Source organism: Roseiflexus sp. RS-1 (genome assembly GCF_000016665.1).
Taxonomy (GTDB): domain Bacteria; phylum Chloroflexota; class Chloroflexia; order Chloroflexales; family Roseiflexaceae; genus Roseiflexus.
In genome coordinates this window covers 288,356-519,041 of sequence record NC_009523.1, presented here as the reverse complement: position 1 = coordinate 519,041, position 230,686 = coordinate 288,356, and the positions used below count along the sequence as shown (strand labels likewise).

Annotated in this window: 177 protein-coding genes and 7 pseudogenes (2 of these 184 cut by a window edge); 92 read left to right on the top strand and 92 right to left on the bottom strand. The window is 59.7% G+C overall.

Annotated features, from left to right (window positions below; genetic code table 11):
* The 3 genes from tpx to lysA form a co-directional block, all read left to right on the top strand.
* Positions 1 to 31, top strand: partial view of a thiol peroxidase gene (gene tpx, locus ROSERS_RS02115; RefSeq protein WP_011955196.1) — the 3' end only. It extends 476 nt beyond the left edge of the window; the window shows 31 of its 507 coding nt (coding positions 477–507); its start codon lies beyond the left edge, outside the window; the stop codon is at positions 29 to 31.
* A gap of 331 nt (positions 32 to 362) precedes the next feature.
* A complete protein-coding gene (locus ROSERS_RS02110; RefSeq protein ID WP_011955195.1) occupies positions 363 to 1,823 on the top strand; it encodes a potassium/proton antiporter in 1,461 nt (486 codons plus the stop codon).
* Between the two features lie 71 nt (positions 1,824 to 1,894).
* Positions 1,895 to 3,232: a diaminopimelate decarboxylase gene (gene lysA, locus ROSERS_RS02105; protein ID WP_011955194.1), complete on the top strand. Its 1,338-nt coding sequence runs from the start codon at positions 1,895 to 1,897 to the stop codon at positions 3,230 to 3,232.
* Positions 3,233 to 3,269: 37 nt separating this feature from the next.
* Here lysA and ROSERS_RS02100 read toward each other — a convergent pair whose 3' ends face one another.
* Complete coding sequence (locus ROSERS_RS02100) at positions 3,270 to 3,857, bottom strand: hypothetical protein (protein ID WP_011955193.1); 588 nt, start codon at positions 3,855 to 3,857, stop codon at positions 3,270 to 3,272.
* A gap of 311 nt (positions 3,858 to 4,168) precedes the next feature.
* Between ROSERS_RS02100 and ROSERS_RS02095 the strand changes: the two genes are divergently transcribed.
* Positions 4,169 to 5,533, top strand: a complete 1,365-nt coding sequence (locus ROSERS_RS02095; protein WP_011955192.1) for an aminotransferase family protein — start codon at positions 4,169 to 4,171, stop codon at positions 5,531 to 5,533.
* A gap of 81 nt (positions 5,534 to 5,614) precedes the next feature.
* Here the strand turns inward: ROSERS_RS02095 and ROSERS_RS02090 are convergent, their stop codons facing one another.
* The 4 genes from ROSERS_RS02090 to ROSERS_RS02075 all read right to left on the bottom strand — a co-directional run bounded on the left by ROSERS_RS02090 (position 5,615) and on the right by ROSERS_RS02075 (position 11,843).
* Complete coding sequence (locus ROSERS_RS02090) at positions 5,615 to 8,230, bottom strand: hypothetical protein (protein ID WP_157040930.1); 2,616 nt, start codon at positions 8,228 to 8,230, stop codon at positions 5,615 to 5,617.
* Between the two features lie 210 nt (positions 8,231 to 8,440).
* Positions 8,441 to 9,925, bottom strand: coding sequence for a sugar transferase (locus ROSERS_RS02085; protein ID WP_011955190.1), 1,485 nt, complete (start codon positions 9,923 to 9,925; stop codon positions 8,441 to 8,443).
* Entirely contained in the window at positions 9,922 to 11,100 is a 1,179-nt protein-coding gene (locus ROSERS_RS02080) for a glycosyltransferase family 4 protein (protein ID WP_041332773.1), read from the bottom strand. The genes ROSERS_RS02085 and ROSERS_RS02080 overlap by 4 nt, the downstream gene beginning before the upstream one ends.
* Positions 11,097 to 11,843: a class I SAM-dependent methyltransferase gene (locus ROSERS_RS02075; RefSeq protein WP_011955188.1), complete on the bottom strand. Its 747-nt coding sequence runs from the start codon at positions 11,841 to 11,843 to the stop codon at positions 11,097 to 11,099. The genes ROSERS_RS02080 and ROSERS_RS02075 overlap by 4 nt, the downstream gene beginning before the upstream one ends.
* A 172-nt stretch (positions 11,844 to 12,015) precedes the next feature.
* Between ROSERS_RS02075 and ROSERS_RS02070 the strand changes: the two genes are divergently transcribed.
* Positions 12,016 to 13,314: a hypothetical protein gene (locus ROSERS_RS02070; RefSeq protein WP_011955187.1), complete on the top strand. Its 1,299-nt coding sequence runs from the start codon at positions 12,016 to 12,018 to the stop codon at positions 13,312 to 13,314.
* Between the two features lie 341 nt (positions 13,315 to 13,655).
* Here the strand turns inward: ROSERS_RS02070 and ROSERS_RS02065 are convergent, their stop codons facing one another.
* A complete protein-coding gene (locus ROSERS_RS02065; protein WP_011955186.1) occupies positions 13,656 to 14,882 on the bottom strand; it encodes an MFS transporter in 1,227 nt (408 codons plus the stop codon).
* A 250-nt stretch (positions 14,883 to 15,132) separates the two neighbouring features.
* Between ROSERS_RS02065 and ROSERS_RS25715 the strand changes: the two genes are divergently transcribed.
* A complete protein-coding gene (locus ROSERS_RS25715; RefSeq protein WP_157040929.1) occupies positions 15,133 to 15,273 on the top strand; it encodes a hypothetical protein in 141 nt (46 codons plus the stop codon).
* 240 nt (positions 15,274 to 15,513) lie between these two features.
* Here the strand turns inward: ROSERS_RS25715 and ROSERS_RS02060 are convergent, their stop codons facing one another.
* Positions 15,514 to 16,809 (bottom strand): M16 family metallopeptidase, encoded by a 1,296-nt coding sequence (locus tag ROSERS_RS02060; RefSeq protein ID WP_011955185.1) that lies wholly within the window; start codon positions 16,807 to 16,809, stop codon positions 15,514 to 15,516.
* 150 nt (positions 16,810 to 16,959) lie between these two features.
* Between ROSERS_RS02060 and ROSERS_RS02055 the strand changes: the two genes are divergently transcribed.
* The 3 genes from ROSERS_RS02055 to ROSERS_RS02045 all read left to right on the top strand — a co-directional run bounded on the left by ROSERS_RS02055 (position 16,960) and on the right by ROSERS_RS02045 (position 21,130).
* On the top strand, positions 16,960 to 18,633 hold the full coding sequence (locus tag ROSERS_RS02055; RefSeq protein WP_011955184.1) for a hypothetical protein: 1,674 nt from the start codon (positions 16,960 to 16,962) through the stop codon (positions 18,631 to 18,633).
* 78 nt (positions 18,634 to 18,711) lie between these two features.
* Entirely contained in the window at positions 18,712 to 18,948 is a 237-nt protein-coding gene (locus ROSERS_RS02050; RefSeq protein WP_157040928.1) for a hypothetical protein, read from the top strand.
* Between the two features lie 133 nt (positions 18,949 to 19,081).
* The gene (locus ROSERS_RS02045) at positions 19,082 to 21,130 is read left to right on the top strand and encodes a glycosyltransferase family 39 protein (RefSeq protein ID WP_011955182.1); all 2,049 of its coding nucleotides are present in this window, start codon (positions 19,082 to 19,084) and stop codon (positions 21,128 to 21,130) included.
* Here ROSERS_RS02045 and ROSERS_RS02040 read toward each other — a convergent pair.
* Both ROSERS_RS02040 and ROSERS_RS02035 read right to left on the bottom strand, forming a co-directional pair.
* Entirely contained in the window at positions 21,117 to 21,983 is an 867-nt protein-coding gene (locus ROSERS_RS02040; protein WP_011955181.1) for an acetyl-CoA carboxylase carboxyltransferase subunit alpha, read from the bottom strand. The genes ROSERS_RS02045 and ROSERS_RS02040 overlap by 14 nt on opposite strands.
* Before the next feature lie 8 nt (positions 21,984 to 21,991).
* Positions 21,992 to 22,894, bottom strand: a complete 903-nt coding sequence (locus tag ROSERS_RS02035) for an acetyl-CoA carboxylase carboxyltransferase subunit beta (RefSeq protein WP_011955180.1) — start codon at positions 22,892 to 22,894, stop codon at positions 21,992 to 21,994.
* 217 nt (positions 22,895 to 23,111) lie between these two features.
* Here ROSERS_RS02035 and ROSERS_RS02030 point away from each other — a divergent pair, with 217 nt between their 5' ends.
* A complete protein-coding gene (locus ROSERS_RS02030; RefSeq protein WP_011955179.1) occupies positions 23,112 to 24,644 on the top strand; it encodes an SH3 domain-containing protein in 1,533 nt (510 codons plus the stop codon).
* Between the two features lie 239 nt (positions 24,645 to 24,883).
* On the opposite strand, the gene proC is transcribed toward ROSERS_RS02030, so the two are convergent.
* Positions 24,884 to 25,702, bottom strand: a complete 819-nt coding sequence (gene proC / locus ROSERS_RS02025; RefSeq protein ID WP_011955178.1) for a pyrroline-5-carboxylate reductase — start codon at positions 25,700 to 25,702, stop codon at positions 24,884 to 24,886.
* Positions 25,703 to 25,755: 53 nt separating this feature from the next.
* Positions 25,756 to 27,066: a serine hydroxymethyltransferase gene (gene glyA / locus ROSERS_RS02020; protein WP_011955177.1), complete on the bottom strand. Its 1,311-nt coding sequence runs from the start codon at positions 27,064 to 27,066 to the stop codon at positions 25,756 to 25,758.
* Positions 27,067 to 27,278: 212 nt separating this feature from the next.
* Between glyA and ROSERS_RS02015 the strand changes: the two genes are divergently transcribed.
* The 5 genes from ROSERS_RS02015 to ROSERS_RS01995 all read left to right on the top strand — a co-directional run bounded on the left by ROSERS_RS02015 (position 27,279) and on the right by ROSERS_RS01995 (position 34,176).
* Positions 27,279 to 28,088, top strand: a complete 810-nt coding sequence (locus ROSERS_RS02015) for an SDR family NAD(P)-dependent oxidoreductase (protein WP_011955176.1) — start codon at positions 27,279 to 27,281, stop codon at positions 28,086 to 28,088.
* Positions 28,089 to 28,230: 142 nt separating this feature from the next.
* Positions 28,231 to 29,229 carry a type I glyceraldehyde-3-phosphate dehydrogenase gene (locus ROSERS_RS02010; RefSeq protein ID WP_011955175.1) on the top strand — a complete coding sequence of 333 codons (999 nt, stop codon included), beginning with the start codon at positions 28,231 to 28,233 and terminating at the stop codon, positions 29,227 to 29,229.
* Between the two features lie 326 nt (positions 29,230 to 29,555).
* Entirely contained in the window at positions 29,556 to 30,737 is a 1,182-nt protein-coding gene (locus tag ROSERS_RS02005; protein WP_011955174.1) for a glycosyltransferase family 2 protein, read from the top strand.
* Positions 30,738 to 31,429: 692 nt separating this feature from the next.
* On the top strand, positions 31,430 to 32,944 hold the full coding sequence (locus tag ROSERS_RS02000) for an SPFH domain-containing protein (RefSeq protein WP_011955173.1): 1,515 nt from the start codon (positions 31,430 to 31,432) through the stop codon (positions 32,942 to 32,944).
* On the top strand, positions 32,941 to 34,176 hold the full coding sequence (locus ROSERS_RS01995) for an SPFH domain-containing protein (RefSeq protein ID WP_011955172.1): 1,236 nt from the start codon (positions 32,941 to 32,943) through the stop codon (positions 34,174 to 34,176). The genes ROSERS_RS02000 and ROSERS_RS01995 overlap by 4 nt, the downstream gene beginning before the upstream one ends.
* Before the next feature lie 16 nt (positions 34,177 to 34,192).
* Here the strand turns inward: ROSERS_RS01995 and ROSERS_RS01990 are convergent, their stop codons facing one another.
* Together ROSERS_RS01990 and ROSERS_RS01985 are read right to left on the bottom strand one after the other, a co-directional pair.
* The gene (locus ROSERS_RS01990; RefSeq protein WP_198136344.1) at positions 34,193 to 36,241 is read right to left on the bottom strand and encodes a hypothetical protein; all 2,049 of its coding nucleotides are present in this window, start codon (positions 36,239 to 36,241) and stop codon (positions 34,193 to 34,195) included.
* A 106-nt stretch (positions 36,242 to 36,347) separates the two neighbouring features.
* The gene (locus tag ROSERS_RS01985) at positions 36,348 to 37,418 is read right to left on the bottom strand and encodes an inositol-3-phosphate synthase (RefSeq protein WP_011955170.1); all 1,071 of its coding nucleotides are present in this window, start codon (positions 37,416 to 37,418) and stop codon (positions 36,348 to 36,350) included.
* Between the two features lie 307 nt (positions 37,419 to 37,725).
* Between ROSERS_RS01985 and ROSERS_RS25710 the strand changes: the two genes are divergently transcribed.
* The 7 genes from ROSERS_RS25710 to ROSERS_RS01950 all read left to right on the top strand — a co-directional run bounded on the left by ROSERS_RS25710 (position 37,726) and on the right by ROSERS_RS01950 (position 42,206).
* On the top strand, positions 37,726 to 38,400 hold the full coding sequence (locus tag ROSERS_RS25710; protein ID WP_011955169.1) for a hypothetical protein: 675 nt from the start codon (positions 37,726 to 37,728) through the stop codon (positions 38,398 to 38,400).
* Between the two features lie 138 nt (positions 38,401 to 38,538).
* Positions 38,539 to 38,826, top strand: a complete 288-nt coding sequence (locus ROSERS_RS01975) for a type II toxin-antitoxin system HigB family toxin (RefSeq protein ID WP_011955168.1) — start codon at positions 38,539 to 38,541, stop codon at positions 38,824 to 38,826.
* Between the two features lie 3 nt (positions 38,827 to 38,829).
* Positions 38,830 to 39,057, top strand: coding sequence for a hypothetical protein (locus tag ROSERS_RS01970; RefSeq protein ID WP_011955167.1), 228 nt, complete (start codon positions 38,830 to 38,832; stop codon positions 39,055 to 39,057).
* Positions 39,058 to 39,188: 131 nt separating this feature from the next.
* Positions 39,189 to 39,944, top strand: coding sequence for a class I SAM-dependent DNA methyltransferase (locus tag ROSERS_RS01965; protein WP_011955166.1), 756 nt, complete (start codon positions 39,189 to 39,191; stop codon positions 39,942 to 39,944).
* Positions 39,945 to 40,136: 192 nt separating this feature from the next.
* A complete protein-coding gene (locus ROSERS_RS01960; protein WP_011955165.1) occupies positions 40,137 to 40,466 on the top strand; it encodes a hypothetical protein in 330 nt (109 codons plus the stop codon).
* A 4-nt stretch (positions 40,467 to 40,470) separates the two neighbouring features.
* The gene (locus ROSERS_RS01955) at positions 40,471 to 40,836 is read left to right on the top strand and encodes a DUF2283 domain-containing protein (RefSeq protein WP_011955164.1); all 366 of its coding nucleotides are present in this window, start codon (positions 40,471 to 40,473) and stop codon (positions 40,834 to 40,836) included.
* Between the two features lie 248 nt (positions 40,837 to 41,084).
* Entirely contained in the window at positions 41,085 to 42,206 is a 1,122-nt protein-coding gene (locus tag ROSERS_RS01950) for a site-specific DNA-methyltransferase (protein ID WP_011955163.1), read from the top strand.
* 39 nt (positions 42,207 to 42,245) lie between these two features.
* Here ROSERS_RS01950 and ROSERS_RS01945 read toward each other — a convergent pair whose 3' ends face one another.
* Positions 42,246 to 43,361: a thermonuclease family protein gene (locus ROSERS_RS01945; RefSeq protein WP_041332763.1), complete on the bottom strand. Its 1,116-nt coding sequence runs from the start codon at positions 43,359 to 43,361 to the stop codon at positions 42,246 to 42,248.
* Between the two features lie 1,123 nt (positions 43,362 to 44,484).
* Between ROSERS_RS01945 and ROSERS_RS26630 the strand changes: the two genes are divergently transcribed.
* Positions 44,485 to 44,787: a helix-turn-helix domain-containing protein gene (locus ROSERS_RS26630; RefSeq protein WP_232282745.1), complete on the top strand. Its 303-nt coding sequence runs from the start codon at positions 44,485 to 44,487 to the stop codon at positions 44,785 to 44,787.
* Between the two features lie 115 nt (positions 44,788 to 44,902).
* On the top strand, positions 44,903 to 45,676 hold the full coding sequence (locus tag ROSERS_RS01930) for a transposase (RefSeq protein ID WP_232282744.1): 774 nt from the start codon (positions 44,903 to 44,905) through the stop codon (positions 45,674 to 45,676).
* Positions 45,677 to 45,909: 233 nt separating this feature from the next.
* Here ROSERS_RS01930 and ROSERS_RS01925 read toward each other — a convergent pair whose 3' ends face one another.
* Positions 45,910 to 46,962: a thermonuclease family protein gene (locus tag ROSERS_RS01925; protein WP_011955159.1), complete on the bottom strand. Its 1,053-nt coding sequence runs from the start codon at positions 46,960 to 46,962 to the stop codon at positions 45,910 to 45,912.
* A 283-nt stretch (positions 46,963 to 47,245) separates the two neighbouring features.
* Between ROSERS_RS01925 and cas6 the strand changes: the two genes are divergently transcribed.
* The 10 genes from cas6 to ROSERS_RS01875 all read left to right on the top strand — a co-directional run bounded on the left by cas6 (position 47,246) and on the right by ROSERS_RS01875 (position 57,133).
* Entirely contained in the window at positions 47,246 to 48,298 is a 1,053-nt protein-coding gene (gene cas6 / locus ROSERS_RS01920) for a CRISPR system precrRNA processing endoribonuclease RAMP protein Cas6 (RefSeq protein WP_011955158.1), read from the top strand.
* A gap of 254 nt (positions 48,299 to 48,552) precedes the next feature.
* Entirely contained in the window at positions 48,553 to 50,727 is a 2,175-nt protein-coding gene (locus ROSERS_RS01915) for a Cas10/Cmr2 second palm domain-containing protein (protein ID WP_011955157.1), read from the top strand.
* The gene (locus ROSERS_RS01910) at positions 50,724 to 51,377 is read left to right on the top strand and encodes an RAMP superfamily CRISPR-associated protein (RefSeq protein ID WP_011955156.1); all 654 of its coding nucleotides are present in this window, start codon (positions 50,724 to 50,726) and stop codon (positions 51,375 to 51,377) included. The genes ROSERS_RS01915 and ROSERS_RS01910 overlap by 4 nt, the downstream gene beginning before the upstream one ends.
* Positions 51,374 to 52,555: a type III-B CRISPR module-associated Cmr3 family protein gene (locus ROSERS_RS01905; protein WP_011955155.1), complete on the top strand. Its 1,182-nt coding sequence runs from the start codon at positions 51,374 to 51,376 to the stop codon at positions 52,553 to 52,555. Before ROSERS_RS01910 ends, ROSERS_RS01905 begins: the two co-directional genes overlap by 4 nt.
* The gene (locus ROSERS_RS01900; RefSeq protein WP_011955154.1) at positions 52,536 to 53,006 is read left to right on the top strand and encodes a hypothetical protein; all 471 of its coding nucleotides are present in this window, start codon (positions 52,536 to 52,538) and stop codon (positions 53,004 to 53,006) included. Before ROSERS_RS01905 ends, ROSERS_RS01900 begins: the two co-directional genes overlap by 20 nt.
* On the top strand, positions 52,996 to 53,865 hold the full coding sequence (gene csx7, locus ROSERS_RS01895) for a type III CRISPR-associated RAMP protein Csx7 (RefSeq protein WP_011955153.1): 870 nt from the start codon (positions 52,996 to 52,998) through the stop codon (positions 53,863 to 53,865). The genes ROSERS_RS01900 and csx7 overlap by 11 nt, the downstream gene beginning before the upstream one ends.
* Positions 53,858 to 54,922 (top strand): RAMP superfamily CRISPR-associated protein, encoded by a 1,065-nt coding sequence (locus ROSERS_RS01890; RefSeq protein WP_011955152.1) that lies wholly within the window; start codon positions 53,858 to 53,860, stop codon positions 54,920 to 54,922. Before csx7 ends, ROSERS_RS01890 begins: the two co-directional genes overlap by 8 nt.
* Positions 54,919 to 55,398, top strand: coding sequence for a hypothetical protein (locus ROSERS_RS01885; RefSeq protein ID WP_011955151.1), 480 nt, complete (start codon positions 54,919 to 54,921; stop codon positions 55,396 to 55,398). The genes ROSERS_RS01890 and ROSERS_RS01885 overlap by 4 nt, the downstream gene beginning before the upstream one ends.
* On the top strand, positions 55,395 to 56,360 hold the full coding sequence (locus ROSERS_RS01880) for an RAMP superfamily CRISPR-associated protein (RefSeq protein WP_011955150.1): 966 nt from the start codon (positions 55,395 to 55,397) through the stop codon (positions 56,358 to 56,360). Before ROSERS_RS01885 ends, ROSERS_RS01880 begins: the two co-directional genes overlap by 4 nt.
* A gap of 2 nt (positions 56,361 to 56,362) precedes the next feature.
* Positions 56,363 to 57,133 carry a S1 RNA-binding domain protein gene (locus tag ROSERS_RS01875; protein WP_011955149.1) on the top strand — a complete coding sequence of 257 codons (771 nt, stop codon included), beginning with the start codon at positions 56,363 to 56,365 and terminating at the stop codon, positions 57,131 to 57,133.
* Positions 57,134 to 57,369: 236 nt separating this feature from the next.
* On the opposite strand, the gene ROSERS_RS27105 is transcribed toward ROSERS_RS01875, so the two are convergent.
* From ROSERS_RS27105 to ROSERS_RS01855, 4 genes are all read right to left on the bottom strand, one after another.
* Positions 57,370 to 57,894: a glycoside hydrolase family 5 protein gene (locus ROSERS_RS27105; protein ID WP_041332751.1), complete on the bottom strand. Its 525-nt coding sequence runs from the start codon at positions 57,892 to 57,894 to the stop codon at positions 57,370 to 57,372.
* Between the two features lie 38 nt (positions 57,895 to 57,932).
* The gene (locus ROSERS_RS27100; RefSeq protein WP_198136343.1) at positions 57,933 to 58,514 is read right to left on the bottom strand and encodes a cellulase family glycosylhydrolase; all 582 of its coding nucleotides are present in this window, start codon (positions 58,512 to 58,514) and stop codon (positions 57,933 to 57,935) included.
* Between the two features lie 20 nt (positions 58,515 to 58,534).
* The gene (locus tag ROSERS_RS01860; protein WP_011955148.1) at positions 58,535 to 59,512 is read right to left on the bottom strand and encodes an NAD-dependent epimerase/dehydratase family protein; all 978 of its coding nucleotides are present in this window, start codon (positions 59,510 to 59,512) and stop codon (positions 58,535 to 58,537) included.
* Between the two features lie 960 nt (positions 59,513 to 60,472).
* Positions 60,473 to 60,685: a type II toxin-antitoxin system HicB family antitoxin gene (locus tag ROSERS_RS01855; protein ID WP_041334624.1), complete on the bottom strand. Its 213-nt coding sequence runs from the start codon at positions 60,683 to 60,685 to the stop codon at positions 60,473 to 60,475.
* 804 nt (positions 60,686 to 61,489) lie between these two features.
* On the opposite strand from ROSERS_RS01855, the gene ROSERS_RS01845 reads away from it, so the two are divergent.
* The 3 genes from ROSERS_RS01845 (at position 61,490) to ROSERS_RS01835 (ending at position 66,615) form a co-directional block, all read left to right on the top strand.
* Entirely contained in the window at positions 61,490 to 61,714 is a 225-nt protein-coding gene (locus tag ROSERS_RS01845; RefSeq protein WP_011955145.1) for a hypothetical protein, read from the top strand.
* Positions 61,715 to 61,929: 215 nt separating this feature from the next.
* Entirely contained in the window at positions 61,930 to 65,022 is a 3,093-nt protein-coding gene (locus ROSERS_RS01840; RefSeq protein ID WP_011955144.1) for an NHL repeat-containing protein, read from the top strand.
* Positions 65,023 to 65,394: 372 nt separating this feature from the next.
* On the top strand, positions 65,395 to 66,615 hold the full coding sequence (locus ROSERS_RS01835; RefSeq protein ID WP_332249091.1) for an ABC transporter substrate-binding protein: 1,221 nt from the start codon (positions 65,395 to 65,397) through the stop codon (positions 66,613 to 66,615).
* Between the two features lie 102 nt (positions 66,616 to 66,717).
* Here the strand turns inward: ROSERS_RS01835 and ROSERS_RS01830 are convergent, their stop codons facing one another.
* The 8 genes from ROSERS_RS01830 to ROSERS_RS01800 form a co-directional block, all read right to left on the bottom strand.
* Positions 66,718 to 68,169: an IS66-like element ISRfsp1 family transposase gene (locus tag ROSERS_RS01830; protein WP_011955142.1), complete on the bottom strand. Its 1,452-nt coding sequence runs from the start codon at positions 68,167 to 68,169 to the stop codon at positions 66,718 to 66,720.
* A gap of 283 nt (positions 68,170 to 68,452) precedes the next feature.
* Complete coding sequence (rlmD, locus tag ROSERS_RS01825; RefSeq protein WP_157040926.1) at positions 68,453 to 69,742, bottom strand: 23S rRNA (uracil(1939)-C(5))-methyltransferase RlmD; 1,290 nt, start codon at positions 69,740 to 69,742, stop codon at positions 68,453 to 68,455.
* Positions 69,735 to 71,102, bottom strand: coding sequence for a phosphoribosylamine--glycine ligase (locus ROSERS_RS01820; protein WP_011955140.1), 1,368 nt, complete (start codon positions 71,100 to 71,102; stop codon positions 69,735 to 69,737). The genes rlmD and ROSERS_RS01820 overlap by 8 nt, the downstream gene beginning before the upstream one ends.
* Positions 71,080 to 72,237: an STAS domain-containing protein gene (locus ROSERS_RS01815; RefSeq protein WP_011955139.1), complete on the bottom strand. Its 1,158-nt coding sequence runs from the start codon at positions 72,235 to 72,237 to the stop codon at positions 71,080 to 71,082. The genes ROSERS_RS01820 and ROSERS_RS01815 overlap by 23 nt, the downstream gene beginning before the upstream one ends.
* A 334-nt stretch (positions 72,238 to 72,571) precedes the next feature.
* A complete protein-coding gene (locus ROSERS_RS01810; protein ID WP_011955138.1) occupies positions 72,572 to 73,630 on the bottom strand; it encodes a M42 family metallopeptidase in 1,059 nt (352 codons plus the stop codon).
* 253 nt (positions 73,631 to 73,883) lie between these two features.
* Complete coding sequence (locus ROSERS_RS01805; RefSeq protein WP_011955137.1) at positions 73,884 to 74,207, bottom strand: helix-turn-helix domain-containing protein; 324 nt, start codon at positions 74,205 to 74,207, stop codon at positions 73,884 to 73,886.
* 782 nt (positions 74,208 to 74,989) lie between these two features.
* On the bottom strand, positions 74,990 to 75,205 hold the full coding sequence (locus ROSERS_RS25705; RefSeq protein WP_157040925.1) for a hypothetical protein: 216 nt from the start codon (positions 75,203 to 75,205) through the stop codon (positions 74,990 to 74,992).
* A 129-nt stretch (positions 75,206 to 75,334) separates the two neighbouring features.
* Positions 75,335 to 75,565, bottom strand: coding sequence for a hypothetical protein (locus ROSERS_RS01800; protein WP_041332746.1), 231 nt, complete (start codon positions 75,563 to 75,565; stop codon positions 75,335 to 75,337).
* Between the two features lie 773 nt (positions 75,566 to 76,338).
* Here ROSERS_RS01800 and ROSERS_RS01795 point away from each other — a divergent pair.
* Together ROSERS_RS01795 and ROSERS_RS24620 are read left to right on the top strand one after the other, a co-directional pair.
* On the top strand, positions 76,339 to 77,457 hold the full coding sequence (locus tag ROSERS_RS01795; protein ID WP_011955134.1) for an HNH endonuclease domain-containing protein: 1,119 nt from the start codon (positions 76,339 to 76,341) through the stop codon (positions 77,455 to 77,457).
* Positions 77,458 to 77,532: 75 nt separating this feature from the next.
* A complete protein-coding gene (locus ROSERS_RS24620) occupies positions 77,533 to 78,297 on the top strand; it encodes a bifunctional class I SAM-dependent methyltransferase/HIT family protein (RefSeq protein WP_232282743.1) in 765 nt (254 codons plus the stop codon).
* Positions 78,298 to 78,629: 332 nt separating this feature from the next.
* On the opposite strand, the gene ROSERS_RS01790 is transcribed toward ROSERS_RS24620, so the two are convergent.
* The 11 genes from ROSERS_RS01790 to ROSERS_RS01745 all read right to left on the bottom strand — a co-directional run bounded on the left by ROSERS_RS01790 (position 78,630) and on the right by ROSERS_RS01745 (position 91,472).
* The gene (locus ROSERS_RS01790) at positions 78,630 to 79,658 is read right to left on the bottom strand and encodes a tetratricopeptide repeat protein (protein ID WP_011955132.1); all 1,029 of its coding nucleotides are present in this window, start codon (positions 79,656 to 79,658) and stop codon (positions 78,630 to 78,632) included.
* A gap of 228 nt (positions 79,659 to 79,886) precedes the next feature.
* The gene (locus ROSERS_RS01785; RefSeq protein WP_011955131.1) at positions 79,887 to 80,753 is read right to left on the bottom strand and encodes an FAD binding domain-containing protein; all 867 of its coding nucleotides are present in this window, start codon (positions 80,751 to 80,753) and stop codon (positions 79,887 to 79,889) included.
* A gap of 68 nt (positions 80,754 to 80,821) precedes the next feature.
* Positions 80,822 to 83,203: a xanthine dehydrogenase family protein molybdopterin-binding subunit gene (locus ROSERS_RS01780; RefSeq protein ID WP_011955130.1), complete on the bottom strand. Its 2,382-nt coding sequence runs from the start codon at positions 83,201 to 83,203 to the stop codon at positions 80,822 to 80,824.
* Between the two features lie 76 nt (positions 83,204 to 83,279).
* Positions 83,280 to 83,762: a (2Fe-2S)-binding protein gene (locus ROSERS_RS01775; protein WP_041332745.1), complete on the bottom strand. Its 483-nt coding sequence runs from the start codon at positions 83,760 to 83,762 to the stop codon at positions 83,280 to 83,282.
* 50 nt (positions 83,763 to 83,812) lie between these two features.
* Positions 83,813 to 84,538: an SRPBCC family protein gene (locus ROSERS_RS01770; RefSeq protein ID WP_011955128.1), complete on the bottom strand. Its 726-nt coding sequence runs from the start codon at positions 84,536 to 84,538 to the stop codon at positions 83,813 to 83,815.
* A gap of 381 nt (positions 84,539 to 84,919) precedes the next feature.
* Positions 84,920 to 86,461 (bottom strand): HD domain-containing phosphohydrolase, encoded by a 1,542-nt coding sequence (locus ROSERS_RS01765; protein ID WP_011955127.1) that lies wholly within the window; start codon positions 86,459 to 86,461, stop codon positions 84,920 to 84,922.
* A 247-nt stretch (positions 86,462 to 86,708) separates the two neighbouring features.
* Positions 86,709 to 87,128: a response regulator gene (locus ROSERS_RS01760; protein WP_011955126.1), complete on the bottom strand. Its 420-nt coding sequence runs from the start codon at positions 87,126 to 87,128 to the stop codon at positions 86,709 to 86,711.
* Positions 87,129 to 87,350: 222 nt separating this feature from the next.
* Positions 87,351 to 88,211, bottom strand: coding sequence for a PHP domain-containing protein (locus tag ROSERS_RS01755; protein ID WP_011955125.1), 861 nt, complete (start codon positions 88,209 to 88,211; stop codon positions 87,351 to 87,353).
* Positions 88,208 to 89,341, bottom strand: a complete 1,134-nt coding sequence (locus ROSERS_RS01750; protein WP_011955124.1) for a patatin-like phospholipase family protein — start codon at positions 89,339 to 89,341, stop codon at positions 88,208 to 88,210. Before ROSERS_RS01750 ends, ROSERS_RS01755 begins: the two co-directional genes overlap by 4 nt.
* A gap of 13 nt (positions 89,342 to 89,354) precedes the next feature.
* Entirely contained in the window at positions 89,355 to 89,522 is a 168-nt protein-coding gene (locus tag ROSERS_RS25700; RefSeq protein WP_157040923.1) for a hypothetical protein, read from the bottom strand.
* A gap of 9 nt (positions 89,523 to 89,531) precedes the next feature.
* Positions 89,532 to 91,472: an ArnT family glycosyltransferase gene (locus ROSERS_RS01745; RefSeq protein ID WP_011955123.1), complete on the bottom strand. Its 1,941-nt coding sequence runs from the start codon at positions 91,470 to 91,472 to the stop codon at positions 89,532 to 89,534.
* A gap of 263 nt (positions 91,473 to 91,735) precedes the next feature.
* On the opposite strand from ROSERS_RS01745, the gene ROSERS_RS01740 reads away from it, so the two are divergent.
* Positions 91,736 to 92,188, top strand: coding sequence for a hypothetical protein (locus ROSERS_RS01740; RefSeq protein WP_011955122.1), 453 nt, complete (start codon positions 91,736 to 91,738; stop codon positions 92,186 to 92,188).
* A 445-nt stretch (positions 92,189 to 92,633) separates the two neighbouring features.
* Here ROSERS_RS01740 and ROSERS_RS01735 read toward each other — a convergent pair whose 3' ends face one another.
* Positions 92,634 to 93,302 (bottom strand): HAD family hydrolase, encoded by a 669-nt coding sequence (locus ROSERS_RS01735; RefSeq protein WP_041332742.1) that lies wholly within the window; start codon positions 93,300 to 93,302, stop codon positions 92,634 to 92,636.
* Between the two features lie 852 nt (positions 93,303 to 94,154).
* Positions 94,155 to 97,760 (bottom strand): chromosome segregation protein SMC, encoded by a 3,606-nt coding sequence (gene smc / locus ROSERS_RS01730; RefSeq protein ID WP_011955120.1) that lies wholly within the window; start codon positions 97,758 to 97,760, stop codon positions 94,155 to 94,157.
* Between the two features lie 124 nt (positions 97,761 to 97,884).
* On the opposite strand from smc, the gene rny reads away from it, so the two are divergent.
* Positions 97,885 to 99,492: a ribonuclease Y gene (gene rny / locus ROSERS_RS01725; RefSeq protein WP_011955119.1), complete on the top strand. Its 1,608-nt coding sequence runs from the start codon at positions 97,885 to 97,887 to the stop codon at positions 99,490 to 99,492.
* Positions 99,493 to 99,681: 189 nt separating this feature from the next.
* On the top strand, positions 99,682 to 100,023 hold the full coding sequence (locus tag ROSERS_RS01720) for a stage V sporulation protein S (RefSeq protein ID WP_011955118.1): 342 nt from the start codon (positions 99,682 to 99,684) through the stop codon (positions 100,021 to 100,023).
* A 47-nt stretch (positions 100,024 to 100,070) separates the two neighbouring features.
* Here ROSERS_RS01720 and ROSERS_RS01715 read toward each other — a convergent pair whose 3' ends face one another.
* The 4 genes from ROSERS_RS01715 to ROSERS_RS01700 form a co-directional block, all read right to left on the bottom strand.
* Complete coding sequence (locus ROSERS_RS01715; protein ID WP_011955117.1) at positions 100,071 to 101,018, bottom strand: 2-dehydropantoate 2-reductase; 948 nt, start codon at positions 101,016 to 101,018, stop codon at positions 100,071 to 100,073.
* Positions 101,019 to 101,122: 104 nt separating this feature from the next.
* The gene (locus ROSERS_RS01710) at positions 101,123 to 101,890 is read right to left on the bottom strand and encodes a Mut7-C RNAse domain-containing protein (protein WP_011955116.1); all 768 of its coding nucleotides are present in this window, start codon (positions 101,888 to 101,890) and stop codon (positions 101,123 to 101,125) included.
* The gene (locus ROSERS_RS01705) at positions 101,887 to 102,627 is read right to left on the bottom strand and encodes a prolipoprotein diacylglyceryl transferase (protein WP_011955115.1); all 741 of its coding nucleotides are present in this window, start codon (positions 102,625 to 102,627) and stop codon (positions 101,887 to 101,889) included. The genes ROSERS_RS01710 and ROSERS_RS01705 overlap by 4 nt, the downstream gene beginning before the upstream one ends.
* A 1-nt stretch (position 102,628) precedes the next feature.
* The gene (locus ROSERS_RS01700; protein WP_011955114.1) at positions 102,629 to 103,198 is read right to left on the bottom strand and encodes a TlpA family protein disulfide reductase; all 570 of its coding nucleotides are present in this window, start codon (positions 103,196 to 103,198) and stop codon (positions 102,629 to 102,631) included.
* 95 nt (positions 103,199 to 103,293) lie between these two features.
* On the opposite strand from ROSERS_RS01700, the gene cmk reads away from it, so the two are divergent.
* From cmk to ROSERS_RS01670, 6 genes and pseudogenes are all read left to right on the top strand, one after another.
* Positions 103,294 to 104,028: a (d)CMP kinase gene (gene cmk, locus ROSERS_RS01695; RefSeq protein WP_011955113.1), complete on the top strand. Its 735-nt coding sequence runs from the start codon at positions 103,294 to 103,296 to the stop codon at positions 104,026 to 104,028.
* A complete protein-coding gene (locus ROSERS_RS01690) occupies positions 103,991 to 105,652 on the top strand; it encodes a PH domain-containing protein (protein WP_041332740.1) in 1,662 nt (553 codons plus the stop codon). The genes cmk and ROSERS_RS01690 overlap by 38 nt, the downstream gene beginning before the upstream one ends.
* Before the next feature lie 19 nt (positions 105,653 to 105,671).
* Complete coding sequence (locus ROSERS_RS01685) at positions 105,672 to 107,555, top strand: hypothetical protein (protein WP_011955111.1); 1,884 nt, start codon at positions 105,672 to 105,674, stop codon at positions 107,553 to 107,555.
* 12 nt (positions 107,556 to 107,567) lie between these two features.
* A pseudogene (tilS, locus tag ROSERS_RS27245) lies at positions 107,568 to 108,989 on the top strand (tRNA lysidine(34) synthetase TilS); the annotation flags it as partial.
* 78 nt (positions 108,990 to 109,067) lie between these two features.
* Entirely contained in the window at positions 109,068 to 109,616 is a 549-nt protein-coding gene (gene hpt / locus ROSERS_RS27265; protein WP_041334607.1) for a hypoxanthine phosphoribosyltransferase, read from the top strand.
* A 23-nt stretch (positions 109,617 to 109,639) separates the two neighbouring features.
* Positions 109,640 to 111,055 (top strand): tyrosine phenol-lyase, encoded by a 1,416-nt coding sequence (locus ROSERS_RS01670; RefSeq protein ID WP_011955109.1) that lies wholly within the window; start codon positions 109,640 to 109,642, stop codon positions 111,053 to 111,055.
* Positions 111,056 to 111,348: 293 nt separating this feature from the next.
* Here the strand turns inward: ROSERS_RS01670 and ROSERS_RS01665 are convergent, their stop codons facing one another.
* From ROSERS_RS01665 to ROSERS_RS01655, 3 genes are read right to left on the bottom strand one after another with little or no spacing between them, the layout of a single operon-like run.
* The gene (locus ROSERS_RS01665; protein WP_011955108.1) at positions 111,349 to 112,500 is read right to left on the bottom strand and encodes an acyl-CoA dehydrogenase family protein; all 1,152 of its coding nucleotides are present in this window, start codon (positions 112,498 to 112,500) and stop codon (positions 111,349 to 111,351) included.
* Positions 112,497 to 113,078 carry a uracil-DNA glycosylase gene (locus tag ROSERS_RS01660; protein ID WP_011955107.1) on the bottom strand — a complete coding sequence of 194 codons (582 nt, stop codon included), beginning with the start codon at positions 113,076 to 113,078 and terminating at the stop codon, positions 112,497 to 112,499. Before ROSERS_RS01660 ends, ROSERS_RS01665 begins: the two co-directional genes overlap by 4 nt.
* Positions 113,075 to 114,298 carry a sensor histidine kinase gene (locus ROSERS_RS01655; RefSeq protein ID WP_011955106.1) on the bottom strand — a complete coding sequence of 408 codons (1,224 nt, stop codon included), beginning with the start codon at positions 114,296 to 114,298 and terminating at the stop codon, positions 113,075 to 113,077. The genes ROSERS_RS01660 and ROSERS_RS01655 overlap by 4 nt, the downstream gene beginning before the upstream one ends.
* Positions 114,299 to 114,366: 68 nt before the next feature.
* On the opposite strand from ROSERS_RS01655, the gene ROSERS_RS01650 reads away from it, so the two are divergent.
* Positions 114,367 to 115,140 carry a TatD family hydrolase gene (locus ROSERS_RS01650; RefSeq protein ID WP_011955105.1) on the top strand — a complete coding sequence of 258 codons (774 nt, stop codon included), beginning with the start codon at positions 114,367 to 114,369 and terminating at the stop codon, positions 115,138 to 115,140.
* Positions 115,137 to 117,584, top strand: coding sequence for a DUF4129 domain-containing transglutaminase family protein (locus ROSERS_RS01645; RefSeq protein ID WP_011955104.1), 2,448 nt, complete (start codon positions 115,137 to 115,139; stop codon positions 117,582 to 117,584). The genes ROSERS_RS01650 and ROSERS_RS01645 overlap by 4 nt, the downstream gene beginning before the upstream one ends.
* A gap of 147 nt (positions 117,585 to 117,731) precedes the next feature.
* On the opposite strand, the gene ROSERS_RS01640 is transcribed toward ROSERS_RS01645, so the two are convergent.
* The 6 genes from ROSERS_RS01640 to phoU form a co-directional block, all read right to left on the bottom strand.
* Positions 117,732 to 118,214: a DUF7919 family protein gene (locus ROSERS_RS01640; protein WP_011955103.1), complete on the bottom strand. Its 483-nt coding sequence runs from the start codon at positions 118,212 to 118,214 to the stop codon at positions 117,732 to 117,734.
* Positions 118,215 to 118,379: 165 nt separating this feature from the next.
* Entirely contained in the window at positions 118,380 to 118,817 is a 438-nt protein-coding gene (locus tag ROSERS_RS01635) for a hypothetical protein (protein ID WP_011955102.1), read from the bottom strand.
* Positions 118,818 to 118,935: 118 nt separating this feature from the next.
* Entirely contained in the window at positions 118,936 to 119,118 is a 183-nt protein-coding gene (locus tag ROSERS_RS25695) for a hypothetical protein (protein ID WP_157040921.1), read from the bottom strand.
* A gap of 224 nt (positions 119,119 to 119,342) precedes the next feature.
* Positions 119,343 to 120,185 carry a hypothetical protein gene (locus tag ROSERS_RS01625; RefSeq protein ID WP_011955101.1) on the bottom strand — a complete coding sequence of 281 codons (843 nt, stop codon included), beginning with the start codon at positions 120,183 to 120,185 and terminating at the stop codon, positions 119,343 to 119,345.
* A gap of 604 nt (positions 120,186 to 120,789) precedes the next feature.
* Positions 120,790 to 121,068 carry an acylphosphatase gene (locus ROSERS_RS01620; protein ID WP_041334600.1) on the bottom strand — a complete coding sequence of 93 codons (279 nt, stop codon included), beginning with the start codon at positions 121,066 to 121,068 and terminating at the stop codon, positions 120,790 to 120,792.
* Entirely contained in the window at positions 121,068 to 121,724 is a 657-nt protein-coding gene (gene phoU / locus ROSERS_RS01615) for a phosphate signaling complex protein PhoU (protein WP_011955099.1), read from the bottom strand. The genes ROSERS_RS01620 and phoU overlap by 1 nt, the downstream gene beginning before the upstream one ends.
* Before the next feature lie 663 nt (positions 121,725 to 122,387).
* Here phoU and ROSERS_RS01610 point away from each other — a divergent pair.
* From ROSERS_RS01610 to ROSERS_RS01595, 4 genes are all read left to right on the top strand, one after another.
* A complete protein-coding gene (locus tag ROSERS_RS01610; RefSeq protein ID WP_011955098.1) occupies positions 122,388 to 122,981 on the top strand; it encodes an RNA polymerase sigma factor in 594 nt (197 codons plus the stop codon).
* A gap of 137 nt (positions 122,982 to 123,118) precedes the next feature.
* Positions 123,119 to 123,484 carry a metallopeptidase family protein gene (locus tag ROSERS_RS01605; RefSeq protein WP_041332732.1) on the top strand — a complete coding sequence of 122 codons (366 nt, stop codon included), beginning with the start codon at positions 123,119 to 123,121 and terminating at the stop codon, positions 123,482 to 123,484.
* Between the two features lie 46 nt (positions 123,485 to 123,530).
* Entirely contained in the window at positions 123,531 to 124,811 is a 1,281-nt protein-coding gene (locus ROSERS_RS01600) for a glycosyl hydrolase family 18 protein (protein WP_011955096.1), read from the top strand.
* Complete coding sequence (locus tag ROSERS_RS01595) at positions 124,811 to 125,944, top strand: hypothetical protein (RefSeq protein WP_011955095.1); 1,134 nt, start codon at positions 124,811 to 124,813, stop codon at positions 125,942 to 125,944. The genes ROSERS_RS01600 and ROSERS_RS01595 overlap by 1 nt, the downstream gene beginning before the upstream one ends.
* A 77-nt stretch (positions 125,945 to 126,021) precedes the next feature.
* Here the strand turns inward: ROSERS_RS01595 and ROSERS_RS01590 are convergent, their stop codons facing one another.
* From ROSERS_RS01590 to ROSERS_RS25690, 4 genes are all read right to left on the bottom strand, one after another.
* Positions 126,022 to 126,849, bottom strand: coding sequence for a hypothetical protein (locus tag ROSERS_RS01590; RefSeq protein WP_011955094.1), 828 nt, complete (start codon positions 126,847 to 126,849; stop codon positions 126,022 to 126,024).
* Between the two features lie 11 nt (positions 126,850 to 126,860).
* Positions 126,861 to 127,745, bottom strand: coding sequence for a DUF488 domain-containing protein (locus ROSERS_RS24610; protein WP_083763352.1), 885 nt, complete (start codon positions 127,743 to 127,745; stop codon positions 126,861 to 126,863).
* A gap of 533 nt (positions 127,746 to 128,278) precedes the next feature.
* The gene (locus tag ROSERS_RS01580) at positions 128,279 to 129,124 is read right to left on the bottom strand and encodes a hypothetical protein (protein WP_041332728.1); all 846 of its coding nucleotides are present in this window, start codon (positions 129,122 to 129,124) and stop codon (positions 128,279 to 128,281) included.
* A 1-nt stretch (position 129,125) separates the two neighbouring features.
* On the bottom strand, positions 129,126 to 129,716 hold the full coding sequence (locus tag ROSERS_RS25690) for a hypothetical protein (protein ID WP_157040920.1): 591 nt from the start codon (positions 129,714 to 129,716) through the stop codon (positions 129,126 to 129,128).
* 61 nt (positions 129,717 to 129,777) lie between these two features.
* Between ROSERS_RS25690 and ROSERS_RS24605 the strand changes: the two genes are divergently transcribed.
* A protein-coding gene (locus tag ROSERS_RS24605; RefSeq protein WP_085979421.1) for an IS5-like element ISRfsp3 family transposase occupies positions 129,778 to 130,835 on the top strand; the annotation gives its coding sequence in 2 pieces (ribosomal slippage) (positions 129,778 to 130,309 and positions 130,309 to 130,835; 1,059 coding nt in all).
* Here the strand turns inward: ROSERS_RS24605 and ROSERS_RS01560 are convergent.
* From ROSERS_RS01560 to ROSERS_RS01545, 5 genes are all read right to left on the bottom strand, one after another.
* Positions 130,753 to 131,514, bottom strand: a complete 762-nt coding sequence (locus ROSERS_RS01560) for a hypothetical protein (protein WP_011955091.1) — start codon at positions 131,512 to 131,514, stop codon at positions 130,753 to 130,755. The genes ROSERS_RS24605 and ROSERS_RS01560 overlap by 83 nt on opposite strands.
* 28 nt (positions 131,515 to 131,542) lie before the next feature.
* On the bottom strand, positions 131,543 to 131,698 hold the full coding sequence (locus ROSERS_RS25685) for a hypothetical protein (protein WP_157040919.1): 156 nt from the start codon (positions 131,696 to 131,698) through the stop codon (positions 131,543 to 131,545).
* Complete coding sequence (locus ROSERS_RS01555; protein WP_011955090.1) at positions 131,686 to 132,267, bottom strand: transposase; 582 nt, start codon at positions 132,265 to 132,267, stop codon at positions 131,686 to 131,688. Before ROSERS_RS01555 ends, ROSERS_RS25685 begins: the two co-directional genes overlap by 13 nt.
* Before the next feature lie 219 nt (positions 132,268 to 132,486).
* Positions 132,487 to 135,951, bottom strand: coding sequence for a class I SAM-dependent DNA methyltransferase (locus tag ROSERS_RS01550; RefSeq protein WP_011955089.1), 3,465 nt, complete (start codon positions 135,949 to 135,951; stop codon positions 132,487 to 132,489).
* Entirely contained in the window at positions 135,951 to 139,337 is a 3,387-nt protein-coding gene (locus ROSERS_RS01545; protein WP_011955088.1) for a helicase-related protein, read from the bottom strand. The genes ROSERS_RS01550 and ROSERS_RS01545 overlap by 1 nt, the downstream gene beginning before the upstream one ends.
* Positions 139,338 to 139,423: 86 nt before the next feature.
* Between ROSERS_RS01545 and ROSERS_RS26610 the strand changes: the two are divergent.
* Positions 139,424 to 139,543: pseudogene (locus ROSERS_RS26610) on the top strand (IS5/IS1182 family transposase); the annotation flags it as partial.
* A gap of 46 nt (positions 139,544 to 139,589) precedes the next feature.
* On the opposite strand, the gene darG reads toward ROSERS_RS26610, so the two are convergent.
* Both darG and darT read right to left on the bottom strand, forming a co-directional pair.
* A complete protein-coding gene (darG, locus tag ROSERS_RS01540; protein WP_011955087.1) occupies positions 139,590 to 140,654 on the bottom strand; it encodes a type II toxin-antitoxin system antitoxin DNA ADP-ribosyl glycohydrolase DarG in 1,065 nt (354 codons plus the stop codon).
* Between the two features lie 15 nt (positions 140,655 to 140,669).
* On the bottom strand, positions 140,670 to 141,350 hold the full coding sequence (gene darT / locus ROSERS_RS01535; RefSeq protein ID WP_011955086.1) for a type II toxin-antitoxin system toxin DNA ADP-ribosyl transferase DarT: 681 nt from the start codon (positions 141,348 to 141,350) through the stop codon (positions 140,670 to 140,672).
* Between the two features lie 633 nt (positions 141,351 to 141,983).
* Between darT and ROSERS_RS01530 the strand changes: the two genes are divergently transcribed.
* Positions 141,984 to 142,424, top strand: a complete 441-nt coding sequence (locus tag ROSERS_RS01530) for an RrF2 family transcriptional regulator (RefSeq protein WP_011955085.1) — start codon at positions 141,984 to 141,986, stop codon at positions 142,422 to 142,424.
* Positions 142,425 to 142,544: 120 nt separating this feature from the next.
* On the opposite strand, the gene ROSERS_RS01525 is transcribed toward ROSERS_RS01530, so the two are convergent.
* Both ROSERS_RS01525 and ROSERS_RS01520 read right to left on the bottom strand, forming a co-directional pair.
* Positions 142,545 to 143,507: a hypothetical protein gene (locus ROSERS_RS01525; protein WP_011955084.1), complete on the bottom strand. Its 963-nt coding sequence runs from the start codon at positions 143,505 to 143,507 to the stop codon at positions 142,545 to 142,547.
* A gap of 1,081 nt (positions 143,508 to 144,588) precedes the next feature.
* Entirely contained in the window at positions 144,589 to 146,103 is a 1,515-nt protein-coding gene (locus ROSERS_RS01520; protein ID WP_011955083.1) for a M1 family metallopeptidase, read from the bottom strand.
* 142 nt (positions 146,104 to 146,245) lie between these two features.
* Between ROSERS_RS01520 and ROSERS_RS01515 the strand changes: the two genes are divergently transcribed.
* From ROSERS_RS01515 to ROSERS_RS01465, 11 genes are all read left to right on the top strand, one after another.
* Entirely contained in the window at positions 146,246 to 146,902 is a 657-nt protein-coding gene (locus tag ROSERS_RS01515) for a Crp/Fnr family transcriptional regulator (protein ID WP_041332722.1), read from the top strand.
* 112 nt (positions 146,903 to 147,014) lie between these two features.
* Positions 147,015 to 147,251 carry a ferredoxin gene (locus tag ROSERS_RS01510; protein ID WP_011955081.1) on the top strand — a complete coding sequence of 79 codons (237 nt, stop codon included), beginning with the start codon at positions 147,015 to 147,017 and terminating at the stop codon, positions 147,249 to 147,251.
* A 159-nt stretch (positions 147,252 to 147,410) separates the two neighbouring features.
* The gene (locus ROSERS_RS01505) at positions 147,411 to 147,893 is read left to right on the top strand and encodes a hypothetical protein (protein ID WP_011955080.1); all 483 of its coding nucleotides are present in this window, start codon (positions 147,411 to 147,413) and stop codon (positions 147,891 to 147,893) included.
* An 83-nt stretch (positions 147,894 to 147,976) separates the two neighbouring features.
* Positions 147,977 to 149,050 carry a deoxyguanosinetriphosphate triphosphohydrolase gene (locus ROSERS_RS01500; protein ID WP_011955079.1) on the top strand — a complete coding sequence of 358 codons (1,074 nt, stop codon included), beginning with the start codon at positions 147,977 to 147,979 and terminating at the stop codon, positions 149,048 to 149,050.
* A 237-nt stretch (positions 149,051 to 149,287) separates the two neighbouring features.
* Entirely contained in the window at positions 149,288 to 151,237 is a 1,950-nt protein-coding gene (dnaG, locus tag ROSERS_RS01495) for a DNA primase (RefSeq protein WP_041332719.1), read from the top strand.
* 171 nt (positions 151,238 to 151,408) lie between these two features.
* Positions 151,409 to 153,034, top strand: coding sequence for an RNA polymerase sigma factor RpoD (rpoD, locus tag ROSERS_RS27240; RefSeq protein ID WP_011955077.1), 1,626 nt, complete (start codon positions 151,409 to 151,411; stop codon positions 153,032 to 153,034).
* 57 nt (positions 153,035 to 153,091) lie between these two features.
* Entirely contained in the window at positions 153,092 to 154,411 is a 1,320-nt protein-coding gene (locus ROSERS_RS01485; protein ID WP_011955076.1) for a J domain-containing protein, read from the top strand.
* Complete coding sequence (locus tag ROSERS_RS01480) at positions 154,411 to 155,562, top strand: cellulase family glycosylhydrolase (RefSeq protein ID WP_011955075.1); 1,152 nt, start codon at positions 154,411 to 154,413, stop codon at positions 155,560 to 155,562. The genes ROSERS_RS01485 and ROSERS_RS01480 overlap by 1 nt, the downstream gene beginning before the upstream one ends.
* Before the next feature lie 715 nt (positions 155,563 to 156,277).
* Positions 156,278 to 156,916 (top strand): molybdenum cofactor guanylyltransferase, encoded by a 639-nt coding sequence (gene mobA / locus ROSERS_RS01475; RefSeq protein WP_041332717.1) that lies wholly within the window; start codon positions 156,278 to 156,280, stop codon positions 156,914 to 156,916.
* Positions 156,910 to 158,376, top strand: coding sequence for a hypothetical protein (locus ROSERS_RS01470; protein ID WP_011955073.1), 1,467 nt, complete (start codon positions 156,910 to 156,912; stop codon positions 158,374 to 158,376). Before mobA ends, ROSERS_RS01470 begins: the two co-directional genes overlap by 7 nt.
* Positions 158,363 to 159,295 (top strand): hypothetical protein, encoded by a 933-nt coding sequence (locus ROSERS_RS01465; RefSeq protein WP_011955072.1) that lies wholly within the window; start codon positions 158,363 to 158,365, stop codon positions 159,293 to 159,295. The genes ROSERS_RS01470 and ROSERS_RS01465 overlap by 14 nt, the downstream gene beginning before the upstream one ends.
* A 192-nt stretch (positions 159,296 to 159,487) precedes the next feature.
* Here the strand turns inward: ROSERS_RS01465 and ROSERS_RS01460 are convergent.
* The 13 genes and pseudogenes from ROSERS_RS01460 to serA form a co-directional block, all read right to left on the bottom strand.
* Positions 159,488 to 162,568: pseudogene (locus tag ROSERS_RS01460) on the bottom strand (type I restriction endonuclease subunit R); the annotation flags it as partial.
* Positions 162,568 to 163,557 (bottom strand): RhuM family protein, encoded by a 990-nt coding sequence (gene rhuM, locus ROSERS_RS01455; RefSeq protein ID WP_011955070.1) that lies wholly within the window; start codon positions 163,555 to 163,557, stop codon positions 162,568 to 162,570. The pseudogene ROSERS_RS01460 and the gene rhuM, both read right to left, overlap by 1 nt.
* Positions 163,558 to 163,765: 208 nt before the next feature.
* Positions 163,766 to 167,581: a hypothetical protein gene (locus ROSERS_RS01450; protein WP_011955069.1), complete on the bottom strand. Its 3,816-nt coding sequence runs from the start codon at positions 167,579 to 167,581 to the stop codon at positions 163,766 to 163,768.
* On the bottom strand, positions 167,575 to 167,943 hold the full coding sequence (locus ROSERS_RS01445) for a hypothetical protein (protein ID WP_041332715.1): 369 nt from the start codon (positions 167,941 to 167,943) through the stop codon (positions 167,575 to 167,577). The genes ROSERS_RS01450 and ROSERS_RS01445 overlap by 7 nt, the downstream gene beginning before the upstream one ends.
* Positions 167,944 to 167,995: 52 nt before the next feature.
* Positions 167,996 to 168,367, bottom strand: a pseudogene (locus ROSERS_RS01440) (transposase); the annotation flags it as partial.
* 21 nt (positions 168,368 to 168,388) lie between these two features.
* Entirely contained in the window at positions 168,389 to 168,775 is a 387-nt protein-coding gene (locus ROSERS_RS01435) for a hypothetical protein (RefSeq protein WP_041332711.1), read from the bottom strand.
* A gap of 292 nt (positions 168,776 to 169,067) precedes the next feature.
* Positions 169,068 to 169,812, bottom strand: a pseudogene (locus ROSERS_RS23845) (restriction endonuclease subunit S); the annotation flags it as partial.
* 38 nt (positions 169,813 to 169,850) lie between these two features.
* A complete protein-coding gene (locus ROSERS_RS01425) occupies positions 169,851 to 171,014 on the bottom strand; it encodes a Fic family protein (protein ID WP_011955068.1) in 1,164 nt (387 codons plus the stop codon).
* Positions 171,015 to 171,099: 85 nt separating this feature from the next.
* The gene (locus ROSERS_RS01420; RefSeq protein ID WP_041332709.1) at positions 171,100 to 171,303 is read right to left on the bottom strand and encodes a hypothetical protein; all 204 of its coding nucleotides are present in this window, start codon (positions 171,301 to 171,303) and stop codon (positions 171,100 to 171,102) included.
* 159 nt (positions 171,304 to 171,462) lie between these two features.
* Positions 171,463 to 171,753 carry a nucleotidyltransferase family protein gene (locus ROSERS_RS01415; protein ID WP_011955066.1) on the bottom strand — a complete coding sequence of 97 codons (291 nt, stop codon included), beginning with the start codon at positions 171,751 to 171,753 and terminating at the stop codon, positions 171,463 to 171,465.
* Complete coding sequence (locus ROSERS_RS01410; protein WP_011955065.1) at positions 171,743 to 172,786, bottom strand: PDDEXK nuclease domain-containing protein; 1,044 nt, start codon at positions 172,784 to 172,786, stop codon at positions 171,743 to 171,745. The genes ROSERS_RS01415 and ROSERS_RS01410 overlap by 11 nt, the downstream gene beginning before the upstream one ends.
* Positions 172,779 to 173,150: pseudogene (locus ROSERS_RS01405) on the bottom strand (N-6 DNA methylase); the annotation flags it as partial. The pseudogene ROSERS_RS01405 and the gene ROSERS_RS01410, both read right to left, overlap by 8 nt.
* Positions 173,151 to 173,764: 614 nt before the next feature.
* On the bottom strand, positions 173,765 to 175,339 hold the full coding sequence (gene serA, locus ROSERS_RS01400; RefSeq protein WP_011955064.1) for a phosphoglycerate dehydrogenase: 1,575 nt from the start codon (positions 175,337 to 175,339) through the stop codon (positions 173,765 to 173,767).
* A gap of 343 nt (positions 175,340 to 175,682) precedes the next feature.
* Here serA and ROSERS_RS01395 point away from each other — a divergent pair, with 343 nt between their 5' ends.
* On the top strand, positions 175,683 to 177,695 hold the full coding sequence (locus ROSERS_RS01395; RefSeq protein WP_011955063.1) for an alpha/beta fold hydrolase: 2,013 nt from the start codon (positions 175,683 to 175,685) through the stop codon (positions 177,693 to 177,695).
* A 69-nt stretch (positions 177,696 to 177,764) separates the two neighbouring features.
* On the opposite strand, the gene ROSERS_RS01390 is transcribed toward ROSERS_RS01395, so the two are convergent.
* The 6 genes from ROSERS_RS01390 to ROSERS_RS01360 all read right to left on the bottom strand — a co-directional run bounded on the left by ROSERS_RS01390 (position 177,765) and on the right by ROSERS_RS01360 (position 186,037).
* The gene (locus ROSERS_RS01390; protein WP_232282739.1) at positions 177,765 to 179,015 is read right to left on the bottom strand and encodes an ABC transporter permease; all 1,251 of its coding nucleotides are present in this window, start codon (positions 179,013 to 179,015) and stop codon (positions 177,765 to 177,767) included.
* A complete protein-coding gene (locus ROSERS_RS01385) occupies positions 179,016 to 179,849 on the bottom strand; it encodes an ABC transporter ATP-binding protein (RefSeq protein ID WP_011955061.1) in 834 nt (277 codons plus the stop codon).
* Positions 179,850 to 179,919: 70 nt separating this feature from the next.
* The gene (locus ROSERS_RS01380) at positions 179,920 to 181,680 is read right to left on the bottom strand and encodes an efflux RND transporter periplasmic adaptor subunit (protein WP_011955060.1); all 1,761 of its coding nucleotides are present in this window, start codon (positions 181,678 to 181,680) and stop codon (positions 179,920 to 179,922) included.
* 88 nt (positions 181,681 to 181,768) lie between these two features.
* On the bottom strand, positions 181,769 to 182,392 hold the full coding sequence (locus ROSERS_RS01375) for a TetR/AcrR family transcriptional regulator (protein ID WP_011955059.1): 624 nt from the start codon (positions 182,390 to 182,392) through the stop codon (positions 181,769 to 181,771).
* Between the two features lie 1,305 nt (positions 182,393 to 183,697).
* Positions 183,698 to 185,236 carry an aldehyde dehydrogenase family protein gene (locus ROSERS_RS01370; protein ID WP_011955058.1) on the bottom strand — a complete coding sequence of 513 codons (1,539 nt, stop codon included), beginning with the start codon at positions 185,234 to 185,236 and terminating at the stop codon, positions 183,698 to 183,700.
* 273 nt (positions 185,237 to 185,509) lie between these two features.
* Positions 185,510 to 186,037, bottom strand: a complete 528-nt coding sequence (locus ROSERS_RS01360; RefSeq protein ID WP_011955057.1) for a Uma2 family endonuclease — start codon at positions 186,035 to 186,037, stop codon at positions 185,510 to 185,512.
* Positions 186,038 to 186,128: 91 nt separating this feature from the next.
* Between ROSERS_RS01360 and ROSERS_RS01355 the strand changes: the two genes are divergently transcribed.
* On the top strand, positions 186,129 to 187,448 hold the full coding sequence (locus ROSERS_RS01355; RefSeq protein WP_011955056.1) for an ABC transporter substrate-binding protein: 1,320 nt from the start codon (positions 186,129 to 186,131) through the stop codon (positions 187,446 to 187,448).
* 240 nt (positions 187,449 to 187,688) lie between these two features.
* On the top strand, positions 187,689 to 188,117 hold the full coding sequence (locus ROSERS_RS01350; RefSeq protein WP_011955055.1) for a DUF6069 family protein: 429 nt from the start codon (positions 187,689 to 187,691) through the stop codon (positions 188,115 to 188,117).
* A gap of 1,504 nt (positions 188,118 to 189,621) precedes the next feature.
* Here ROSERS_RS01350 and ROSERS_RS24585 read toward each other — a convergent pair.
* The 3 genes from ROSERS_RS24585 to ROSERS_RS01330 form a co-directional block, all read right to left on the bottom strand.
* A complete protein-coding gene (locus ROSERS_RS24585; RefSeq protein WP_011955054.1) occupies positions 189,622 to 190,413 on the bottom strand; it encodes a DUF4058 family protein in 792 nt (263 codons plus the stop codon).
* 260 nt (positions 190,414 to 190,673) lie between these two features.
* Entirely contained in the window at positions 190,674 to 190,982 is a 309-nt protein-coding gene (locus ROSERS_RS01335) for a helix-turn-helix domain-containing protein (protein WP_041332698.1), read from the bottom strand.
* Positions 190,983 to 191,082: 100 nt separating this feature from the next.
* Complete coding sequence (locus ROSERS_RS01330) at positions 191,083 to 191,412, bottom strand: helix-turn-helix domain-containing protein (RefSeq protein WP_011955052.1); 330 nt, start codon at positions 191,410 to 191,412, stop codon at positions 191,083 to 191,085.
* A gap of 156 nt (positions 191,413 to 191,568) precedes the next feature.
* Between ROSERS_RS01330 and ROSERS_RS01325 the strand changes: the two genes are divergently transcribed.
* The 7 genes from ROSERS_RS01325 to rsmA all read left to right on the top strand — a co-directional run bounded on the left by ROSERS_RS01325 (position 191,569) and on the right by rsmA (position 198,534).
* Positions 191,569 to 192,216, top strand: coding sequence for a hypothetical protein (locus ROSERS_RS01325; RefSeq protein WP_011955051.1), 648 nt, complete (start codon positions 191,569 to 191,571; stop codon positions 192,214 to 192,216).
* Positions 192,217 to 192,368: 152 nt separating this feature from the next.
* Entirely contained in the window at positions 192,369 to 192,734 is a 366-nt protein-coding gene (locus ROSERS_RS01320; protein ID WP_011955050.1) for a TraR/DksA family transcriptional regulator, read from the top strand.
* 247 nt (positions 192,735 to 192,981) lie between these two features.
* Positions 192,982 to 193,575 (top strand): signal peptidase II, encoded by a 594-nt coding sequence (gene lspA / locus ROSERS_RS01315; protein WP_011955049.1) that lies wholly within the window; start codon positions 192,982 to 192,984, stop codon positions 193,573 to 193,575.
* A gap of 36 nt (positions 193,576 to 193,611) precedes the next feature.
* Entirely contained in the window at positions 193,612 to 194,562 is a 951-nt protein-coding gene (locus tag ROSERS_RS01310; protein WP_011955048.1) for an RluA family pseudouridine synthase, read from the top strand.
* 107 nt (positions 194,563 to 194,669) lie between these two features.
* Positions 194,670 to 195,599 (top strand): malate dehydrogenase, encoded by a 930-nt coding sequence (gene mdh / locus ROSERS_RS01305; RefSeq protein WP_011955047.1) that lies wholly within the window; start codon positions 194,670 to 194,672, stop codon positions 195,597 to 195,599.
* Between the two features lie 269 nt (positions 195,600 to 195,868).
* The gene (locus ROSERS_RS01300; RefSeq protein ID WP_011955046.1) at positions 195,869 to 197,644 is read left to right on the top strand and encodes a GAF domain-containing sensor histidine kinase; all 1,776 of its coding nucleotides are present in this window, start codon (positions 195,869 to 195,871) and stop codon (positions 197,642 to 197,644) included.
* The gene (gene rsmA, locus ROSERS_RS01295; RefSeq protein WP_011955045.1) at positions 197,641 to 198,534 is read left to right on the top strand and encodes a 16S rRNA (adenine(1518)-N(6)/adenine(1519)-N(6))-dimethyltransferase RsmA; all 894 of its coding nucleotides are present in this window, start codon (positions 197,641 to 197,643) and stop codon (positions 198,532 to 198,534) included. The genes ROSERS_RS01300 and rsmA overlap by 4 nt, the downstream gene beginning before the upstream one ends.
* A 639-nt stretch (positions 198,535 to 199,173) precedes the next feature.
* On the opposite strand, the gene ROSERS_RS01290 is transcribed toward rsmA, so the two are convergent.
* Both ROSERS_RS01290 and ROSERS_RS01285 read right to left on the bottom strand, forming a co-directional pair.
* Positions 199,174 to 199,845: an HAD-IA family hydrolase gene (locus ROSERS_RS01290; protein WP_011955044.1), complete on the bottom strand. Its 672-nt coding sequence runs from the start codon at positions 199,843 to 199,845 to the stop codon at positions 199,174 to 199,176.
* Between the two features lie 55 nt (positions 199,846 to 199,900).
* Positions 199,901 to 201,286, bottom strand: coding sequence for an LCP family protein (locus tag ROSERS_RS01285; RefSeq protein ID WP_011955043.1), 1,386 nt, complete (start codon positions 201,284 to 201,286; stop codon positions 199,901 to 199,903).
* Positions 201,287 to 201,460: 174 nt separating this feature from the next.
* On the opposite strand from ROSERS_RS01285, the gene ROSERS_RS01280 reads away from it, so the two are divergent.
* The 12 genes and pseudogenes from ROSERS_RS01280 to ROSERS_RS01210 all read left to right on the top strand — a co-directional run bounded on the left by ROSERS_RS01280 (position 201,461) and on the right by ROSERS_RS01210 (position 225,409).
* A complete protein-coding gene (locus ROSERS_RS01280) occupies positions 201,461 to 202,555 on the top strand; it encodes a metallophosphoesterase (RefSeq protein ID WP_232282738.1) in 1,095 nt (364 codons plus the stop codon).
* 190 nt (positions 202,556 to 202,745) lie between these two features.
* Positions 202,746 to 203,803 (top strand): IS5-like element ISRfsp3 family transposase gene (locus tag ROSERS_RS24580; protein ID WP_085979421.1). Its coding sequence is split into 2 segments (ribosomal slippage): positions 202,746 to 203,277 and positions 203,277 to 203,803, totalling 1,059 coding nucleotides; the frame shifts between segments, so codons are not numbered across the junction.
* A 550-nt stretch (positions 203,804 to 204,353) separates the two neighbouring features.
* Entirely contained in the window at positions 204,354 to 204,776 is a 423-nt protein-coding gene (locus ROSERS_RS01265; protein WP_011955041.1) for a DUF3054 domain-containing protein, read from the top strand.
* Between the two features lie 55 nt (positions 204,777 to 204,831).
* The gene (locus tag ROSERS_RS01260) at positions 204,832 to 205,494 is read left to right on the top strand and encodes a histidine phosphatase family protein (protein WP_011955040.1); all 663 of its coding nucleotides are present in this window, start codon (positions 204,832 to 204,834) and stop codon (positions 205,492 to 205,494) included.
* Complete coding sequence (locus ROSERS_RS01255) at positions 205,487 to 206,173, top strand: Crp/Fnr family transcriptional regulator (protein ID WP_011955039.1); 687 nt, start codon at positions 205,487 to 205,489, stop codon at positions 206,171 to 206,173. The genes ROSERS_RS01260 and ROSERS_RS01255 overlap by 8 nt, the downstream gene beginning before the upstream one ends.
* A 76-nt stretch (positions 206,174 to 206,249) precedes the next feature.
* On the top strand, positions 206,250 to 208,766 hold the full coding sequence (locus ROSERS_RS01250; RefSeq protein ID WP_011955038.1) for a flippase activity-associated protein Agl23: 2,517 nt from the start codon (positions 206,250 to 206,252) through the stop codon (positions 208,764 to 208,766).
* A gap of 57 nt (positions 208,767 to 208,823) precedes the next feature.
* Positions 208,824 to 212,264, top strand: a complete 3,441-nt coding sequence (locus ROSERS_RS01245) for a flippase activity-associated protein Agl23 (RefSeq protein ID WP_011955037.1) — start codon at positions 208,824 to 208,826, stop codon at positions 212,262 to 212,264.
* 993 nt (positions 212,265 to 213,257) lie between these two features.
* A pseudogene (locus ROSERS_RS27260) lies at positions 213,258 to 214,083 on the top strand (IS5 family transposase).
* A 919-nt stretch (positions 214,084 to 215,002) separates the two neighbouring features.
* Positions 215,003 to 218,353, top strand: coding sequence for a helicase-related protein (locus ROSERS_RS01225; protein ID WP_011955035.1), 3,351 nt, complete (start codon positions 215,003 to 215,005; stop codon positions 218,351 to 218,353).
* Positions 218,354 to 218,594: 241 nt separating this feature from the next.
* Entirely contained in the window at positions 218,595 to 221,915 is a 3,321-nt protein-coding gene (locus ROSERS_RS26585; protein ID WP_011955034.1) for a DUF1156 domain-containing protein, read from the top strand.
* A gap of 176 nt (positions 221,916 to 222,091) precedes the next feature.
* On the top strand, positions 222,092 to 222,481 hold the full coding sequence (locus ROSERS_RS01215; protein WP_011955033.1) for a GxxExxY protein: 390 nt from the start codon (positions 222,092 to 222,094) through the stop codon (positions 222,479 to 222,481).
* A 330-nt stretch (positions 222,482 to 222,811) separates the two neighbouring features.
* Positions 222,812 to 225,409: an ATP-binding protein gene (locus ROSERS_RS01210; RefSeq protein WP_011955032.1), complete on the top strand. Its 2,598-nt coding sequence runs from the start codon at positions 222,812 to 222,814 to the stop codon at positions 225,407 to 225,409.
* A 146-nt stretch (positions 225,410 to 225,555) separates the two neighbouring features.
* On the opposite strand, the gene ROSERS_RS01205 is transcribed toward ROSERS_RS01210, so the two are convergent.
* Positions 225,556 to 226,437, bottom strand: coding sequence for a LysR family transcriptional regulator (locus tag ROSERS_RS01205; protein WP_011955031.1), 882 nt, complete (start codon positions 226,435 to 226,437; stop codon positions 225,556 to 225,558).
* Between the two features lie 113 nt (positions 226,438 to 226,550).
* Here ROSERS_RS01205 and acnA point away from each other — a divergent pair, with 113 nt between their 5' ends.
* Together acnA and ROSERS_RS25670 are read left to right on the top strand one after the other, a co-directional pair.
* Positions 226,551 to 229,310 (top strand): aconitate hydratase AcnA, encoded by a 2,760-nt coding sequence (acnA, locus tag ROSERS_RS01200; RefSeq protein WP_011955030.1) that lies wholly within the window; start codon positions 226,551 to 226,553, stop codon positions 229,308 to 229,310.
* Between the two features lie 688 nt (positions 229,311 to 229,998).
* Positions 229,999 to 230,136: a hypothetical protein gene (locus ROSERS_RS25670; RefSeq protein ID WP_157040917.1), complete on the top strand. Its 138-nt coding sequence runs from the start codon at positions 229,999 to 230,001 to the stop codon at positions 230,134 to 230,136.
* A gap of 315 nt (positions 230,137 to 230,451) precedes the next feature.
* Here the strand turns inward: ROSERS_RS25670 and ROSERS_RS01195 are convergent, their stop codons facing one another.
* Positions 230,452 to 230,686, bottom strand: the end of a protein-coding gene (locus ROSERS_RS01195) for a DNA adenine methylase (RefSeq protein ID WP_011955028.1). 647 nt of this gene lie beyond the right edge of the window; the window shows 235 of its 882 coding nt (coding positions 648–882); its start codon lies off the right edge, out of view; it ends in the stop codon at positions 230,452 to 230,454.

Below are 230,686 nucleotides of genomic sequence, written 5' to 3'. Positions count from 1 at the left end.
GGCGCTGGCAGCATTGAAGGAACTCTTGTAAGTCTGGAGGTGCAAACCTGGGCTGGCAGGCGAAAGAAAAAGGCATCGCACAACCAGAAACGCCTGCTTTTCGATACTCCGCTGCACCATCAGTTCAGGATCATGCGCTGGGGGTGTCGTAACCGCGTTTCATCTGCCGTGGCGGGCAGCAGGACGCCCTGCTGTCCCCTTCTCTTCTACGAGAACGAACGATTGGCGTTGCTGTCGGGCGCAGTAACACCTGTATCCTGCGTCGCTCTTCGCTTTTGTACAGTGCGCCACGATCACCTTCCACTCGTCTGTGGCGTCGCACCTGGCGACACAAGAGCCTGGCAATCCAGCAGGTTGCACCGATGTCACTTGAACTCATCCTGATGATCGCAGCGTTGCTTTTGATCCTCAGCATCATTGCCGGAAAAGCATCGCTCCGGTTCGGGTTGCCTGCACCGTTGCTCTTCCTGATCATCGGGATGCTCGCCGGTTCCGACGGTCCGCTCGGCATCTACTTTGATGACGCCTGGCTGGCGCAGTCGGTCGGCGTGCTGGCGCTGGTGCTAATCCTGTTCTCCGGCGGGTTGGGCACCGACTGGCAGATGATCCGTCCGGTCTTGTGGACCGGGATGATCCTGGCGAATCTGGGGGTGTTGATCAGCGCACTGCTGGTAGCCGTCGCCGCGCACCTCCTGCTCCAGTTCTCAATCCTGGAAGGGTTCCTGCTCGGAGCGATCATCTCGTCAACCGATGCCGCTGCGGTTTTCGCGGTGATGCGCACGCGGGATGTCAATCTGCGCGATAATCTGGAAGGGTTGATCGAACTCGAGTCGGGCAGCAATGATCCGATTGCCGTGTTTCTGACGATTGGCCTGACCATGGTGCTTGCCGACCCGTCGCGCTCGCTGGCAAGCCTGGCGCCGCTGTTCGTGCTGCAGATGACCGTCGGCGGCGTGGCCGGGTATGCGATGGGCCGGTTGATGGCGATCACGATCAATCGCGCAAAACTGCAACTGGAAGGGTTGTATCCGGCGCTGGCGCTGGGGTTGGTGCTGTTGACCTATGGCGGTACGGCGCTGATCAACGGCAGCGGGTTTCTTGCGGTCTATCTCGCCGGCATTGTGCTTGGCAACTGCGATTTTGCCCACAAACGGAGTCTCATTCGTTTTTATGACGGGCTGGCATGGCTCATGCAGATCGCCATGTTCCTTGTCCTGGGCTTGCTGGTGTACCCCTCGCGCATCGTTCCAATCATCGGCGAAGGGTTGCTTATGTCCGCATTTCTGGTTTTTGTGGCGCGTCCGGTGGCAGTCTTTGTGTCGCTTGCTTTCTCCCGCTACGACTGGCGCGCTAAAGCGATGGTTTCCTGGGCTGGACTGCGCGGTGCAGCGCCGATCGTGCTGGCAACCTTCCCGCTGCTGGCAGGGCTGGATCGCGCTGGCATGGTGTTCAACCTGGTCTTTTTTATCGTCCTGACCTCGGTGTTGATCCAGGGTACCACTATTGCGTATGTTGCACGCTGGCTCGGTGTGCAGCAACCGCGTCCACAGGCGACGTTTCACTATCCGCAAGAGTTCATTCCACAGGTCAGCGCCAGCAGTCAACTGGTTGAGTTGACCGTTGCACCCGGTTCCCCCGCGTGTGGGCGGGCGATTATGGAACTTGGATTGCCGCGTGGTGCGCTGGTGGTGCTGATCAACCGCAGTGACGATAGCCTGGTGCCGGGCGGCACAACGATTCTGGAGCCGGGGGATCGGGTGTTGCTGCTGGCGGAACGCAGCGCTCTCGACGATGTGCGGCGCGTGTTGAGTAATGAAGGTTGAGGGTTGAACGTTGAAGGTTGAGCGTTGAACGTTGTGAAGGTTGAACGTTGAACGCTGAATGGAGAATGGATATGGAGAGCCTTCCGTCTCAAAACCGGAACCCTCCCCCCAACGCCGGTCTCTGGCCCCTGACAACCTCCGTCGATCATGGCGGTCGCCTGTTCATTGGCGGGTGCGATGTAGCGGCGCTGACGCAGCAGTACGGCACACCGCTCTACCTTTTCGACGAAATGACCATCCGCGCTGCATGTCGTGCCTGTCGCACTGCATTCGCCGATCACTACCGTGGTACAACCGCAGTGCATTACGCTGGCAAAGCGTTGCTCAACATCGCAATTGCGCAGATCATCGCCGATGAGGGGTTGGGACTCGACGTGGTTTCAGGCGGTGAACTGTACGTCGCGCTGCGCGCCGGATTCCCGACGCAGCGCATTCATATGCACGGCAACGCTAAAACCCACGCCGAACTGGAACAGGCGCTGGCAGCCGGGATTGGACAGATTATCGTCGATAACCTGGATGAACTGGATATGCTGAGGCGCCTGACCGCGCATCGTTCGTCGCCACAGCCGGTTGCGCTGCGCATTGCGCCCAACATTGCCGCCGACACGCATGCGCATATCCAGACCGGTCACGCGACATCGAAGTTCGGTCTGCCACTCGACGCGCTCGATGCCGCCGCTGAGAAACTGTGCGCAGCGTCTGGCGTGCGTCTGACCGGGTTGCACGCTCATCTGGGATCGCAACTGTTCGATAGAGCGCCCTATGCGGCAGCCGTCGAGGTGTTACTCGATAGTGCAGCGCGTCTGCGTGACCGCTTTGGCGTGTTGATCGAAGAGATAAACGCCGGTGGCGGGATCGGCGTCCCGTACACCACCGATCAACCCCTGCCGGACATCGATGCCTGGGCGGCGCTGTTGGGCGACTCGCTGGTACGCGGGTGCGAACGCCGCGGATTGCCACTCATGCGCCTGGTGATCGAGCCGGGACGCTCAATCATTGCGCGCGCTGGCGTTGCGCTCTACACAATTGTGGCAACCAAACCGCTTCCCCATATGCGCTTTCTCCATATCGACGGCGGTATGGGGGACAACATTCGCCCTGCACTATACGATGCGCGCTACACCGCAGCACTGGCGGAGCGGATGCGTGATCCGGTTGAGGAATGTGTGGCGATTGCCGGTCGCTACTGCGAGTCTGGCGATGTCTTGATCCGTGACCTGATGCTGCCGCGTGCCAGGGTCGGCGAGATACTGGCTGTTCCGGTCGCTGGCGCATATACGCTGAGTATGGCAAGCACCTACAACCTGGCGCCCCGACCGGCGGTTGTGCTGATCAATGAGGGAGAAGCGCGACTCATCCAGCGCCGCGAGACGTATGAAGACCTGATTGCACGAGAGGTATGGTGAGCGCGAAGTGCATCCGCACTCCGCGCTCGCCGTCGCTTCACCAACCGTCGCCCATATCGAATTCGGCGCTGAGATCGCCGCCGAAGTCTTCGAAGCCGCCGGTCAGGTCTTCCATCCCCATGTCGCCGATCATTTCATCGGCGCCAAACCCGTCCAGGATTGCCTGCGCTGCCATACTGCCGATCACGCCGCCAATCATGGCGCCCAGCAATGTTCCGGCAAACGCACCGCCGAAGCCCATCCCACTTTGCGCCTGCGCTGCGTGTGGCGGCGCGGGTGCGTCATTGCGGCTAAACAGGCGCTCCATTATGCCCGGCTCTCGCAGTTCGGCGCGCGTTGCCAGACGCGCCAGAGTTTGCGGGTCGTCCTGCTGCGGCACGGAGGCGCGCTCGTGCGGCGGCAGCATGGCTGTCAATTCACGCAGTGCATATGCGCGCTGTTCTGGTGTCAACTGCGCGAACGCATCGGCGTATGCCTGCTCGATTGCGTCAGGCGGCGCAGTGCGCAGAAAGTACCGATAACGCTCAAGCGCCTGTTCATCGCTCAGGCGAGTAGCAGGCCCGGTTGCAGGGCGTGGTTGCTGGTTGCGTCGGTCACGTCCGAACAAAGAGTCGAAAATCCCCATTGCAATGCTCCTTTCATTCGTTGTTCAGTATAGCCGCTGCTGGATGTCGGGGGAAGAGCGATTCCCCCTGAGGTTGCAGGGTAAGTTTACCATTTTCGATACAGTATATCATTACAACAGGCGCATACCTTTTATCAACATACTCCGGCATCGCGATCAAAGAAGCACACCTTCCCGCAGGCGCCTGCGACATGTGGTCACGCTTCCTTCGGGCAGGCGCTCGCTTCATTATCTGCTCGTATTGTTGTACCTGTGGTATCATTGTCCTGGATGTACCGCACTGCTGTGACGTTTCTTGTACGGGAGGAGTTATGACTGCCATCGATGTCGCTGATCGCATTCAGAGCGACCTGGCGCACCTGTTGCACCCGCTGTATCACCCCAGCGGTCATCAGTCGCCGAAGATTTGGGTGAAAGGGCGCGGCGCGATTGTGATCGACATCGAGGGGCGCGAGTATATCGATGGGTTGAGCGGGCTGTGGAACGTGAACGTCGGGCATGGGCGGCGCGAACTGGCAGAGGCGGCAGCCGAACAGATGACCACGCTGGCGTACTGCTCCGCCTACACCGGCTCGTCGAATCTGCCCGCCATCAATCTGGCGGAGCGGCTCAGTCAGTTGATGTACCCGTCGATCAATACCTTCTTCTTCACCAGCGGCGGCGCCGAAGCGACCGAAACTTCGTTCAAGACGGCGCGCTACTACTGGAAACTGGTCGGCAAGCCGGAGAAGGTCAAGTTCATTGCGCGGATGCGTGGGTACCACGGTGTGACGATGGCCGCCATGAGCGCGACCGGTCTGCCAGTCTACTGGCCCATGTTCGAGCCGCGCATGCCGGGCATTGTGCATATCGAGTCGCCCTACCCATATCGCTTCGTCAACCCGACCCCTGAAGTCAGCGACGGCGTCGCTGCGGCCAATCTGCTCGAAGAAGCCATCCTGCGCGAAGGTCCTGAAACAGTGGCCGCATTCATTGCCGAACCGGTGCAGGGCGCTGGCGGCGTGATCGTGCCGCAGGACGATTACTTCGGTCGCATCCGTGCGATCTGCGACAAATATGAAGTATTGCTGATCGCCGACGAGGTGATTACCGGCTTCGGGCGCACCGGTCGCTGGTTTGCCCTTGAGCACTACGGCATCGAACCGGATATTGTGCAGTTTGCCAAGGGGATTACCAGCGGGTACGTTCCACTTGGCGGCATCGGCATCTCCGACCGCATTCGCGAGGCGATCCACAGCGCGCCGCCCGACAAACGATACATGCACGCCTACACCTACTCCGGTCATCCGACATGCTGCGCCGTTGCGCTGCGCAATCTGCGGATTATCGAGGAGGAAGGGTTGGTCGAGCGGGCAGCAGTTCTGGGAGATCGCCTGCTGACCGGGTTGAAGACGCTGGAAGCGCTCGACGGGGTAGGGGATGTGCGTGGCAAAGGGATGATGGCGGCCGTTGAACTGGTGGCGGATAAAACGACAAAGCAGCCCTACCCGACGGAAGCGAATGTCGGCGCGCGCGTGTATCAGGAGATGCTGAAGCGCGGATTGTTCACCCGCGTGCTCGGCGATATGATCCTGCTCGCTCCACCGCTGGTCTCGACAGAGGAACAGATCGAACAGATTGTGGCGATCATCGGTGAGTCAGTGCAGGCGGTGATTGCAGCGACGCCATCACCGTAGCCGATGTAGTGCACACGGGAGTGCCGGAAGCATTTGAGAACTGCTACAACGACGGTTTCCTCTCGTTTGGAGATCCTCTCTTTATCCTGAACTCGCATATGCATTATACACTACGCGAAGCCACCATATCGTTGAGTATGCCAGCGCGTTCAGCATAACCAGGCTAAGCACCAGCGTCACAATGCCGATCGTGCGGCGCTGCGGAGGCCACCATGCCAGCCACCCGCCTGCGAGAACCAGCGTCAGTGATCCGACGGCAGGAAAGCCGTAGCGTGGTAAAGGGGGTGGTTGGACAGACGGCGCATGCATCGTACGTAACACTGCGTTCATCCACATCAACAAACCGATGACCAAAAACACCACGATAGCAATACGTCGAGATGAACGGTCGTTGTGAGTCACAGCCAGACGGATGCATCCTGCAACTGTTATCAGAAAGACAAAGTTCAGCGCTAAAAGCCAGATATCGCCTGTCAGCATCAATCTTCCCCATCCAAGCGAAGCAAAAGAGCGAAAAATAATGTCAGGCACGCGATCAAAAAGAATGAGGGGAACTGTACGCTCGATATCGAACATCGATGCGGCGATTCGTGATAGAGAAATTCGGACAAGATATCGGGCAGCGCTATCGACTTCTGGACGGACATACGGCCACGCCTGTTCTGCCGAGCCATTGCGCACAAGGTTGGCGAATGGACGACCCTCCCAGAAACCGCTGGTTGCTGAACGGTCGAAAATTGGCGGAGTATCGGCGGAGAACGAACCCTGTACTGCCACAACGCCATCGACAAACAGGGTAACAGGAGATTCGGCAGCGGGCGGTGGCGCCGGAATGAAAACCTGCAACGAGCTTAAGGCTTCCGGCGCTTCGAATGTCCATGCAACAAAACGTGGCGTCGTACTCGCCTCGATAACTGGGGTCATCACTACTGCAGGACGAGCCCCTTCATTGTAGAGAACTCCCGGTCCGGCGATCGTGACCGGGTGTGACGCCCAGACCCACGCGCCAATCGTGATCGTCCGACCGGCAATCAGAGGTACATCAGCGGAAGCGATGGGAGTCGCCAGCCCGGAAAAATCGTCATATAGAGAGATGCTGGATGTAAGTCGAAACGCCTGTTGTCCGTGTGGCGTATCGGAATCGGAAACAACCGCACGCGCTGCGCCATCGATAGATACTGCGCCGTAGCGATACCACCCGGCAGGATCGCCCCACGCGAGTATGCTCCCGAGGATGACTGCGCCTGCTCCGACCAGTGCCGCAATGAGAGGTTTCCAGCGCCACCGGCGGTGCAGACCAACCGCAATGACCAGAACAAGCGGGGCAATGAAGATCGCCGCCACCGCGACGTTCTTCATCGCTGCAGCAATCAGAGCAGCGCTGACGACCCATGCCGCACGTCGAGTGCTCCATCCCAGCATAATGATCCGGACTACGCTCCACAGAAAGAGCGAAAATCCCAGAATCGCGCCAACATCGTTGTTCACTGCCGTCATAATATTGGCGAAGGGAGGAATGAGCGCCGCCGTGAGTGGCATCAACCAGCGCATGTGATGCCCTTCGTGGAAGAGCGTGCGCGCAATGCCGCCAAGAATGGCGACTGTAACCACGAACATAACCAGCGATACGCTGCGGGCCACGTAGAGTTGTTCGATAACCGTCAATCCGCTGGTGAATCGCAGTGGCAGACCCACTATGAGATAATACGTCGGAAAATGCGACAGTGCGCTCCCTGTACCGCCGATCTGGGCAATTTCCGGATCGGGCGTCCTTACCGCAGGCCAGGATGGGCGGAATGCCATCAACCAGACATACTCAAAGTGCGACGGTTCATCATCATGGTGCCAGGGTGGAACCAGCGTCAGAAAGACGATCCCCTGCACACTGGCGACGACCAGCACGCACGCAAGCCGTGCTCTATCCGAAGCCAGAAATTGCCGCAAAACTGCCAGCCCCGGCGACAGATGCGACTGTATTCCCCAGAAGATACCTGCACCCACTGCGGTTCCGACCGGAATAAGCCACAGGTCGGGCAGGAGCGCGACGGCATCGACCGGACGCGCAGCTCCGACAGCGACAAGACCGGCAACGGCGGCGGCGGCAAACCATGGTAGCACTCTGCCTGCCAATTGCGACATAACCACGAATGTTGCAATTGGCAACAACAGCAGCACGACAGTGCGGATTCCGCCAAGCGTCGCAATTGCCAGGCCCGGCGCCGGAAGACCATCGACCGGGTGCACTGCCACACGGGTGAATGCTGCGCCTAACTCTCGTGTATCGCGCGCTTTCGCCGGACGGAAGGCGCGCATATCGAGACGCAGATCAGGGGCGCCGGGACGCGGCGGGAGCAGCACCCGATAGCGCCGCCAGTCTCCTTCGACAACAAAAGCGTTGCTGCGCCAGGATCCGAGCCCCAGGCGCGTCTCGGCAGGCGCAGCATTCGGCGGACGCGGTGAGGTCATACGCAGATCGATAATCAGAGGATGCCGGGTAAGACCAAACAGGAGCACAATGGCGCCTCGTTCCGACCAGCGGTACCGTTCGCGCTCGTTCGACTCGGCAGCGCTAAACTTGACCAGATGCCTTGACGCCACTGAGTCTGCTGCATCAAAGTACAACGAATGGGGCGCACATGCCAGACCCGCGCCGAATACGATGACTGCCAGAAGCGTTGCCAGTGCGATGTGCTGCACCGACGCAACCCGGAAACGCGCCTCTGTGTGTGAATGAGCAATGTTTACTATTGATGAAGACTTCATAGCAGAAAAAGGAGAGCCGCGACGCTCCTAAAAAAACTCGTTCCATGGTCATTGTGAGAAGTCATGAAGCGCCGAAGCGCTGATTACACAACCGGTCAGTGCGTTGTGCGCGCTCCTGAGCGGTACTCTGGCTCTCTTGCAATGCTATTGACCTTTCATCAACAGCACAACGTAGACCGTTCGCGCCAGAATGAGCAGATCGAACCAGAACGACTGATGCTTCAGATAGTAAAGGTCGTACTGGAGTTTGGCAAGCGATGCTTCAATGCTATTGCCATAGCCATAGTTGATCTGCGCCCACCCTGTCAGCCCCGGTTTGATCGCCAGTCGCGCGCGGTAGAACGGAATAACGCGCTGCAACTGCTCGACAAACTCCGGTCGTTCGGGACGTGGTCCGACCAGACTCATCTCGCCACGCAGAACATTCAACGCCTGCGGTAGTTCATCAAGGCGGGTGCGCCGTAACCAGCGCCCAACGCGCGTCACACGCGAGTCGTCCTTCGATGCCCACTGCGCCTCGCCGTCCGGTTCGGCATCCTGAACCATCGAGCGAAACTTGAGCGCTGTAAAGATTCGTCCTCGCCAGCCAACACGCTGCTGCCGGTACAGGATGGGACCGGGCGTGTCAAGACGAATCGCAAGCGCAATGAATGGCAGCAGAACAAGCAGCAACCCAAACAGAACCAGACCGCCGACCAGATCGAGCATGCGTTTCAACACCGCCTCGGCAGTCCGTGTCGGACGTGATTGCAACGGCAGCGCCACATGCCACTGATTGCCAGCGTGTTCCACTGCAATCTTCCCGGTCAACCGTTCGTACAGCAGCGGCATCGGCGTAATAGCAACTCCGTGTTCATAGCAGTCGATCAAGAACTGGAGCAGTTCGCCGCTGACATCGCTGCTGGCAATCACAATCTCATCGACACGCTGATCCCAGACGACATCGCCGAGGCGGTCAACGCCGCCAAGCACCGGCACGCTGCCGATGCAGTCACAGGATGGAAGGGGGGCATCATCGACAAACCCGACAATCTCGTAGTATGGGGTGTGCCCCTTCAGAATAACATGCGACAGCGCCGAACCTGCCTGACCCGTTCCCAGGATCAGCAACCGACGTCGCGCGTGCGGTGCGCCCAGCACACGAATGTATGCCAGACGCCAGATCGCCATCGACGCGACCAGCAGCACAATCGCAAGCGCAGGCGCCAGGCGCAGTTGCGGCGTGCCAATTTCAATCGACGCAAGCATCCCGGTGACCGGCGCACGTGACAGTACGAAGAACAGCGCCAGATACGCGAACAGCAGCGCCAGACCGCCAAGCAGAATCCGGCGCACGCTCGGACCGATGCGTGCGACCAGACGCAGATTGTACATATCTGCGAGCATCAGCCAGAGGGGCCAGCCAATGCCGATCAGCGCCAACCAACTGAACTGCGATTGGATCAGAGCGACATTGAGCGCACGATCCGCCAGACGCGCCCAGAACCACAACGCTCCGAAGACGGCGAGCATGGTCAACGCCAGATCACCAACGCGCAGCAACAACCGACGCTCGGAAATCTCCAAGCGCAGATGGAATGACATCTCACACGGCTGTGTTGGATGGTTGAGAACGCTGCGACGACTCATGATATCTTTTTGCCTTGCTGAACGACCGCAACGAGATGTGCATTGATCGCTGCGGCCGAGCGTTCCCAGGTATAACGCTGTTCAACCAGCGCGCGTGCTGCCCGCGCCAACCGGCGGCGCAGCGCAGCATCGCGCAGCAGGCGCACGATTTGCGCTGCCATTTCAGCATCATCGTGCGCCAGAAGCACATGCTCGTCATGACGAACATCAAGCGAATCCAGTATGTGCGGCGTCGCCACAACTGGAGTACCGCTTGCCATTGCTTCAGCTACTTTAGTCTGAAAGCCTGAGCCACTGCGTAACGGCGCCACTGCGATTGTCGCGCGTTGCAGATAGTCCTGGATACGAGGCACGTGGCCAGTCACCTCAACACCCGGCAAACGCGCCAGTGCTCGTACGCGCTGCGGCGGATCGGCGCCAACGATCTGCAGGCGTGCCGTTGGCACCTCGTGCCGGACCAGGGGCAAGACGTTTGAAGCAAACGAAACTGCGGCGTCCGCATTGGGGAAGTATCCCATGCGGCCAGTCAAGACAATGAGATCGTTGAGACGTCCCTGTTCTACATAAGGAAACTGGGCCACGTCAACCCCACTGTTGACAACTCGAACGTTCGGTCCTAAGAATGCGCGATCACGAACTGCCGAGACGAACTGTACATCGCATATTTCGGAAAGGTACTGCTCGCATTCTGCCATCCGGCGCGCTTCAATATCGAACAACCAGTGCGTGATACCGCCCTGACAGCGGGCGCGGCGATACATATTCAGCGACAGCGCGTCGATAAAGTCGATTGCTTTCGGTAGATCCGGGACGGCGTCGACCACCGGCGCTACCCGTGCGGTATGCAGGTAGAGTAAGTCGAATGATTGGTGATGCGCCAGGTCGCGCACGGTGCGGATCAACGCTGGCGAACTGAACAGCGCTGTCTGCAATGGCAGCGTCTCAATACTATGCGACGCGACGCGCCACAGCGCCCGCCAGCGCGGTTCATGCACTGGAACCCACCGGTCACACATGTCGGCGATGGTGGCAGCGTCTGGCAGCTCTGGCGTCGCGGGTGTGACGAGGGTGATCTCGTGCCAGCGGCGCAGAACGCGCAGGAACTGACGCGCGCGCAGCCGGTCGCCCTGGATGAGCGGATCGGGGAAGCGTGGTGCAACAAAGAGGATGTTCATCGCCGCACCTCGCATACCGTCACCCATGCGTAACGGCGCAGTGCAGGCGCGAGGCGAAAGATGCGCTGATCAACGGCATTGAGCAGATGCAGCGCGCGTCGAAACAGCGCGCGACTGCCGACAGGCGCAAAAACGAACGCAGCCAGCGCCAGCAGATAAAACTCTCGATGCGATGCGCTGGCGAAAGGTTCGGCAAAAAAACGCAGGTCCGCCATACTGAGCGGTTTCTCGGTTGGCGTTCGTCGCCACGGCGTCAAACGCCGGAACAGGTTGAGCAGCGGATTGTGACTCAGCGGTTCCAGGAAAACGGCGCGCCCGCCCGGCTTGAGGATGCGCTGCACCTCCCGCCGTGTCACTGCCAGATCGGTATGGTGGAGCACCGAGTGACCAAACACATAGTCGAAGGTCGCATCGGCGAATCCCAGCGACTCGGCGCTCATCTGCTGAACTGCCACGCGATCGCCAAGACCGGCTGCGACAGCGCGCCGCTGTGTCACACTGGTCATACCCCCTGACAGATCGATGGCGACAACATAAGCGCCGGATCGCGCAAAATGCAAGGTATGCGCTCCTCTGCCGCACCCGAGGTCCAGAAGGACGCTGCCTTGCGGTCGTTCAATCAACGAATATGCGAAAGCATCTGCGGCATCGAGCGCCCCCCATGCATAAAAGTCGCTCCGCTCACGTGTCGCAACCCGGTCATGATACAGACGCTCAATCCGATGACGTGCAGTCGGGATCACGGTTACTATCGGCTCCTTCACACCTCTCATCGGCAGAGCGATTATATCACATCAACGGTCGTACTATCGTGTCATCGTCACGCATGTGTAACGAACGGAAGCCACTGCATTGCCGGGAGATGGGGTATGATGATTGTGATAGTTCTGAGCGTACAAACCTGTTAGCGTGTTCATGCGATCAATCCTTCTCATCCTCATCTCGACTCTCCTGGCGCTGATACCATCGTCTTCCGCCGGGTCTGGTGCGGCCACATCGACGATATATCTCCCGCTGGTAAGCGTGCCTGACACCCGCGTTCTGATTGGGTATGACCTGCGGACGAACCGCGGCGCACATGCGGAGCCGTTGTTACCGGCGCTCCCGGCGAGCTGGGCGCGCGCCGGTGATCTGGTCTGGGCGACAATCGAGCCGACACGCGGCGTTTATTCCTGGGAAGCGGCAGCGGCGCTGGAGGCAAATATCCGCCGTCTGCGCGCTGCTGGCATCGAGCCGATTGTCCTGGTGCAGATCGCGCCGCAGTGGGCGCGTCGTCTCCCTGGGCGAACGTGCAGCTCCGTAGCGCCTGAAGCCTACGCTGATCTGGCGCGCTTTGCTACTGCTGCCGCAACGCGTTACCGGAGCGGTGATCTGAATGTGCGATACTGGCAATTCTGGAATGAGCCGGATTTCACCCCGGCAATCAGCGACAATAACGGGAGCGGTTGCTGGAATACCGGTCAGGCGCCATGGTACGGCGGCGATGCGTATGGCGCTGCGCTGCGCGTGTTCGCCGACGCCATCCGGTCGGTCAATCCATCGGCGCAAATTATTGGCGGGAATTTCGCGCACTTCTGGCCCGATGACCGGCAAACCATCGGGTTTTTGCGCGGCATGATCGAGGGCAGCGGGCTGGCGTGCGACATGATCGGTTTCACCGGCTACACGTATTGGGGGAGCGCAGAGCGGATGACCTTGAAGGCACAGAGTCTCCGGCGTGCGCTGGCAACCTATGGTCTCCAACACATGCCGCTCGCCGCCATCGAGGTTGCTGAGGTATGCCCTGAAGGTCAACCCTGCCCAGAAATGTACCTGCAAATGCAGGCAAACTATGCCGCCCGCATCTATGCCCTGGCAATTGCAATGAACATGCGCGGCATTCTCTGGTATACGCTGCTGGAACAGGGAAGGGGTTTTCAGAACAGTCATCTGGCGGATCTCAGCAGTAGCGGCGTGACACCGCGACCGGCATTCTATGCCTACCGCAATGCCGCGCTCCTGCTGCGCGACGCGGTATACACCGGTCCGCCGCTTACCGATGTGCGGTTCGATCGGGACGGCATGGTGCAGACATTACGCTTTGCCGCACACGATGGGGCACACTCCATCTCTTCTGGCGACCCCGCGCCCCTGACGAAGTCGGGTGGGGTCTTGTGGTGCAACCCGGCGCACGGGCGATTTGCATTTCGCACCCGGAGCGTCCGACGCCGCTGACAGTCGATTGCTCGGATCACGATGGGGATGGACTGATCGGTTTCAACGTCAGCGACGCGCCGATCTTCATTCGTCTGGGACCGTAGCGCATTCTATTCTGGCAGAACAAACGCTCCACCGCTGTTTGTTCACCTTCCACGCTGTGTGCCTCAGAGCGAGGGCGTCCTGCCCTCGCTGGACAGCCAGGGACGCCATGCCCTTGTTCCCGTCAAGGGTCACGGCACTGCATGCAGGCGAGACGCCTGCGCACCCAGGCAGTGGCGAGGACGCGCACCGTTCCAGCACGCCAGGAACATTCATGGGACGCTCTGGCAAGAATGCATCCTGATCCATCGAGTTTGCTATGACGGATGCTGTGGCAATCGCACCGCGCCGAGCAGAACCCACGAACCTGCCACCAACCCAACCGCAAGACCCAACACCAGCGTTTCGGATGCTCCCACGCCGAGGAGCGCCGCCCCCATGAGCGGCGCCAGCATGCCACGCACTCCGATCGTGGCCGTTTGAAGCGCAGTATACTCCATCACATGCCCCCGTTTTGCCAGGTCGATAGCGCCGGTGGTGATCCCCAATTCGAAACCGCCCTGCATCAGACCCTGGCAGATGAATGCGGGCAGCAACATCCAGGCATGACCAGCCCAGATGTAGGTTAGCGGCACAAAGGCTGCCATGAGAATACTGAGGCGCAACACCCACAACGGTCCGTACCGGTCGAGCAGACGCCCCCACACGAAGAATCCTGCCAGCCAGCAGAGCGATTGCACCAGATTCAGATAGCCGATGGTTGTGTACGAGAGTTGGAGTTTCGTCACCTGCACCACCGGGTAGAGCGGGAGCGCCATCACAGCGCCAAACCCATAGATCGTCAGAACCAGCAGGTAGAGCGCAAAACGGCGGTCGTGGCGCACGATCGGCAGCAATGCACGAAGCGCTGGCGGACTCTCCGGTTCCGCAGCGCCGTCGATCGGACGAACGCGCGAGAAGATCAGGCTCGAAACAACGCCAAAGATTGCTGCCAGCGCAAAGAGGGGCGGATGTCCCGCCTGATCAAGCGCCCAACCCGCAATCGGCGTTGCGATCAGCACCACGATTGCGACGCCGATCCGCACGGTTGACATCGCGCGTCCACGGTGGCGCGGCGGGTAGATCTGCTGCATGATGCGCGCATATGCTGGTGATGGCAGTGCCTCGGCGATCCAGAACAGTGCGGCAAGCGCCAGCAACCAGGACGTGTTGCTCGACAGCGCCCCAAAAACGAGCACGCCGCGCCCGAATGACCAGGCGATCACCGAGAAGCGGATCGGCGCCACACGACGCAGCAGCATGAGACTGAGCGGCGACAGGGTCTGAGCGATATAACTGAAGACGACGTACAGCGCCAGTTCGAAGGGAGTGGCGCCCAAACGACGCAGAATAACCGGAAAGAATGTCAGACTGGCGGCAAAGAAGAGGCCATACCAGAACGAAGCCAGCAGTTCGATGCGAATATTGGCGCGGACATTCTCCGGAAAGGCGCCGATCAACCTGCGCTCGAACCACTGCGGGATACTGCGAAGGAACAGGTGCACAACGGCTCCAACGATTTCGACGACGTGACACTATCGTAGCGCGATTGATGAATGGCGTCAAACAGCAGGAAGGCGGCTGCAACAAAAACAGGCGGAAGCGCTCTGCTCCCGCCCGTTCGGCGAGTCGGCAACTGTACCCCCGATTCTGTTGTTCGCCGCCATCTCTCTCCGCGCACTGCGCGGGCCGCTCCTGGCCTGGCGGGTGTTGCCCGCCTTCACCGTCGCGGCTGCGATGTGAGCGAGCGCGGTGGTGATCACGCGACGTGCGTCGCTCCCACACGATAAGCCCGCCCCACACACCTTGCTCCCCATCGTCGGCGCAGTCGCCTGGCCGCCGGCATCGCTGCCGACGCCGGTGCGCTCTTACCGCACCCTTTCACCCCTTACCTGAGCTCGCGAAGGAGCCATCGGCGGGTCTGCTCTCTGTTGCCGTCTTGCGTCGCGCAGGCGTTACCCCCTGCGCGCCCCCGCTTGCTGTTTCGCGGGGCGACGTTCCGCCTTGCGGCGGGCGGGGAGTCGGGAAGTTCCTCTGGAGGATCGCTCCAGCGGCGGCTCGTTGCCGACTCTCGATTCCGTATCTATTGTAGCACATGCGACACATGCATGGAAAACGGATGAGCGGTAGCGCGGTTCACGGAGAATGCTCCACGGTGAGCAGGCGCTCAAGATTGGCGGTATCATCATACGGACCAATGACTGCCAGGTGCAGATGGTCGTCACGCAGCACCCGTTGGGCAACGCGCAGCACATCGTCACGCGATACGGCTTCAACCTCGGCAACAACCTGTTCAATGGGAATAACGCGCCCATAGCGCAGTTGATGCGACCCGTTGCGCGACGCAATCGCCCAGGTATCCTCCAGCGAAAGGAGAATGCCCCCTTTGACCTGCTCCTTCACCTGCGCCAGTTCTTCAGCAGTGATCCCTTCGACTCGCGCGCGGCGCAATTCTGTCATCACCGTCGCAATGCACTCATCTACACACTGCGGTTCCACACTGCCGAAGATGACCCACTTCCCCGTATCGTGGTATTCGCGGCTGTAACTGCCAATGTTGTACGCCAACCCTCGCTCTTCGCGGATCTCCTGGAACAGGCGGGAAGATGCGCCGCCGCCGATCACCGTATCGAAGACCAGCAACGCGCGACGATCCGGGTCGTTGTGGGATATGCCGCGGAAACCGATGCAGAAATTGCCCTGCTCATTGTCGTCGCTGCGCAACGTTACCGCCGGACCAGGGCGCGGCGGTTGGCTGGGCAGCAACATTGCCGGCGAGCCTTCCGGCAGCGCGTCGAAGGCGACCGCCACCGCATCGAGTGCACGCTGCACATCGACATGCCCGGCGATCGAAATGACTATATTCCGTTTAGTGTAATGCGCCCGCCAGAACGAAACGATCTGTTCGGCACGGAACGCCGCGATTGTCTCTTCACTGCCGGCGATGTCGCGTCCCAGCGGCTGGTCGCCCCACATAGCAGCATCAAGAACCAGATGCACCAGTTCCGAAGGCGTGTCTTCGGTCTGATGCAGTTCCTCGGCGATCACGCGCCGCTCTTTTTCGATGTCGAGCGGATCGAAGCGCGGAGCGATCAGCATATCCGCGAGCACATCTATCGCGCGGTCGAAATAGATATCGGCGACTTTGGCGTAGTAGACCGTCGACTCGAAACTGGTATAGGCATCCAGCGTGCCGCCGACACCCTCGATGGCATCGGCGATCAACTTGGGCGATGGTCGGCGCTGTGTGCCTTTGAAGAGCATATGCTCGATAAAGTGCGCAATGCCGCTCTCATGGCGCGCTTCATGACCAGCGCCGACGCTTACGAAGCAACCGACCGATACCGAGTGCGCATATGGCAACGCCTCGATCAGCACACGCAAGCCGCCGGGCAGCGTGTAGAGTTGTGGCGGTGGCGGATAGTCTGGCATACCGCCAATTATACACCGTAATGTGGTCTTAACAAACGTTCACGTTCACAGAAGAAATTGAAAAGGGACGGTCATCCTGTATTGATACTATCATCAGCGGGATGCCACGCCGCATCATGAAATCCAGTCTTGAGAGACAGGTCGATGCCCATGCTTCACACGCATGAACGTCCAGAGATGCTGACGCTCACTGTCGAGCACAGTGACGACATTCCGCTCCTCATTGCCCACATGCGACGTATGGGCATTCCGCATATCCTCGACCGGCATATTCCTATCCGCGCCTACTGGGGCAACCTCACCTCCGGCTGGACTGCTGTCGTCTGGTTGACCCACATCCTGTCGTGCGGCGATCATAAAGCCAGTACGATTCAACAGTGGGTATCGAGCCGCCTGGGGACGCTTCATTGGTGCATTGGCAGTGAGGTTACTCCCATTGATGTCGATATTGATCGGCTTCACGATCTCCTGATCGGACTCAGCCGCGATCATCAGTGGCAGGCGATTGAGCACGATCTCAATCGCTATGTCCTCGAGACATGGATGTCGGAAATTGAGCAGATTCATGTGCGCATCTATGAAGGTCGGGTGTGGCACATCTCGCCGAACGGCTTGTTCCTGGTTAATCAGCCCCATCTCTGGCGCGCCAGGATGTCACGGCAACCAATGGCGCTGGCAATGCTCGACCCGCTGAATATGCCGCTCGTGCTGTACTCCTTCTCACAAGAGTGCACGCACCCTGCGTCGTTCTACGATCTCGTGGAACGGATAAGTCAGAACCTGCCGCCACGACGATACCGGTTCACCGGCGACGCACTCACAGCAGTTGAATTCCGCGGCGCGATCCATCAGCACAACCACGAGTATCTCTGCCTGCTGCCGGATTCGCTGTCTGCTCCGGATGCCCCGCTTGATGGCGCTCGACCAGCATGCCGCTTGCCAGCGGACGATCATGATCCGCTTGCCTCTTCTTCCAGCGATGGCGTCGAATGGTTGACCCCGATGCGCGTCAATCTCAACGGCAGCCCCATTGTCTGGAACGAGCGACGGATCGCCATCCGTTCACCAAACCATGCACGTATCTCGGAGGAAGCGTTGCGCGCACGCCTGACACGCGCACAGGCGGCATTGCTGGCGCTTGGCGAGCGCAAACGCGGCAAGCGTCGTCCCCGTACCATCGAAGCTCTGCGCGAAGCTGCCCATGCCATTCTCGACAGTTATCAGGTGCATGGGCTTCTGCACCTGGACTTCGATGAGCAGATCGAGGAGCGTATGGTGCGCCGGTATCGAGGGCGACCAACCGGCGTGCGCGTTGAGCGCGATGTGCGTATGAACGTGTCGGTCAATACCGATGCGCTGAGTCGGGCGGTGCACAGCCTGGGGTGGCAGGTATTCGGTTCCAATATCACCCCGCCGGAACCTGCCAGGGATCACATGCTCTCACTGACCCTGCCTGCCGCATCAGGTTTCGAGCGCCTGCACGGGCGTCCGATCTCGCTGGCGCCGCACGACGTGCATTCGCCAGAACTGGAAACCGGGCTGATACGCCTGCTCTCACTGGGGTTGCGCACGCTTGCCTCGCTCGAAGCCATCGCGCGCCGCCGCTTGATCGAGGAAGGCGTGTTTACCCTCTCCGCCAACCAGGACAACGGACGAAGTGCATCGCGGATCACCGGCGAGCGCCTGCTCGATGCTTTTCGTGATATGACCTTCGCCCCCAACTTCCATCACGATCCTTCCAGCATGACGCCGCTGTCGCCGCTGCAACAGCGAGTACTGCACCTGCTGGCGCTGCCGTTGGAAATCTATCAACCAAAAAGATGACACGCTGCGGTTCTCTCCACGAAATTATGGTACTATATGCCATGGAAGGAGTTGAGGGGGAGAATGCGGAGTGGTGTCATGAACACATTTGATCGTATCTGGACTGTGCTCGCCATTCTGCTGACGGCGCTGCCGTTTGTCGCGTTGGGGTTCGAACTTGCCAAAAGCGAGTCGCTCCTTACCATCGCGGTGTTTGTTGCTATGGCTGTGCTTCTCTTCGGCACACTGATTGTCGGGATGCGCGTGAAAGCCGAACCTTCCGGCGAACCGCGCAAAACCGATGAAGAGACCTCAACTGTGCGCTCTTCCCGTTAAGGTACACCGGTCGTCGTTGTTCGTCTCATTCCTCATTTCAGGATGACACGCCAGAACCGTCGTTACTCGTGGTGCGAGATTGCTTCTGCGCCTCCAGGGTATCGTGACGACGAGCCTTACTCAAGGAGGGCTTGTGACAGGTCCTGGTCAGGTCCTGCGTCGGGCGGTGACGCCGGTTGCACTCTTTGTTCTGGCAATGGCGGCGCGCTGGCCCAATGGACGTTTTCTCACCGTTGATGAAGCCTACCACTGGATATCGCTCTCCCGGCGATTCGCAACCGCAGTTGCTACCGGCAACTTCGCCGACACCTTCTACTTCGGGCATCCGGCAGTCACAACGCTGTGGCTTGGCGCTCTGGGGCACACGATCTACCAGGTTCTGACCGTACTCGAAATCATCCAGGAACACCCGGCGACCTTCTACACCGTCATGCGGTTACCGGCTGCCACGATTACGGCGCTTGCGCTCGCGCTGGCGTACCCGCTCCTGGAGCGCCTGACCGGTCGAACCATTGCGCTTCTGGCGGCGCTGCTCTGGATCGGCGAGCCGTTTCTGGTCGCTCACTCGCAACTGTTCCATATGGATGCAACCCTGACGTCCCTGATGACGCTCAGCCTGCTGCTGATGCTGGTGGCGCTCCAGAGCAACACACGCAGTTTCGTCCACTCGCCGTGGTGGATCGCCAGCGGTCTCGTCGCCGGTCTGGGGTTGCTGACCAAATCACCCGCGCTGCTGCTGGCGCCGCTGGCGGGGTTGGTTGTGCTCATCGGGCAGGGGCTGCCATCGACGCTAACCGTTCGCTCTGCGGTTATAACAATGGTGCGTTGCATCCCGCCCCTGGCAGTGTGGTGCGGCATGGCAGCGCTCGTCTGGATCGCGCTCTGGCCCGCCATGTGGGTGCGACCGCTCGCGACGACCTGGGGTGTTGTGAGCGAGATTCTCTTCGATGGCGGAGCGCCGCACCCGTGGGGGAACTTCTTCTTCGGTCGCGCCGTCGCCGATCCGGGACCGCTCTTCTACCTGGTGGCGATACCGTTCCGCCTGGCGCCGTGGACGCTGATCGGCGTGCTGATCTGGATCAGCTTTATTGTGCGCGATGGGAAAGACGCCTGGAAGGATGCGAGTCGTCCCTTGCTGCTGCTGGCGGTGTTTGTCGTTCTTTTCGTTGCAGCGATCAGTGTTATGGCGAAGAAATTCGACCGCTATGCGCTGCCGGTCTTTCCTGCGCTGACAATCCTGGCGGCTGCCGGGTTCTCCCGTGGATACGATTTTCTGAGCAAGCGGGGGATCATCGATGCCCTCAGACGTTTCGGCGCCGCGCATCCGTGGCAGTCGGCAGGGTATGTGCTGGTGGTAACGGCAGTGATCACCAATCTGATCTGGTACCACCCCTATTATCTGGCGTACTACAACCCGCTGCTCGGCGGCGGTGCAGTAGCCAGACAGGTGTTGCCGATTGGTTGGGGTGAGGGGCTGGAACTTGCGGCTGCATTTATCGCTGCGCAGCCAGACGGCAGGGATCGCCCGATCGCCGTGTTCTACCAGGCTGTCCTGAGTCCGTTTGCGCCAGCAGGGGTTGCGCCGCTCCAGGCCATTCAAAACCCGCTGCGCGTCGATTATGCGGTCGCGTATATCGACCAGATCCAGCGCAACACGCGACCAGAACTGCACGCTCCACTGCGGCGTCTCAAGCCGATCCACATCGTCCGGATTCACGGCATTGACTATGCCTACATCTATCAGGTTCCGCCACCGGTCACTGAGGTGCCGGATACAGATTTCGGCGATATGGTTCGCCTCCACGGATACAACCTCGATACATCCGCCATCGGCGCATCCGGGGCGTTGACGATCACACTGGTGTGGCAGGCGCTTGCACAATCCGACCGTGACTATATGATCTTTGTGCATATGATGAACGACGCGGGCAAACGTGTTGCGCAGGTGGATGTTCCGTTGGGAACGGAACACTGGCGCCCGCAATCATGGCAACCGGGCAGGCACGTTTCGATGGTGCAGCATTTTCCGCTGCCGCCCGATCTCCCTGCCGGAACCTATCGCCTTGCGATTGGCGTCTACGATCCGCAGACCTTCTCCCGATTGCCATTGCGAACCAATGGGGAGCGGGCTGACGATGCCGGGCAGGATGCGCTGCTTCTGACCCGCGTTACGATCCCTTGAAGGGAAGCGGCGGAACGGTGGCAGGCATGTTCGGCATTGGTTGGCTTTCCTGAAAGCGTCCGATAGCGCGGTATCTGGCGTAGCGGCGCTGCAACAGGACATCGATCGGCAGCCCGACCAGTGCATCGAGCGCTGCACGCAGCGCTGCCCCCACTGCCTCCGCTGCGGCGGCGGCATCGGTGTGCGCACCGCCCTCTGGCTCGGGAATGATCGCATCCGCGATCCCCAGGTCGTACTGGTCCTGCGCCGTAATGCGCATTGCGCTTGCCGCTTCCGGCGCTTTGCCTGCGTCGCGCCAGAGAATCGACGCTGCCGCTTCTGGCGCTGCCACGGAGTAGATTGCGTGTTCGAGCATCAGGAGCCGATCGGCGACGCCAAGCGCCAGCGCGCCGCCGCTCCCCCCCTCGCCGATCACACATGCAACGATCGGGACGCGCAACCCGGCGAGCGCCAGAATGTTTTCCGCAATAGCATTCCCCTGACCGCGCTCCTCGGATTCCATGCTCGGATCGGCGCCTGGCGTATCGATGAAGCAGATCAGCGGAAAGCCAAACTTTTCGGCGTGGCGAAAGAGGCGCAGCGCTTTGCGATACCCTTCCGGGCGCGCCATACCAAAGTTGCGCCGCACATTCTCGCGCGCGTCGCTCCCTTTCTGATGCCCCACGATCATGACCGTGCGGTCGGCGAAGCGCGCCGGTCCGCCAATGATCGCCGGATCGTCGCCGTAGCGACGATCACCGTGGAGTTCGATAAAATCGTCGCACAGGGCGCGCACATAATCGAGCGTATGCGGACGGCGCGGGTGACGCGCCAGTTGCACCCTGTCCCATGGCGTCAAGGCTGGCGTTTTCATTGGAACGATCATCCCTGGACGTGCGTCAGCGCCGGAACATGCTGCGCTGCTGACGTGTGTGCAAACGCATCACGATACAATCGCAGGAGGGTTGACAGGACGCCCCGCAGTTCACTACGCGGCGTCACCATATCGATCATGCCGTGATCCAGCAGGAATTCGGCGGTCTGAAAGTGGACCGGCAGTTTCTGGCGGATCGTCTGCTCGATGACCCGTCGCCCGGCAAAGCCGACTCGCGCGCCAGGTTCGGCGATGATCACATCGGCGACCGAGGTGTACGACGCCAGCACGCCGCCATAGCATGGATCAACCAGCAGAGCGATATGGGGTTGACCGGCGGCGGCAAGGCGCGTTAGCGCCATGTTGACCTTCGCCATCTGGAGGAGCGCCAGCGTGCCTTCTTCCTGCCGTGCACCGCCACTGGCGTTGATCGTCAAAAGCGGGAGGCGCGCATCGGCGGCGCGCTCGATCACGCGCGCCAGGCGCTCGCCATAGGCGCTTCCCATCGAGCCACCGATAAACTCGAATTCGGTGACTGCCAGGCATAGCAGCATCCCGTTGATCGCTCCGCTGCTGGTGATCAGCGCATCGTTCAGGCCAGTCTGCTGCCGACTTTCGATCAATTTCTGCTCGTAGACATGACGTGGCGACACGAATCCCAGCGCATCGACCGACGCCAGGGCAGCATCGAACTCGACGAACGACCCGTCATCGAGCAATCCAAGCCACTCACGCGCGGTCAGACGCATGTGATAGCCGCATTTGCAGACTTTCAGATTGTCACTGAACTGCCGGGTATAGATCAGGTCGCCGCAGGACGGGCATTTGACCCACATATTGTCGGGGATCGCCTGATTCTCGATGCGCGCTGCCGTAAAACGCTTTGGCGCGCGACGAAACAGGTCTTTCATACTGCGCCCCCTGAATTCTTCGTACCTGTCGTCACGTGATTATAGCACACCTCCTGCATTTTACACTCTGACGGGAAGATATATGGTTTCGCAACATCGGTATCGCATGCATCGCTTGCATCTTGCACCAGGTTGTCATATGATAGCCGCATGACAAAGACGAGAAGAAATGGTGTCAGGTATACGTCGGTATTGATCGAAAGGACCTGGACGCTCAATGTCGCCTGAGATCATTGCACTGTTGGTTGGGGCAGTGCTGATAGCGGCAGTTGTGTTGATCATTGTGCGACGACGACGCGCTGCCCGACCAGATGACCTGCCGTTGCCCGATATTGCCGGGATCGGTGAGTCCATCGATTACACATCGCTGCCCGAGGAGGCGCCGCGCAGCCTGGGCGAGCGTTTCCGTGCGGCGCCGCCAGCGATCAAGGCGCTGGTTCTTCTCGCACCGGTCGTACTTATCGGCGTCATTGTCGTGCTGCTGCTGACGTTTGGCGGGTCAGGCGGTTCCAATGTAACGCCAACCCCCGTGCCGCCACAGCCGCGCCTGGTGGTCGAGCGCGCCGAGGTGGTTGGCGCCGGAAAAATCGTGGTGGTCGTCCAGACTGAAAACCTGCCAGCGGGAACAACGCTGACTGCGCTCATGCGTGAAGATGGTCAGGAGTTTCCCTGGTTCAACCCTGAAACTGCGCTGGCGCAACCCGATCCGCTGAGCGGCGCAGCGCAGATCGTGCTCGACCGCCGTGCCAACGCGCCAACCCCGCGTCAGGATGCGACCTATACGGTCATTGCCATCGCTTCGGATCAAAGCGGTGAAATCGCCCGATCCGATCCTGCGACGCTCGATGTACTGCGCCCCTTCGTCAATGATTTCTACGCCATTGCGGCGGAACCGACCGTTGCGCCAGCGCTTACGCCAACCGCTACCCAACCACCTGCAACGCCGGAACCATCGCCGACTGTGGTTGAGGCAACCCGCGAATTGACCGGAACCGCCACGATTGCCGGCAACATCCGGCGTGAACCCAACCGTGAAGCGGAAGTTCTGGGGCGCCTCGCGCTGGGAGAAGTCGTGACCCTGATCGAACGCAGCATCGACGGCGAATGGTACCGTGTCACGACATCGGAAGGGCTGAGTGGTTGGGTCAGCCGCACGCTGCTGGTAGTCGATCAGAACCTGGCAGCGCAACTGCCGGTCGCCACGCCGACCGATCTGCGCAAGGCAGCGGTATTCAACGGCGGCAATGTGCGCACCAGCCCCAGTTTACGCGGCCTGGTCATCGATCAGATCAATGCGGGCGAGAGCGTCTTCCTGCTGGCGCGAAACGCGGATAGTACGTGGCTGAAGATCATCAACGAACGGAAGATGACCGGATGGGTCAGTCGCACGCTGCTGACGATTGCGCCTGATGACCTGCGACGTCTTCCGGTGTCGAACGAGACGGTTCCGACGCCGCTCCCTGCCACGGTTGCCGCGCTCCCGCCACCGCCGACTCCCAATGCGACGGTTCCGCCTGCGACCGGGTTGACCGCCATCGTGTTCAATGGCGGTAATGTGCGCGCCGCTCCAAATCTCCAGGGGCAGGTGCTCGATCAGATCAATGCACGTGAGACAGTGCAACTATTGTCGAAGACGCCCGACGGCAACTGGTATCGGATCACGAACGTTCGCGGCGTCACTGGTTGGGTCAATCGCACCCTGCTGACGGTTGATCCCGATGTGGCGCGGCGGGTTCCTGTGGGGCAGTAATCCTGGGTGCATAAATGACTTTGCTGCAAAAACGCACCGCAGAGACGCCGGGGGTGCAGAGAATTTCAAAAACGAAAGGTATGCGCGGCAAAGCATGATGCGTTGGAGCGACTCGCTATGGCATCTTCCTCTGCGAACGCCGCGTCTCTGCGGTGACATACCCTTTTTGCAGCGGACTCATAAAAACGCTCCCGCTTGTTTCGCAGCCGGCGGGAGCGTTCGTTGATCAAGCGTCGCGCTCACATCATTTTTCCGAGTTCGGCGGATCGACGGTATGCCGCCCAGATAGCATCGGAGAGGACGGTACGCAACCCGCCGCGCTCCAGTTCGTAGAGCGCGGCAGCGGTTGTACCGCCCGGCGACGTGACGCCGTTGCGCAGTTCGGCGGGATGCCGCCGGCTCTGCATGGCATAATGCACCGAACCGAGCATGGTCTGCAACACGAGTTCTTCCGCCATGTAGCGCGGCAACCCCAGGTGGACGCCCGCGTCGATCATTGCTTCCAGCACCATAAAGATATAGGCGGGACCGGTGCCGTTGATGGCGGTCGCCATATCAAGATATGTTTCATCGTCAACGAACATCTGGCGCCCGAAGGAGCCAAGGATTGCGCGCGCCCAACCACGCTGCTCCTCACTGACGGCGGACGATGCCGTCCAGACGGTCATCCCTTCGCCGATCTGCGCTGGCGTGTTGGGCATGGCGCGCACCACAGCGCCATGCGCCAGCCCCTGAACATAGGTGCGGATCGGAACACCGGCAGCAATCGATATCACCAGTTCCCCTTCCCTCAAAGCGCCGCGTAGTTCGGGCATCAGTTTGGAAACCGTTTGCGGTTTGACGGCAAAGATCGCCACCTGCGCCCAGTGCGCCGCTTCCAGGTTATCATCGGTGACGCGCACGCCATACCGCTGCTCGATCTCTTCACGTCGTTCGGCGCGCGGTTCGGTGGCAACGATTTGATCGGCAGCGATCAGATTCTGTTTCAGTAAGCCGCTGATCATGGCTTCGCCCATGACCCCGGCGCCGATCACTGCAATGCGCAAATGATGCAGCATAGACGCTCCTGTCCTCATCTCTTCAAACGTACCCGGAAGGCGCCGCGTGCGGATCAGGTGGACGGTTCCAGACCAGGCACGGGAAAGCGCGCACAGAGCGCCATCACCTCTTCGCGCACGCGATTGATCACATGATCATCATTGATGTGCGTGATAACATCATCGATCAGCGCGGCGATCTGTTCCATCTCCGGCTCTTTCATGCCACGCGTTGTCAGGGCGGGCGTTCCCAACCGAATGCCGCTGGTGATCAGCGGTGATTTGTCATCGTTCGGCACAGCATTCTTATTGGTCGTAATCGCCGCCCGATCAAGCGCCTCCTGCGCCGCTTTGCCGCTGACCGCCTTGTTGCGCAGATCGATCAGCATCAGGTGATTGTCGGTACCGCCGGAGAGCACGTGATACCCTCGCGCGATCAGCGCATTCGCCAGCGTCTGCGCGTTGCGGATCACCTGGCGTGCGTAGGTCTCGAATTCGGGTTGCAGGTTTTCGCCAAATCCAACCGCCTTGGCAGCGATGACGTGCATCAACGGGCCGCCCTGAACACCGGGGATGACCATTTTGTCGAGCAGTTCCGACATCATCAGGGTGCGACCGCTCTTCGCCGCTTTCAACCCAAACGGGTTCTCGAAATCCTCTCCCATCAGGATGATGCCGCCGCGCGGTCCGCGCAGTGTCTTATGGGTGGTCGATGTCACGACATGCGCATACTTGATGGGGCTGGGCAGCAACCCTTTGGCGATCAACCCCGCCGGATGCGCAATGTCGGCGAAGAGGAATGCGCCGACATCATCGGCGATCTGGCGAAATACGGCATAGTCGATGGCGCGCGAATAGGCGCTTGCGCCGACCGTGATCATCTTCGGGCGCTCGCGGTGCGCAATCTCGGCGACCTGCTCATAATCGATGCGCTCGGTCTTCGGGTCGATGCCGTATGCCACGAAGGTGTACAACTGACCCGAAAAGTTCACCGGCGATCCATGGGTCAGGTGCCCGCCGTGCGCCAGGTTCATGCCGAGCACTTTATCGCCGGGACGCAGGAACGTGAAATAAACCGCCATATTCGCCTGTGATCCGGAGTGCGGCTGGACGTTGGCATACGCCGCGCCGAACAACTCCTTGACCCGCTCACGCGCCAGGTCTTCCACCTGATCGACCCATTCACATCCGCCATAGTAGCGTGCGCCCGGGTACCCTTCGGCATATTTGTTCGTCAGCGCCGAACCCTGCGCTTCCATCACAGCGCGGCTGGCATAATTCTCGCTGGCGATCAGTTCCAATCCGTCGCGCTGGCGGCGCATTTCGCCATCGATGATGCGCGCCACTGCCGGATCGCTGCGCCAGAGCGTCTGAAGCGTAGACATGGACAGAACTCCTTCCGGGATTGTCGCTGTCTGCAATGCAAACAGCACCAACGTGCGCGGCAAACGGAGGTTGCGAAAACCCCTGGCGTGCTGCATTCGACGCCGCCTCGACGAACGAACACGCCGCCTGCCGGATTCACCTGCACCGGGTCGCCAGAACCCTCCGATAACTTTCACATTATACTGTATCGGCAAACGGTATGAGGTGAACAATGGTTTATCTTCAACAGAAGCATGTTCTGATCACCGGCGCGTCCTACGGGATCGGCGCTGCGACGGCACGGGCGTTTGGGCGGCGCGGAGCGCACGTGGCGCTGCTGGCGCGCACGCAGACGGCGCTGGAAGATGTGGCGCGCGACATTCGCGCAGCCGGAGGCGCGGCATCGGTGTATCCTGTCGATCTGACCGATGCACAGGCGGTCAATGCGGTTGCGCAACGGGTGATGGCCGACCTCGGTCCCCCCGACATCCTGCTGAGCAATGCTGGCGCCGGACGCTGGCTCTTCATCGAAGAGACGACGCCGGAAGAGGCGGTTGCCATGATGGCAATGCCCTACTTTGCTGCATTCTTCATCACGCGCGCGTTCTTGCCCGCCATGCGCGCCCGCAATCGCGGATGTCTGGCATATGTCAACTCACCTGCCTCGCTCGTGGCATGGCCCGGCGCGGCAACGTACACCGCCGCGCGCTGGGCGCTCCGTGGGTTTGTCGAAGCGCTGCGCGCCGAAGTGTACGGTACCGGGCTACGGGTAACCGCGATCATTCCGGGGCTGGTGGCAACCACCTATTTCGAGCACAACCCCGGCGTGCTGGATCGGGTGCCGGGTCTGGCGCGTCGCCTGCTGCGCCCGCTCACCGCAGAACAGGCGGCAGACGCGATTGTGCGCGGCATTGCGCATGGCGAGCGCGAGATCGTGCTGCCGCGGATGCTGCGCCTGCTCTATGCCGCACACGCCGTCGCCCCCGGTCTGGTGCGATGGCTGACCATCCGAACCGGCGCTCGACGACCTTCCGGCGCCTGAATGCCGGTGATGGTGAATGAATGCGATCTTCACGGCATGAGGTCATAACCAAGCGAGAAGTGAATATAATGTATACTAACAGTTGGACGCGCGCACAACACATTTGCGCGCTCACAAAGTGAGAGACAGAAAGGGGATCAGTATGGCTCGAATCGCAATCCACGGTTTCGGTCGCATTGGACGCTCGTTGTTGAGAGTCGCTCTGAAGGAAAACCTCTGGACCCCCGTTTCGATCTCCGATATTCGCGACGTGCCAACCTTTGCTGCCTTGTTTGAGGTGGACTCGAACTATGGGCGCTGGCACGAAGAGGTGATTGCGCGCGACAACATGTTCGTGATTGGCGGGCGCGAGATTCCGTATTTCAACTCATTGAACGAACTGCCCGACTGGGCGGCGCTGGGGGTCGATCTGGTCGTTGACTGCACCGGTCGCGCAACGGTGCGCAATGTAGCGCAGCAGCATCTGGATCGCGGCGCGAAGCGCGTGCTCATCAGCGCACCCAGCAAGTCGCTCCAGGACTGCGATGCCGTTCTGCTGGCAGGCATCAACCTTGATACGTTCGACCCCGAAAAGCACAAGATTGTCAGCATGGCGAGTTGCACCACCAATGCGCTGGCGCCGGTCGTCAAAGTGGTGCTGGAGAACTTTGGCATCCACCATGGTTTGTTCTCGACGGTTCACGCATACACCAACACCCAGTCGCTCACCGACCAACCGATGAAAGATCGGCGTGATTCGTGGGCTGCGACCGAGAACATTATTCCTTCATCGTCGGGCGCAGCGCGTGCGTTGCAGTTCATCTGGAAAGACTTGAAGATCACCGGCAAAGCGTACCGGGTTCCGGTGCGCACCGGCAGCATCGCCGAGTTGAACCTGGTGACCGAGAAGCCGGTGACGGTGCAGTCGGTCAACGACGCCTTCCGCAAGGCAGCATCTGAGCCACCGCTCAAGGGCATCATGGGGGTGCTCGAAGATGAATGGGCATCGTCGCGCATCGTCGGCGACCCGCACTCATCGATCGTCGATCTGCCGCTGACCCAGGTGATGGGCGATACGTTCCTGTCCGTCGCTGCCTGGTACGACAACGAGATGGGGTATGCGACGCGCCTCGCCGAAGTCGCTGCGCGCATCGCCGTCTAGCCCGGGTTATGTTCCGTGTCGGCGGTCGTCTGCCTGGTGCGAGGTGTGCGACCGCCGGCATCTCCTGTATCTCTTGATAGTTGCTCTGTGGCAGGCGAAGGCGACGTCTTCGCCTGTTCTTCCCCGATGCGTGCATCTGTCGAACTGCCAGTCTTCCTCTACCACCTGCGAACCGCAGCGCCGACTACCCATCCACGTCGGACGAAGGAGCGGTAGTATAATGAGACGGTGCTGAAAAGCGAAAGATAGTGGTCGCCTGAGCGACAGTCTTCACTCCCCGACATATTGCCCTGCCCGCACAGGTACGCACAGAGGGAGCAGTCCCAGTGTTCGACGTTCACCAGATCGATGTTTCGCCGTGGCTGCTGCTGACGCTTGTCAGCGTGCTCCTCGCACTCTGGTATGTCCAGGATGTGATCGCTGCGTTTCGCACCCCACGGCTCGATCCGCATCCCGGCCTTCCTGACGACGGTCCGCTGGTGACGGTCATCATTCCTGCCCGGAACGAAGCAACGCGCATTGGCGCGTGCCTCGAAGGACTAGCGCAGCAGTCGTACCGCCGTTTCGAGGTGATCGTCGTCGATGATGATTCGCACGATGGCACTGCCGATGTGGTGCGCACCTACACAGCATGTCTTCCATCACTGACGGTTCTGTCATCCAAAACGCTGCCGCACGACTGGGCTGGCAAGTGCTGGGCATGCTGGCAGGGTGCAAACCATGCGCACGGTGCATGGCTGCTGTTTCTTGATGCCGACGTCGTGCCGCGTCCGGCTTTGATCGCTGCGCTTGTCGAACGCGCACGCGCCGGACGTGACATGATCACGCTGGTGCCGCTCATTCACCTGACGTCGTTCGCCGAGCGTCTGGTTCTACCGCCGTTCATCGGGTTGATATCGGCTATTTACCCGTTCGACCGGGTGAACGATCCGTCATCGCCGCTGGCATTTGCGATTGGTCAGTGCATTATGATGCGCCGTGAAACCTACGCTGCGATCGGCGGTCATCGCGCAGTGCGTGGGAGCGTGCTCGAAGATATGGATCTGGCGCGGTTGGTGAAGCAGTCCGGATATGCGCTTGAAGCGGCGCACGCACCCGATCTGCTGGAAGTGCGGATGTACAACGGATGGAGCACCCTTTCCGAAGGATTGAAGAAGAATGCAGTTGCCGGTTACCGCAGCGGCGGAACACGTTCCGGGTTGATGGGGTTACGCCTGGGGTTGATGGCGACGATGCCATGGAACATGCTTGCGGCACGTTTTGCGTTGACGCTCCTTAGCGGTGATCCGGCGCTGGCGCAGGCGCTTGCGCTGGCAGGCGTCGCACTGCTGCTGATCGGCGCGATCTGCTGGGGGATCGTTCTTCGTTATCGCTTCCGTATCTCGCCGTTATGGGGCGTGCTCTACGGTGTGGGAACAGCCGTCTATTTCGCGCTCGCTGCGCAGGCGCTGCGCCAGATCCGCAGCGGCAAGGGAGTGGTATGGAAGGGGCGTATGTTCTTGCGCTGATGGTTTTGTAGCAGTTCTCAGATACGTTGACCCTTGTCTGGATCTGCCGTGTCGCGTGAGACGCCCGCTTCCAGCAAAGTGTTCGATCTCTGTGAGAACTACAATATGCCGAAATAAATTTCGGCGTACTTCTCTCGTAGACCGAAATTATGGTCTTTGAATAAATAATCCGGTAGAGCCCGCGCAGGCGGGCTTTGCCCTGCATAGCCGAGGGCTTATGGTCTTTGCATAAATAATCCGGTAGAGCCCGCGCAGGCGGGCTTTGCCTTGCTTAGCCGAGGGCTTATGGTCTTTGAGTAAATAATCCGCTACAGCCCGCGCAGGCGGGCTTCGCCTTGCCTAGCCGAGGGCTTCAGCCCGACGGCTAGCGCGGGAGAGCGGATTTAATTCTCAATCTCCATCAGCCCCACGGCTAGCGCGGGATAGCGGAATAAATTCTCAATCTCCATCAGCCCCACGGCAAGGGCGAATACTGGTTTATATTCATAATTTTCATCATTTCGGTCGCCGCGAGAGGGGCACGATGATGATTGCGGTCATTCGCGGAGTGTTCAATTTCGTCTTTCCCCGCATCATGCGTCAGGGTTGGAACGACGCCTTCTTTGGGCGGCAGAGTCGCCCTCTTTTGCAACGTCTGGTCAGGAGGTCTCGTATATAATACTGCGTGTTAATAGCCAAAAGGGGAGAAAGATATGAGTCTTCTGCAACAAGGTCTTTCTACTGCCAGACAAATCCTGGGGAGCGGCGAACTCGAACAACTGCACATCAAAGCCAGCGACTTCATTTCCCAACGCTCAGGCAACGAGAGTGGGGCAACCAGGATCGAGCAGATGGATGTGCTGCTCGATGAAGCTGCCGAGTTGCTCAACCGAAACCTGCAACTACGCGACAGCCGCGGTCAGGTAGCCAACGTTATTTCACCGGTCGTCATCCCGCGTGATCCGCGTTCTAAACTCTGGATAGTCGTCACGATCATCCTGGTGGTGATCGGCCTGATCGGCTGGCTATTGAGCGTGATTATCGACACCATTTCGTTTGGGCTGACCAACCTGACCTTTGCATTGTTTGGTCCCCATTACTGGCTCATCATCGTCGGGTACGTTGTCTACAGCCTCTGGCGCAACTCCTTTATTATGGTGCCAGATGGTTGTCAGGCGCTGATAACCCGTTTCGGCAAACTTGAAGAGATCGCACCGGCGGGGCGAAAAGTGCTGCTCGACCCCTGGAAACGGGTGAGCTACATTGTCAACGTCACGCGTGAATATCCGTACAATGCTCCGATCCGCGAAGCGCCGACGGCTTCGCGGGTTAACGCCTCGGTAGACCTCTTCCTGCAATTCAAGATTGAAGACCCGGCGGCCTTCATCTTCACATTGGGCGGCGCCAAAGGCTTTCAAGAGAAGTTGCAGAATGCGGTGAGCGAAGTCACCCGCGCCCTCATTTACGAACAACGGGCGGAAGCCATCTACGATCTGGTTGGTGAGAGCACTCAAAACTTGCTCAACACGCTGAATCAGCAATTTCTCCCTGCAGTACGCTTCGTTAATGCCAACATCACCCATGCCGAGCCATCAAGCCAGGAGTACCGGATCGATCTCGCCAAGCCAGAGATGATCCGGGTCGCGAAAGAGGCATACACCTATGAATACCAGCTGGCTCTGCGCAAAGAACAGGACGAGGGCGATCTCAATCGTGAATTGACCAGCCTGCGTGAGCAGTTGTCGGCCATTCAGGCTGAAATTGCAACCTATCAGGCCCAGATCGACACGGCTCGCGAAAAGGAGGTCTATCGCGCGAACGCTTACGCCAGCCAGTTGCTCAGCGAAGCCGAAAGCGCAGCACGGGCCAATGCCGCGTTGCTTGAAGCTCAGGCGCTCGATATTCGTGCGGTAGGTGCAGCGCGATACCCTGAAATTTTGCAGTACCGCTATCAACAAGATATTCTTGACCGACTTGAGGCAGTGGCCGACCATCTGCCGCAGATTGTACAGGTGAGCGGCAGTGATGAGGCGGTCATCGACTATCTGGCATTGGCGCAGCGTATGCTGGGCATCACCGACACGCAACTCTATTCACCCGAAGATGTCGCTGCGATCCGCCGTCGCACGCAAGAGATTCGCCAGCGTATTCTGGAACGGGACGAACAGATCAGGTTGGTGGTTGCAGGCGAGACTGATCGGGCCGAGACGAAAGGAGACAACCGGTGAGCGATACGCGACGTGAATTTTCCCGTATTCGTGAGGCAGTAGCAACCTGGAGCCTCATCCGGCAACTCCTCCGTTCCGGCGAAGAGGGTCAACTGGTACCGGTGGTGATCCCCAAAGACCGGCGGCGGGCACGCTGGCTTTTCCCACTGGCAATCAGTTTCTATCTGCTTGGAGTTGCCGTCTTCAGCGGAGGCATTTTTGGCGGCCTGGCTCTGTTCCTGTCACTGTTGATGCTCATCATAGCAGGTATTTCGTTCTTTCTTGGGGCGATCGTTGAGATCGAACAGGGAACGACCGGCATTCTCTCGCGCTGGGGGCAGATCGTTGGCGTCATGCCGCCGGGTCGTCACTATCTGTGGTGGCCATGGGAAAAGGTCGAAGCGGTGGTTGACACCAGTACCGAGATTCCCTACACTGCACCGGTGATGGCAGCGCCAACCCGCGAAAATGTGCCACTGAAATCAATTGAGTTTTTCTTGAAATTCCGGATTGAAGACCCGATAGCCTTCGTCCGTCGCCTGGGGGCAAGCAACTTCGACCTGGTTCTGAGCAGCGCCGTCCAGGATGCCATTCGCCAGCGGGCGCGACGGGTCGAAACCGAACGTGCTTACGACCTGCGCGGAAGTGACGTCGGCGATATGCAAGAACTGCTCAATCGGCAGTTGGCCCGTTATGGCGTTCGCATTACCGGCGCCAACATTCCCGACGTCCAGTTGCCCGATCAATACCAGCAGCATCTGGCCACTCGTGAGCGGGTTGCGAAAGAATTGCAGGCATACGAACGCGAGTGGGAGCTGATCAAAAAGCAGCGGATCGATACGTTGCTGCTGGAGATCGAACGCGCCAAAAAGGTACGCGATGCCAAACTGGTTGAGGTGCGGGAAGCGATTAACAAGGCTCGCCAGGATGTTGCCCGCATGCTGCAAGAGAAAGAGACTGAAGCGCAGCGAGTACGCTGGGAGATCGAGGCGCGCGGTCGGGCGACTCTGCGTCAGGCTGAGAACGAGGCGCGCAGTCTGGAATATCTGGGACAGGCCTATCAGGATAACCGGGCAGTCTTGCAGTACGAACTGGCCCGACGCCGCTTACAGGTCGCCGAGACGCTGATGAAACGCGCACCGCGTCCAATTGTGATCCAGGGCGATGGTGGCGATACTTCAGCACTGACGACGTTGATCGCGGCGCAGTTGCTGCCCAAATTGACCGGAAACGCTGATGGTACAGCAGAGTAAAGGGTGATGGTGCACATTACGGCGCTCCGGTGAAGGTAAAGTAGATATCGGCGCGCACACCGCTGCTCGTGCCGCGATAGTGGTACCCGTACACCCCCGTTGGATTCCGGGCGCCGAGTTGCACCCCCAGCGCAGGTGATACCCCGATGCGCCCGCGATTGTCCGCCTGTACGGGGGTGTTGAGCACATACAACCCGTCAGGTGACGTCACCCAGAACTCCAGCGTTTCGTTGGCGCGAAAACCGCTCGCCGTCAGGCGGAACGTGGTGCGCTGACCGCCTTCGGCAGGCGAAACCGATGCGTTGCGGCTCGTGGCAGGACGCGGCGTTCCGAGCGGTGCGACATAATCACGGGTCAGTTTGAACGGCGCCGTCACGGCGCGACCGGTGCTTGCGCCCTGCGCCGTGACCGTCCAGATCCCCTGCTGATCGCGATCCACGCGAAATGCGACGCGCACGCTGCTACCCTCGCGCTGCACCAGACGCTCATCGATTGGCTCAACGCCAGCGCCAGCCGGTCGCGTCAACCAGACGCCAACTTTCTCGTTCGGGTCGAATCCGCTGGCGTTGAACACAAAGCCAGCGCCGGGAGGCGCCGCGAGGGGCGTGATTGAACCGGTGCCGCTCACACGCAGTTCGTTGTGGATGAGGATGCCCAGGCGCGCAGGATCGCCCGGTTGCTGGGCTGGCAGCGGCGGTGCTCCTGACTCGACGCGAAATGTGCCGATCGCCTGGCGACCGCTGTTGCGTCCCTGCGCAGTAATAAACCACGTGCCGACACGGAAAGTCGCATCGATGGCGATCCGAATGTTCGCACCGCTGATCGAACCGCTGCCATCGGCAGTCGGAGATTCGGGGATGCCGCGAACCGACTGGTCCGGTGCAGTCAACCAGAGACTGACCGGTTCATTCGGCTGGAATCCGCTTCCCTGGACGATGACCGCCTGCCCGAACCCTGCCGTCTGCGGCGTGGTACCGACGAAGACCCCGCCCGGTTGACCAACCGGCGGAGCGACGCCAACGAAAAATTGCGCGATGCCAGCGCGGTTGCTCGTTTGTCCCTGCGCAGTCAGATACCAGCGTCCCCGCGCATAGTCGCGCGCATTGAAGCGCACCTGCGCATACGAGATCGAACCATTGACATCGGCGAGCGGTTGTGGTTCGAGCGTTGTCGGGCGACATTCGCACTCCGGCGACGAGATCAGGAAGCGAACCCGTTCGCCGGGGCGAAACCCTTCGCCCTCGATCCGGAAGGTCTGATCAGCCTCGGCGATGACCCGCGCATTCGCGTACAGGCCCGGACGGAAGGGTGGCGGCAATGGGGTGCCGTCCTCATTCAACGGCTGGTCAGGCGCGATATTGGGGGGCCAGGGGGCGCGCAGTTGCGCTGGCGCCAGCGCCTCGCCGAGCAAGCCAAATTCGACACGACTCGGAAAGAGACGCAGTTCGAAGCGGTGCCGTTCAAAGTACTGCACCAGCGTCCACTGGCCATTGATATTTTCGGAGATCTCTTCGCTGATCGGGTAGCCAAAGATCGCAAGACCGCCGCGCCGTTCCCAGGTTTCCTTGAAAAGACCGCGCAGCGTATGGTTGGTTTCGGGGAAGTAGCGGATGCGCGCTGTGCTGGGTTGGGGCGGCGCCTGCGGAAAGATGCGATCACCGGTAAACTCGCGCCCCAGATGACCGAGTTGCACCACCGGCGGATTGGCCTGCGCCAGTTCGAAGCGCGCGCGCTGGAACCACTGCACGATCCGTCCGTCGGAGCGGCGGTACTCTTCAGTGATCGGGAAGCCGAAAATTGCGACGCCGCCGTTGCGCTCCCAGTAGGCGCGGAATGCGCCGCGCAGATAATGTCCTGTTTCCGCAAAGTAGCGAAGATCACTCTGCGCTGCAACCGACGGCGCCGGTGTAATGATCCCCGGCGACGCCGTGATGAGCAGTATCACGACCAGGCATAGCCATCGCCATCTCGTCCAGCGTGCAAACACGGCGCCTCCTTCCGGGATCGTGTTGATGCAATGCGATCCGGCTGGCGCCTTCTTTTCAGACGCCAACCGAATCACCATATCCCTGCATGACATATCCATTGACAGGTCATGCAGACTATCCGGCACTCTGTTGCGATCCTATCTTACGCTTTCGCATGACCATTGTCAAGCGTACATGTGCAGATCACCCCGCAATGAACTCCTCCGTCAACCGTCGTGCTTCGTTATCGGTCATCTGTTGCGGCGGCGTCTTCATAAAATAGGCGCTCGGACCGATCAGCGCGCCGGCGATCTTGCGCTCCAGCGCCAGTTTGACGCAACGAACCGCGTCGATCACCACCCCTGCGGAATTGGGCGAGTCCCAGACTTCGAGTTTCAGTTCCAGGTTGATCGGCACATTGCCGAACGTCGTACCCTCCATGCGAATGTAGCACCATTTGCGGTCTTCCAGCCAGGGCACATAGTCGCTGGGACCGACATGCACCGCATCGTCGGGAAGGTCGTAATCGAGTTGACTGGTGACCGCGTTGGTTTTGCTGATCTTCTTGCTCTCCAGGCGTTCACGTTCCAGCATGTTGTAGAAATCGGTGTTGCCGCCAAAATTCAACTGATAGGTGCGATCAAGGCGCACGCCACGTTCGCGGAACAGCGCCGTCAGCACGCGATGCGTGATCGTCGCGCCGACCTGACTCTTGATGTCGTCGCCGATGATCGGCAACCCGCGTTCCTCGAAACGTTTGCGCCAGTACGCCTGACTGGCAATGAACACCGGGACACAGTTCACAAACCCGCATCCGGCGTCCAGCACCTGCTCGACGTACCATTTTGTCGCCATTTCGCTGCCGACCGGCAGATACGAGACGACGACATCGGTGCGCGTGGCGCGCAGAATGCCGACAATATCATCGGTCGAACCCGGCGCCTTGCGCACCTTCTGGCTCAAAAATTTCCCCAGACCGTCGTGGGTCATGCCGCGATGCACCGGCACACCGAGGTGTGGCACATGCGCGAAGCGATAGGTATTGTTCGGCGGCGCGAAGATAGCCTCCGACAGGTCTTTGCCGACCTTTGTATCGGCAATGTCGAAGGCTGCGGAAAACTCGATGTCGCCGATATGGTAGCCGCCCAGGTTGACGTGCATCAACCCTGGAACGAATTCGTCGGGTCGAGCGTTGCGATAGTACTCAACACCCTGCACCAGCGACGAGGCGCAGTTGCCGACGCCAATGATTGCCACACGAACTTTTTTCGACATGGAATGCGCGATCCTTTCCGTGGTTTAAGAGTTGACCGTAAAGGCTGTCAGACGCGCCATGATACCACTGTTCGTGCAGGGTCCGTTCTCCAAATGCCACTGACCGGCGCGCGATAGCGTCAAACCACCTGCGCGCATAGCAGGAAGGTCGCCACCTGCGGTCATCCCTGCCTGAGACAGAGGAGAAGATGTCGTAGTTCAGCCCGTGGGATAGGAGCAACCCTATCATTCGAGCAATCGACTATAATACTGGGGAAGTCAACCGTGCGACTTCCGAGACGCTGCAATCTTAGACGGAGACAGGGCTATGAACGTTCGCAGACTTATCGTTACGCCTGGAATAGTTGCTGTTGCGGCTGTGCTATTGGCAGTCTCAGCCATCGTGTATGCAGCCGGTGGGCAGCATGGTCAGGCCGTCGCACCAGCGCCTCAGATAGTGGGGTCCGACATACCAGCGCCTCCGCAGCCGTATGTGTCCACCGCTCAATCTGCCGCCAGCCCGGTAGCCCTGTCCTCCACGCTGAGTTACTATTTCATCAGCGGGAACACGTTTACGCCTGGCGGACTGGTTTCTTACTCGCGCCAGGCGACCGGGTGCGTGAACCAGATGCCCCTGGGCATTCCGTTCTCCGCACCGGTGCACTTGCCGCAAGGATCACAGGTGGTGTCGATCACACTCTATACGTATGATTCGGTAATCACGACGACCACCAGCACAGCCTATTTCATTTTGAACGATGGAAAGGGAAACGGCGGATTTTCGGTGTCAGCCACAAGCCCGCCCAATACGAGCGGCTACCGGCAAACCAACAGCGTAGAAAACAACCCGGTGACGATTGACAACCAGAACTACAACTACCTGGTCGAATGGCGCAAGAATTTGGGCACGCCTGATTCGGCTACATTGAGTTTGTGCGGAGTGCGGGTGGCTTACTACGCTCCACTCTCTGCAGCGTTGCACTTGCCGATCATCTTGAAGTAGTCGATTACCAGGCGCCTTTACCTGGAACACTCGATTCGCTTCGCAGCGGCTGAAACGTGATCCGTTGGGGGCAGTGCGCAGCACGATGACATAGTAAGCAATGCGTACATTCTCGAACACGCGACGTAGGGACAGCCAGTGCACATCATTACACGGAAACGGCTGAATGAGTTTGCAGAGAAGCATCCCGATGCCAGGTCTGCGCTCCAGCATTGGTATAGATTGATGAAAGAGAATCAATTTGGTTCTTTTGTTGAGTTGCGCGCGATCTTTCCCAGTGCCGACCAGGTCGGAAAATTGACCGTTTTCAATATTGGTGGTGGTAAAGCGCGTCTGATTGCAGCTATTCATTACAATCGGCGGAAGATCTACATTCGTGCGGTGCTAACGCACGATGAGTATGATAAAGGCAAATGGAAGGAGTAGACTATGGCAACAGAATTACAGACCGCTGAACGTGTCTGGCCAGCGTTAGCCTCAATAGTGTTTGTGCCTCACAGCGAGAGCGAATATCAACGGTTGGTGGGATTACTCGACGCTTTGATTGATGTGGTAGGCGAGGACGAGAATCATTCCTTAGCGTCGTTGATGGAAGTAATTGGTGTATTGATTGAGAAATACGAAGGCGAACATGTTCCGGAACTAACGACGATATGATGTAATAGAAGAGAGAAACCGCGCCCGACCCGCGCTTCCAGCCGACAGCGTCTCCGCTCGCTTCGCTCGCTCCGGCGCTATGGCTTAGCCGCAAACCGTTGGGCGATCTCATGTTCGCAGGAGTGAATCAGATGCAGTCGTACAGTCAGGGCTTCGCCAGAGCCTACAATCTGCGATGGTCTGGTTTTGCCAGGCAGGTTGCTCCGCTTATCCTCGATTTTTATGCCGCCACGCCGATTGGACACAAGGACAAGACCGTCCTCGATCTCTGTTGTGGCACCGGACATCTTGCGGTCTATTTTCTCGAGAAGGGGTATCGCGTCGTTGGACTTGATCTCTCGGAACCCATGCTTGAATATGCTCGTGAACATGCGCGCCCATACATCGATTCGGGGCAGGCCGCTTTTGTCCAGGGCGATGCAAGTAACTTCACGTTCGATGAGCGCTTTGGTCTGGTCGTTTCGACCTATGACGCGCTCAATCATCTCGAAGACGAACAGGCATTGTACCGATGTTTTCAATGCGTCTCCGCCGTCAGTGATGGGTACTTTATCTTTGACCTCAACACACGTAGCGGGTTGAGACGTTGGAACAACGTTTATGTCGACGAAAGCGACGAAGATGCGGTGATCATCACTCACGGCATATATGATGGGACGAGCGATAAGGCGTGGACAAGAATAAGCGGATTTTTTCGCCTGCCCAACGGATTATATGAGCGCTTTGAAGAGATCGTCTTCAACACCGTCTTTGAAATGAAAAAGGTGAGCGATCTCTTACATGATGCTGGCTGGAAGAACGCTTACTTTGCCAGGATTCAAGACTTGAAGACAGCCCTCGATGAGCCTGAAAAGGAAGGGCGTGTCTTTGTCGTTGCGAGCAAGTAGGGTTGCTGCAAGCCAAGCATGGACACTCAACACATGCTCGCAACTGACACTGCTCTGTGTGCGGCTGAAGCGCAGGCCGTTGGGTAGCATATTCACGCAGGCTGCACAATGAGACCATCCTGGTAGACAATAAGCCACTATGCTATACTGTCGGTATCACGCAGGCGCGGATGTTCGGTCAGCGAGGCCGGTATGGAGCGTGGACGACGTTGGACGATCCAGGATCGTATTGGCAATCGCATATACCTGACGGATGAGCGTTGGAGTCACATTATTGATCCGACGAATCACCCTGAACTTGCGGGACTGGAAGCAGAAGTACAAGAGACGATCCGCACGGGACAGCGCAAGCAAGACGCCTTGAATCCGCAAAAATACCGTTATAGTAAAGCATTCGGCCATCTCCCCGAAGACAATACGCATGTGGTCGTAATCGTTCTGTTTCGGTATGCTGAAGGTCCGGATGGAAAGCCCATCGCCAACAACTACATCGTCACCGCGTACTTGAAAGAAGTTGGGTGATCGTATGCAGAGCACAACCTATACCTATGATGAAACCAGTGACACATTGTCGATCTCATTTGCTCCAGGTGAACGCGCCACCGGTGTTGAGTTAACCGATCATATTATTCTCCGGATCAATAAGGCGGAACGGCGCGCTATCGGCATGACGGTGCTCGATTATTCATTAGTGGCCCAGGCGACAGAAATTGGGCCGCGGAGTTTTCCGCTAATTGGTCTCATGGAACTCTCCGCAGAGATGCGTGAATTGGTCATCGATATTCTGCGTCGTGAACCAGTCAATGAGATTGTGGCATTGTCGGCATATACACCGTCAATGTCCGAACAAATACCGATCATCTGGTTGCATCCGCTCACGATCAGTGCGTAGCGGTCCGTCAAAGCTGATGTGGATAAGAGCCGGTATGCCGGTATCCTGGCTCTGAGATCAGATCACCCCTCACGACCACGAGACTGGTGACGCCGCTGTCCGGTTATTCGGACAGGCTCTCAATCTTTCCACCATGTTCCTGTCGCCTCGACCATTGACGAATAGCACAAAAGAGCGTATAATTGCGCAACAGTGCGGGGCAGGCTCGGACGCCGGGTCCTGGATTCGTAGCAGAGGAAAGCGCTCTGATGCAGCCACAGGCATGGGTGGACGAACGAAACACCTCGCAGCTTCCCGTGAACGAGATTATTCAGGGCGACTGTGTTGAGGTCTTGAAGACGTTTCCAGCGAAGTCGGTCGATCTCATTTTCGCCGATCCGCCGTACAATCTCCAGCTTCGCAACCAGCTGCTCCGTCCGAATCAAACCGTTGTGGACGGTGTAGATGACGAATGGGATCAGTTTGCCAATGTTGCCGAATACGACGCATTCACCCGCAACTGGCTCAGCGCATGCCGCAGAGTTCTCAAGGACGACGGGACGATCTGGGTGATCGGTTCCTATCACAATATCTTCCGCATTGGAACCATTATGATGGATTTAGGGTATTGGATTCTGAACGATGTCATCTGGTATAAAACAAATCCAATGCCCAATTTTCGCGGAACTCGCTTTCAAAATGCCACTGAGACGCTCATATGGGCAAAGAAGTCCGTTGAACAGAAGAAATACACGTTCAACTACCATGCAATGAAGCACCTCAACGACGAGAAACAGATGCAGAATGTCTGGCATATCCCCCTGTGCACCGGTCCAGAACGCATCAAGCTCAACGGAAAGAAAGTTCACTCAACCCAAAAGCCAGAAGCATTATTGTACCGTGTTATCCTGGCTTCCAGCAATCCCGGAGATGTTGTACTCGATCCATTCTTTGGCTCCGGTACGACGGGGGCTGTTGCGAAGAAACTCAAGCGCAACTATATTGGGATTGAACTCGAACCTGCCTACATCGACATTGCCCGGAAGAGAATTGATACGCTCCCCATGTCGCTCCTTGATGAGACTGAGCTGGTCACGCCATCCAAACGCACGGTTCCGCGTGTCAGTTTTGGTCAACTGATCGAGTCGCACTACATCACGGTTGGTCAAAAGGTCTTCTCGAAGGATCGAAAGGTCGTCGCAACCGTCAAGGCGGATTCACACCTTCTCTGGGGGAATGTCACTGGCTCTATTCACAGAATTGCCGCTCTTGCCCAGAACAAGCCCGCCTTTAACGGCTGGGAGTACTGGTATTGTGAAGACCAGGAGGGAAATGTTATCAGTATTGATGCGCTTCGTGAGCGGTATCGGATTGAGCATAACCTGGAGTAGGATAGGGACGATGCTCTGCCCGGCGATTCGTCCGCAATCTCAATCGGGCCAGTAGGCGATGAGACGCCCTTCGGCGTCGTAGAGCGCGCCGGGATCGGAAGTGCTGTCGGTCCAGATATTTCCACCGCCGGTGCGTGGAAAGTCGCGGGTTTCGCCCGGCGCCAGCGTTCCCCCGATGCCGGGATGGATCTGCGCGCCCCGCATGCTGCACATCGTCCAACCGTCGAGGTTGACCGTCGCCGCGCTGACGTTGCGCAGCGTCACCACCTCGGCGCGTTTGTCGATCGCCACAATAGCGACCGGGAGATTCGGAGCAAGCGCCGCATTCGGTTCGGTGCGGCACCCGTCGAAGGATGGCGGCAATGGCGTGACTTCCAGCGCCGCTGTCGGCGTCGTGCGGACGACGGGGGTGACTGCATCTGCCGCGATCCGCTCACCGTTGCAGGTTTCCGGCGCCCACAGACCGATCTGCGCCTGGCGCGCGGCGCGTTCTGCTGCTTTGAACTGCGCCTGGTAGCGGTGAGGCGTCCTGAAGGTATACTCAAAACCATATCCCTGTGCGATGATCTCGTAGTTGACCAACCGTCCGTCAGGAAGCCAGACGAAGCGCAACAGACGGTTGAAGCGGTCGCGATTATCCTGTGTCGGGTCATCCTCAAGCAGAACCGTCTGCCCACGCAGCAACTCGCGGGTGAAAGCCGACGCCTCACGCCCGAAACATTCGACCGGGCGTGAGGGGTGCGAGGTTTCTGGCGTATCGACGCCGATCAGACGCACCCGCTCCGTTTGCCCGTTCAACGACACCTCGATGGTGTCGCCATCGGCGACGTTGATGACCGTTGCGCGCTCCAACCCTTGCGGAAGGGTGAGCGATACCGGCGAGGGCGGCAGGGCAACCGACGCCGAAGTGGTTGCGCCCTGTGGCGGGGGTGATGGCGTCGCCCCCGGCGAAACGAACAGATCGCTGCGTGCCGTGACGAAACCAATGATCAGCAGCACAACGGCGGCGATCAGAAGAACGCCGACCGTGATCGACAATACCCGCCCCAGGAATGATCGGCGGGAACGGATGTCGTTCATCCAGACATTCCAGGCGCGCTGCACCAACCCGTGCTCGCGCCGGCGCTGACGACGTTTTGCTGGCGGTCGGCTCACATTGATACCAAAGACGCTCTTCCGGCAGGGGGAACACACGCGCCTGAGAGCGAAGGCGTCCTGCCCTCGTCGTGTCTATGAGGGCAAGAAGCCCTCGCTCCCAGGAGACATGTTACCACGTATGCTCGTCCGCAACAGGCGCCCCGCAGCAATGGGATGCCTGCGAATAGATCAACGAACAGAGAAATAATACCAGATATGCGATGGTGCGCTGCAACCTGATGGTTATGATGAAGATTGAGAACGTATGGCGGTTCTCACAAAGGTTGAACCTGATGGATAAGATTGAACACTCCTGGGAATGGCGCGCCCCACACGATGACCGAAATAGAGCAGTTCTCACAAAGGTCGAACCTGGTGGACAAGGTTGAACACTCCTGGGAATGGCGCTCCCGACGCGATGACCGAAATACATTTCGGTCTCCATTCCGCTGGAAGCGGACGCCTCGCGCGACACGGCAGACCCAGACAGGGGTCAACGTATCTGAGAACTGCTATACATCCGGTGTAGCCCGCGCAGGCGGGCTTTGCCCCGTCTAGCCGAGGGCTTCAGCCCCACGGCAAGGGCGAATACCGGTTTATATTCTTAATGTTCATGATGCCCGCGCTCCCAGGCAGTGCGAGGACGCGCCTTGTTCCGCCACCCCAGGAGATGCCCGCGCTCCCGTGCTGGATTGCATCGCTGTATGCGGGCATGATGCCCGCGTACCCAGGCAGTGCGAGGACGCGCTTTGTTCCGCCACCCCAGGAGATGCTCGCGCTCCCGTGCTGGATCGCATCGCTATATGCGGGCATGATGCCCGCGCTCCCAGGCAGTGCGAGGACGCGCCTTGTTCCGCCACCCCAGGAGACGCCCGCGCTCCCGTGCTGGATTGCATCACTGTATGCGGGCACGATGCCCGCGCTCCCAGGCGGTGCGAGGACACGCCTTGTTCCAGCGCGCCAGGAGATGCCCGCGCTCCCATGGAAGCGGACGCCTCGCGCGACACGGCAGATCCAGACAGGGGTCAACGTATCTGAGAACTGCTATACATCCGGTGTAGCCCGCGCAGGCGGGCTTTGCCCTGGATAGCCGAGGGCTGATGGACTTTGAAAAAATATTCCGTTATACTGATATCCATCCGTGTCAAGCCTTTCTCAGGAGGTTGCGATGCCGGCACGCCGGACCCTTCACGTGTCCGTCGAGGAGCGGGAGGCCCTCGAAGACCTGCGCGATCACGCCCCCAAGCCCTATGTGCGCGAACGGGCGGCGGCATTACTGCTCATCGCGTCTGGCGTACCGCCTGCCGTCGTGGCCCGCGAACGCTTGCTGCGTCCGCGCCATCCGGAAACCGTCTCTCGCTGGCTGAAGCGCTGGGACGCCGAGGGCATCGATAGCCTCCCCATCCGGGACGGACGCGGGCGCACGCCCGCTTTTTCCCCCTGACCGCCATGACCCTGAGACGGCGGCTACTGAGGTGGAGCATCTGGTCCGCCGTGACCCGCGGCAGTGCGGGCTGACCCAGACGCGCTGGACCCTGGACGCCATCCGCAGCCCGTTGGTGTGGGGACGCGACGCCTCGCTGAGCGGGATCGCCCGCATCCTGGATCGGTTGGGCATCACCTGGCAGCGCGCCCGCAGTCATGGGCCTCGCCCTGATCCTCACGATCAGGCCAAACTGCAGGAGAGTGCGGACGTGGTGGAGGATGCCCGCGCGCACCCCAACCAGGTGGTGACCGTGGATCTGGATGAAGTCACGGTCACCCGGCGCCCGACCCTGGCCAACGGGTATGGGCGGGCGGGCGCCGATCAGGTGCGGGCGGAACGGAGTCTGGCGACCGATGGTGACCTGCGCATCGTGGGCAGGTTGGACGTCGTGACGGGCCAGGTGGTCACCCGGCGGGCGAAGACGATGGGCCTGGCGACGCTGGCGCCGTGCTTCCCGGACCGGCGCGCTGCCTATCCTGAGGCTGAGCGCATCGATGTCATTCTGGATAATTGGCCGGTCCATGGTCATCCGGATGTCCTGGTGGCGCTTGAGCCGCAAACGACCCGCTGGGCGTTTTCCCGTCCTGGCAATGGGCCGGCCACCCCCAGTGGACGGGCCGTGCGCCGGGCTGGAGATGTCCGCCGGCCCATCCAACGGATGCCGGCGCCGACGGATGCGTCGTGGTGCAACCCGATCGAGACGCTGTGGCGGTGGATGCGTCAGGAGGTCACCCGCGTGCATCGCTGGGCGACGGATCTCGATCAGTTGCGCAGCCATCTGGATGCCTTCTTCGCGTCATTTGCAACCGGCTCGCCAAAGCTTTTACAGTATGTCGGTCTCGGATAGCGGATTATTTATTCAAAGACCATCAGCCCCACGGCAAGGGCGAATACCGGTTTATATTCTTAATTTTCATGATGCCTGCGCTCCCAGGCAGTGCGAGGACGCGCTTTGTTCCGCCACCCCAGGAGATGCTCGCGCTCCCGTGCTGGATCACATCACTATATGCGGGCATGATGCCCGCGCTCCCAGGCGGTGCGAGGACGCGCCTTGTTCCGGTGCGCCAGGAGACACGGCGATCACCTGTCCGCCCAGTACGACACCAGGCGTCCCTGCGGATCGTACAGTGCGCCCGGATCGGTTTCACGGTCGTTCCAGATGTTCCCGCCGGTATGCTTGAAGGTGCGCGTCTTGCCTGGTTCCAGCGCCCCGCCGATCCCCTGGTGAATCTGACTCCCTTTGATGCTGCACATGATCCATCCGTCCAGGTTGACCGTTGTAGCGCTCACATTCTTGAGCGTGACCGTTTCTGCGCGCTTGTTGACTTCGACGATGGCAACCGGCGCATTTGGTGCACGCGCGGCGTTCGGATCGGGTTTGCAGTTGTTGAACGACCGCGGGAGCGGGTTGCTCGCTGCCGCAGTGGGGGCGGCAGTGGGGGCAGCGGTGGGCGCTGGCGTTGCACCTGCACCCGCGGGGGTTCGTTCGCCATTGCAGGCGTTCGGCGACCAGAGACCGACCTGCGCTTCGCGTGCGGCGCGCTGCGCCGCTTTGAACTGATCCTGGTACCTGTACGGCAGATTGAACGTATACTCAAAACCGTATCCCTGCGCGATGATCTCATAGTTGATCAACCGCCCATCGGGCAGCCAGACAAAACGCAGCAACCGGTTGTAGCGATCGCGATCCCCCTGACTCGCGTCAGATTCGAGCAGCACCGTCTGCCCATCCAGGAGTTCTTTGAGGAACCGCGATGCTTCACGCCCGAAACATTCGACCGGACGTGAGGGATGCACCGACTCCGGTGTATCGACGCCGAGCAATCGGATACGCACCGTGCGCCCGTTGAGGGTCGCATCAATCGTGTCGCCGTCCACAATGTTGGTCACCGTTGCGCGTTCGAGTCCGCTCCCCGGCAGCGATGGCGCCTGCACGCCGGTTGGCGTCGGGGAAGGTCGGGCGGCAGTTGGGCGCGCGGTTGGCGTGGTCGTTTTCGCTCCTGCGTCCGGTGCTGTCGCTAGCATCAACGCAAGGAAGCAGCACACGGCGACCAACCCGGCGATAGTCCGCCAGGCGCGCCGCAGATGAGGGATTGGAGCGTCAATCGGTCGTCGTTGGTTGAACGTTGCCATGGTGGAAACTCCTTCGGCATAGTGGCATTGCTGCAATACAGATAAGATGAGACGCCCGCAGGATTTTACAACGGAAAGAAGCGCGACCAGACACGCTGTGAGTTGCCATTCCGCCACAGCAACACGCGAAGACGCAACCGTGCGCACATGTTGACAAACGAGGATCGTTTCAACAATAATGCAAACAGTTCGTCGTCCTGCCGCCATCCCCGCCCGAAACTGCGCCAGAACAGGAAGGAAGCGTGTGTCTTCCAGGTAGAACACCAGTCAAAAGGAAGGTGCCATGTCTGCTCTTGTTGATACGCTTGTCCTGCCCGATCTGCCGGTTTTGCGCCTGCGTCTCACGCTCCGCCTCCTCACCGACGCCCGCCTGCCCGCGTATAAGGGCGCAATGCTGCGTGGCGGTTTTGGCTACGCATTCCAGCGCGCCTCCTGTCTCCAGGAGTGCTGGGGACGATCGCACGAATGCGAAGTCACGCTGATATGCCCGTACCGATGGGTGTTCGAGACGCCGCATCCCGCCGATATAGCGCACCTGCACGACCTCCGCGATGTGCCGCGTCCCTTCGTCATCGAGCCGCCGGACGACGGTCGAACGCAGTATGCGGCTGGTGAGGCGCTGGAGTTTGGGTTGACGCTGATTGGACGGGGGATGGAGCACCTTCCCTATTTTCTGTTCAGTTTCGAGCAACTCGGCAGAATGGGGTTAGGACGCGATCACGCGCCCTTCCGGCTGGAGCGGGTCGAAGCGCTGCGCCCCTGGCAACCGACGGGAGTGGTCGTGTATCAGGACGGGCAGGTGCTCAAGAGTTCAGAGCCGCTGCCGTCTATCGATGCAGCAGCAATCGCCGCCTGCGCGCAGGCGCTGCCCGACAGGGTGCACCTGCGATTGCAGACGCCGCTGCGCATTCGTGAGCGTGGCGACATCCTGCGAACTTTTGATCTGCCAGCGCTGATCCGCGCGGCATCGTGGCGCATCGATGCCCTGTCAACATTTCACGGCAGTGGCAGGTGGCAGGTCGATCACCTGCGCCTGATCGATGCGGCACAGGCAGTCACCGTTGAACAGGCGCAGATCCGCTGGCTCGATCTCCAGCGCACATCAACGCGTCAGCGCCAGACGATGCCCCAGGGAGGCATTGTTGGCATGGTGACACTGCGCGGCGTCGGCGCCGAACTGCGCGCGCTGCTGACGCTCGGCAGTCTGGTGCATGTCGGCAAAGCGAGCACGTTTGGGCACGGCGGACTGAAGGTTGAAGGCGCGCCCCGCCTGGAGCGTAGAGAGACACAGACGCACCTCGAGCGCCGCGTGAGGGATGAAAAAGGGAACCTGTGAACCACGGCGATCACAGGCGCAACCCTGGCGAGCGTGGCAAGAGTGTGACAATATACCCCATCGATTGTCGTTTTGTCGTTTTTAGATTTTTGAGACAAATGCTCATTTTGAAGCGTTTTGATCTGCGACAGGCAATCGTCATATTTGTGACGGGTTGAGGGTTTATTCTGATCGCGTAAGTCTCTACCCCAACCAATATTCTACGGACGTTTCCGGTTCCGGGATGTGAGTCAACGAGGGACAATCAGCGCACTATGACCGATCCAGATCGTTTCACCCACACCGTGGCACGATGTCTGACCCATGGCACGGATGCCCGCGTCGATCCGGTGACAGACATTGTGCGTCGTGTACTCGAGGAAGCGCCGAAGGCGCCAGGGCGCGCGGCGCTGGAGGAACTCAACCGCACTGTAACGCAAGGTCTGCATGCGAACAACCTGCAGGACGCGAAGGTTGCGCTGGTGTACGGCGGCGCAACAAAAATCAAGGGGTATGTCTTCGAAGCGCCAGCACTGCCGGAGATTCGTGGCGCGAGCGCGCTGCTCGAATGGGTGAACGATCAGCGCATCGCCGCCATCTGGCGCGACCACCTGGGTGACGATCTCGGTTCATCTTCGATCATCTATGCTGGCGGCGGCAGTTTTCTCGCCTTTGCGCCAGCCGCGAAAGGAGCGGAACTCGCCAGCCTGATTGAGCAAGAATTCACCCGCCAGACCCTTACTGCCAACAGTGTTGCGGTCGCCGAAACCTTCACGCTGCTCGAACTGCGCTATGGATGCCGACCGCTCGATTTTTGGGTGGACGATTTTCTGCGTGAATGGCGCGATCCGCAGATGCGTGCCGAACTTGAGGCGTACTACCATGCGCCGGTACCGGGCAGTATGGCTGCGCAACTCGATGCCGACGATATTCGTGCTGCGTTGCCTGGGCGAACGCTCAACGACGCGGACATCGAGGCAGCGCGCCGATTCTTCAACCGTAAGCAGTTCGGCGAACTGGTGACGCTCCTGGCGACAATGTTCAACCGTCGCCGCGACGAACGCGCCTATGCTGGCGGACTGCGTTTCATTCCACTCTATCCAATGCTGCCGTGGGCGGAACGATGTGACAGCAGCGATGTGCGTCCTGCAGAGTGGGGTGGAACAATTGCTGGCGAAACGCGCGCCTATAGCGAACCATCGGCGCGCAAGCGGTATGTCGGTCAACTGATCAAGCGTGATGATGAGCGCCAGACGGGATGGTTTCGATCAACCTTTGCCTGGCGCGCACCTGATGACCTGCGGAGTCGCTCCTGGGAAACGCAATGGGAAGACTTTCTCGGCGCAAAGGGCAGCAATACGCCGTATGGTCGCGCACTGAAGCAGCACCGCGAGATTGTTCCATCGGGCGACCTGAGCGAGATTGGCGCGGCTTCTCGACCGGATCGCTACATCGGCATGATCTACGCCGATGGGAATAATGTCGGGCGGTTGATCGCCACGCTTTCGACCCCTGATGACCTCCGTCGAACGTCTGAGCATCTCTCGGATGCCGCTACAGATGCCGTGTTCTTCGCATTGGCGCACTGCCTTCAACCGGTAGAGGTACGCCGCAAACGGGACAGAGTGGTTGTGCATCCCTTCGAGATCCTGACCATCGGCGGCGACGATCTGCTGCTCATCGTCCCCGGTGATCGCGCGTTTGATGTTGCGCAACGGATTGCGCACACGTTCGAGCAATCGCTGGCGCAGCGCATCCCGGCGCCGCCTGGCGCATGCGCGTCCAACGCGATCCATACCCGGTATGCTGGCGAGACCCTGTTCACAATCGAGCCGTATACCCCTTCGATTGGATTATCGGCTGGCATCGTTATTGCGCAAGAGTCGGCACCGATCTTCTTCCTGCGCGATCTGGTGGAAGAGTTGCTCAAGCGAGCCAAGAAACTGGCGCGACGCTATGCCGGACAGCACTACTACGGCGGCGCTATTGATTTCATGGTGCTGAAGTCAATCACGATGGTCACCGACTCTATCGAAGCGTTCCGCGCAGCGGCATTCAATGACGACTTTCCGGCTCTGAGAGGTCCGCGCCGTCTCACCGCACGTCCGTACACCTGGCACGAGTTTGCCGGTTTGCTGGAAACGACACGGGCGCTCAAACGCGGCAACTTCCCGCGATCCCAACTCTACCGCCTGAGCCGTATGATGGAGACAACCCCCGGCGTGATCGCCAGCACGATGGAATATCTGTATACCCGTGTGCGTCAGAACGAACAGGTGCACACGATGCTGATGAAGCACATTGAGAATGCATGGCGATCAACAGATCCGTTGCAACGTTCGACAGCGCCGCCGTGGTTGCCGACAAGCAAAAATGCTTATGAAACGATCTGGTCTGATCTCGCCGAAATGTACGATATGGTCCCCGCGACGCTGGAGGAATGCTCATGATCGATGTCGAGGTGTCTCTCGAAGTTCTCAGCGAAACACCGGTAAGCGTTGGCGCCGGCGGGAGCGCCGGCACGCTCGCCGATAAAGTCATCGCGCGCGATAGCCGCAATCTTCCGATCATTCCGGGTTCGCAGGTTAAGGGTCGCACCCGCCACGCAGCAGAGGCAATCGCTCGATCGCTCGGTCTTCCTGTGCCGCGTGGCTTTGACGACAATGCCGACACCGCCATCCGACGCATTTTTGGTTCACCGCAGTATCGCGCACCACTCCATTTCGCCAGTCTGGTCAGTGTCCTCGGTGAACCGTCGCAGATCGGACCGGAGCAACGCCTGAGCCATATCCGTCCCAGCGTGGCGATCAATCGGCGACGCGGCACGGCGGATGATGAGCGGTTGTTGTTCCAGGAAACGGCGCTGGAGGGGATGATCTTCGCCGCCCGACCGGCAATTGTCGGCGCCCTGCCCGACATTGAGCATCTGGCGTTGCTCTGGGCTGCGCTACGCGCCGTTGATCGCTGGGGGGGCGCAAAGTCGCGCGGACTCGGTTGGGCGACAACCCGTATGCAGGTGATCGTGAACGGTCAGCCGCAGCGCGACGATGACCTGGAAGCAGCGCTGCGCAGCCTGGTGAAGAGGGGAGAAGGGCAATGAGCGAAACGATGCTGATCATCGAGGCGCGCGAACCTCTCGCTTTCCCCGAAAGCAAACCGGGAACCCAGTTTCGTAAAAGCCTGCCGTTCGTGCCGGGCGCCGTGCTCTTTGGCGCTATCGGGCAGACACTGGCGCATACCGGTCAGTTCGATCCAGACCTTCTGCGTCGGTTGCGGTGTCGCAACGCCTACCCGATGCGTGAGGGGGATGCCTGGGTGCGCCCCTTGCCCGCAACTGCCATCCATCCCAAAGGCGACGATCAGCATATGCGCGACTCGCTGGTACAGCGGGTTTGCTGGGAACGGCAACGTCCGCCAGCATTGCTGTACGCCCCTGTTGATGCCGATGGACGACCGTGGGAACCGGCTGGTCAGCAGTTCTATACGATCAGGGACGGCAAACTGGAGAAACGCACCGTCACGCAGCGCATCCATACCCGTGTAGCCATCAACCGACGACGTGGCACGGCGGAGGATAGCCTGTTGTACTCCTTCTTTGCCATCAATGAGACCATCCCCAATACGACGACGCCGACCCGTTTCATCGGGAGTCTGGCGCTGGTTGACTCCGGCGATCCCGAAACATGGGAGAGGGTCAAGGCGCTGCTCAGGGAGCGGGTTCGTCGTCTCGGCGCGCGCCAGACCACGGGTATTGGCGGCGTCACACTTGACCTTGCGCCGTCTGTTCAAGACCGGAAGGTGCGCGAACGGGTGGAGGCGCTGACCGAACAGTTCAAACGACAGATTGCGCGCTACCGGCAACTCGGCGGCTCATTCTGGGAACCCGGCGACCGTCAGGTGTTGACCGTCAACCTGATCTCCGACGCCATCCTGCTGCGCGATGGGTGGCTCCCGACCCACGAACTGAGCGCAGATATGCTCCGCGATCTGACCGGTATCGAGGCAACGCTCCTGCGTTCCTTCACGACGACGCGGATTGTCGGGGGATGGCAGGCGCTCTGGCAGCGCCCAAAGACAACCCATGTCGCGGTGCGGTACGGCAGTCTCTACGTCTTTGAAACGGCGCATGCGCTGACCGACGAGCACTATGCTGCGCTGGAACGTCTGGAGCGTGATGGCATTGGCGAACGGCGCGCAGAAGGATTTGGGCAGATCCGCATCTGTGATGATTTTCATCTGATCGATTGGGAGGGGAAGCATGGATCAACAGAGCAGTGAAGAATTGCGCCGTGAACTGGCGCTTGAGCAGGCAATCGGCGCGCAACTCGACCATCTGGTGCGTCGCGCAAACAGGGCTGTAATGAAGTTGCGCGAGAAGCGTGACAAAATGGAGGAAAGTCAGTTGCGCAACCTGCTCGACGCTGCCATGGAGTCTGGCTCGGTCGAGGTGACTGCCGGGTTTATCCGCTACCAGATCGGGCGCGATGATAATATCTGGAAGGACTTCGGCCATCACGTGATCCGCGATCTGGGAGAACTGGGAAAACAGGAGACTGAGACGGTCGTCGCCCATCTGAAGCAGATCGGGATCACCGATGCCGATGCGCTCAAGCCGCGCATTCAGGTGCGCCTGATGCAACTCTACCTGGGGTATATCAATCGCGCCTTCGTGTACGCCAAAAAGGCGAACGGCTTCGATCATCTCAAGGAGGTCGTCAGTGTCGCGTGAACCGATCTATTCATTTGCGGCGGTGCACAACCGTCTGACGGTGCGCGGCGACCTGCTGGCGCTGACGGCGCTGCGGATCGGCGCGGGACGCGCGACGGAGATTATCGCTGCCGACCTGCCGGTGCTGCGCGATGCGCTCGGCGCTCCCTTTATTCCCGGCGCTTCGCTCAAGGGCGCGTTACGCGCCCAGGTTGAAGCCGTGGTACGCGCCATTCATCCTGATCAGGCGTCCGATCTCGATCAACTCGAAACGCGCATGCGCCGACAGATCAGTCAACTGAAAGAGCAGCAGTCTTCAGACGACATGACGCTCAGCAAAGCGATCTGGCGCGTGTCCACGCTGATCGACCTGACCTTCGGCGCGCCCTGGACCGCCGGACGGGTCTTTTTCAAGGATGCCCGCGTTGATCGCACGCTCTGGTTCGGGCAGTTCGAGATGCGCAACGGTGTCGGCATCAACCGCGATACCGAAACGGTTGAACAGGGATTGCTGTACGACTACGAAGTCGTTCCGGCTGGCGTTCGATTCCATTTCGACCTGGTTGTGGAAAATGCGGCAGCCTGGCAACTGGGCATGCTGCTGGCGGCACTCAAACCCTGGCTGCGCGGCGACGCGCAGATCGGCGGATTCCGCTCGCGTGGACTGGGGTATGTGCAACTTGTCGGGCGCGGCGGCCGGGAGCAGCCGGAGATTCGCTTCATCACCGTGCGTGAGGGCGTTGCAGGCGTCGATGATGTGCTGGCGTGGCTCAACGGCGGCGGCGAACCGGTCAGCGCACAACAGGAACAGGAGTGGATCGCAGCATTCCGTACTGTGCTGGAGCGACCCGAAACGGCAAAGGAGATGATCGATGCATAAAGCGACGTTTCTTCAGGGGACGCTGCGCCTGACGATCCGTCCTGATGGTCCGATTCTAATCAAGGCGGGCGAGACCGGCAGCGGCGATCCAACCCTGCCCGATATGCAGTTCGTGCGCACAAAGTATGCGGTGTCTGACGGCAGCGGATCACAGCGCGCGGCTGGCGCCATCTATCTGCCGGGACCGTCGCTGAAAGGCGTGATTCGCGCCCATTGCGAGCGCATCTGCCGCACGCTTGACGGAGAAGCGTTGCAACAGCAGCGCCAGGAACGCCGCCGTCAGCTCGATGAGGCGGAGGGCATACGGATGGAGTACCGGCGCATTCCGCTTGCCGACAATCCACTCGGTGATGGCGCTCAATACGGAGGACTCAATGACACGCGCTACAACTCCGGGCGGGCGATTGAGAAACTGCGCGACAAAATCAGCACTGCCGCAGTCTACCGGCTTTCGTCGTTCGTGTCGCAACTCTTCGGCAACACAGCCCTGGCAGGGCGGGTGCGTTTCGCCGATGCCTATGGCAACAATGTGGTCGTCGAAGAGCGCAACGGTGTGGCAATCGATCGGGTGTACGGTTCGGTCATGGTCGGTCCGTTCAACTACGAGACAGTTGTCGGAGGCGAGTTTCCGACACGGATCGACTTCAAGAATGTGACGCTGGCACAGTTCGGATTGCTGGGGCTGGCGCTGCGCGATCTGGCGGAAGGACGCATTGCGCTGGGGTTCGGCAAATCGCGCGGTCTGGGACGGGTCACGGCTTCCTTTGACTCGCTGGAAATCCATTATCCGACGTGTATCCTGGAAGATGGGGCCCTGCGTCTCGTCGGCAGAGACATCCGCCTGCCCGCCGGTCACTTCGGCGGCGTGGGCGCATTTGGCGGCGATGCCTGGCGCGCCTACGATTTCCCTTCCGACGATGTTGCACCGTTGCCGGAAGGCTGGCGTTTCCAGGCAGATGAGGTCATGGGAGTACAATTGCGCGCCGAGGGCGCCGATCAGGTGAAGGCATTCTGGCGGGCATGCATGCCCGCCTGGAAACGGGAGATTGGATTATGAGCACAATCGGCTATATCTACCGCCTGCTCGACGCGACCAGCGATCGGGTACGGGATGCGGTGCGTGCATACGTGAACATTCCCTGCTGGACATTTGGCGGTGCATCGCTGTGGGACGTTCAACCGGACGCAGGACGCGCGAATCTGCGTCCGATAACGAGGCTGGAAGATATTGCTCTGCTCGATGTGAGCGGCGACTTCGGGCACGCATTCTCTGCCAATGCCGAGGTGCGCTGGAAACGATTGGATGCCGACTCCTACGACGTGCTCATCCTGAGCGAACAGCCCCTGAACATTGAAGATGCGCGACCGCTGACGTGCGAAGACGCGCCGTGGGAAATCAGTCGCCCGCAAAAGGCGATGATTCTGCAAAGCGGTGATCGTCCGGCTCTCAAATACGTGCTGTACTGTGCGCCTTTGGGCGCGTTGCAACTGATGCGACTGACCGGGGTGGCGACAGAGGAGGAGCAAGAATGAGCCAGGGCCAGCGCAACAGGGGAAGCGGCGGTGCGCAACCGCTCCCCAAACCGTATGATTTCGTTCCGTTTGCGCCGCAGGTCGAGCGCAAGGTGCCTGTCGGACATCATCGCTACCTGCACCTGAGCGGCACGTTGCGGGCGCGTCTGATCGCCCGGTCGCCCGTGCACGTCGCTTCCGGTCTGCTTACCCAGAGTCGCGATCCGCGTTATCCGTTGATCAAGGCGCATTTCCGTGCCAACGGGACGCCGGTCATTCCGGGAACGTCGCTCAAAGGGTGCATGCGCAGCATCGTCGAAGCGATTTCTCCTTCTTCAGTCAGCATCACGCGCGCGCCTCAACTCCCACGCGATCTCAAAGCATCGGATAAAACTAAACATCTGGATGTCGCACAACGCATCTTTGGCGCGCTTGGGTACCAGGGGCAGATACGCATCAGCGACGCTGCACTCGACAGAGGTCAGACCACGATCCAGGGCACGCCGCAATTGTTCGCTCCTCGACCCAAAGCACCGGTCTATCTGGACGCAAGAGGGCAGTTAAGAGGGCGCAAATTCTACATGCACGGCAGACCGGCGTCCGGCGACCTGCCGCTGGAAGTATGTCCGGTCGAGAGCACGTTTACCTTCCGTCTGGATTTCGAGAACCTGACGCCAGGCGAACTGGGGTTGATCCTGATCGCGTTGGGTCTTGGCGAGCCTCGATGGTATCCCAAACTGGGGGGTGGAAAACCCGCGTGTCTGGGAACGATTGAGGTGATCGAGCCACAGGTTGAGATGACAGACGCCGTGACGCAATGGTATGCCGATGTTGATCCACCGGCAGCGCAGGCGGGAGACATTCAGACATTGATTCAGGCAGCGCGCAACGAAGGTCTCGTGTTGGAGGATCAGGTGCATCGCCTGGCAGACATTCTGCGCTGGCCCCGCGACGACCGCCGCTGCCCGGACAGGAGTTATTGACCATGATGACCTTGATCGAGCGCGCATCGGCGCTGGCGCGTGATCTGCGCGATGCGCAGGTTGATCACAACGAAGCGCAGAAAGCGCTGGCATATCTGCGCATCAACAGGGACGGACAGGCTTATTTTGCCTATCTCCAGGCGATAGTGCAGAATGGGCGGGTGGTCATTCGTTCGAATCAGACGATAGGGTACTACCGCGACCTGCTGGAATTGAGCCGGCGCCATTTGCGCAATCTGCCGCCAGAGGATATGACAGCGACGCTGGCATGGGCGATCCGTTTGCTGCGTTACTACGAGAAGGTTCCTGAAGCCGAACGTCAGGGTCTCGACATTCCGCTGGCGGTTGCGCCATCCGCCCCCCAGGGCGATGCCGCTCGCACATCAGCCGGTTCCGTCCGGTCGCCAGAGCAATCCGCAGCATCCGGGGAGTCATCAGAAGCCCGGCACGATCCTGCGCGTGCACCGACCGACTCCACCGCTTCGCCAGGGCAACCCGCAACATCGAGGGCGTCATCGATTCACCAGAAGATTCCCCAAAAGGGAGATGTGTTTCGCGGCAAAGTGCTGGAGGTTGGCGAAAAGGCCGTGGTGATTCAGGTAGAAGATTTCGATGCGGAGCAGGTGGTCGGTGTTATGCGCGCCGAAACAATCGCCGGGAACGATACGTCACGCTACCAGGAAGGCAACGATGCCCGCGTCGAAGTGATCGACGTGAGAAAGAAAGGCGCTCGAACGATACTGGAGTTGAAACCCGCACCAAGGAAGAAGTGACTCCACTGCAAAATCTCACTGCCGAGCACGCGGAGAGATGCCATACGAAACGTCTGCTTTCGATGGCGTGTGCAATCCTGTCCAACCAGAGCAATCTTTGAGAGAACTGCTATAATTCCCAATCTCCATCATTTCGGTCGCAGCGTAGAAAGCGCAATTCCGGGAGTGTTTAACCTCGTTGATTGGATTCAACCTCTATGAGAACCGCCATAATTCTTAACCTTACCCTGTTACCCTCACGCCCCCGGCAGCGACAGACTTCCGGTCGCCTGCAACCCCAACGCCCGTAGCGTCTCATCGTCCAGCGCCCGGTCGTTCATTCCATCGCGCGTCAAACTGAAGCCGCCAGCATAGTCCCACATCGCCCAACCGATCCGGCGTCGTTCAAGCGCGGTGCGCACGTCGGTCAGCCAGGCGATGCGATCCGCCGGATCGGTGATCAGGCGATAGACGCCGAACTCGTTGCACGTCAGCGGCACGTTATGCTGCGCGCCCCAGGCGGCTGCCTGGTCGAGACGCTGCTCAATACGTGCAGCGCCCCATCCGCTCTGACCGTAGAAGCGGATCTCCTCACGTGCGCGTGGATTGTCGATGAGCGCCAGCGCCGTGGAGATTCGCGCCGCATCGACCGGATAGGGGACGCCACGATAGTGCCGCCACATCTCGTACCCCCACGTCGCGCCCTGATGAGTGAACTCGAACGGCTCGTAGAAGTGGAAATTGTAGACCACATTGCGATCCGCAACCGGTGTGAGTTGCACCAACCCATCGATGCTCGCCCAACCGTCGCCGCTGGCGATCAGGTGTGGCGTGGCGCCCCTTCGCGCATGGCGGCGAGCAGGCGACGCAGCACCGCTTCCCAGCGCGGCGGGTCATCGAAGTGGGCTTCGTTCAACGCCTCCAGGAAGATCATCCCCGGATCGCGCGCACTGAGGTGCTTCGCCAGCGCACGCCAGAATTGCGTGACTGCTGCCACAAACGTATCGTCGGTCGCCAGGCGGTCAACGAAGCGATCCTCCGGGTGCAACTCGACAATCACCGCCAGGTCCGCCCGGAGGATCATATCGAGCGCGGCATCGAGCAGCGGCAGCCGGTCGGGGTCGAGGCGCGCCGGATTGCGTTCACTGAAGAGCACATACGGGTCGAGCGGCAGACGCACGTGGCTCAAACCGACGCGGCGCAGCGTGCGAAATTCATCGGCGGCGTGCCGCGATTGCAGCGTTGCGCGGGAGAAGGGCGCCTGGGCGAACCAGTGGCTCATATTAATGCCCCGCGCCAGGCGCGCCAGCCGGTCGGCGGGAACACCTTCCGGCGCAGTGCAACCGGTGATGCCGAAGGTTGCCAGAGCAGTTGCAACCTGGAAAAAGGTGCGACGTCGCATCAGCATCATCTCCTGTGAAATCAGACTGCGTCCGGCATCACCCCGGCTGCGATCCGTTCACGGAAAAGGGCAATCGTATCGGCGACAGCCTGGGCGAGCGGGGTAAACGGCAGGGCGCCGATCACCTGTTCGAGCGGCGCGGCGTCGAACGCTTCGGGGAAAGGGAGCGGCTTATCATCAAAGGTGATCAACCCGCGCACCTCCGGCGCTGCCGCCTCGATTGCTGCAACGATCTCACCCATCGTTGCCACACTACCGCCCAGGTTGAAGATCTCCGCGCCCTGAAATGGCGCACGCGCGCAGGCGATGAAGGTGCGCGCCACATCATCGGCGTACTGGTATGCCGCGCGACCGCCATACGGAATGTGGTACGGCTTGCCGAGCGCAGCCGCGACCATCGCTTTCGTCGGGCTGGATGTCAACCCCTGATCGCGTCCCGGACCGTACACAATGTACGGGCGCAGTCCGATACTTGCCACCCGCGCATCCTGCCAGTAGACCCGCGCCGTTCCCTCGTTGGCTTGTTTGAACACACCGTACAGCGTTGTCGGGTGACCGGCGGCGCCGTGGGCGACGACGCCGGATTCGCCAGCATCAACGGCATCGTACACCGCTGCCGACGAAGCGTAGACAAGGCTGCCGATCCGGTCGCGTCGCCGCGCAACCGCTTCAAACACATTGACCGTGCCGACGACGTTGACGCGCGCGCCGAGCGGCGGATTGGCACGTACAAACGGTATCTGCAACGCTGCCAGATGGATGACGCGCGTAATGGCATGATCGTCGAGTGCGCGCTCAAGCGCCTCCAGATCGGTAATATCGCCGGTAACGAACGTCACCCGCGCCAGTTCGTCGTCGGACATGATCAATTTCAGGCGGCGTGGATCGCTCGCCAGGTCGAAGACAACAACCGGGGTCTCTTCACGTACCAGGTTGCGCACTGTCCACGCGCCGATACATCCAAGTGCGCCGGTGATCAGAAAACGGTCGTTGGGCATGGAAGTCCTGTGCTTTCTTGTTCAGCATGTGTCGCGCTTTGCGCGATTATACGCCGACTCAACGGAGGGCGTGCAGGAGTGCGCAGGTGTGGATACTTTCTTGAGCATTTAGAGCCTATCCGAAAAACTGTGACCTCTTCGCCTGTGGCTTGATCGCCTTGCGTGCTGCCGGGTTATTCGGATAGGCTCTTATAGCAGTTCTCAGATACGTTGATCACTATCCGGTTCTGCCGTGTCGCGTGAGACGCCCGCTTCCGGCAAAACGTAGACCGAAATTTATTTCGGTCACCGCGTGGAGTGCGCGACTCCGGGAATGTTCAACCCCGTCTATTGGGTTCAACCTTTGCGAGAAATGCTATAAATTTCGTTATTCACCCTTGCCGTCGGGCCAATGGCGATTGAGAATTATAGCAGTTCTCACAGAGGTTGAACCTCCTCGAACAAGCGCAGCCACTCTTGCGCCCCCAGTGCGGCGACCGCCATGCATGGCGGTCGGAGAGAAGACATCAACCATCGTCCCCGTCGTCGGGCGCGGTCGGAGAGAAGACATCAACCATCGTCCCCGTCGTCGGGCGTGGTTCGGGCTGAAGCCCTTCCTGAGCGCATGGAAGCCCCTGCGGGGCTGGCGTGTCCGTCACCCTTCCCTATGCCGAGGGGCGCCGGGTTGATCCAGCCCGCAGGGCTTGCCCGATCTCAGCCAGGGCTTATGGAGATTGAGAATTAAATCCGATCTCCCGCGCTAGCCGTCAGGCTGAAGCCCTCGGCTAGGCAAGGCGAAGCCCGCCTGCGCGGGCGAGAGCGGAATAATTGCTCAACAACCATCATTTCGGTCGCCGCGTGGGGAGCGCGATGTTGATTGCGGTCGTCCGAGGAGGTCCAACCTCTTTGAGAACCGCGATAATTCTCGAAACTCATAAGCCCCTGTCTCTACGGGGCAAAGCAAAGCCTGCCTGCGCGGACTTACCAGCAGGTCGTGCAGGATCCCAGAACAGGCGATTCACCCTCAAGCAGGTGTTCTCCGAACGTTTCGATATGAAAAGCGATAGCAGATTTGACATCGGTCAACGCTTCTTCGTATGTGTCGCCCTCGCCTGCTCCAACACCTTTGAGACCAAGAGGGTAGGCGACATATCCGTCTGAATGCTTCTCAATAATGATCTTGAACTGTCTGATCACGTCGAACTCCTTCCAGGAGCGTTTCCAACATCTCAATCATAGCACAGCGTGTCAGCAGCGGCAACGGTTTACGCGCTGCGCGTGCCAGAGCGGAATAATTGTTCAAAAACCATCATTGCGGTCGTCGCGTGGGGTGCGCGATGTTCATTGCGGTCGTCCGAGGAGTGTTCACCCCTGTCCAATGGGGTCAACCTCTGTGAGAATTGCTATAGTCATCGGGATCGCACGCATCAGGAGCGCGGATGCCCCCGCACACACTCTGAGTCTGGCGATAAGGTCGAAAGCAGAACCGCTGTCAAGACAGTGTATGTCAGGGCTCAACAGTCTGGTCAGGGGGCGGCGGGGGAGTGAAGATGTCGTCGAAGAACTGCTGAGGTTCCAGTTGCGCCTGCCACTGGCGATGCCATTGCACATAGTCTGCGTAGCGAGAACGAGGGCAGAACCAGACCTTGATACCGACCCGTTGCGACTGGCGAAGCAGACGATCGTCCACGCTGACAAATCTGTTATAAACCATACTTTGATTGCGCATTGACGCCCGCCGACACCTCTGGTATGATCGCAGTCGCCAGACCAGACATTTTTTGCCGTGATTGACACCACGATGAAGCAGTCGAGGCATCGCAGCGGTGTGCGGGCGCGGGTTCCCAACTCGGAATTGTGACGATTGCCGTCGTCGCCATCAGGTATTCTGGCGACCATCACGAACGGGCCGTCCAGGTGATGCACAGACGCCGCGTTCGGTCCGAATGAATCGGCGTCTCGCGCTTCAATCGTCGGCCCCATCAGCTTGCCGATTGGATGACCTGGATTCCGGGGGCGTTGGAGGAGGTGTTCACTGCGGGCGACGTGTTCATCATTGATCGTCTCCCCGTGCCGGTGTGCCGCCGGGTGCGCGCCCGGCGCTACGGCACGGCGCCCCGGCGTGAATGCTGTCTGCACGAATATGAACTGGCAATCAAGGTATATATGCGGCGCTCCCAAAAATTGGACAGGTTCGATGCCAGCGAGCGGAGCGACGAGTAAGAACGCATTGCAGAGAAGGAGGTTGCCCTCAGCGAGTAGACGAGCGTGATCCTGTTAGCAGATCGGACGCCTGCTGGATAATGTGTATATGCACAAACGACCCCAATCTTCTTCCTTTGTAGTCGGTCTTGTGGCGAAAGCTCTTTCCCACACCCACTGCACGGGTGAAGCCGGTTGTTAGGTGCAGTCCAAATCACACCAAACAGGAGGTTAAGATGAAAGCAAACAGCCTGCGCGTCATCACACTCCTCGCTATCTCAATCCTGCTACTGAGCGGGCTGGCGACGGCCCAGGGGCCGCAACCACCGCTCCCCTCGTATCCACCCCAGGGACTGGGCCTGCCCGCAGAAGCCCGGCTCGGGACGCCGGAGTTCGGCAAGCCCTTCATTCGCCCAGGCGTTCCGAGCATTGGCATCCAGAGCGCCGGGACCGCCTCCATCCCCCTCGGCCAGCCGGGGCTGAGCTTCCGCTACGTGCAGACGTTCGGGGTGACGGAGACTCCCTACATCTCAACCACTACCCACTTGAACTACCCTTACGGCATTGGGGTGGAGGGCAACAGCATCTGGATTGGCGAAATGTGGGGAAACCGTTTCCTCAAATATGCCAGCGATGGCAATTTTCAACAATCCTTTGGCCATGCTGGCTTTGCTGAGGATTACACCGATACATCGTTTTGGGAAATTGCTGACGTGGCCACTGATAGCGACGGTAACATCTGGGTAGTGGACGCGGCCTCCAGCCGGGTGGTCAAATTGAACTCCTCTGGCAAAGCACTCCTAACACTTGGAAAGCGGTGGGAAAGTGGAAGCGACAATAACCGATTTGCATATCCCATCAGCGTTGCCTTTGACGCCAGCGGAAACATCTACGTGAGCGATGGCGCTCCCTGGTGGAACCGAGAGGGTGGGAACCACCGCATCCAGGTTTTCCGGAGTGATGGCACCTATCTCGCTACGCTCGGGCAGACCGGCGTGTGTGGCTCTGCCAACAACCAATTCTGTGGGCCGCGCCATATCGCCATCTACGGCAACGAACTCTATGTGCCCGATGCCAACAACAACCGCGTGCAAATCTTCAATATCTCCAATCCTGCGTCACCATCCTATGTGGCAACGATCGGGGGGCTGAACAACCCTTCCGGCGTGGCGGTAGACGATAACTTCATTTACATAGCTGATACCTGGAATAACCGCATACAGACATACACACGCATAGATCGGGTGTATATCGGCACTATTGGAGGTGAATGGGGAAGTGGAAACAACCAGTTCCGAAATCCAACCGATGTTGTCGCCATGACGATTGGGACGTATCCTAACGCGGAGCTTCATCTCTTCGTTGCAGACTTTGTCAACACTCGCGTACAGCAATTCAAGATTACCAGCATTTCCCCCTTCGCTTTCCAGTATGTGCGCACTTATGGAACAACTGGCGTGCCCTATGTCACTGACGGTTATCATTATAACACTCCGTCAAGTGTTGCCGTGGCCCCTGATGGGAGCATCTATCTGACTGAGGATAAAGGCCATCGGTTGGTCAAACTTCGCCCTGACGGTACACCCATCTGGATTGTAGGTGCGGCTGGAGTGAAAGGCGATTGGGATGCCAGCAACGATCGCTTGAATAATCCAGACGACCTTGCGCTTGATGCGAATGGGCGGGTCTATGTTGCTGACCGCTGGCATGGCCGGGTGCAGATTTACAACCCAGACGGCTCATACTACACCACGGTGAGCGGCTTGGACTGCCCGGGCGGGGTGGCCATTGGCCCCAACGGATACCTCTATGTGGCCGATACTTGCAATCACACGGTTAAAATCTACAACACCAACCTGGTATTGGTAGCAACTCTGGGGACACCAGGCGAATCAGGCACAGATAATGCCCACTTCAACTCGCCGGAAGATGTTGCCGTGGATAGCAATGGCACCATTTATGTATCCGATGGAGGCAACCACCGTATCCAGGTCTTCAACGCCAATCGTCAGTACGTGCGCACAATGGGGGAGACTGGCATCTGGGGCAGCGATTTCGCCCACTTCAACGGGCCGAACAACCTGTTTGTAGACAGTGCCAATCGTCTTTACGTAGGCGACGAGTGGAATCACCGCATTCAAGTCTTTGACGCGAATGGCGCCTATTTGACCACAATCGGGGGAAGTGCAGGCCCCCGAACAGGGCAGTTCCGCGGTGCGCGGGGTGTGGCGGTGGACAACGCTGGCAACATCTACGTGGCAGACAGGCTCAACCACCGCATCCAGAAATTCGCCCCCGGCGTGCCGGGCTGGAAGCAGGTGAACATCAACGGGTTTGGAAATCGAGATACCACGTTTGTCAGTACGCTGGATGTCTTCGGGGGTTATCTGTATGCCGGCACCTGGTCCAGCCAGATGTGGCGCACTGCGGACGGACAAACCTGGAGTCAGGTTGCCCCCTCTACATGGCCTACTGATACGGCTGTGTTTGATGCTGAGCCCTTTGGCTCCTATCTGTACGTAGGCACGGCGTCCAATAACGGCGGCGAGATCTGGCGAACCAACGGGATCACCTGGGAACAGGTGATTACCAGCGGTTTTGGGATTACCAATAACTACGGCATCAACACGCTGGCAGTATTCTCAAATGCCATTTACGCCGCAACCAGCGCTGAAGATGGAGTGATGCAGATTTACCGCAGCGCCAGCGGCGATGCCGGGAGTTGGTCACCTGTCGTGACCGACGGCTTCGGTGGCGGCGGCGTGTGGCAAGATGTGACAATGGATGTGTACGGCGGTTATCTCTATTTGGGAATTGGCCGGGCTGGCGTGGCAGAACTCTGGCGCACGAACGATGGAGTTACCTGGTCGCCGGTTTTCACCGACGGTCTGGCCGCAAATAACACCCATGTCTCTGCAATGGCCGAGTTCAATGGCGCTTTCTACATTGGCCTGCGCAATGTCACCACAGGCGGCGAAGTCTGGCGGACCACCGATGGCACAACCTTTACCCGTGTCTTTGATGGCGGACTGGGAGATCCCAACAACGGTCGTCCCTATGGGCTTCAGGTGTTCAACGGCTACTTGTATCTGGTCTTCAGCAATCTGGTCACAGGGGCCGAAGTCTGGCGTACATCGGATGGAATGACCTGGGAGCAGGTTGGCAATGCCGGCTGGGGCGACAGCAACAATGGCTACGCCGACTACTTTGACAAAGGCGCGGCCGTTTTCAACAACCGCCTCTACATCGGCACGACCAACGATGCCAACGGCGGGGAGGTGTGGCTGTTCCTGCACAATCGAGTCTACTTGCCGTTAATCCGGCGTTAACGATGGCGCCACCGGCACCCGCTACTTCGACGACGTATCCATCACGCCGGCGCGGTGACATATGCGAGACCGGGGCGGGCATTGTCCTGCCCCGGCGCCCAACCATCGCAAAGGGGCTGCGCCTGACCTCTGCTTCCAGCCGACAGCCGCTCTATCGGCGCAATGGAAAGCGACCTATAAGCGTAAACATACGCATAAAAGCAAGCAGGGAGGAGGTACGAACAATGAAACGCGTAGCCTTACTCTTCGTTGCCACCACAATAGCCCTGATTGTAGTCGGTGCTACCCATCCAGTTACCGCTCAAATCAACCAGCCACTTGAAACTTCCAAGCCATTAGAACTGAGTACTTCTTCTATCGAACCCGTTCCACATCCGAATCTTAAGTGATGTCAGGATACGTCGGGCTATTGCCTATTGCACCAACAAGGATGCTCTGATTGCATCGGTGTATCCCGCGCTCACACCTGAGCAACGGCAAGAGTTGGTCATGGATACCTTTGTGCCAAAGACCAACTGGGCATACACCGCTCCTAATACAACTTATCCTTACAACCCGACGGTTGGTCAACAACTATTAGATGAAGCAGGTTGGACGCTTCAGAGTGGTGCTGAGTACCGATCCAAGGATGGAAAAGAGTTGGTGTTGATATTGACTACGACTACCGCTCCTTTCAGAGTGACGTATCTCACCGTGTTTGAGGAGCAAATGAAAGCCTGTGGCATTCGGATTATCCGTAATCATCAACCTGCGTCCTGGTGGTTTGGTGATTCTACAGGCTTACAGGTACGTGATTTTGAACTTGGCAACTTTGCCTGGATCATCGAAGATGACGAACCTGGCGGTTACACCCTATACGCATGCAACCAGATCCCTTCACCAACAAACAACTGGTCTGGTCAAAACTTTATGGGATGGTGTAATCAGGAAGCTTCAGACGCTATTATACAAGCCAGCGATCCCCGGCTTCCCCGCGAACAACGTAAAACTTTCTACGCCACCGTGATCAACCAATTTGCAGAAGACATCCCATCGCTGCCATTGTTCTTGAGGTCGAATGCTACCGTCTGGGAACACATCGATTTCAATCTCCAAACGTTCAGGCAAGACCGAGATCTTGCAGCAAGTAATGCAGATTCCGTCGTCTTTACTGACTATAGTGGAAACCAGCACACGATTACATTACCATCTGGTGCAATAACACAGCCGATCACGCTAAGTTACCATCCACTGGTTGCTAATGCCAACCCCTTGCCAGCCAACACTCAAACAGCCCACGCCTTTCGGCTAAGTGTCTCGATCAACGGTGTACCAGGCGATACTTTCTCGTTTAACCAACCGATCACCATTACGCTCAGATACACTGACACCAATCTTGCCAACATCTTTGATGAGAACTCTCTCGACCTGTTCTACTGGGATCGAGCATCAAACTCCTGGAAGGATGCCGCCGAGACATGTCCGATCGCAGAGCGATATGAGCGGCTCGATGCTGACCAAAACCTGTTTGAAGTAAGGGTATGTCATCTGAGCGAGTTCAGTTTGATAGGAACGAAAAAGAGTCAGGTGTTTTTGCCGATGGTCATGCGTTGACGTCTGGAACATCAGTATCAAAGATCACCAGCGTAAAATTGTCTGGAAACTCCGCTCCTTCGAGCGACAGGTGCGGCCCAAATCGTAGCAGTTCGTAACTGCCTAGCCGCCTGCAAGTAGGGAGACTGGCTGGCGAGCGAAGAGGTCGCGCAGCGTGGCGAAGACGTTGCGCCCCTGTTTGTGACAAGGAGAGATCACCGCCTGCAGGCGGGCATACACCGCTGCCCCCTGGTCAGTGCGAAAACAGCCGCTTACTTTCTGTTTGACTTTGGCCGGGCGCAAGTCTCGCTCAGCCTGGTTGTTGGTGAAGGGCACACCCTCCACCAGTGCAAAGGCAAGCACCGCTTCCTCACGCTCCTTCAGCCGCCGCAGCACATTACGCCCCGCTGTGCTTTTGGGGCGTCCCGGGCCTGCTTTCTGTTCAGGCGGCGGCTCGGCCAACTCCGCCGCACTCACGATCTGCCGATAGCGATTCCGGGCCGCCGCAGCCGCCTCCCCTTGCAAGGGCCGCGCCTGTTCATACAGATGCCACAGGAAGTCACGCATCACCTCTGCCCATGCTGACCCTTGCTCTACCAATCCTTGCAGTTCGCGCAGGATGTGCGCCAGGCACGCCCCATGGTTGGCCTGTTCAAACTGGTAGGAGGCCGGCAAGCAATCATGAATCGCTCGTCCGCCGAAATCCTTGCGCACCGACGCATCGCTGCGCACGGCCTCGCCCCCGCGCTTGGGGTGCACAAACAGATGGGTATACCGGCTGTCGCTCGCGGTGTGCAGCCAGCGCAGCCTCCCCGCTCCCCGCAGCCCCGTCTCATCAACATGCGCCACCTCCGCTCGCTTCAACTGCTCCACCGTGGCTGCTTCCACCGCCGCCGCCAGTTCATACCCCTGTTCCAGAGCCGTCGCTACCGTCTCACGGTTCAGCGCGTATCCAAACACGTCCTCGAACAAGCGGCACATCTGCTCCAGCGGCATGTTGTGATCCACCGACAACTGGGTGACCAGTGCTCGTACTCCAGGCCCATCCCGCACGCTGGCTGTCACATTCGCCGGGTAGACGCCGCGCTGGGCCTGCTGGCAGCATGTGATTTCCCCCAACCGATGTTCGGTCACGACCAAGCGCGGCCCTGGTCTATCAAACACCTGTCGCTTGCCCGCCCCCTTATGCGATTCATGCGCCGAGATGATCCGCCCACACCCAGCGCAACGCGCTGGCAAATGAACCTGCACCTGGTCGGGTTGCTCCGCCGCCTGTAAGGTTCGACCCGTGTGCCCAGGCTGTCCGCCGCGTGGCTTCTTGTCTTTGGGCAGCGCCGGCTGTATTCGCTTCTTCCGATACCCGTCGCTGCTGGGTGGCTTGTGGCTGTTCTGGCTGTTCGGTCCCAACCGACGCTTCAACTCGATGTTCTCGGCCTGGAGACGGTCATTCTCGGCCTGCAGGCGGGCGTTCTCCGCTCGCAGATCGGCTGCTTCCGCCTGCAGACGGACAATCTGGGCCTCAAGAGAACTCAGTCGCTTGAGCAGGATTTCTACTTCCGGCAGTTGCTCAGCCACGGCGATAATTTACCACACTTCCCGTAGAATGGTAGGCAGTTACCACTTCCCGTAGAATGGTAGGCAGTTACCTTCAAAGACCATAACGCCCTCGGCTATGCGAGACGAAGCCCGCCTGCGCGGAACGCGAACTCCAACAGCGACCCTATCGACCTTCGGCTATCGGCTATCGGCTCTCGGCTATCGATTATCGGCTATCCAGGGCAAAGCTCGCCTGTGCGCGCGGGAGCGGAGGAATTGCGCAACAGCATTATACGCCGACTCAATCATTCTCCACGTTGCTTCAGGATCGCACCAGCACTACCACACTCTCAACATGCGGCGTTTGCGGGAAGAGATCGACCGGCGTGGCGCGCTCGACCGTGTAGCTGCCGATCAGGGTATGCAGGTCGCGCGCAAGGGTTGCCGGATGGCACGAGACGTAGACGATCCGGCGTGGCGCGCGTTCGAGCAGCGCCTGTCGCACCTGTGGGTGACATCCGCGCCGCGGCGGGTCAAGGACGATCGCGTCGAAATCGCCTTCGAGACTGCTCAACACTGCTTCGGCACGACCGACAACAAAGCGCACATTTGAGACATGGTTAACCGCCGCACTCCGCTCAGCATCGGCAACTGCGCCGGGATACTCCTCAACGCCGACAACCTGGATAGCAGCGCGTGCCAGGGGCAGGGTAAACGTCCCCGCGCCGCAGTAGAGATCGAGCAGACGCCCGCCAGCTTCGTCGCCAAGACCGGCGCGGATCAGGTTCAGTAACGTCGTGGCAGCGGCGACATTCACCTGAAAGAACGTCGTCGGGCGCAACAGAAACGTCAGATCGTCCAACTCCTCGACGAGCGTATCAACGCCGACAGGGGGAACGGTATGCGGCGGCGGAACGGTAAAAACGACGCCCGCGAGCGGTGGACAGAGCGACCGCCAGCGTTCCGCCAGCCGTCGCCGCTCACCGCGTCCGCGCATGGCAGCGATGCAATACCCGTGCGCTTCGCTGACGCGCAACGTTACATCGAGCGGCTGATCATCGTCTGGTTCACCGGCGAGCGCATCGCGTAACGCTGCAAGCGCCTGGTTCAGGGTTGGATGCAGCAGCGGATCACGATCGAGTTCGGTGATCAACCGCGTATCCGCAGCGTAGTAGCCGACTCGTCGCCTTTCGCAGTGCAGCCGGGCGCTGCTGCGGTATGCCCACGGTTTCGACGCTGGCGCGGTCGCTTCGACCAGTTCCGGCGCAACACCGGCAAACTTGGCGAGTTGATCGGCAAGGATCTGGCGGCGAAAACGTTGCTGGGCAGCAAGAGAGATATGCTGCCATGGCATATGGCTCGCGCCGGGGAGACGCGGTTCTACCCGATCAGGTGAAGCGATGAGCACAGCTACCACATCCCCGCGCGCATACGACTCGTGCCGTTCGCGCAGGCGCACGACGACGCGCTCGCCGGGAATGCCACCGGCAGCGAACACCACCCGTTCCTGCCAGCGCCCGACGGCATCGCCGCCCTGGGCAATGCCGTCAAGGGTGAGTTCCAGCGTATCGGGCCAGGTTGCAGATGGGGCATGTTCAACAGGATCAACCAAAGTCGCGCTCGCCAATATCGCTGCGGTAGATGCGCCCCTCGAATTGCACCCGGTCGGCGTTGATCAGGGCGCGCCCGCGAGCGCCGGGCAACGAAATCCCCTGCGCCACCACTGTCGCCACCAGTCCGCCCGTTGTGCGCAACCCGCTCCAGCCCTGCGGCGAACCGCCCATGCCGAGCAACCCGCCGATCATCGAACTCAGAGCATCTGCGCTGCCGCCGCGACTGCGCAGCGCACGCGGCATGTAGGGCGCTGTCGCTGCCGGATTAGTTGTAGCACTGTGGAAGATCATCACACCGGGTTCAATATCCTCCAGCCCACGGATCTGTCCGCCGGTCGGGAAGAAATTGGGGTACCCGCGCGCCATCAGACCAAGACCGACGCTCGGAGTCGTCGTCCAGGCTGGTGGCGGCAGTTCGTGCAGGCGCCGGGTGATCGAGGCTTCGATCCAGGGCAACAGGTCGTCCTCCAGGCGCGGCAGCACCACCTGCGCCTCTCCTTCGCGGAAACTGAAACGGAGCGCCGTTGCGCGCGGACCTTCGGCAGTTATGACGCAATCCACGCCGATCAACCCCCAGCACGGCAATCCTTCCTTTTCCAGCCCGGCGACGAACGGCAGTATAAACTTCTCGTGCAGGTAGCGCGTCAGACGCTGCGCAAATATCGAGTTGCTCGTATGCGCGCCAACACCGCACGCCTGTGCGCCGCGATCCCCTTCCTCCACCCGATCATACAGGCGCGTTGCAAGCAGGGGTATCGCAGTGCGTCCATCGGTCAGCGCCGAGAGCGCCACGCGGGGACCCTGGAGCACGGCTTCAATGACAACCCCTTCGCCGCCATCGAGCGAACGGGCGGCAAACAGGCGGCGCAACCCTTCGAGCGCAGCATACCGGTCATCGAAGATTTCCTCACCGCCGGAAGGATGATCGGTCTTAATCATCACCGGCAACGGCAACGTCGCCAGGTATCGTTCGGCAGTCGCCAGATCGGTGAATGCACGTCCGGTCGCGGTTGGAACACCATGCCGCAGCATAAACTCCTTTGCCAGACAGCGACTGCGTTCCAGGGATGCGGCGCGCCGTGACGCTCCCCACACGCCGATATTCAACATCAACACTTCATCAACCAGCCCGGTGTGCAACGGTGCACTGGATGCAGGAATGACCAGATCGATCTGTTCCTCAAACGTCCAGCGGCTCAACCCGGCGGCATCGGCAACGTCGAGATCGACCGACGGCGCGAATGGCGCCGTTCCGCCATTTCCCGGCGCGCAGATCACCTCCGGTACGCGCGGGCTGTTGATCAGTTTCCACGCCAGCGCGTGCGTGCGCCCATCATTACCGATCAGAAGTATCTTCATACGACGCCTTCATTCGCCCAGGCGCAACAGCGCCACCGTTGCGCCTGCGCGCGTCCCTCGTCGGCAGTTCCAGCCCTTCCTGCAACGTTGCTGCAGTGCGCAGACCAAGGTGAATGCCCAGACCGATCAGCGTCTGCGCAACTTCCGGTCGAATGCCGACCAGTATCGTTTCCGCCCCCATCAACCGGGCAGCGCTGGCGGTGCGCACCAGCGCCTGCGCTACCTGGGTATCGACAATCGGCACGCCGGTGATGTCCAGAATGACGGTATGGATATGACGCTGCTCGACGACCCTGAGAACGCTCTCGGTCAACTTCGCCGCTCGTGTGCTATCGATCGTGCCGGAGAGGGGCACAACGACGGTTCCTTCACGCACAGGAATGACCGGCAGCGAAAGTTCGAGGATGATCTGACTGAGTTCCTGCTGAGCTGCCAGGCTGCGCTGCAACTCTGCGGTCAGCGCCTGTTGCGCCGCGAGCGTCCGACTCAACTCAGTCGTGCGCTCTGCAACGCGCGTTTCCAGTTGCGCATTCGCCTGCGCCAGTTCAGCCTGCATCCGCTCCGCCAGCGCGCGCGCCTGATGCGCCTCGTTAATCGCGCGCCGCGCAAGGCGCGCCCCGACATACGATACAAAGCCGACAACCACGAGCAGTACACTACTGTTCATGGTATGCAAACGAACCGGGGCCATATCCCAGAAGCCAGGATGCGCGAGAGCAAGCGTCGCAAGAAAACTGGCAACGACTCCAAACGTGACCAGCCAGAGTTGCCCTGGGGTAAGAGTCAGACTCGCAATCACGATCAGGGCGGTCAGGAAATACCCCACGTTTGATGCCTGTTCAGGTGGTGTCCTGGTGACTGCGATCATGGCGCCGGCGAGAAAGGCGAGAATAACGATCCACGCCGCAACGCTGGCGCGCCCCTGCCGGGCGAGGACAAATGCCCCAATGAAGCAGATGCTGCTGGCAATCGGAATGAACGCACTCTGCGCGCCTGATGACAGCAGACCGAGCGCAAGAAACAGGACATTCGCCACCAGCATCGCAGCGATCAGTTGCATGACCGCCAGCGCGCGACGCTGCACGTCAACATCGGTGGCGCGGGTCGTCATAATGGCATTGAATCGGTCGCGCATGCCTTTCCTCCACGTATCTCCAGTCTCTACCCCTGCGATCCTCCCTGCAACTTCTCACAACCGATGGCGCATGGTACAGACGCTGCACACGGGGCAGTCACGCACCGGCGACAGGCGTGGGCATCTTCATCATACCATGCCTCTTCCAGCGTATTGATACCTGATAATGATCGGGATGCAGACAATTCCGCAATCTTTGTCATAACGGCCAGCCCCATCCGCGTTGCAATCTATGAAAAGAGCGTCAGATGAGGAGCAGGGTGCAATGACGCATCCTGCCCCTCATCCCTGGATGTTCGACTGAACAGCCTGTCCGCCTTGCGCGATAAGCGCATCAGATCGGGATAAAACTGGTCTCCGGCGTCAGACTGCGCACGAATGCAGCGATCAGACGTGCGGCATACTCGACATCGCTCAGAGCGATCATTTCATTCGGAGAGTGCATATAACGGTTGGGGATCGAGATCACAGCAGTGGCGACCCCGCCGCGCGACAGGTGAATGGCATCGGCATCGGTTCCGGTGTAGCGCGGATTCACCTGGATGCTGTATGGAATGCCCTCGCGTTCTGCAATCGCCGTCAGCATATCGTACACCACCGGACTATTGGCAGAACCGCGCGACAGCACCGGTCCGCCGCCAAGCCGCACATTGCCATACTGCCGGCGGTCGGCGTTCGGATGGTCAGTTGCAAAGGTCACATCAACCGCAATAGCGACCTGCGGCTCGAAACTGAAGGCTGCGGTATGCGCGCCGGCAAACGTGATTTCCTCCTGCGACGTTGCCACTGCCGCCACCGTTGCGCGCGGACGATCGCGCTCCAGCAAGCGGAGCGCCTCCAGTACCGTGAATGCGCCAATCCGGTCGTCGATGCTGCGTGAAACGATCCTCCCGCCCGGCAGATCGTAGATCGGCGCATCGATCACGCCGGTGGCGCCGACACGCACCAGTTCTCTGGCTTCCGCCCGACTCGTCACGCCGATGTCGATCCAGAGGTCCTCGATCTTGCTGGCTTTCTCGCGCTCGTCGGGTTTCATCTGATGGATCGGTTTCTTCCCGATAACGCCAATAACATCACCGGTGCGCCCCGCCAGACGCACCCGCTGCCCGACCAGCACCTGCGGATCCCATCCGCCGATGGGCGAGAACCACAGAAAGCCGTCGTCATCAATGGAACTCACCATGACGCCGATCTCGTCGATATGACCGGCAAGCAGCACACGCGGTGATCCGCCTTCCAGCACGGCATACGAATTGCCCCGCACATCGGCGTAGACCCGATCGGCAAAGGTTTCGGCTTCGCGCCGCCAGATGCGCCCGACAGCCACTTCATCGCCGGAGGGACCGGGCGTGGCAAGCAGATGTTTCAAAAATGCAAGCGAATGGTCGTTCATTTATCGTTCCTCTCTCTGTTCTTTCTCCCAATTGTACCCCATCGAGGCCGGGAATGCGACCTGCACATCAGAACGACAGAATTCCTCTGGCTCGCAATTGTACTGCGCTTCGACAGCGTAGAGCGCTCCCCTGCCCGGCGCATCGTCCGCTGAAAGGCGTCCTGCTGTGGGTCGCCACGCGCCAGCGTTCGGACGCAACCCGGTGGAATCGTTACGTCTGCGCATTCAGCTGGCGTGTTTCCGGCACGCCAGGCTATTGGCGTCTGCCAGCGCTCTCGGGCGTGCTGTCCGGATCGTCGGGCATCGCCAGTGCATCGGCGGTATGGCGCGGATGGTCGCGGTCGTCGCTGCGGCGTTCCGGCATGCGATGCAGCGCCGCTTCCAGCGCCGCACGCGCCACCCACGTGCGCCCCTCCTCGACCTGCATCGGGAACGCCCCGGCGCGCACCCACGCCAGCATCGTCTCATCGGTCACGCGGTACAGCGCCGCTGCCTCGCGCACCGTCATCCATTCCTCCTGGCGCAGCGTCGCGCGCACCAGCGCACTCAATGAACTCCAGCGTCGGCGGGATCGCATCGCTTGCCTCCGTAAATTCAACCACGTCGCGTGTATCCGTGACGTCAGCGGTCGTCAGATATGCTCCTGCCGTCTCCTTGATCCCTTCTTCCCCCTGCGCAAGGGGAGAGTTCCTGGGAGCAGCGAGCGGTGTGCCGCGCTCCTGTGCGCGTTTGCCCCTCATCTCCCGACTTCTCAAGGGTAGAGTTCTTGGGAGCGATGAGTGATGTTCTGCATTCCCGTGTGCGTTTGCCCCCTCATCCCCCTTGCCCCCTGCTCCCCTTGTGGGAGCAGGGGAAGTTTGGGCGTCCTGATGCCTGAAAGGAAAGATGGCACGCCGGGGCTTGCCAACAAACCTGACCCTGCAAGGGCGCGCGCACCTGAGGTTTGCGCCGGGAGTGCGGGCGTCCTGCCCGCGTGCGCGCCGGAGGTGCGGAACTCTGCATCGAGTTCCTGGCGGGCAGCGCGTCCCGCCCGCGTGCGCACCGGAGGCGCGCGCACCTGAGGTTTGCGCCGGGTGCGCGGGCGTCCCGCCCGCGTGCGCACCGGAGGCGCGCGCACCTGAGGTTTGCGCCGGGTGCGCGGGCGTCCCGCCCGCGTGCGCACCGGAGGCGCGCGCACCGCACAAGGGGAGCGTTCCTGGCAGAGATGCGCGGGCATTCCCGTGCGCATTTGCTCCCTCATCCCCCTTGCCCCTTGATCCCACACGGGGAATGCTCCACGCGGGGAGGGCGCAGTGAGGAGACGCTGGAAAACGCACACGCCGCGCCGGGTTCCAGCCCCGGCGACGCCGCGCTGGACGCTCACCCCCGGCGCGTCCAGCGCGGACACCGCGACGGTCGGCGCGCCGCCGGACGGGGACGACACGGGAGCGGCAATCCCAGCGCGCCGTGGAGCGGCGTTGTCCACCGCCGCCCGGATGGGGACGCCTGCGCCGGGCACGCGGCGGGCGGGTATGACCGGCGGAGCGGCGCACCGGTTGCCGCACGGGTTCGCCCAGGGAAGAACGGTATACGCATATGCGCCTCGTCAAGAATCACCTGCGGACGATTCGAACGCGCCCGCGCACGGCGGTGCGCTGCGGTCGAATCATCCGCAGATCACGGTCGTCGAGTCTGCCAGCTCAGGTTGCCAGACGACTGTGCTCATCAGGGCGTGCGGTCGCCATCGACGAGCAGGTGCTGAAGAATGCGGAGCGATTGGCGGAGATGGCGGGTCGGGAAGCGCTCATAGCTGCACGTCAGATGCCGCTGGAGGCTTTCCAGGCGCTGGCGGGAGACGGGAATGACATCACTGGACGCCGATGCCCCGGCGGGAACCGGCGGATCGCGGCGGTCAGGCGGGACGGAAGCGGCAGAAACGCGGACGTGCGGTTCCATACGACAGGGGCTCCTTTCTGGTGCGACGGGCGCGCCGCGCGGCGCGCCTGCGGGTCCGGTCCTGGATGCGGCGGCGAGCGCCGCGTGCTACGGACGGTAGGATAGCATTAACCCGGACTTAACGAAAGGGGTCATTGTGTCTAACCGTCGCCGGACAAACAGGCGATCCGGGAGTAGGACTAAAGTCATGGGGACGGGCGAGTCTGTGGCGTGCAGGTGAGGAGCGACATGCGCGGGGCGCGTCCGGTGGCGTGCAATGGCGAACAGCGCCCGGCGACTTCCGGGCGCGCTACGCGCCCTGCCGTGAACCGTCGATGGTCGCATATCCGCCTGTTTCGGTGGAGGCGACGGATATGACCGCTCGATGATTTGTGAAAGCGAAAAGTATGCTATCGTAAGAGCATGCCAGCCGGGGCGCACCCGGCGACGGAGAGACCTGTGAGCCTACAAAAGGCAGTGAACTGGACGACATCAACCATATGCAGCCGGGAGGGTTTGTCGGTGTGCTGAGGCAGCGAATTTACCATCGACGGGCTGGCGCGGCAGATCCGGGGATATATCCGCACACATAACCTGCGCGACCCCTCCGACGTCACACTCAAGCGTGACATTGCGTGTATGCTGGACTGCTACCGTCAGCCGGGAAAAAGGGAAGGATGTATTGATAGGACGAAGTAACCGGCGGGTGTGCAAACATTGGAAGATGCAAGCTGACGAAGCGTAACCCTGCCTGGTATCAGACGGTAATATAATAAAACTTAAACCTGACTTGCATGTCCGTGAATAGTCTACCTCATTCCAATCAACTTCCCATATTTGCCCTGGCAGCGAGTTTCGACGAGGTAACAAACTCGTACAAATTCTATTGGTTTCTTGCCATCCTGGATCATATTAAGGAATCTCAAACACGCACCATACCTGTCACTACACTACTGGCGCATATGGTAGCCAGGGTATGGTTCCCAACAAACTATTTTCGTCTCTCTTTTGGTAAACAGGATCAACTGAGCAATGTCGCAACACTTCTCCGTGAAAGTTCTGGGCTACCAATAGATAGTTCCTATAGCCAGGTATTTGACGAAGCTTTGAAGCACATGCAGGATAAAGATGACGCCGGAAAATCCATTTATAAAATCGCTCGATTTGTTCCTTACCGGTTTCTTCGTCCTTTTTTCTCGGGAGATCTGCGAGGCATAAAAGACACCGAGATAAACCGTCGTATCTCAGACCTTTCTCAAAGCACCTTCGACCGTTCTCCGTGCTTATACCGTTTTATAGAAATTGAAACAAAGCAAGCAATCGAGATACATCCTGAATGGTTCGAATACCTCAAGCAACACCTTACGATTTTAAGAGGATTTTGTTTATGGAAATTAATCGAATATCTACAAAAACACAATCCTAATGTACCGAATATTCCCGGAAAATTGTTTGAACCCCAAGAAAGGGATATGAAGCGGGCAAGAGAGTTCTGGAACATCGTATTCAAGAAAGAAACAACGCTGCAGTGCATATATTCAGGAGAAACCCTGGACGAAAAGCGATACTCACTCGACCACTTTATTCCGTGGAGCTTTACTGCGAATGATTGTATCTGGAATATTATTCCGACAACTAAAGAAGTTAACTCATCCAAAAGTGACAGTATTCCCAAAATTGACAAATACTTTGACTCTTTTGCAAAAACCCAACTCGATGCAGTGAGAATAGTCTCCGAAAAGAAACCGAAACTACTTGAAGATCACATTTTACTTTTCAAGGTCGATTCTGCTTCCGAACTACAAAATATGGATCTCCAAGATTTTAGTCAACACCTTCGGGACACAATTATTCCACAGGTTCAGATAGCACGAAACATGGGTTTCCTGACCGACTGGGAATACCGTCGATGAAATGGAAAACCCCTTGTATGAACAGGTCATTCTATGGAACTTATTTTCCATTCCCCGAAGAATCCTCACAGCCATATGACTGCAAAAGAACGCAACCGAGAGTCATTTCCGATAAGGTACTTATTTCAAAAGGGTTTGATAAACGGTCGTGTTTTAGATTTTGGGTGTGGTCTGGGATCAGATGTAAGGTTCCTTCGACAAAAAGGATACAACGTTACTGGCTACGATCCTCATTATGCTCCAGACCAACCGAAGGGCAAGTTTGATACCATTGTTTGTATCTATGTATTGAACGTTCTTCTACCGAAAGAGCAAGAGTACGTCCTGATGTCCATTTCTGAACTGCTTCTTCCAGAGGGAAGCGCATACTTTGCCGTTCGACGTGATATTCGACGTGATGGTTTTCGTCTTCACCTGAAACATCGTGTAGAGGTGTATCAGTGCTCAGTTACGCTCCCCTATCAAAGTATTCTTCGCACCGATCATTGTGAAATATACCACTATCGCCACTATAATCAACTATCTTCGCCTTCTACACCTTCGACATGCCCATTCTGCACACCTGCAAATGATTATGAATTACTGACCGAGTCTGCCAATGCATATGCTGTGTTAGTCAGACGCCCGATTTCCCCTGGTCACACGCTTGTCATCCCCAAGAAACACTTCACCCGTTATCTTCAAATTCCGCATTATACCGTAGAATCTTACTGGTCAGTAGTAGAACGGGTAAAGCAAATACTAAACGAACGTTTTTACCCCAAACATTTCAACATAAAAGTTGATACCGATACAGTCGCAGGTCATGTATATATTCATATTATCCCACAGTACGCCTAGATTTAGGGTTACATCGGCACTTACACCAATGAACGGTGGAACGACTATTTTTTGACCAGAACCAGCATAATTCCCGCCATTCGTTCGCATGGTCCCGGTCTGTCCGTCTCTGCCGGGAGTGCGCCACGCTGCCTGGACGCTCGCACAGATGTGTCCATCCGCGTCTGCCACCGGTCATCCGCACCGGAATTGGCAGAAAGCTCATCACCAAACCAAAAGAAGCGGTTGACTGGATGGATTCGGTTGACGGCGCCTCCAGGGCTTCTTTATCCGCGCCGATGAGATCAGACAGTACCTGGCGCGGTTCAGACCATAATCCGTAGCACACCGGGCTATCCAGAAGCGCCCTCTGGCACTCTCCCCTCCCGATAGAGCGGCTTCAACCGCTCCTGATACTGAAGCAGGCGCACATCGAACGCGCGTGATGGTTCGAGGAGCATCGGCTGACGCTCCAGAAACTGGCGCATCAACAGCGCTTCACGTTCATCATCTCCTGCCCGGTGAGCAACGGCGCACCGCGCCAGAAGCCGGATATCGTCCAGCAAGGGCGGGTCTTCATCGCTCAGGGTCACTGCGTCGAGGATGTGTTCGGCTTCCTGCGGATCATCGGTGCGCTGCGATTGCAGCACTGCCAGGCAGATTGCCGGGTACCCGACGGGCCATCCGAGCGCCATGCCTTCCTGCACGGTGTGTTCGAGCGCTGCGATGAGCGGCGTAACATCGTTGCGCTCCAGACATTCGAGCACCAACACCTGTCCGTCAAAGACATACTCCTTGAGATGCTGGCGGGCGCGTTCGGTAAGCGCGCGCAACATTGCAAGATCGCCGGTCAACTCCAGGAATGCTCCCAGATATGACCACGTTTCGCCAAAGAAGGGCAACCCCCGTATGAACAGGAAATGATCGTCGGCGATCTGGAGCGCTTCATAGGTGTCAAGAATGGGCAACACATACTGGAGCGCTTTCTGCGGGTGATCCCACAGGTAGGCGAAACGCGCCTGCATCAGCGCGTAAGCGGACGGCACACGCGGGAATGGACAGGCGTCGAATGCCGCCAGCATATCTGCGACCCGCCCGACCCGCTCGTACTCCTGACCCAGCGCAAAAGCGATCCGTGCAGATCGCGGCGCAGCGGTGCGTCCCTTCTCGAAGCGTTGCAGCGCCTGCGCGTAGTCGCCGCGACGAAAAGCGGCGATGCCCCGCGCGTAGTGCCAGGTTTCACGTTCGCTGCTGCGTAACTTCCAGAACGTCACCTGGTCGAGTTCGTGTTCAAGATCGGTCATGCGATCTTCTGCCGCAAGCGTACTGATCAGGTCATCGATCCGGTTCCGCATCCGCGCCCGACGGCGGCGATGTGTCATAAGAATCCTCTTTCCCTCGCGCATTCGGATCACGGAAGTTATGATACTCCATGACACATGCCTGGGTGTTGAAAACGGGGAGGATTGCACGTGAGAAGGGGGGCCGGGACGGCGGACGGCTCCAACCGCAAAGACCCGACGACCCGATGGATGGCAAAGAACAAAGCGCCGTTGGTTAAAAACCAACGGCGCGAGTGTTCGTGTGAACTGCCGTTTCTACCCGACCGCTTACGCGCGTGCGCGGCGGAGCGCTTCGGTCAGCGCGCGGCGGGTATAGACCTTCACCATCGCCTGGCGGTACTCCGCCGATGCATGGATGTCCCCCAGGTAATCGATCCCGTCGCCAGCAGCATTCGCCGCTGCCGCCACCGCTGCGTCATCGCCAGAGGTGCCGACCAGCGCCGCTTCTGCGGCTGGCTGGCGTACCGCAACTGCACCGGCGCCGGTGACGCCGATGCGACACGCAGCAACGGTTCCGCCGTCGAGTTTGACATACGCTGCCACACCGACGATAGCGTAGCGCGACGCTGGCTGGCGCAGTTTGGCGTATGCTGCGCCTTCGCCCCTGCCCAGAATGGGGAATGTCACCGACGTCATCACTTCGTCTGGCGAGATCGCCGTGGTCATCATCGCCACGAACATATCGTCGGCGGCAATGCTGCGCGCGCCGTTCGGTCCCATCACGTTAATCGTCGCGCCGAGCGCCAGCACAACCGCCGGGAGATCAGCTGCCGGATCGGCATGCGCCAGCGACCCGCCAAGAGTTCCACGATTGCGCACCTGAATATCGCCGATCTGTCCAACGCACTCGGCAAGCGCCAGGCAACCGGAACGCACCGCCTCACTCGTCGCAATCTCGTGATAGGTTGCGCCAGCGCCGATTACCAGACGATCTCCGTTGGAGGTGATGCCCTTCAACTCCGACACATGACTGATATCGATCAGCACTGCGGGTTGTGCCAGGCGCAGTTTCAGCGCGGGGAGCAGCGAGTGACCGCCTGCCAGCAACTTGGCGTCGTCTCCGTGCTGCTGGAGCAACCCGATTGCCTCGTTGACCGTCCTGGGTGCAAAATACTGAAAGGGTGCCGGTATCATCGAGATACTCCTCTATGCCTGAATGCGCGACCGACGTCGCTGCCGGTCGCGCATCACTGCTGATCCTCTCAGGAAGCCGATTGAGCCGCGTGGATCGCCTTCCACACATTTTCGGGCGTTGCCGGCATCTGCATGTGCTTCACGCCAAACGGCGAGAGCGCGTCGATGACTGCATTCATCACCGCCTGGGCGCTGGCAATCGTGCCTGCCTCACCTGCGCCTTTCACCCCCATCGGGTTGACCGGACTGGGCGTGACGGTGCGCGCCGTCTCGTAAGGCGGCAGCATGTGCGCCGCAGGAACAGCGTAGTCCATCAAGGTGCCGGTGACCAGTTGCCCGTTCTCGTCATACACTGCCCGCTCGTAGAGCGCCTGAGCAATGCCCTGCGCAATGCCGCCGTGGATCTGACCATCGACGATCAGGGGGTTGATGACATTGCCACAGTCATCGACAGCCACGTAACGTTTCAGATCGACGATGCCGGTATCTGGATCAACCTCGACAATCGCGATGTGCGTGCCAAAGGGGAAGGTGCAGTTCGGCGGATCGTAGTAGCTCGTTTCGTCGAGGAATGGCTCCATGCCCTCTGGCAGGTCATACGCCACCGACGCCTGGAGCGCAATCTCGCCCAGCGTCTTTGCGCGGTCGGGCGACCCTTTGACGTAGACGCGACCGTTCTCGTAGACCATATCGTCAGGGTTGGCTTCGAGCATGTGCGCAGCGATCTTCTTCGCCTTTTCCTTGATCTTCGCCACGCTGCGGTAAACCGCCGTGCCGCCGACTGCCAGCGAGCGCGAGCCGTAGGTGCCGTAGCCGAATGGCGTGCCCAGCGTGTCGGAGTGCTCGATCACGATGTCATCATACGGTACGCCCAGTTCGTCCGCAACGATCTGCGCGAATGTGGTTTCAACACCCTGACCGTGCGGCAGCGACCCGGTCGTGACGACCACCTTGCCGGTCAGGTGCACCCGCACATTGGCGCTTTCCCACAACCCGGCGCCCCATCCTTCACCGGGAAGCCCTATCCACTTACTCGGCGCGATACCGCAGATTTCGACATACGAACTGATGCCCAGACCGAGATAACGTCCCTGTTTGCGCGCTTCCTCCTGCTCTTTGCGGAAATCGGCATACCCGACGATTTCGAGCGCCTTGTTGAGCGCCGCCTCGTAGTTGCCGCTGTCGTATGGCAGCAGACCGAGACCGTTGTCGTAGGGGAAGGCATCGGGCGGAATGAAGTTCTTGCGTCGCACTTCCGCCGGGTCCATCCCGATCTCGGCGGCGAAACGATCAACCATGCGCTCGATCAGGTACGACGCCTCTGGACGACCGGCGCCGCGATAGGCATCGACCATCGCCGTGTTGGTATAGACGCCGTACACTTTGACATACGCCGCAGGGATGCGGTAGACGCCGGTAATGATCCGTCCGTAGAGCGTTGTTGGAATGCCGGGCGCAACTGTGCTGAGGTACGCGCCCAGGTTGGCGTAGGTGGTGACGCGCAGACCGGTGATCGTACCGTCGCGATTGCCGGCGAGCTCGACATCGGTAATATGGTCGCGCCCGTGGGTCGAATACTTGTAGTTCTCGCTGCGGTCCTCGACGAACTTCACCGGGCGACCGATCTTGCGTGCTGCCCACATTGTGAAGGCAGCATCGTTGTAGCAAAAGATCTTCTGCCCGAAGCCACCACCAATGTCTGGCGAGATGACCCGCAGTTTCGTCTCCGATATCCCAAACACAAAGGCAGTCAACAGCAGGCGCAAGACGTGCGGCGCCTGAGAGGTTGTCCAGAGGGTGAACTCATCGGTCGCTGGCTCGTAGCGCGCGACGGTGCCGCGTGTTTCCATCGGGGTAGGAATGAGGCGCTGGTTAATGATCTGCTCGCGCACCACCACTTCGGCAGCAGCGACGGCTGCATCGGCTTTCGCCTTATCGCCCGCCTCCCACTCCATCACGATATTGTTCGGCGCATTTTCGTGGAGTTGCGGCGCACCCGGCTCGGTTGCTTTCTTTGCATCGACCACGACCGGCAGCGGTTCGTACTCCACCTCGATCAGGTCACAGGCGTCGCGTGCGATGTAGCGATCTTCGGCGATCACCAGCGCCACCGGATCACCCGCGAAATGCACCTCGCCAACCGCCAGAACGCGGGGAGTATTGACATTATTCTTCACCCGCCCCGCCTGCCAGGCGCACGGCAGCGGATTGAGATCGAGCATGTCTTCGCCGGTAAACACGGCAACGACGCCCGGATGGGCTTTCGCTTTGCTCGTATCAATCGACTTGATCTTTGCATGGGCGTAAGGGCTGCGCAGCACACACGCATGCGTCATGCCGGGGAGTTTGATGTCATCGAGGAATGTGCCCTGTCCTGTAATCAACCGCGGATCTTCGCGGCGCTTGATAGCCTGACCCACCAGTTTCGTCGGCATCGCTTCAGCCGTCATTGCTGTTTTTCCCTTCTAGTGCGGAGAAACCAGAAGTCGAACGACAGGTGCAATCATCCACTTTAACCGGAGCGATTTACGCAGGAACCTCTTCGCTGCGCATCTTTGCGGCGGCGTACTGTACGGCGCGCACGATGTTGTGATACCCGGTGCACCGGCAGAGGTTCCCCTCCAATCCGTGACGCACTTCCTCGTCGGTTGGTTCAGGATTCCGCTGCAACAGATCGTATGCTGCCATGATCATGCCCGGCGTGCAGTAGCCGCACTGCAAACCGTGGCACTCCCAGAACCCTTCCTGGAGCGGATGGAGTTGACCGTTCTGCGCCAGACCTTCGATGGTCAGCACATTGGCGCCATCCGCCTGTACTGCCAGCATCGTACACGACTTGACGCTGACGCCGTCGACCAGCACCACGCACGCGCCGCACTGACTGGTATCACACCCGATATGCGTACCGGTCAGGTTCAGATGCTCGCGCAGGTAATGAACGAGCAGCGTGCGCGGTTCAACCTCGCTGGTGTACGATTTGCCGTTGACCGTAACCGTAATTGTTGCCACTGTAGACACCTCCTCATTGAGCAGCGAATAGACGGAGCAGGGGAGATATGCTAGCGTTCCCGGCGGCTGCGCGACCGTCCGAGAATGTAGCCGAGCAGGAAAGCGACGACAATCCAGGGCGCCCACGGGCGCTCAGAGATGAAATCGTTGATGATGCCGAAAACGACCGATTCGGGACGCAACTGTTCTTCAGGCGGCACCACGACTGTGCGACGTTCGGGTGTGGGTGGCGGAGGAGCGGCAGGAGTTTCCGCAACTGCAGCCGCCGGCGCGGCGGGGGCTTCCGCAGCGCTCGGAGCAGCGGGCGCCTCCGCAGCCGCAGCCACCGGTGCAGCAACGCGGGTGGCGACCTGTTCGGCAAGCGCCTTGAGCGACTGGTTGATCAGTTGACGCGAAGCGCCTTCGATCAGGCGCTGCCCGACGCTTGCCAGCGTACCGCCGACCTGCGCCTCGCCGCCATACATGAGCAACGTCTTCCCATCCTGCGCCACGAGATCAACGGTGCCGACCCCGTCGACCACGCCGTTGGCGCTTTTCCCGCTGGCGATCAGTTTATAGTGGTTCGGCGGATCAATGTCTTCAATACGGATGCGACCGCTATACACGCCACGGATTGCCTGGATGCCGATCTTGATCGTCCCTTCGTACTCATTGTCGCCGACCTGTTCCAGACGCTCGCAACCTGGAACACACCGCGCCAGCACCTCGATATCGTTCAGCGCCTCCCACACGACGTCGCGTGGCGCGTCAATCGTGTAGCTACCGGAAATCTTCACTGAACCGATCCTTTCGTTGCAGCAAGAAACTTCGGTATCAGGCGATCTGGCGGATCAGCGTTGTTTGTTGTGCAACGCACACGTGTAGAGCGCCTGCGGAGAGGGACGTATAGATTTTGATCAAAGAAATTCTGCGCTCTTTTTTATGGTACCGACAGGTGAAGCATTTGTCAAGCGAAAGACATCCCGACAACGTTCCGCCGCCGGAGCGACGACGCGGCATTGCTGCCCAATCGTATCAACAATCAGTGTCGGAACGGCTTGTGCAAACGCTGGCACAAGCGCCTGATCGACGGAACGCGGCAGCGTGCGGGAGAGACGCTGCCGCCTCCGGAGATTGGCACGCCTTTTGCGGGCGTGGTAGGGGTGTCGCAGGCGATGCTAGTCGATGTGCAGATCCCCCAGCGACACAAACAGATGAGGAACGTGGAGCACATTCTGGTCGAGCGATGCCTGGGCAGCTCGCGGTTGCAGGCGCAATGCCTGAGCCTCAGATTTCAGCAACTCGACGAATCGGTCGACCAGATCGGCATCCCACTGCACACCGCGACATCGTCGCAGTTCGGCGATTGCCTCGTCCTGCGTCATTGCGCGACGGTAGGCGCGCTCCGAGGTCATCGTATCGTAGGCGTCGGCAATTGCCATGATCCGGGCTTCGAGCGGAATCTGATCGCCGGACAGTCCATCGGGGTAGCCGGCGCCATCAATGCGCTCATGATGATGCCGGATAACCGGCAGCACCGGGCGCAATGCTTTCACCCCACGCACGATCTCGACGCCAATAACCGCATGGGCGCGCATAATTTCCATCTCCTCCGACGACAGGGATGCAGGTTTCAGCAGGATGGCGTCGGGCACACCGATTTTGCCGATGTCGTGCAGCAACCCGCCGTAGCGCAGCGCTTCGATGCGGGCAGCGTCGAGACCAATGACTTCGCCAAGACGCACGGCATAACGCATCACCTGCATCGAATGCCCGGCAGTGTACGGATCACGCGCGTCGATCGAAGCGGCCAGCGCTGCGATCATCTCGATATTCTGCTGTTTCAACTGGCGATAGAGACGGCTGTTGTCGAGCGATGCGGCGATCTGCGACGCGCAGATCGTCAGCAAGGTGCGGTCATCCTGATCGAACCCCGGTTGATCAGGCGCCCGACTCAGATCGAGCACCCCGACGATCCGGTCGTTGCTGCGCAACACAAAACGCGCGGCATGCGTGGAAGGGACGGACACCGCAGCACCGGTAAGACGGAGGTGATCCTCGCAAAGACTCTCTTTCCCCGGTGTGCATTGAAGCGGAATACGTGCGCCGACAGCAACACGTGACGCAGTTCCTCGCAGCGCCAGAAGTTCCAGCTCGTTATCGTCAGGATGCACCAGTGAGAGCGAGAGCGTTGCCGGTGAAAAACGCCGCCACAGGAGACCAACAATCTCATTCACTGCCGTTTCAGTATCGAGGGTGCTGGTGAATGCCTGGCTGATCTCGTACAGCGCCACCACTTCCGAGAGACGCTGGCGTTCCTGGCGCACCCGCCGCCACTCGACGGCGCGCCGCACCGTTCGTTCCAGCTCATCGACACTGAATGGCTTGGTCAGATAATCAAATGCACCCAGCTTCAGCGCCTCACGCGCCGTTTCCACGGTTGCATATGCGGTGAACATGATGGTATCAATATCGGGATGCTGTTCGCGCATCTCCCGCAGCAATTCCATACCGCCCATCTCAGGCATCTGAAGATCGGTCAGCACCAGATCGAACCGGTTTGTCTGGAGCATGGTCAACGCTTCTCGCCCGTTGAACACGGTCTTGACACTGTACCCTTTCATGTGCAACAACCGTGCGCAGAAACTATTGACCATCGGATCGTCTTCGACGACCAGGATCGAAACTGGATCGGCATTCGTCGACAGGGACTGATTCATCACCGCCTCACTTGTTGGTGGATGCCATATCTTCCAGGTTGCCATTATAGCGCGCAGGCATTTCTTTGAGCGTACCAGTTTGTGGCGCCATCTGTAATCAGCGCGCATGGCCTGGCTCTGGCGGGATCAAGCGGCTGCGGGGCGCATGCAATGAACCTGTCGATTCGCCCGAGGGTATGCGCGTCGAAAAGAAACGACCGCGCCAGCAGACTGCCGCGCGGTCAAACCAGGTCGCCTGGAGGTGCGATTACGGAGCGGAGGGGCGAGGGCGATTCTGAAAGTAGGTATGCACCCGCCGCTCGAGTTCTTCGAAGTCGAAAGGTTTGGCAAGATAGTCGTTGGCGCCAAGGCGCATAGCCTGCTTTTGGGTATCGGGGGTGCCGAACGCCGTAATCAGAATAACATAGATATCACCAAAATCGCGCCGAATCGTCCGGATCAGATCCAGCCCGTCCATCCGCGGCATATTCATATCGGTAATCACCAGGTCGCAGCGATGACGCTGGAGCACTTCGACTGCCGCCACGCCGTCTTCGGCTTCCAGAACGACATACCCGCCGTTCGACAGCAGGAACTTGTACAGACGCCGGGTTGCCGCATCATCCTCAACGATCAGCACCGTATCAGCATTGTGGCCATTATGCGACCGTTCCGTCGTCACAGACATACACACCCCTCCATTGCTCTGCATATCCTGGAGCCGTTGGCGACCATCCTGACTGACCGTAGAGACATATGATCAAGATAGAGAATGATCCGTCTCTATCCCAAGTCTGGCTTCCCTGACTGGTCACTGCACCTCATGCATGAAAACGCCGGAGGACACGGTAATGATACTCCTATTCTACCATATCTTAATGCTTTTCCAGCAACACAACGCCAATCGTAATCAGTTTGTAACACACCCGACACGCTCAAGAAATGCCCGGCACCACGCAGCGGGCCAGCGCGCAAGCGGTTGGTGCGGATGGTGCGAGTCCGACCCGCCGGTTATGAGCAATCGGTGCTGCTGCGCCAGATGACGGTACATCGCTATCTGTTCCGGTCGATGAGTCGGGTAGTAGACTTCGATGCCATCCAATCCGACCTCCGCCATTACGGCGATGTCTTCAGCAGTCGCCGGGATGGCGTAGACACCCTTTGAGCGACCGGGATGCGCCAGCACCGCCACACTGCCGGTTTCGCGGGCAACGGCGACGATCTCCTCCACCCCTGGGGGACGATACATACCCGGCAGGCGGGTCAGAATATAGCGCATCCCGGCACTCTCATCGTCGTCCTCTGGCGCGCGATCGGGAAGATCGTTCGCCCGTCCGAGCGCCGCGCCAATGTCGGCTACACGTGGCGGACGTTCAATCGCGTCGATGCCGGGCAGTCGAAATCCTGCTGCGATCAGGTGTCGCTGCAACCCGTCCGCATCTGCCAGGTTGCGCTCATCGACGGAGCGACACAACGCCAGGAGCGAAGGATGTTCCGGATCGGCGCCATATACGAGGACATGCCAGAGTTTGAACGGCAGCCGATCATCACGCTGCCCTGCGGGAAAACCGGCATCGATCTCCACGCCGGAGATGACGTGGATGCCGGTGCGCCCACCCGCTTCCTGCACTGCCCGGACACTTGCAGTGGTGTTGTGATCGGTGACGGCGATCACCTGCAATCCGGCGCGCACCGCCGCTGCCATCAATGTGTCTGGCGTCCAGGTCGCGTGGTGAGGTGTTGCGTTGGTGTGAATGTGCAGATCGATCATGGCTGGTCGAGCAACCGATTGAGCAGGCGCGTGTCGAGTGCGCGCAGGGCGTCATTCCGCCCCATCTCGAACAATGCCAGATGATTGCGCTCTTCGTAATCGATAATCCATTCCAGCGGCATCAACTGCTGTGGCGCAATGACCAGCGGCTCGGCGATGATGCGGGGAATGTTTCCTTCCAGAGTCAGAGCCGGGTCGCCGGTTTGCTGTGCAGCCCGCTCAAGTTTTCGCGCCGCCTCTGCCAGCCGATTGTATGCGCGCAGCATCTTGATAGCCGCGCGATACGATGCCAGCAGCGCCCAATCCAGCGTCAACGATAATGCCTGCACCAGGTCTTCCGGCACGCTTTGCAACTGCTGACGCATCGCTTCCGGCGCGACATCCCATGGCGTCATCATAACGACGACAATCTCGACATCATCGCCCGCCGCAAGATCGATCACCGGTCCTAACGGAGTATTCGCCAGCACCGCCCCGTCCCAGTACTTGCGACCATCGATCTCGGTCCAGGGATAGACGGTCGGAATGCTCGACGACGCCATGAGATGGTCAAGAGTGATCCGGTCAGCCGGGTGGTCACGGAGCGGTCGATTGCAAAACACCCGCAGGTCGCCGGTCTGGAGATCGGTCGCAGTCAGCAGCAGTGCAGGCGCATCCGGCGCGTTGATCCGGTCAAAGTCCATCCAGCGACTCAGCGTGTGACGCCAGGGAGCAGTATCGAGCAGACTGCGAAATGGGCGCGTGCGGAATACCTGACCGATGCGCTCGAGCAATCCCTGGGCACTCATGCTGCGCTCTTCAGGCGGCAAAACGACACTCGCGCCGCCGTGCGCTTCTGAGGTCAAGACGCTGCGCATCAGAAAACGGACGAGCGGTCGACTGACCGCTGGCAGATCGCCTGATAGTCGATGCACATCCTCGGTGTGCATATCGAGCCAGCGCGCTTTCAGTTGTGCGACGGTCAAACCAGACGCCAGCGCCGCAGCATTGATCGCGCCGATCGAGGTCCCGGCAATGATATCCGGTCCGACGCCATCCTGCATCCAGCCACGTTCGACGAGCGCCTCGATCACGCCGACGTGGTAGGCGCCACGACCGCCGCCGCCGGAAAGGACGAGCGCTTTTTTCATAACCGGTCCTCCTTTACGGATACGTTAACGTGGCCACCCGGATGGCGCGCATTGCGGTGGATGCCGGATCGAAGTTGCCGCTGACAGGCAACCGTTCGCCGCTATCGGCATCGTACAATCCCAGAATAACCTCGTACTCGCCTGTCGGAAGATCGGGCGGCAGCGATAGCGGCAGCGGCACAGCCGCCTGCTACCCCGGCAGCCAGGCGCCGGTCGGCATCCCCCCAACGCCGGATGGCGGTACGTCCACACCGGCAACCCGCTGTCCCTGTGCATCGATCACCTGAAGGAATACGACGTAATCGCCCTGCGGAGGCGCCAGCGCCCCCCACGAAGGCGTGACCGTCAGATGGTTCTGATCATATTCGACTGAGACGCCGTGGAGCATGATTGCATCGCCGAAGCGCGCGCCGACCGGCTGCCGGTATGGGCGCGGCAACTGGTAGATCTTTGCATATTCGATGCCATGAATGGTGATTGTATGGATGGGAGTCATCGGCTCGAACTGGCGATAGATATCAGGATGCGCGCCGCGCTGGATCGACTCCAGATAGACGACGGCATAGTTGACCGGCAGTTTCCCCAGATCGGTGATGTCACGAACATCGACCGGAACGAACGGTTGCAACGTTGGTCTGAGCGCCGAGATAACCGGTCCGTACCCGATATCAGGGCGTGAACTCAACCATGCGCCGACCTGATCCATACCCTCTCCCCATCCGATCAGAAACATGCGCTGCGCTGCCGCACCGCCGCCGAACAAGGGATTGTAGTAACTCAGATAGTAGGGATGGTACCAGACGACCTGACCGATCTCTATTGCGCCCATTATCAGCAACCCCGCCAGAGGCGCGCGTTTGAGAAAATCACCGCCCCGGGGCACGACAATCGCACGCCGGATGCACCATGCCCGCGCAGCATTGTACCCGCGCACGATTCCGGTTGCCGCCAGCACGAGCAACACCGGCCAGATCGGAAGGACATATCGGTCGAACTTCTTTGGACCCAGCGTCATGACCAGTGTCCAGAAGGCGGCAAAAGCGATCAGGACAGGAATGACGGCATCGCGTTGCGTGAAGAAGCGGCGGCCATCGATCACCGCAAAGACCACAAAAGCGACCAAACCAATGAACATCACCGACGTCGTGCGGAACAGACTGGCGACCGGATAGAACCACACGCCAGGATCACCAACTGCCTGACCGTTGAAGAACTGCCCATCGCCGTTGGGACGTCCGCCGTTGAAGATAATTTCACCCACATAGGCTTGCAGTGCCGCTTCCGGCGTCACCCACAGCGCGGGCCATCCGGCGAATGCAACACCGAGCGCAACCCCCAGCCATACGCCATAACGCACGATCGCATACCTCAGGCGACGAAATACATCCGACACCACGCCGGAAACACGTCGGTTCGAGGCGTCTTTCGCAGGCGCAAGAGCGAACAGCATCAGACCGGCAAATGGCAAAAAAATGATCGCCGGTCCTTTGGTCAGGAGCGCCAGTCCGGTCAACGCACCGGAACCGAGCAGCGCTGTCCATCCGCCTGCGCCTGCCTGCTGTTGCCGCAAGGAAACCAGCAGGAGCAACAGGCTCAGTGTGAGCAACCCCGTCAGCAGTGCATCGAGATGCAGCACCCGCCCGTGCGCAATCAGATATGGCGATGTAGACCACAGGAATCCCGCAACCAGCGCGACCATCGGATCAACGAGGCGACGCAACACCATCCAGGTGGTTACCCCAAACACCACCTGCAGGAACACCCCCGGCAGCCGCAGCCAGGCCAGATGTTCGATCATCGAAGGGGCGCCTATCCAGCCCAAATCGCGCGCAGCGCGCTCGAGCACCAATCCTGCGCGCCCCAACCAGAACATCGTGATGGCGGGATGCCCGACGAAAATGGTATCAGCCCAGCGCCCCTCGGAAATTGCTGCATCGAAACGTTCGGTAAAACGGATCCAGTGGTACGCTTCGTCGGTGGTGAGAAAATCGGCAAGCCCGATGACACGCGGCGCAAGTGCAAGCACACCAAGCATCAGCGCGATGATCGGCGCCTTCAAAACATCACGAGCAGCCCGGTGTTCTGCACATACGCTTGCATCGCTCGCAGCGTTCTGCTCCGCTATCTGCATCCTTCCACCTCGTTGCGCAACTATCAACGATGATTGTAACAGAAGGTTAGACCCATTGCGCCTTGCTACAGACCAGCGTAAGTACTGTTCAACATCAGGACTCATGGTACGTTGCTCAAGCCCTGGATCAAACGGTATACTATTTATTAATGAAAATGACAGGATGTTCATCTGAGAGTGTTCGCATTATGACTGGAGAGCATCCGCGACATGATGCTGATGAGACGCAGCCTGTCTCATCCAGTCATCGCAGGAGCAGTATTATGATGGAGCCATATCCGGCGCAGCCCGCTGTGCTGACCAATCGCGCACAGGCGGCGCCCACAGATCCACGCACCAATCACCACACGCGCACAGCGCTCCAGGCGATCATGCGCCAGCTCAATAAATCGCTCACCGTCCTGGCGAGCGCAGCCGATATGCTCACCCAGGGACGCAGGGGTGGCGCCGTGTCGCAGTCGCTCTTGATCTGGCTGCAACCAAATGCCCGCCAGGCCGAAGAGGCGCTGCGCCGCTTGCGCGAGTATCAACTCACCGGCTCTTCTGCGGCAACAGAACTTATTCAGTGCCTCACCGTACTGGTGCTGGCGGCGGATATGATCGTCCAGGGGCAACTCAGAGACGACACATCGCTCGAGACGTATGAACTGTTGCGCCGTAACGCTGACCGGGCGTTGAAGAGTCTGGAAGCGTTGAAGAAAGAAGTGCTGATGTGAGGCGCGTCATCCTGTACTAACTCAGACTTCTCTTCTTGCAGGTAAAGAGTTGTTCAGGGACGCAGGCGTTTGCCCCATTCTGAAGCCCTTTTTCCCTCACATCCCCGCCCTCTCAAGTGTAGAGTTCTTGGGAGAGATGAGTGATTTTCTGCATTCCGGTGCACTTTTGCCCCCTCATCCCTCTGCCCACTTCTCCCACAAGAGGAGAAGGAGGATTTTGGGCGTTCTGATGCCTGAAACGGAAGATGACATGCAGGGGCTTCCAAAAAACCCACCCCTGTGAGCACCTTCCTGCACCCCTTCTCCTCTTTGTCTGCATGTGCGACGATGGCTGTCCTTGCCACCAGCAACCCTACAATATGATCCCTTCGATTGCCCGGATGGGTAATTCTGTAGCACCCATCTGAGCAGGCAGCGCCGATGTGACACCCTCTTCCTTCGATGTTCAGCCTTCCTCGACTGCAAGTTCCGGCAGTACGCGGAGCAGTTCATCGTAGTCGGCAACAACGAGGTCGGGCGCAGCAGCGCGCAGATCAGCGACGGAGTGGGTCGTGGCGAGCGCAATGCAGCGCATCCCGGCGGCGCGCGCCGCTGCAATTCCCGCGAGCGAATCCTCGAAGACCACGCAGCGATCAGGCGGTTGATCAAGGCGACGCGCAGTTTCGAGGAAGATGTCGGGCGCCGGTTTGCCGCGCGGCACCTCATCGCCGAGGGTGACGGCAGCAAACCGTCCGGTGATGCCCAGCGCCGCCAGCGTCGGCGCGACAGTCGCCTGCGGCGCTGAGGTTGCCAGACCGATCTTTGCTCGACGCCGTTCAAGAAGATCAAGGAATCGCACCAATCCCGGCAATGGGGTCACTCCAATCAGCAAGTCCTGGTAGATCTGCGCTGCTTCATCACTGTAGCGCGCGATTTCCTCTGGCGTCAATGGTCGCCCGAACAGCGCCGGAAAGATGTCGCTCTGTCGCCTGCCAATCAACTGCGCCGCTTCGGATGGCGGGGGTGGTTGCAACCCATGTCGCTCAATGAAAACCCGGAATGCCCGAAAATAGAGTGGCATATTGTCGAGCAGAGTGCCGTCCATATCAAAGATTGCCGCTCCGAACGTGATCATCGTGATATACTCCTTATTGGTGAATTGCATAGTGAAATGTCTCTGACAACGATGTTTTCTCGAATATCCGTCGCGCTCCGTTCACACGACCGTCTACGCCGTGCTGTTGATTTCCTGTTTGCCGCGTTCTTCTTTCGGCTCTCGCCAGACGTGCGCTCTTTCCTGTTCAGGGGAGAACGCCACGAATGTCCGATTTGTGGCGCTCATCTATCACACTTTCTTGTGCTGCATCGACCATTCTTTCGCTGGCGCCCGGTCTGTCGATCACAGATGCTTGCCTTGCAGCGCGGGAGTCCACCGTCTAAAGATCCGGTATTCGCCCGGTAGCCCGGCGGCTAATCCGGTACACCGAACGTTCCGGTTGTGGGGCTGATGAAGATTGAGCATTTATAGCAGTTCTCAGATACGTTGACCTTTGTCTAGGTCTGCCGTGTCGCGCAAGACACCTGCTTCCGGCGAAGTGTAGACCGAAATTCATTTCGGTCGCCGCGTGGGGCGCGCGACTCCGGGAATGTTCAACCTCGTCCATTGGGTTCAATCTTTGTGATAACTGCTATGATCCGGTATGCCGAACTATCCGTGGGGCTATGGAGATTGAGCGTTTAATCCGGCATGCGCCTCTTGCCGTCGGGCTCAAGCCCTCGGCTATCCAGGGCGAAGCCCGCCTGCGCGGGCTATGGCGGATTATGTATTCAAAGACCATAAGCCCTCGGCTATCCAGGGCGAAGCCCGCCTGCGCAGGCTACACCGAAACAACCATAAACCCCGACCCCTGTGCGATTGAGCGCTTCGGATTGGATGCGAATGAGATATTGTTTGTATGCACAATCGGACAGTTGCGAACGTCACCTCTCACCGACCTCTCTCACCGACCTCTTCTAACCTGAGCGAGAGCACCCGTGAGGCGCCGTCGTCGCCCATGGTCACGCCGTAGATGGTATCGGCAGCCTCGATCGTCCCACGATTGTGAGTAACAACGATAAACTGTGTTTTTTCGCTCAACCCAACAAGCGCCTCGCGGAAACGCCCGACATTTGTTTCGTCCAGGGCGGCATCGACTTCATCGAGGACGCAGAAGGGGGTCGGGTTGGCTTTCAGAATGGCGAAGAGCAGCGCCGCAGCGGTTAGCGCGCGCTCGCCGCCCGACAGTAGCGCCAGATGCTGCTGACGTTTCCCCGGCGGACGGGCGATAATCTCCACACCGAGCGTGGCGATGCCGGGAGGTTTACCGCCGTTCTGATCGGCAGCATCATCGTCGTCGTTGATCAGCGCCAGGCGTGCTTCGCCGCCACCGAACAGATTCGTAAAACTGCGCTCGAACTCCGCAGCGACGACCTGAAACGTCGTTTCAAAGCGGGTGCGAATGGCATTGTCCAGTTCGGCAATCAACTCGTTGAGTGTTGCCGATGCTGCACGAAGATCGTTCATTTGGGCGCTCAGGAACTCATAGCGCGCTGCTGCTTCATCATACTCCTCCAGCGCCAGCGGATTGATGATCCCCAGGCGGGCGATGCGGCGCTTCAGATCATCGATACGTCGCTGCATGTCTTCCACATTGGCGTCCGACGATGGGTCTGCACAGGATTGAGCAGCGGATTCGACATCGATGGCATCGCCTGCGGCGCGTTCCCGCAGCACCTCCAGACGATCACGCGCGCGCTGGGCATCGACCGTTGCGCGGTTGCAGGCTGCCTCGGCGTCGATCAGTGCGGTGGTGAGCGCCTGCACACGCACTTCGTGTGCTTCGCGTTGCTGTTCCAGCGCGCTCAACTCTGCCTCGGACGGCTCGATCTGCGCACGCAGGGTGTCGATCTGCGCCAGTAGCGCCTGATGTTCGGCTGCGGTTTGTGTCAGTTCATCGATGAGCGTAGCACGTTCGCGGTGCAGATGTTCGATGCGCTCTGCCAGCGCAGCGCGCTGCTCGTCGATACGCGCCAGCGCCTGATGAACCGTGTGCAGGATAGCGCGCGCCGTGCGCACGTCGCCCTCAGCATCGGCGAGGCGCGTGCGCAGGTGCGCCAGGATCTCGTCGTCGGCAGCGTCTGCGCTGCGCTGCACCGCTTCTTCAGCGTGGAGACGCTCGACCTGCGCGCGCGCTGCATCTTCCCGCTGCATCAACTCTTCCTGCTCGGCGATTGCCGCTTGCAGGCGATCAAGAAGCGTGGTCATCCCGGCATCGATCTGCTCGATACGCCGTTGACACACAAGATACTCAGCTTCGGCGCGGTCAACGGCGCGCTGCGTCTGCGCCGCAGCAACGCGCGCCTGGTCGAGTTGTCGCTGGACCTGGCGCTGGTGACGTTCAGCGTCGCGTACTGACTGTTCGGCAGCGACATAGGCTTCATTTGCAACGACATGGCGCACGCGCGCCGCTTCTGTTTCACGTGAAACGGCTTCCAGGCGTTCGGGGAGCTCGCGTAATTCTCGCTCGCGCCGCAGCGTGCCGCTCTCCTTCGCTGCCGAGCCTCCCGTGACTGCGCCTCCGGCGCTCACCTGCTCTCCCGCCAGCGTGACAATTGTCCATCCGCCGCCGATGCGCTGGAGTTCTCGTCGGGCGACCGCCAGCGTGCGAACAACCAGCGTGCGACCGAGGAGCAGTTCCACCACCGGTCGGTAGCGTTCGTCAACATCGATAAGATCGGCGGCAACCCCCAGGACGCCATCTTCTGAAGCAGTGTGTAATCGTATGCGCACCCCGTCAGCATTACGGGGGCGGATCGTATCCAGCGGCAGGAACGTGGCGCGACCCTCACCGCTGCGTTTGAGCGCTTCGATAGCATCTTCTGCATCTTCCCAGCGATTGACGACGATATTGTGCAGGCGTGAACCGAGCGCCACTTCGATGGCTGTTTCGAGTTCTGCCGGCACACGCACGACGGTCGCCACCAGAGCAAATCCGGATCGGTGCTGTGACTCGGCCCACTGCATGGCTGCCCGCACCCCGGCGAACGTTCCAGCATAACTGCGGTGGAGACGGCGCAATGTTTCTAACCGCGCTTCCAGTTCCATCTGCTGCCGGCGCAGCGCTTCAAGCGTCTCAGCGGCAGCGGCGCGTTGTCGGCGGCGCTGTTCGACATCGCCCGTTGTCAGTTCGACGCGACGTGCTGCGTCGTTCAGTTCCTGTTCCAGCGCCGTCACGTGCGCATCCGCCTGAACGGCGGCGGCGCGGCGCGCTACCAGTTCGTCCTGAGCAATTGCCAGCGCCTCCCCGGCAGTTGCACGTTCGCGGATCAGGCGATCACGCTGGTCGTTGATCTGCGCGATCTGACGTTGCACTGCGCCGAGCGCTGCGCCAATCTCCATCAGGCTGCGGCGAGCGGCATCAAACGCCTGGTGAAACGCAGCGCGACCGGCGATCCGTTCGGCGCGACGCGCTTCGTGCGCGGCATACTCCTGCCGCACCTGTTCCAGGCGTTGCTCAGCGCTGGCAAGTTGGGCGGCAACCGTTTCCTGTTCCGTGTGCCGGGCAGCGCGCTGGTGATCCAGATCGCGGAGTGCGCGATCCTGTTCCTCGATCTGACGCGATAACGCCGCGAGTCGTTCCTGACCAACCGCCAGTGCGCGTTGCACCGACCCGGCGCGCGCGTGCAGGGCGCTGCTCTCGGCGTGGAGCGATCCAATCCGGTCGCGGATGGCACGGATGCGCTCCCGCAGATGGAGGAGATCGGTTGAGACGGCAGTCATCTCTGCCTGACGCACAGCAAGGGTCGCTGCCAGCGTCTGCGCTGCTTGTTCAGTGGCAGCGCACTCTGTCTGCGCTGTCAGCCAGAGACGGACATAGTACGTTTGCAACAACTCATGAAGCTCAGCCATCAGATCGCGATGGGAGCGAGCAAGCGCCGCCTGGCGCTTCAGTGAGCGCAATCGTGGCTCGAGTTCCGCCAGAATATCGGAGCAACGTGCAACGTTCGCGTTCGTCTCGCGCAGACGACGTTCGGCGTCGGTGCGGCGCTGCTCGTACACGCTGATCGCCGCAGCATCCTCAAAGAGGCGCCGCCGCTCCAGCGGACGCAGATTGAGCGCGGCATCGACCAGACCCTGATTGATGATCGCGTAGGCGCCATTGATTGGTGCAGCAATCTCCTGCACGTCGCGCAACCGGACCCGCTGACGATTGATGAAGTACTCCTGATCGCCAGAGCGTGTCGCACGGCGGGTAATCGTCACTTCGCCATACGGCGCCGATAGCAGGCGATCACTGTTATCGATCGTCAGCGAGACCTCCGCAAAACCGGCAGGCGCTCGCCGCCCGCCGCCGCTGAAGATCAGGTCCTCGGTGCGTTTACAGCGCAGCGCCCCTGGATGCTGTTCACCCAGCACCCAGCGGATGGCATCGACAAGATTCGACTTCCCGCTGCCGTTGGGACCAACCACCGCAGTAATGCCAGGCTGAAACTCGAACAGCGTATGCCCGGCGAATGTCTTAAACCCCTGGATTTCGAGACGACGCAGATACATCGGTTTGCAACATCCATGCAAGATGGCGTGATATTATACCATCAACACTCTTGACAATCCGTTCATCTTGACAGAAGATGTATCCGCAGAGTAATATAGCATGTACTCACCCACACGTTAGCGCATGTTTGAGCCCGTGGCCACAGCCCGGCACTGGGCTGTAGCATGCTGCACCTTTACAATCGAGCAGGAGGATGTTGTGCAATGGCTCATATGGGCCTTGCCTGCCCTGGTGATCGGACTTGCCATTGGCGCAGGCATAGGCATTCTTATCTACAAAAAGAGTGTACAGAGCCAGATTCGACAGATCGAGGCGGAAGCCCGACTGCAACTGGAAGCGACGCGATCTGAGCAGAAAGATCTCATTTTGCGCGCGACCGACGAGGCGCTTCGGCTCCGCGCTGAAGCCGAGGCGCAAATACGCGAGGCGCGCGCAGCGCTGGCGAAGCAGGAAGAACGGTTGCAACGGAAAGAGGAAAATCTTGACCGCAAAATCGAGGGACTCGAACGGCGTGAACGTCAACTCCAGCAACGCGAGCGCCAGATGGAGCAACTTCATCAGGAAGCTGAACAACTGCGTCAGCAGCAACGCGCGGAACTCGAGCGGATTTCCGCGTTGAGCCAGGAAGAAGCCCGTGCGATTATTCTGAAACGCGTCGAGGATGAAACGCGCGACGAGGCGGCACGCCGTATTCGTGAAATCGAAAAGAACGTTCGCGAAGAGGCGGATAAACTGGCACGCAAAGTGATCAGCATGGCCATTCAGCGGTGCGCTTCGGAGTATGTCGCTGAAGTGACCGTCTCCACCGTCGCGCTCCCGAGTGAAGAGTTGAAAGGACGAATCATCGGGCGTGAGGGGCGCAACATTCGCGCCTTCGAGCAACTTACCGGCGTTGATATTATTGTCGATGACACGCCGGAAGCGGTGACCCTCTCGTGCCACGATCCGGTGCGGCGGGAAGTGGCGCGACTGGCGTTGATCAAGTTGCTCAAGGATGGGCGCATCCATCCGACGCGGATTGAAGAAGTCGTCAGCAAAACCCAGCAGGAAGTCGAACAGATCATGCGCGAAGAGGGCGAACGAGTCGCCTACGAAGCGAACGTTCAGGGGTTGCACCCCGACCTGATCAAACTGCTGGGGCGACTGAAATATCGCACGAGTTACGGGCAGAATGTTCTGCAGCATTCGCTGGAGTGCGCTCTGCTCGCAGCGCATATTGCTGCCGAGATCGGCGCAAACATCAATGTGGCGAAAACTGCCGCGTTACTGCACGATATCGGGAAAGCAGTCGACCACGAAGTGCAGGGACCGCACGCATTGATCGGTGCTGAGATTGCGCGTCGCCTTGGAAAATCGCCGGCAATTGTGCACGCGATTGCCGCCCATCATAACGATGAAGAACCGCAAACCGTCGAAGCCTGGTTGGTGCAGGCTGTCGACGCCATCTCCGGCGGGCGCCCCGGAGCGCGCCGCGAAACGCTCGACCTGTATATCAAGCGCCTCGAAGCGCTCGAAACGGTCGCAACGTCATTTACAGGCGTTCAACGCGCCTTTGCTGTTCAGGCCGGGCGCGAGGTTCGCGTGATGGTGCAACCGGATGCTATCGACGACCTCGGCAGTATTCACCTTGCCCGTGATGTTGCCAAAAAGATCGAGGAGAGTCTTCAGTATCCCGGCCAGATCAAGGTGACGGTCATCCGCGAGACGCGCGCAGTGGACTATGCACGTTGATTCGGAACAGCACCCGAAGCGACGGAACGCTTCACGGCACAGGACGGCCTCGACGCCGACCGCGCCGCACACTCTCTCTGTGGCCGATGCGGGGGTCCTTCCCCGTTATGGCGACGATTCTGGTCATTCCATCGCAAGTTACCAGCCGGCGCATCGGCCGGCGCCCAACCCAGTTCGGAGGAGGCACGTATGGCAAGCAATCTTTCGCACTCCACACCTGCCACTCGCGCCGTTGGCGCAAGTGGCGCCGACGTGGTCGAGCGGCAAAGCGCTGAGGTTCTGAAGGTTTCCACACGCTCGCGTCCCAGTGCGGTCGCCGGCGCCATTGCCGGCGTCATTCGCGATAGCGGTGTGGCGGAGGTGCAGTCGATCGGCGCAGGCGCAACCAACCAGGCGATCAAAGCAGTGGCAATTGCGCGCAGTTATCTCAGTGAAGAAGGTATTGACATTGTTTGCACCCCTTCGTTCATTGATGTCGCCATCGATGATGAAGAGCGCACAGCGATCCGCCTGCTGGTTGAACGACGATAGGACACGGAAGGGTGGTCGTACTGTGTATGCGACCACCCTGTTCTGTTTCACTGCGATTGTTCGTTCAGGCGCCGGTTGCGCGCCATCCGTTCCTGTGGCAGCAGGGTGGCGTAGATGAATGCGTGCAGCGGCGTTGGAACGCCAGCTGCTGCACCCAGACGCGCAACAGCGCCGTTCTGTGCTTCCAACTCTGATGGACGACCGGCCATGATGTCGCGTTGCATGGAGGCGGTCGTTTCGTAGGGTAGCGCATCGAGTTGCGCCAGGGCGGCGGTGACGGCTTCTTCGCCAAGAGCGACGCCGCACGCCTGTGCGACTGCAACGATTTCGCGCATACCCTGGATGAACAGTGGGCGCGTCTCTGGAAGTTCGCGCAGTAGTCCCATGGGCGCGCGTGTGACCGCTCCCAATCCGCTGGTTGTCGCTCCAAAGACGAATTTGCGCCAGACCTCTGCATCGATGTCCGGCGGAATCGTCACCCGCACACCGGCGCGTTCCAGCCAGTCGCGCAGTGCTTCGACCCGCGCTGTGCGACGGTTGTCACGTTCGCCGAAGATGATCAGCGGATGGATCCCTGAGTGTCGCACGACACCCGGCGCCACGCGCGCGACGAAAATGTAACAGATGCCGTTCAATGCGTGCGATTCGCCCAGCGCCGCCGCCAGACGATCAGAAGCCTCGACGCCGTTGAGCAGCGGGACAACGCCAGTCTCCGGTCCGATGAGTGGACGCATGAGATCGATCGCTTCATCGAGTTGCCAGGTTTTGGTGGCGACCAGCACCATGTCAACAGGACCCGCCTGCGCTGGATCGTCGGTCGCCTGGACAGGCGCGACGTGAGCGTCGCCAATGATGCTCTCGATCCGTAATCCTTGTTCGCGCAGCGCAGCCAGATTGTCGCCGCGCGCAATAAAGATCACATCCGCGCCAGCCTGCGCTAACCGCCCGCCAAAGTAGCCGCCCACCCCGCCGACACCAACAACTGCGATACGCACAGGTCATTGCCTCCTTTCGTGTAAAGCAGGAGCGCAGCGCCGTTGCGCCCCTGCCGTTCCGTCTGCCACACAATGGTTCGGTTGGAAAGCCATCGCAGTCGCGCTCAACCTTCAACCTTCAACCGGACCGAGTGCTCCAGTAGCGTCGCCATGCGGGTGTAATGCGAACCCTGCCAGTAGATCTTGCCACAGGCAATGCAACGTCGAAAGGTATCGAAGTACAACCGCGTCCTGGGTTCGAGAAGATGCTCAATATCGGCTTTCTCGACCGCTGTCGTCAGACTGTTGCACCGCATACAACGCTGGAAAACGGTTGACGTCGGCGTCAGGTTGAACCGCCGCATGACTTCGACAATCTGACGCGCCGGAATAACTTCGCGCACAAACGAGCCATAGACAACAATGCTTCGTTTGAGCAATTCCCGGTCGCGTGTGAGCAAGATCCGGCGTTCCTCACCCGCCAGACGCGCCAGTTCGGCGTCGTGCGCATCGTTCCAGTACAGGCTATCGTAGCCCAGCATCCGCAGGTATGCCGCCAGTCGCCCCAGGTGCGTATCGAGTACGAAGCGTGGTTCATCAAGCGGGGGACGCAGTGTGACTGACGAGGCGGGCGCCATGGTGATCGGGAAGACCTCGATCATGTCGCCCGGTTGCACCGGGTAGTCGAAATTGACCGGATGACCGCCAACGATCAGCGCGCCGATCTCAGGATGGGGCACACCACACGTCTCGATCAGGTTCTTGATCGTCTCGTGCCCTTTGCATGGACGTTCAAACCACGTTTCGCGCCGACCGGGCGGCAGAAAATCGTTCAGATCGCCATAGACGCGGATCAGCGCCAGTCCCCGCTCCTGTACGGTTAAGATGTTCATAGCGCCCGTCCCATCTGCGCTCGTTTCTGCCAGAGAGCGATCAGCAGCATCGCCAGACCGACAATCTGCGCTGCGCGGATGCCGCCCACGGTCACCAGCGAATCGACACGCAACGCTTCCAGCAGCAGCATTGCGCTGCCCTGCAGTGCAAGATAGATCATCGCTAGCGATCCGGGTCGGGTCACGCGCGGCGCAAACCATACCAGCACGCCCCACGTAACCAGCGCCGCCAGAAGATAGTAGAGCGGCACAGGATGGCGCGGCACGCCAAACAATGGCAGCGCCCATGGCACATCGGTGGGGGCGCCAGGAGCTTCGCCACTGAGCAGCAAGCCCAGCGCCGCGACTGCCTGCGCCGGAGGGAGCGCCAGCGCAGCGGCATCCGCCAGCGGCGCAGTTGCGGCGTCCAGGCGTCGCAACCGCAGGTACGCATACCCGGCGAGCGCACCTCCGATCAATGCGCCGGGCCACGCCAGATCACCCAGACGAAGCGCCAGAAATAGACCGGGTGATTGACTGTACATATCCCAGTTGAACAGACCATACCACAAACGCGCGCCAACAGCCGCGCCCAACAGAGCAAATGGCGCACAGCGACGAGCACGCTGCTCAAGTTCATCGCCGCCACGTTTGTGCGCTATTCGTTCAAACTGCGTATGACCGATGAAAACGGCGATCACCAGCAACAGTGCGCCACTGCCAAGATTCAGCGGTCCGAGTTCAATAATCGGGTACACGTTACGGTGTCTCAGCAATCAACTGCTCGATTGTGCCCTCAATCATACCACGCGACATTGGTCCGCGATACACAGCGCGAACAATCCCCCTGCGATCAATGAAGAAACTGGAAGGCAGCACACGCGCCTGATACGCAGCGCCAACCCGCGCGTCGCTATCGAGCAGCGCTGGAAATGTCAGACGTTGATCGTTCATATACGCCACGACTTTCGTTGCGTCTTCCTGTTGATTCACCGCCAGCACAACAAAACCCTGATCGCGGAAGCGTTCGTAAGCCTGCTGAATCGCGGGCATTTCGGCGCGACATGGCGGGCACCACGTCGCCCAGAGATTAATGAGCACCACCTGACCACGCAGATCGTCGAGTGCAACCTGCGATCCATCGATAGCGCTCAGGGTAAATCCGGGTGCGGGATGCCCGACGAGCGGCGCAGGTTGCGTCGCCGCCGGTTCTGGCGCCTGCGCCGTTGCAGGAGCGACTGGAGCGATGCGCGTCGCCCAGATGAATGCGCCGCCGGTCAGCAATGTTGCAATCAGCAGCAGATCCCATACACGTCGAGAGAACATCATCAAAAGGCTCCGTATTCCTTCCGACATTGCTTGCATATCGTGAGCGTCGCGTGCTACAATACCATACGGTATAGCCATGATACGCTCTTTTTTGCATGTCTGCTCCGTCGATTATCACGATTGATGGTCCTGCTGGCGCCGGGAAGAGTACGCTTGGCGAGTTGCTCGCCAGGCGCCTGGGGTATCTCTTCTTCGACACCGGGGTGATGTATCGCGCGCTGGCATGGGCGGTTTTGCGCCATTCAATCAATCCCGAGGACGACGAAGCAGTTGCAGCGCTGGTGCGGCGTCTCGATATTCAAGTGCATCCACCCGGTGATGCGACCGATGGACGACTGTATACGGTGCTGGTCAACGGTGTCGACGTCACCTGGGAATTGCGGCATCCCGAAGTTGAGCGTATCGTTTCGATCACGGCGCGACACCCGGCGGTGCGCGCCATCCTGCGCGACCGGCAGCGCGCCATTGGTCAGCGCGGGCGCGTAGTGATGGTCGGGCGCGATATCGGCAGTATTGTGATGCCCGATGCACCGCTCAAGATCTATCTGGACGCATCGGTCGATGAACGCGCCCGACGGCGCACCAATGAGATCCGGCAGCGCGGCGGCAGCGCCGATCTTCAGCACATCCGCAACGAGATCATCCGTCGTGATAGCCTGGACCGTCACGTGAGCGCGCCAGCGACCGATGCGTGTATTATTGTCAGTGATGGGCTGTCACCGGATCAGGTGGTTGATCTGGTCGTCTCCCGCATCGATTGCGACCCGGACGACTCGCAGGATACGCGCGCCTATGACCGAGCCGAAACTTCCGATCCCGCTGGAACTTGATAGCGACGAGCAGGTTATCCTGGTCGGCAAGCGCCACTGGATCGAACTGTTGCAATCCAGTCTGGTTTTTCTGGTCATCGGCTTTATCACTGCGGCGGTAGCCCTGTTTCGCGCGGCTGGCGGAACGTTGCTGATCATGCGTGAGGGCGTTTCGCGCCCGTTGACCGATCCGATCAACGTTGCGCTTCTGACGCTGACCATCGTCCTTGTAGCGCTTTGGGCGCGTGGCGAGGCAAAGAAGGATCGCCGCAAGGATACACCCTGGCGTAACCCGGACGTTCTCTACCTGCTGGCAATCCTTGCGCTCGGGCTGGCGATCTGGTTCCGGTCAATCGGCGGTGAACTGATCGTCATCGATCCGGTGTATGCACGCGCTGGCGATGCGATCAACATCGTGCTGGGACTGATTACGACGTTCATGCTGCTGGCAGTGGCCTATCTCTACAACGACTGGCGCAATGATGTGCTGATTGTCACCAACAAGCGCGTCATCTATGACGAAGAGACCATGTTCATCCGCCATGTGCGGCAGCAAATCCTGATCGATGACATTCAGCAGGTCAATGTGCGTGCAGACACTTATCAGGCGACGCTGTTCGGGTACGGCAAAATCATCATCCGGTCGTTCAGCCCGCGCACGCTCGAATTCGACTTCGCAGCAAAGCCGCGCGAGATCGAAAAGGCGATCATGGATCAGGTGCGCAACCTGCGCCGTCGTCAGCAACCCGATCTGCTGCGCGCGCTGATCGAAGATCAGGTGTACGGCAACAAGATACCGCCGCAGTCTGCGCCTGCGTTGCAAGCCCGCACGCAACGATTCCCCATCCCGGCGCTTTACCCGCCTAACCCCGAAATCCGTGATGATCGCATCATCTGGCGTCCGTCGTGGGTGTATGTCCTGTTGCAACTGTTTCGCCCATTGACCGGATTTGCCCTGACGATGTTCGTGGCGGCTGTTCTGGTTCAGTTCAGGTTGCTCGACGGCGTAGCTGTCAGCCTGGTCGTCCTGCTCGCCCTGCTGGTGTTTGGCGTGTGGGGGTGGTGGATCCGCGAGTCGCTGATCAACGACACCTACATCCTGACCCGCACCGACATCATCGATATTGATCGTCGTCCGCTAGGACCTGAAAACACCCGTCGCGCACAACTTTCCGCTATTCAAAATATCTCGTTCGATGTCAGTTTCGTCGAGCGCCTCCTGGGGTTGGGCACGGTTGTGATCGAGACGGGCGGCGCTGCTGGCGGAAAGTTCACCTTCGACCATGTGCCCGATCCGCGTGGCGTCCAGGCAACCATCAACGACTACCTGACCGATTTCCGCAAGCACGAGAAGGAGCGTCAGTTGCAGGATGCGCTCGCGCTGCTGAAGCAGTACGATCAGGTTCAGCGCGAGCATGGCGAAAAAATGGATCGCGAGAGTTTCGAGAAGGCGGTTGAAGAACTGATCGGGCGCTCGCTCAACAATCGATCGGCAAACGAAACGACTGTCGACACGCTTAACGGCGCTGTGGCGACACAGATCGATGCTCATCTGCGTCGCGTGGCGCGCAATGCGCGCCGCCGTGCAGCGATCCGCGCGTTGCACGAACGGATGCGCCGTCGCAATAGCGAACAACCTTCGTAATCCTCCAAGAAGGAAGATCATGCTATATCTGCGTGCTGTCCTGATTGCCTTGCTGTGCGTATTGTCGGTCATGCCGGTTGCGGCGCAGGAACAGGCGTCGGGACTGACCATGACGTTGCGCCCCGGTTATGCCGGTGCGTATCGATTGGGTGAATGGTTTCCGATTACGGTTGACGTTGCAAACGATGGGCGCGATATTCAGGGTGTGCTGGAGTGGAGTTTTCCGGGATGGCAAAACCAACCGGTGTTCCGCCGCACTATCGATCTGCCGCGCGGTTCGCGGAAGCGCGTGATGCTGGAGGCGTTTGCCACTGGATTCGCGCGCAATGGCACGCTGCGTCTGATCGAAAATGGGACTGTGCTGTTCGAGCAGAGCGTCGGGGTCGAAGCCGTTGAACCTGATCGGTTCCTGATCCTTATCGTCGGCTCCGATCCGGCGCTGCTGACGAGTCTCAGTGCAATGCCGATCAGCGGCGTGAGTGGAGTGACGGTGCGCCATATCTCGCCGGAAGACCTTCCTCTGCACGCGCTCGTGTTGCGCGGCGTCAACGCTATCTTTATCCATGATGTTGATACTGCCGCTCTTTCGGCGGATCAGCGAACCGCACTCCGCGATTGGGTCTATCTTGGCGGGCAACTCGTGGTGGGTGGCGGGATCAATGGCGAGCGCGCCGCAGCCGGTCTTGCCGACCTGCTGCCAGTTGAGGTCACCCGCACGCTCAACCAGGGCGATCTATCGCCGCTTGAGCAGTTTGGCGGGAGTGAACCGCAGCCATCGACCGGTCCGCTGCTCACGGTCTTGCCACGTCCCGGCGCGGAAGCGCTGCCAGCAGATCGTTCGCTGATCTACCGCAGACACGCTGGTAACGGCGTAGTTATCTTCAGTACATTCGATCTGGCGCTGCTGCGGGGTTGGGCGTCAGAGCCACAACTCTGGTCGCGCGTGTTGCAACCGATTCCGCTCTTCGTTCCAGCGTTCGAGGGACGGTTGAATCAGATCAGTCTGATGCAGAACGTGTTGCAGATCCGGTCTGCGGAGTTGCCGCCAGCGTCAGCGCTGGCGGCATTTCTGCTGGCGTACATCCTGATGGTGGGTCCGGTGAATTACCTGGCGCTCCGCCGGATCGGACGCCTCGAATGGGCATGGTGGACGATCCCGCTCATCGTAGCCCTGTTTGCCGGTGGGGTGTTTGTGGTCGGATTTGTGCTTCGTGGCGGGCAGGCGCAACTCTATCAGGTGTCCATCATTCAGGGAACAGAACGCGAGACCCGCGGCATCGCCACGGCGCATCTGGCGTTATTCTCGCCGTTACGCAGCAGTTACGCCCTGCGCGCGCCAGCCGGCAGTTTGTTGAGCGAAACGCGCAGTTTCGACGACTTCACCGCCCGCCCGCTGATTGCAACTGCCGATGATGCCAGCGTCGAAGTTCCAGACCTGCTGGTCGATGTCGCCTCAATTCGGACGCTGATTGCCGAGACGACAGTTGAGATGCCGGTTCAGGTCGAGAGCGCTATTCGCCTTGATGACAGCGATCTCGCGGGTGAGGTGCGCAATGTCGGGCGGGTTGCGATTGAAGAGGCGATTGTCGTCCACCAGGGCATGTTTCAGGAACTTGGCGATCTGATGCCAGGCGCCAGCGCCCGGTTCGATTTCAGCGGGTCGCGTGGCAGTTTCCCTTTTGGCGTGACCATCAGTGACGATCGGATGTTCAATCGACGTCAGATCCTGTTCCAACTCTTCAACAATAACCTTATGCGTCCGTCTATCGGATCACCGCTGGATGCGCAGGGTGTGTATCTGATCGGTTGGAGCGCTACACCTGCCGTTCCGCTCGAAATGAACGGTCGATCGGCGTCGCAGCAGGGATTGACCCTGTTTGTCATCCGGTTGCGCACGTCGTAATGTGGTGGCGCCATGCCTTCGCTCACCGATAGTGTGCGCGCAACGATCCGCCGTTATCGCATGATCGCGCCCGGTAAGCCGGTCGTCGTTGCGGTGTCTGGAGGACCAGACTCGTTGTGCCTGCTGGATGTGCTGGCGAACCTGTGTGCCGAACTGATGTGCACATTGCATGTCGTTCACCTCGACCACCGGTTGCGCGGCGCACAATCGGCGGCAGAAGCGGCGTTCGTGGCGGAGACTGCGGAACGCCTGGGGATTGCTGCAACCGTTGAGGCGGTCGATGTGCGCGCGCTGGCAGTGGAACGCAACCTTAATCTGCACGCCGCAGGGCGATTGGCGCGTTACCGCCTGCTGGCGCGGGTGGCGCTGACCATCGGCGCGCAGGCAGTGGCAACGGCGCACCACGCCGATGATCAGGCGGAGACAGTGTTGCTGCATCTGGTGCGCGGCGCCGGTGTCGAAGGGTTGCGCGGCATTCGCCCGGTGGTCGCGTGGGGGGAATGGCGCGTGATTGGTGACATGGACGATGACGATCTTGCTGCGTTGCCGAAAGACGAGCACGCGCCGCGCCTCATCCGTCCGCTGCTGCATGTCGCACGCGCCGACATCGAGACGTACTGCGTCGAACATGGGCTTGTGCCGCGCCGCGATCCATCGAATGTTGACCGGCGCTACCTGCGGACGCGCATCCGTCAGGATGTGCTGCCCACCCTGGCGACGCTGAACCCGCAGATCGTCGCAGCGCTGGGACGCACAGCATCCGCCTGCGCCGAAACTGCTGACTTCATCGAGCAAGAACTCGACCGTGTATGGGATGCTCTGACCACCGTGCAGACGGATCGCCTGTCCTTCGATGGACGCCGCTGGCGCGATCTGCATCCGGCGCTTCAGCACGCTGCGATCCGCCGGGCATACACCCTGATCGGCGGCAGCGACACCCTCGGCTACGATGACGTCATGCGCGCCTGCGAGTCCGTTGGGCGCAGCGTCGGGCGACGGATCGAATTGCCGGGCGGCGTCGCGCTGGTGACCGACTATGATGGCGGATTTGGTATCATACGCGGCGAACCGGCGCCGGGAGAGGGTCTGCGCCTGCCTGTCATCGAAACGACCCTGACCGTTCCTGGTTGTATCGAACTGCACGGCGGACGGGCGCTCTGTGCTGACTATCGCCCGGCAGCGCCATCGAGTCGCTGGGAGGTCTTTCTCGACGCTGCCGCATGCGCTGCGCCGCTCACCGTTCGTCGGCGACGCCCCGGCGACCGCATGCGACCGGTGGGCGGGCGCGGAACGCGCCGCATTCAGGACATTATGGTCGATGCGAAGATACCGCGCGCACTGCGGGCTGAGTGGCCCCTGGTTGCCAGCGGTGAACGAATCGTCTGGCTACCGGGCATCGGTGTGGCGGAAGGAGTCGGAGCATCGACAGGACAGGCAGCGCTTCATTTGTGGATCGAGGGCATATCCGACGAAGACGAGCCGGGAGGCATTGCTGTTGTAAAGGAGCACTCCATGCACGACGATATGGCAAAAATCTTGCTCACGGCGGAACAGATCCAGGAACGGGTACGCGCCCTGGGAGCGCAGATCACCACAGATTATCGACCACTTGGCGATCTGTTGTTGGTCGGGGTCCTGAAAGGGTGCGCGATGTTTATGGTCGATCTGGCGCGCGCCATCGATCTCCCGCTCGGCATGGACTTCATCGCCACATCGAGTTATGGCAAAACAACCGAGTCGAGCGGTGTCGTGCGCATGCTGAAAGACCTCGACACCGACATCGCCGGGCGTCACGTGCTGATCGTTGAAGACATCATCGATAGCGGACTGACGCTGGCCTATCTCCGTGGGCATCTGCTGCGCCGCAACCCGGCGAGTCTGCGCATCTGCGCACTGCTCAACAAACCGGAGCGCCGCCGGGCGGACATCCCGATCGATTATCTGGGGTTCGACATCCCGAACGAGTTCGTTGTCGGGTATGGTCTCGATTTTGATGAAAAGTACCGCAATCTGCCGTACATCGGCGTTCTGCACGAGCGCATCTATCATACAACGGCGTAACAGCATCGCAAGGAGGCGAACACATGACGCACCCCGTTCCGCAAACCATGGGTCAGCAGTTCGGCAGGCGCTCCTGGGCTGAACCGTGGAAGATCAAGATGGTCGAGCCGCTGCGGGTGATCAGCCGAGAGGAGCGTGAGCGCGCCCTGGCGGAAGCCGGGTACAACACGTTCCTGCTCCGTTCGGAGGATGTGTACATCGATCTGCTGACCGATAGCGGCACCAACGCGATGAGCGATCGCCAGTGGGCCGCCATCATGCTGGGCGATGAAGCGTATGCTGGCAGTCGCAATTTCTACCGCCTCGAAGCGACAGTGCAGCAGTACTACGGCTACCGCTACGTCGTCCCGACACATCAGGGGCGCGGCGCAGAGCACCTGATCAGTCGCGCTGCCATTCGTCCCGGACAGTATGTGCCCGGCAATATGTACTTCACCACCACGCGGCTGCACCAGGAACTGGCGGGCGGCATCTTCGTCGATGTCATTATCGACGAAGCGCACGATCCGCAACACCTGCATCCTTTCAAGGGGAATGTCGATCTCGACAAACTGGAGGCGCTGATCCGGCGCGAAGGAGCGCAGAACATCGCCTACGTCAGTCTGGCGGGCACGGTGAACATGGCTGGCGGGCAACCGGTGAGTATGGCGAATGTGCGGGCGCTGCGCGCATTGTGCGACCGGTACGGCATCCGCATCTTCCTCGACGCAACGCGCATGGTCGAAAATGCCTTCTTCATCCAGGAGCGCGAAGAAGGGTACGCGCAGACGCCAATTGCCGCCATCCTGAAGGAGTTCTGCTCCTACACCGACGGCGCATGGATGAGCGCCAAAAAGGACAGCCTGGTGAACATCGGCGGATGGGTGGCGGTCAACGATGCCGACCTGTTCGATGAACTGCGCAACCTGGTGGTAGTCTACGAAGGGTTGCACACCTACGGCGGGCTGGCGGGGCGCGACATGGAAGCGATCGCCGTGGGCATCGAAGAGTCGGTGCAGGACGACTACATCCGGGCGCGGATCGGGCAGGTGCGCTACCTGGGCGAACTGCTGACCGACTGGAACATCCCGATTGTGCAACCGGTCGGCGGGCATGCCATCTTTCTCGATGCGCGCCGTTTCTACCCGCATATTCCGCAGCACGAATTTCCAGCGCAAACGCTGGCCGCCGAACTCTACCTCGATTCGGGCATCCGGGCGATGGAACGGGGGATTGCCAGCGCCGGGCGCGATCCGAAAACCGGCGATCACTACTACCCGAAACTGGAACTCACGCGCCTCACCATCCCACGCCGCGTCTACACCCAGGCGCACATGGATGTGGTCGCCGAAGCGGTGAAGGCGGTCTACGATGCACGTGAACAGACGCGCGGGCTACGCATGGTGTACGAACCGAAGTATCTGCGCTTCTTCCAGGCGCGCTTCGAGCGCCTGGCGTAGGGATAGTGAGGCTTAAGAATGAGTCTCCTGCAAAACCGTCATGTCACCGCCGAGACGCAGCGGACTCAGAGGCGATCGATCGCAATCTCTGCGCACCCGGCGTCTCGGCGGTACGTTTTGCAACGGGATCAAGCATTATTCGGTCTAGCCCGCGCATGGACTATTGGCACCTTCCTGATGCGCAACGGGTGATTGCCGTGCAGCCCGCATTGGCGTTCGCCCTCACAGGAGTAAAAGATGAGAACTTTGAGAACCCCTATCCAACCTTCCACCTCCCAACTTTCCACTCTATATCACCGTCCAACGAACTCTCCCAGAATCTGGCGGGCGATCACCACACGCAGGATTTCCGACGTTCCTTCGCCGATGGTAAGCAGGCGCTGATCGCGGTAGATGCGTTCGAGCGGATATTCGCTGCTGTAGCCGTACCCGCCGAGCACCTGAATAGCGTCGCGGCAGATTTTCTCGCCAACCTCCGAGGCGTACAGTTTGGCAATCGCCGCCTCACGGCTGTACTGGCGTCCCTGGTCTTTCAACCACGCCGCCTGATACACCAGCAATCGCGCCGCTTCCAGCCCCACCGCCATGTCGGCGATCATGTTCGAGACCGACTCGTAAGCGCCGATGAGTTTGCCAAAGGCAGTACGTTCACGCGCATAGGCGGATGCAATCTCGAACGCCGCCTGCGCCAGCCCGATTGCCATCGCTCCGATCCCAATGCGCCCACCGTCGAGCACAGCCAGGAACTGCTGCAAACCGCGCCCGCGTCGTCCCAGCAGATTCTCTTCAGGCACCCGCACGTCCTCGAAGGTCACCGCATTCGTGATTGAGCCACGCAACCCCATCTTGGCTTCCGGTTTGCCAAAACTCAACCCCGGCGTTCCGGCGGGCACAATAATAGCGCTGATCGAGTGGCGCTCCCCCGGATCGGTCACCGCCGTGACAATCAGATGCCCGGCAACCGAGGCGCTTGTAATCCACATCTTCGCGCCGTTGATCACCCACTCTCCGTTTTCGAGCCGCGCGGTTGTGCGGGTGGCGCCAGCATCAGAACCGGCGTGCGGTTCTGTTAGCGCAAATGCGCCTAAATGCCGTCCCTCGGCGGCCGGTCGCAAAAAGCGTCGTTTCTGTTCCTCGGTGCCGAACATGGCAATCGGCGCACACCCCAGCCCAAGATGCGCGGAGTAAATCAGCGCTGTAGAGCCGCAGGCGCGGGCAACCTCTTCGATTGCAATCGCCGTCGAAATACTGTCGGCGCCGGCGCCCCCATACTCTTCAGGGAACGGCAAACCCATCAGACCCAGTTCCGCCATTTTTCGCAGGGTTGCTGCCGGGAACTCTCCCGTCTCATCGACGTGACGGGCGCGTGGAGCAATCTCCTGCTCGGCGAAGCGTCGTACTTCTGCGCGAATACGCTGATGTTCAGGAGTCAGATCAAAGTTCATGGTTCATTCCTTCCGTCAACGAGCGGCTGCATTGCCGCAATGAACGCTTCAGCATCGACACGACTGATGCGCGCCGGGTGCATCATGGGCAGGATGGTGACCTCTCTGCCGCGAAGTACGGTTGCGTGGAGCGTGCGGATGGCGCCCGGCGCACCTTCCAGATACCGTTTGCCCACCTCCTGGAGCGCAATGCGCCCAACCGGAACGAGCAGACGTGGTTTGATCGCATCGAGTTCAGTGTCCAACCATTCACGACAGGCTTGCACTTCTGCAGCCGTGGGGGTGCGGTTTCCCGGTGGACAGCAGCGCACCGTATTGGTGATGAAACACCGCAGCGACGCTGTCGCGGTTTCGTCGCTGGCGAGACCCATGCGGACCAGCATACGGCGCAAGATGCGTCCTGAGCGGTCACCCCAAAACGGAATGCCTGTCTGATCGGCGCCGTGACGCCCCGGCGCTTCGCCGATAAAGACGATGCCGCTCATCACGTCGCCGTAGCCATGAACGATGCGCCGCCGACTGGCGACAAGCGCTGGACAACGCACACAGTGTTGCTGCTGCACCAGGGAAATCATCATTCCTGCCCCGAAACGCTCTCCGGCGGATCGACCGGCAGTGCGACCCGCACAGCGGTTCCTTGAGCCGCTTGCGTATTGATCAGGATCTGACCGCCATGCCCGGTCACAATGCCGTATGCTATCGCCAGACCCAGTCCCGATCCCCGACCGGGAGGGCGGGTGGTGACGAATGGCTGGAACAATCGCTCGATGACATGATCGGGAATGCCCGGTCCGTTATCGGCAACATCGAAGCACACGAATGCGCCGCCAGCACTGGCGGCTTGCGCCGGGGGCAACGGCGGTTTTTCAGCGTGTCCGCGCACGACCGTCAACCACACCTGCGGCGCGGGCATGCCAGCCAGAGCATACTCAGCATTGTGAAGAAGATTGAGCAGAACCTGTTGCATCTGTGGAATATCGACCCAGATCATCGGGAGATCGGACGAACAGACAACTTCGAGGGCGATGCCGGAAGATCGCAGAGCAGCCCGTTTGAGATCGAGCACGCGCTCGATCAGATCGGTCGGCGACGTCCACTCTTTTGCCATCGGTCCGCGACGGGCGAAGGTTGCCAGACTCTGAACGACACGGCGGGCGCGCTTGGCGCTTTCGATGATCTGCGCGACTGATCGTTGATCCTCCGGATCGTGTTGCGGTGATAGCAGTTCGGCGTTGCCGAGGATGATCGCGAGCGGATTGTTCAGTTCATGCGCCACGCCAGCAACGATCTCACCCAGAGCGGCGAGTTTCGAGCTCTGAACAAGTTGCGCCTGCATGGTTCGCAATTGCTCATTGGCAACGCGCAGTGCATCATTTTGCGCTTCGAGCGCCGCCATCGCAGCGTCGCGTTCGTTTTCCGCTGCGCGAATGCGGAGCAGCGCCCGCACGCGCGCCATCAGTTCCTCAATATAGAATGGCTTGCTCAGATAGTCATCGACACCGGCATCGAGCGCTGTGACCCGGTCGGAGAGTTCGCCTTTGGCGGTCAACATCAGAATGGGAAGAAACCGCCGTCCCGCTCGCTCTTTCAAGGCAGTGCAGATCTGAACCCCCGGTGTGTCGGGGAGCATCCAGTCCAGCACCACAAGGTCAAAGGGGTTTGTTTCGGCGAGCCGAAGAGCGTCGGCAGCAGTGTCGGCGTGTAACGTCCGGTAGCCGGCTTCGCGCAGGACGATCCCAACAAGACTGGCGATCGTCGGATCATCTTCGACGATCAGGATGCAGACCTGGTGTTGCATGGCGCTATTGTATCACGGCTCAGTCGGTCGGCGAAGACGACCGTCTGCATGGTACAATACCAGACGCGATGGATGCAACACACTTTATCGACACGCATGCTCATCTTGGATTGGCTCAGTTCGATGCGGATCGCGGCGCTGTTCTGGCTCGCGCCGCAGCTGCCGGGGTTGTGCGGATCGTAGAAATTGGCTACGACCTGGCAACGTCGCGCGCTGCGGTTGCCCTTGCGGCGCAGCACGAACCGATCTACGCGGTTGTCGGCGTGCAGCCGAACCATGTGGCCGAATTGCCGGACGACTGGCTCGATCAGGTGCGTGCGCTGGCAGGGCAACCGAAGGTCGTCGCCATTGGCGAGATCGGTCTGGATTACTACTGGAATGCAGCTCCGGCCGCTCAGCAAGAAGCCTGTTTCCGGGCGCAACTCGATCTGGCGCGTGAACTGGGATTGCCCGTCGTTATTCACAGCCGCGATGCGCATGATGATACGATCCGCGTGTTACGCGATGCGGCGCGTGGTCTGACCGGCGTTATGCACTCGTTCTCCGGCGACTGGAGGTATGCTGAGCACTGCCTGGAGATTGGCTTCTCTCTCTCCTTCAGTGGTCCGGTCACCTTCCCGAAAGCCGTCGATCTGCACGAGGTGGTGCGACGCACCCCGCTCGACCGGCTTCTCACCGAAACCGACAGCCCCTATCTGGCGCCGCACCCCTTGCGTGGAAAGCGTAACGAACCCGCCAATGTTCGTCTGATTGCCGAACGTCTTGCTGTGCTGCGCGAAATGCCGCTCGATGCGCTGGTTGATGCCGTGTGGCGCAATGCGAAAGCGATATTCGGGCTATGAGTTTCCCGGTTGCCACCGTTCCGAATGAGACCCCATCGCGTTCCTGGTTTGCGCGTCTCGAGATCGGATCGCTCGTGATCCCGTTTCTGCTGACCGTCACTATCACCTGGAGCGTGACGCGCAGCCTCGAAGTCGCCAACTGGGCGGATGGTCTCACCATGCTGACCGGGATCGGTCTGACGGCGCTCGTTACCGGTATGATCTTCGCCCGCGTCTCATGGATGCCAGCGTGGCTGGCGCATCCGCTGGCATCGCTCCCCGGTCTTGTGTTTGTTATCCGTCAGATCAGTCCAGTGATTGGTGCGCAGGCGGCGGCTGAGTTTGGATCGACGAAGGCGCAGCGCCTGGTAACCTGGGGCGATTATGCGGCGGAAGTTGTGCTACGCGCGCTCATCTGGATACGCACGCTTCAGGCAGGTGGTCGCGGCGAGGACATTGTGCTGTTCGTCGTCACCCTGGCGCTGATTGTCTGGGGTGTCGGGTATGCCGCCGGGTGGCTGACATTCCGCCATCAACGCGCCTGGATCGCGGTTGGGTTGAATGCCAGCATCATGCTGATCAACTACACCTACGCCTGGCCCAAACCAACCGGTTTGTTCTTTCTCTTTTTCATCGCTGCCCTGCTTCTGATCGTCTACCAGCACATTGTTGCAAACCAGCGTCTCTGGCGGGCAACGCGCGTTGAGTTTCCCGACTTTCTGCCGGCGCGCATGCTGCTGGCATCGTTTGTCACCTTCATTCTGCTTGCGATTGTCACTGCCTTCCTGCCCAACCGCCCGGACAATGAACACCTGGCGCGCCTCTGGCGCACCATTCGCGCACCGATCACAGCGTTGCGCGAGGGATGGCAGGATGCATTCAGCACGATCAATGCGCCACCCGGTACGACCGGTGCGTTTCTGACCCGGAATGCGCGGGTTGGCGGTCCCCGTCAGTTGGGAACGGCGCTGGTGATGACGGTGCGATCCCGTGAGTACAGTTACTGGCGCGCAACCGCGTTCGACCGCTACACCGGTCGGATGTGGCAGAACGCAGTGGGTGAACGGGCGCGCGCCGCACTGGGAGTGACGACTGCTGAAGACGCGCGCACGCCGCTGGCGCCTGGCGTAGTGCTTGAACAACCTGAACTGCGGGGACGGACGCTGGTGACGACGACCTTTGAACTGGCGCAAACGCGATCCGACGGGCTGGTGATGGTCGGCGGAGCGCTGGCTTCGACCAGTTTGCCGGTGTTGATGCAGCACGGGTATCTCGACATAGATGGCGAGTTGTTGCCCAATTTCACCGAAACGGCGACGGTTGTCGCCGCAGCGCCGCTGGAGGCATCGCAAACCTACACCGTCGCCACGTATCTTTCGACCGTCGATGAGCAGAGCCTGCGCGAAAGCGGAACCGGTTACCCGGAATGGGTGCGCATGTCGTATCTGCAATTACCCGAAACGGTGACGCCACGGGTGCGCGAACTGGCGGCAACAATTGTTCGCAATGCCGGTGCGGTCACACCTTACGACAAGGCGCTGGCAATCCAGGAGTATCTCCGCACCCTGCCGTACAACGATCAGCGCCCGATGCCGCCGGAAGACCGCGATTGGGTCGACTGGTTCCTGTTCGATGCGCCGGGCGGCTACTGCGACGATTTTGCTTCAGCAATGGTGGTGCTGCTGCGCGCCGGGGGCGTTCCGGCGCGTTGGGTCCAGGGGTATGCTGGCGGCGAACTCGATCCGGATCGCCGGGTGTACCTGGTTCACGAAAATATCGCCCATAGCTGGCCCGAAGTGTACTTCCCCGGCTATGGCTGGCAGCGCTTCGAGCCAACGCCAGCGCCGTATGCCAGTGTGCCGGTTCGTCCGGCGTTTCCGCCGGCAGATGCGGCTGAACGACCGGAGACAACCGGGGGCCTGGGAGGTGCGCTGAGCGATCCGGAAGCCATGCTGCGTGAAATGATCGAGCGCAATACCGGTCCGGCGATCAGCGACGCGGATGCGTTGCAGCGCGAGATCGAAGCGCAGCGCATGCAGGAGCGATTGCGCCTGGCGGCGCTGATCGGCGGATCGCTGGCATTCCTGACAGCACTGATCGGCGCCGGAGCGCTGTGGTTGCACTGGGATGTGCGCGGCCTGTCACCTGCCGCAACCGCCTATGCGCGTCTGACGCGATTGTCCGGGTGGGCTGGCGTGCACGCGCCACCCGATGCGACGCCGTATGAGTATGGCGCGCTGATCGGTGAACGCATTCCCCGCCAGAAACGCACTATTGATCGGATCGTCAGCGCTTTTGTCGCCGAACGGTACCATCCAGGGCATACCGCGAACAATCAGTTACCGAAAGAAGACTGGCAGGCATTGCGGCGTGAACTGGTCGCACTGCTCGTCGGGCGGATCGGCGCAGCGCTGCGTTCACCGTTTCGTAACACTCCTCCGCGCAGGCGGCAACGTGCGCAGTAACAGAGGCGCCTCCGGCAGTGCAGTTACTCCCAAGACGCCGGGTCTCACAGGTCCCGCGCCATCCGCAGGCAGAAGCGCCAACCTGAAACGGTCGGGCAGCATGCCGATACAAGTGTTCCCGCGCTTACCAGAGGATGTCAACGCTGGTTATGGGGTACGTATCGAACATATGAACGGGTAATCACGGCTATAATCGAACGTCGTCTCTCCCCACGATTGCATGATCTCCTGGTATGCCGCTTCGTAAGGCAGAGGGCAGCGCATAACCGCATCAATAAACACCTGCGGCGGTCGATAGTTATGATCTGTAACGTAGTGGTGGATCATGACCGGTGCAGCATAGACAATGTTTCCGTCGAGAATCCAGATTTCACCGTTGTTGGTCATCACCTTCTTACTCCCATATTCCAGAAAGATATGAGACTTCCCGCAAAAATCGCATTCGTGGAAGCCAAGCATCGGAGCGTGGACGCCGCATGCACAATGCTCGCGCAGACGCTCCTGAAATGCTGGCGGTGTTGGACCAATCGTGTAAGGAAACAGCGAGTCGAGCCAGCCGACCGCCAGGGCGGTGTATCCCGACCGCTTGCTGGTAAACCACGTATAAGGTTGGAGATCGGCGAAGTACATGGATATTCCTCCAGTATTGATTGCTATGTCCGCTCCAGTTATCTCCCCCCTGAACCAATTGTCGTGATCGCACCCTGAATTCACCGTTGCTAATGTAAGGAGGAGGGGCGGTCGGCAAACCGCTCCTCCTGTGACGTCTCTGTACCAGTTCATTCGGATTTGAGATTACTTCCAGTAACGTGGGGTGAACGTGAGCCAGACGCCGCCATCTTTTGGCTCAAGCGTTTTCACGTTAATGCGCTCATTTGCTGCCAGCACAACGGTTCCCAGCAGGTCTGCGAGTTGCTGTGCCAGCGAGTCCGGACCGTATCCCACCCAGCACATAAGCAGTCGCACGGGTTGTCCCAGGCGATACTCACGGCAGGCGAGAATGATATCGAACAACTTCTGAGCATCGATCGGTTCGCCCCGGAGGGGTACAGTCACAAACGGAACAGCATACGTTTTGCCGTTCTTATTGGGCCGTGAGCCGTGACAGAGCACTTCAAAGAACACTCTGTCCGTTGGCACATTCATTGCCATGCGGATGGTGTCATCCGCGTAACCCAGAACGACACGATTCGGAAAAGCAGTGGGGAACACCGGAACGCCGTGGATGATCATTGCTGTCTCCTTTTGAATTCAGGAGCGCAGAGCACACCGACGTTCCGTATGTCCCGTGCGGGACACTCCAGAAAGCTGGTGTGTCCCGCGCGGGGGCAAATGGACAATAAGTGCAGCGTCATGCTGCCGCGTGATGGTCGTGGCGCCGCACCACACGGTAAGCGTATGGGGGCGATTTCCTCCTGAGACTGGTGCGCCGCCGGGCGGCGCAGCGGATACGAGTGACGCGCGAGGCGTCGCGGCTGAACCGACCGGTGACCGACAGAGGAACAAGCAGGAAATCCGGCGCATGACGCGCCATTGATGTTCTTTCCGAAGGCGTGTGCGTCAATCGCGCGTCAACGCGCATCAGAAAGCCAGATATGGTATGGGGTTGTCAGGGTGCAATGCAGCGAGGAACTCGCTGCCGGCCCCAACCGGGCCGGTGATACGAAGCCAGCCGACCGTCTCGCCGGTACGGGAGGGGAGTTGGTGGGCGGGCCTGGTCTCGGCGGCCCGGACAACCGACCGCCGGTCACCAACGATTTATGACGACGACTGCTGCCGTTGCGCGCGACGCTGAAGTTCGGCGCGGCGCAGTTCGCGCGCCTCGCGGATGGTGGCGGGCGCACCGTTCAACAACTCGACATATCCTGCAACGACCCGATAGATAACGGTGTGGGTCGCTTCCCAGCGGCGCCGGGTGTAGTCCCGCTCGGCTGCGCGCGTTTCTTCTGGTGTCATCGCCCAGGTTGCGCGCTGCTTCGCCGTTTCGTCAAGGTCTGCCAGCGTCTGATCGACCTCTGGTCCGTTGCGGGGCAACGGCGCCTGTTCCAGCAACCCTTCGACAAGGACGCGGTTGCCGGGGCGCAGGAGCGCCGGCGCGTCGGGATGGTTGAGCGGGATAACGACCGGAATCCCTACCGTTTCGGTGATCACTGCGCGACTTGCTGCGCGCGTGCGTGGTATCTGGACGCGAAGGGTCACATGCGCCATGGCGATGCCGGGGCGCAACGGATGGCGCCGGATGCGCGCCGGGGCGGTGACTTCGCCACACAGGCGGACATCGCACCCCTCTTCGTCGTCAGGGGTCACGGGACGCACTGCATCGGCGATGAGCGTCGGCAGCAGCCCAGCGGCGTCAGACGACTTGTTCCACTCCAGACGCCCTTCGATCAGCAGGCGCGCGCCGTGGTGCGCGTGATCAAGAAGTTCGCTGCCGGGAATTTCACGCATGACCCGGATCGGCAGACGAAAGTCGCCGCCGAGCGGACCCGTCATGCGCAGGTGCGGGCGGCGGTGCAGGTTCTGGCGACTCGCGGATGGAACGTCGAGAATGCCGACGGCTGCAGCGTGGTAGGTGTTGGGTTGAGAAGTCGCTTCGCTCATTGCAGGCTCCCTGTCGGGTCGAATATAGCCGAATGACAGGCATAGCATAGCAACTGTCGCATAATAAAAAAAGCGCCCGAAAGTCCTTTTCTGGCGCGCCTGAATGGTGATCGTATGGTAGGATAGACAGGGAGCAGCGCTTACGATTCTGTGATCGAGACCTGATGGTATTGCCGACCGGTTTTTGCCTGGGCACGTTCGGCGTTTCCTGCACCAGGCCAATCCGTGGTCTCTTTGGGAATAAACCACGGATTGCCACGGATTGAGCGGATGGGCACGGATGTTTTTCTTTCTTAATCCGTGCCGATCTGTCGCATCCGTGCTCATCCATGTGCTGTTTAGGAATAAACCACGGGTATATACGGATTAAGCGGATTGCTACGGATGTTTTTCTTTCTTAATCCGTGCTGATCCGTCACATCCGTGCCCATCCGTGGTCTATTCATAAAAATCACGGATTGCCACGGATTAAGCGGATGGGCACGGATGTTTCATTTATAATCCGTGCCCATCCGTGGTCTACTCCTTCCGTGCCGATCCGTCACATCCGTGCTCATCCGTGTTCTATTCAGGAATAAACCACCGATCGGCGCAGGATGTCGACTCACCAGATAATCGAAAAACCGCGTTCTTCGCCGGTTGGCTTCTCCCAGCGCACGTCCACTGCTTCGACGCGGGCATGCGACGGACCGCTGTAGCACCAGCTGACCATCTTCTGCACCGCCGAACGTTCACCTTCAAAGACTGCCTCGACGCGCCCGTCCTCCAGGTTGCGCACCCACCCGGAGACACCGACTTCACGAGCGTAATTACGTGCGCTGGCACGAAAATTCACTCCCTGAACGCGACCTGAAATGAAGACGTGTGCGCGAGCCATGTCCATCATGTGTTAATTTCCTCCGCCCTGGCGGTAGCGATGAAAATGACCCGTTCCGCTATGTTGGTGGTGCGATCGGCAAGACGTTCGAGTACATGCGCGGTATCGATCAGGAGCAGCGCACAGTCGAGTTTGCGCGGATCCTGGCGCGCTGCATTCTTCAACGTTTCGATCACACGGTCTTCCAGGGCATCGATTTCCTGATCTTTTTCGCCGAGCGAGCGCGCCAGCGTCACATCAAGTTGCACAAAGGCGTCCAGGCAGGTGTGCAACATGGTCTGAACCAGCGTCCCCAGGCGGTGGAGTTCCATCGGAGCTTCAATGATCGATGGCGTTTGCAGGCTGCGCTCGACTTTTTTGGCGATGCCCTTGGCATAGTCGGCGGCACGTTCGAGTTCACCGGCAATTGCGATTGCTGCCAGCAGACTGCGCAGATCGGTGGCGACCGGTTGTTGGGTGGCGATCAACTGGAACACATGCTCGTCGATAGCGTTGCGTGCAGCGTCAATCTCACGATCACGCGCAACAATTTCGCGCGCCAGTTCGATGTCGAGCCGATCCAGCGCCTTGATAGCGTCGGCAAGTTGATGTTCGACGCGACTCCCCATGCGAAGGAGATCGTCGTGCACCGATTGCAGTTGCTTGATGTAATGATCCCGCATGCTGTTCTCACTTTCGCGCGCTCCGTCACGCGCCAATTCTCTTATGTGTGTCACTGCGAGCACGACGTGGCATTCTGCTGTGCAGGGAGATTGCAACGCTCCGCAGGCTCGCAGTGACGGCAGGTGCGGGCTATCACTGCGGGCGCCGCGCGGTGATCTTTTGGAACCGGCAGGCGTGGTCGCCGGACAGAGTCAACATCGTCTGGATGTTGAATGTCGCTGATCCATCCTTTCAGTGCCACGTATGGTAGCGGATATTGTACACCGATTATGCTAAAAATGTGTTAAGAAGCGGTAATATCCTGTGGTGGTGAAGCCAGCGATGGACGGCGCTGTGAATGAACATTCATTATGACTGCGCGTCGTAGCGTTATCTATGAATCATCATTGCAGGCACGCCGGGCGCGCTAATTGCTGGGGCGATCAGCAATCGGCGGATCTCCTGTCTGGAACCATGGCATTCTGATGAGCATACCGATGCACATATACACACCGTGAACGTCGGCGCCGGTCATCGTCCTGTCCGCTCTCGCAGCGCGCGCGTCGCAGACCGATGACACAACTCATTCATCTTTGCGGCGTACACTGACAGTGTTTCCAGAACGTATCGCACACATCATTCATCAGGCGGTCGATCGGTTCTGCATTGTTGAGAGGCGGACGATGGCGGTCAAATCCACACCTGCCGACAACCATTATGAGAGCGAAGCGCACATCATCGCGCGCGCAAAGGCTGGCGACGCCGACGCGATCGGGCAGTTGTACGAACGGTATGCTCCGCAGGTGCATCGTTACATCGCTTCCCGACTGGGCGATCCCGTGCTCGCTGAGGATGTATGCAGCGATGTGTTCGTCAGGATGCTGGAAGGACTGGAGCGATATGAAGATCGCGGCTGGCCCTTTTCTGCCTGGCTCTACCGCATTGCCTACGCGCGCACCATGGACATGCTCCGCCAGGCGCGCCGACGCCCATCCGTTCCACTCGATGAAAGTGCGCCTCAAGCGCTCGAACCCCCGGATGAAGCGGTTATCTCGCGGATTGCATACCATGAACTCCAGAGCGTGATGCGCATCCTGACCCGTGATCAGCGTCTTGTGTTGCGCCTGCGGTTCGATGAGGATCGCTCGCTCGCCGAGATTGCCGAGTCGCTTGGGCGCACGGTTGGTTCGGTGAAAGCGCTCCAGCACCGCGGGCTGGCGCGCCTTGCCGAGGCGCTTGCCGACCATCCGGCGCATCAACCGATCGTTGCCTCATAGGTGCGTTCCAATCCCCGGTTCTATCATCTCCGGCGTTTCGTGTTCGCCGCATGCCGCTTTTATGCGGTGCTGCTTGACGCCCCTTCTATCGCCCGCGTATAATGCCCTGGAGGGTTTCTTCTGGCGATGGAAGCGGTATGGATCGCGAAACATTCGAATCAATCGTTATCGAGGCGCTGGACTCGCTGCCGCCTGAATTTGCCCGCTATCTTACGAATGTCGAAGTGCGGATCGAAGCGCGCCCCAGCCGCGAGCAGCGCCGCGCACTGGGTTTGCGCCCCTGGCAAACGATCTATGGGCTGTATGAAGGGGTGCCGCTGACGGAGCGCACTGACGGCGATCCGCTGATCCCGGATGTCATTACGATCTTTCAGGCGCCGCTGGTGCGTGATTTTCCCTCGCGTGATGCGCTGCGCGAAGAGGTGCGGCGCACGGTGCTGCACGAAATCGCCCACTTTTTCGGCATCAGCGATGAGCGGTTGCACGAATTGGACGCCTACTGAGGACGTGGACGCTCGCTGAGCGAGCGCCATTCACCATTGTTCGGTCATGCGACACGTTTTCTCATCACCGCTGTTTGTGTCGATCTACGCTGTGTCGTTGATCGTCTGGGCATTGCTGGTTGTCGATACTGTCGGTCTCGCCGTGCGCGCGACAGAACCGCCGGTGTTTCCAACTCCAACGCTACCGCCGGTCACGCCGGTTGCAGACACGCCGACGCCGGCGCCGGCGATCATCCCGTCGGTTCAGACAGAGAGAACGGTTTCGCCTGTGTCCGCGCTCCCCGAAGAAGGCGCATGGTTTCATCCGAAGACGGGGCGGTATATTGCTGCCTGGCTCCCCAACTCGTTCGGCTCCGAGAATCGCGAGTCGTTCGAGGCGAACGCCGATATTCTCGACGAGATCAGCCCGTTCTGGTACTCGCCGTCGCCAGCCGGCACGCTACGCTTCGGGCGCGAGGCGCGCGACCGCACGCTGATCGAACTGGCGCGCAGCAAGAATGTGCTGGTCATTCCAACGGTGCACAATGTCGTTACCGGCGATGACCCGGCGCCGGGCATTCTGCGCAACCCGCGCCTGCGCTCGTACCACGTGCAGCAGATTGTCGATGAAGTGCTCACCTATGACTATGATGGGATTGATATCGATTATGAGTTTATCAGCAGCAGTCTGCGTGATGAATACAGTGCGTTTATTATCGAACTCGCCGATGCGCTCCACGCTCACGGCAAACTGTTGACCGTCGCCGTGCATGCCAAGGATTGCGATTACTGCGGGTTGGGAGGATTTCAGGATTGGGCGGTCATCGGTCAGGTTGTTGACCGGTTGCGGATCATGACGTATGACTACCACTGGCGCGGCGGCGGTCCCGGTCCGGTAGCGCCGGTCTACTGGGTGGAACGTGTCGCCCGCTATGCGGTGACGGTCGTTGATCCGGCAAAGGTCATCATCGGCGTGCCGTTCTACGGCTACAACTGGCCTCGTGACGGCGGCGGCAATGCGCGCGGGCAAACGTGGGCGATGATTAACGATATCATTCAGACATACCGCCTGTCGGTCAATCTGATGGAGAGCAACCAGAACGGTCTGGTGCAGGAAAACTGGATCACCTACAGTTCGCGCGAAGAAGGGCGGCGCGAGGTCTGGTTCGCCACCAGCAGCGGGTTGGACGCGAAACTGCGTCTGGTGCAGGAACTCGACCTGGCGGGTATTGCGATCTGGCGGCTCGGCGGCGAAGACCCGCGCAACTGGGAGGTCATTCGCAGTCGCCTGCTGCAGGACCCGTATGAGTCGCAGCGCGTGTTGAGTCGGTTATTGCCGGAGCACTGATGGTCAGGACGGAGATCAAGGCGAATCAGCGCGAGGCGGCGCAACTCTTCGTGCGCGGCGTGGCGGCGGCGCGCGGCGGGCAGCGTCGTCTGGCGGCGGTGTTGCTGGCGCGCGTTGTGCAACTCGATCCGCAGCACGAGATGGGATGGCTGTGGCTCTCCGGCGTTCTCGACGATCCGAAGGAGATCGCATTCTGTCTGCGTTCAGTGCTGGCGATCAACCCGCAGAACGAGCGCGCCCGGCGCGGACTGGCGTGGCTGGAGAGTCGCCAGTTGCTGCGCGATGGCGATGCCGACATCACGGCGCCGTTTGCGCGTGCAGCGCCCAATGTGGCGGAAGAGAGCGTCTCAAATGGCAGTGATGGCGCGGTCGCTGCACCATCGCCATCGCTGTGGCGCACGCGGTTGATCGGTTTTCTGTTTCCGGCGCGTGAGCCGTCGCGGGATCACACCGATTCCTGGTGGGTCGGATGGCGTCTCTCGCGTCAGGAGATGAGTCGGGCGCGCGTGTTGCTCTGGAGTATGCCGATTTTGCTGCTGGCGCTCACACTCGCACTCAATTATGCGCTTCGCACCGCAGTGGAGCGGAACCAGGCGCTCGTTCAGGCGGAACTGACGCAGCGCGCGATCGCTGCCGGGGAAGAGGCAGCACCGACGCCGGAGGAACCGGTCGTTGCTGTTCCGGCGCTGCTCGAAACCACACTGGCGGAGGAGCGCAATGCCGCGACGCTGGCATACCTGAGTCGTCTGGAAGCGCCACGTGCCCGTCTGCGTGGCGCAATCGAGTCGTACCGCAACGCCACGAGTCGACCCGGCGGCTCGTCGATCATCCATGCGACCTCGGCGCAGCGTCTGCGGGATGAGATCGAGCAGGCATACGCAGTCATCGCAGCAGTGCAACCGCCGGATGCGCTTGCCGAAGCGCACGCACTCTACCTGCAAGGGCTGGAACTCGAACTGACGGCGCTCGACCATATGCTGGCGTTCTACAGCAGTTTTCGCGCCGAAGACGCCAATCGCGCCGCGCTCGCAATGGCGGAAGCGGCGCGCCGCATCGATCAGGCGCGCCAGGCGTTCGACCGGCAGCAGGCGGAACTTTCGGTGGAGACGCCGCTGCCCCACTCCGCCAGGTGATGGTCGTCTCTCAACAGTACGCCAGTTGCGCTGCGCATTGCGTTTCTACGATGCGCAATGGCTGGCTCTTTGTGATTTCAGAACATCCTCAACTGTTCATCCTTCTTCGGATAAAATGTACCGACGATGATAAAAGGGTTGGGTGCCCTTTTGTGATACTGTAGCGTCGTGCCTAAAAAGAAGTACAAATCTTTTGTTTGAGCAAAATCATCGAAATACTTTCTGCGAACATCTTCAATTGCCCTTTGTTCGTCTCCTTCATGTCTCTGTAGACAATTCCAGAAAAGTTGACCTGTCTCCCAGTCTTCTATCATCAGATTGCTCTCTTTGCCATTGCTATCTCTAAAGCGATATTTGAATGTGTAGGGAAGTTTCTTTACTATCTGGAATTCTTTCTCCAGGTCTTCTTCTTCATCGGGGAATAGTCTTAACTGTCGGCGATCTGCCTGGATTTTCATGACTTTCTCCATATCCCATTCTCTTTCAGTTGGTTTGGCGTAGAAATCAAGAATTTCTTTGGGTTTAAAGGTGGCTAGTGATGTGCAAATTTTCGGGTTTTTGGCCTCTTCGATCAGAGCATCGAGATCGTCATAGACGTTTTTTAGGCAAATATGCTTCCGCTTTTCCCAATTATTCTCTGTATCGATATGTCTAATGACTTCTATTTTTGATCCCGGTGCGGGTCTGTAGCTTTCCGGGCGGAAATCTTGCTCGTTTCTTTCCAGATCGACGGAGATCCAATCATACTTTTTGTACCGTTCGTCATAGGTTTTCTTACGAAAAGGAACGGGATAAATCCTTATCCAGGAACCATCCTCACGAAATCCGGCAGTACAAACCAGTTCGTCGTATTTGACCGAAATTGTCGGATATGTTTTGACGGTGATCAGGACGTTCATGCGCATGACGAATCACCTCACAGATGTTCCACCTCGTAAGCAAAGCCAGGCAACTTACTGATAGCCTCGGCCAGATGATGACGATGGCAGCGCTGGCTCTCAGCTTCAAAGCATGTAAGAGCGATACGGCGATAGCACTGAAGAATGTTCAGGATTTCTTGTTGGGTAGATACCGTAGCAGGTAAAACCTTGCGGCGATATGCGGCAAATAGTTCGTTGTAATCATCTTGCGTCTTCAAGCCTTTTCTCAACTCAGGGGCAATACCCACGTCTGGAAAATGTCGGTATTCAATGTCAACGTTCCTGCATATCCGTTCCAACTGGCGCTTGCTAAACCCTGGTTTCCTGCTCACCGGGTTATTGCGAACATCGACCAGCACCCTGATGCCGTTTCTGATCAAGGCATTAAGATAATTTTCCAGCGAACGTCCTTCATAGCCGATAGTAAACAAGACGGTTCGATATTCCACATATCTATACTGTTCTACTCGTTTTTGCGCTTCCTTATCCAGGACTTCTTCCAGGATTTTACTGCGTGTGGCATAGTAGGGATATTGCTCATACAACTCACGAAGCAGCTCATTTCTCTGTTTCTTCCGATACTTCCGCAAGATTTCACGAATGATCCAGGTATCACGGGGATGAAGACTGTTCAGGCTATTCTGTTTTTCGATAAGAGTAATCGTATACTCATCTTCCTGCAACAAAGCTCTGGCACACAATCCATTAATGTCCCACTGAGCAGTGAACGAGTAGCCACCGTAGTTATAGGGAATAAACTCATAGACTGGTTTTTCCTGCCGCTGACTCAGCAAAAAAAGCATTTTCTGCAAGAAAAGTTTATCTATAGCACCACCAAAGATGTCTATCAATGCTAAAAGAACTTTTCGACGGTACAGCATGACATTCATCCGGAAGATGCCTCGGCTTTTGGATCAGCGTGCCCGGCGGCGAGCGATGGTATGCACCCATAGCACGTTTTTTCTATTGTAGCACACCTCAGGCGGAATTACGATAGTGCCGGGTGTACCGACATGCCCGTCAATGATGCTGGAACGGGATCCACGGGCGTCTCCATAAGTCGTTCGTTGTCCTGGTGTTCCTGCACATCAGAGAAATCACCGCCAGGAAGAGGCGCACGGTTTGCTGACGCCGATGGCATTGTAGCAATGTATCGACGCGGCAGTCGAACGCCAACGCAGATGCGAGCGCCTGTGCAACACGATCGGGCAATTGGCTGCTATTGATCTCCCACCCTTGAGCGATGGAGAGTTGAACGCCAGGATTCAGTCCGCGCGGGAGGAAAAGCAAGCGCGCTGTGCGAGTCGTGCCTGATACGAATTACTGCCGTCTCCGGATTGTTGTCGCATGGAGCACCGCGTCGAATTCTCGAGGAGGTGCGCAAGGATCACGTGTATGGACCTGCGAGAATCCATTATGCATCGAACAGATCATCGAACAGATCAGGCATGGGTGGCTCCCTCAAGTCCATGCTTTCACAGGAGAAGCGCTCAATAGCAGCAAGTACCTGATGGTGTTGATGTGGATCAGACAGCACTACCTTCAAGTCCTCAGGAGGTTCATAGATCAACGAATTGCTGACTTCCTTATTGACGGCCCTGGACAGGGCAGTTATCAGTTGTCTGCACATCCTCTGCATGTGCTTCAAGGACTCTCTGTTCTCCCACAGGCCGAACATTCCAAACGTTGCGTCATTCAGCAGATTATTAATGTTCAGCGTTAGATTCGTTTGTAAGCTGGCTCTTCCTACGGCAGCGAGCACCGCGCTATGAATTCTTTCGAATAGAATCCGCTTGCAAAAGAGGTTTTCCTCTGGAGACTGATGCACGTCTGGATCATAAGGAATGAAGTAAAGCGGACGTGGATCGTCACCTGGCTGCACCCGCATAACTGGATGGCTGCCGGGAGCGATGCTAAAGAATTGACTTCCACTCCAGTCAAACACTACACGCACATCCCAAGAGTCAATGTCAAGCCCTATCATTGTTGAGTCGCCAGCCGGTAAATGGTGTCTTCTCAACTCATTCGACAATCTACTGAGAGTGGCTTCCAGGCGTGCGCTCTCACGAGCAGGGAGGGCATACGCGAGAATTGAAGCCTGTATCTGCTCAGGACTCAGACCTAACGCTTCTGCCAGCGGCTCATCTGCCAGCAGCAGAAATGTGCGAGCCTGAATTGCCTGCTCTGTCGCAACACCAAAAGAACTCGCTTTGCATTCTACCAGGGCGAATTTGAGATCTGTCTCACGTTTCAAGACCACATCAGGCCTGACTCTTTGCTGCCTCTGTAGATTTTTCGACCATAGATGTGTAATGAATATCGCCGATGAAAGCAGTAGCCCCCGGATCGAGGTAACGCTGAACATTGGTGACCAACCGATGTACCGTGTTGCCGCAAGTGCCGCGAGGCAGTATCGCCACAAGCCCCTGGGTAGTAAGCTCCAGAAAGAGAGGCTGCCAGAGATGGCGATCTACGCCATAGACATGAACTTTTGTGGGTCCCAGGCGTATCGGGTGACCCCAGAGGCGGAACTTATTCCGCCTGCGCTCAAACGTCGCCTTTATCCAATGGTCAAATACCTCTTGCGTCAGCGGTTCCTGGAAATGGATCGTGACAGGCGCTCCAACCAGCCTGCGAAACCCACCGGGCACATCAACAGACTCCTGAATGCCATACCAGGCGTGTTGCTCAGTCAATTTCAATAACTTCTCATAAATCCTGACAACAAACAGAAGATGGCTGCGATGGTCGCGGAAGCTCTCACTTCGATTGGTAACGCGCCCATTGTCGTAAAAATCATGTCCACCTTTTCCCACCGGTGAAGGGAAGCGCAATTGACTGATCGCATACATTAGACATCATCAAGATTTAGTGATATACTATTTTTGTACAATCTGAAAATGGAGAAAAACGATGTGTAAGTATCGATCCATTATCGAAAATCCGGAGAAATTACGCTCTATGACCGGACTGACCGTTGAAGAGTTCCACGCGCTGGTTCCGATCTTCCACGCCGCATTTGAAGCGTATATGAAACGTCGCACGATTGATGGCCGCGTCCGATATTGTCGTCGCTACGTCTCGTATGCAAACTCGCCGCTTCCGACAACAGAAGATAAATTGCTCTTTATTTTGACCTACTTAAAACAAAACCCAACGCAAGTGATGCACGGACACCTCTTTCAAATGAGCCAATCAAACGTAAGCAAATGGGTGCATCTTTTGCACGGAGCGCTGAACTATGCGCTTTCACAGCAAAATCTCCTGCCTGCGCGCACTGCCGACGACCTGGCGAGGCGATTGCAGGAAGAACCGTCGTGTGAAGAACCGTCGTGTGAAGAACCGTCGTGTGAAGAACCGTCGTGTGAAGAACCGTCGTGTGAAGAACCGTCGTGTGAAGAACCGTCGTGTGAAGAACCGTCGCATGCGACAAAAGCGCCCCCCTTTTTATCCATGACGGCGTAGAACGTCCCATTCGCCGTCCAAGCGACAAAGTCGACCGGGAGTTGTATTACAGCGGTAAGAAGAAACGACATACGCTTAAGAACGTTCTCATCATTGATGAGTTTGGCTCTATTCACTTTTTGAGTGACACCTACGAAGGAAGGGTCCACGATAAATGTATTGCGGATGAAGCGGGATACACCCTTCCAAACGCGAGCATTCTCTATCAAGACGCCGGATTTCAAGGATTTACCCTGCCTGGCGTCCAGATTATGCAGCCAAAGAAGAAGCCGCGCAATGGAACCCTCACGCCGCAGGAAAAGGAGGAAAACCGGCGTATCTCATCCGTTCGCGTTCGTATTGAACATGTTATCGGCGATATCAAGCGGTATCGAATCATTCACGACATTATCCGCTTCAGTTGTTCCGAATTTCGGGATATGGTCATGGAAACATGTTGCGGGCTGCATAACTTCCGAATTTGGCTGAAACGCAAAAAGCAGTCCAAAAATCAAAACGAATCTTGATGAAGTCTATTGGAGAGTAAATCTCTTGCAGTTCCTTCAGCTTCTCCTGAAGAACGCCCACACGATCCACAAGACGAAAACTCGTTGCTCGGCGCTCAATAATTTCACTCTCTTCATTTTGATCCTCTGCAAGCTCTTCAAATTCCTGATCTTTCTCGTCCAACTCCATCTCCGGTTGGTCTATCTCAAAAATGCTATCATGGGTGAACACAATCCGCGTGAAGCGATGTGGACGGCTCAATCGAGTAACGAGTTCCCACAGCACATTAAAGGTCAACCCACTCAGCCATACATAGTCCAGATCGGGATGGCTAAAGACGAGACGCCGAACCCATCGGTTGAAACGATCACTCGGCAATGGACTGTACACTGCCAGGATTCGCGGCCGTAAGACCTCGAGAAACCCTATCTCACCCTCGGCTTCATCGTGGAGGAGAAACATCGTTTCATCGAGCTGCTTTGTCCACACGTTGTGTCGCCGCAGGAGTTCCGTCAGGAGAAGGTTTTTCGGGGATGGTATTTCCTCCGGCCCGTCCCGAAGCTCTAAAAGTTGAGTTTTTATCAGGGGGCGCCTGAGCTTCTTCTCCGTAAGCTCGTCGAACCGCTCCGACATATAGCCATCGAAGTAGCGAATAACCTCGTGCCGATTTCGTAGTTCTTTGAGATGGTATGTATCCATAGCACGTCTCCTTTATTCTTCTATTTTGTCATACGCCCGGCGCTTTTTCCAGCCGCGCCTGCACCAACACTGCTACTGCTTCATACACCCTCGCGCGTTCACCTGCCGTCAACCTCAACACGCTAAACACCGCCTCGTCCATCGTCCAACGGTCGGATTGGGGAGGTTTTGTCAATCGAACCATTCTACATCCATCGGATCGGTTCCGGTGGCGCGCATATTCTGACGATCCAGATGCCACCGCAACGGGTTGGTCAGGATGTATTCGCGGATGCAATTGAGGGATTCCTCAGTGCGGATGATGTGTTCGTAATAATTGCATTGCCAGACAGGCGCGCCGGGTGTGCTGCGGTATTCATTGATGCATTTCGTGGCGGCGGATTTGAATGAACGGACAATCGTGGGGATAGAACCGGGAACGGGTTTCCCGAATTGTTCTGGTTCTGGTCGGGGCACGGCATGCCGTGCCCCGACATGTTCTGTTTCATTCAACACAATGATGCCATGCACATGATTCGGCATCACCACAAATTCATCCACCATGGCATGAGGGAAATGGTCAGGGATCGCCAACCAGCACGCTCGAACAATATGCCCCACGTGACTCAACCGCATCTCGCCATCCACAATGCGTCCAAACAAACATGCCCGATCCTTCGTCACGATGGTGATGAAATACGCCCCCGCCTGGGTGTAGTCGTACCCTTTCAGGCGGATGGAACGACGGTGATGCTTCTGGGGGTCATACCGCATGGCTACACGCTCCTCGCCTTCTCCGGCTGCGCCCGCACCGGCGCCGCTTTTGCCTTATGTACCGGATGCATCTCGAAAGTGGCTACGTGAGCGACGACCCTCGACCGAATCGTGGAATCGACAGTTCGCCAACCGGGAGTGTGCGCGTGACGTGTTTGAGATAACGTCGCCGCAGCGCGTTCGCCTGTCGTGGGATCTGGCACGTTGAACACGACATTGTTATTTCAACGACTCCTCCACAATCCTTATCTCCTCCGGCGTCAGTCCGTAGAGACGATAGATGCGCTCGTCAATCTCGCGTTCCAGGTCTGTCACGTCCGCCTGTGGATTGGCTTGTTTTGCCGCCAGAATCCTGTCCACCAATGTCTCTAAAACCTTGCACTCTTCGGTTCGTGGGTTAGGTATTGGAAATTTTTTCATGAATATGGCGCTTGGCTCATAAAAATCATTTTGTAACTTTGCCAGTAGTTGAGTAAAAAGCCACATAATGACAGATGAATTTAGAATCCCCAGTAGATATTTACTTACTTCGGTAATAATAAAGGCTTTTTGGTTTGTATAAAAACTGCTGTCTTCCCAAGCAAATTCATTTTGCTTACATATATTGGGATACACAATCTTCGGCCGCTCGAATTCCTGCCAGTAGGCAATGTTGTCTTGGATTTCATACCACTCGTAGCTGCCGGGCTTCCTGCCGCCGGGCACACCGGGCATCAGACGCTTTTTGAAAGGCAGAAGATGCTCGTAAACAGCCGGATACTCTTTGATGTTGATCCCACGCCTGGTGAAGATGAGCCACAAATCCTGCGGTTCCACCCGCCAGCGTTTGATGTCACGGCCGCGAAGGAAAGGCTTGAGCACGTCGGCGGATGAAGGATGTTCGGCGATGAGACGGTCGCGGGTGGCGCGGTCTACCACAAAGGCTTCGTTCAGACCGGTCAATATCCCACGATAGAGCCGCCCGTTGACGTATTCGCCCAGCGGTGTGCCGGCGGCGCGGAGTTTGTCCAGCAGCCGGAGGTTGACGGGCGATTCCAGTCGCCAGCCGTCAGGACGAAGTTCACGTTGTGCGAGCAGGAAGCTGTGGGCGCGAAAGACATGGGGAAATTCCTCCACCGGCGGCCCGGGCTGCCAGTTCAGGGCGCGGAGTTGGGAGTCAGCCGCTGGTGCTTTGCTCAGGACAAGAATGGTCGGGTAGGCGATGGCTGTGAAGACCGGCGCGTCGCCGAAATCAATAATGCAGTGCAGGGTCTGGCGGGCGAGAAGTTCGCGCAGCTTCTGACCATAGGCGGAGCGGAAGAACTTGTTGCTGGAAATAAAGGACAGAATGCCGCCGTGGCGAAGAAGATTGAGGGCGCGCTCGTAGAAATACACGTAGAGGTCTGCCGTACCGGTATAGCACTGATACCCCTGGGCTTGCAGCAATGGCTTCAACTCCTTGATCTCCTCCTGCCGCACATACGGCGGGTTGCCGATAACGATGTCAAAGCCGTCGCGGATGCCAAACATCCACTCCGGATCGAAAAAGGACGCTGAGGCATTCTGGTCGTAGGGGTCCCACCCGGCGAGCATGCGGGCGGTTTTGTCGTCCCAGCCGTCGGTCTTCAGTATTTCGGCAATCTCAGCGCGCAATGCGGCGTCGCGTTCGCGGTATTTGCGTTTGGTGGCAGGAGTTTTGGCGGTGAAATGAGCTTCGCGCACCCGCGCCAGTTCGCGCTCCAGTTCGTCGATCCTCGAATTGCGGAATGCGAGTTGCTGCGGTCGATCGATGCCGATCAATGTGTTGGCCGCCACGAAGCGCGTTTCCAGATTGGGCAGCGCCAGGATGCCGAGGTTTTCCGCGTTCGGATTGACGCGCTGATCCACCACCAGCGAGATAAAGAAGCGCAGTTTGGCGATCTGCACCGCGATGGGCTGAATGTCTACGCCGTAGATGCAGTTCTCGATCAGGTAGAGCTTGCGTCCGTAGTCGAGTTCGTTGGCGGTGAAGACCTGCTCAATATCGTGAATCACTTTGTCGCGCACGGCAGGGTCGGGAATCTCCTGGGCTTTGGCGATTTGCCGCTCTTTCCAGCGGGCGTTGCCGGGATCGAGCCTGCCGAGGATAAACACCAGCTTATGCAAGATACCCATCGGAAATGCCCCCGATCCGCAGGCGGGGTCGAGAATCTTCAGGTGGTCAATGGCGTGGATGAGCGCTTCAACTTCGGCATCCGTGAACTGGTGCGGTTCATCGTTGTACGCGAAAAGATGGCGGAGACGCGCTTCGACGTTCTGGATGTCAGGGATCGCGGTTTCCAGTTTGAGTGTCAGGCATGCGATGAGCGCTTCTTCCACCATGTAGTCCACAATTTCGCGTGGGGTGTAGTAGGAGCCGGTAGCTTTGCGTGCGGTGGTGCGGGTTTCCGGGTTGTAGGCAGCCAGCAGGTTCTCGAAGACCTGGCCCAACAGTTCTGGATCAAGCGCAACATCATGATCGAAAGGCGTATTCTCCGTAAGCGTGAAGTTGTAGGAAGCAAGGGTGTGCATCAGACCACGCACGCGGGTGCGGCGGTAGCGCGCTTCGCCGTAGGTTTTGCTCAGATCGACTTCCCGTTCCTCGCCGAAGAAGAGAGCGTCCGGCACAACCGGCTGGCTGTCTGGGCGACGGGAGAAACCATCAATCCGAATGTAGCGCGGTTGATCCTTTGTGCCTTCGATACGGTCGAGGCACTCGAACAAACCGCCGTTGAGAAAGGGGATGTCCTTGAACAGTTCCAGGGCTGTCTCCGGATCACGGAACAGTTCCCTGTGTCGATAGAGATTGTGCGCCATGAAGTTCTGTTCGTCCTTTGCCCAGTCGCGCCTGCCCATCTCCGTGTTCAGCGTGGCAAAGAAGAGGTTCTGCAGAATAGCTTTGTAGAAGACGGAGGAGGTGTCGTGCATCGCATGCGGCGCGAAACCGTTGAGCATTGCAGTTAACGATTTCGGATCGAAGAGGGTTGCCGGAATGAGACCCTTTTCTTTCAGAAACCAGCAAAAGATAAGACGGGTAATCAGGCGGATGAGACTCACGTGATCTTTGCCGTCGGTCTTTGGCGCATCCTTCGGAAAGCGCACATGCTCCAGCGCCCAGAAGTACCAGCTGGCAATCTCCTGGTAGAACTGCTTCGTCACCGCCTCCACGCTGAACGCCGCATTGAGCTTATCGGTCACGCGGGTTATCGGCGGCTCGCCTGCACTGAGTTCATCGAGGCTGAACGCCAGTTCCGCCAGCCGCTCGACGGTGGTGCGGGCCGGTGAGCCGACGTCATACGGCAGGGTGCGCAGTTCAATCTTTCCGTCAGAACGCTGGCGCGCCCGGGTGAAGGCAAGCTGGCGCCGGTTCCGGGCAACATACACCAACACATGTTCGGCATGCGTTGGATCAAGCGCCCGCTGCACGGCGCGCCGCGCAGTGGTTCCGGGAAGTCTGTCATCGGGCCAGTCAACCAGGTACACCGGCAGATCGCTCATCTGCGCCACCGGCACAGCCGTCACCTGGCGCGAGACAGGAGCGCCCGGTTGCAGGGTGCGTGGCATCAGACCACGTGGGCGGCCCCAGCCGAGTTCCTTACAAAAGAGCGACATTATCTGGTCGGGGATGTTCCCCTGATTTTGCCCGCACGATTCCAGGGCTTGACGGATGCGTTCCAGATTGCTCATCACTTCGCTCCTGCTGCAACCAATCCCAACGAGCAGATGATGTGCGGCTCGGCGGATTCGTCCGCTTCTTGATCCTGGATTTCACAGAGGACGCCCTCCCCGGCGCGTCGGGCAAGCATGTCGAGGAGATCAGGATCGGAAATACCCAGTCGCATTTGTCGGTTGATGGACTCCTGGGCAGCGCTCTTGAGCGGATACCGCCAGATCAGATCGAGGACCATATCGAGCTGCTGAAGCCGGTCGGGCGAGACAGTGGTCAGGGAAGCGCGGTAGGTGTTCAACCGCTCCCACAGTTTACGCCGCACGCTGCGCAGGCTGCCGAGGTGACCGCCTGTGACCTGCTCTTCCGTCGCAATCTCGACGCAGCGCGCCACCAGGTCGTGATGGTATTTTGTACGCTCAAGCGCAGGCGTTTCCGGCGGGCAGGCAATATCGCGGAAGATCGCTGAGAGCGACTGGGAAACCAGGTTGCCCTGTTCGTCCACGCGGATGAGAGCGTCGGCGCCGTTGGGGTAGCGCAGATAGGCGACGACGCCGGGAGGTCCTGCCGTACCTGACGTCAGCGCGCGGGTAGCCGAGACAATCGGCGGCAGAGCACGGGACGCCTTCTGGTCATCTGCAGCGGCGCTGTTCCATACCTGCAAAGCCAGGCTTGCCAGGTCGATATCTTCGTCGGCGCCTTCGTCGTCAAGCGTGCCGGCTTTTTCCGTATACAGGTCGCGCAGGCGCTGAGCGGCTTCCTCACCGAAAAAGGACTCGTCGGCGCCGATGACTTCCTGATTCTGCTGAAGGCGGGAGACAAGCCGTTCACGCAGGCGGATGATCTTCTCAACCCCTTCGGCGGGCCAGAACGAGTAGATGCGAATCGTATCGTGCTGTTGGCCGATGCGATCAACGCGCCCGGCGCGCTGGATGAGGCGCACAATCGCCCAGGGCAGGTCGTAGTTGACCAGAATGTGGGCATCTTGCAGGTTCTGACCTTCAGCCAGCACATCGGTGGCGATGAGCACCCGCAACTCAGTCTCACCTTCAGCCAGTCCACCGTTCGTAGATGGACTGAAGCGACGGGTGAGGGTTACCGGGTCACCTTCCTGATTGGTCAGCACGGCGACGTCTTCGATGCCTCTGGCGCGAAGCTGCTCGTAAAGATACAGGGCAGTATCGGCAAATTGGGTGAAAATGAGGATCTTTTCATTGGGGTGGTCGTTCGTCACCAGGCTGGCGAGCGCGTGCAGTTTGGCATCTGCGCCGGGATTCCAATCGCCTGCCCGCTCCAGGATGCCAGCGAGCGCCGCAGCATCGGCGCGGAGCCAGGTTGCCAGGTCGGGCCGGAAAAACCTGGGGTCTAACCAATCGAACCGATCGCGGTACTCACTGCGGTACAGCGCGTAGAGTGTCGCAGCGCGCGCATGGCAGGCATCCAATCCGCGCACCCGTGCGCCGATCATTCCTGCGTCTTCAGCAGACTCGCCGGCATCAGGAATGTCGGTCAACGTTTCATCAGCATCGCTGACGGTTGGATCGAGCATGGCGGCATCCTGCGCGCCGATGGGGACGGGCAGGCCGTTTTCAAGCGCGTAGAGCGTGGTGAGGTTGCGCACAATATGGCGCTGCACAGAGAGCAAAAAGCTTTGGCCGCTCGATTCGAGGCGCTTGAAGAGGTTCGTGCGGCAAAAACCGATCAGCCGTCTGCCGGCGCGGTTGAGATTGTTGAGGATGCGTTTTTCTTCGTCAGAAGCGCCTTTCTCAGCATTGGGCTTGAGATAGTTTGCCAGCCCGTAGCGCGGCAGCGCTAAGTTTTCGATAACTTTCACCACCTCATCGCGAAAGAGCCGGGCGTACTGGTCGTTCGGGTCTGATTCGTCGATGGTGAAGTCAACCCGTTTGGGTTGGCGCAACGGGAAATAGTGAGGTTGACCGTTGCGCCAGACGTAATAGCGCCCTTTCTTCTCGTCGAATCGGGCGTAGTGCCTGATAATGAACTGGCGCGTGCGTCTGACCAGAAACAGGCGCATGAGGTCTTGCCAGTCTTCAGGGAAGAGACTTTGCTCAAACGCGCGCAGGCTATGCGGCGAGGTCTGGAAACGGGCGATAAAATCGGCCTCCGTCTCACCCCGCGTCTGTGCCAGCCAGCGGAAGTAGCGTTCCGGTCGCACATGCAGGTCCCGGTCTTCATCGAGAAACAGGCGCAACTGATTGCTGATGTCGGTGTAGTGCTTGTTGTAGGGCGTCGCCGTGAGCAGCAGCACACGGGATTCATTGCGCTCGATGTACTCACGGATGGCGCGATAGCGTTTCCCTTCGCGGTTGCGCAGGTTGTGGCTTTCGTCAACAATGACCAGTCGGTAGCGCGGAAGGTCCCGCAGTTCTTCAATGACGCGCCCGAGCGAAAGCACCCGCCCGACGATCTGATACGCTTGCAGGGAGCGCTCCCACATGGGCGCGAGTTTCGGCGGGCAAATGACCAGCGTATTGTCGCCGCTATCTTCCTGCATGAGACGGGCAATAGCCGTCGCCATCAGTGTTTTCCCCAGGCCCACGACATCGCCGAGCAGCACACCGCCGTGACGATGGAGTTTGCGCGCCGCAAGCGACACGGCGGCTTTTTGAAAATCAAGCAGCACATCACGAAACATCGATGGCATCTTGAACTCGCGTTCGCCCTGGCGCGCATCCTCCGAGAGGTGATAGGCGATCTTGAGGTACATCAGGTAAGGGCGAACGAGTTCTGTGCGCGCCCAACTGTTCTCGATACGTTGCGCCAGTTCTTCGGTCAGATCAACAGCCCACGGATCATTCCAGCGCTCATCAAACCAGCGCTGAAGTTTGCGCGCGGCATCCTGCTCGACGACGTCCACGTTCAGTTCGCCCTGTCGGGAAAGACCCGCCAGGGTGAGATTGCTGCTCCCCACAAAGCCGATCAGCGGCGTTTTGGTGTCGTTGCGCTCGATCAGATACAGCTTCGCGTGCAGCGGATAGCGCAGGAATGCTTTGATAACGACTTTTCGTTCCCGCAGTTGCCGGGCCAACCGTTGCAACGTGCGTTCCGCCTGATTGGAAGGCGCGCCGCATTCAAGCTGCTCTTTGAAGCTCTCGGTGATACGGCGCTTAAGGAGCGCTGCGGTTGGACCGTCAATGCCCGCCTGGCTGCGATGGACACGTTGCAGACTCTTCATCTCCTCTTCAGGCGGGCGATGCATGCCCACCAGGACGCGACAGGCGTGACGTTCATCCGCTCCGCTCAGATGCTCGATAGCATCGGCGACCTGATCCCAGCCGCGCAGGTTCAGGTAACCAACGCAGAACGAGCACGCGACTGCTTCTGGAAGGAGACGGCGCAGTTCTTCAACGAACTGCGACTCGATATTGTCGTAGATGTTGGGCATGGATCGCCTCGAATCAGATGGCCGGTTATGTGCAGTCCCCTGGCTTTGCTGTGCCTGGCGGATGATCCCTGATCTTATACCACATTGTGATCGAACGGCTCAATCGATGTCGCCAGACGCTGGCGCCGTGGGTGAAGAAGCCTGAGCATCATCTTGCCTTCCTCCACTTCGCCTGTGGCGTGATCGCCCTGCCTGCTGCCGGGTTATTCGGACAGGCTCTAATGGATTCGAGCAGGGTCTGTCGTTCACTCATCACGAACCTCCTACCGTTTCTGCCAACACTCCCTCGATCCACCCCTTCTCCGCCAGAACTCTGGCTGCGAGCAGAATTTGATCCCGGCTGAATTGCCGTTTCCTCTCCGCCCATGCATAGACATGTTCGATGAGTTCTTCCTCTGTCGCCGGGCGCTCACGAGTGGCAACCCAATGCACGGTGGCGAGCAGTTCCAGTCCAAAAGGCGATTCGAAGCCTTCCACGAGGCGACCGACCCGCTCGAAGCGTTCGCGCATCTCTGGCTGCTGATCCAAAACTCGTCGGGCATCGTCGATGGCGCCGGGTACCAGTTCCAGCACCTTGTCCGGTTGGTCGCCGCCATTTCCGAAGCCCGAAATATAGTAGCCCTCGACTGCACTGAGGACGTGGCGAAGATTTTCGGCGCAGGGTCCGTATGGACCCTTCGTGAACCGCAGGCGGAGCGGCTCACCGGCTTCCTGCAGGAAGTACATCAGTTTGTGCACCTCAAGCAGGGAAATGAACGGATCGAGCAAGCCGACCAGGTAACGTTCCATCAAGACGACCATTGCTGCACGTCCGGGCGTCATAGAGGGAACCGGACCCCGGCGCATGCTTCGTGGCAGCGGCTGTACCTCAGTCGGTTCGAAGACGAGGATGCGAACGTCGACGAGTCCCGCCAGCGTCTCTTCAATGCGTGCGCGCACCTCAGACCACTCCAGACCGCCCAACCCGCAGCCCAGGGGCGGCAAAGCCACCGAGCGTATGCCGCGACGCTGGATTTCCTCAACAAGAGCGCTCAACCCCGCCTCGATATCCTCAATGCGCGCCTTCCCGCGCCAGTGCCGCTTGGTGGGGAAGTTGATGATGTAGCGTGGGAAAAGATTCCCGGTCTCGAAGACGAACATTCTGCCGGGCTGAACCTCCTGCCGACGACAGGCAGCGGCATAAGCCTTGAAGTTTTCAGGCCAGTCCTTCTTGAATTGCAGCGCAACGCCGCGCCCCATCACTCCAACGCAGTTGACGGAGTTTACCAGGGCCTCAACCTCGGCTTCGAGGATGTTTCCGGTTACGTATTCGATCATGGTCTTCTCCTCTGCTCAAAAATACCAGTCGTCGCGCACTTCAACGCGAGGAGTATAGCCGCTCCCTGCCAGCACGCTGCGTACTTTATTCCAGATATTAGCACGATGCACACCAATCCGCTCAACGAGATCGAACGGAAAGAAGCCATGGACAAGGAATTCTGCCTGTTTCCCCTCCTTGACATCGGAATCACGGAAATCCGTCGCGGCGATGGCATCCCAATCGAGTTCGTGAAGATAGCGCAGATTAGACCGAAACTGCGTATAGCGGGCGCCCGCATTGGAGAGTGAAAATGCCCAGCGAACGCCGTTATTGTCAGCCCAGTCTACAACTTGATGAAGATCGGCCTCAAGATGCGCGATCGAATCTTGCCCTCCGCGATACATAAGTTCGGGGTGGTCTGCACGGTGAATCACATACAGCATAATCGAACGGGGGCAGAAATAAAAAGGGACATATTCACCCACTTTTGTGCCAGGATGACATCGAACCTCCAGTTCTTCAATCCGACGTCGCTTGATGTTGGATAGACCGATCATTTGCGTCGGCCCGCCCTGCTGAAGTATGCGCGCGTCAGACAGCAGCCCTCCTGTTGATACAATGTTTCGTATATTGTCAACGTGAGTAATATGGTAGATTTTTGGATTTTCCGGAATGGGCTTTTTCGGAAACGTCGGAATCATAATTCGTGCCATGTTCCCCTCCTTACGCCCATCATAAGCCAATATCTTTTTGAAACCAGACGGTCGTCCCGCTTATTCGCCGTCCGTTAAGTTGCTGGACTATCATTAAGCAAAAGAGACGAATCGCTTAATCCCCTGCATCTGCCTGCATAATCGAATCGAAACATACGCTGCTGCCAGTTCATGATCGCCATCCTCATAGGTTCTGACGTCTTGTTGGCTGCATGCGGGCAGGATGCCTGCGCACCCGGCACACACTGCGGTTCGATCATTCTGCACGCCGCCGGAGAAGCGTGTGCCGGGTTGCCTGCCACAGAGAGAAGACATTCATAAGATGTTTATGGATCGCTCCTTCGCTAAATGCGCTCGTTAGCGCGCTTCTACGATAATAGCACAGCATGGCTGGATTGTTCATGTCTCTTACGCACTCCGGCGCGATGACCGTGATCCGCAAATGATTCGGACTACGGCGTACCGTCGTGCGCATGCGAATCGTCGGCAGATGATTCTTTGAGGAACGAGGGGCAAAAATGTAGTGGAATGCAGCAAACCGATTCATCGCCTCTGCACCCTCCCTTGCCTCTCCCTCTAAACCATGCTATGCTACAAAGAAGGAAAGTTGACCAAACGACTCGACTACCACCTATGCGCATCTCTAGCAAAGGCGAATACGGTCTGCGCGCGCTGCTCGATCTGGCGCAGCGCGTTGGCGAAGGACCCATTCAGAGCCACGATATCCACCTGCGTCAGGGGATCGACGAAAACTACCTCAACCAGATACTGATCCTGCTCCGTCGCGCCAGATTGATCGAGAGCATTCGCGGTCCGCAGGGCGGGCATCGCCTGGCGCGCCATCCGTCACAGATCACCGTCCTCGATGCCCTGCTCGCTCTCGAAGGTCCGCTCCTGGCGGCTGACAGCGGGCGCGATGCGCCGACTCCGACTGAGCCGATGGATCGCGAACTGGTGCGCGAGGTCTGGGATGGGGCGCGTGAGATGCTCGAACGCTACCTGGCAAGCATTACTCTCGAAGACCTCTGCCAGCGCAAGGCGCAGCGTTCCGGGAATGTGATGTACTACATTTGAAGAGCATTCAACCTTGCTCAACAGGTTCAACCTCTGTGAGAATTGCTGCAATAAATGTTCAATCTCCACGTTCAGCCTTCGACTCACTGCGCACTCTTTATGCCTTGTACCCCTCGCTTCTTACCTCGACCCCTGATCCTGTCCCAGGATCCACCCCTCGATCCGGCGAATGACCTCATCATCGGGTTCGCCAGCGGCGCGGTATCCGAGCACGACGTTCAACACGCCCAACAGTCCAACCGTTGCATCGAAATCATCGTCGCCCCCAGGCGCCGCCCCAAACCCGTCGCTGATCGCACAACGCAGATCAGGATCGAGAACGACGCCAGCAGCATCCGCCCACCTCAGCAATGCCGTCCCGGCTACTGCTCGCGCTGCCTGCCTGCGTTTGCTTCCCAGGAATGCAACTCCCAGATGATGGTAGCATTCACGGGGATATGTCTCAGCGACGACCAATCGTTCCGCAGCGATCAGGTCGTTCAGGCGCCCATCGAAGGGCCAGAGCCAGGGGAATGCCGGATCATCGGGAGTGAACGCGCGGCGCGCCGCGCCCAGCATATCGCGCCATCCGATGATCGTCGCCTTGCCGACCTGTTGTGCGCCAAGCGTCCAGAAGATCGGCGCTGCGGCGCGCCGCGCGGGGGAGGCGTGATCGCAACGACGGCGCAGATCATCGATGGTCGTCATTCCGAGCGCCTGAACCAGATGCGCCTGCCGGGTTCCGCCCGGTCGCAGCGGATAGAACGGGCGAACGGCGCTGATCTCGCCTGGATGCGCGGCCACGTTGTAGAAGTGCGCCCATCGACCTGACCCTAACTGCGGCAGGATCGCTGCAAAGTCGGTGATCCCGGCGAGCGCAGCGTAACGTTCCGGTAGTCCAAGCGGGAAATCGACGCCGAAGAGGATGCCGCCGCGCGGCGCAAGCGAGCGCAGGCGCGGTAGCAGTGTCTGTGGATCACCCGCTGGACCAGGCGCATACGCGATGTACGCGCCATCGGATCGGCGCAGCGCATACGCCAGACGCCGTCGCGCCGGACTCGATCCCCAGTCGGCATGGGCTACGAGTGAGGGTAAAGCCGTCATAGCACGGGGATGGGCACAGTGGTAATGGTGCGGCGACCAGCTCACAGCGCATGTTTCGGTATTTACGAAAGATAATGGTCTTTAAAGAAATAATCCGCTTCAGCCCGCGCAGGCGGGCTTCGCATTCCATAGCCGAGGGCTTCAGCCCGACGGCTTGTGCGGCATAGCGGATTATAGCAGTTCTCATAGAGATTGAACCTCCTCGGACGACCGCAGCGCGTGCGGGCTCAAGCCCTCCCTGAGCGCGTGGAAGCCCCTGCGGGGCTGGCGCGTCCAATCATCCTTCTTTATGCCGAGGGGTCGCCAGGTTAATCCAGCCCGCAGGGCTTGTCCGACCTCAGATAGGGCTTCAGCCCGCCTGAGGCGAAGATGGAACGTTCCAGAAATCCAGTCAAGGGTTCAACGTATCTGAGAACTGCTATAAATTCTCAACCTCCATAGCCCGACGGCTTGTGCGGCATAGCGGATTATAGCAGTTCTCATAGAGATTGAACCTCCTCGGACGACCGCAGCGCGTGCGGGCTCAAGCCCTCCCTGAGCGCGTGGAAGCCCCTGCGGGGCTGGCGCGTCCAATCATCCTTCTTTATGCCGAGGGGTCGCCAGGTTAATCCAGCCCGCAGGGCTTGTCCGACCTCAGATAGGGCTTCAGCCCGCCTGAGGCGAAGATGGAACGTTCCAGAAATCCAGTCAAGGGTTCAACGTATCTGAGAACTGCTATAAATTCTCAACCTCCATAGCCCGACGGCTTGTGCGGCATAGCGGATTATAGCAGTTCTCATAGAGATTGAACCTCCTCGGACGACCGCAGCGCGTGCGGGCTCAAGCCCTCCCTGAGCGCGTGGAAGCCCCTGCGGGGCTGGCGCGTCCAATCACCCTTCTTTATGCCGAGGGGTCGCCAGGTTGATCCAGCCCGCAGGGCTTGTCCGACCTCAGATAGGGCTTCAGCCCGCCTGAGGCGAAGATGGAACGTTCCAGAAATCCAGTCAAGGGTTCAACGTATCTGAGAACTGCTATAAACGCTCAATCTCCATGAGCCCGACGGCAAGAGGCGCATACCGGATGTATTTCTCAATCTCCATCATCATGGCACAGGAACAGGCGCAGCAGTCAACACCCAATCGTGGTACAGATCGTCGATAGTGCAGTTACAGGACTGCCCGGCGATAAGGCGCACATCGTCGCTCGACGCGACGCGGTAGCGAAAGGTTGCGTAGTAGTCGCGCAGGAAACGGTCGAACGCCGCTTCGCCCATACGTTGACGCAGCGCCTGAAAGAACAGCGCTCCTTTGGCGTAGGCAATCGCGGTATAGTTGCCGCGCAGCGCCGAAACCGGGCGTTTCAGCGGCGCGTCGCGTCCAGCCTGTCGCGCCCGTTGATACATTGTGCGGAACCCGTCGAGTTCACGTTCCGCCGCCATCGCACCGCGTGTTTCTTCCTGATACACCACCTGCGAGAATGATGTCAACCCTTCGTCGAGCCAGGCTTCAGCCTGCACATCGTTGCCGACCAGACTGTACCACCATTGATGGGCGACTTCGTGCGCGACGATAATTTCCAGACCCTCACGCTCGCCGGTATACAGGAGACGGTCGATCATGATCAGGCCAGGATACTCGACGCCGAGGAATTTGCGTGCGTCGATCTGCACGATGTCCAATTCCGCCAGCGGGTACGGACCGAACCGGCGGTTGAACACACGCAGGGCGCGTGCTGCGGCATCGAGCGCCATACGCCCGCCTTCGGCATGTTCGGGGCGATAGTACGACGTGATGCGCGTACCATCAACATCGGTCGAGATCGAAGGGAAACGGGTCAACACAATCGTGAAATCACGCTGCGGACCGCTGACAAAGCGTACCGTTTGAGTTGCACCGCTGGCGCTTCTCTCGATTGCCACTCCGGTCGTCACCGCAGTCCAGGCGGCGGGAATGGTTAGTGTCACATCGTACAGCGCCGTATCACTGGTCACAACATCGCCGCGGAAGACCGGAGTCGCCAGTTGCCAGGCGCCGCCAACCCGCCGCGCCGCCATCGGCAGCGCCGAAGCCAGCGCCAGAACGCCGTGCTCACGGTTGAACGCTGCGTAGGAGCGTTGACTGGCGTTGAGCGGCGCGGCGGCGCTGAAATCGATCATGACCGTTGCTGAAGCGCCAGCAGGCAGAGATGTCGGAAGATTGAGCCGCAACAGAAAGCGATTCGACTCATAGCGCACCTGCACGGGAGCGCCGTCAACCGTGATCCTGCGCACCTCAAGACGACCGCCAAACTCCGGCAGGTTCGGAAAGAGATAGAAGTAGATGCGGTCAAGCGCTTCCGGGGCGCGGTTCGTATACTCCAGCCGCAACAGACCCGCCAGCACGCGCTGTTCAGGATCGATGCGCGCCTGGACGGTGTAGCGATCCCACTGTTCCGCTGTAGCGAGATCATCGGCGAAGGATGGCAACAACGCGGCTTCCTGACGCTGAACATCGAGCGGAGCTGCAAACGGGTCGCTGCTGGAGGGGGTCGCATACAGCGGAACGGCGCTGAGCCAGATCATCACTCCTGCCAGCGTCCATACAAGGCTCCGCATATGCGCAGTAAGCAATCGCTGCATAACGCGCACATTATACCATCAGACGCACCATCCTGTTCGGCGCCGTCGTTCGACCGCATCTATTGGACAATGGCGCTTTGAACTGCGCCGAAACCCGTCGCAGTAGTGTTGGTGCAACAGGAGCATGCTATACTGCCAGGCTATGACAACGTTGGAAGAACTGAGGCGCATCCCACTCTTTGCCGCGCTGGACGATCGCACCCTGACCGATACAGCGCGTTATATGCAGGCGCGCACCTACCGTCCGGGTGAATATATCACCTATGAAGGGGAACGTGCAGCTGGCGTTTACTTTGTGCAGCGCGGCAGAGTGCGTCTGTCACGCACCGCGCCCGATGGTCGTGAGCAGGTGCTTGCTATGGTTGGCGCCGGTGAGAACTTTAATGCGGTCGCAATTTTCGACAATCACGGCAACCTGACGACCGCGCGCGCAATGAGCGCCGTCCACTGTTTGCTTCTGCCGGGAGACGCGCTGATCACCCTTATTCGCCGGCATCCCGATCTGGCGCTGGCGATGTTGCGCGAAATGGCGGGGCAATTGCGCAGTCTGGCGGTGCTGGTCGAAGATCTGGCATTCCGGTCGGTGCGTGAGCGGCTGGCGCGCGAACTGTTGCGTGAAGCGCGCGAGGGTGCAGCGGAACTGACCCACCAGGAACTGGCGGAACGAACCGGCACCGTGCGCGAAATCGCCGGGAGAGCGCTGCGCCAGCTGGCGCAGGAAGGGCTTGTGCGCCTGGAACGGGGACGCATCGTGGTGCTCGATCCCGATGGACTGGCGCGCGTCGGCAATGGCGAGTAGCATTGCCTGCCACGATGCCCTGTCGTGTGGTACCAAAGTCACAGAAAAGTTGAGATGTGCGTGCTATGATGGCGGGCGTGGAGATCTTTCCTTATCCATAAGGAGACAGAATATGGCGTACATTATCGCAGAGCCGTGCATTGGTGTGAAGGATGCGTCGTGTGTGGCGGTCTGTCCGGTTGACTGCATCTACGAGGGCGAGGATCAGTACTACATCAACCCCGAAGAGTGCATCGACTGTGGCGCCTGTGAGCCGGAGTGTCCAGTGGAAGCAATTTTCGCCGACGACTCGGTTCCAGAGCAGTGGCATAGCTACATCGAGAAGAACCGCGCATTCTTTGGGTTGTGACCGGGGTCTTTTGATCGTCTGTCGAGAGGCGCTCCGCACGGAGCGCCTCTTTGCATGCGGCATGCGCGGTAGGGGCGCAGCCGTGCAGCGCCCGGACAGGGGGCGGCGCCCGGACAGTGTGCTATAATTCCTGTGCTATTCTGGCACATGGAGAACTGCATGCCGATGGCGCGTTTCGATGTTCGCACATTCCTCCTCATTTTTGGGGCAGCATGTGTCGGCGCGGTGTGGGCAACGTACCAGCGCAGCACGACGGCGCCCCCTTACGGAGAAGCGCAGATTCCCGCTCTGATCTGGACGGTTTTTGCAACACCGTTTGCGATGTTCTGGGGATGGTTCGTGGCGCGGCGTGCGGAACGCTGGTGGGCAGCGTTCGTTTGCTTTTGCATCTACTTCCTTTCCGCCTTCGTAGCGGCGCGCTATGAGACGTGCGTTGTTGTTCACGGGTCGTTCGACCTGATCAGTTGCTTTACCGATACCGCACAGGCGCTGGCGCTGGCTGACGCCAGCGGACATCGAGTCTACTTCGAGTCGATTGTCGTGCTGCAACTGATTGCAGCGCTGGTTACTGCGTTGCAGCGCTCGGTGAAACGACGTACAATGTCTGATGCATCGCTTCGTCCGGCGGGCGAAGCGACGTAACGCCCGTTCCCGTCCGGTGTGCTGTTCAGTCCATCCATCAGCAGCAGCGGTATCCGAAATCTTGTCGGCGCCGGAGGTTCGGCATGACCAGACCACATACGGGTGTACGCGAACGGATCGAAGCAGACGAACGCGCACGTCTTTCGCCCCTGGCAGCGTTTAGCGATAGCGCCCGTCGTGCGCGCCCTGAACCGCCATCGCCGGTGCGCAGCAGTTTTCAGCGCGACCGCGATCGCATTCTGCACTCGAAACCGTTTCGTCGGTTGAAACATAAAACGCAGGTATTCATCTCGCCACAGGGCGATCACTATCGCACGCGCCTGACGCATACACTGGAAGTGACCCAGATCGCGCGTACGGTGGCGCGCGCCCTGCGTCTCAACGAAGACCTGGTCGAGGCAATCGGTCTGGGACATGATCTCGGTCATACGCCTTTTGGTCATGCCGGCGAAACGGCGCTTTCGCACGCGATGGGACGCGCATTCCGCCATAACGAACAGAGCCTGCGCATTGTCGATGTGCTGGAACGGAATGGCGCCGGACTGAACCTGACCGATCAGGTTCGTGAGGGCATTTATATGCACTCTAAAGCGCGGCGTGACATCACAATGCGCGCCTGGGGCACTGCCAGCACGCTGGAAGGGCAGATCGTCAAATTATGCGATGCGATCGCCTATATCAACCACGATATCGACGACGCCATCCGTGGTGGCTTGCTGCGCCCCGACGATCTGCCGCGCCAGGCAATCGAGGTGCTTGGCGAAACCCACGGTCAACGCCTGGATACCATGGTCTGCGACCTGATCGATCACAACTGGTGGGCAACCGGAGCAGAGCCGCCCCCCGATCCGCCAGAACTGTCGATGAGTCCCGATGTCCTGAAAGCCACCAACGCGCTGCGCGAGTTTCTGTACGAACGCGTCTATTTCGGTTCAAAGGCAAAGGCGGACGATGGGAAGGTTCATATGATGATCGAGTTGCTGTACCGCCATTTTATGAACCATCCCGAACAACTTCCCGCCGACCTGCTGCGGATCAATCAGGAACGCAGCGAACCGATCGAGCGTGCCGTCGTCGATTACATTGCCGGTATGACCGATCGTTTTGCGCTGAAGGTGTTCAACGACCTGTACGTGCCGCGCACATGGAGCGCATAGGTGCACGGCATGCCGTGTGTTGGGGCACGGCTTGCCGTGTGTTGGGGCGCGGCTTGCCGTGTGTTGGGGCGCGGCTTGCCGTGTGTTGGGGCACGGCTTGCCGTGTGTTGGAGCGCGGCTTGCCGTGTTGGGGCACGGCATGCCGTGCCCCAACACGGTGACACGGTGACCCGCGACGCGCGCGCTCCAGTTTTCTCGCTAAAGGAAAGCCGCTGTGACCGAACCGATTCGATGAGTATGTCTGGCATCACCGATCAGATCAAAGAAAAGATCGATATTGTCGAGTTTATCTCGGCGTATGTGCCGTTGCGGAAGATGGGGCGGAGTTATGTCGGTTTTTGTCCCTTCCACCCGAACACGCGCACGCCTGCATTCCACGTATTTCCTGATACGCAGAGTTTTCACTGTTTCGGATGCAAGGCGTCGGGATCGGTGTTCGACTTTCTGATGCGTCGTGAGGGTGTGGAGTTCCGTGAAGCGCTCGAGCGTCTCGCGCAGCGGGCGGGGGTGCAGTTGCAGCCGCGCACCGAAGATGAAGAGCAGCAGGACCGGCTGCGCACGCGCCTGCTCGAGGCGAATGCCGCTGCCGCTGCATTCTTCCGCCATATGCTGGTGAAATCGCAGCGTGGTGAAGCCGCGCGCGCCTATGTTGCCAGCCGACGGATCGACGATGCCACCGGCGAAGCGTTCCTGCTCGGGTACGCCCCCGACGACTGGGAGTTGCTCCTCGGATACCTGACCGGGCGACGCGGCTTTTCGCCGGAAGAAGTCGAAGCGGCCGGTCTGGCGATCCATCACGAAACACGCGGGTACTACGACCGGTTTCGCAACCGGTTGATGTTTCCGATCCGCAATGCGCGCGGCGAGATTGTCGGGTTCGGCGGCAGGGCGCTGGGTGATGCCCAACCAAAGTACATGAACTCGCCACAAACGCCGCTGTTCGATAAAGGAAAGGTGTTATACGGGCTTGACCTGGCGCGCGATGCGATCCGTCATGCCGATGCAACCGTGATCGTCGAAGGGTACATTGATGTCATCATTGCCCACCAGCATGGTTTTCGCAATGTCGTTGCACCGCTTGGCACGGCGCTAACCGCTGATCATGTGGCACAGGTGAAGAAACTGGCGCGCACGGTGTATCTGGCGCTCGATGCAGACGCCGCTGGCGTGCGCGCAACGCTGAAAGGGCTTCAGACATTGCAGAGTCAGCCCGAAGGCGAACTGATCGCTATCACCTCGCCGCACGGCGTGATCGGGCTACAACGCCAGCAGGATGTCGAGATCAGGATCCTGACCCTTCCTGAAGGGAAAGACCCGGACGAAGTCATTCAGGAAGACCCGGACCGGTGGCGTGCTGCGCTGGCAGCTGCGCGCCCGGCGATGGATTTCTACATTGAAGCATTGACGTCCGACCTCGACCTGTCGAGCGGACGAGGCAAGGCTGAGGCGGTCGAACGTGTCGCTCCGCTGCTCAACCAGATTGCCAGTCCGGTCGAGCAGGCGCACTACGTCCAGGTGCTGGCGCGACTGATCGATGTCGAAGAGCGGTATATACTTGCAGCGTTGGGTGGAAAAGCGCACCCGGAAGATCGTCATCGTCCGGCGGATCAACCGCGTGCGACCAGGACAGCAGAGCAGTCGCCGCCTGACGGAGCCAGGTCATCCGCACCCACCCCAACCCAGGAAGAATACCTGTTGGGATGGGTCATTCGCTTCCCGGCAGCGCGGGCAGCGGTCGAAGAAAAACTCCACCGCGACCTGTCGCCCTATCCGGCGCTCCAATCGCTGTTGAGCGGCACGATTGACGAGTTGTTCGCGCGCGACGAGTGCCGGGCGTTGTGGCGCGCCTGGATCGCAGCGCCTGGCGGAAGCGACCCGGAGACATGGGCGCAGACGCTCAGCGCGCCGTTGAACGATGTCGCGCAGCGGGTGCTGGGATTGCACGCACCGCAACCTCAGGAGTACCGGATTGTTAACGACGCACTGGAATGTGCTACAATCCTTCAGCGCGACGTCGCAAAACGCTGGCTTGCGCAGATTGCGCGCATGCAGGCTGAGGCGACGGGAGAAACAGATCAGGAGATGCTGCTCGAACAACTGGTGCAGGTCAAACAGTTCATCAACATGCTGAGCATCCCGCGTCGCAGTGCAGCATATACCGACCTGCACGCCCTGCATACGCTGTAGTTGTTCGTATCGAAGCGCGATTCGCCGCCGGGTAAGTGTAGACGTGACAAGCAGATGTGTGAGACGCAACAAGAGCCGCACATCTCTGCTGCCGGATCTTCTCAGCACTATGCACATGGACATCCGGGTTACGCTGACAGGGATTGGCAGTGGTTGCCTGCGGAGGTTTCGATGGAAAACGCAAACGAGTCACTTCTGGACGATGATCTGATGCTGGACGATCTGGATGATGAGCTGGCTGGCGCTTCACGGGAACCCGAAGAAGAGCCGCAAACCATCACCAGCCTGAGCGATCTGCTGGCAATAGGCAAGCAACGCGGGTTCGTCACCGAGGGCGAGATTGCGCAACTCCTGGCAAATAGCGACGCCGATAGCGACCGTCTGGCGGAGATTCAGCAGGCGCTCCAGGCAGCCGGCATTGCAACCCGCGACGAAATGATCACCGGCGGTGCGGAGATCGATATCCCCTTCGAGGAAGAGGGTGATTTCGATGATCTGAACGTTGAAGGCATCAGTGTTAATGATACGGTGCGGATGTACCTGCGCGAGATCGGGCGGGTGCCGCTGCTCAATGCGCGCCAGGAGATCCTGCTTGCACAGAAGATCGAGATCGGCGAATACCTCGAGTCGTACCGGACGCAACTGGCTGCTGACTGGCGCCCGGAGCAGGTCGACGTGATCGGCGCGCAAATGTATCAGCGGTTGCAAAAAACATGGCCCGTTGTTGCGGATGCCGTTCGGCTGCTCTACGAGATTGTCGAGCAACCGTTGCCCGATCCGTTGACTCCGGGATGCCTGCGCGAAGTTTCCGCCATCCAGGAGCGCATGACCTTCGAGCAGCGCCAGTCGTTCGAAAAACGGCGCAATGAATTGATCAAACAGCACCGCATGACGGCGGAACAGTTTGATCAGACGTTTGCGCAGGCGACGATCATCTTCTCGCTCTTACCCCATGTGGTGCAGCAACGGTTGATCGCCTTCACCGACTGGCCCACGGTCGAGGACGTGCAGCAGGCGTGCGCTGCGGCGCGCGATCAGCTCTGGCGCGACTGGAATCTCGCCATCGATCAGGGGAAAACCGCACGCGAGGATCTGACTCAGGCAAACCTGCGCCTGGTCGTATCAGTGGCAAAGAAGTACATTGGTCGCGGGTTGCAACTCCTCGACCTGATTCAGGAGGGGAACGTCGGGCTGATCCGCGCGGTTGAAAAATTCGACTATCGTAAAGGGTTCAAGTTCTCGACGTATGCAACCTGGTGGATCCGTCAGGCGATCACCCGCGCGATTGCCGATCAGGCGCGCACCATCCGCATCCCGGTGCATATGGTCGAGACAATCAACCGCCTGATGCGCGAAAGTCGCCGGATGTTGCAGGAGTTGGGGCGCGAACCGACCGATGAGGAATTGTCACGCGCGCTGGGCATTCCGGTCGATAAGGTGCGTTCGATCCGCAAAACATCGCTCGAACCCGTCTCGCTTGAAACACCGGTCGGACAGGAAGAAGACAGTCAGCTCGGCGATTTTATCGAAGACTCGAAAGTGCTCGCTCCTTCCGATGCCGCCAGTCATCAGATGCTACGCGAGCAGGTCGAGCAGGTGCTGAATCAACTCACCGAGCGTGAACGACGGGTGCTCCAGTTGCGTTTCGGTCTCGAAGATGGTCACAGTCGCACGCTTGAAGAAGTTGGCAAGGAGTTCGGCGTTACACGCGAGCGCATTCGCCAGATCGAGGTAAAGGCGTTGCGGAAACTGCGTCATCCGCGGCTTGGCAAGAAACTGCGCGATTATCTTGAGTAGGGCGCAACCGCCGATCTGCTGTATCGAACGTTCCCTGCTATTGCCTGTGGTGTGTCTGTGTACGATTTCGAGGAGCTCGACTTCTACGAGTTGCTTGGCGTTCCACGCTCAGCGTCACCAGACGAGATCAAACGCGCTTATCGGCGCGAGATTGCTCGATACCATCCTGATCGCTACGTCAACGCCGATCCAGCCGACCTCGAATATGCGCGTCGTCGCAGCCAGTTGCTGACAGAGGCATACGCCACATTGAGCAATCCGGCGGCGCGCAGCGCCTACAATCTCAACCGTCGCCGCTCAACTCGCACACCATCGCCGCGCCCCACGCCGCCGCCACCGCCGATGCAACGCGATCATCAGGCGGAACTCTACCAGCAGGCGCGCGATCATATCGATGCCGGGCGCTATGTTCAGGCAGTTGCCGTGTTGCGCCAGTTGCACCAGATCAATCCTTTCTACCGCGACAGCGCTGAACTGCTGGCGAGCGCCGAGGCGCATCTCCGTACTCGCACGTCTGCGCCGCAGCGCAGTACGCCACCAGGGGCGCGACGGCGTTTGATCCTGGTCGCCGGTACGGTGGCAGTGCTCGTGATTGCTGGCGGCGCGCTCTGGTGGTCCGGCGGGCAGGAAGCGCTGCGATTCGCTGATGCCGGTCAGGGTATGGCGACCGTCGCGCCAACCAGCGCCCCTTCGCCGGCGCCGGTTGCAACCGTGCCGGTCGTGCCGACCCAATTTCCACTCCCCTCCCCAGCACCGGCGTCGCCGACCATCGCCCCGACACAATCCCCGCGTGAGCCGTCGGCAACACCGGCGCCAACCGACGTTCCTCCGTCCCCAACCGCAGAAGGTACGCTGCTGCTGCGCGACGACTCGTTCATCGATGGATGGGCATCGGCGCGCCGCACCTCCTGGAGCGTCGGACCACGCGATGGACGGTACCGCATCACGGCTGAAGCGCAGGTTGGGGTCATCTGGAGTTATCGCAGCGTTCCGGCGGACGACGTCAGTATGACCGTCGATGTCGAGATTGTCGAAGGTGAAGGCGGCGTCATCCTGCGTTTCCGCGACGAACGGAATTACCTGATCTTTACCGTTGCGCCGCAAACCGGGAACTTTCTCCTCGAACAGGTGCGTGGCGGGACGGCAACACCCCTCGCCGTCGGCACACGCGACGACCTGCGCGCCGCCGATGGACGCTTCCGGATCAACGCCCGTATCCGCGATAGTCAGATCAGGATTGTCGTCAATGATCAGGCAGCGGTCGAGACCGATGTTTCTTCTCTTCCATCCGCGTCGCGCTATGGGCTGGCAGTGGTTGCGCGTGATACGCGCGCTGAGGCGTGGTTCGATAATCTGGAGATCCGGGCGTTGCCGTGATGATGCGTTTTCGTCGTCGCAGTTCGAGATACTCTGGATATGCGCCGCGTCTCAGCCGATGTCTGCCGGTTCTGCTCATCATCACTGCGATATGCGTCGGAGCGTGTGGACAGGCGCGTGAGCCGTCTGGCGGTGCGCTGCCGCCGGTCACGTCCGATGGTGAACGTCTGCGCGCCAGCGGGCGCGACTTCGAGGTGCGCGGCGTCAACTACATCCGTCCGACCGGCGACGATGAGCGTCGCTGCTGGACGCTCCAGTTTGGCGCGGACATCAACTGCCCGTGGCGCATATCGGTCATCGAAGCCGACTTCGACGCCATGCGCGCGCGGGGAGTCAATACGGTACGCATCTTCCTCAACTACTACGTTTTTGGCGGGCAACGCGAAGCCGATGCTTCCTATCAGAAGAGCGACGCGCTCCGGCACCTGGACGAGTTTATCGCAGCAGCGAACCGGCGCGGTCTGTATGTTCTGCCTGTGCTTCTCGTCGAATACCCGCAGGACCGCTTCGGACCAGAGCACTATGAGCGGGCGCTGGAGTGGCATGTTCGACCGCTGGTGCGTCACTTCGCTGGCAAACCCGGCATTCTGGCGTGGGATCTGTTCAACGAACCGGATATTGGCAGCCCGATCGATGAGCGATGCTGGGACTGGGACAACGCCGATTTCCCGCTCTGCTTTCCGCTCGCCGAGGAGCGCCAGCGATTCGTGCGCGTCATTCACGATGAAGTGAAGCGTCTCGATCCGGAGCGCCTGACGACGGTGGGCATGGCGTTTGCGAAAAGTTACTTCGAGCCGGCTGAAGCGACAATTCGCATGGCGGACGTGGTTGATTTCTACACGTTCCACTACTACGACAACGAACCCTACAACAGCGGACGCTACCGGCAGCACTGGTACTATGGCGAAGGGTTTCCCGCCGACCTGCGGCGTGCCATCGAGGAACTCCATGCGCTTGGGCTGCGGAAACCGGTCGTCGTCACCGAACTGGGTTTCCCGACCGGTCCGGGTACAACCCGCACCCTCGACGATCTCCGGCGCGACCAGCAGATCGCGCTGCGAACCATCCGCGACGCACGCGGCGCTGGCGTTGTGCTCTGGTCATTTCAATCGTCGCCAGAGGAGTTGCTCGGAGACCTGTTTGTGAGGTGAGAAGGTTGAGGGGTGAGGGTTGAAGGTTGAAGGTTGAAGGTGGAACGTTGAGGGTTGAAGGTTGAGGGGTGAGGGTTGAAGGTTGAAGGTTGAAGGTTGAAGGTGGAACGCTGAGGGTTGAAGGTGGAACGTTGAGGGTTGAAGGTTGAAGGTGGAACGCTGAGGGTTGAAGGTGGAACGTTGAGGGTTGAAGGTTGAAGGTTGTAAGGTTGAAGGTGGAACGTCGAACGTTGAACCTACCGTTCGCTCATTTTTCTGACGAATGGCTTCCTGATGCGATCCGCGACTTGACAAATAACGAGCCGGCTGCGATGACTCCCCCGTTTTATGACATCAGGAAGCCTTGCATGAAAACAAGCGAACTGAGGGTTGAACGTTGAAGGTTGAACGTTGAAGGTTGAGGGTTGAAGGTTGAACGTTGAAGGTTGAACGTTGAACGTCAGGCAGGTGGGAAGCCCGATCGGTCGGCAGGTTTGGATGATACGATTCGGTTCTCGGTTCTCAGTTCCTGGCGCTCAGTTCTCGGCTATCGGCTATCGGCTATCGGCTATCGGCTCCTGGTTCTCGGTTCTCAGTTCCTGGCGCTCGGTTCTCGGCTATCGGCTATCGGCTATCGGCTATCGGTTCCTGGTTCTCAGTTCTTGGTTCTTGGTTCCTGGTTCCTGGTTCTTGGTTCTTGGTTCTCAGTTCTCGGTTCTTGGTTATTGGTTCTCCCATGTCCATATCCTGCATTATCGTTGCCGGCGGAGCGAGCCGGCGGATGGGAACCGACAAGCGACGCCTGCGGTTGTGGGGCGAGCGCGGTCCGATGCTGCTGGAATATATGGTCACACGCGCGGCGCGCTTCAGCGACGACATTGTCGTTGCGTTGAACGACCCGGAAGCCTGGAGCGGACTGCCCGCGCGTCTGGTGCGCGATGAAGTAGCGCGGAGCGGACCGCTCGCCGGGCTGGCCGCCGGTCTGGCAGTGTGTCGCCATGAATACGCGCTGGCGCTGGCGTGCGATCTGCCGCTGGTGCAGGATGCATTGATCGACGCACTTCTGGCGCACCCGCGTCCCTACGATGCACTGGCGCCGATCCGCCCCGACGAGGGCGCGCGCGCGCCGCGCAATCCACAGGCGGCGGAACCGCTCCTGGCGATCTACCGGCGCACGTGCCTCGCCGCAATCCGCGACTGCCTCCAGCGCGGCGCGCGCGCGCTGGTTGAACCGCTGGAGATGGTCGATGCCCGTTACCTGGCGCCAGACATCTGGCGCCAGTATGATCCGCATGGGGTATCATTCATCAATGTCAACAACCCGGAAGATGTCGAACGGGTGAAGATGATCATCGCCAACAGTCCGAAATGCTGATATCGAGAACAGTACGGGTGCAACCGGTTGCGTCGGTCGCCGCAGCGTTGATCGGTGTGATCGGGACGCTGGCGCTGGTATGGGCCGTTCGGCGTGAACCGCTCGCGCTGCCGCCGCTGGCATACCTCGATGCACTGGGCGCGTTCTTTGCTCTGGCAACCTGGAGCGGGGCGCTGCTCTGGTCGTTGCTGCGCGCGACGGCGCAGACGTGGCGCTTCTGGCTGACAGCGTTGCTGTTGACCGTTGCCTTTCTGACGTCGCTGACGCCGCTGGTGATTGCAGTGTATGCGCTGGTTGGACTGCTGACTGTGCTTCCTGTCCGGCGCACCGCCGTCACTCGCCGCGCTGCTGCATATCCGTTGCTGGCGGTTGCGGCGCTGGCTGTGGGGTACGGCGCACTGGCGCTACGCGGCGGGTTGCGATTCGATGCGCCGCTTGCCGGCGCTGCGCTCGACTCGTTCGTTTTCTGGTTTGTGCTGCTGGCGGCAACGCTCCCGATCCTGCCGTTTGATCTCCATCCGACCGACACCGACGACGCACGAGAACGGTCGCTGCGGTTGTTCGCCTTCGCCTGGCTCTATCCGCTGGCGCGCCTCTACACCCTTAGCCCCTGGAACGAAGGGTGGTCGTTTGCGACATTGATCGCTGGCGGCGGAGCGCTGCTCTGGCTGTCGTCCGGCGCACTGACGGGGGATACCCGTCGGATCCGCATCGAACGCAACCACCGCCGGTTGATCGCCGTGGCGCTGACCGGCATCGGTTTGAGCAGCGGCGCGGGGCTGGCTGCCGGATGCTACGCCGTGCTGGTCTACACGCTGCTCGCCGTTGTCGAGGACGATGATACGCCAACGCTCCCTGAACACTCCCCCCTTTCTGCACCCGGCATCCCGCCATCAGCACCGGTGTGGCTCATCTCCGGTGCCATTCCGCTGACCGCGCCGTTCATCGCCACCTGGATGCTCATCGGGGCTGGCGCGGCGGGCGGGGTGACGATCCTGGCTGCGGTTGCCTGGTTCACGGCGCTGATCGGCGCACTGCCGGTCGTGATCGACGCGCCTGCCGTTGCGTCCCGTCGTCTCTGGATCGGCGGCGGGATCAGTCTGGCGCTCGGCGTTGCATCGCCGCTGGTTGTGCACCTGTTCATTCAACCGATCATCGAGCAGTTGCAGGGCGGGCTGAGCGTCTACGGCGATATCAACGTCTGGACGTGGGTGGGACTGGCGATGGTCAACTCAGCGCGCACGGGCATCACGGCGCTGCCGACGATTGGCGCCGCCGGGCTGATGATCGTGCTGAGCGCACTCGTCTATCTGCTGGCGCGGTTGCTCGGAGTAACACTGCCGGCAACCGCTGTCAGCGTCGACAGCCCATCATACGATGACGTGGTGCACTATCTTCGCCGCGCCGTTCCCTGGCTGGGCGAACCGGCAGCGAAGGCGTCCGACCATGACACTCGCTGAACTCCTCTCGTTTTTGGGGCTGGCCTGGTCGCGGTTGCTGATCTTCCCCGGCGGTTTGTGCGCATTTGTTATTGTATGGTTGGTCGGTTTCCTTGAGCAGCGACGCATCTCCCCAATTGCACCGCCAGGCTGTACGGGCGCCGCCGCGCTGCGCGCCTTCTCAATTGCATCGCTACGCGGTACGGGCGCAGCAGCGCTGCGCGCCCTGCCGGGTATGGGCGCAGCAGCGCTGCGCTCCCTACCGGGTCCTTCGCCGCTTGCTGCGAGCGCCGTTGTACTCCCGTGGCTTGGCGTGGCGCTCCTGCCGCTGCCGCTTGCCGCGCCGCTCTCGCGCCCGATCGATCTGGTCGTCATCATAGCGCTGCTGGAATGGCCGCGCCTGCTGGCTATCACGGTCGATCTGCATACCGGCGAACGCTTGCGGGGTATGCAGCGCCTGGCTGCGGCGCTGAACGGCTACCCCCCGCTGGCGCTGGCGCTGATCCTGACCGCAGAAGGAACCGGAACGCTAGAGAGCATGGGGTTGCTGCGCATACCCGAAGGTACACCCGCACTCTGGTGGTTCTGGATCGGCGTCGGAGCGTTGATCCTGACGTTGCCGCCCCTGATCGAAGCAGGACCGTTCGCGCTCGATGCGCCTGATGACCTTCGCTTCGGCATGCGGTTGCGCGCACTGGGGATCGTTCTGATCACAGCGCTGCCGGGCATCGCGCTGCTGACACGCGGCGGCGACAATGACTGGTGGCGCATCGCGCTGCCGCCTCTGGCGCTCACCGGCGCGATCTGGCTCGTTCATCGCAGCACACGCCATCACTCCGCTCAACGATGGGCGCACGTCTACCTGATTCTCGATGTTCTGCTGACGCTGGCGCTGCTGGCGGCGGGGTTGCTGGCGTTGCGGGAGCGATTGGTGGTCTGAGCGGAATGCACACTATGAATTCTACAGCAAAAAGGTCATGTCACCGCAGAGGCGCAAAGTTCACGGAGGAAGATTTTTCTCGCTCAGACGTATGCGTTGCCGTGCATCAAAATGTCAGACGCGCCCTCATGCCGCCGCCCATTCTGCCGACAGAAGCTCAGCCTGCTCCAGCACGGTTTGCGTCGCTTTCTACTGCCTGTCGGGGGGGTAGCCGTACTTGCGCAGAATGCGCTTCACCAACACGCGCAGTTGCGCCCGGACGTTCTCACGGATTGTCCAGTCGATAGTGACGTTGCTCCGCACGGTCTTGACCAATTCGCGCGCGATCGTCCTCAATGTCTCGTCTCCCAGCACCTTCACCGCGCTATCGTTGGTCTCCAAAGCGTCGTAGAAAGCCAGTTCCTCCTCGGAGAGTCCCAGCTTCTTGCCACGCGCATCGGCCTCGCGCATGTCCCTGGCCAGGGAGATAAGCTCCTCGATCACCTGCGCCGCCTCGATGGCGCGGTTCTGGTAGCGGCGGATGGTTTGCTCCAGCATCTCGGCGAAGGAGCGCGCCTGGACGACATTTTTTCGCTGGCGCGTACTGATCTCCCCCTTGAGCAGTTTCTGTAGCGTTTCTACCGCCAGGTTTCGCTGTGGCATGCCGCGCACCTCGGCCAGGAATTCGTTGGAGAGAATCGAGATGTCGGGCTTCTGAAGCCCGGCTGCCGTGAAGATATCTATAACGCCTGCAGGAGCGACTGCGCGAGCGATGATCTGGCGGACGGCGTGATCCAGCTCATCCTCCGGACGCATCTCGCCGGGTGCGCGTTTGGTCAGCGCTGCCTGCACCGCCTGGAAAAAGGCGACATCGTCGCGGATCTTGATTGCCTCCTCGTGCAGCGTCGCGAGCGCGAACGCCCTGGTCAGGTCGCGTACCGCCTGGATGAACCGCTCCTTGCCGTTCACGCGCGACAGCACCTGCTCCTGCGCTGCGGGCAACAGACCGATACGCGCTTGCGGGTCGCCGCTTATCCAATCCGACCAGTCGAAGCCGTGCAGGATGCCACAGCAGATCTCGTACTTTTCCTGCATCAGTGCTATGGCCTCTTGTTGATCGACGGTCGTCTGGCCGGTACCGCCGCTCTCGGTATAGGTGGCGAGCGCAGCCTTGAGTTCGTGCGCCAGCCCCAGGTAGTCCACCACCAGGCCGCCGGGCTTGTCATGGAAGACGCGGTTGACGCGCGCAATGGCCTGCATCAGACCGTGGCCGCGCATCGGCTTGTCGATGTACATCGTGTGCAGGCTGGGCGCGTCAAAGCCGGTCAGCCACATGTCGCGCACAATCACGAGCCTGAACGGATCGCCTGGATTGCGAAAACGGTTGGCAAGCGCCTCGCGTCGCGGTTTGTTGCGGATGTGAGGTTGCCAGTCGAGCGGGTCGGAGGCCGAGCCGGTCATCACCACCTTCATCGCGCCCCGCTCGTCGTCATCGGCTGCCCACTGCGGCCGCAATTGGGCAATCTCCCGATACAGCTCGACGCAGATACGTCGGCTCATACAGACGATCATCGCCTTTCCGTCCAGTGCCTCCAGCCGCTTCTCGAAATGCTCGACGATGTCGCGCGCCACCAGCCTGAGCCGTTTCTCCGCGCCGACGATGGCCTCGAACTGCGCCCACTTACTCTTGAGCCTCTCCTTGCGCTCGACCTCCTCGCCTTCGGTGACCTCCTCGAAGTCCGGGTCGATCTTCGGTCGCTCCGTCTCGTCGAGGGCAAGCTTCGCCAGGCGACTCTCGTAGTAGATCGGCACGGTCACGCCATCCTCGACGGCGCGCTGGATGTCGTAAATGCTGATGTAATCGCCGAAGACCGCGCGGGTGTTGGCGTCGGTCTTTTCAATCGGCGTGCCGGTAAAGCCGATGAACGAAGCGTTCGGCAGGGCGTCGCGCATGTGGCGCGCGAAGCCGTCAATGAAGTCGTACTGGCTGCGGTGCGCCTCATCGGCGATCACCACGATATTACGCCGCTCGGAGAGCGTCGGGTGGCGGTCGCCTTTCTCTTCCGGGAAGAACTTATGAATCGTGGTGAACACCACGCCGCCCGCTGCTACAGACAGAATCTGGCGCAGGTGGACGCGACTCTCGGCCTGCACCGGCGGCTGGCGCAGCAGGTCGCGGCAGCGCGCGAAGGTGGCGAAGAGCTGGTCGTCGAGGTCGTTGCGGTCGGTGAGCACGACAATCGTCGGGTTCTCCATTGCCGGCTCGCGGACGATACGGCCAGCATAGAACACCATGGTCAGGCTCTTCCCCGAACCCTGCGTGTGCCACACCACGCCGATACGCCGATCTCCAGGCTTGCCCCCGGGCCTGCGTCCCGCCTCATAGCGCCCACGCTCCTCCGCCACCTGATCAGTGCGCGCCAGTTCGGCGGCGCGCAGCGTTTCGGCGACTGCCACCTGCACCGCATGGAACTGGTGGTACCCGGCCATCTTCTTGATCAGCCGTCCGCTGCCATCGTCCTCGAAGACGATGAAGTCACGGACGAAGTCGAGGAAACGGCGCGGCGCGAAGAGTCCCTCGATCACCACCTGCAATTCGGGCATATGGGGATCCGCCAGCGCCTCGCCGTGAATGGTGCGCCACGGCTTGAACCACTCGCGCCCCGCACCGAGCGCGCCGACGCGCGCTGTCAGGCCGTCGGAGATGACGAGTGCGGCGTTGGTAGCCAGCAACGAGGGGATCTGAGCCTGATAGGTCTGGAGTTGTTGCCAGGCCGTCCAGATCGTCGCCTTTTCATCGGCGGCGTTCTTCAGCTCCAGCACTGCCAGCGGCAGGCCGTTGACGAACAGCACTATGTCTGGACGGCGCGTGTGCTTGTTTTCCACCACCGTGAACTGATTGACTGCGAGCCAGTCGTTGTTCGCCGGGTCGTCGAAGTCAATCACCCTGGCTTGCGCCCCGCAGATCGCGCCCCCGGCATTGCGGTGCTCGACCGTCACCCCGTCCACCAGCAGGCGGTGCTGCGCGCGGTTGCGCTGGATCAGATCGGCGCCCTGGGGCTGCGTGAGCTGGCGGAAGGCGTCGTCCAGCGCCTCGACAGGCAGGTCGGGGTTGAGGCGGGCAAGCGCGTCGCGGAGCCGACCGGTCAGCACCACTTCGCCATAGTCGCGCCGCTCAGCTGTCCGCGTGCCCGGGGCGAGGTCGGGACCGTGCGCAACCTGCCAGCCAGAAGCTTCTAGCCGGGCGAGGGCAGCGGATTCGATGGTGGATTCACAGAAGTGACGCTCACTCATCATTCGTCGTCCTCCAGAAGGTTAAGGGTCAGGCGGATCATCAGATCCTTCTGCGTGCGGTCGCTTTCGGCGATGAGCAAAGCCAGCGCCACCATAGCGTTGGCGGCAAGACGCGGCGCGCCATCAGCGCGTAGCAGTAACCCATTTCGGCGCAGGTATTCGAGAAAGAGCAGTGAGTCGATGCGCTTGTTGCCGTCGGCGAAGGGATGATCCTTGATGACGAAATAGAGCAGATGCGCTGCCCGTATCTGGACGCTTGGATAGAGGGGCTTACCGTCAAAGGTCTGCTCAATCGCGCCCAGGATGCCAGCCAGGGTCTCGCCCCGTTCCTGGCCAAAAAGCGGTCCGGCTTCGCCACGCGCCACGAGGTCATTGCGCAGGCTTGCCACTGCAGCACGGGCATCCTCTACTGGCAGTGCTGCACGTGGCGCGATGGCATGTCGCGGCTGGTCGGACAACCGCTGTTCGTCGTATGCCAGCAGCAACTGCCAGGAGCGGGTGTAGCGCTGCACCACGTCGAGCACAGCCTGACCTTCGTTCGTGACGAGCGCGTGGGTCATAAGGGTGCGCGCCAGCAGCGCGATTGCCTGTTGCGCTTCTGCCAGACCACGCTCTGCCAGTCGGCGTTCGTTCAGCGTGTAGCCAATCAGGAGATGGTCGCGCAGGATGCGTGTAGCCCACTGGCGAAAGCGCGTGGCGCGCGTCGAGTTTACCCGGTAGCCCACGGAGATAATAGCGTCGAGGCTATAGTATTCGACAAGGTAGGTTTTCCCATCAGCGGCAGTTGTTGCATTTTTTGCAACAACTGAGTCGCGCTCCAGCTCCCCCGTGGCGAAGATATTCCTCAAATGGCGCGAAATCACCGACTTGTCGCGTCCAAACAAATCAGCCAGTTGCTGCAGGCTGAGCCAGACGTTTTCACGTTCGACGCGCACTTCGACGCGCGCCTCGCCGCCTTCGTAGATGACAATTTCGGGCGTCCCGTTCATCAGGCGCGCTCCTGAAAGAAAATTCCGACGCCTGGCATCACAACTCAATGGGAATGATCTGGAGCAGCAGCGCGTCGCGAAGCCGCCCCGTCAGCGCCGCGACGCCATAGTAACACTGCCCGGCTGTCAGTGTGTGCGCAACCTGCCAGCCAGAAGCTTCTAGCCAGGCGAGGGCGGCGGACTTCGATGGTGGATTCGGAGAACAAGATCAACTCTCCTCTTCCCGGTGCTCAGCAACGATGCGTTCAGCTTCGCGGTCGTAGACGCCTGCCAACTCTCTCAAGGTAACCGCAAACCGATGAAACCCGGCATTCTCTATTTCCTCGGCTTTTCTCCGGAACTGTTCAGCCAACTCTCTCTCCGGCTTTCCGGTTGGATCAACCCAATGAACACCGCGTGAGTTGTATGTCCCTGTGCTGAAACCGGCACGCATGTCATCAACTTCACGGTCATTCAATGCGGCAGCGACAGCGCGGCGTATCCATAAGCCGTCTGGATCGGGTGGGGTGTAGATCAATACCTTGCCAATATTGACGAGTGCAACTTCAAGGTGACCAGATTCTGTACAGATTTCCTTTACCCTTTGGAGCCATTCGGTGAAGCGCTCTTCGCTGAAGGTTCCATCTTCTTGTGTTCCCGGCGGTGTCCTCCACTTATACAGTAGCCGCCAGGCATTTGTTGCGATTGCCCTTGACTCCTCGGTGGTTTCTCTCGGCGGCTGATCTTCCTTCTTGGAACGGTAGATCAGTCGAATGACCTCACAAAAAAACTCGGGGACATTGGCCAGTCGACTTTCAAGGAGTTTGGGTGCAGCTCCGCTATGCCAGTCTAACAAGGGGAGATATGCCCACTCCACTCTAAAAAGATCGTCCTGGTTAACCGTAGGCTCTGATTGAAGAAACTTAATCAGTTCGACGATGTGATACCCGTCTATGGTGTATTTGGACTCACTAGAGGAAAGCGCTGCGAGCAACGCTCGAACACATTGATTAGTATCGATTTGTTGTTTGTCGTGAAGCATTCTGTCCAGGCAACCGATCGCCGCGCATGGCCTGCCATGTTCAATGAGTTTCTCAACAGCAATAGTAAGATCGTTATCGGTCTGATAAGCATTGGCGCTAGTGCGGGTCCAATATTCACTTTCGTGTATCTGAAGCCATGTAGAAGCTCGATCCCACGCTTCCTTGGTAAAGGGCAAACATGCCAGAAATTGCCCTACTTGCGCTGGTGTCCAATCAGATGTATCGATTCTATCGCACCACTCCCAACCTTTGAGATGGCAACGCCGCCAGATAAAACTACTCACCAGCGTCTTGTGCTTGTCGTCTGCGGAGTCCAGAAAGCGAGGTAAAAGCGTTTTCTCGATGACCGGATCAGGAATAGCACCAAGTGCGAACCCTACCTTACGAGGTGAGGAAACGGATTCGGCAAATCGGATGACGCCTTCAATACCATTTTGCTGGAAGATTTCTGAAATGGCTGTGCCGCGTCGTTCGTTGAGTTTCTTTTGCTGCTCTTCCCAATCTCCACTCTTTTCGTAGAGATCGAAATCACGATCAGTAAAGAGGTGCTGATACAAATTGAACGAATCTTCGGGTGCAAGCTGCTGGGCAACTTGTTCAATGTGGGTAATCAGTTCGTCGGGCAATGCCCATTTCGCGAGGGAAAACCGTCGGTGTTTGTTTGTGAATCTGGTGAGATGGTTCCATATCAAAAGTCGTTGCTCTTTGGGGAGTTCTGCAATGGGTTCGGAGGCTAGAGTCTGGAGAAGTTGATCAAAAGCGGCTTGGGGCAACTTATCGAAGTGGTCTATCAATGTTGAAAGCCGAGCAGCATCCTGGCCTGCGGCAGTCACGGCAAGATCTGCATAAAAAGACACCTGCTGCCAGTATTCCTGATTCGTAACACCTTCTTTCCAATCATCTGGGATTGTCTTGCGCCAGATTGGTTTGTGCGCCCTAGAAGAGATTTGATGTTGATGGGGAAGAAGCTGAATGATCAGATTCCAGCCAATATCAGGCTGTTCATTAAGGAGGATTGTCTTTACTGCTACCTTGCGTTTTTCAATAGACGCAAGCGTCTGTGGCAACCAGGGCAGTAAAATGGTTGCAAGTGAATTTGCCGGGCGATTAGCCCTCTGACCTCCGGGATCACGGCTGGCAAGTTCAGCTAAGGCGACACAGGACCGAACCAGATATTGTTCATCCCACGCCAGCGTCTCCAACGCCCACAAAAGGACAGGAATATAAGTACGACCGGTAAAACCGCCCCTTTCCTGTGCAAACAACTCATCAAACGGACAAGGGTCTTTCCGCAATGCTTCCTCAATCGCATCCAGAAATTCGCTCGGAGCTGCTTCCGCGAGCAAGGGCATTCGATCGTTCAAACTGGCCCAGCGCACCCAGTCAGCGTCTGCCAGAATTTCACGTACTGCCAGAATTGCCGTCGCTTCGGCCTTCTCCGATCTGCAGAATTTCAGAGCTTGAGGATGACTGCCGAGTAGCGCCAACGATTCCGCAATGCCATTACGGAGAAGGTGAGAGTGTTTCAGCACTTTTCCGTAGATACTGGCCAGGTACCGTTTTTCAGGTTCCAGCTCAAATTGCGGATCCGGCTCCCGCAGCACTGAAACGGCGATTGCCTTGAACCGGTTCAAATGCTCATCAAAAAGCCTTAGTCCCAGCGCGTACCAGCCTTCATAGCGTGATATGAACTTCCAGTTTCCGTCTTGGTGGATCAGGGGTGTATCTGGGCGAAGGGCAATTTCACGCATCTTTCCAATCCATTCCTCGTATGGTTTCCCGGACAGATCCTCCGCAACCTTACAGTCTGCTTCTGAAGAGTCACGCCAGGACCCCAAAAGCAGAGCAATAGCTAAATCTGCCGCATCTGATATCTTCGCCCATTCTGGCAATAGGGAGAGATTCTGCATACATCGAAGCAACGAACCGAGATTTCCACCACTTCTTTGTACCAACGTTCGCGCTCGTTCCTCATTGTACCCGGCTTTTTGTAAAGCCTTCTGAACCTGATATACGCTCGGATTAGGCAGCGGCACACTCGTTGGAGTCGGGATCCCACCCTGTGGTCCACCAAACACCACAGCATGACCTGCTCCAAGTGCCTTCTGGATGAGTCTTGTCCCAGTTTCACCGACCAAATCCAGAGACGCGTCCGCAATCAGAATGAGCTTGTTTCTTTGGTGACAAAGTGTATCCCAGGCTTCGACCCCTTTGACGACGAGACAATGAGTCACAGCTTCCTTTTGAGCCTCAACATCGAGCGATGCTACATAAGCAGAGACAAAATTAACAATCTGGTCAGGAAAGTGTGTGGTCAGTTTGAGCTGAGTAATCGTTCCGTCCAATAATTCCTTTAGTTTTTCACAGGCTTCGGCCCGATTAGCCAAAAATACATCCGGAGTTAGTGAGGGTGGCTCGCCTGTAGATTTCAAGATCTCCCAACGTTGTTCCAGCGTTTCGATCTGGTTTGCAGGTAAACCAGGGATGATCTTCTCCGCAAGCCACAATTCAATGGCTGGGAAATGATGAATCCAGTCGATCAGTTTGGTTCCATCAATGACTCGAATATCTTTCCACTCACCTCTACCGCGACGTTCTTCAATCCAGCGAGCCTGGGCATTTTCCTTCCATGTGTACTCCCAATTCCGTCGTGCAGAGAGTGGGGTCACAAATACAAACGTAGAGTCTTTCCTGATATGTTCTGGTATCGCGGCTGTGAGACCGTTATAGTCCTCAATAGCTTTATCACGGGCGTTCAAACCTGTACCAATTTCCCAGAGCGATCGTCCATCGGGAACGAACGGATCGAAGCCAAGGACGGTATCCAATATGCCGTCAGGGCCATGTTGCCCAATGCTATCTGCTAACGGAAAGCGACGCTCTTGTGGCTTAGGGCATGATGCAGCAACAAGACGCCAGACAAGCTCGACAATCAATCCCTGGGCATTCCGTGCGTTAGCACGCACCCACTCGTCAATCTGATTTTCATTGATAATTAGCATACCCCCCGCTCCTCCAAAAACCGTTCCGCATCCTTCACCCGCAGCGCGCCGGAGATGAGCTTTGGCAACAGCGTGTCGCGCAGGGCGGCGAGGGTGCGGGATTTGCGTTCGTTGACTTCAATGCGATTATCAAGGGACGACACGCACGCTTCATAAGCTAACACAAGATCCCGAGACGGCTTCACACAGGTGATAGCGTGGAAATCCTTTTTCCCAATCGAGCCGAAGACCGTCCCCTCCGCTTCGAACCGCGCTAACACTGATCTGATAGACCACATAAAGTGATAGGAATGCGAGCGGCTCCCTGTCTTGTGCCGCACGGCAGCAACGCCACGCCCAATGGCGCATTCTTCCAGAGACATGTTACCTTGATTGCTAGTTCATGTTCGTACAGATGAGTGCAATGAGCGCGTATCAAGGCGCCTTCAGTTCAAACCCGGCATTGGTACGTGCGTAAAGCCGCTCAATGCCCATCTTCTCCGGTTGACTGTTGACCGTCTCAATCGTATGACGATACGCGCGCAATTCGATGGCGTCCATAAACCAGGCGTGCGGACGCATGTTCGCCCGGCGCACCGGGACCAGGCGCACCCCCGTCTCCGCCAGGATGCTGGCCTCATCAGCGGCGCTATTGTAGGCTTTATCGCCCAACCGCCGCGCCCCGGCGGGCAGGCCATACGCCAGTTCATGGACTGGGGTCAGGTCGTGCACCCCTGCGGGCAGCATCTGCACGCGTACGGGCACGCCATCCGGGCGGCAGACCAGATGCACACGCCATCCAAAGACCTTCTCCCGTTTCGCCGCGCACTACCCGCAGAATTCGCGCCCGCGCGCCTTCCGACAGCGCCGGGCGCGCACACGACGGCAGACTGGCAGGGGGAGGCTATCGATAATGAACACGTCGCCCGTGGTGAACACCTCCCCCAACACGTCCGGAATCCAGGCCATCCAATCGGCGAGCTGATGCAGACGACGATTGAAGCGCGAGACGCTGATCCGCCCCGACAGATAGCCCAACGCGCGCATCATCGGCGCCGCCCGTTCGTGATGACTGCCAACATACTTGGCGGCGACGACCGCAATCGTCAGAATCTCGGAGTCGGGGACCTGCGCCCGCACATCACTGCGATGCCCCAGGTGTTCCATCAGCGTGTCGATCACGACAAAAGCAGTTATAATCCAATAGGCGTCCATCGGCTCCTCCTGGCGATGATGTTGGTTGGGCAACCGCGATCGTGCCAGAGGTGTCGGTGGTCGTCAACTAGCAATCAAGGTATGTTGATATCGCCCACAGGAGCACGCACGCTAACCAATGTATCTCCAGCCTTTGCAAGTCGAGTTGGCACGGTACAGTACATGCGACGCGTTGGAAAACGAAAGCCAAAATCTGAGCTTCCCTGGTAGAAAGGCACTCCATCTCCTATCTCATTGTAGGTGTCACCAGGCGGTGATTGGCCCATGGTCAAATCAAATTCCTCGTCTACGGTTCCAACTCTCCACCCCTCCGGTATCTCCCCCAGCTCCGAATCCACCAGGCGGTCGGGGAACAGGTCGTAGAGATGGGCAGGGAGACCCGGCAACGACTCGCCGCGCCGCCAGCGACCCTCCATCTTCGCGCGCACCGGCTCGAAATCCACGAACCACGCCTTGAACAGCGCCCGCGCCATTTGCTCCAGCGTCTCGCTCATGCGCCGGTTCAGTTCGATCTTGTCGTCCAGCGTGCCGAGGATGTGGGCAATGGCGCGTTGTTCGGGGAGGGGTGGCAGCGTGATATGCATTCGCCGCTGATCTGAGAGGCTGACATACTCCGCCATGTCGGTCTGCCCGGCTACGCCCTTGTACTGGACAAAGAACTCGTGGCTGTACATCCAGAAGTATAGGAAGCGCGGATCGATCAAATCTTTGTCAACCGACCGCCAGAAACAGAGCTGAGGGGAGTATACGAACCGGGGTGTATCCGGTCGGACGAATGCAACGCGCCCCACGGTACCCTTTGACGTGAATACGACGTCACCGGGCTGGCTGATCTTGTTCCCAACTCGTGAGAGGCTGCATTCTGGGAAGTGGTCTGCGTCGTCGAACTGAAAGCCGTTGTTGATGTTACCTGCGCGTGCAAAAGGCAAGCCAGACGATGCCAGTTCATCATTCTTTGCGCGGTAGCCATCACCTACAATGAGCGCACCTCGCTCAATCAGGGTGCTTACTGAATGCCGCCGCCACTTACCCGTCATACCCCAACTCCTCACCTGCCTTTGTCGAGTATCGGGCTTCATAACGGTTCCGTGCCCTCGTTGAGAATTGCCAGGTAGCGGTCGTAGGCAAAGATGCGATTGCGCTTTTGGCCAGTGAGCTCTCGCGCGATACCGAGCCTGGCAAGCGTTTCCAGGCCTTTGGCCACCGCAGGGAATGTCAGCCCTACGCGCTTGCAGGTTTCGTTCACGGTCAGAAGCGGTCGCTGGCACAGCACGTTGAACACGCGCAATGCGGTATTGGACATCCGACCCGCTGCCTGAATCTTTTGTGTGTCTTCTTTGAACAAAGCCACCAGGCGCTGCGCGGTCTCAACAGCATTTTGTGCGGTGTGCACGACGCCTTCAAGGAAGAAATCAAGCCAGGCTTCCCAGTCCCCCTCGGCTCGCACCAGGTCTAGCAGTCGGTAGTACTCGCTGCGATGCTGCTTGAAATAGAGACTCAGATAGAGCAAAGGCTTTTGCAAAACACCCTCGTGATGCAGGATAAAAGCGATGAGCAGACGTCCGATGCGCCCGTTGCCATCCAAAAACGGGTGGATAGTTTCAAACTGCACGTGCGCCAGAGCCGCTCGAACAATGGTCGGGTAGGGCAGGTGCTGGTCGTGAAGAAAACGCTCCAAATCTGCCATACAGTCTTCCACCCTATCTGGCGGTGGCGGGACAAAGTGTGCGTTACCAGGACGCGTACCTCCAATCCAATTCTGGGTGCGCCGGAACTCTCCGGGCAATTTCTCGCTCCCCCTGCCCCTCGACAGCAGCACTGCGTGCATTTCTCGAATCAGACGGTTAGAAAAGGGGAAGCTATCGCGCAGGCGCTCTAAGCCGTGTTCCAAAGCGGCCACGTAGTTAGAGACCTCCACAACGTCTTCGACAGGCGCACCGGGGGCTTCTTCCATCTCGAAGAGCAGCAAATCAGAGAGAGAGGACTGCGTGCCCTCAATTTGGGAGGAAAGCAAGGCCTCGCGCCGCACGTAGGCGTAAAGGAAAATGCCGGGATCGGGCAGGAGAAGCGTGACGCTGTCGAGTCGACCGAGAGCGAGCGTCGCCTGCTCCAGCAAGCGACCCCGGCGGCCCGTAAGATCCAGTGGAGGGTTCGGTGGAAGCGGGAAGGGAATGAAAGCACGAACCTCCTCGGCCCCTGTGCGGGTGATGTGGTATTCTCCAGTCAAGCCTCGCTTCATCGTCCCGCGCCCTTGTTATTCAACGATCGTTTAATAGGACTGATCGTTATTAAGCGGTGTCCTATTTCCGTTTAATATACCCTGCTCACCCGCCATAGCCCGGCTTCTTGAGGTTGGCGGCGATGGCGGCGTCGAGTTTGGCGGCTTCCGCCTGTTGCGCACGCAGCTGCACCACCAACCGCTTCATCTTCTCCTCAAACGGCTCATCGTCGTTCTCCGCCGCCTCTGCGCGCACGTAGCACACCGGCTCGAAGTCCACGAACCACGCCTTGACGAGCGCCCGCGCCATCGCCTCATTCCCTTCCACGTCTCCCAGACCTGAGCCGGGTCTGTCCCCAGAGTGTTTGTGAATGAGCACGTTGCGCATAGCGACAATCTGCGGTCAGGGTTTCTCAGGGTAGGCGTGATGAAAGGCTTTGCCAGGGCGCGCCACCTACTTCCCGATGTCTCATAAGGAGACTGCCTCTTGTAACACTCGCTCACGGATACGCGCCTTGATACCGCGACTGCTCACCACGTCCACCTTGACCCCCAGCAGATCCTGAAGCTCAAGCCACAGTCCGGCATGGTCGAGCAGACTGCGTCCCGGCTCGAAGTCAACCATCAGGTCAATGTCGCTCTGTTCATCGGCTTCCCCACGGACGACGGAACCGAAGACATGCACGTTATGCACGCCGTACCTGGCGCACACCTTCAGGATGTCCTCCCGCTTCGCTTGCAAAAGATCCTCAAGCGTCATAGCCCAACTCCTTTTCCAGTTCCTCGATGCTCGGCAGGCTCGCTTGCATGTCGGCAGGCAAGGCGCCAGTGAGGCGGTAGGTCGCAACACCCATTGGCTTGTTCATATCCCTCAAGGCATACTCCACCACCAATCGGTTCTGACTCTTGCACAGAATGAGTCCGATGCTGGGGCGGTCTTCAGGATGGCGCAATAGGTCGTCCACTGCAGAGAGGTAGAAATTCACCTTGCCAGCATATTCTGGCTTGAATTCACCGATCTTGAGTTCGATGACCACATAGCAACGAAGGCGCAAATGGTAGAACAACAGGTCGATATAGAACTCTTCACCACCGACTTCCAGGCGATACTGTTCGCCAACGAAAGCAAACCCCTTGCCCAGCTCCAGCAAGAATTCGCGCAGGTGGTGCAAAAGGGCGCGCTCCAGGTCGTGCTCTTGCGCTTCGGGTCTAAGCGAGAGAAAGTCGAAGACGTAGGGGTCTTTGAGGAGCGAGCGCGCCAGGTCTGACTGGGGTGAAGTCAAGGTGCGATCAAAATTGGTGATTGCTTTTCCCTGCCGCTGGTAGAGTCCGCTCTCGATTTGGTGCACCAGCACGTTTCGGCTCCAGCCGTGCTCGATGGTCTGCTGGACGTACCAAAGCCGATCGGCGGGGTCTTTGACTTTCTCCAGCAGTGTGATGTTGTGATACCAGGTAATTTGTGCAAGCACCTCTTGCACAATGTGCTCATCGGTCCAGGCTTCGGCAAACGCCCGCATGTATTTGAGATTGCGCGGCGAAACGCCCTTCATTTCTGGAAATTCACGTCCAAGGTCTTGCGCCAGGCGGTCGATCACTCTGGCGCCCCAGCCTTCCTGTATTTGCCGCTGAAGAATATCTCGGCCAATATGCCAGTAGAGTAACACCAACTCGCGATTAACCGAGAGGGCGGCGCGCACCTGGGCCTGGCGAATGCGTGATTTGAGGCTATCTAGCAGTTCTGCATAGCCGGTAGGCAATGGTGTGGCGGGCTGCTGCACGTTTTGTTTAGCCATAGCCCAGCTCCTTTATGTTCCTCCAGATCGCCTCATCCAGTCGCCGCGCTTCAGCCTGCTGCTCGCGCAGCTGCACCACCAACCGCTTCATCTTCTCCTCGAACGGCTCATCGTCGTCCTCCGCTGCCTCTGCGCCCACGTAGCGCCCCGGTGTCAGCACATAGCCGTGCCTGCGGATGTCGTCCAGCGTGGCGCTCTTGCAGAAACCGGGAACGTCCTTGTATTCGCCTGCCTCCTTTTCGCCTCGCCAGGCGTGGTAGGTGTCGGCGATACGGGCAATCTCCTCGTCGGTCAACTCGCGGTGAGTGCGATCCACCATCTGGCCCATCTTGCGGGCATCGATGAACAACACCTGCGCCTGCTGTGCAGGACGTGGTCAAAATCATATATCAACGCATGATCCCATGTCAAGAGATGTCCGTATATGTTCACTTCTGGTTAATCGCCACAACGTCCTGATCAGGTGCGTGAACCATGTGCATACCGGGTGCGCAGGCGTCCCACCCGCATGCGCGCGCTCCGATATATAGTCATTGAGACGAAGCATGCAACCTGATGCAGCGCCGTCATCACTCCCGCTCGTTGTGCCGACGCGGAGGCGCGCTGGCGCACCCGGATGGGGAGATTGCGGCGATGCCACGCTGAGGCAGAGCCGTCGGGGCGCGGCATGCCGCGCCCCCTGCGGGCAATGACGGTGTGTGCGGCGTCTCGTCGTTGAGACGCCGCACGAGACCCGCTCACGATCAGTGACGCTCGCCTGTCGCGCTGCCGAAGCGCCTGCGTCATCCCTATCGTCTCCCAAGAACGGCAAAAACCGCGATACACGCAGACGTTCCATTTCGGCTATCAAGGGGTTTGGCAGGAGGAAAATCGCCTGTCAGAACGACCATGGGCGGACCGAACCGCACACGCAGCCAGAATAGCAGCGCTCCACCCGTCAGAGCGACAAGGAGGCGGAGCGCTGCGCAACGGTCAAACCTAAATGATCAACGTCGTCGCGTGCTGGATATCCGGTTCTTCACGCAGACGCGCGATGACATGCGGCGGCACCGGGTCGTCCAGGCGCAACACCATCATCGCCTGCTCGCGCGGCGCCAGGCGCCCCACATCCATGCTGGCGATGTTGACATCGGCTTCGCCCAGGAGGGTGCCGACCTTGCCGATCATACCGGGGCGGTCACGATGGTAGGTAAAGAGCATCGGACCTTCAGGCACAAACGTGACCCAAAAACCGTCCGCTTCGACGACGTGCGGTTCACCGCGCAGAATTGTCCCGGCAAACTCGCGCGCGCCGTCGCTCGTCTGGGCGCGCAGCACCAGCAGCCCGGAAAAGTTTCCTGCCTCGTCGGTTGAGAACTCGGTCAATTTCAACCCCAGTTCGCGCGCCAGCAACGGCGCGTTGACCGGCGTGACGCGCTCTTCGCGGGTTGTGGCAAGCAGCCCTTGCAGGACTGCCAGGCGCACCGGCGTGGTATCGACGGTTGCCAGTTCACCGCGATACTCGATCTCGAAGTTGCGCACCGGATCGCGCACCAGACCGGCGCAGAGCATTCCCAGGCGTCGCCCCAGATCGACATAGGGCGCAACCAGACCGCGATGCTCAGGCGGAATGTAGGGGGCATTCACGGCGTAGTGCGGCGACCCGCCCGCCAGCGCCACCAGAACCCCCTCAGCGACATCGACGCCGGTCAATGCCTGCGCTTCGACGGTGGATGCGCCGAGATGGGGGAGGGTGATCACGCGCGGATGACCGACCAGCGGATTGCCGACCGGCGGCTCGGTCGAGTAAGTATCGAGCGCAGCTCCGGCGAGATGACCGCTTTCGATGGCTTCGAGCAGCGCCGCCTCGTCCACGACGCCGCCGCGCGCGGCGTTGATCAGGTACGCACCGCGTTTCATCTGCGCCAGACGCGCTGCATCGATCATGTTGCGCGTGGCATCGATCAGCGGCACGTGCAGCGAGACAATATCCGCCTGTGCCAGGACTTCTTCGAGCGGCGCGAGGGTCGCGCCGAGTTGGGCGGCGCGTTCGGTGGAGACGACCGGATCGTAGGCGACGACGTGCATTTCCAGCCCACGCGCGCGACGTGCAACTTCGGCGCCGATCCGACCCAACCCAACTAACCCCAGCGTCTTGTTGCGCACCTCGAAACCCATGAAGCGGTTGCGCTCCCACTTTCCCGCCACGACTGAACTGTGCGCCTGCGGGATATGACGCGCCAGACTCAGGATGAGCGCAATCGTCAGTTCCGCCACGGCGACGCTGTTCGAGGCGGGCGCGTTAACAACCATAATACCCTGGCGGGTGGCGGCTTCGAGATCGATATTATCGACCCCGGTTCCAGCGCGCCCGACGACGCGCAGACGGGTTCCTGCCGCCAGCACCTCGGCGGTGACTCTGGTGGCGCTGCGGACGATGAGTGCGTCGTATTCGGGAAGAATGGCGATCAGACCTGCTTTGTCCAGGTCGGTGCGCACATCGACGTGTGCTGCGGCACGGAGACGGGCAAGCCCTTCCTCGGCAATCGGCTCAGTCACAAGAATGCGGTCCATTGGCGCTGTCTTTGCTTCCTGGAGGTATGCAAAACCACGACCACCTCAACGGCGAGACAGTCGCCACACTGCGACAGTGCGACATTATAACACACATGCCGCGTTGCATTATGCCCTTTTCGTTGCCCGGCAAACATTTCAGCCAGCACCGCCAACGTCCGTTGTTGCGTGGCGCGGTCGCTCCGTCCAGAACGCTTCAGCAGCCAGCGCCGGTCAGAGGCGCTGATCGGAATTCGCGGTTCAACGCTCCCGCATCCACCATGTAACGCCTGATTACAGTACAATGGTAGAAACATGATTGTTCACGCCGGTTGGAGTTGTGTGCTGGAGAAGGGATCCACTCATGCGCATGCGATTTATCCTGCTGATACTTGCGTTGCTTGTGAGCGCCTGTGCTGTACCATCGTCATCGAACCCGACGCCAACGCTGGCGCCTGGCGCCGAAGAGTTGCTCGGCGCTCCGACAGCAACTTCCGTTCCGCCGACAGCAGCGCCAGCCTCTACCGCTGCGCCTGCCCCATCGCCTGCCCGGTCTGCTGCGCGCTACGAGACTGCTCCCTGCGAGTTTCCTGTGCCTGCCGGAGTTTCAGTCGAATGCGGCTGGTTGACCGTCCCGGAGAATCGCGCGAAACCCGATAACGGCAGAGAAGTGCGGCTCCACGTCGCTATCTTCCGCAGCACGCGCCCCAATCCGCCCCCTGATCCGATCGTCTACCTGGAAGGCGGTCCTGGCGTCGATGCGCTGGAACGCCTGCCGCTGGTGTTCGATCTCTGGTTTCGACCGTTCCTGGCAAACCGCGACTTTATTCTGTACGATCAGCGCGGCACCGGCTATTCGACGCCGTCGCTGGCGTGCCCTGAGTTGACGAAACTTAGTTTCGATATGCTGCCGATGGATATCCGCGCCGGTGAAAGTTCACGTCTCTGGAAGGAGGCGGCGCTCAAGTGCCACGCGCGCCTGGTTGCCGAAGGCATCGACCTGAAACAGTACAATACCCTCACCAACGCCGCCGATCTGGAAGACTTGCGGCTGGCGCTTGGCTATGAGCAGTGGAATCTGCTCGGCAGTTCGTATGGCACACGTCTGGCATTGACGGCGATGCGCGAGTATCCGCAGGGTATTCGCAGCGTGGTGCTCGACTCAACCCGCCCGCTGCAGATTAATGAGTCGCAAACGCCTGCCGACGCCGAGCGCGCGTTTCAGACGCTGTTCCGCGGGTGCGCTGCCGACCCGACCTGCAATGCGGCGTATCCTGATCTGGAACGAGTATTCTATGATCTGGTCGAACAACTCAACACAAAGCCGGTGACGCTTCCCGGCATCGATCCGTTCACCGGGCGCACCTATGACGTGCTGATCAACGGCGATACGATGATCAGCACCCTGTTCCAGGCGATGTATTCGACCGAGATCATTCCGCTGCTGCCGCGCGCGATCTACGATGCAGCGCGCAAGGGGGAGTTCGATCTATGGGTGCGTCTGATTATGAACAATGTCTCCCAGAGTGACTATTTCAGTTACGGGGTGATGTATTCGGCGCGCTGCTACGATGAAATTCTCTTCGAGACGCGCGAGGATATGGTGCGCGCGGACGAAGCGTTTCCGCATCAGCAGGATGTGTTTGATATGGCGTCGTTCTGGGACATCTGCGACGCCTGGGGTGTGGGGTCGGCGCCGCCGGTTGAGAATCAGCCGGTGCGCAGCGCTATTCCCGCACTTGTCCTTGCCGGCGCCTACGATCCGGCGACGCCGCCGAACGATGGCAGAGCAGCGGCTGCTACGCTGCAAAACAGTTTCTTCTTCGAGTTTCCCGCAACGGGGCACGGCGTCGTTCTCGACGGCGGCTGCCCGCTCAGCATTGCGTTTGCGTTCCTCGATAACCCGCAACGCAAGCCGGATGCGACGTGCACGACGCAACTGGAGGGTCCTGCATTCGATGTCGAAGGCGCAGCCGTGCAACTCATCCCGTTCCGTGATAGTGAACTGGGGATCACCGGAGTGTGGCCCCAGGGATGGACGAACTTCGGTCCGGGGATTTATGGTCGTCCGTCGGGTGATGCGGCTATCGTTCAGATACTGATGCCAGGATCCGCGCTCGAAACGCTTGTAAGGCTGAGCAGTCGCTTCAATCTGGATCGTGAACCGGAGGCGGCAGGTGAACACGTAAGTGAGCGTTACACCTGGCAACTCTACACAACCACCATTCGCGGACAGCCGACCGACATTGCGCTTGCGGAAGATGGGGGACGATCCTTGCTGGTGATGTTGATCAGCGACAAAGGTAACCGCGACGAGTTGTACGATAAGGTATTCATACCCTCGCTTGATGCCTTGCGTGTGATCAGGACACCGTAGGGGCGCCGCGCCGCTGCGCCCCACAGGCGCTGCACCACAGCACCGGGGCGCTGCGGCGCAGCGTCCCTACTATTCGTACCGCAACGCCTCAATCGGCAGGAGCAGCGCCGCGCGCCGCGCCGGGTAGTATCCGAAGCCAACGCCGATGGCGCATGCGAAGATCAGCGCCAGCGCCACGGCAATCCACGAGATCGATACGCTCAATCCGGCAGCCACACCCACCAGCACCACCAGACCAATCGCGCCGCCAACGCCGAGCAGACTGCCGACGACGCTGATCGCAACCGCTTCAAGCACAAATTGACTCAACACATCGCCATCGGTTGCGCCAAGCGCCTTGCGCACGCCGATCTCGCGGGTGCGCTCGGTGACCGCCACCAGCATGATGTTCATAATACCGATGCCGCCGACCACCAGGCTGATGCCCGCCACCAGCGCGATAAACCCGGTGATGGCGCCGTTGATGCCCGCCAGCACGCCGAGCGCTTGAGTCGGCAGGTTCAGGCGGAAATCGTCGATTGCGCCTTCAGGAACGTTGCGGGTGGCGCGCAGCGTTGCTCGCACCAGCGCCTCGCCGCGCGCAACTTCCTTCTCACTCTGCAAACTGAGCAGAATGCTGCTCATCTGCAACCCGCGCCCTGGAAGATCCTGGCTCCCGGCGATGCGCAACCGCGCCGTGCTGACCGGCACCAGGATGCGCTGGTCGGACGAGAAGGGGCCGCCGAGTTGTCGCAGGACACCGACGACCTGGAGCGGTTGCCCGTTTACTTCTATCGTTCGTCCGACGGCGTTCTTCACATTCTCTTTGCCGAAGAGATCCTCGGCGACGAGTGCGCCGAGCACTGCCACCCGCGCCGCCTGCCGGTCGTCATCGTCGGTCAGGAAGCGACCGTACTGCACCGGCACGGTCTGGACGAACTGGTATTCCTTCGTGGTGCCGACGACCGTCGGGTTGGCGGAGGAACCGCCGAAGCGTGCCTGAACGCGGAGCGACACTTCGGGTACAATGGTGCGAAAGACATCCGGGTGACGGGCGACCAGCTGCTCGAGTGCGCGGTAGTCCTGGATCGAGAGCAGACCGTATCCGGGCACATCACGCGCGCCACGCGCCTGAGGATCGCCGGGCAGCACCGCAATGCGGCGGGTGCCCAGATCGACGAAGCGCTCGAAGACCTGGCTCTGCAATGCGTTGCCGAGCGATAGAACAGCGACCAGGGTGGCAGAGCCGATGATGATCCCCAGCATCGTCAGCAGTGAGCGAAACTTGTTCGCTCGCAGGCTGTCTATCGCCATGAGTGCGAGTTCTTTGAACACGGGCATCTACTCCTGTTCTGGTTTGAGAACCGTCACCGGCACCGGCGCCATCTCGCGCACCGGCAGTTCGAGTTCCTCTGGCGCGAGATTGACGTGGTAGTACTCCTGCAAGATATTGTCGGCAATCCGTCCGTCGCGCAGCCCGATCACCCGGTCCATCTGTTTGCCAATTTCCGGATCGTGCGTCACGATCACAATCGTAATGCCCTGCTCGCGGTTCAACTCGCGGAAGAGCGCCATAATCTCTGCGCCGGTGCGGGTGTCGAGCGCGCCGGTCGGTTCGTCGGCAAGCACCATCGCCGGGTTGCCCACCAGCGCACGGGCGATGGCGACACGCTGCTTCTGTCCGCCCGACAACTCGTTTGGACGGTTGTGGAGTTTCGTCTCTAAACCAACCGCTTCCAGCGCCCGACGCGCGCGCTCTTCGCGCTCACGCGCACCGACACGCCCGTAGACCAGCGGCAGTTCTACGTTCTTCAACGCCGTAAGCCGTGGCAACAGGTTGAAGTTCTGGAACACGAACCCCAGTTTCTGATTGCGCACCCGCGCCTGCTGCACTCGGTCCAGTTTGCTGACATCCTGCCCGTCGAGCCAGTAGGAACCGGACGTTGGCACATCGAGCAGCCCCAGGATCGTCATCAGGGTGCTCTTGCCACTCCCGGACGGTCCCATAATAGCGACCATTTCGCCGCGATGGATTTCGAGCGACACGTCATCGAGAGCGCGGAAGCGACTGCCGCCGGTGACGAACTCCTTCGTCACATGTTCAACCCGTACCACCGGTTCGGTCACGTAGTCAATCACTTCGACCGGCGTTATGTACTCAGTTTCAGTATTCACTGCAATTCTCCTCCTGAAAATCCCGCACAGGTTGCGCAACCTGTGCGGGCATCTGCGCTGTCGAAAGGCGCTATTGCGCACCCGGCAGCAACACCTGCTGACCTTCGTTCAATCCATTGATAATTTCGATCCGATCACCGGTGCGAATGCCGGTTTCGACCGGTTGCGTCACCAGTGTGGTGCGTCCGTTGTTGTTGACCACGACATCGACCACGGTCATCCCGTTTTCCTCACGAACCGCCTGAACCGGCACACTGAGCGCATTTTCGCGCTTCGCAGTGATAATGGTCGCGCTGGCGGTCATTCCCGAACGCAACGGACGATCACCCGGCGCAACTTCAAGTTCGACTTCGTATGCGGTCACATTGCGCTCATTGGTTGCCTGTGGCGCGATGCGCTGCACGCGACCGATCTGCGGCGGCGGACCAAGCGCGTCGATCAACACCTCGACGTCCTGACCAGGCGCAACCCGCACGACGTCCACCTCATCAACGGTGACCGTCACCTTGAAACGACTCACGTCGATCAGCGTCAGAACCGGACCCTGGGCGACCTGTTCGCCCGGTGCAACATTGATACGCGCCACAACACCATCGAACGGCGCCGTCAGGGTTGTATCATCGAGCCGGATCTGCGCCAGATCGAGTTGCGCCTGCGCCTGTGCCACCCGCGCCTGGGCGCGTGCCAGATCGGTTGCACGCGGGTCGGCAGTGAGACGTGCAAGGTTGGCTTCAGCGGCAGCCAGGTTCGCCCGCTGCGCTGCCAGAGCGCCCTGACGCTGCTCACCGAGCAGGCGGGCAAGGTCGGCTTCCGCCTGCGCCAGGGCAGCACGCGCCGCAGCAATACGGTCGGGGTTGGGATTGAGCAGAGCATCAAGGTTCGCCTGGGCGGTAGCAACCCGCGCTTCGGCTTCCGCCAGACCGGTGATCTCGTTCTGGCGCGCCGTCTCATAGGCGATCCGCGCCTGATTGAGCGCCAGTTCTGCATCCGCCAGCGCGCGCTCCGCCTGAGCAAACGCATCGGCATAGGTGCGCTTGCCAGCGTCGGAAAGTGGCGCGCCGGTCAATGGATCTTTACCGTCCGCCTCGACCCGCGCCAGATTGTCGCGCGCGGCTGCAAACGCCGTTTGTGCATCACGCAGCCGATTGGCGCGCTCGAAGACCTGACGTTCAGCATCGAGTTTGGCGGCAGAGAGAGCGCTGCGCTGCCGTTCGAGGGCTGCCTGCGCTTCGGTGAGCGCGGAGCGTGCAGCGGTCAACTGATCATTGTTGGGTGCGCCCTGCAACGCATTGAGTCGGGCGCGCGCTTCATCAACACGGGCGCGGGCGGCGGCAATATCCGCCTCAGTCACACTCCCGCTGATCTGCACCAGCGCCCCGCGCGCCGCCTCAACCTGAGCGCGCGCCTGCGCGATCTCCTCTGGGGTGGCGCCCTCCTGAAGTTGTTTCAGATCGGCTTCCGCCTGCGCCAGGGCAGCGCGCGCAGACGCTACCTGCGCCATCGCTTCACGATTGTCGAGCCGGATCAACGGTGTTCCAGCCGCAACGCGGTCCCCTTCGGCGACCAGCACTTCGGCGACGCGACCGGGAATGGTGAAACTCAGCGCCGCTTCCTGACGCGGCTCAATGCGTCCGGTGGCATTAATGCCGGCGATGAGCGTCTCACGGGTGACGGTGATCGGCGTACCGCCCTGAAGCGGATCGGCGCTGCCGGTCAATCGCGGCACAGCAAGCGTCACCATCACGGCAATGATCAACACCGCTGCAATAATCACCGGAACCGGCAACCGGGGAAGGCGTAGTTTTCGTTGTGTCTGTGGAACAGACGTCATAGTGCTCTTTCTCCTTGAGAAAATACGATCCCATCCCCCCTGCACGAATGCGGGAAGGTTCACAGAATGACGAGTCTGGTACGTTCGTCTAACGCACCGCCGTGCCGTAGAGGAACAGATCGACCAGCGTTTCGGCAGAAAAACGGTCGGTTGAGATCGCCTGATACATCTCGCCGTGCTCAGGAGCGACCGGCGGCGCCATCTGGCGCTGGAACCCCTCCATCAAACCAAGGAACAGCATTGCCAGATCATAGGCGCTGTGCCTTGTCAGTTCGCCATTGTCGAGACCCTGCTGCATCACCTGGCGCAGCGGTTCGACCATGTACCGCCTGAATGCATCCGCCAGGCGCCGCTGACGTTCCGGGCTGAGATGTTCACGCGCCTGATGACGCATCATACGCGTGTCGCCGTTCGGTTCGTTCAGCAATACCTTCGCCAGTGCAATCAGGCGCCCGCGTGTATCTGATTGTTCAGCAATGACACGCCGCATAGTCCCGTGCATATCCGCCAGCATGTGAATGGCGACCAGGACGAACAACTCTTCCTTGTCGGAAAAGTGATAGTACAGCGTCGGCTTGGTTACATCGGCAGCCTGCACAATATCGTTGATCGACACGGCGCTGTAGCCGCGCTGCATGAAAAGCCGCGTCGCCGTCATCAGGATGCGGGCCGCAGTAGGACCATACGTCGGTTCGTTGTTAATGTCTTGCATCTGAAACCAATTGCGCGTTCAAAACAGATCACTGCCCGTATTGGCGCACTCCTTTCCACGCTTCATTGTACCACTTTACCGAACGGTCAGGAATAGTCTACCATGGCGTACAGCCTTTGTCAATGATCTGCAACGATTTTGCAAAAAGCTGTGAGCCGGTTGTGCCCGCGCAGGCGGGTTTCGTCTTGGAGAGCCGAAATAGGACACGGATCGGCACAGAGATTGCTTGATGAATGGAACACGGATGGGCACGGATGTGACGGATCGGCACGGATTGAGAAATACAAACATCCGTGGCAGTCAGTTACATCTGTGGTAATCCGTGGTTTCTCCATAAAGAGCACGCGGAGCGGCGCGGATGGTGATGGTTTTGAGATCAAATCCGCCATAGCCCGCGCAGGCGGGCTTTGCCCTGGATAGCCGAGGGCTTATGGTCTTTGAGTAATTATTCCGCTACAGCCCGCGCAGGCGGGCTTCGCATTCCATAGCCGAGGGCTTCAGCCCCACGGCAAGAGGCGCATACCGGATTTATTTCTCAATCTTCATCAGCCCCACGGCACAGGGCGTATAGCGGATTTATTTCTCAATCTCCATCAGCCCGACGGCAAGGGGCGCATACGGGGGGCGCAGCAGCGCTGCGCCCGTACAGGGGCGCGGGGGCGTTGCGCACCTCATGGTCTTTGAAGAAATAATCCGCCACAGCCCGCGCAGGCGGGCTTTGCCCTGGATAGCCGAGGGCTTATGGTCTTTGAATAAATAATCCGGTATAGCCCGCGCAGGCGGGCTTTGCCCTGGTTAGCCGAGGGCTTCAGCCCCACGGCTAGCGCGGTAGAGCGGATTTAATTTTCAATCTCCATCAGCCCCACGGCACAGGGCGTATAGCGGATTTATTTCTCAATCTCCATCAGCCCGACGGCAAGGGGCGCATACGGGGGGCGCAGCAGCGCTGCGCCCGTACAGGGGCGCGGGGGCGTTGCGCACCTCATGGTCTTTGAAGAAATAATCCGCCATAGCCCGCGCAGGCGGGCTTTGCCCTGGATAGCCGAGGGCTATGGTCTTTGAATAAATAATCCGGTATAGCCCGCGCAGGCGGGCTTTGCCCTGGTTAGCCGAGGGCTTCAGCCCCACGGCTAGCGCAGTATAGCGGATTTAATTTTCAATCTCCATCAGCCCCACGGCACGCGGCGCATGCCGGTTTCTATGCTCAATTATCAGCACGTGTCGCCGCAACACTCGCCTTGAGAATAAGAAACAGCGGCGATCCAGGCGATCGCCGCTGTTGACGCACCAGGAACAACCGGCATCTTACTCGCTTTCGCTCTGAGGAATAAGGACATCCCACCAGACGCGACCGGTGCGTTTTTGCATCAGATCGACGTGGATATGCTTCAATTCGGTGTACGCCATCAACCCGTAAATGCCATGCTCGCGCCCGATGCCGCTCTGCTTGTAGCCGCCGAATGGCGCACGTGGCAGAATAATATGGTGATCGTTGATCCAGACGGTGCCGGTGCGGATGCGTTTGGCCACCTCGATAGCGCCCTGCAAATCGCGTGACCAGACGGCAGCGCCAAGACCGTAGCGACTGGCATTCGCCAGTTCGATGGCTTCCGTGACGGTGCGATACGGAATGACCGAAAGCACCGGACCAAAGATCTCTTCCTGCGCCAGGCGCGTTCCGTTCAGCACATTGGTGAAGATCGTCGGTTCAACGAAAGGACCGCGCTCGAATCCCGGTACGCGCACTCTGCGTCCGCCCGTCACCAGTCGGGCGCCCTCGTTCTTGCCGACCTCGATATACTCTTCGACGATCCGACACTGCGCTTCGGAGACGAGCGGACCCAGGTCGGTTTCCAGGTCGAGGGGATCACCGATCCGCAATGAGCGGGCGCGCGTCACCAGGCGTTCAAGAAACTCATCGTGCAGGCTTTCCGGCACCAGGCAGCGGGTTCCGGCTTCGCAACTCTGCCCGCCATTGAAGAAGACGCCAAACAGAACGCCATCGGTCGCCAGTTCGAGATCGGCGTCCGGCATCACCAGACTGGGTGACTTGCCGCCGAGTTCGAGCGTCAGACGTTTGATCGTGTCGCTCGCCAGGCGCATGATATGTCGTCCGGTTTCAGTCGATCCGGTAAACGATACTTTGTCTACACCAGGGTGACGCGCCAGCGCATCGCCGACCTCCGCTCCGGGACCGGTTACGACATTCAACACACCGCGCGGCAACAGTCCTGCCTCATGGATCAACTGCGTCAGCCTCAGCGCCGTCAGCGGGGTGTAGGACGCAGGTTTGAGCACGATCGTATTTCCAGCAGCCAGCGCCGGAGCGATTTTCCAGATCGTCATCAGGAGCGGGTAGTTCCACGGAACAATCTGACCGCACACACCGATCGGCTCGCGCCAGACAAAGTTCCAGCTCACAGAAGGGACATCGGTCCATGGCAGCGGCTCATAGGGGTGGATGGTCGCCAGTTCGGCAAAGACGCGCAGATGCTCGACTGACCAGGGAATATCGACGAATGTTGTCTTGCGCAGCGGCGCACCCAGGTTGCGCGTTTCGAGTTCTGCGAATTCGGCGGTGTGTTCTTCGATCAGGTCGGCGATTGCGTTCAGGACGCGGGCGCGTTCGTGTCCCGGCGTGTGGGGCCACGGTCCACGGTCGAAGGCTTCGCGCGCAGCGGCGACCGCACGGTCAACATCGGCGGCGGAGCCGCGCGCGACCCGCGCCATCGGTCGCCCCAGCGCCGGCTCGTTGACCGGCATCGTGCCCCCTTCGGCATCGACCCAGGATCCATCGATATACAACCCATAGCATGGGAGATCCTCGTTGATGTGATCGTCCATGACCTTCCTCCTGGAAGTGTGTGCGTTTCATGCCGCTTTGCGTCATCATACCATGAAAGATACGAAGGGGGAAGGTATGATCCTCACAGGGGTGGATTTTTTGGCAAGCCCCTGCGTGCCATCTCCCGTTTCAGCCATCAGGATGCCCAAACTCCCCCTTCTCCCCGTGTGGGAGAAGGGGGTTGGGGGGATGAGGGGCAAAGGCGCACGGGAATGAAGAACATCGCTCATCTCTCCCAAAAACTCTCCCCTTGAGAGAAGGTGTGATCGGGGTCAGGGAACATCGAGGCTACATCCACAGGTCAGATCCAACGTTACGGGCGCCTGAAGCGTCACCGGCGAGCGGTCGCGCTGAAAATGGAACACGACGCCGGTGCGCGGATCGACTACGACAACATCAACAACGCCGTGCGCCAGATAGAACGGCGCTCCATCCAGTCCCAGGTCTTTGTCCTCGTATCCAGGGCTGAGAATCTCAACCACTGCAACCGGAAGAACCTCCAGAGCTTCGTCACTGTCTGGCGGCTCCGTGCAAAAGATGGAGAGATCGGGTCGTTTGAACGAGCCATCGGGATCGGGAAAACGGATGAGCACATCGACAAGTGTGGAACAGGAGCAACCGGTCTCACCATCAAACGACGGACGCACAGAACGCTCGATCCGTTGCAGCATCTTCTGGTGTCGACTGGAAGGCGAGGCTTCCCAGCGCGTATGTCCTCGGACATATTCCAGACGTACTGGCGCGCCGCTGGCATCGGTTTGCAGGATCAGTTCTTCGATCCGGTGCGCGGCAGTTGTCATTGCTTTCCTGCCTTTCCTGTTGCGCGTCGTTCTCTGCTGGTACAATAGCCGATCGAAGCAATCAGATCAAGTGCATCATAAGGATGATCGCATGAAACACCGCCTCTCGCTGCGCTCCGCGCTCTGTCTGCTGACGCTGTCTCCATTGCTTGCCGCATGTGGCTGGTTTGCGCCGCCAACGCCGACGCCGACGCCCGAACCGCGGGTGCTGCGGGTATACACGGTGCGTGACCCGACGATCGAAGGGGTCGTTGAGATTATCAGCCAGGGATTCCGTACCCGACATCCCGATGTAACCATCGAATTCATCTATGGCGATGGGAGTTATAGCGAATTGCAGGGCAGCGCAGCCACCGGCAACATCCCCGATGTCGTCTGGGCGCCGGACGTGATAACGCCAGCGCTCATCGAGGCGGAACTGCTGCTCGACCTGGAAGAGTTCGCCAGGGGCGACGGAAGCGTCAATCTGGAAGACGTGCATCCAGTAGCGCTTGAACCTGGACGGTCGCGCGTTCGTCCCGGTCTCTACCTGATTCCCGCATCCCTCGAAACCATCCAGATGTACTACAATAGTTCCTTGTGGGAACGCTCCGGCGCGCCGTTGCCGCGCGACGATTGGACGTGGGACGATCTGATTGCGGCATGTAAACGGGTGCAAGAATCCACGCCGGGCGTCGATTGTCTGAGTTTCACGAATAGCGGATTGTTCGACCACACCGCATGGGTGTACTGGCTGCCATGGGTGCGCGGCGCTGGCGGCGATGCCCTCAGCGCCGACGGTGCGCAATCAACGCTGAGTGCGCCGCAGTCGCTCGAAGGGTTGCAGGGGTACCTCGACCTCTGGATCCGGCACAAGATCGCGGCACAACCGGGCGCCAGCCAGGACGATTGTTTTGTTGCGCAAACGTGTGCGGCATTCTTCTCATTTGCCGGCGCCGCACGGATCTACCGTGAGCAAATCGGCGACCGCTTCGCGTGGGACGTACAGATTGTGCCAGCGCATCGGGCAGGACGTTTCACCGGTATCGGCTCATACGGCTTTGCCGTGACCCGCGCTTCTCGCGAGCCGCAACTGGCATGGGACTTTGTGAAATATATCATCACGCCGGAAGCGCAGCGCGCCATCGCTGCCGCCTATCTGGGCACGCCGGCGCTCCTGTCGCTGAGCAACGATCCGGCGGTGGTGCAGTTGCCGCCGCCGCTGGCGAATATGCGCGCCTTCGTTGTCGGGCGCGAGGCAGGCATTACGCCGCCGCGCTACCCGACCGCCTGCGGCAGCGTCTACAACGGTCCGGTTTCCGCTGCTATCGCCGATGCACTCAATGCTGCACTACGCGAAACAGTGTCGGTGGAGGGCGCATTTACTATTGCTGATCGCAAGATACAGACCTGTCTGGACGCGAATCGGTAGGGATGAGAACTGAGAACTGAGAACCGAGAACTGAGAACCTGGAACCTGGAACCTGGAACCTGGAACCTGGAACCTGGAACTGACCCTCCTTTCCCCTTTGTGTCTTTGCGCCTTTGTGTGAGATCGGAAGGGTAGTGGGGTCAGGAGTCGTGCCTTGTTCGACGTCTGATATAATGATCGGGTGAGCAATCACACGTTTGCATGCTGTTCGTGTATCGTGATCACCAGGGAGCCTGCGGCATGTCCACTATCGCGCAGACACGTCTCTCCAATGCGACGCTGCTCAGAGCTGGCGGCGCAGGAGTATTGGCAGCGGTCGCGGCAAATGTCGTCGTTCGTCTCATCCTCGGCGCCGTTGTGCCGCTGTCGCCCGATTTTATGCCGTTTACGCTCGGACCGATCATCGCCTTCACTCTGCTCTTTACGCTGATCGGTGTTGCTGTGCTGGCAATCGTCAACCGCGTCGCTGCCAATCCGCTCCGAACCTACAATATTATTGGTGTGATCGCCTTCTTTGTGTCGCTCATTCCGAACCTGGCTGGCGCTGCCAATCCGTCATCAATGCCTATGGGTGGAACAGGAAGCGATTACCTTGTTCTGATCATCTTCCACATCGTGGCAGCGGTTGCGTTCCTTGGCGTGCTCAATATCCTGGCGCGCAGAGTATAACTGCGCGGGATGTGGCATGATCCACTCGTATCCACGCTACCTCCTGGCGTCCCTCGCAGCGGCATCGGTCTATGTTCCTGGTTTTTCCCGCGCTCTTCTGGCAGACGATTGGGCAGTGGTTCAGCGCAATCTGGATCTGTCGCTCCAGGATGTTCCCCGTCTCCTCTCCACCACTCACGGCGGCTGGTATCGTCCGGTGTTCGACCTGTTCATCGGAGCGTGCACCCGGTTCTCCGGTTTCGATGCGTCCGGGTACCACGCCGCTGCGTTCGTCATCTACATCATTGTTGCCGTGCTGGTCGCGGATATTGCCGCTACCCTGACGGGACGCCCCGGCATCGGCGTTGTGGCAGCCCTTCTCTTTGGCGTTCACAGCGCACACGCCGAACCGGTGCTGTGGGTATCCGCCTCGAATGAACTGCTCGCGGGATTGTTCACACTGCTCAGCCTGCGGAGTTATCTGGCATTTCGCGCGTCTCCACGGCGCGCACAGTACGCACTGACCATGGGATGCTACGTGCTTGCCATCGGTGCGAAAGAAACCGCAATCTTCCTGCCGGTTGCGCTCGGCGTCTACGAACTGCTGACCATGCAGTCCGTCACATGGAACGATCGGCTTCGCCGCCTTACGCCGATCATGCCGCTCATGGCGATTCAGGCGGTGTTCGTCACGTTTCGCTTCTGGACTGGTTCCCCCTACCCGGTTGAGATCGACCCGTTCAGGATAGTGATCAATCTCGCTTACTATCTGGCAGTGGGAGTATTTGCCCTGCCGGACAACTATGGCTATGCGACCTCCCTCCCACTGTGGCGCGCACAGCCTCTTCTGCCGATTGTCGCCGTGGCGATGACAGCGTGCGCACTCGGGGTGGCAGGATGGCTGTTTGTCGCAGCGCGTCAGAAGATGCCTGAATACCTGCAGCAGGCGCTGTGGTTTGCTGCATGGTGGGGTCTCATCGCACTCTACCCGGTTATTCTGACCGCCACCGGTCGCACAGCGTTCATGTCGTCGATAGGGATTGCCTGGATGCTGGCGATTGGTTGGGCGGCGATCTGGCAGGTTGCCGACCGGCGGCGAACCTGGTGTGCTGTGGCGCTGATTCTACTGGTCGGCACACACGCAGGAGTAGCATCGTACCGCGCCTGCTGGTGGCAACAGGCGGGGAACGAAATGGAACGCGCCATTGCCCGGATCGATGCCAGTCTGGCAGATATTCCGCCGGGCGCTGCCGTATGCGTGGTTGGGCTGCCGGATCACCTGCATCACGCCTATGTATTCAGGAATGCGTTTCCTGCGCTGAACCAGGAGCGCTTTCCCGATCACGTTGTTCATGCGTTCCTCGACAGTGAGAGCGACGCCGCGCTTCAGGACGAACGATGCGGAGACCTCATAGACCTCAGAGGGTCCGGTCAGGCAGGTCGAGGAACGGTTCGACCCGTACCTGCCGATGCCCTCATCGCTGCCAGTACTCCAACATCTCTGTCGATTGTCGCCGGTCACGTGCTACGGGCGAAGCCCCTGCTGACGCAGATGGTCATCCACCCAGGCGACGTCGTCGGCGGGCAGCGCGACTTCAGGATCGAGGCGATAGTCGATCAGGTCGCTGTAGGCGCCGTGCTCGTAGCAGCGCTCCAGCACCGCCTGCAGGTCTAAGACGGCATCCGGGTCCGGCGGGTGCAGTGGAATGGCAATGCGCGGCAGGCGTTGTCGGATTGTGCGCACATACACCTCGAACCGCTCGCGGCGCCCCGCCCGGCTGACGCAGATCACGGAGTGCCAGGGCTGATAGGGGGTCAGATAGTGCGGCGGGATCGCCACTGTGGGCACGCCCTGGCGCAACAGGTCGATTTCCACCAGATGGGTGTCGCTGGCCAGCGTCTCTTCCTGCTTGCGGCGATACGCTTCGTGCCCTTCTCCAGGCGTTTTGTTGGCAGGACTGAGCACCTCGATCACCGTGACGACGCGCCCGCCATGGGCAAGGTCGAGAATCTCGATGAACGGCTCGCGCACCTCTTCCGGCGCGACGGCGATGACCATAGGCGCGTCGGCCATCAGCGCCGCTACGCCACGCCCCTCCGCCGTCGTCGCTGGCTGGCGCTGCGTGACGGTCACGTCCGGATAGATGGACCGGTGGGGCGGGATGACATAGAGGCGCTCCCCGATGCGCGCGTGATAACGGGGACGAATCTGCGGCTGGAGCGTATCTGCGCTATACGTAATCAACCGCTGATGGACGTCGGGCCAGAGGTCGCGGCGTTCCAGGTAGGGATCCATTCCGGGAAACGGTCCTGGCATACAGGTTGCTCCCTTCACCGGTGATCGTTCCTGCAGGGATGATACCACACCCACGTAGTGCGTTCAAAAACAGACGGGGAATTATCACAGCCCTGCTGCAGCCGCCCCGCCTCCCTGTGCGGGCGCAGCGCTGCTGCGCCCCCCGCCGCCGCTGCCCCGCCTCCCTGTACGGGTGCAGCGCCGCTGCGCCCCGCCGCCGCCGCTGCTGCCCGTCTGGTCGCAGCAGTGCTGCGCCCCTACTGCGCCCCCCGCCACCGCCCCTACCGCCCCCTGCGCGGCGGGATGCCGAGCCGCCGTCGCCAGTTCCCGACGGTGCTGACCGAAACGTTGAGCGCGGCTGCGATCTGGGTCAACGGTTGCCGCTCGTCCAGGTACATCCGACGGAGCAGCGCTTCATCACACGGTTTCGCGGTGAAGCGCCCGGTGCGGAGCACAACGCCGCAGCGCCGCAGATGCCGCGCGATCGTGGCCGGATTGCAGTGGTACAGGTTCGCCAGAGTGATGGTCGTTGCACCCGCTTCGTACAGGGCACGGAGATGGTCGCAGGGAAGCGTGAAACGGCGCGGCATGAGACAACTCCACACGTTTTCGTGTAATTCCGGTGAAGAAGAAGGACGCCTGTGCGCGTCCTTCGTTCTGGTATCAGTCTAACACGAAAACGTGTAGATGTCAAGCGTCGCCGGCAGTCTGCCGGTCAGCGTTGGCGCGCTCAGCGGTCTCGTCGCCATTCTGCTGCGCACCATCCTCATCGGCAGGAACGGATTCCTGAGCGTTATAGGAGAAGCCAGCGCGCTCGGCGACCATACTCAGCGTTTTCTGAGTCGAGCGATGCGGCGTATGCAGTCCTGTCTCCCATTCACTGATGGTCTGCTGCCGCACCTCCAGCAGATCGGCCAGTTCGCGCTGGGTCAGATCCATATGTTCTCGCAAGGCGCGGATCATCTCTGGCTTCCAGATGTATGCCGCCTTCCGACGACGCTTGTTTTGCTCGTTGCTCATACGCATCTCCCCTCCAGGTCGCACTGTCACTTAATAACCACTTTGTATCGATATTGTAACACGCCAGCGGATTGCTTGAAAAGACGTAAACACCAACATTTGCGGTCAAATGAGGCTGCTTGTCGGACACGACACCCGGCGGTACAATATCGAATAATGGCTCTGACACGAGGGGGGACGTCGTTGATCAGTTACGAAGAACTTGCGGTCGGTCTCGAAGAAGCATGGTTGCTTGCCGGCTTGCACGAGCATGCGATTGTCGAAAGCATTCAACCGGGAACGCTCGATCGTGTCTACCGCGCAGAACTCTTCCCGGAGCATCCCGAACCGATCGGCGAGGGGTGGTCGCCGCCATGGGTCGAACTCAACCTGGTCTGGACGGCTGCGCACCAGTTGTTTTCAGAAGGGCGCGACATTACGCCAGGACCGCTCGAGCTGGCGTGGACCTATACGGTCGATGTGCGCTCGTTTGACCGGAGCGATGTTGAACTGCTGCGCGCGTTCAACGGTGCGGTGCGTGCAGCGCTGCGACGGGTGATGCCCGACTTTCCCCCGCCGGCCGACTATATTGCAGTTGAGATTCGTCGCGGCTACCGCATCGACGATAAGCCTTCTCTGGTTTATCTTCAGATCGTCGGCACGAATGTCACCGATCTGAGCGACCTGTGGGGGGAACGTAGTCCCGAAGCGCTGCGCGCAGTGCTGCGTGATGAGTTGCGCATCGTGGCGACGCTGCTCCACAGTCTGGGGGAAACGTTCACTCCTGGCGGGGTTGGAGGTTATCGCTCGGTGGACACAGCATAACCGGCTTTTACGCTCTCACGTGGTATAATAACGGTATGCAAAAGGAGCGTCCGCGCTCCTGGTTTGTGGGTAGTGTTTGTATGTCTGTTGCAGGTGCGGCAGGGAGGGGCTGCCGAGCCTGTCTTGTTGTTGGCGAGAAAGGAGCGGCGAAGATGCCATCGACGACTATCTTCGCAGCACAACGAGAGCGGCTCGAAGCGGAGCGCGATGCGTTGCTCGCCGAGATCGCCGCGCTAGAGCGCGAGCGCGCCAGTCGAGAGGAAAGCGCCGGTATCGGGAATGTCGTTGCCGAAGAAATGATGGAAACATTGGTGCGCGAGCGCGACTTGGCGCTGCGCAGCAATGCGCGCGAGTTGCTGGAACAGGTCAATGCTGCGCTGCGCCGTCTTGATGAAGGCACCTACGGCATCTGCGCCGATTGCGGTGAACCGATTCCGATCGAGCGTCTGGAAGCGCTTCCGTATGCGACACTGTGTGTGCGTTGCCAGTCGACGCGTGAACGCGCCCGACGCTGGTGATGCTCACACGACGGATGGGTTGTCATGGGTAGGGTATGGGTTCGCAATGCAGGAGGGCAGAGAGAACCGGGAAACTGAGCGTCGTGCGCTTCTGAACAGACGAGTGAAACGCTCTCCTATGCGGGTTCAGTGTGCGCCGGGCGCTGCGGCATGCAAAACGCCGCCTGCAGTTCTTTGGAACCTGATGCAGAACATGCCTGTGTGACCGGCGCAACCAGTTTCTCCGAAAGCGTAGAAAGCGAGAGCATTGGCACGAACAGGTTCGACAATCGGGCGTGAATTGCGGCGCTACTGGCTGGGTCCGGCTGCGATTGCCGCTACTATCCTTGCACTCGATCAGGTCACAAAAGCGTGGGTTCTGGAAACACTGGGCACGGTCGAAGGAACGACTCGACCGCTGCTCGGTGACTGGTTGAGCCTGACTCTGATCCATAATACTGGCATTGCATTCGGGATGTTCGATGTCGGTTTTCCGCATTTCTTTACGGTTACGTCGATCATCATCAGCCTGGGTGCGATGTATTTCTATCGCTATCATCTGCCCGGTCCGCACCTCTTGCCGCAGGTGTGCCTCGGTCTGATCGTCGGTGGTGCGATCGGGAATATCATCGACCGCCTGCGCTTCGGGTATGTGATCGACTTCATCCATGTTCACTGGTTCCCCGGTATTTTCAATGTCGCTGATAGCTCAATTACGGTCGGGGTTGCGATACTGGCGTTGTTTCTGGCGCTGATCGGCGATGGGGAACAACGCCGCGCAGCCGCTGACGATGCGTTGCTGAACGATCTGCTCAGTCGGGAACCGCATGGATCTGGATCGTCGGTGCGCTCCGATGGATGAAGGCAACACGGTCGGTTCTGTTCAGGCGAGGGTTCTGTGAGCGCTGAAGTGCTGCATCTGGTGGTTGAAGCTGCCAATGAAGGGGATCGGCTAGACCGGTATGTCGCCGATCATGTGCCCGATCTCTCGCGCACCTACGCTCAGCGCCTGATCGAAGCCGCCCAGGTGCTTCTGAACAATCGCCAGGCGCGCCCCAGCACTCCCGTTCATGCCGGCGATACGGTCACGGTGCACCTGCCTGCGCCGCAACCGGTCGGTCTCGTCGCCGAACCGCTCCCACTCCAGATTGTGTACGAGGATCGGGACGTCGTCGTGATCGATAAGCCAGCAAGCATGGTTGTGCATCCTGCGCCCGGTCACGACCGTGGCACACTGGTCAATGCGCTCATTGCGCGCTACCCGGAGATGGCGATCAATGGCGATATGCGCCCCGGCATTGTGCATCGCCTGGATCGCGATACGTCGGGGTTGCTGGTGGCAGCGCGCAATGAGCGCGCGCTGCGGTCGTTGCAGGCGCAACAGCAGGCGCGCACCATGCTGAAAATCTATCTCGCGGTCGTCGAGGGGCGGATGCCCGAACTCGAAGGGGTGATCGATGCACCAATCGCGCGCCATCCGACCGACCGGGTGCGCATGGCGGTGGTTGCCGGCGGCAGACCGGCGCGAACTCACTGGCGCGTCCTCGAAGACCTGGGAGAGTACACACTGATCGAAGCGCGATTGGAGACCGGACGCACCCATCAGATCCGGGTGCACTGTGCATCACGCAACCGGCCCATCCTCGGCGATCCGCTGTACGGTCCGAAGCGCCCGCGGGCGACGTTCGGATTGACGCGCCAGTTTCTCCATGCGCATCGCCTTGGTTTCAAATTGCCATCCGGCGGCGAGTGGGTCGAGTTTACGTCGCCCCTGCCTGCCGATCTGGAAGCGGCGCTTGCCAGGCTCCGCCAGAGCGCGCGCGCTGCGGTCAGGCGCGTGTCGTCATGAGCGCAGGATCAAATGAAAGCCGAAAGGTCGCGATCGCTCCATAACCAGGTTCATTCCACCACTGCAATGGTGCAGAAGTCGTCTCTTTGAAGCGAAGAGGAGAAGCCATGAGACCGAAAATCTCGATCATTGGCGCGGGTTTCGTCGGTTCAACCGCCGCTCACTGGATCGCATCCAAAGAACTGGGCGATGTTGTGCTGGTCGATATTATCGAGGGTGTGCCGCAGGGAAAAGGGCTTGATCTGCTGCAGGCTGGACCGATCGAAGGGTTTGACGTGAAGATCACCGGCACGAACGATTACAGTGCGACTGCCGGTTCCGACATTATTGTTGTGACGTCGGGCGCACCGCGCAAGCCCGGCATGAGCCGCGAAGATCTCATCCGGGTCAATGCCGATATTACGCGCGACTGTATCTCCAAAGCGGCGCCGCTTTCGCCCAACGCGATCATCATTATGGTGAACAATCCGCTCGACACAATGACCTACCTGGCGAAGCAGGTCAGCGGCTTCCCGAAGAATCGGGTCGTGGGGCAGGCTGGCGTGCTGGACACGGCGCGCTATCGGACATTCATCGCCATGGAGGCGGGCGTATCGGTCGAAGACATCCAGGCAATGCTGATGGGCGGTCACGGCGATGAGATGGTGCCGTTGCCGCGCTTCACAACCATCAGCGGCATACCGGTGACCGAGTTCATCAGCAAGGAGCGGCTCGATGCCATTGTTGATCGCACCCGCAAAGGCGGCGGTGAAATCGTCAATCTGCTCAAAACCGGCAGCGCCTACTACGCTCCGAGCGCTGCAACCGTGCAGATGGTCGAAGCCATTCTGCGCGACAAGAAGCGTGTGCTACCCTGCTCCTGCTACCTGGAAGGGGAGTATGGCTTGAACGACATCTACTTCGGCGTGCCGTGCGTGCTCGGTGCGGGCGGTGTGGAGCGCGTGCTGGAACTGCCGTTGAACGATGAGGAGATGGCGCTGGTGAAGAAGAGCGCCGAAGCGGTGAGTTCGTCGATTGCCGCGCTCAAGGCAATGTGACAGGATCGGCGGGCGCGTCTCACGTGAGGCGCGCCTGCACCGTTCGCCGGTGTGGTTGATGCACACGAACTGATTGCGCGTATGAGTCCACTGCAAAAAGGCTATGTCACCGCAGAGGCGCAGCGTCCGCAGAGGAAAATGCTATAACGAGTCGCTCAAACGCATGCTTCACCGCACATACATTTCGTTTGTGAAGTTCTCTGCGCGCTCGGCGTCTCAGCGGTGCGTTTTTGCAGTGAAGTTGCGTATGTAATGCCAGAGTAGCGCCCATGGACGCAGCAGAGCACATCCCATTCTCGTCGAAGATCTCGCTGCAACGCCAGATGCTTGGCGGCGATCGCTTCTACAACCTGTCGCGGTGGGGCGTCACGGCGCTGCTCATCGGGATCGTGCGCCTGATCTCCGGTGAGCCGCTCTGGCCCCCTTCTGCGGCGCAAAGCCCGATGATCGTCGTGATGTGGGGGTATGTGCTTTTTACGGCGCTCATGACGATCCTGGTGTTCATTCCGTCGGTTGCGTCGCTGTTGCGGTTCAGTTTTGCCCTCGATATCCTGACGCTGCTTCTGCTAACCCTGTTCAACCCCGATCCGCGTGAGGTGCTGTATCCGCTCTTCCTCCTGCCGCTGGTCAACGCAGCGTTTCGCCTGAATTCATCGGCGAGTTTGCTGACGGGGTTGATCACAGCGTTTGCCTATATCGGTGCATACCTGATTGCACGGATCGGTCCGGGCAATGGTTCGATTCCGGGTGATCCTCTGGGATACGTCGGGCTGGCGCTGCGGGCGCTGGCGCTTGTCTTTATTCCCTGGATCACCGGCGGGCTGGCGGAGCGCTGGAGCGCCAGCAACCGGTTGAGCGTGGCGCTGGCGGAAGAAAAAGCGGCGCAGGCGCTGCGCGAGGCGAATGCCTACCGCGATCAGACGCGCGCCCTGTATGAAGCAGCCTATACGCTCGCAACCACCAATGATTACCAGAACGTCCTCGAAGTGGCGCTCGATGAAAGCCAGAAACTGGCGCCGTATACCTGCGGGATCGTGCTCCTCTCCACCGGACAGCCCAATCAGTTGTTCGTGGCAGCATCACGCGGGCTGGACGCCGACGACCGGGAACGTTCCATCACGGTTGCAGGCGGTGCACTCGGTCAGGCGCTGCGGGAATCGAACCCGCTGACGTTCGACGATATTCAGCACGACCCTGAATTGATGCTGTTCACGTCGTTGCAACGCTGTCATACCGCCTGCCTGATCCCATTGCGCTTCGGGTTGAACATCTACGGCACAATGGTCTTTGCACGTGAGCGCGACGGCGCATTTACCGACGAAGAAGTCGAAAAACTGGCGGCGCTGGCGTCATATGCGCTGGTCGCGCTCCAGAATGCGCAACTGATCTACGACCTCCAGCAGGAACGCACCAAACTTCTTTCGAAGGAAGAAGAGGTGCGCCACCAGCTGGCGCGTGACCTGCACGATGGACCGGCGCAGGCGCTGGCGGCGATCACGATGAATGTCGAGTTTATCAAACGCCTCCTCGACCGCGATCCGCAGCGCGTGCTGCCCGAACTCGACAAACTGGGGCAACTCGCCAAGCGCACCACGCACGAGGTGCGTACCATGCTGTTCGAACTGCGCCCACTGGCGCTCGAAACCCAGGGTCTCGACGTGACATTGCAGCAGTACTTCGAGCGGTTCCGCGATAATCCGACCAAAATCATCCTCGAAGCGGATAAGATCGATGCGCACCTCGACACCAAAGTCGAAGGCACGCTATTCAACATTATTCAGGAGGCGGTCAATAACGCGCTGAAGCACGCAAAAGCGCAACATATCCGGGTGCGCCTGATCCAGACGCCCACCACCCTCGAAACCATCATCGAGGATGACGGACGCGGCTTCGATGTTGAGAAGGTGCGCGCCAGTTACGATCAGCGCGGTTCATTTGGTCTGTTGAATATCGAGGAACGCGCGTCGCTGATGGGCGGCGTCGCCGAGGTGACTTCCACGCCGGGCAAAGGCACCAGGTGGAAGGTGATCGTGCCGCTCCGATGACGGTCAGCAATCCATACCTCTCACGCGCACGGGTGCGTGCTGCACTGCACGCCCTGGGACTTCGCCCCTCCCGCAGCATGGGACAAAACTTCCTGATCGATGGTGCAGCGCTGGCGACGATTGTCACTGCTGCAGCGTTGACCGCCGACGACACCGTTGTCGAAGTTGGTCCCGGTCTCGGCGTGCTGACGTGGGAACTGGTGCAGCGCGCCCGCACCGTCGTCGCTGTCGAACTCGACCGTCGTCTGGCGGAACGGTTGCGCACCGAGTTTCGCACCTTCCCGAATCTGGCAATCATCCAGGGTGATGTCTTGCGCCTGCCGCCAGCAACGATCCTGGCAGAACACGATCCTGATGCGGCATCCGGCGCACGACCGTACAAGGTGGTTGCGAATCTGCCGTATGCGATTACCTCGGCAGCGCTCCGGCACTTCCTCAGCACCCCGCTCCGTCCAACGCTGATGGTTGTGCTGGTGCAGCAGGAAGTTGCCGCGCGCATCTGCGCACGCGCAGGTGATCTGAGTGTGCTGGCGCATGCGGTTCAGATCTACGCCGAGCCGGAGATCGTCGCGCGCGTTCCGGCGTCGAGTTTCTTCCCTGCACCAGAAGTTGATTCGAGCGTGCTGCGCCTGCGGATCCATCCCCAGCCCGCAGTCGTTTCCGACCAGCCGGAAGCGCTCCTGCGCCTGATCAAAGCCGGTTTCCTCCATCCGCGCAAGCAGTTGGGCAATGCACTGCCGGGAGGCATGGCAGCGATGGGCATGAAGATCGACAGGCAGCGGGTGCTGGATGCGCTTGCCGCTGCCGGAATCGATCCGACCCGACGCGCTGAGACAGTCACACTCGAAGAGTGGGGCGCGGTGTATCGCGCATTACATCACATCTGGTAGAACACAAGCTGCGCTGTTTGCCACGGATCAAGGGCGTTTTGCCCTCGTGGGACAGCCGGGGGCGCGATGCCTTCGCTCCTGTGAAAATTGCTGTGGAGATGAAGAAGATTGAGAATTATAGCGATGTGCAGAATGATTGAACCACGTACATCCTGGGTGCGCGGGCGTCCACGCCCGCACGAGGAGACTGCGAGTTGATGAAGATTGAGAATTTACAGCAGTTCTCAGATACGTTGACCCCTGTCTGGCCCGCCGTGTCGCGCGAGGCGCCCGCTTCCGGCAGAGTGTAGACCGAAATTATGGTCTTTAAGTAATTATTCCGCTCCAGCCCGCGCAGGCGGGCTTTGCCTTGTCTAGCCGGGGGCTTATGGTTTTTGAGTAATTATTCCGCTCCAGCCCGCGCAGGCGGGCTTTGCCTTGTCTAGCCGGGGGCTTATGGTTTTTGAGTAATTATTCCGCTCCAGCCCGCGCAGGCGGGCTTTGCCTTGTCTAGCCGGGGGCTTCAGCCCCACGGCTCGTTCGGTATAGCGGATTAATTCTCAATCTCCATGAGTCCGACGGCAAGAGGTGCTTACCGGAATAAATCTCAATCTTCATCATCCTGTCGATCGAGATTTGGTATCATCCCCTCGCGGTGCACTATCCCTCCAGCCATGCCGCAAATGCCAGCAGATCCGGCACATCGACCAGCGGCGCCGGACCATCCGGCGGCAACGGTTCGTGTTTGCGGTTGATCCACGCGACCGGCAATCCCATCTGCACTGCTGGAACGACATCGTGGAAATGACTCTGCGCAGCGTGCAACCAGCGCAACCCGCCGATCCGTTCACGTGCAGCGATGAAATGACCGGTCGCAGGTTTGTACGAACCAACCTGCTGCGCCGTGACGATCAGATCGATCGGCGCGGTGAAATGCCGGATTGTCGCTTCGAGCAGATCGTCATCCACATTCGACAGGATCCCCAGCCGATACCCGGCGGCGTACAACCGCTCCAGCGCCGGGTTCGTGTCGGCGAATGGGGGCCACTCTGGTAACCTCGACGCGAAAAACCTGGCGGTATCATCGTCCATGGGCCAGCCAAGGGTTGCGGCAGCGCGTTGTGCTGTTTCCGCCAGCACCTGGCGATACGGGCGATATTCAGCGGATTGGACCTGCGGCTCGATCGCATGATAGGCAGTGAGCGCCGCATTGAGATCAACCTCAACACCGACGCGCCTGGCGGCGGCGGCGAACCCTTCTTGAATGCCGCGATCCCAGTCGATCAACGTGCCATAACAGTCGAACGTGATAACATCGTACTCACGGGTCATTGTTGTGCTCCTGGAGATGTCTGGCGAAACTTCTGCGCGGAAACTGTGATAAACGTTACTTCACCTGATCCCGTCCCAGCACGACAATAATGTCAACCGTCGGGTTCACGCCGTCGGGCACGCCGCGACGAATCCCGGCATGCAGCAGCGTCGCCAGGCGACGTGCAGTAGCAGGCTTGCCGGTAACATCATACACGATGGTGTCGGGCATATCGCTGCGTGGCGCATCGGCTGCTGGCACAACTGTGAACCCTGCCGCTTCCAGTTCACCGCTGACGCGCCGCGCCAATCCGGCGACGCCGGCGCCGTTCAACACCTGGATGCGCGCCTGTTCGGTTTCGACCCCCGGCGCCGCCAGAAAATCACGCACAACCGCGCGCACCTCCGCAGGATCCCAGAGAATGTCCGAGCCGATCTCGCGGAAGTTGGGCGCGGTATCGGGCGCGAGCCGGTACTGCCCGATCGCCGCAGGATCCAGACCGGTTGTGATCCACCCGATCCCCAGGATCATATCGAGGCGCGACAGCGGCAGCGTGGTGGTAAAGGCGCCGTCGAGCGCGCGACCGAGCGCGGGAACAAGCAATGCTGCGCCGAGTGGACCCCGCGCGCGCAGTTCATCGACAACGGCGCGAATGACCTGCTGCTGACGCCCGGCGCGCTCAAAATCACTGTCGGCGTGGCGGGTGCGCGCATAGATCAGTGCTCGCGCTCCATCCATCCGCTGCGGTCCGGGTTCAAACTCGACGCGAACTGTACCGAAATCGGGGGTCGGATAGGCATCATCGACAATCCGCCGCGGTACATCGATGGTCACGCCGCCAAGCGCATCGATCACCCGCGCAAAACCGTCAAAATTGATCTGCGCCGTGTAATGGATGGGAAGATCAAGAAACTGCCCGACCGTCTCGGCGGTCAGCGCCATCCCTCCCTGCGCAGGAGTCACCCCTTCGCCGTAGAGTTTTCCGGCCGCCGCATAGCCGTAGCCATACGCAACATTGATCTTGGCGGGACCGATATCCCGCAGTTCGACGCGCGTATCGCGCGGGATGGAGAGCAGACTGACGCGCCGACCGATTGTATCGAGATGGACGACAATCAGCGTATCGCTGCGCACCCCCTCTTCCGGGTGATCGGGGCGTTCATCGACGCCGATCAACAGGATGTTGACTCCTGTCCCCGGCGGATTGAGCGGAGGAAACGGACGGGAGTCGGCGACGATCAGCGGCGCGACGGCAGCAGCGAACTGCCAGTACGCCAGTGCGATAAGGAGCGCCAGCAGCACGACGCCTGCCAGCAGCGCGCGACGAATGCGTCGCCAGATGCTTCGCCGGGAGGGCGGCGCAGTGACCGGCGCGTGGCGGCGCATGACGATCGTGTCGCCAGTGTAAGCGCGATTGCGGGAGCGCCGATCCCGTGGCTCGTTTTCGTATGGTTCGTTCATTACGCAGAAGACCCATCCTCCATCTTCATCAATTCTCCTCCAGGACTGCACAAAAGTATAGCGCATGGCGGCGAGAATCAACCTGACAGGCGCCTGCTACCGCATATCAGAAAGCGCTCATCGATTTGTAAACTTGTTGTGGTATCCTGCGGGAGTGAGAAGGTTGAACGTTGGATGCTGACCGCGCGTCAGGCATCATTCTGCACCTGTCGCCTGGAGAAACTTTTCGAGGTTGCCATGATCACACTGCGCACTGCATCGAAACCTTCATTCATCGCAGCAAAGGAATACCACGTGCCAATCGAAACACACCCGCACGAACCGCACCCGATCGGGGTTCGTCCGCGCAAGCGTCGACCGTTGCGTGGGCGCCAGACGATCGAAGCGACCAAACTGCACGTTAACCGGGGATGGATTGGGCTTGGCGCGGTCGTGGCCGCCGCAGGGATGGCAGGGATCAATCTGTTTGGCTGGCCCATCGCTGCGGCAGGCGGTGCTTTCGGCGCGGCTGCGCTCGGGCATATGCTGCTGGGAGAACCGGCGCGCCCGATCCTGGAGCGTGTGACCCTGCGCGTCCCGGCGCTGCCGCCCGAACTCGACGGATTGCGCATCGGACATCTGACCGATAGCCACCTCGGTTTTCGCTACAGTGAAGCGAACCTGGCATGGGGCATCGCACAGATGCAACGCGAGCGCCCCGACCTGATCGTGTTCACCGGCGACATCGTCACCCATCACTGGGCAATTCCTGATGTTCCGCGCCTGCTGCGCGGGTTGGAAGCGCCGCTCGGCGTCTATGCCGTGCCAGGCAATCACGACCACTGGGAAGGACTGGCAGACCTGCACGCTGCGCTAACACTGGCAAATATTCCACTGCTGCTGAATGAGCATCGCCATCTGTCGTGGAACGGCGGCGATCTCTGGTTGATCGGCATCGATGATGTGTGGGACGGTCGTCCATCGTTGCGTCAGGCGTTGCGCGGCGTCCCCGCTCACGGGTTCAAACTGCTCCTGTCGCATGCGCCCGATATTGCCGAAAGCGCAGCACATGCCGGCATTCACGTGCAACTGTCGGGGCATACCCACGGCGGGCATCTGCGGCTGCCGCTGCTCGGTCCGTTCACCCTGCCGCGGTATGGCAAACGCTACGTCATTGGCGAGTACCAGGTGGATGGACTGACCCTCTACGTCTCGCGCGGTCTGGGGGGGGCGCCGCTCCGCCTGCTCTGCCCTCCCGAAGCGACGATCATCACCCTGCGATGCTGCTGACATGGAGATTGAGCATTGAATCCGGTATGCCGAATGAGCCATCGGGCTGATGAAGATTGAGCATTTATAGCAGTTCTCACAGAGGTTGAACCTGTTGGGCAAGGTTGAACACTCCTCGGACGACCGCAATAGACATCATCAAGATTTAGTGATATACTATTTTTGTACAATCTGAAAATGGAGAAAAACGATGTGTAAGTATCGATCCATTATCGAAAATCCGGAGAAATTACGCTCTATGACCGGACTGACCGTTGAAGAGTTCCACGCGCTGGTTCCGATCTTCCACGCCGCATTTGAAGCGTATATGAAACGTCGCACGATTGATGGCCGCGTCCGATATTGTCGTCGCTACGTCTCGTATGCAAACTCGCCGCTTCCGACAACAGAAGATAAATTGCTCTTTATTTTGACCTACTTAAAACAAAACCCAACGCAAGTGATGCACGGACACCTCTTTCAAATGAGCCAATCAAACGTAAGCAAATGGGTGCATCTTTTGCACGGAGCGCTGAACTATGCGCTTTCACAGCAAAATCTCCTGCCTGCGCGCACTGCCGACGACCTGGCGAGGCGATTGCAGGAAGAACCGTCGTGTGAAGAACCGTCGTGTGAAGAACCGTCGTGTGAAGAACCGTCGTGTGAAGAACCGTCGTGTGAAGAACCGTCGTGTGAAGAACCGTCGTGTGAAGAACCGTCGCATGCGACAAAAGCGCCCCCCTTTTTATCCATGACGGCGTAGAACGTCCCATTCGCCGTCCAAGCGACAAAGTCGACCGGGAGTTGTATTACAGCGGTAAGAAGAAACGACATACGCTTAAGAACGTTCTCATCATTGATGAGTTTGGCTCTATTCACTTTTTGAGTGACACCTACGAAGGAAGGGTCCACGATAAATGTATTGCGGATGAAGCGGGATACACCCTTCCAAACGCGAGCATTCTCTATCAAGACGCCGGATTTCAAGGATTTACCCTGCCTGGCGTCCAGATTATGCAGCCAAAGAAGAAGCCGCGCAATGGAACCCTCACGCCGCAGGAAAAGGAGGAAAACCGGCGTATCTCATCCGTTCGCGTTCGTATTGAACATGTTATCGGCGATATCAAGCGGTATCGAATCATTCACGACATTATCCGCTTCAGTTGTTCCGAATTTCGGGATATGGTCATGGAAACATGTTGCGGGCTGCATAACTTCCGAATTTGGCTGAAACGCAAAAAGCAGTCCAAAAATCAAAACGAATCTTGATGAAGTCTAATGAACATCGCGCTTCCCCTGCGGCGACCGAAATAATGGTCTTTGAATAAATAATCCGGTATAGCCCGCGCAGGCGGGCTTTGCCCTGGTTAGCCGAGGGCTGATGGTCTTTGAATAAATAATCCGGTATAGCCCGCGCAGGCGGGCTTCGCCCTGGCTAGCCGAGGGCTTCAGCCCCACGGCTAGCGCAGTATAGCGGATTTAATTTTCAATCTCCATCAGCCCCACGGCTAGCGCAGTATAGCGGATTTAATTTTCAATCTCCATAATTTCGGTCTACACTCCGCCAGAAACGGGCGTCTGGCGCGACACGGCAGACGCAGACAAGGATCAACGTATCTGAGAACTGCTATAATTGCTTAGAGTTTACAGGCATCTACCCGCCCCGCCTGGCTTGTTTTTGCGACCGTCGCCAGCATGGAGGGCGCACAGGAGGCATTCTGGCATTGCAGGGCAAGGCGCAGTTTTTGCAAGGCGCTGCGATTTCCAGTTCCCGGTTCCTGGTTCTCAGTTCCTGGTTCTCAAAACGGAGGAACGAGCGGTGGCATTTCACGAACAGTCTCATCCCTCACCGGTTGTCGCGCGTCGAACAGTGCTGCTCGTGGTCGGTGACGCGCTGGCGCTGCTGATCTTTGCCGCCCTCGGTCGCGCCAGTCACGGCGAGGATGCGGGGTTGACGGCGCTGGCGCAGGTTGCGGAAACGGCGGCGCCCTTCATTGTCGGGTGGTTTGCCGTCGCTCCGTTGTTCGGCACGTATCGCACTCAGGTGACCGGCGCACTGCAACCGATGCTGGCGCGCACGGCGCTGACCTGGCTCATCGCCTGGCCCATCGGGCTTGGGTTGCGCGCCCTGATCCGGCAGACGACCATTCCGGTCTCGTTCGCCCTGGTGACGTTTGTAACCGTGCTGGCGATCATGTCTCTCTGGCGCGGCGCGTTTGCGCTGATTGCCGCCCGTCGATGAAAGCGCGTTGCAGAAAGCAGAGGATCGCATCGAAACGGTCCTTTCGAGAGGCATCATGATTACCAATCTCTATCTGATCCGTCATGGCGAAGCGTACTCGAACGTGGAGCCAATCATGGGCGGGATGCAGGGCGACCGCGGATTGACGGAGCGGGGCATCGCGCAGGTTGAGGCACTGGCGCGCCGGCTGGCGAAGGGGGAGATCGCCGCTGATGTCCTGTATGCCAGCACCCTGCCACGCGCTCGAATGACCGCCGAACCGGTGGCGGAGGCGCTCAATCTTCCGATCCACTGGGACGACGATCTGCAGGAACTGCGTCCTGGTGAGGCGGACGGGCTGCATATCGATGAAGCGCGCGCGCGCTTCCCGCAGATGAGCCTCTTCTTCAAAGAGTATTTTACGCCCATCGCTCCTGGCGGTGAAAGTTGGGCCAGTTTTCAGTTTCGCGCGTCGGCAGCGCTCGAACGTCTGGTGACGCGCCATCACGGTGAAACCATCGTCGCCGTCTGTCACGGCGGCATTGTCGAAGTGTCGTTTCTCTTCATGCTTGGGCTTGGTCCTCAGGTGCGCGGACGCAATGCCTTCCACATACGCAATACCGCAATCACGCACTGGCGCCAGGTCACAAGCCGCGATGGACGGCTGGAATGGCAGTTAATCGCGCATAACGACTGCTGGCATCTACGCAACCTGGAGCCTGAACAGAGCCATGCCTGATGCGCACGATCCACTTCCTCCGGTTGACATCATTAGCGACGCCGATCTCTTCCCGCAGTTGATGGCGGCGCTGCGTGATATGCACGGCGAGATCGCGGCAGTTCAGCGACCCGCCGGTTATATATTCTATGGTCTGGAAGACCCGGGCGCGGAGATGTACCTGTTGTACCGCGGGCGCGTTCGTCTCTACACAATTTCGCCAGAGGGACGCGCACTCACCGTTCTGCTGCTCGATGCGCCAGCAGTGTTCGGCGAGGTGACGCTGGCGGAGGGTGCGCATTACGATAGTTATGCGGTCAGCGTCACTCCCTGCACGGTCGGGGTGGTGCGACGCGACGCGCTCCGTCGGGCGTTGCAGGCGCAACCGTCGCTCGCCCTGCGCTTCATGACGGTGATGAGTCGCCGCCTGCGCGCTATCGAGCGTAAACTGTCCGATATTGCCTTCAAGAGCGTGCCGCAACGCCTGGCGGCTGCGCTGCTGGGGTTGTGGGCCGAACGGCGCGACATGCCCCCTACTGTGCGTTCGACCCATCAGCAACTCGCCGAACTGATCGGGTCGCACCGCGAAACGGTCACAAAAGCGATTGGCGATTTTCGCGCCGCCGGGTTGATCCGGGTCGATGACGATGCGATTCATCTGGTCGATCTGGTGCGACTCGGCGATCTGGCGTATTCGTGACCCCGGATTTGCGATAGCGCTCGTGGATCGTGTACAATCTCGCCGGGGGCGAATCCGGAGGTCGTTGAGCTGAACCATGTCGATTGCCGAACTTCCGTCACGGGTCACCGTAACGCCTGACGAGAGCACAATCCCCGCAATGGCGCGCCCGCGTGCAGCGACGCTCACGCTCGAACAGGCTGCGTATCTTGTTATCCTCCTCCTGGCGCTGGTTTCGCGATTGTGGGGGTTGGGCGACCGCGCACTGCATCACGATGAGACGCTGCACGCCTTCTTTTCGTGGCTGATCTTTCGTGGCGAAGGGTATGTGCACGATCCGTTGCTCCACGGTCCTTTCCTCTATTTCTTTGGGGCATTGATCTATTTCCTCTTCAGCGTCAGCGATGCCACGGCGCGCCTGGGTCCGGCGCTGTTCGGCGTGGCGCTGGTGATGATGCCCTATCTGCTGCGGCGTGAGTTGGGACGTAGCGCGGCACTGCTGGCATCGCTCTATCTCCTGATCTCCCCCGCCTTCATGTATATCGCGCGCTTCATCCGTCACGATCCGTACACGATTCTGTTCGAGTTGCTGGCGCTTATCGGCGCGGTGCGCTATGCGACGACCAGACGCCCGCTGTGGCTGTATGTGATGGCCCTCGCACTGGCGTTGATGTTTGTGACGATGGAGACCTTCTTTCTCTATCTTGCGATCTTTGTCCCGCCGGTTGCGCTGGCGTTGTTCTGGAAGGTGTGGAAGCCAGGTGTGGCAGTTCTGGCGGCGCTGGGGATCGCGGTCGTGGCGCTGGTGTTCTGGCTGCCAGGATACCCGGAACGCCCGTTCCCGACCAGCGATACGGTCAATCGGGTTGCCGGACCGTACATCTGCCCAAGTGAACTGCAACCCTTCCCCCCCCCCAACCCGATGCGCGTCGCTCGCCCCGGTCCGATCTTTGGCTGGCCCCCGCTGGCGACGTTTGACAACAATTATGCGCTGTGCGTCCGTCATCAACCGGACGATAATTTCGGTCTCTACTTCATCAAACTTGGCGAGTTCTTCGGGCATCCGGCGATCCTGACCGGGCTTGTGCTGGTCCCGACAACGCTGGCGGCGCTCTGGTGGATCGTCTGGCGACGGCGCGACACGACCGGCATGACCCGTTGGGAACGTGCGCGCGCGAGCGGCGATCCGACGGTCGCGGTTTTTGCAAGTCTGGCGCAGGACCGGCGTCTGTTGATCGCGGGCGGGCTTTTTTTTCTGATTTATACCCTGTTCTTCACCGCATTTCTGACCAATACCGCTGGCGTCATCACCGGTACGACCGGTTCGCTCCTCTACTGGCTGGCGCAGCACGAGGTTGAACGTGGCGGTCAACCGCCGCACTACTACGCGGTGCTGCTGGCGATCTACGAGCCGCTGCTGATCCTGTGGGGTCTGGCGGGTCTGATAATGGTGGGAGCGCTGGGATGGCAACGGCGACGCCACACACGCAACCGCGCCGATCCCGACGCCGATGGAGATGCCGCGCCTGGGCGCGCAACCCTTGACACCGCCACCGCTCCTGGCGGCGCCACAGTGCTGCCGTTTGTCCTGGCGTGGTGGAGTGTAGCTACATTTGCACTCTACTCGTGGGCGGGCGAAAAGATGCCATGGTTGACAGTGCACGTCGCCCTGCCACTCACATTGCTGGGGGCGTGGGCTGCGGGGCGCACGCTGGAATGGTGGCGCCGCGCGGTCGATGATGATGAAGCACGGGATGGATCGGTATTGAGCCAGATCGCACGTCCATTCCCGATCTTCCTGGGGGTGCTGACGGTCATCAGCGCTTATTGTCTGATCCTGCTGAGCGTGACGATCAACGACGCAACGATCAACAGCAATCCGCAACTTGCAGCACTCACGCCATGGATCGCGCCACTCTGGATGATGCTGACCGCGCTGCTCACCGCCGGTGCGTGGATGCTACGCGGGCGACGCTGGGCGCTGGGGGCGCTCATGGCGGGGGTCACGCTGATTGTAGCGGTTTACACGCTGCGCAGCGCGTATCAACTCAGTTTCCGCTACGGCGATGTGCCGCGGGAGATGATGATCTACACCCAGACGTCGCCTGATGTGAAGCGGGTGATCGACCGGCTCGACGAGGCGCTGCGCCGGCGCAGCAACGCAACGACCGCGACGGTCTGGTACGATAACGAGACCGTGTGGGACTGGTACCGCATCCGTTTTGCCCGCACCGAGGAGCAACCGCCGCAACTCCGGCGCGCTCCGGGCGACGATGTGATCGCCGTGCTTATGCTGCTCGAAAACTACGAGAATGAGCAGAATCGCCGTTTTCTGGAAGGGTTCGTGGTGCAACGCTATCCGTTGCGCTGGTGGTTCCCGGAAGAGGAAACGTATCGCCTGCCGCGCGACTGGAGGACGGCCAAGGTGACCGAACGTTCGTCACTCCTGATGCGTCTCCTGCGCCAGCCGTTCGATCCGGTCGTGTCGCGGCAGTTCTGGAACTATATCCTGTACCGCATCCCGCCGCATCCGCTCGGTTCGACCGATTTTGTCATCGCGGTGCGCCCCGAAGCGGCGCCTGAGATCGGGCTGGGTCTCGGCGGCGAGCGGTGAGACGTCCGCAATCGCGCGGTGGCGTCGTTTGGGTTTCAACAGTATCGAGGCGAAACAATGGCGATTCTTTCACGAGATCCGCGCAGCGTCGCAGCTGCTCCCGGCGGGCTGGATCGCCCGTTGAGCCTGGCATGGCTTTCGGTTGATGTGCTGCTGTTCGCACTGCTCATTGTGGCGAGCATCATTGCGCACCTGTACGGGCTTGGACGTATGGCGCTCCACCATGACGAGTCGATCCACGCCTGGATGAGCTGGAAGTTCTACACCGGCGCTGGCGGCTTCGTCTGCTGGGGCGGGCGTGTGTCGGCGACCTACTGCTACGATCCGGTGTATCACGGACCGTCGCTCTATGTGCTGACCCTTTTCTCCTATTTTCTGTTCGGCGATGGCGACCTTCAGGCGCGGTTGCCGCAGGCGCTCGCCGGGATCGCGATGGTCGCTTCCGCCTGGATGTTGCGTCCCTACCTGGGCGCGCGCGGCGCGTTGCTGGCGGGCGTGTTGCTGGCGTTCACGCCGACGCTGCTGTACTACACCCGCTTTGCGCGCCACGATGGGTTGATGGTGCTGTGGACGCTCTGGATCGTGATCGGCTTCTTCCGCTATATCGATACGGCGCAACCGCGGTACCTGTACCTGCTGGCAGTCGGCATCGCGCTGGCGCTGGCCACCCACGAACTCTACTACATTCTGGGGTTCATCTTCGGCTGGTTCCTCATCATCCGCGTGCTGTACGAACTGCTGCCGCGCCGCACCATGACGATTGCCCTCGGTACAATCGCCGTCGTCACAGTGCTGATCGAACTGAGCATCATCAGCGGGTTGTGGTACGGGCGCCTGACGCCGACGCTGCGCGCGGATGGCATTTCGCTGCTCTTCTTCACGGTTGCCAGCGGTGGGTTGATCATGTCGCGGGTGTGGGACCAGACGCCGTTGTTTGTTCCGCGACTCGTCGCGCTGTGGCGCGAGCAACGCGCCCATCTTTGGATTGCGCTTGGCGTGCTGGCAGCGATCTTTGTCGTGCTCTACAGCACATTCTTCGCCGACATGCAGAGCGTGTTCGCCGGACTGTACGCTGGACTGGCGTACTGGCTCGGCTCGCAGCAGGAATATGCACGCGGCGATCAACCGTGGTACTACTATCTGATGCTCATGTCGCTCTATGAGCCGCTGGCATTCTTCGGCGGGCTGGCAGCGACGGTCTACCTCTTTACCCGCGGCGTGCGCCTGCGCCATCACCCTCAGGCCGTTGATGAACCATCGTCTGATGGCGTCGAAACGCCCGATACGCCGCCGCGTGCGTCGGTCGAATCGGCGCCGGAGATGCACACGTCGTTCGCCGGGCGTCCGGCGACGGCGCTGTTTCCACTGTTTCTGGCATTCTGGTTCCTCTGCTCATTTGTGGCATTCTCGTGGGCGGGCGAGAAGATGCCCTGGCTCAACTCGCACATTGCGTTGCCCGCCAATCTGCTCCTGGCATGGGCGCTGGCGCGACTGGGCGCGAGCCTGAACTGGCGAGAACTCGACCGCCGCGCCTGGCTCGTGCCAGCAGCTGTATTCCTGATCGTTACTGCGATTGCAGTGGCGTTCTGGCGTTTCGGTCAGATGAGCGCCGGTCAGCAAGGGCAGGCGAACCTGTTGCAGGGCATCCTGCTGCTTGGACTGATCGGCGGATTGATCTACCTGATCGTCGTGGTTGCGCAGCGGATCGGCGCGCGCGCAACCCTGGCGCTGGGGGCGCTCACCGTTGCGGCGCTCATGGGCGCCTATACCCTGCGCGCCACATGGCTGGTGGTGTACGACCACCCCGATACGCCGGTCGAACCGCTGATCTATACCCAGAGCACACCCGACATCCCGTTGATCGTCGCGCAGATCCGCGACCTGGCGATCAGTCAGACGCGCAATGCCAGGAGCGTGAACGACCCGACCGGCGGACTCTCGATGCCGATCATTATGGATACCGGCGACCCTGCGCAGGACGGGGAAGGGAGTCTTGCCTGGCCCTACCAGTGGTATCTGCGCGATTTCAAGCGGATCGAACTGCGCAATTCGGACGCCTTCCGCGCTGCAACCCCCGAAACATTCCTGGTCGATCCGCCGCAGGGCGCGGGGGAACGCATTCCAGCGCCGGTGGTGATGGTGTCGCGGGTCAGCCTGAACGAAACAGCGCGACAGGCGCTGGAAAACGACTATGTGCGTCTGTACGACACCAAACTGAACTGGTGGTTCCCGGAAGGAAACAAGTGCGATCCGCAGAGTCCCGGCTATAAGCGGTTCTACTTCGCCTATCCGGGCAGCCTGGGGGATGTGAGCAAAGCATGCCCGACGCTGCAACCGCAGGATGTGCCGCCGGTATGGGCGCCGCTGCTCTGGATGTTCGACAGTTCGCACTGGGAGAACACCAGGCGCTACCTGCTGTACCGCGACCTGCCGCAACCGCTGCGTCTCGACGGGCGCGAGATGTCGGTGTGGGTGCGCCGCGACCTGGCGCGCGTCGGCGATGCGCCGGCTGTAGCTGCCACCGGCAGCATCATCAGACTGGTGGCGACCGATATTTTCGGCGAGTTTGGGAACGCGCCGGGGCAACTGGTGCAACCACGCGGCATTGCTATCGACCCGCAGGGGAATATCATCGTTTCGGACAGCGCCAACCATCGCCTGATCGTGTTCGATCCATCCGGCACGCCGATCCGCACCATCGGCAGTTTCGGCAGCGGCGACGGTCAATTCTACGAACCGCGCGGCGTCGCCGTTGACGCTCAGGGGAACATCTATGTCGCCGATACCTGGAATGCGCGCATCGTCAAACTCGACCCGCAGGGAACCTTCCTCGCCAGCTGGGGAGTCGGGCGTGACGATTTCGGCGATGGACGCCGCGCTTCGCCAACCGGCGGCACGCAGGACGCGAACCTTGCCCGACCGCTCGACCTGTTCGGTCCGCGCGGCGTGGCCGTCGACGCCGACGGGAACGTGTATATCGCCGATACCGGCAACAAACGGATCGTGGTCACCGACACCGACGGCAACTACCGCTATCAGTGGGGGTACGACGGCAGCGCATCGGGGCAGTTCAACGAACCGACCGGCGTCGCCGTCGATGAGAACGGCACCGTATTCGTCGCCGACACCTGGAACAGTCGGGTGCAGGCATTTGCGCGCGCCGACAACGGGCAGGTCAGCCCGCTGCCCTACGCCATCTGGCGGGTGCCCGGCTGGCAACCGCAAACCTACGATGATCCGTTCATCGCAGCGCAGGGCGGGCGGGTGCTGGTCAGCGTGCCGGCGCGCAACACCCTGCTGCTGACCGATGACAGCGGCGCGGGGTTGATCTCCTGGGGTGGAACCGGCAGCGATGCCGCTTCGGTCAATCTACCGTGCGGCGTGGCATTCGCGTCAGATGGCTCGGTGCTGGTTGTGGACCGCGGGAACGTGCGGATTATGCGCTTCAGCCTGCCGAATGTTGCGCCATCGGCGCCAACCGACGCACCCCTGCGGTAGTTTCTCTGCGGTGCGTCTTTGCCCCTCATCCCCCAACCCCCTTCTCCCACAAGGGGTTTAAGGGCGGACAGAACGTTTGAGCAAAGATACGTTTTCTGCCATTGCAATGCGCAATCTGCTATTCTGTCCGCCCCTACGCACTGCACTGGCAGGGGCGGGTTCCAAACCTGCCTGCCATGGCGTTCTGATGCTGCTGGAAATGTGCATCGCACATATTTTCTGTCCGCCCTTGAACCACAAGGGGAGAAGGGGGTTGGGCGTCCTGATGGCTGAAACGGGAGATGGCACGCAGGGGCTTCCCAAAAACCCACCCTTTCAAGGATGCCCTGGTCCACTGGAAGCGGCGCACCCCTGTGCGGCACACAGGAAGCAGCGGCGTATACCGGCGCCTGTGGTTCCGCCAGATCAAAGAGGACAGCGGGCGCGACGCTAATGCAACCAGACTGCAAAGCGCTATGCCGCGATCAATCGTCGCCTGCTCGATAGCGCAGATCAGCAATGGCGACAGGGAGACAATGTTGCTTCTCGTCGTTCATCCCGGTCGCTCCACACTACTCCACAATGAAAGGGGGAAAGAGCACAGTTAACGTGAGGATAGGATGCTAGCATGCTAGTACACCTCGAAATGGCGGTGATCTCCTGTCCTTCATCATGGCATACTCCGAAGGGGCAATGATAGCAAATCCTATCGATATGAAGATTGAGCATTTACAGCAGTTCTCAGATACGTTGACCCCTGTTCGGGTCTGCCGCGTTGCGCAAGGCGCCCGCTTCCGCTGCGCTCCCGATCTCTGCGCCTCCGCGCCTCCGTGCGAGCCGGTCTGATGCACACAGAGACGCGGAGCACGCGGAGGGAGGGCGCACACGGCGTCTGCTTTCGATGGCAGGTGCAACTCTGCTTAACAAGACCAATCTTTGTGAGAGGGCGATCAGAAAACCGGATTTGTGGTATCATGATGGCGACCATGCCGTTCTGATGAGGAGCAATCTCGTATGCCACGACGTGCACGTCGATCCTATCCAACCAAGGATGCGACCGATCTGACCGATGCGCAATGGGCCGCCATCGCGCCACTCGTCATCACCCCGTCGCCCAACGGCGGGCGTCCGACCGAAATTGATCGCCGCGCGATCGTCAACGCCCTGCTGTACAAACATCGCACGGGCTGTCAATGGCGCATGCGTCCAAAAGATTTTCCGCCAATGAGCTCTGTTCGGTACTATTTCGACAAATGGAATCGTGATGGAACATTCATCAAAATCAATGATACCTTGCGCAAACTGGCGCGACAAGCGTTGAATCGCGACCCGGAGCCGTCCATCAGCGTCCTGGACTCCCAATCCGTCAAAACGACCGAAGCAGGCGGAGAACGCGGCGACGATGGGGGAAAAAAAGGTCAACGGGCGCAAACGGCAATTCTGGGTTGATACAAATGGGTTCTTGCTGCGCGTGCTCGTCCATCCGGCAGACATTTCTGATACCGAAGGCGCGGAGTGGCTTTTGGCCGCGCATCATCAATCGTTTCCTCGGATGCAAGAAATTCGGGTGGATGAAGGATACAAACAAGGGTTAAATGAATGGCTGCAACAGAACACGACGATACGCCTGAATGTCATCGAAAAACCGCCTGGACAAAAGGGATGTGCGGTCATCCCGAAGCGATGGGTGGTAGAACGCTCGATTGCGTGGGCGGGACGCAATCGGTTGTTGCGGCGAATAATTATTCGCCGCAACAACCGCAACCCAGAATCAAGCGAAGCCTTTCTTTATCTCGGTTCTATTGCAATGCTCCTGAATAGGCTTTATCCGAGGTGTTAGTTTTTGATCACGCTCTGAGAACTGCTATAAATCCGCTCTACCGCGCTAGCCGTGGGGCTGATGGAGATTGAGAATATAATCCGCTATGCCGAACTTGCCGTGGGGCTGATGGAGATTGAAAATTAAATTCGCTATACTGCGCTAGCCGTGGGGCTGATGGAGATTGAGCATTTAATCCGCTCTACCGCGCTAGCCGTGGGGCTGATGGAGATTGAGAATATATTCCGCTCTACCGCGCTAGCCGCGGGGCTGAAGCCCTCGGCTATGCAAGGCGAAGCCCGCCTGCGCGGGCTATGGCGGATTATTTCTTCAAAGACCATTATTTCGGTCACCGTGCGGGGCAGACGGAGATTGAGAATATAATCGCTATGCCGAACTTGCCGTGGGGCTGATGGAGATTGAGCATTTATGGCAGTTCTCATAGAGCTTGAACCTCCTCGGACGACCGCAGCGCATGCGGGCTCAAGCCCTCCCTGAGCGCGTGGAAGCCCCTGCGGGGCTGACGCGTCCAATCACCCCTCTTTATGCCGAGGGGTCGCCAGGTTGATCCAGCCCGCAGGGTTTGCCCGACCTCAGATAGGGCTTATGGTCTTTGAGTAAATAATCCATCATAGCCCGCGCAGGCGGGCTTTGCATTCCATAGCCGAGGGCTTTAGCCCCACGGCAAGGGCGTATACCGGATTTATTTCTCAATCTCCATCAGCCCGCCTGAGGCGAAGGTGGAACGTTCCAGAAATCCAGTCAAGGATTCAACGTATCTGAGAACTGCTATATCTTCAAAGACCCTGAGGGGCGCTGCGCCCCCATATGCGTAGGGCTAATGGAGATTGACCCCATCACCCCGCCCTCCCTTCCCCAACCGGGGTGAATACCCTATAATACGTATCATCTGCAATCCTGCAACCCACAGGAGACGCGCATGGATTCGTCGTCCATCACCCCCGGCAGCATTCTTCGAGGTCCGCTCTGGCCCGAGCCGATCCAGGTCGATATGGTCGAAGATATGGGCGACTATGTGCGCATCGTCGGCGCAACGGTGCGCTCGCGCCAGCATATCGACCAGTGGCTGAGCCGCGCCGAACTGCGCGCCATTGCATCGGAACGGGGTGCATCCCATTTCGGCGCCGATCCCCGTCACTTTTTCCTGGCAATTGAAGCCTGTCGCTATCGCCTGGCATCGCTCTATGACCCGCTGCTGGCGATGCACACCTCCAAGGTAGACCCGCTGCCGCATCAGATCGAAGCCGTCTACGGGCATGCGCTCAAACTGCCGCGTATTCGGTTCCTGATCGCCGACGATCCGGGCGCCGGCAAGACGATTATGGCCGGGCTGATCATTAAGGAATTGAAACTGCGCCATCTGGCGACCCGCATCCTGATCGTCGCTCCCGGACACCTCAAAGACCAGTGGCGACGTGAACTGAAGGATCGTTTCGAGGAAGATTTTGTCGTTGTGGATCGCGCTACCCTGGGCGCATTCTACGGTCAGAATGTCTGGGCGCGCGAATCACAGGTGATTACCTCGATAGACTTCGCCAAGCAGGAAGAGGTTCTGACCGGTCTTGCGGCGGTGCAGTACGACCTGATCATCGTCGATGAGGCCCACAAGATGGCGGCGTATCGCTACGGCGACAATCTGAGCAAGACCGACCGCTATCGCCTGGGCGAGCGCCTCTCGGAGATCTGCACGCACCTGCTGTTTCTGACCGCGACGCCGCACCGCGGCGACCCGGAGAACTTCCGCCTGTTCCTCGATCTGCTCGAACCGGGGTTTTTTGCAACATCCGATATGCTGGCCGAGTCGATCCGTCAGCACGACAATCCGCTGTTCATTCGACGGGTGAAGGAGGACTTGAAGGATTTTGACGGCAAGCCGCTCTTTTTGCCGCGCCATGTGGCGACGATCGAGTTTAACCTGGGGGTGGAGAGCGAAGACGAAAAGCGGTTGTACAACGACCTGTCGCGCTATGTGAATGCGCAGTACAATAAAGCGCTCACCAGCGAGAAACGCCGCAACGTCGCCTTTGCGCTGGTCATTCTGCAACGTCGGCTGGCATCCAGCACGTATGCGCTGTTGCGCTCGCTTGAACGGCGCAAGCGTCGGCTGGAGGAACTGCTCCAGGGCGCGCCGCAGCGCCAGCGCACCGCCGACGAAAGCTACGATGTCGAGGAGCTGGACGACCTGAGCGAGGAAGAACGCTGGCGACGGGAGGAGACTTGGGAAACGCTGAGCGTGGCGGAAAACCGGCGTGAACTGGAGCAGGAGGTGGCCAGTCTGGATGCGCTCATCGCTCAGGCGCGCGCCATCGTGAATGCTGCGCCGCCGGTCGAGGCGAAACTGCGCCATCTGCGCGCTGCCCTGGAACAGTTGAACCAGAATCACCCTGGCGAGAAAATCCTGATCTTCACCGAATCGCGCGATACGCTGGAGCACCTGGAGAAAAACGTGCGGCTCTGGGGCTACTCCGTCTGCACCATCCATGGCGGGATGGATCTGGCGTCGCGCATTCAGGCTGAGAAAACCTTCAAGAACGAGGCGCAGATCATGGTGGCGACCGAGGCGGCCGGCGAAGGGATCAATCTCCAGTTCTGTCACCTGATGATCAACTACGATATTCCCTGGAATCCCAACCGCCTGGAACAGCGCATGGGGCGCATTCACCGCTACGGTCAGACGCGCGAAGTCTTCGTGTTCAACCTGGTGGCGACCGACACGCGCGAGGGACGGGTGTGGCAGGCGGTGTTTCGCAAACTGGAAGAGATCCGCCAGGCGCTCGGCAGCGATAAGGTCTTCGATGTGCTGGGCGATCTGATCCACGGGAAAGACCTGGGGCAACTGCTCCTGGAGGCGGCAGCCGGCGCGCGCAACATCGACGACATCCTGCGCGAGATCGATATCCGGGTAGACCCGGCATACCTTGACCGCATCCGCGATCAACTCGGCGAAAGCCTGGCGACCCGCTTCATCGATTACACCCGCATCCGCGAGATGGCGGAAAAGGCGCGTGAGCAACGCCTGATCCCCGAATATACCGAAGCGTTCTTCCGCCAGGTGATCGAGACGTTGCAGGGAAAACTCAGGGAGATCGGCGGGAAGTCCGGTCCGTTTCTCGCGCTGGAGAGCGTGCCGGCGCCGCTGCGCCAGATCGCCGACGAAGATGCCTTCAAAAAACGGTTCGGCGCGTTATCCCGCCGCTACCCGCGCATCACGTTCGATAAAACCGTCGCCATGCGCGACGCACAGGCGGAGCTGGTGACGTTCGGTCATCCGCTCTTCGAGGCGGCGATGGCATGGGTTGAGCGGTCGCTGCATGCGGCGCTGCACGAAGGCGCGCGGTTCACCGACCCCGACGGCGGTATGGATGGAACGTTGCTCTTCTACGAGGGGGAAATCCGCGATGGCAAGGGCGAGATTGCCGGCAGGCGACTGTTCGTGCTGTTCGCCGACCGGCAACGCGGAACGATCCAGCCGGTCAACCCGACGCTGCTGTGGGACCTGCAGCACGGCGGACCGCCCGACGGCGCGTTCCCCTCGCTCGAGGCGTTGCAGCGCGATGCCCGTGGCGTGCTGTTCCGCGAACTGGAAGCGTATCGCGCCGCACTGCTGGAAGAACGCAAACGTCAGGCGACGATCAAGGAAAAGTATGGGCTGACGTCGCTGGAGGAACTCATCATCAGACTGGACGGCGACCTGATCCGGCTCTATGAGCGCCGTGACCGGGGCGAGTCGGTAGACCTGGCGATTCGCAATAAGGAAGACCAGAAGCGACGGTATGAGCAGGCGCTGGATGCGCTGCGGAACGCACTGGAGCGCGAACGCAACCTGACCCTCTCCACGCCGCGTTTTCTGGGCGCGGCGAGGGTTGTGCCGGCGCCCGTCGCTGCGGAGATGTTCTCCGACCCGGACATCGAGCGGGTTGCGATGCAGGTGGCGCTGGAGTATGAACGGAGTCAGGGGCGCGTTCCTGAAGACGTTTCGCGCGACAATCTGGGCTTCGATATTCGTTCGCGCGCGGCTGACGGGCAGCAGCGCTATATCGAGGTCAAAGGGCGCGCCGATGCTGGCGCAGTGGCGTTGACCCGCAACGAGTGGTTCAAGGCGCAACGCTTCGGTGACGAGTATTTTCTGTATGTCGTGTTCGACGCCGCCACGCCCCAACCGACGTTGCACTGCATCCAGAACCCGGCAGCGCGCCTGAAACCAGAGGAGCGCATGGACGTTCGTTACCTGGTCTCAGCCGATGACATTCGCGCACATGCTTTAGAATAGAACACGGATTGGCACGGATGTGACGGATCAGCCCGGATGAAAGAAAAATATCCGCGCCAATCCGTCTGACCCGTGCAAATCCGTGGTTAAATAATAGAACACGGATCAGCACGGATGTGACGGATGAACACGGATCTCAATAAAAATATCCGTGAACATCCGTCTGATCCGTGGACATCCGTGGTTAAATACCGTCTGATCCGTGGACATCCGTGGTTTCAACTCATTGAGGAGCCGCCTGATGCGCGACGACCGCCGCTTCATCGAAGAAACCTTCCCGGTCAAAGCCGTGAGCCAGCACGCGGCGAAGGAGAAGAATATTCGCCACGGGCACATCAGCACGCTGCACATCTGGTGGGCGCGCCGCCCGCTGGCCGCCTCGCGCGCCACCGCATACGCCGCGCTCGTTCCGCCGCCCGCCGACGCGCTCGCCTGGCAGACGCAGAGCGAGTTCATCGCCGACCTGAGCCGCTGGGAGCGTGCGCTGGACGCCCCGCTGCTGCAACGCGCCCGCCGCGCGATCTACGCCGCCCACGCCGAACGGTTGAGCGCCGAACTGGGGCGTCCCGTCTGTGTGGACGACATCGAAGCCGGGCGCGTCCCGCCGCCGCGCATCCTCGACCCGTTCGCAGGCGGCGGCTCCTATCCGCTCGAAGCCCTGCGCCTGGGATGCGACGCTTACGCCAACGACTATAACCCGGTCGCCGCGCTGATCCTCAAAGCCACCCTGGAGTACCCGCAGCGGTTTGGTGGGAACGGATTGGGGAAGAGAACACGGATCGACACGGATGGGACGGATCGGCACGGATTCAAGAAAAATATCCGTGACCATCCGTCTGATCCGTGCCAATCCGTGGTTCATACCGATCCGTGTCAATCCGTGGTTCATCCCGAAAGCTTCGGGCAGACGGAGATGTTCAGCCGGGATGCGCCGGGCAACCCCCTGCTGGCGGCGGTGAAGCAGTGGGGGGAATGGGTGCTGAACGAGGCGCGCAAAGAACTGGCGCCGTTCTACCCGTCGTCCGGCGCTGCCACCGTCGTCGGCTACATCTGGGCGCGCACGCTCCCCTGCCAGAACCCGTCCTGCGGCGTTGACATCCCGCTCATGCGCCAGTTCTGGCTGGCAAAAAAAGACAGGAAACAAGTTGCGCTTTGTATTGTGAAGAGAACACAGATCGACACGGATGTGGGGAATAGAACACGGATACACACGGATGTAACGGGTGAACACGGATTGGGGAATAGAACACGGATACACACGGATGTAACGGATGAACACGGATTAAGGAATAAAAATATCCGTGAACATCCGTCTGATCCGTGCCAATCCGTGGTTCATTCTGACTCTGTGTCTGAATCGTGCCAATCCGTGGTTAATTTGAATAGAACACGGATGGACACGGATGCGACGGATGAACACGGATCACATAAAAATATCCGTGAACATCCGTCTGATCCGTGTAAATCCGTGGTTTATCCCAACCCGGTCGCGTTTGAGATTGTGGGGGATGGGTACGCGCCCCGGCCCCCCGGTTTCGACCCCGAACACGGCACGGTGAGGGGCGCAGTGGTGACCTGTCCGGTCTGCGGGGCGACGATTGACGCCGCCACGACCCGCCGCCTGTTCCGCGCCGGCAGGGCGGGTCAGCGCATGGTCGCCGTCGTCACCACCGACACGGAGGCGGATGGAAGAGCGTCCGGCGGCAAAACCTACCGCCTGCCGACCGCAGATGATCTGGATGCCTACCGCGCCGCCGAAGCCGCGCTGCACGCGACATGCGAGCGCCTGCGCACCGCCTGGGGGATGGAACCCATGCCGGACGAGCCGCTGCCACCGCAGGGCACCCTGGGTTTTCGTATCCAGGGCTACGGTCTGGAAACCTGGGGCGACCTGTTCAACCCGCGCCAGGCGCTGGCGCTGATCACCTTCGCCGACGCCGTGCGCCGCGCCCACGCGCAGATGCTCGCCCAGGGCTACCCTGAAGACTTTGCAAAGGCGGTGGTGACGTATTTGGGATTAGCCGTGAACAAATTAGCAACTTACTCTTGCAATTTGGTTAGGTGGCGTGGCGATGTTCTGAGTTTTGAACGCGCTTTTGATCGCCAGGCTCTTCCTATGGTTTGGGATTACGGTGAAATAAACCCATTCAGTGGTGCTCGAGGGGAATGGGATGTAAGTGGTATCTGTCTGGTTCTCGACCACCTCACCCGCATTCCTCCCCTGCCGGGCAGGGAGCGCGCGCAGACACAGACGGATGGAACAGAGTCGCGCGGTCTCATCCGTGACCATCCGTCCAATCCGTGGCAATCCGTGGTTGCTGCTCACCCGCGGCAATCCGTGGTTCATTCTGTCACCCATGCCTCCGCCACGCGCCTGCCCTACCCCGACGGCTTCTTCGACGCCGTGCTCACCGACCCGCCCTACTACGACAATGTGCCGTACTCCTACCTCTCCGACTTCTTCTACGTCTGGCTCAAGCGCAGCATCGGGCACCTCCACCCCGACCTGTTCACCACGCCGCTCACGCCCAAGGCGGGCGAGATTGTGGCGTATGCCCACGGCGAGGGAGGCTTCGAGGCGGGCAAACGCTTCTTCGAGGAGCAACTGGCGGCGGCCTTCCGCGAGATGGCGCGAGTGCTGAAACCGGGCGGCATTGCCGTGGTGGTCTACGCCCACAAATCGACCGCCGGATGGGAGACGGTGATCAACGCCCTGCTCGATTCGGGACTGGTCGTCAACGCCGCCTGGCCCCTCAACACCGAGATGCAAACCCGTCTGCGATCGAACGAATCGGCGGCGCTGGCGTCGTCGATCTACATCGTGGCGCGCAAGGCGGCGCGGCGCGCCACCGGCTTCGTCAACGAGGTGCGCGCCGAGTTGCGCCGGGTGATGCACCGCAAACTCGACCGGCTGTGGGCGGAGGGGGTCGGCGGCGCCGATTTCTTCATCGCCGCCATCGGCGCCGGCATCGAGGTCTTCGGCGCTTACGAACAGGTGATCGACTACGAAGGGCATGTGATCCGCGCCGACCGGCTGCTCGACGAGGTGCGCGCGCTGGCGACCGATTTCGCCGTGCAGCGCATTCTGCAGAACGGGTTCGCCGCCGAGATTTCGCCGCTCACCCGCCTCTACCTGCTGTGGCGCTGGAACTACAAAGAGGCGCCCCTCCCCTTCGATGAAGCGCGCAAACTGGCGCAGTCGTGCGGGCTGGACATTGCCGAGACGTGGAGCAGGCACGGCGCGGTGCGCAAGCAGAAGGAGTTCGTGCGCCTGCTGGGACCGCACGAGCGGCGGCTGGAGGAGCTGGACGATCCGCGCGACCTGGTGGACGTGCTGCACCGTGCGCTGCTGCTGTGGGAAAAGGGGAAGCGCGCCGATCTGGTGCAGACACTGGTCGCCGGCGGGCGCAGCGAGGTCTTCTACCGCGTGGCGCAGGCGATCAGCGAGACGCTGCCGGTGGAGAGCCGCGAAAAGAAACTGCTCGACGGCTTCCTCGCCGGGCGCGAGCGCCTGCGCGCCGAGGTCGAACAGACCGCCGCGCAAATGAGAATAGACTTTTAGGAATAGAACACGGATTGACACGGATGTGACGGATGAGCACGGATTAAAAATAAAAAACCATCCGTGTTAATCCGTCTAATCCGTGCACATCCGTGGTTTATTCCCAATAAAACCATCCGTGCCAATCCGTCTGATCCGTGTCCATCCGTGGTTTATTAAGAAAGAGAGGACGAGGTATGCTGCACGAGGAGATCACGCAAGCCATCATCAAAGCCTTTTACACTGTTTACAACACGCTGGGGCACGGTTTCCTGGAGAAGGTCTACGAAAACGCTCTGGTATATGAACTGACTAAAGCAGGGCTTGCTGTGCAGCAACAGGCGCCTCTCCAGGTATACTACGATGGCTTGCTGGTGGGAGAGTACTTCGCCGACATCATCGTAGCGGGCTGCATCATCGTCGAACTGAAAGTCGTGGAGTCCTTGCGCCCTGAACACGAAGCACAACTGCTCAACTACCTCAAATCCACCGAGATTGAAGTTGGTCTGCTACTCAACTTTGGACCAAAACCATCCTTCGTGCGCAAAATTCTTACCAACGACCGGAAAAAGGTGAAGAAGAAATAGAACACGGATTAGCACGGATGAGGAATAGAACACGGACTGGCACGGATGGGGAATAGAACACGGACTGGCACGGATGGGGAATAGAACACGGACTGGCACGGATGGGGAATAGAACACGGATTGGCACGGATGTGACGGATCAGCACGGATTAAAAAATAAAAACATCCGTGCCAACCCGTCTGATCTGTGTCCATCCGTGGTTTATTAAGAATAGAACACGGATTGGCACGGATGTGACGGATGAGCACGGATTAAAAAGTAAAAACATCCGTGGCAATCCGTCTGATCCGTGTCCATCCGTGGTTAAAATAAAGATAAGGAGTCGCGCTATGCCACCGTTCCACACCATCGCCATCCCTCACGACGACATTCTGCGCGGACGCCTGACGATGGAGGTTTTCGCCGCTGACCTGGGCGAGGTCGCTCGCGGGCGCGGCGTCGCCGAGTACCGCGACCCCGCGCTGTTCTTCCAGAAGACATTCGTGACTGCCGGGCTGCGCACCCTGTTCGATGTCGTGCAGCAGCGCCTGGCGGGGCAGGGCGGCGATCCGGTCATCCAGTTGCAGACTCCCTTCGGCGGCGGCAAAACCCATGCGCTGATCGCGCTCTACCACAAGGCAGCCGAATGGGGCGCGCGACGGGTGGTGATGGTGGGCACAACCATGGCGGCGACCGATACGCTCTGGGGACAGATCGAACAGCAACTGACCGGTCAGCGTGTTCGGTTCACCGATCTGGTTGCGCCCGGACGCGGCGAGGCGCTGCGCGCGCTGCTGACTGCCCACGCGCCGGCGCTCATCCTCGTCGACGAACTGCTGGAGTACGTCACCAAAGCGGCCGGCACGCCGGTCGGCGAAAGCACCCTGGCGGCGCAAACCATCGCCTTTATGCAGGAGTTGACCGAACTGATCGGCGCCATTGATCGCGTCGTGCTGGTCATCACCCTGCCCACCAGTCTGATCGAACACTACGATCCGAGCGCCGAGCGCATGTTCCAGCAGTTGCAGCGCGTCTCCGGGCGGGTCGAGCGTATTTACGCACCGGTGCGCGACGACGAGATCACCCACGTCATCCGCCGTCGCCTGTTTGCCCAGATCAAAGAGCAGGAAGCGATGCAGGCGGTTGACACATTTATGGAGTACGCAACCCGTGAAGGATTACTGCCGGCAGGCGTCGAACCGTCCGAATACCGGGCGCGCTTTCTCGCGTCGTACCCCTTCCTGCCGGACGTGGTGGACGCGCTCTACCAGCGTTGGGGCAGTTTTTCCTCCTTCCAGCGCACCCGTGGCGTGTTGCGCCTGCTGGCGCTGGTGATCGCCGCGCACAAAGACCGCGACCTGCCCTTCATCTCCCTGGCGGACATCAACCTGAGCGACGCCGAGATTCGGCGCGAACTGCTCAAACATATCGGAGCGGAGTTTGACAGTGTGATTGCCGCCGACATCACCGCGCCCGATGCCGGCGCCGTCAAAGTCAGCGCCGATCTCGGCTCAGCGTACCGCGGGCTGCATCTGGGCGAACGCGCCGCAACCGCGATCTTCATGTCCTCCTTTTCCGGCGGGGTCGAAAAAGGGGCGACCCTGGTCGACATCAAGCGCAACGCCGCCACCCTCAGCAGCCCGGCAGCCGTGGTCGCCGAAGCGGTCGAGAAACTCAAAGGTCGCCTGTTCTATCTGCAATACCAGGGTGACCGATACTTCTTCTCCAACCAGGCAAACCTCAACCGCCTGCTCCTCACCCGCATGGAGAATATCGCCGACCGCGAGATTCAGGAGACCGAGAAAGCATTGCTGCGCCAGCAGGCAGGCAGCGCCCCCCTGAACGTTTTCATCTGGTGCGACCGATCGGCAGACATTCCCGACACGCCCGACCTGAAACTGATCATCCTGCCCGACGCTGATGAGACGCGCATGAACGAATTGCGCGACACCAAAGGAGAAGCCCGGCGTGTCTACCGCAACACCCTCTTCGTCCTGACGCCGCAGGAGAGCGAACGGGCGCAATTTGCCGTCCTGGTGCGCCGGATGCTGGCATACCAGCGCATGCAGAATGATGCCAGCCTGAAGCTGACCGATGAGCAGCGCCGGGAGATCAGGGAGAACCTGAAGCGTCTGGAGGGCGACCTGGGCGATGCGGTGCGGCGTCTCTACCGGCAGGTCTATCTGCCGGCGCGCGAGGGTTGGAAGCGCCTGGATATGGGCTTACCCACCCACGGCGAGACCCGCCCGCTCAGCCGGCAGGTGTACGATCACCTGCGCAGCCAGGGCGAGATCCTGGAGAAGATCGCGCCGCTGGCAATCCGGGAACGATTTTTGAAAGACCGCGACACAGTTTCAACCGGACAACTCGTCCGCGCCGGTCTGGTGACGCCGGGCGAAGCGCGGGTTATCTCAGAATCCGCGTGGCGTGAGAGTATCATCGAAGGGGTGCAGAAAGGTCTCTTCGGGCTGGGCGACATGCACGAAAACCGGCCGGTGTGCCGCTCCTACAACGAAACGCCATCCGTCAGTTTCGCCGACAGCGAAGTGCTCATCCGCGACGATCTCTGCAAGGAGCAGCGCGCCCGGAAACCGACGGAAACACCAACGTACCCGCCCGCAAGCGATTCTTCGCGCCCCATCCACGACGGACCCGGCACAACGTTTAAGCCAGAACCGGCGCCGCCCATCGGTGAAGAGCAGCGCCACGATGCCGTGAGCGCGCCGAACCGCACCCTCACCCTTGCATTCACCATCCCGCGCGGCAGGGTATCCGGTCTGATGGGTGTGCTGCACTTTCTCCAGACAAAGTATGCGCATATGGAGATCACACTGCACCTGCGCGACGGCGCCCTCAGCGATCAGGAACTGGAAGAGAAGGTGATGGAAGCATTCCGGCAAATGGGGATCACACTACGGATCGACCCCGGCGCGACGCCATGGGAATAAACCACGGATGGTTTTGGGAATAAACCACGGATACACACGGATTGGACGGATGGGCACGGATATTTTTATTTAATCCGCGCTGATCCGTCACATCCGTGTCAATCCGTGTTCTATTCCTATCCGTCACATCCGTGCCCATCTGTGTTCTATTCCCCCAGCAACGCCACCAGCGCCGCAGCAGCTGGAGAGAGCCACTGACGCGCCCGGCGCGCCCAGGCATAGGTGCGCCGGTCATCGGCGCCGCGCAACGCCAGCGCGCGCAGTCGTCCCAGCGCCACCTCGCGCTGCACCGCAATCGCCTGGATCAGCGCCACCCCCAGCCCAACCTCAACGCTGCGCTTGATCGCTTCGGTTTCACCGAGCATGATCACCGTGTCGCCGGCAAGCGTCGCGCTCCCCAGCAACCGCTCGACCGTCGCGTGCAGCGCCGATCCCGGCTCGCGCGTCAGCAATGGACGGTCGCGCAGTTCGTCGAGATCGACCGCCTCTCGACTCGCCCAAATATCGTGCGGCGCGACAATCACCACCAGTCGGTCCTGCATGAACGGCGTCACCACCACATCCGGGTGCGCCGCTGGCGAACCGACCAGCGCGATCTCGATGCTGCCTTCGGCGACCTGTTCCAGCAACGCGGCGCTGTTACCGGTGACGATGCGGGTATGGCAGTGTGGTGCGCGCTCCCGATACCGGCAAAGCAACTCCGGCAACAGATAGGTCGCCAGCGTCTGACCAACGCCCAGCCGCAGGGTGTGCGCCGCAACGCCAGCGGCCGTGCGTGTCGCCTGGAGCGCCTCGTCTGCCAGCAGCGCCAGTCGCGTGGCATACGGCAACAACGCTTCGCCAGCCGGAGTTAACCGCAGGCGGCGAGGACCGCGTTCGATCAGCGGTGCGCCGACCGCATCTTCCAGCGCCCCGATCTGCTGCGAAACGGTCGGTTGCGCCATGTGCAACTGCGCCGCCGCGCGCGTGAAACTTCCTGCCCGCGCTACGGCCACAAAAATGCGCAATCGGTGAAGATCGAAGGACATGCGCCACCGTATCATTGAAATTTTCAATCAAAGTATTATAGATCATTGTTTCTCTCAATGGATCACTTCTGCTATACTGTGCAGAGACCGTAAGATTGTTCAGGAGAGACCCGATGAGCGACACCTTGCACGACCCGTTCGGCGCGCGCGCGCCGCTGGCAGTTGGCGGTCGCACCTTTCTGATCTACCGTCTCGACGCGCTGGCGCGACGCAGCGGCGTCGATCTGGATCGCCTGCCGTTTTCAATCAAAGTGCTGTTGGAAGCGCTTTTGCGCAATGTTGGTGATGGTTTTACGACGGTTGACGATGTGATCGCGCTGGCGCAGTGGACGCCCGCCAGCGCCGGGCAGCGCGAGGTGGCATTCAAGCCGGCGCGCGTGCTGATGCAGGATTTCACCGGTGTTCCGGCAGTGGTCGATCTGGCGGCGATGCGTGACGCGATGGCGCGTCTGGGGGGTGACCCTGCGAAGATCAATCCGCTCGTGCCCGCCGACCTGGTGATCGACCATTCGGTGCAGGTCGATGCGTTTGGTCACGGAATGGCGCTCGCGCTCAACGCCCAACTCGAGTTTGAGCGCAACCGCGAGCGCTATGAGTTCCTGCGCTGGGGGCAACAGGCATTCGCCAACTTCCGCGTCGTGCCGCCTGCCACCGGCATCTGCCACCAGGTCAACCTGGAATACCTGGCAACCGTGGTCATTGCGCGCGAGATTGACGGCGAACTGGTTGCAATACCGGATACCCTTGTCGGCACCGACAGCCACACGACCATGATCAACGGTCTTGGAGTCCTGGGATGGGGCGTCGGCGGGATCGAAGCCGAAGCGGTGCTCCTGGGTCAGCCGCTGGCGATGCTGACCCCCGAAGTCGTTGGCGTGAAGTTGACCGGTGCGCTCCGCCCTGGCGCAACTGCGACCGACCTGGTGCTGCGGGTGACCGAGATGCTGCGTCGGCACGGCGTGGTGGATAAGTTCGTGGAGTTCTGCGGTCCGGGGTTGAGTTCGCTCAGCCTGGCGGATCGCGCCACCATCGCAAATATGGCGCCAGAGTATGGCGCAACCTGCGGGTTCTTCCCGGTCGATGCCGAGACCCTCGCCTACCTGCGCAGCACCGGGCGCTCTGAGGACCTGGTGGCGCTGGTGGAAGCGTACTGCCGCGAGCAGGGGCTGTTCCGTACCGACGACACCCCCATTCCGACGTTCAATACGCTCCTGGAACTTGACCTGAGCACGGTCGAACCGAGTGTCGCCGGTCCGCGTCGTCCCCAGGATCGCGTGCCGCTGGCGGACCTGAAACCGTCATTCAACCAGGCGATGCGCCAGGTCTTCGGGCGTGATGTGCCGGTTTACGAAGGAAATGGCGCACGGAAGCGCGAACGACACGATCTGTACGCTGCGTCGCGCATACCCGTGACCCTGAACGGACGCACGACGTCGATCACACACGGCTCGACGATCATTGCCGCGATTACATCCTGCACCAACACCTCGAACCCATCGGTGATGATCGCCGCCGGATTGCTGGCGAAGAAGGCGGTCGAGAAGGGACTGAGCGTCCCGCCCTATGTCAAAACCAGTCTGGCGCCGGGGTCGCGGGTGGTGAGCGAATACCTGGCGCAGTCCGGGTTGCAGGCATATCTCGACCGGTTAGGGTTCAACGTCGTCGGGTATGGTTGCACCACCTGTATCGGCAACAGTGGACCTGTCGCCGACGAGATCGCGCGGGCGGTCAAAGAGGGGAATCTGGTGGTCAGCGCAGTGCTGAGCGGCAACCGCAATTTCGAGGGGCGCATCAACCCGGTGGTGCGCGCCAACTACCTGGCGTCGCCGCCGCTGGTCGTCGCCTTTGCCATCGCCGGAACAGTGGACATCGACGTGAACCGTGAGCCGCTCGGCGTCGGCGCCGATGGCGAACCGGTCTACCTGGCGGACATCTGGCCCACCGCAGAGGAAGTCGCCGAGGTGATGGCCGCATCACTCAACGCCGACCTGTTCCGTGCGCAGTATGCGAACGTGTTCACCGGCAACGAGACCTGGAACGCCATCCCGGTGAGCGGCGGCGATCTCTACGCCTGGAATCCAGACTCGACCTACATCCAGAATCCGCCGTACTTCCACGATATGACGCGCGACGTTCCACCATTGTCATCGATCCGTGGCGCGCGCGTGCTGGCGTTGCTGGGCGACAGCGTCACGACCGACCACATTTCGCCAGCCGGAAGCATCGCCAAAGACAGTCCGGCGGGGCAGTACCTGATCGCCCGCGGCGTGCAACCGGCGGATTTCAACTCCTACGGCGCGCGTCGCGGCAACCACGAAGTCATGATGCGCGGCACGTTCGCCAACATCCGTCTGCGCAACGCGATGGTTCCGGGTGTCGAAGGCGGATACACCGTCTACCTGCCGACCGGCGAGCGAATGAGCATCTACGATGCCGCGATGCGTTACCAGGCGGACGGTACGCCGCTGATCGTGCTGGCGGGCAAGGAATACGGCACCGGCTCCTCGCGCGACTGGGCGGCGAAGGGCACGTTCCTCCTCGGCGTGCGCGCAGTGATCGCCGAGAGTTTCGAGCGCATCCACCGCTCGAACCTGGTGGGCATGGGGGTGCTGCCGCTGACCTTCATGCCGGGCGAAAGCTGGCAGTCGCTCGGCATAACCGGCAGTGAAATCTTTACGATCGAAGGGATCGAAACGCTGCGTCCGGGTCAGGAGCTGACCGTGCATGCGCAGCGACCCGACGGCTCAGCGTTGACGTTCAGGGTCAAAGCGCGGATCAACTCAGAAGGCGAACTCACCTACTACCGGCACGGCGGCATCCTGCACTACGTGCTGCGTCAACTGGCGGAACAGGAAGAACCGGCGGCGGTGTGAGGCCTTTTTCCTGACTCAGAACACGTTGGGGCACGGCATGCCGTGCCCCGACTGATCTACCCCTGTGCGGCATGCCGTGCCTCGACCTGATCCGCCTCCGTGCGGCGTCGCCGCACCCGGCGGCATCCTGCACTACGTGCTGCGTCAACTGGCGGAACAGAAAGAACCGGCGGCGGTGTGAGGCCTTTTTCCTGACTCAGAACACGTTGGGGCACGGCATGCCGTGCCCCGACTGATCTACCCCCGTGCGGCATGCCGTGCCCCGACTGATCTACCCCTGTGCGGCATGCCGTGCCCCGACTGATCTACCCCCATGCGGCGTCGCCGCACCCGGCGGCATCCTGCACTACGTGCTGCGTCAACTGGCGGAACAGAAAGAACCGGCGGCGGTGGGAGGCCTTTTTCCTGACTCAGAACACGTTGGGGCACGGCATGCCGTGCCCCGACCTGATCCGCCTCCGTGCGGCGTCGCCGCACCCGGCGGCATCCTGCACTACGTGCTGCGTCAACTGGCGGAACAGGAAGAACCGGCGGCGGTGGGAGGCCTTTTTCCTGACTCAGAACACGTTGGGGCACGGCATGCCGTGCCCCGACCTGATCCGCCTCCGTGCGGCATGCCGTGCCCCGACCTGATCCGCCTCCGTGCGGCATGCCGTGCCCCGACTGATCTACCCCTGTGCGGCATGCCGTGCCCCGACTGATCTACCCCTGTGCGGCATGCCGTGCCCCCACTGATCTACCCCTGTGCAGCGTCGCCGCACCCGGCGGCATCCTGCACTACGTGCTGCGTCAACTGGCGGAACAGGAAGAACCGGCGGCGATGTGAGGCCTTTTTCCTGACTCAGAACACGTTGGGGCACGGCATGCCGTGCCCCGACCTGATCCGCCTCCGTGCGGCATGCCGTGCCCCGACTGATCTACCCCTGTGCGGCATGCCGTGCCCCCACTGATCTACCCCTGTGCGGCATGCTGCGCCCCGACTGATCTACCCCTGTGCGGCATGCTGCGCCCCGACCCATCCGCCTCGGCGCACCATCGCCGCGCCCCGACCGGTCCGCCTCCGTTTCAGGCATCAGGACGCCCACATTCCCCCTTCTCCCCTTGTGGGAGAAGGGGGCAGGGGGATGAGGGGGCAAAAGATCTACTCCACCGGATACGAACAGACAATCAACTCCTCCACGTGCCCGCGTTTGCTCCCATCGCAGTTGATCTTGCGGCTGGCATACACTACGGACGAACTGACCGCGCGGGCAGCGTACAACTCACGGGTCAACGGAGTCGACGAGTTGCTGAGCATCACATACACGCCACGTTCGCCGAGTTCGGCAAAGACATCCGCCAGGCGCCGCTGATCGTCGGGACCGAAGGTTTGCCCG

What these genes read in the sequence shown, in the direction of transcription:
- ROSERS_RS01970 (WP_011955167.1), top strand. Translation starts at nt 38,830, where the DNA reads ATGGCAACAGAATTACAGACCGCTGAACGTGTCTGGCCAGCGTTAGCC.
- ROSERS_RS01875 (WP_011955149.1), top strand. Translation starts at nt 56,363, where the DNA reads ATGATGACCTTGATCGAGCGCGCATCGGCGCTGGCGCGTGATCTGCGC.
- ROSERS_RS01845 (WP_011955145.1), top strand. Translation starts at nt 61,490, where the DNA reads ATGACCTGGATTCCGGGGGCGTTGGAGGAGGTGTTCACTGCGGGCGAC.
- ROSERS_RS01595 (WP_011955095.1), top strand. Translation starts at nt 124,811, where the DNA reads ATGGTCAGGACGGAGATCAAGGCGAATCAGCGCGAGGCGGCGCAACTC.
- ROSERS_RS01285 (WP_011955043.1), bottom strand. Translation starts at nt 201,286, where the DNA reads ATGAACGAACCATACGAAAACGAGCCACGGGATCGGCGCTCCCGCAAT.
- ROSERS_RS01755 (WP_011955125.1), bottom strand. Translation starts at nt 88,211, where the DNA reads ATGATCGATCTGCACATTCACACCAACGCAACACCTCACCACGCGACC.
- cmk (WP_011955113.1), top strand. Translation starts at nt 103,294, where the DNA reads ATGTCTGCTCCGTCGATTATCACGATTGATGGTCCTGCTGGCGCCGGG.
- ROSERS_RS01760 (WP_011955126.1), bottom strand. Translation starts at nt 87,128, where the DNA reads ATGTCTGTGACGACGGAACGGTCGCATAATGGCCACAATGCTGATACG.
- rpoD (WP_011955077.1), top strand. Translation starts at nt 151,409, where the DNA reads ATGGAAAACGCAAACGAGTCACTTCTGGACGATGATCTGATGCTGGAC.
- ROSERS_RS01700 (WP_011955114.1), bottom strand. Translation starts at nt 103,198, where the DNA reads ATGATGTTCTCTCGACGTGTATGGGATCTGCTGCTGATTGCAACATTG.
- smc (WP_011955120.1), bottom strand. Translation starts at nt 97,760, where the DNA reads ATGTATCTGCGTCGTCTCGAAATCCAGGGGTTTAAGACATTCGCCGGG.
- ROSERS_RS02100 (WP_011955193.1), bottom strand. Translation starts at nt 3,857, where the DNA reads ATGGGGATTTTCGACTCTTTGTTCGGACGTGACCGACGCAACCAGCAA.
- ROSERS_RS24610 (WP_083763352.1), bottom strand. Translation starts at nt 127,745, where the DNA reads ATGCTGTACCGTCGAAAAGTTCTTTTAGCATTGATAGACATCTTTGGT.
- ROSERS_RS01820 (WP_011955140.1), bottom strand. Translation starts at nt 71,102, where the DNA reads ATGAAGATACTTCTGATCGGTAATGATGGGCGCACGCACGCGCTGGCG.
- ROSERS_RS01215 (WP_011955033.1), top strand. Translation starts at nt 222,092, where the DNA reads ATGCTGCACGAGGAGATCACGCAAGCCATCATCAAAGCCTTTTACACT.
- ROSERS_RS01260 (WP_011955040.1), top strand. Translation starts at nt 204,832, where the DNA reads ATGATTACCAATCTCTATCTGATCCGTCATGGCGAAGCGTACTCGAAC.
- ROSERS_RS01905 (WP_011955155.1), top strand. Translation starts at nt 51,374, where the DNA reads ATGAGCGAAACGATGCTGATCATCGAGGCGCGCGAACCTCTCGCTTTC.
- ROSERS_RS01985 (WP_011955170.1), bottom strand. Translation starts at nt 37,418, where the DNA reads ATGTCGAAAAAAGTTCGTGTGGCAATCATTGGCGTCGGCAACTGCGCC.
- ROSERS_RS01560 (WP_011955091.1), bottom strand. Translation starts at nt 131,514, where the DNA reads ATGGATACATACCATCTCAAAGAACTACGAAATCGGCACGAGGTTATT.
- rhuM (WP_011955070.1), bottom strand. Translation starts at nt 163,557, where the DNA reads ATGAACGGGACGCCCGAAATTGTCATCTACGAAGGCGGCGAGGCGCGC.
- proC (WP_011955178.1), bottom strand. Translation starts at nt 25,702, where the DNA reads ATGCTGCATCATTTGCGCATTGCAGTGATCGGCGCCGGGGTCATGGGC.
- ROSERS_RS01670 (WP_011955109.1), top strand. Translation starts at nt 109,640, where the DNA reads ATGACGCACCCCGTTCCGCAAACCATGGGTCAGCAGTTCGGCAGGCGC.
- lysA (WP_011955194.1), top strand. Translation starts at nt 1,895, where the DNA reads ATGGAGAGCCTTCCGTCTCAAAACCGGAACCCTCCCCCCAACGCCGGT.
- ROSERS_RS24585 (WP_011955054.1), bottom strand. Translation starts at nt 190,413, where the DNA reads ATGCCAGGACCGTTTCCCGGAATGGATCCCTACCTGGAACGCCGCGAC.
- ROSERS_RS01900 (WP_011955154.1), top strand. Translation starts at nt 52,536, where the DNA reads ATGGATCAACAGAGCAGTGAAGAATTGCGCCGTGAACTGGCGCTTGAG.
- ROSERS_RS02060 (WP_011955185.1), bottom strand. Translation starts at nt 16,809, where the DNA reads ATGCCAGACTATCCGCCACCGCCACAACTCTACACGCTGCCCGGCGGC.
- ROSERS_RS02050 (WP_157040928.1), top strand. Translation starts at nt 18,712, where the DNA reads ATGAACACATTTGATCGTATCTGGACTGTGCTCGCCATTCTGCTGACG.
- ROSERS_RS02010 (WP_011955175.1), top strand. Translation starts at nt 28,231, where the DNA reads ATGGCTCGAATCGCAATCCACGGTTTCGGTCGCATTGGACGCTCGTTG.
- ROSERS_RS24620 (WP_232282743.1), top strand. Translation starts at nt 77,533, where the DNA reads ATGACTGCAAAAGAACGCAACCGAGAGTCATTTCCGATAAGGTACTTA.
- ROSERS_RS01745 (WP_011955123.1), bottom strand. Translation starts at nt 91,472, where the DNA reads ATGCAGATAGCGGAGCAGAACGCTGCGAGCGATGCAAGCGTATGTGCA.
- ROSERS_RS01735 (WP_041332742.1), bottom strand. Translation starts at nt 93,302, where the DNA reads ATGATCACGTTCGGAGCGGCAATCTTTGATATGGACGGCACTCTGCTC.
- ROSERS_RS01435 (WP_041332711.1), bottom strand. Translation starts at nt 168,775, where the DNA reads ATGGACGCCTATTGGATTATAACTGCTTTTGTCGTGATCGACACGCTG.
- ROSERS_RS01480 (WP_011955075.1), top strand. Translation starts at nt 154,411, where the DNA reads ATGATGCGTTTTCGTCGTCGCAGTTCGAGATACTCTGGATATGCGCCG.
- serA (WP_011955064.1), bottom strand. Translation starts at nt 175,339, where the DNA reads ATGGACCGCATTCTTGTGACTGAGCCGATTGCCGAGGAAGGGCTTGCC.
- ROSERS_RS01960 (WP_011955165.1), top strand. Translation starts at nt 40,137, where the DNA reads ATGGAGCGTGGACGACGTTGGACGATCCAGGATCGTATTGGCAATCGC.
- ROSERS_RS01800 (WP_041332746.1), bottom strand. Translation starts at nt 75,565, where the DNA reads ATGGAACCGCACGTCCGCGTTTCTGCCGCTTCCGTCCCGCCTGACCGC.
- ROSERS_RS01510 (WP_011955081.1), top strand. Translation starts at nt 147,015, where the DNA reads ATGGCGTACATTATCGCAGAGCCGTGCATTGGTGTGAAGGATGCGTCG.
- ROSERS_RS01450 (WP_011955069.1), bottom strand. Translation starts at nt 167,581, where the DNA reads ATGCTAATTATCAATGAAAATCAGATTGACGAGTGGGTGCGTGCTAAC.
- ROSERS_RS01690 (WP_041332740.1), top strand. Translation starts at nt 103,991, where the DNA reads ATGACCGAGCCGAAACTTCCGATCCCGCTGGAACTTGATAGCGACGAG.
- ROSERS_RS01600 (WP_011955096.1), top strand. Translation starts at nt 123,531, where the DNA reads ATGCGACACGTTTTCTCATCACCGCTGTTTGTGTCGATCTACGCTGTG.
- ROSERS_RS02110 (WP_011955195.1), top strand. Translation starts at nt 363, where the DNA reads ATGTCACTTGAACTCATCCTGATGATCGCAGCGTTGCTTTTGATCCTC.
- ROSERS_RS01795 (WP_011955134.1), top strand. Translation starts at nt 76,339, where the DNA reads ATGTCCGTGAATAGTCTACCTCATTCCAATCAACTTCCCATATTTGCC.
- hpt (WP_041334607.1), top strand. Translation starts at nt 109,068, where the DNA reads ATGCACGACGATATGGCAAAAATCTTGCTCACGGCGGAACAGATCCAG.
- ROSERS_RS01520 (WP_011955083.1), bottom strand. Translation starts at nt 146,103, where the DNA reads ATGCAGCGATTGCTTACTGCGCATATGCGGAGCCTTGTATGGACGCTG.
- ROSERS_RS01890 (WP_011955152.1), top strand. Translation starts at nt 53,858, where the DNA reads ATGCATAAAGCGACGTTTCTTCAGGGGACGCTGCGCCTGACGATCCGT.
- ROSERS_RS01290 (WP_011955044.1), bottom strand. Translation starts at nt 199,845, where the DNA reads ATGACCCGTGAGTACGATGTTATCACGTTCGACTGTTATGGCACGTTG.
- ROSERS_RS01550 (WP_011955089.1), bottom strand. Translation starts at nt 135,951, where the DNA reads ATGAGCAATCTGGAACGCATCCGTCAAGCCCTGGAATCGTGCGGGCAA.
- ROSERS_RS01765 (WP_011955127.1), bottom strand. Translation starts at nt 86,461, where the DNA reads ATGAATCAGTCCCTGTCGACGAATGCCGATCCAGTTTCGATCCTGGTC.
- ROSERS_RS27100 (WP_198136343.1), bottom strand. Translation starts at nt 58,514, where the DNA reads ATGCGACGTCGCACCTTTTTCCAGGTTGCAACTGCTCTGGCAACCTTC.
- ROSERS_RS01335 (WP_041332698.1), bottom strand. Translation starts at nt 190,982, where the DNA reads ATGCCGCGCCGTTTCACGCTTCCCTGCGACCATCTCCGTGCCCTGTAC.
- ROSERS_RS01415 (WP_011955066.1), bottom strand. Translation starts at nt 171,753, where the DNA reads ATGACGCTTGAGGATCTTTTGCAAGCGAAGCGGGAGGACATCCTGAAG.
- ROSERS_RS01445 (WP_041332715.1), bottom strand. Translation starts at nt 167,943, where the DNA reads ATGTCTCTGGAAGAATGCGCCATTGGGCGTGGCGTTGCTGCCGTGCGG.
- ROSERS_RS01910 (WP_011955156.1), top strand. Translation starts at nt 50,724, where the DNA reads ATGATCGATGTCGAGGTGTCTCTCGAAGTTCTCAGCGAAACACCGGTA.
- ROSERS_RS01205 (WP_011955031.1), bottom strand. Translation starts at nt 226,437, where the DNA reads ATGTCCTTCGATCTTCACCGATTGCGCATTTTTGTGGCCGTAGCGCGG.
- ROSERS_RS01225 (WP_011955035.1), top strand. Translation starts at nt 215,003, where the DNA reads ATGGATTCGTCGTCCATCACCCCCGGCAGCATTCTTCGAGGTCCGCTC.
- ROSERS_RS01325 (WP_011955051.1), top strand. Translation starts at nt 191,569, where the DNA reads ATGGCTCTGACACGAGGGGGGACGTCGTTGATCAGTTACGAAGAACTT.
- ROSERS_RS01395 (WP_011955063.1), top strand. Translation starts at nt 175,683, where the DNA reads ATGCGCATGCGATTTATCCTGCTGATACTTGCGTTGCTTGTGAGCGCC.
- ROSERS_RS01525 (WP_011955084.1), bottom strand. Translation starts at nt 143,507, where the DNA reads ATGACGGCTTTACCCTCACTCGTAGCCCATGCCGACTGGGGATCGAGT.
- ROSERS_RS25705 (WP_157040925.1), bottom strand. Translation starts at nt 75,205, where the DNA reads ATGCGTATACCGTTCTTCCCTGGGCGAACCCGTGCGGCAACCGGTGCG.
- ROSERS_RS26585 (WP_011955034.1), top strand. Translation starts at nt 218,595, where the DNA reads ATGCGCGACGACCGCCGCTTCATCGAAGAAACCTTCCCGGTCAAAGCC.
- ROSERS_RS01880 (WP_011955150.1), top strand. Translation starts at nt 55,395, where the DNA reads ATGAGCCAGGGCCAGCGCAACAGGGGAAGCGGCGGTGCGCAACCGCTC.
- ROSERS_RS01530 (WP_011955085.1), top strand. Translation starts at nt 141,984, where the DNA reads ATGCGCATCTCTAGCAAAGGCGAATACGGTCTGCGCGCGCTGCTCGAT.
- ROSERS_RS02015 (WP_011955176.1), top strand. Translation starts at nt 27,279, where the DNA reads ATGGTTTATCTTCAACAGAAGCATGTTCTGATCACCGGCGCGTCCTAC.
- ROSERS_RS01610 (WP_011955098.1), top strand. Translation starts at nt 122,388, where the DNA reads ATGGCGGTCAAATCCACACCTGCCGACAACCATTATGAGAGCGAAGCG.
- ROSERS_RS01740 (WP_011955122.1), top strand. Translation starts at nt 91,736, where the DNA reads ATGATGGAGCCATATCCGGCGCAGCCCGCTGTGCTGACCAATCGCGCA.
- ROSERS_RS01210 (WP_011955032.1), top strand. Translation starts at nt 222,812, where the DNA reads ATGCCACCGTTCCACACCATCGCCATCCCTCACGACGACATTCTGCGC.
- ROSERS_RS01515 (WP_041332722.1), top strand. Translation starts at nt 146,246, where the DNA reads ATGACAACGTTGGAAGAACTGAGGCGCATCCCACTCTTTGCCGCGCTG.
- ROSERS_RS01885 (WP_011955151.1), top strand. Translation starts at nt 54,919, where the DNA reads ATGAGCACAATCGGCTATATCTACCGCCTGCTCGACGCGACCAGCGAT.
- dnaG (WP_041332719.1), top strand. Translation starts at nt 149,288, where the DNA reads ATGTCTGGCATCACCGATCAGATCAAAGAAAAGATCGATATTGTCGAG.
- phoU (WP_011955099.1), bottom strand. Translation starts at nt 121,724, where the DNA reads ATGCGGGATCATTACATCAAGCAACTGCAATCGGTGCACGACGATCTC.
- ROSERS_RS02035 (WP_011955180.1), bottom strand. Translation starts at nt 22,894, where the DNA reads ATGAAAGACCTGTTTCGTCGCGCGCCAAAGCGTTTTACGGCAGCGCGC.
- ROSERS_RS01840 (WP_011955144.1), top strand. Translation starts at nt 61,930, where the DNA reads ATGAAAGCAAACAGCCTGCGCGTCATCACACTCCTCGCTATCTCAATC.
- ROSERS_RS01925 (WP_011955159.1), bottom strand. Translation starts at nt 46,962, where the DNA reads ATGGCAACGTTCAACCAACGACGACCGATTGACGCTCCAATCCCTCAT.
- ROSERS_RS01360 (WP_011955057.1), bottom strand. Translation starts at nt 186,037, where the DNA reads ATGACAACTGCCGCGCACCGGATCGAAGAACTGATCCTGCAAACCGAT.
- ROSERS_RS01650 (WP_011955105.1), top strand. Translation starts at nt 114,367, where the DNA reads ATGGATGCAACACACTTTATCGACACGCATGCTCATCTTGGATTGGCT.
- mobA (WP_041332717.1), top strand. Translation starts at nt 156,278, where the DNA reads ATGTCCATATCCTGCATTATCGTTGCCGGCGGAGCGAGCCGGCGGATG.
- ROSERS_RS01320 (WP_011955050.1), top strand. Translation starts at nt 192,369, where the DNA reads ATGCCATCGACGACTATCTTCGCAGCACAACGAGAGCGGCTCGAAGCG.
- ROSERS_RS01250 (WP_011955038.1), top strand. Translation starts at nt 206,250, where the DNA reads ATGTCGATTGCCGAACTTCCGTCACGGGTCACCGTAACGCCTGACGAG.
- ROSERS_RS25695 (WP_157040921.1), bottom strand. Translation starts at nt 119,118, where the DNA reads ATGGCGCGTCATGCGCCGGATTTCCTGCTTGTTCCTCTGTCGGTCACC.
- ROSERS_RS01950 (WP_011955163.1), top strand. Translation starts at nt 41,085, where the DNA reads ATGCAGCCACAGGCATGGGTGGACGAACGAAACACCTCGCAGCTTCCC.
- ROSERS_RS01420 (WP_041332709.1), bottom strand. Translation starts at nt 171,303, where the DNA reads ATGGCGCGGGCGCTCGTCAAGGCGTGGTTCGTGGACTTCGAGCCGGTG.
- ROSERS_RS01785 (WP_011955131.1), bottom strand. Translation starts at nt 80,753, where the DNA reads ATGATACCGGCACCCTTTCAGTATTTTGCACCCAGGACGGTCAACGAG.
- ROSERS_RS01505 (WP_011955080.1), top strand. Translation starts at nt 147,411, where the DNA reads ATGCCGATGGCGCGTTTCGATGTTCGCACATTCCTCCTCATTTTTGGG.
- ROSERS_RS01805 (WP_011955137.1), bottom strand. Translation starts at nt 74,207, where the DNA reads ATGCGATCCCGCCGACGCTGGAGTTCATTGAGTGCGCTGGTGCGCGCG.
- cas6 (WP_011955158.1), top strand. Translation starts at nt 47,246, where the DNA reads ATGTCTGCTCTTGTTGATACGCTTGTCCTGCCCGATCTGCCGGTTTTG.
- ROSERS_RS01750 (WP_011955124.1), bottom strand. Translation starts at nt 89,341, where the DNA reads ATGAAAAAAGCGCTCGTCCTTTCCGGCGGCGGCGGTCGTGGCGCCTAC.
- ROSERS_RS25685 (WP_157040919.1), bottom strand. Translation starts at nt 131,698, where the DNA reads ATGGTTCGATTGACAAAACCTCCCCAATCCGACCGTTGGACGATGGAC.
- rsmA (WP_011955045.1), top strand. Translation starts at nt 197,641, where the DNA reads ATGACGGTCAGCAATCCATACCTCTCACGCGCACGGGTGCGTGCTGCA.
- ROSERS_RS01635 (WP_011955102.1), bottom strand. Translation starts at nt 118,817, where the DNA reads ATGATCATCCACGGCGTTCCGGTGTTCCCCACTGCTTTTCCGAATCGT.
- ROSERS_RS02095 (WP_011955192.1), top strand. Translation starts at nt 4,169, where the DNA reads ATGACTGCCATCGATGTCGCTGATCGCATTCAGAGCGACCTGGCGCAC.
- ROSERS_RS01780 (WP_011955130.1), bottom strand. Translation starts at nt 83,203, where the DNA reads ATGACGGCTGAAGCGATGCCGACGAAACTGGTGGGTCAGGCTATCAAG.
- ROSERS_RS01720 (WP_011955118.1), top strand. Translation starts at nt 99,682, where the DNA reads ATGGCAAGCAATCTTTCGCACTCCACACCTGCCACTCGCGCCGTTGGC.
- ROSERS_RS01655 (WP_011955106.1), bottom strand. Translation starts at nt 114,298, where the DNA reads ATGCAACACCAGGTCTGCATCCTGATCGTCGAAGATGATCCGACGATC.
- darT (WP_011955086.1), bottom strand. Translation starts at nt 141,350, where the DNA reads ATGGCACGAATTATGATTCCGACGTTTCCGAAAAAGCCCATTCCGGAA.
- darG (WP_011955087.1), bottom strand. Translation starts at nt 140,654, where the DNA reads ATGATCGAATACGTAACCGGAAACATCCTCGAAGCCGAGGTTGAGGCC.
- ROSERS_RS01815 (WP_011955139.1), bottom strand. Translation starts at nt 72,237, where the DNA reads ATGCGCGACCGATTCAATGCCATTATGACGACCCGCGCCACCGATGTT.
- ROSERS_RS25690 (WP_157040920.1), bottom strand. Translation starts at nt 129,716, where the DNA reads ATGTATGCGATCAGTCAATTGCGCTTCCCTTCACCGGTGGGAAAAGGT.
- ROSERS_RS01860 (WP_011955148.1), bottom strand. Translation starts at nt 59,512, where the DNA reads ATGCCCAACGACCGTTTTCTGATCACCGGCGCACTTGGATGTATCGGC.
- ROSERS_RS01710 (WP_011955116.1), bottom strand. Translation starts at nt 101,890, where the DNA reads ATGAACATCTTAACCGTACAGGAGCGGGGACTGGCGCTGATCCGCGTC.
- ROSERS_RS01685 (WP_011955111.1), top strand. Translation starts at nt 105,672, where the DNA reads ATGCTATATCTGCGTGCTGTCCTGATTGCCTTGCTGTGCGTATTGTCG.
- ROSERS_RS01790 (WP_011955132.1), bottom strand. Translation starts at nt 79,658, where the DNA reads ATGACACATCGCCGCCGTCGGGCGCGGATGCGGAACCGGATCGATGAC.
- ROSERS_RS01915 (WP_011955157.1), top strand. Translation starts at nt 48,553, where the DNA reads ATGACCGATCCAGATCGTTTCACCCACACCGTGGCACGATGTCTGACC.
- ROSERS_RS01660 (WP_011955107.1), bottom strand. Translation starts at nt 113,078, where the DNA reads ATGATGATTTCCCTGGTGCAGCAGCAACACTGTGTGCGTTGTCCAGCG.
- ROSERS_RS01410 (WP_011955065.1), bottom strand. Translation starts at nt 172,786, where the DNA reads ATGGCTAAACAAAACGTGCAGCAGCCCGCCACACCATTGCCTACCGGC.
- ROSERS_RS01990 (WP_198136344.1), bottom strand. Translation starts at nt 36,241, where the DNA reads ATGGTGATTCGGTTGGCGTCTGAAAAGAAGGCGCCAGCCGGATCGCAT.
- ROSERS_RS02085 (WP_011955190.1), bottom strand. Translation starts at nt 9,925, where the DNA reads ATGAGTCGTCGCAGCGTTCTCAACCATCCAACACAGCCGTGTGAGATG.
- ROSERS_RS02000 (WP_011955173.1), top strand. Translation starts at nt 31,430, where the DNA reads ATGAGTCTTCTGCAACAAGGTCTTTCTACTGCCAGACAAATCCTGGGG.
- ROSERS_RS02040 (WP_011955181.1), bottom strand. Translation starts at nt 21,983, where the DNA reads ATGAAAACGCCAGCCTTGACGCCATGGGACAGGGTGCAACTGGCGCGT.
- ROSERS_RS01955 (WP_011955164.1), top strand. Translation starts at nt 40,471, where the DNA reads ATGCAGAGCACAACCTATACCTATGATGAAACCAGTGACACATTGTCG.
- ROSERS_RS01605 (WP_041332732.1), top strand. Translation starts at nt 123,119, where the DNA reads ATGGATCGCGAAACATTCGAATCAATCGTTATCGAGGCGCTGGACTCG.
- ROSERS_RS01620 (WP_041334600.1), bottom strand. Translation starts at nt 121,068, where the DNA reads ATGGACATGGCTCGCGCACACGTCTTCATTTCAGGTCGCGTTCAGGGA.
- ROSERS_RS01645 (WP_011955104.1), top strand. Translation starts at nt 115,137, where the DNA reads ATGAGTTTCCCGGTTGCCACCGTTCCGAATGAGACCCCATCGCGTTCC.
- ROSERS_RS25710 (WP_011955169.1), top strand. Translation starts at nt 37,726, where the DNA reads ATGAACGTTCGCAGACTTATCGTTACGCCTGGAATAGTTGCTGTTGCG.
- ROSERS_RS02080 (WP_041332773.1), bottom strand. Translation starts at nt 11,100, where the DNA reads ATGAACATCCTCTTTGTTGCACCACGCTTCCCCGATCCGCTCATCCAG.
- ROSERS_RS01255 (WP_011955039.1), top strand. Translation starts at nt 205,487, where the DNA reads ATGCCTGATGCGCACGATCCACTTCCTCCGGTTGACATCATTAGCGAC.
- ROSERS_RS01390 (WP_232282739.1), bottom strand. Translation starts at nt 179,015, where the DNA reads ATGCCCGTGTTCAAAGAACTCGCACTCATGGCGATAGACAGCCTGCGA.
- ROSERS_RS01545 (WP_011955088.1), bottom strand. Translation starts at nt 139,337, where the DNA reads ATGCCCAACATCTACGACAATATCGAGTCGCAGTTCGTTGAAGAACTG.
- ROSERS_RS02030 (WP_011955179.1), top strand. Translation starts at nt 23,112, where the DNA reads ATGTCGCCTGAGATCATTGCACTGTTGGTTGGGGCAGTGCTGATAGCG.
- ROSERS_RS01465 (WP_011955072.1), top strand. Translation starts at nt 158,363, where the DNA reads ATGACACTCGCTGAACTCCTCTCGTTTTTGGGGCTGGCCTGGTCGCGG.
- glyA (WP_011955177.1), bottom strand. Translation starts at nt 27,066, where the DNA reads ATGTCTACGCTTCAGACGCTCTGGCGCAGCGATCCGGCAGTGGCGCGC.
- ROSERS_RS01470 (WP_011955073.1), top strand. Translation starts at nt 156,910, where the DNA reads ATGCTGATATCGAGAACAGTACGGGTGCAACCGGTTGCGTCGGTCGCC.
- ROSERS_RS01375 (WP_011955059.1), bottom strand. Translation starts at nt 182,392, where the DNA reads ATGCAAGACATTAACAACGAACCGACGTATGGTCCTACTGCGGCCCGC.
- rny (WP_011955119.1), top strand. Translation starts at nt 97,885, where the DNA reads ATGTTTGAGCCCGTGGCCACAGCCCGGCACTGGGCTGTAGCATGCTGC.
- ROSERS_RS01280 (WP_232282738.1), top strand. Translation starts at nt 201,461, where the DNA reads ATGCTGACCGCGCGTCAGGCATCATTCTGCACCTGTCGCCTGGAGAAA.
- ROSERS_RS01500 (WP_011955079.1), top strand. Translation starts at nt 147,977, where the DNA reads ATGACCAGACCACATACGGGTGTACGCGAACGGATCGAAGCAGACGAA.
- ROSERS_RS01245 (WP_011955037.1), top strand. Translation starts at nt 208,824, where the DNA reads ATGGCGATTCTTTCACGAGATCCGCGCAGCGTCGCAGCTGCTCCCGGC.
- ROSERS_RS01555 (WP_011955090.1), bottom strand. Translation starts at nt 132,267, where the DNA reads ATGCGGTATGACCCCCAGAAGCATCACCGTCGTTCCATCCGCCTGAAA.
- ROSERS_RS01350 (WP_011955055.1), top strand. Translation starts at nt 187,689, where the DNA reads ATGTCCACTATCGCGCAGACACGTCTCTCCAATGCGACGCTGCTCAGA.
- ROSERS_RS01355 (WP_011955056.1), top strand. Translation starts at nt 186,129, where the DNA reads ATGAAACACCGCCTCTCGCTGCGCTCCGCGCTCTGTCTGCTGACGCTG.
- ROSERS_RS02070 (WP_011955187.1), top strand. Translation starts at nt 12,016, where the DNA reads ATGCGATCAATCCTTCTCATCCTCATCTCGACTCTCCTGGCGCTGATA.
- ROSERS_RS01665 (WP_011955108.1), bottom strand. Translation starts at nt 112,500, where the DNA reads ATGAACTTTGATCTGACTCCTGAACATCAGCGTATTCGCGCAGAAGTA.
- ROSERS_RS01810 (WP_011955138.1), bottom strand. Translation starts at nt 73,630, where the DNA reads ATGAACGACCATTCGCTTGCATTTTTGAAACATCTGCTTGCCACGCCC.
- ROSERS_RS01330 (WP_011955052.1), bottom strand. Translation starts at nt 191,412, where the DNA reads ATGAGCAACGAGCAAAACAAGCGTCGTCGGAAGGCGGCATACATCTGG.
- ROSERS_RS01590 (WP_011955094.1), bottom strand. Translation starts at nt 126,849, where the DNA reads ATGCGCATGAACGTCCTGATCACCGTCAAAACATATCCGACAATTTCG.
- mdh (WP_011955047.1), top strand. Translation starts at nt 194,670, where the DNA reads ATGAGACCGAAAATCTCGATCATTGGCGCGGGTTTCGTCGGTTCAACC.
- ROSERS_RS01300 (WP_011955046.1), top strand. Translation starts at nt 195,869, where the DNA reads ATGGACGCAGCAGAGCACATCCCATTCTCGTCGAAGATCTCGCTGCAA.
- ROSERS_RS01965 (WP_011955166.1), top strand. Translation starts at nt 39,189, where the DNA reads ATGCAGTCGTACAGTCAGGGCTTCGCCAGAGCCTACAATCTGCGATGG.
- ROSERS_RS01625 (WP_011955101.1), bottom strand. Translation starts at nt 120,185, where the DNA reads ATGAGCGAAGCGACTTCTCAACCCAACACCTACCACGCTGCAGCCGTC.
- ROSERS_RS01380 (WP_011955060.1), bottom strand. Translation starts at nt 181,680, where the DNA reads ATGACGTCTGTTCCACAGACACAACGAAAACTACGCCTTCCCCGGTTG.
- ROSERS_RS01640 (WP_011955103.1), bottom strand. Translation starts at nt 118,214, where the DNA reads ATGTACTTCGCCGATCTCCAACCTTATACGTGGTTTACCAGCAAGCGG.
- ROSERS_RS01370 (WP_011955058.1), bottom strand. Translation starts at nt 185,236, where the DNA reads ATGGACGATCACATCAACGAGGATCTCCCATGCTATGGGTTGTATATC.
- ROSERS_RS01425 (WP_011955068.1), bottom strand. Translation starts at nt 171,014, where the DNA reads ATGAAGCGAGGCTTGACTGGAGAATACCACATCACCCGCACAGGGGCC.
- ROSERS_RS02055 (WP_011955184.1), top strand. Translation starts at nt 16,960, where the DNA reads ATGCTTCACACGCATGAACGTCCAGAGATGCTGACGCTCACTGTCGAG.
- acnA (WP_011955030.1), top strand. Translation starts at nt 226,551, where the DNA reads ATGAGCGACACCTTGCACGACCCGTTCGGCGCGCGCGCGCCGCTGGCA.